The organism is Acinetobacter sp. PFS20 (genome assembly GCF_052261015.1).
GTDB lineage: Bacteria > Pseudomonadota > Gammaproteobacteria > Pseudomonadales > Moraxellaceae > Acinetobacter.
Genome location: NZ_JBPVZE010000001.1, coordinates 1,499,068 through 1,729,753 on the forward strand (window position 1 = coordinate 1,499,068; position 230,686 = coordinate 1,729,753).

The window sequence follows — 230,686 nt, forward strand, 5'->3', positions numbered from 1 at the left end:
CAGTTTTGCAATCTTATGTATCTAATTTTACAGAATTATCACGTTTTCCTTCGATCAGACGTGATATTGCGCTTTTAATCTCTGATAATATAAATGTTAGAGATATTCAGCAGTTAATCGAAAAAACTGGTGGAGAGCTTTTAGACTCTACATGGTTATTCGATGTGTATACGGGGCAGGGTGTCGAAGAAGGTAAACGCTCATTAGCGTTTGCGTTATTATGGCAACATCCTTCACGTACGCTTGAAGATGCTGAAATTAAATCTGGTATGGACAATATAATCCAAGTGTTAGAAAACACTTATCAAGCGACATTGAGGGCCTCATGACAGCATTAACTAAAGCAGACATGGCTGATCATTTAAGTGAGTTAACCAGCTTAAATCGCCGTGAAGCAAAACAAATGGTCGAGTTGTTCTTCGACGAAATTAGCCAAGCACTTATTTCTGGGGAGCAGGTTAAGCTTTCTGGTTTTGGTAATTTTGAGTTAAGAGATAAACGCGAACGTCCAGGACGTAATCCTAAAACAGGTGAAGAAATTCCAATTTCAGCACGTAGGGTAGTGACCTTCAGAGCGGGTCAGAAGTTTAGACAACGCGTTGGAAATGAGCAGATCGATTGATCTGCTTTTTTTTACTTATATTTAGATGGCTTTATTCAGCTACGATGTGTGATATCAATTTATCTAGATAGTTTAAGCGAAATGATTTTTAGAATATAAAATTTAGGCGTAAAAAAAGAGGACAGAATGTCCTCTTTTTATCTAATCTATATAGATTAGTGTGCAGCAGAAGCAGCAGGTGCAGAAGCAGCAGGTGCAGAAGCAGCAGCAGCATCAACAGCTGAAGAAGCAGCAGTAGCAGCTTCAGAAGCAGCAGAAGCAGCAGAAGAAGCAGCAGCTACAGCTTCAGAAGCAGCAGCAGCAGGAGCTTCTTCTTTCTTAGAACAACCAACGAAAGCTAAAGTAGCAGCTACAGCAGCAACGGCAGCAAATTTTTTGAATAACATGGCATCACTCTCACAAAAAAGATTTGAGATTAAAAAAACCTAAGTTGGACTGTTTTGCTTTTATTATTCCTAAAACGTAGCTAGGTAACAACGCATGGAGCAGTCTAACTGGTCTGCCGCTATGCTATCACTGCAAATGCTGAAATACTACTGTCGTCTGTCAAAAAAATGTATGAAAAACAGAAAAACAGTCTGTTTTTTAACAGAAAAAAACAATCAATCAGCTTGAGTGTATTGGAAAAGGTAGAGATAAACTACTAAAAAACTTATTTTTTTTAATTCAAAAATAATTATTATCAAAAGCTTATAAGTAAAGTTACATAAAAAACTGCAAAATGTATTTTTGTGTAAAGCTTGTCAACCAAATAAAAAGCCACTCAAAAGAGTGGCTTTTTATGAAGATTAATCGATTAAGTTGAAGCTTTACGCTTCATCTGATCGAAGAAATCATCATTTGTTTTGGTTTCTTTCATACGATCGAGTAAGAATTCCATTGCAGCCAGCTCATCCATAGGATGTAGAAGCTTACGGAGGATCCATACTTTACGTAAGTTATCATCATCCATTAAACGCTCTTCACGACGAGTGCCAGATTTCTTAATATTCATGGCAGGGAAGACGCGTTTTTCAGCAATACGGCGATCAAGTGTAATCTCTTGGTTACCTGTACCTTTGAATTCCTCATAAATTACGTCATCCATTTTACTGCCTGTTTCAATCAAAGCAGTTGAAATGATCGTAAGAGATCCGCCTTCTTCAATATTACGTGCAGCACCGAAGAAACGTTTAGGGCGCTCTAATGCATGAGCATCTACACCACCAGTTAATACTTTACCTGATGATGGGATAACGGTGTTGTAGGCACGTGCAAGACGGGTAATAGAGTCAAGAAGAATCACAACGTCTTTTTTATGTTCAACAAGACGTTTTGCTTTTTCAATTACCATTTCTGCAACTTGTACGTGGCGAGCAGGAGCTTCATCGAATGTTGAAGCAATGACTTCACCGCGAACAGTACGTTCCATTTCAGTTACTTCTTCTGGACGCTCGTCAATTAATAGAACAATCAGGAATACTTCAGGATTGTTTCTAACAATAGATTGAGCAATATTTTGAAGTAACATTGTTTTACCCGCTTTTGGCGGTGCAACAATAATAGAACGTTGTCCTTTACCAATTGGCGCAACTAAGTCAACAACACGAGCAGTTAAGTCTTCTGTCGTACCATTACCGAGTTCCATAACCAATTGTTCAGTTGGGAAAAGGGGTGTTAAGTTTTCAAATAAAATTTTATTTCGAGAATTTTCTGGCGTGTCATAGTTAATCTGGTTAACTTTGAGCAACGCAAAATAACGCTCACCTTCTTTTGGAGGGCGAATAGTACCTGTGATGGTATCACCTGTACGCAAGTTAAAGCGTCGGATTTGTGAAGGACTCACATAAATATCATCCGGACCTGCTAAATACGAACCTGCCGCAGAGCGCAAAAAACCAAAACCATCAGAGAGAATTTCAAGAACGCCATCACCAAAAATTTCTTCGCCATTCATTGCATGGCGTTTCAAAATGGCAAAGATAATATCTTGCTTTCGGTTACGAGCCATACCTTCCAGGCCCATAAATTCAGCAATTTTAATTAATTCACCAATTGGTTTTTTCTTGAGTTCAGTTAAATTCATAAGGGTCAGAATTAGGAAAGAGTAGAGTGTGGTTTAAAAAGAAGAAAAATCGCTCGCATACAAAAAAGATTATCGCAATTGTATTTACACAATAACAATTCAGAAGTCTGATTGATTGTTTCGAAGAAAAATGTGAAAAAACAATTTCTGTTGCCGAGTGGCGATCTTTATGTTTGTGTCTTGTAAGAAGCCGGACGAAGATGATTCCCTTCAGTGCCTCTTGAGCATGCAATATAAGCCAGCTTAGTTAATTTGTCAATTTATAGCCGAAAAAAATACGCTATAAAAAAGTATAGCGTATTTTCATTCTTAGCATTTTGACTTAAACATTTTCATCAATAAAGCTAACAAGTTTAGAGCGAGGTACAGCACCAATTTGTTGAGCTACAACTTCACCATTTTTGAAAAGTAATAAAGCAGGAATATTACGGATATTGTATTTCACCGCAATATCTTCGCAAGAAGTTACATCAACTTTAACAATTTTTACTTTACCAGCATATTCACTTGATAGGTCTTCAAGAACAGGTGCAATTGCTTTACAAGGTGCACACCAACCTGCCCAGAAGTCAACAAGTACAGGTGTTTCAGCGTCTAGAACATCTGCTTGGAAGTTATCATCAGTTGTATTTACAATAGTCGCAGACATGGTACGGCTCCAATTTTTAGAAAAAGTGCTATTACTACAGGAGAAATTATCTCTATCAGTATTACATAGCTACTTAGTTCAATGTAAGGGTTTGATGCTATTATTCAAGGCTTAACTAAATTTGTCTAATGGATGCTCACGATATTCATCATCGGCTTGTACAATCGTTTAACAATTAGAAAAATATCGATGGCTATTAATTGTTGATGAAAATGGCTTTTCAATTGCATTCTTGTGAATTACTCTAGGCGTGAATTGTTATGGGTTTAGTTCAATAATGTCTGACTTTCTGATTGATGAAGAATTACTTGCCGCCATAGATATGGGGTCGAACAGCTTTCACCTTGCAATTGCACGGGTAGATCATGGTGAAGTTAAAAAAGTTGCTTCGATGTCAGAAAAAGTACAGCTTGCAGCTGGTTTAGATGAAAATAAAAATTTAACAGAAGCCGCGCAGCAACGTGGTTTAGCATGTCTAGCCCGTTTTGTTGGAAGATTGAGCTCTGTTCAACCTAATCGTTTACGAATCGTGGCTACGAATGCCTTGCGTCAGGCAAAAAATGGTCATGAATTTATTCAAAAAGCTGCAGAAATTTTACCTAAACCTATTGAAATTATTGCAGGACGAGAAGAAGCCCGCCTGATCTATTTAGGTGTATCACATACCATGGCCAATGGTGGGCGTCGCTTAGTTGTTGATATTGGTGGTGGTTCTACCGAATTCATTATCGGTGAAGAGTTTGAACCTATTTACACCGAGTCATTACAAATGGGTTGTGTGGCTTATACAACGGCCTATTTTTCTGATGGCGAAATCACACAAAAAGCATTTGATAAGGCCGTAGTTGCTGCTCGTAAAGAACTGTCTGCTATTGCAACGACTTATAAAATGGAAGGATGGGATACGGTTGTTGGTTCGAGTGGAACAATTAAAGCCTGTCGCCAAATTATGGTCAATATGGGCTTAAGTGATGAACAAGAAAATGTCACTCGAGAAGGCCTCTATAAACTTAAAGATAAATTACTTAAGTTTAAAAATGTTTCTGAAATTGATTTTGAAGGACTAAGAGAAGATCGACGAGCAGTTTTGCCAGCCGGATTGGCAATTTTGTACGCAGTTTTTGAAGTTTTAGAAATTGATCGTTTGGCATATTCTGATGGTGCATTACGCGAAGGTGTGATGTATGACCTGTTAGGTCGATTTAAACATGAAGATATCCGTGATCGTAGTGTACAGGCCTTAATGGGGCGTTATAACGCCGATCCGAAGCAAGCAGAAAGAGTTGTAAACACAGCACAACAATTATTTGATGGTGTTGCGAAATCTCTTAATTTAACGAGTGAAGACAGTGACTTACTGCGTCGAGCTGCTTATTTGCATGAAATTGGTTTAGCAATTAGTCATGGTGGTTATCATCGCCACGGTGCTTATTTATTACAGCACTCAGATATTCCAGGTTTCTCGCAAATCGACCAAAATCATCTTTCACATTTAGTGGCTCACCATCGTCGTAAATTGCGAAATGATGTAAAAAACGAAATTTTGAAGGCTGGTGGTCATAAATTACTTTACTTAAGTTTATTACTTCGCCTAGCAGTTTTACTCAACCATAGTCGAAGTGATCAGATGCTTCCTGCCATTGAACTGACCATCATAAATGATCAACAATGGCAGCTTAGTGTTTCTGGTGATGCCAAACAATGGCCATTGTTAGTTGCCGACTTGCACGATGAGCAAGAGCAGTTTAAGCATTGGGACATTGAATTGAATATTCAGTCGGAAAAATTTATCGATTAAAGGGATAATATTCGACCTATGAAAAAATCTACTCAGTCCAAAGCTTGGACAACGGTTCAAATTGCACGTCATCCTGAACGTCCGCAGTTTCTAGATTATGTCGGTGAAATCTTTACAGAGTTTGACGCCTTGCATGGTGATCGTTTGTTTGGTGACGATGGTGCGATGGTAGGTGGTCTTGCTCGTTTTGACGGTCAACCTGTGATGGTCATTGGACAACACCGTGGTCGTAGTACCCGTGAAAAATTAAAGCATAACTTCGGTATGGCTAACCCTGAGGGTTACCGTAAATCTCAACGCCTATTAGATATGGCTGAGCGTTTTAATCTTCCGGTCTTCACTTTTATTGATACGATGGGTGCTTACCCAGGTGTTGGTGCTGAAGAGCGTGGACAAGCTGAAGCAATTGCTACTAGCCTTGCTCAACTTTCAAGCTTGAAAGTTCCTGTTGTTGCAACAGTACTAGGTGAAGGTGGTTCTGGTGGTGCTTTAGGGATTGGTGTTGCTGACAGAGTCATTATGTTGTCACACAGTATCTATTCTGTGATTTCACCAGAAGGTTGTGCATCTATTTTGTGGAAAACTGCTGAAAAAGCGGCTCAAGCAAGCGAAGCTTTAGGTTTGACAGCAGACAAATTACAATCTCTAGGTATTGTTGAATATGTAGTAGATGAAGGCGAAGGGGCGCATTTAGACCCTGAGCAAGTCATGCAAAACCTAAAAGTAGTTTTGAAGCAAGCTTTGGATGAGTTGCTACCAATGGATGCAAATGAACGATGCGAAGAACGTTATCAACGTTTAATGAAGTTTGGCAGCGCAAATTTAGGCATAATGTCTTAAAGCAGGCTCAACTATTTTCAGAAAATAGTTCTTTTCTTATGGGATGTAGTGGTGGCATGGATTCTATGCTGCTACTACATTTGATGTCTCAAATTTTCCCTCAAAAGATCCGAGTAATTTATATCGACCATCAACTGCAATCACAAAGTGCAGAGTGGGGGAAACTAGTCGCTGAACAAGCTGCTCGTTTAGATATTCCTTTTATTATTCAAAAAGTTCAGGTTACCGATGGTAATTTGGAAGCTCAAGCACGTCAGGCACGTTATCAAGCTTATCTACAGCATTTGCAAGCGAATGAAACTTTAGTACTTGCTCATCATCAGCAAGATCAGGCTGAAACGGTAATACTACGTTTATTATCGGGTGCAGGTGTTGATGGATTAGCCGCAATGCAATCTGTGGATTACCGTGTAGACATGACGATTTGGCGTCCTTTTTTAGACTTATCTCGTGAGCAAATTGCTGATTGGGCTACTCAACTTGAAATTGCGTATGTAAATGACCCGACAAATTACGATATTCATTATGATCGGGCGTGGTCGCGTGAGGAACTTTGGCCATTTTTACAAAACAGATTTCCTAAAATGCAGCAAGCACTGAGCCGAACCAGTTATCTCATGCAAGATGCTTCTGAAATTTTAGAAGAAGTTTTGAAAGCTGATTTAAAACATTGTGGTACTGCTGAGTGTCTAGACTTAACTAAACTTTTAGACTTATCAGTTGCCCGTCAACGTCAATTACTTTCAGTTTGGATGAAAGGTGATGGGCAATATCGACCTGCATTTGAAATGGTTGAGCGTTTAAAAAATGAAGTGATTGACTCAAAGTCTGATGCACAGGCAGCATTACACTGGAATCAGTTTTACTATGTCCGTTATCAACACCATCTTTATAGATTGAGTAAGCAAGTTTTTCTTGCTGAAAAATTAAACCCGGTTGAAGTAGAGTGGGAGCATCATTTCCAAATGGGGGAAATAGTGCATTACGCTTCAGGGCATTTTCAGATTACGCAAAAAAATATCGGTTTGGCTCCATCTTTATTAAATAAAAAATTGACAATAATTCGACGCCAAGGTGGAGAAAAAGTCCACTTATATGGTCGTGTTGGGCAATGGCCATTAAAAAAAGCAATTCAAGAAGCACATATTTTGCCTTGGCTTCGTCATACAATTCAAATATTAGTCATAGATAATGTTATGCTTGGGGTTTTTACACCGAAAGGATTTTGGTTGGCTCAGTCTCCGTATTGTGAGCAAGGAGGATGGCAACCAGATTTAATTTCTCATTCTTGTAATCTGGTAAATGGCGAATATGGTTATGGCAAGTGCAGTAAATTGTAATATCTGTTTTATTGGTGGCGGTAATATGGCCCAAGCGTTAATTGGCGGGCTCATTTCAAGAGGTTTACCACCGACACGTATTACCGTTTCAGATCCTGTTGAGCAGATCCGTCAATTATTACAAGAAAAAGAAGTCCATGTAACACAAGATAACGTGGCTGCAATTCAAAATACTGATGTTGTCGTTCTAGCGGTAAAGCCGCAAGTTTTGGCAACTGTTTTACGTCCGTTGAAAGGTCTGTTATCAGATAAATTAGTCATTTCAATTATTGCTGGTGCTGAAATTCAAACGATATCAAACTTAATTGATAGCAATCGAATTGTTCGCGTTATGCCGAATACCCCAGCTCTAGTTCAAACTGGCGCGCACGGTATCTATGCAAATGATGTAGTAGGTACTTCGGATCGTGAATTAACAAGTCAGATTTTAGCGGCCACAGGCTTAACAATTTGGGTAAACTCCGAAGCTCAAATTGATGCGGTAACAGCAGTTTCTGGTTCAGGTCCTGCATATTTCTTCTATCTGATGGAAAGTATGATCCGTGCAGGTAAGAATTTAGGACTGGATGAAAAAGTTGCAACTGCGTTAACTCTTCAAACGGCGTTAGGTGCAGCTCAAATGGCAATTACCAGTTCAAACACTCCATCTGAACTTCGTAAGAATGTGACATCGCCAAATGGTACCACACAAGCCGCACTTGAAGTTTTTGACCGTGCACAAATCTCCCAAAATATTCAATCTGCATTGGCTGCTGCACAGAAGCGTAGCCAAGAATTGGCTCAAGAATTGAGTGACAGTGCGAAATAGCTTAAATAGGATAAGACAACTATGGGTGCAAATTCTGCGCTAATTTTTGGAATTTTAATTAATGTCGCGATTTTATTGGTCTTTTTCCGTTTTTTAATGCAATTGGCGGCAGTAAGTCCTTATAATCCTGTGGTTTTATCGACCGTAAAGGCGACTAAAATTGTTGATATTTTTGGCCGAATTTTTCCGACGGTCGCAAAAGGTCGGTTTAATTTAGCTGCTTTAGCTCTTTTAATTATTTTATATTTACTGAAAATTTTCGGTGTGATGTATCTTTCTGGTTCTATGCCAAATAGTCCAATTCATTTAGTGATTCTGACATTTGTGACCATGATTCAGGACTTGATTCGTTTCTGCCGTTATTTAATTTTTGCAACAATCATTTTGAGTTGGGTGGTTATGTTCACTCAATCGCGTTCACCTTATATTGAGGTGATTCAAGATTTGGCTGAACCATTACTCGCGCCATTCCGTCGTTTATTGCCTAATATGGGAATGATTGACTTATCACCAATTTTGGCTTTTTTGGCGCTCTATATTGCCGAAATTTTAATGAATGAAGTTGCTAAAGTTCTCTTAACTGGTCTTTAAGCTAACTCAAAAAAAGGGCTGTATTTCACAGCCCTTTTTTATTTCTATTAATTAATGGGCGTCATCCCAGTTTTGTCCTTGTCCTACTTCAACCACTAAAGGCACGGAAATCTCTACAACAGATTCCATGACTTTTGCGATTTGTTTGGAAAGTTCTTCAGCAATGTTTTGATCGGCTTCAAAAACTAATTCATCGTGTACTTGAAGTAGTAATTTGGCTTGATCTTTTGGTAAGATTTTATCAACTTCAATCATCGCAATTTTAATAATATCAGCTGCACTACCTTGTAAAGGTGCATTGATTGCAGCACGTTCGGCAGCCTTACGCACCATCACATTTCGTGCATCAATATCTGGTGTATAAAGACGACGGCCTAAAATAGTTTCAACAAAGCCTTGCTCTGATGCAACTTGACGCGTGCGTTGCATATATTCATAGATGCCAGGGTAGCGTTGGAAATATTGCTTAATATAATTTTGCGATTCTTGACGTGTGAAACCTAACTGACGAATCAAACCAAACTCAGACATACCATACAGTAGACCAAAGTTTACTGCCTTAGCTTGGCGACGTTGATCATTGGTCACATCTTCGATATCAATACCCAATACTTCTGCCGCAGTACGGCGGTGAACGTCTTGTCCGTGCTGAAATGCATGTACTAAAGCGTCATCTTGAGAAAAATGTGCCATTAAACGTAGTTCAATTTGCGAGTAATCGGCTGCTAGTAAAACTCGGCCTTCGGGTGCAATGAATGCTTTACGAATCTGACGGCCAATTTGTCTACGAATTGGAATATTTTGTAAGTTAGGATCAGAAGAGGAAAGGCGACCTGTCGCTGTAAGTGCTTGATGATAGCTCGTATGCACACGATGAGTGTCGTTATGAGATTGCTCTACTAGACGGTCCGTATAGGTACTTTTTAGCTTTGCCAAACCACGATGCTCTAGAATAATTTCCGCTAAAGGATGTTCAATCTTTTCTAAAACACTTTCACTGGTGCTGTATTGTCCAGTTGCAGTTTTTTTACCACCTTTGATTCCTAATTTATCAAATAGGATCTCGCCTACTTGCTTAGGTGAAGCGATATTAAAAGTTTCATCTGCAATTTCCATAGCCTGATTTTCAAGGCCTTCCATGGTTTTTGCAAACTCAACACTTAATTTATCTAAGAAAGCATGATCTAAACGAATACCATCTTCTTCCATGCCTGACAAAATTCGGGCAACTGGCATTTCGATGTTATATAAAATATTTTCTAACTCAGGAAATGGCTTAAGTTTGTTTGAAAGTACTTCATACAAGCGATAGGTCACATGTGCATCTTCTGCTGCATAGTGGGCAGCAACTTCAATCTCAATTTGATTAAAAGTCTTTTGTTTAGCACCTTTACCAGCAATTTGTTCAAAAGTGGTGGTTAAGTGACTTAAGTAGACACGAGCAACATCGTCCATGCCGTGACGAGTTGCTGCTGCATTTAGTACATAAGATGCCAGCATGCTATCGAAATACCAGCCTTTAAGGTCTATACCGTGATTAGCAAAGATATGGGCATCATATTTAAGATGATGACCGATTTTTTTAACCGCTTCATTTTCTAATACAGGCTTAATTAGAGCCAGAATTTGTTCACGGTCCAGTTGCTGCGGTGCATTTTCATAATTATGCGCTAAAGGCACATAGTAAGCATCTTGCGCATCAAAAGCGATTGAAAAACCAACCATCTCGGCAATACGGTAATCAAGGCTTGTAGTTTCGGTATCAATGGCAAAATGATCAGCATTTTGCATGCGTTGCAAGAGTTGATCCCATGCTTCTTGAGTTAAAACAGTATGATAATTTGCAGTCCCAAGTTGGTCATCTTGACTGGTTAAACTTGCCTGATCTTCGGTTTCTATAGCGTCAGCTGGTTTAATTTCATCTTGAACGACTACTTGTGAAACTTGTTGTTTATAAGTAGAGCTGTTCGGATTATTCGGATGATCAAGCGACTGTAACTGATTTCTAAACTCAAGCTCAGTATAGAGGTTGCGTAAAGCATCAACATTTGGATCGGTAAGCTTTAATTCATGCCAGTCGAGTTCTAAAGGAAGATCACAGACAATGCTAGCTAACTGGTGATCAAGCTTAATATTGTCTAAATTATCTTTAATATTTTGGCTAATCTTACCTTTAAGTTGATCTGCATTGGCAATAATATTCTCTAAAGTGCCATATTCAGTCAGTAACTTAGCTGCTGTTTTTGCACCTACGCCGGGAACACCCATGATGCCATCAGACGCATCACCCATTAGCGTTAAATAGTCGATAATCTGATTTGGCCAAACGCCAAATTTTTCAAATACACCGTCGGTGTCCATTACACGATCTTTAAAGCTATCTTCAAGTTTGACATGATCATTGACGAGCTGAGCCATGTCTTTATCTCCAGTTGAGATAAGTACATGATGGCCTTCGAGCACGGCACGTTTAGCAAGTGTACCGATAATGTCATCTGCCTCTGCACCCGGAAGACTATATAAAGGAATGCCTTGGGCTTTAATTAATGCATGTAAATATGGAATCTGTTGAGATAACTCTTCAGGCATGGTTGGACGGTCACCTTTATAAATAGGTGAAAGCTTATGACGGAAAGTTGGCTCAGGCGTATCAAAAATTACGGCCATATGCGTCGGTTGCATACGACGCATAAGTTTTTGAATCGCAGAAATTGCTCCACGTATTGCATTGGTATGTAACCCTGTAGAGGTCGTCAATGGTGGTAATGCATGATATGCACGAAATAAAAAATAGGACCCATCAACCAAGACAAATGGTGGCATTGAACAATTCCTTAATTTGAATTACGGGTATTTTACGTGAAAACGGCTATGAATGCAGGATTATGATTTTTGCAGTATTTTGTATGTATAAATATACGCTTGTATTGGCTTGAAGTAAGATGACATGTAATGAAGGTGTCATATTGCTAAGCCCATGTATAAAAAAGACAAACAGGGAATGATCATCGTTTTGATCGCTTTGACTTTGTTTTTAGCCATTTCAATTGGTTTTAAATTTCAGAGTGCTGTTGCTGCTTTATCTATTGCACTCGTGGTAGTACTGGTTCAGTTATTATCAAATCTGCATCAGCGTCTGACTCATTTAGAACAACAGTTTTCTCAGCAGAAAAAACCACTTTATTCTATTCATACGCAAACAATAGTAATTTATGCGGCCGCCTTGGTTGCATTAGTTGCTTATATGAATCACTGGATGTGGATTGCTGGTGGGGCATTACTGGTTTTATTGTTATGTTTAGTCCAAACGATTAGTGCGTTTCATACTCGACTGTTATACCTCGAGTCGGCAAAACCAACTGCTCATGTAAACGAAACTCTACAAACAGAAATTATAACTCCAGCGGTAGTGCAAGTTGATTCCAATAGTACAGACACGTTAATCCCTGTTGAAACATCAGTTTTAAATCACACAGAACAACCAACTCAAGTACAGAGTACATGGTGGCAACCAGCAGTCGACTGGATGGTTCATGGCAATCCAATTTTAAGAGTTGCTGTCGCTGTGTTGATGGTTGGGGTGGTGTTGTTATTGCGTTTCGCAAGCGAGCACTGGCAACTTAGTTTAGGTGTGAAACTTAGTTTTATTGCAATTGCCGGAGGCGTATTAACGGCATTTGGATATAGCTTGCAAAAGAAAAATCAACTTTTTGCTGTGGCATTGCAGGGTGTGGGACTAGCTGTTGTATTCCTAACACTCGTGTTCTCGCATCATTTTGGTGTAATTGCCAATCTAACTACAGCCAGTATTCTGTTTACGATCTTATTGGCTATTACGGTATTCCTGAGTTTAAAACAACAAGCTATTTATTTGGCAATTTTAGCACTAGGCATGGCCTATGCAGCCCCTTTAGTTATTCCACAATATCGTCCAGATGTAGTCTTCCTATTTAGCTACTATTTGGTAATTAACTTAGCAGTTGCTGCGGTTAATTTTATTCAACCATGGAAAATCTTAAATCAGATTGCTTTCTTTGCCACAATGTTTATTGGTGGTAGTGCGATAGGTTTTTATGCGGAACCAGCAAAATTTGACACATTAGACTGGATTTTATGGCTACATATAGCTCTGTTTATTTGGCTTAGTGTTCGTTATAGCCAAAATATATCTCGAGTTTCAGCATGTGAACAACAAGAAGGCATTCGTTTACCTCCGCTCTTGGATGTTGGTCTTATTTTTAGTGTGCCTGTACTAGGCTTTACGCTACATGCCTATTTAGTTCATGAGTCTACTCAAGCATTGACGATTGGTGCTGCTGTTTTGGCTGGTACCTATGCGATATTAACTTTCTGGATCAAAAAGACCCATCCTCAACTTTCAGTTCTTGCCAAAAGCTTTTTCATCCTCGCCGTTGCATTTTTTGCTTTAATCTTTCCACTCTCGAAAGGGGCACATTGGACTGCAATTGGTTGGGTTGCTCAAGGTACGGCCCTTATTGTATGGGGGGTAACTGAGCGGTACCGTTTAAGCCGATATATTGGTGTAATTTTAGTTTTACTCAGTTCGGTTGCATTGTTTTATCAATTTTGGGCGAATGCAGAGTTTCCGACTCTAAGTACAAGTATTTATGCAATTGCCCAATTCATTTCGGCCTATTATTTATTGCAATACAACAGTAAAGAGCAACACTATTTTAGCGCCAGCATGTTTAGCGGCATTTTCTTGTGTTTAGGGATGTATGCGGGTGTTATCGCTGGTATAGAAATTTTGGCATGGCAACATCATGGCTTAAGCCCATATTTGATGATTGCGATACTGTTACTATCAATATTTAGCATAGTAGTTCATTACAAATTAAGGGTCCAATGGCAGAGTCTACAGTTAGGTTTAATTAGCCTGTTATTGTTGTTAATTTTGGGTGAGGCCTTTACTAGTCAAGTATTCAGCCTATTTAAATGGCCAAGTATATTGCAGCAGGGTACTTTCCTCATCGCAGCAACGCTTCTTAGTGCCTTATTTGTTATGGCTCAACCGCAATCAGGTCAGTTTGGATCTTTGAAGGTCTGGTCTGGTTTGAGCTGGTTAGCATTAGCAACGGTTGGATTGGCAATATTTCCACAAATGCCACTTGTTGCTCTGGCTTTTGTTCCTGTGGTTTATTCCCTTTGGGCGTATAAAGCTAATAAAACCACCTTGTTACATCAAATTCCAGTGTGGTGTTTAAGCTTACTTTGGTTGTTAGTAGTGAGCGTAGACCGGCATTCTGCTGAGTACCTTTACTTTGTTCCTTTGATTAACTTAACTGACTTCCTTTCAATTTCAGTATTTGCTGGTCTACTCTTTATTATTTATCAGCATGCTTTTGATCAAGATAAATCACTGGAGTGGACTTTTAAAATTACAACAATTCTAGTGGGGTTGTTGGTATTCAGTAGTGTGGTGGTCAGAGGTTTGCACCATTACTGGGCGACACCACTCTGGAGCGCTGAAATTTGGACAAATGGCTTGGTGCAGTTAAGTTTGACATTGCTCTGGGTTATTTTGGCATTCATTTTAACCACGTTCTCAAGCCGAAAAATGATTCGTCAATTATGGTTTGTAGGTGCTGCGCTTTTAGGGATTGTGGTATTAAAACTGATTTTGCTTGATCTATCGCAAAGTGCCACTTTAACTCGAGTCATTTCATTTATTGGCGCGGGTGGGGTAATGTTGATTATTGCTTATCTTGCGCCATTACCACCATCATCCGCTGTACAGAAAAATGAAGAGCCTAAGCTTTAGGCTCTCGATTTAATTCTTTTTGATTACTGTATTGATCGATATCATCTTCAGCAAAAACACTAGATGGTCGATCAATCAAACCCATTTTAGGAACAGGGATTTCGATTCGGTTATCTAAAAATCCATTTCGAATTCTTTCTTGCATCTCATCTCGAACTTTTAAAGAGTTCTCTTGTCGACACCACATTGTAAATAAAAGCTCAATTGATGATTCTCTGAATGCAGTAACTGTAACAGCGGGTTTAGGATCATCTAAAACAAGAGGATAATGAGCTGCTACATTCAGTAGAACCTCGCGGACTTTAATGATGTCTTCATGGAAGTTAATTGCCAGTGTAATTGGAATACGTCGTATAGGATATTTAGATAAGTTGTGCACGGGAGCACGAATGAGTTGTTCGTTTGGCAAACGAATATAGACATTGTCTAATGTAAGAAGCTTAACCGAAAGTAAATCAATCGAGATCACTTCACCTTCAATTGTATTTCCACGAATGAGCGTAATCTGGATCGTATCACCGACTTCAAATGAACCTTCACCAATCAAAAATAAACCACTAATCAAGTTGCTGGCAGATGTTTGCGATGCGAAACCGAGCGCTACGGTTAAAATCCCTGCCGCACCAAGAAACACACTCAGTTTAAAACCAGCTTCTTTTAAACTCGTCATAATGAAGAGTAAGAAAATGAAATAAAAAATACCACGGCGCCACACCAGACGTTGATGAGCATTAAAACGTGAGCCAATGGTTCTAATAAACGTATTCGAAATAATACGAGCAAGAACAAAGCCAATGAAACACAGTACAACAGCGACTAAAATTTCACTAATACGTTCGGTATTAATATTGGTAAATATGCTTTTGAGGCTATCAGCGATATCTTTTGGAATATTTGAATCAGCCATATAACCCTCTTAAAAGAATGAATCAAACATATTGAATAATGCTCCACCAGGTGAACGTGGTGGGTGAACATAGGTCACTTCACCAGCAAGAGGAGGCGTACGGTTTTCAATACGAATACGTGCGGGACGATCAGAACCTTCATAATAAACTTTAATTTGAGAAGTCCATAAACGACCAGTACTTTCACTATAAAAAAGAGGAAGGGCCGTAACTGGCACATTCATACGATCAAAGCGTAATTGATGATTACTGGTGTTGTGAAAATCAATCGGTGTAACCGCACGAAAAGCTCGAGGTGTTAACAGGTTTAAATCGGTACGCCCATCTACAGAAGTGGCATAACAAATTTCACCTTGCTGGGCATTTGGACCAAACCATGTATCTTTAGGTTGAATTACAGGAATCTCAAACAAAGGCTCATGCTGACTTTCAACTAAACCTGCAATCCATAGTGGTGTACTTATATATAGAGTCCCACGTTGTCCCGCTGGAATGTAGATAGGATCAACGGGTTTAATGACTACAGAACGGTCTGCCAGACGGGGCATAAGTAAAAATTCTGGATTAGTTTTCCGAAACATGTAGCGTTCTACTTGAACAGTATGCGGAAAGGCAAAGTTCGGATCGGCAATTGGATGCCAATCTTGCTCATTATCGTCTTGAAGAGAGGGGCGATAATATTCAATACGCCATTCTTTTATGCCACGTGTTAAACGAAAGAGCATTGAACCGAATTGCCACGCTTTGGACTGGTTAATTTCAAAGTGCTGTTCACCCCACCATTTTAAAGAACTCTGGGGGCGAGGCTGATATTCATTATTTTCAAACAAGACGTAAAATTCCTCTACCGAGTTGTTAAACAGACTTCACGCTGTAATCTGCTTAGAGTACACTCAAAATCATCTTACTCATCATTATAAATTGTGATGCAAATATTGAAACAAATACAAGTTCCATATAGTTTTGCCAAGCGTCATGGTGTTTTATTTCGTTATGACGGTGATCAAGTATTTATTATTAGACGTCAAAACACTGAAAAAATTGCATTGCAGGAAGCAAGACGAATTCTAGGTAAGCCAGCTCACTTCCAATTATGTACTGAACAAGAATTTAATACGCTCTTAAGTACAAGCTATGCCGGCGATACAGGGGAATCACAACAAGTTGCAGCAGGTTTAGAAGATCATCCTGATTTATTAAGTTTGGCCGATCAGGTTCCTGAGACAGAAGATTTGATGGATCAGGAAGATGACGCGCCTATTGTTCGTCTGATCAATGCACTACTTTCAGAGGCAATTCGAGTAGGGGCTTCTGATATTCACATTGAAGCTTTCGAAAAGAAATTATCTGTACGATTACGTGTAGATGGTCAATTACGTGAAGTTGTACAGCCGCGCCGTGAGTTGGCACCCTTGCTAGTTTCACGTATTAAAGTCATGGCAAAACTCGATATTGCAGAAAAGCGAGTGCCACAAGATGGGCGTATTTCTTTACGCCTCGCAGGCCGAGAGGTAGATGTCCGTGTTTCGACTTTACCATCTTCACATGGTGAAAGGGTCGTAATGCGTCTGCTCGACAAACAAGCTGGTCGACTTAATATGATCCATTTAGGACTGATGGCAAATGACTATGAGCGTTTAACTCAGTTAGTACATCGTCCTCATGGCATTATTTTGGTTACAGGGCCTACAGGTTCGGGGAAAACAACGACTTTGTATGCAGCTCTATCTGATCTAAATGATAATACGCGCAATATCTTAACTGCCGAAGATCCAATCGAATATCAACTTGAAGGCATTGGTCAAACACAAGTGAATACCAAAGTGGATATGACGTTTGCTCGTGCTTTAAAGGCAATGTTGCGTCAAGATCCAGATGTAGTGATGGTGGGTGAGATTCGTGATTTGGAAACGGCTGAAATTGCAGTACAAGCATCGTTAACTGGACATTTGGTTTTATCGACACTACATACCAATACCGCTATTGGTGCGGTTACTCGACTTAAAGATATGGGAATCGAGCCTTTCTTATTATCAAGCTCTTTAATTGGGGTGATTGCTCAACGTTTGGTACGTACTTTATGTCCACATTGTATGACATGGCGTGAAGCTGATACTTTTGAAAAACAGGTTTTTCAACATATTCATAATGAACCTTTGTTGCAGTTACCTGAAGCCAAAGGATGTGATCATTGCTCACATTTAGGCTTTAATGGACGTACAGCCATTTATGAAATCGTACCTGTTGATGAGCCAATGCGTCGCCTTATTCATGGCAATGCGGCTGAATATGAGTTAGAAAATCATGCTCGTCAGTATTCGGGTTCTATTCGTGATGATGGTTTACGCAAAGTACTTACAGGTAAAACAACACTTGAAGAAGTACTTCGAGTAACCAATGAAGCAAGTGAAGTATAATTTGTAATCTGCAATAAAAATGCCCGATATGATTCGGGCATTTTTTAAACTTAAAAAATTACTCAGTCACAATATTAAAAGTTACATCAATATTGTTGCGAGTTGCATTTGAATATGGGCAAACAATATGTGCTGCTGCAACTAACTTTTCAGCTTCTTCACGGTCCATACCCACTAAGTAAACATTTAAAGTTACTTCGATGCTAAAACCTGTAGGAATTGGACCAATACCCACTTCACCTTCTACATAAGCATCTTTGCTAATATTAAATTTATCGCGGTTTGCAACAAATTTTAAAGCTCCTAAAAAGCATGCTGAATAGCCAGCTGCAAATAATTGCTCAGGGTTTGTTACGGCACCACCAGCGCCACCCATTTCTTTAGGTACGCCAAGTTGTACATCTAATACACCGTCAGATGAAGTTGCACGGCCATCACGACCACCGGTTGCTTTAGCTTTTGCGCGATAAACAACTTTTTCTAATGACATCGTTTTTATTCCTAAAATAAATTGAATACAAATATATCGTACACGACTTAATTATTTTGACAAGTATATTTTTTGAAAAAATTGCTGTTTATTTGACTAGGTTTGTACGGAGTTTGGTAAGTTGATCTTTCAGGCCTAATAGTGTTGTCATATCACATGAACTTGCTTCTAGTACACCTGCTGGAATATCCAATGCTTGATCTTTTAATTTTTTTCCTTCATCGCTAAGTGTAATAATCACTTGTCTCTCGTCTTGAGTTGAGCGGGTACGATGAAGCAAATGCAGGGCTTGTAACTTTTTCAAGATAGGAGTGAGGGTGGATGATTCTAAAAAAAGTTTAGCTCCAATTTCTGAAACAGTCACTTCATCTTGCTCCCATAACACTAACATCACTAAATATTGGGGGTAGGTAAGCCCCAAAGGCGCGAGAAGTTTTCTGTAGAGTTGATTAAGCGCTAAATTTGTTGAATAAATGAGGAAACATAATTGATTCTCAAGCTTTAAGTTTTGACAGTCTTGGTCCATATATTCCTCAAAGAAACTCATATTGCTTTTGTAGTATATCGCGTTCTATTCAGTTTCTTAAATGTTCATCAGAATAGGTTATGAATAGAGTAAATTAAGAGACATAAAAAATGGAATAATTAATCCAATTATTCCATAACATAAAAATATTTTAGATAAAATTGTCTACCACAGATCTGCAATTTTTTTCATTAAACGCGCACGATATTTAGCGGTAGGATTATTTGCATTGCGTTGTTGCTCTTGTTCATAAAAATCTTGCCATGCAGTAATCATTTCAAGCGTTGTTCCTTGTTTTTTAATCATAGAAACATCTGCTGGCTGAATATTTTCTAAACGTTGTCTTGCGCCTTCTGCACCCGTTCCCCATCCAATTATTCTCTGGCCAAATGCAGGCAAAGGAATATCTTTAGGAGTAGAGGGGAGAATATCTGATTTGAGCTGTGCCGTTGGTGAAACGAAATGATTCGTTGTCCCAAACTCAGCATAACAATGAATATTTGCCCCCAAGCAAAAAAAGCTAAATAAGTATTTCCACATGAATAATTAAACTTTTAATAGTGAATTAATTTACGGTGTGTCATTAGAGGCATTGAAGAGCGGACGAGATCTTGCGCCGTTAGATCAAAGGGTACAGTAATTAAACCATTTCCTTCATATCCAACCATACTTAAAATTTGGCCACGACTATCAGTTGCCCCAGAGTGTCCCCAGGTCTGTCGTTTTTCACCATGCCAGCCCTGTTGTGCTGCACCTAAAACATAACATTGGCTATCCATTGCCCGAGCTTGTAACAAAAGCTGCCAGTGCATTTGTCCAGTTGTATAGGTAAATGCAGCAGGGGCAGTAAGAATATGAGCGCCTTGTTGTCTTAGCGTTAGAGCAAGCTCTGGAAAACGCAAGTCATAACATACCATTAAGCCAATATTGCCAAAAGGGGTAGATGTGACTACTACGTCTGTTCCTGGTTCAAAGAAACGAGACTCCTGATAACCACCAACAGCATCACCAACTTGTACATCAAATAAATGGATCTTGTCATAACGCGCTTCTGTACGCTCAGGACTAATACAGAGGCTAACAGTTCGGACGCGACCATCTTGAATAGTGGAACCATCTGGACGGAATGGGCAAGGTAAGGTGCCAGCCACAATCCAGATTTGATATTGATGTGCGAGTTTCTCAAGCCTTTGTTGAATAGATTCAAATTGCTCAGCAGTTTCACGTTGTTTTCCAGCAGCAAAACATACAAAGTTTTCGGGGAAAACAATCAAACTGGCATTTTGTGCCTTGCTCTGTTGAATCAAAGACTCAATGACTTGAAAATTATTTTCGATATCATTTTGAGAGTTCATTTGAGCAACAGAAACGAGGGTCATATTCTAATCCGGCTTAATGGTGAAAATCAGGCATTTTGCTTGTCAGATACCTGTTCAAGAGTATCTTGTTCTTTCTGTAACTGCTTAACAAGTGGCTCAAACATATTCTGATTGTTTGCATTGAGTTTCATCAATGTCTTATGTGCATCCAGAACAGTTCTTAGCATTGCATTATGAGTGATTTGTTCATCTGTTAACGTTAATGTGCAAACGTTAGGATCACCACAATAATTCAAAATGACAAAAACCTGCCCTAGCCCCATACTGTTGGCTAAGGTTGTGATATCTGGATTGGTAGATAGCATCACAGCTTGAATATGATGAGTCTGTTTAAGCTTTAAACCTAGCTTAGCTAGGATGCCTAATACAGTACTATCAATAAATGTTGTTTGGGTTAAATCAACGATTGCACCTACAACATTCTCTTGCTGTTCAATTCTGTTTAAAAGTTTGTCTAGACTTATACAAGAATGGGCTCGCACTTCACCAATAAGTTTGAAAATATGCGTTCCATTTAAACTTGCATATTCAACATGACCTGTTGACATATAAATGCCATTTTCAGAGAAGGATAGAAAAATTATCACATAGTGCCATCCCAGACTCAAGAGTCCTTAAGTCGTATATTATGTAATTAATTGATTCGTAAATTAATTCATTCGACAAAGACTGAAGATGGCAATATCGTCGGCCACATGATCGGGTGCTTGAAATGATTGATTTTGCAAATGATGGACCAATTGTTGGAACTGATCGTTTAAACCGCCATCAAAAGGTTCGAGGGCTCCGTCCGAGCAAACAATGAAGCGAGCATGGCGATTTAACGTACAAATATGCTCTTCAACTTCGAGTTCGTCAGTTAAACCTAGTGGGAAACTGCTCGTTGTTAGAATCTTCGGTGCCTGATTAGGCTCAAAAATGATAGGAGGAGGGTAGTGCCCAGCACTTGACCAGCGAAGAGTATGTGTTTCAAGGTTTAAAATACCCACCACAATCGTAATGTGCTTTTCGATATTTTCTTGAACTAGCATCCCATTTAATTTTTTTATTAATTGTCTTGGGGTTTTGGAGCGACCATGAAATGCTGCCATCCATGATGTTAATAAACTACTGGTTACACCATGACCTGAAACATCAGCAAGATAGAATAAAACTTCTTTATCATTTAATTTCCAATAGTCGTACCAATCACCGGAAAGATAAGCTGAAGGCTGAAAGAAAGTTTCGACTTCATAATTTAATAAATCAATTGGATTCGGCAATAAACGTTTTTGCAGTTCAGCAGCCGAAGGTAAATCACGACTATCTTGGTTACGCTTATATTGAGCATCAATTTTTGATAAGGCTTTATTTAAATCATTAGGTAACTGATTCCACACCCAGCCTGCAAGAGCACCTGCTTCCCATGCATGTGCCAAAGCGGTACCTTCATGTTCAAAAGCAATTACGACCGTTGGTAAATTCCATTTATAAGTTAGGAAATCTTGTACATCTGCAATTGCAATGATGGTTGGATCATATAAATCTAAATCATCTATGTTAATAACTTGTAAGCCTGGCAGTTTATCCAAAGCTTGCTCTAAATAAGGAATAGAGCGTGTCGGTTTAATAAAATACATAGAAGATATGGTAGTCCTTTTATATGATCACTTTATTCATCATAGAGTATGTATGATCAAAATCAAGGTATTGCCGAACTCTTAATCCAAGCAACACCTTTATTTCATGTTAAGGGTTTTGATTCTCATCTGGTGTATCTTCTGAGTCATCATCAATGAAAGATACGTCAGCTGAGTCACCTTTCTTCTCTGCAATTTGGAATGCTTTACGCTGGAGGTATAAGTCTCGAATCATAGCGTATTGATCACCTTGTAAGGTTTGATCTAAGTCAAGATATTGAGCACGTGTATCCACGGCTTGTAATAGATTACTCGACCAATAAAGACCTTCTTGATCATCCATAACGTATTTTTGTGGGCGAGCTTGGGCATCTACTGCTAAACCAAAACCATCACGTAAGGTGCTTGGACCAAAAAAAGGCAACATAAGGAATGGGCCAGAAGGAACGCCATAGTAGCCAAGAGTTACACCAAAATTCTCTTCTTCAGTTGGTAAGCCTAAGCGACTTGCTGGGTCAGCCAAACCAAGAGTAGTTAAAGTGTTAATCGTAAATCGGCCTAAAGTTTTTGCTGCACGACCAGGGCGGCCTTGAATAAGCTGATTGACAGCATTCCATGGTTCACCAAGATTTTTACGGAACTGGCGATAAGAACCACGTACATCTTCTGGGGTTTTTTCTCTATATTGAACAGCAACTGGGCGTAAAAAATTGCGATCCAACATATCATTAAAAGAATAAATTGGACGGTTCAATGATTGCAAAGGATCTTTGACAAGATCTGGTTGAGCTGCATTTGCATTAATTTTTAAATCTTTAACTTTAATGTTTTTTAAATCTTTAATAATTTGTGAACGGGGATGGTTTGGCCCTGTTTCTTCTAATGAACTCGCATTAGCAGATTCACTTACCGTGTTTTCTTGAGCATATATAGAGGTACAAACACCTACAGATAACACGCTTAGTAAAATTAAATTAGAATAATTCATATAATTCCTTAACCGCCAGCCAGGCTAATACTTAATGTGCAGTTGGGTGGAGATATGTTTTAATACAAAATTGATAACCTATTATCAATGTAAAATTGATCAAATAATATAGATAAAATGCTAAAAAGGCTAAAAAACGAACATGTGGCAATATTAAATTAAAAAAGGGGTTGCCAAAGGTTTTTAATGGTCTATAATGCACATCCATCGGCGGTGATGCAGATAAGAACTTGTTGAAAAACAGTTACTTGGAATTAAGTTGGTTGCTTTAAGTGATAAATTTGATGAGAAGTTGGTTTTGAGAATAAGTTTTAAAAATATCGAAATTACCTGTTGACTTTTAAGAGATTAAGAGTAATATAGCCGACCTAGCTTGCTGGTGACGAACCAGGAAGAAGATCATTAAGAGAATTGAAGAACAACTTGTGTGGATTTTTACTGATTGATTGATCGAAATATTATCATTGATTGATTGGTTTAAATTACTCGAAGTTTATTTGAGCGAAATTTAAGTCAGAAAATTGATGAGCCAGAATTGGCACCTTGTCTTTAATAAGGTGCAAAATGATTTTTAACTGAAGAGTTTGATCATGGCTCAGATTGAACGCTGGCGGCAGGCTTAACACATGCAAGTCGAGCGGGGTGATGGTGCTTGCACTATCACTTAGCGGCGGACGGGTGAGTAATGCTTAGGAATCTGCCTATTAGTGGGGGACAACATTTCGAAAGGAATGCTAATACCGCATACGTCCTACGGGAGAAAGCAGGGGATCTTCGGACCTTGCGCTAATAGATGAGCCTAAGTCGGATTAGCTAGTTGGTGGGGTAAAGGCCTACCAAGGCGACGATCTGTAGCGGGTCTGAGAGGATGATCCGCCACACTGGGACTGAGACACGGCCCAGACTCCTACGGGAGGCAGCAGTGGGGAATATTGGACAATGGGCGGAAGCCTGATCCAGCCATGCCGCGTGTGTGAAGAAGGCCTTATGGTTGTAAAGCACTTTAAGCGAGGAGGAGGCTACTTTAGTTAATACCTAGAGATAGTGGACGTTACTCGCAGAATAAGCACCGGCTAACTCTGTGCCAGCAGCCGCGGTAATACAGAGGGTGCAAGCGTTAATCGGATTTACTGGGCGTAAAGCGCGCGTAGGCGGCTAATTAAGTCAAATGTGAAATCCCCGAGCTTAACTTGGGAATTGCATTCGATACTGGTTAGCTAGAGTGTGGGAGAGGATGGTAGAATTCCAGGTGTAGCGGTGAAATGCGTAGAGATCTGGAGGAATACCGATGGCGAAGGCAGCCATCTGGCCTAACACTGACGCTGAGGTGCGAAAGCATGGGGAGCAAACAGGATTAGATACCCTGGTAGTCCATGCCGTAAACGATGTCTACTAGCCGTTGGGGCCTTTGAGGCTTTAGTGGCGCAGCTAACGCGATAAGTAGACCGCCTGGGGAGTACGGTCGCAAGACTAAAACTCAAATGAATTGACGGGGGCCCGCACAAGCGGTGGAGCATGTGGTTTAATTCGATGCAACGCGAAGAACCTTACCTGGCCTTGACATAGTAAGAACTTTCCAGAGATGGATTGGTGCCTTCGGGAACTTACATACAGGTGCTGCATGGCTGTCGTCAGCTCGTGTCGTGAGATGTTGGGTTAAGTCCCGCAACGAGCGCAACCCTTTTCCTTATTTGCCAGCGAGTAATGTCGGGAACTTTAAGGATACTGCCAGTGACAAACTGGAGGAAGGCGGGGACGACGTCAAGTCATCATGGCCCTTACGGCCAGGGCTACACACGTGCTACAATGGTCGGTACAAAGGGTTGCTACCTAGCGATAGGATGCTAATCTCAAAAAGCCGATCGTAGTCCGGATTGGAGTCTGCAACTCGACTCCATGAAGTCGGAATCGCTAGTAATCGCGGATCAGAATGCCGCGGTGAATACGTTCCCGGGCCTTGTACACACCGCCCGTCACACCATGGGAGTTTGTTGCACCAGAAGTAGCTAGCCTAACTGCAAAGAGGGCGGTTACCACGGTGTGGCCGATGACTGGGGTGAAGTCGTAACAAGGTAGCCGTAGGGGAACCTGCGGCTGGATCACCTCCTTAACGAAAGATTGACGATTGGTAAGAATCCACAACAAGTTGTTCTTCATAGATGTATCTGAGGGTCTGTAGCTCAGTTGGTTAGAGCACACGCTTGATAAGCGTGGGGTCACAAGTTCAAGTCTTGTCAGACCCACCATGACTTTGACTGGTTGAAGTTATAGATAAAAGATACATGACTGATGATGTAAGCTGGGGACTTAGCTTAGTTGGTAGAGCGCCTGCTTTGCACGCAGGAGGTCAGGAGTTCGACTCTCCTAGTCTCCACCAGAACTTAAGAGAAGTTCGGATTACAGAAATTAGTAAATAAAGATTTAGATCTTGGTTTATTAACTTCTGTGATTTAAGTATCACGGTATTAAGCATGACCTGACGAAGGCATGTTTATTCATTAACAGATTGGCAAAATTGAGTCTGAAATAAATTGTTCACTCAAGAGTTTAGATTAAGCAATTAATCTGAATGAATTGAGAACTAGCAAATTAACTGAATCAAGCGTTTTGGTATATGAATTTAGATTGAAGCTGTACAGTGTTTAAGTACACAGACAACAGATAGTAGCGATGAAGAGTCGCACGGACAACACTCACTTGTAAGTGTTGACGACTGTTTGGGGTTGTATAGTCAAGTAATTAAGTGCATGTGGTGGATGCCTTGGCAGTCAGAGGCGATGAAAGACGTAATAGCCTGCGATAAGCTCCGGGGAGGCGGCAAATATCCTTTGATCCGGAGATTTCTGAATGGGGGAACCCACCTACTTTAAGGTAGGTATTGCAACATGAATACATAGTGTTGCAAGGCGAACGAGGGGAAGTGAAACATCTCAGTACCCTTAGGAAAAGAAATCAATTGAGATTCCCTTAGTAGCGGCGAGCGAACGGGGATCAGCCCATTAAGTTATGTGTGTTTTAGTGGAACGCTCTGGGAAGTGCGAACGTAGAGGGTGATATTCCCGTACACGAAAGGGCACACATAATGATGACGAGTAGGGCGAGGCACGTGAAACCTTGTCTGAATATGGGGGGACCATCCTCCAAGGCTAAATACTCCTGACTGACCGATAGTGAACCAGTACCGTGAGGGAAAGGCGAAAAGAACCCCTGTGAGGGGAGTGAAATAGATCCTGAAACCGCATGCATACAAGCAGTGGGAGCCGACTTGTTCGGTGACTGCGTACCTTTTGTATAATGGGTCAGCGACTTATATTCAGTAGCGAGGTTAACCGTATAGGGGAGCCGTAGAGAAATCGAGTCTTAATAGGGCGTTTAGTTGCTGGGTATAGACCCGAAACCAGGCGATCTATCCATGAGCAGGTTGAAGGTTGGGTAACACTAACTGGAGGACCGAACCCACTGTCGTTGAAAAGCCAGGGGATGACTTGTGGATAGGGGTGAAAGGCTAATCAAGCCTGGTGATAGCTGGTTCTCCCCGAAAGCTATTTAGGTAGCGCCTCGGACGAATACCATAGGGGGTAGAGCACTGTTTCGGCTAGGGGGTCATCCCGACTTACCAAACCGATGCAAACTCCGAATACCTATGAGTACTATCCGGGAGACAGACTGCGGGTGCTAACGTCCGTAGTCAAGAGGAAAACAATCCAGACCGCCAGCTAAGGCCCCAAAATCATAGTTAAGTGGGAAACGATGTGGGAAGGCATAGACAGCTAGGAGGTTGGCTTAGAAGCAGCCACCCTTTAAAGAAAGCGTAATAGCTCACTAGTCGAGTCGGCCTGCGCGGAAGATGTAACGGGGCTAAAACTATGTGCCGAAGCTGCGGATTTGACTTTTAGTCAAGTGGTAGGGGAGCGTTCTGTAAGCCGATGAAGGTGTATTGAGAAGTATGCTGGAGGTATCAGAAGTGCGAATGCTGACGTGAGTAACGACAAAACGGGTGAAAAACCCGTTCGCCGAAAGACCAAGGGTTCCAGTCCAACGTTAATCGGGGCTGGGTGAGTCGACCCCTAAGGCGAGGCCGAAAGGCGTAGTCGATGGGAAATTGGTTAATATTCCAATACTTCTGTGTAATGCGATGAGAGGACGGAGAAGGTTAAGTCAGCCTGGCGTTGGTTGTCCAGGTGGAAGGAAGTAGGCATGCATCTTAGGCAAATCCGGGGTGCTCTATGCTGAGATCTGATAGCAAGCTGTACTTGTACAGCGAAGTGGCTGATACCATGCTTCCAGGAAAAGTCTCTAAGCTTCAGTTACACAGGAATCGTACCCGAAACCGACACAGGTGGTCAGGTCGAGTAGACCAAGGCGCTTGAGAGAACTCTGCTGAAGGAACTAGGCAAAATGGTACCGTAACTTCGGGAGAAGGTACGCTGCTGACGGTGATGACCCTCGCGGTCTGAGCTATTGGCAGCCACAGAAACCAGGCCGCTGCAACTGTTTATTAAAAACATAGCACTCTGCAAACACGAAAGTGGACGTATAGGGTGTGATGCCTGCCCGGTGCTGGAAGGTTAATTGATGGGGTTAGCGTAAGCGAAGCTCTTGATCGAAGCCCCAGTAAACGGCGGCCGTAACTATAACGGTCCTAAGGTAGCGAAATTCCTTGTCGGGTAAGTTCCGACCTGCACGAATGGCATAATGATGGCGGCGCTGTCTCCAGCAGAGGCTCAGTGAAATCGAAATCGCTGTGAAGATGCAGTGTACCCGCGGCTAGACGGAAAGACCCCGTGAACCTTTACTGCAGCTTGACATTGAACTTTGACCTTACTTGTGTAGGATAGGTGGGAGGCTTTGAAGTTGGAACGCTAGTTCCAATGGAGCCGTCCTTGAAATACCACCCTGGTAATGTTGAGGTTCTAACTCTGCCCCGTAATCCGGGGCGAGGACCATGTCTGGTGGGTAGTTTGACTGGGGCGGTCTCCTCCTAAAGAGTAACGGAGGAGTACGAAGGTGCGCTCAGCGTGGTCGGAAATCACGCGTAGAGTATAAAGGCAAAAGCGCGCTTAACTGCGAGACCCACAAGTCGAGCAGGTACGAAAGTAGGTCTTAGTGATCCGGTGGTTCTGTATGGAAGGGCCATCGCTCAACGGATAAAAGGTACTCTGGGGATAACAGGCTGATACCGCCCAAGAGTTCATATCGACGGCGGTGTTTGGCACCTCGATGTCGGCTCATCTCATCCTGGGGCTGAAGCAGGTCCCAAGGGTATGGCTGTTCGCCATTTAAAGAGGTACGCGAGCTGGGTTTAGAACGTCGTGAGACAGTTCGGTCCCTATCTACCGTGGGCGCTGGAAATTTGAGAGGATCTGCTCCTAGTACGAGAGGACCAGAGTGGACGAACCTCTGGTGTACCGGTTGTGACGCCAGTCGCATCGCCGGGTAGCTATGTTCGGAAGGGATAACCGCTGAAAGCATCTAAGCGGGAAGCCTACCTCAAGATAAGATTTCCCTAGGACTTTATGTCCTCTAAAGAGCCGTTCGAGACTAGGACGTTGATAGGTTGGATGTGGAAGCATAGTGATATGTGAAGCTGACCAATACTAATTGCTCGTGAGGCTTGACTATACAACACCCAAGCAGTTGTATATAAAGCATCAATCGATTCATTAATATGCAAAGCAACTTGATTTAGTTATATGCTTAGCTAAAATGAACAAATAAAGTAAGATTCAATCAGCCCATCTGTAAAGATTTGGAAAACGCATCGGCACATTAAGACCCATGCAAGTATCCATACCAGTTGTGCTGGCGACCATAGCAAGAGTGAACCACCTGATCCCTTCCCGAACTCAGAAGTGAAACCTCTTAGCGCTGATGGTAGTGTGGGGTTTCCCATGTGAGAGTAAGTCATCGCCAGCTCATTATTCAAACACCCCGACCCCGAAAGAGGCCGGGGTGTTTCCTTATGGGAAATTAAATTGATTGTTTGATTTAGATGTAGTAAGACAATAAAAAAAGGACTCTTAGAGTCCTTTTTTTATAGCGGAAGGAAATTTCGAGCCTATTCTAAGTTAAAAATGCGCTTCTAAACCGACCTCTTAATTAGCTAGGTATCAAAACTTTTCATTAAAAAAATCCACTTTTTCTTCTAGAAATTTCATACCAATATATATGATAAATAGAAACTATATGTTATAAATGTTAAGTAGGCATGATTTTTGCTTGTTTAATGGAATCTAAAATATGAAATTATCTGTTGGGTTGAAAGTTGCGAATTCTTTATCGTTAACACCTCAATTACAGCAGGCGATTCGTTTGTTACAGCTTTCTAGCTTAGAGCTTGAACAAGAAATTCAAATTCAACTAGATAGTAATCCTTTACTTGAAAAAATAGAAGAAGAATCATTAACAGATAGCCTATCTGCGTTAGAAAGTAAAGATTCAGATGATTTAACAACTGAATTAAATGCCAACCATTTGCCTGATGATTTACCAGTCGATACAGATTGGGATGATATTTATACTCATCAATCAACAGCATTGGCTACTCCAGAATTTGAAGAGCGAGAGGATAATCGTCAAGTTCAATTATCTCTAAAGGAACATATTTTAGAACAAGTTAATCTTTTGCACTTTTCTAAAATAGATCAATTAATTGCTTACTGTATTGTTGATGCATTAGATGATAAAGGTTTCTTAGATGCTGAAATAGAAGAAATAATTTTAGCTGCCCAACAATTATTAAATGAGATGGATATCGAAGAAGACATTGAAGAAGATGAGGTTCTAGTTGTCTTAAAGCATATTCAACGACTTGACCCACTAGGGATTGGTTCACGTAATTTAGCGGAATGTTTGAAAATACAGCTCGAATTCCTACCGAAAGATGTTGAATATTTAAACGAAGCAAAGAGCTTATTGCAATATTATGAGCTTTTGATAGCAAATGATCTAAATAAATTACTCAAACAAACGGGTTTAACAAAAGATCAATTAAAGTTTGCAATCAATCTTTTAAAAACATTGAAACCCTATCCAGGTATGGATTTTGATAAACAAGAGTCAGATTATCAAATCCCAGATGTCGTTGTTTCCAAAAAAGATTTACATTGGCAGGTCCAACTAAACCCAGATGTATTACCTAAATTAAGAATTAATTCTTTTTACTCCAGTATGATTCGTAGAGCAGATCAGAGTGAAGATAATCTATATTTGCGTAACCAAATGCTTGAGGCGAAAAACTTTATCAAAAGCATTGATGAAAGACATAAAACACTATTAAAGGTAGCATCTTGTATTGTGGAGCATCAGAAAGCTTTTTTGGAGATCGGTGCAGAAGCAATGAAACCATTGGTTCTTCGAGATGTTGCTGAAGAAGTAGAGTTGCATGAATCTACAGTTTCTCGTGTAACAACAAATAAGTATATGCTTACCCCACGTGGCCTTTTTGAGTTGAAATATTTTTTCTCTAGCCATGTAGGTACAACTGCTGGTGGAGAAGCTTCTTCCACTGCAATTCGTGCAATGATTAAAAAACTCGTAGCAAGTGAAAATCCGCGTAAACCTTTGTCAGATAATGTAATTGCTACATTATTGAAAGATGAGGGCATTGAAGTAGCAAGAAGGACGGTCGCAAAATATCGTGAATCGTTACATATTCCTTCATCGTCTGAAAGAAAAGTCTTGATCTGAATTTTGAAGTATGGCTATTCTAGAGATTCATTATGACGAAATAATGAAATTTTAATTTCACCAAGAGGAGCCGCTAAAATGGTTTAATTGTCCTAATTTTTTTTGATAGCATTAAATCGTTTTAGTTCTTCTTTAGATAACCTAAAAAAGGTGAGGGATAGAATTATGCAAATAACGATTCGTGGACATCATTTAGCAATTACACCCGCTATAGAAGAAAATATTAAATCAAAGTTTAATCAATTGACGAAACACCTAGATCAGGTGAATAGTATGCAGATTAAATTAACCAAAGATCATCAAATTGATAAGCGCTCACATAAGGGCAGTTCAAATCATGTTGCAGAGGCTATTGTAAGATTGCCGGGGATTGAGTTGTTTGCTCAGGCAACCGCTGATGATATGTATACTTCAATTAAAAAATTGACAGAAAAATTAAAAAGACAATTATTAAGATATCGAAAAATGCAATGTACTTATTCGCAAGTCACTGTTTCTGTTTAATAAGTTTTGTTAATTTAAGAGAGGCTTGAAAGATAGCCTCTTTTTTATTGATAAAATATAAACACGTACTGAATTCTTGGAAAAAGTTATAGTAAAATACTCCGTTTTACCCCTTAGGTTGTGTCAGAGGTCTTTGCAATGAATAGTGAACAGCTCACTCAAATTTTAAAAGAAGCTTTCCCTGTAGCGGAAGTAGCGGTGAGCGGACAGGCCGGAAAATTTGACCTCCGTATTGTGGATGATCAATTTGAAGGTAAGCGTACAGTGGCTCGTCAACAATTAGTTTATGCACCATTAAATACTTATATTGCAAGTGGGGAAGTTCACGCGGTAACAATTCGTGCAATGACCAAAGATGAATGGCGTAAAGCAAGCCTTTTCGGAGCTTAAATATTAATGGATAAATTTTTAATTACGGGTGGTGTTAAGCTCGAGGGCGAAGTGCGCATTTCTGGTGCAAAAAATGCTGCTTTGCCATTACTTGCTGCAACTATTCTTGCAGATTCTCCAATTACAATAACCAATGTTCCAAATCTTAAAGATGTTAATACGTTGGTCAAGCTAATTGGTGGGTTAGGGGTAACAATTGGCTATGAAAATGACACAGTAAAAGCAGATACCTCTACTTTAGATAATCAGTTTGCACCTTATGAGCTGGTAAAAACAATGCGTGCCTCAATTTTGGTTTTAGGACCATTATTAGCACGTTACGGTAATGCTAAAGTTTCTTTACCTGGTGGTTGTGCGATTGGTTCAAGACCTGTGGACCAACATTTAAAAGCTTTAGAAGCTTTGGGTGCGCATATTGAAGTCGAAAATGGTTATGTCCATGCTTCAGTTGATGGTCGCTTAAAAGGTGGTGAAGTTGTTTTTGATATGGTGACTGTTGGTGGTACCGAAAACATCTTGATGGCAGCAGCATTAGCAGATGGTGTTACGACTATTCGTAATGCAGCACGTGAACCAGAAATCACTGATCTTGCTCAAATGTTAATTAAAATGGGCGCTAAGATCGAAGGTCTTGATACAGATACTCTTGTTGTAACAGGTGTAGAAAGTTTGCATGGCTGTGAATATGCTGTTGTTGCTGATCGTATTGAAACAGGTTCATATTTAGCAGCTGCTGCAATTACGGGTGGTCGTGTCAAAACTACACATACTGACCCTGCATTACTTGAGTCTGTTTTGGATAAGTTTGAAGAAATGGGTGCAGAAGTCACTCGTGGTGATGACTGGATTGAACTTGATATGATGGGTAAACGCCCTAAAGCTGTAAGTTTTAGAACTTTGCCACATCCAGAATTTCCAACTGATATGCAAGCACAGCTCATGGCAGTAAATGTGATTGGTCGTGGTTTCGCGACAATCTCTGAAACGATCTTTGAAAATCGTTTTATGCATGTTCCTGAATTGTCACGAATGGGCGCTAATATTCAGGTAGAAGGTCACGATGCTGTCGTAACCGGAGTTGAAACCTTACAGGCAGCACCTGTTATGGCAACAGATTTACGTGCTTCATTCTCTTTGGTTCTAGCTGCTTTAGTTGCAGAGGGAGATACGTTAATTGATCGTATCTACCATATTGACCGTGGTTATGAACATGTCGAAGAGAAGCTTCAAGGTTTAGGTGCCAAAATTAAGCGAGTAAGTTAATGAATGATGTAAGAAACGATGATCCTAATTTTGATGTGATGGGTAATTTTGATCATGGTTTGACCTTGGCATTGAGTAAAGGGCGTATTTTAAAAGAGACGTTACCTTTATTGGCTACAGCGGGTATTAATTTACTCGAAGATCCGGAAAAGTCTCGTAAACTAATTTTCCCTACTACGCATAAGCAAGTACGTATTTTAATTTTACGTGCGTCTGATGTACCAACCTATGTAGAAAATGGTGCAGCAGATATCGGTGTAGCGGGTAAAGATGTGTTGATGGAGCATGGTGCTCAGCATGTATATGAGTTGCTTGACCTGCAGATTGCTAAATGTAAGTTAATGACTGCTGGTAAAGTAGGTATGGAACATCCAAAGGGTCGTTTAAAAATTGCCACGAAATATGTCAATCTTACACGTCAGTATTATGCAAGCTTAGGTGAGCAGGTTGATGTTATTAAACTCTATGGTTCTATGGAGTTAGCACCTTTGGTTGGTTTAGGTGATTACATTGTGGATGTGGTCGATACTGGTAATACTTTAAGAGCAAATGGTCTTGAGCCATTAGAAGAGATTTGCAAAGTGTCTTCTCGATTAATTGTAAATAAAGCCAGTTTTAAACGTAAACAAACTTTGTTAAATCCAATCATTTCACAGCTTGAGCAAGCTGTTCAATCGCGTTAAAAGCAATTTCCCATCATGCTTTTGCGATAGTTAAGCTAGATGATGCCCACAAGCGCATAGAAAAAGGGTAAACTTACTTTTTCTTTTTCGCCTTGTGGGTAAATTGATGCGACGTTTATCGACTCAAGATCAAAACTTCAAACAGGTTTTTGCTGAGCTATTGGCATTTGAAACTGTGAATGATCTTAATTTAGTGCAAACAGTAGATCAAATTATTGCTGATGTTCGTCAGCATGGTGATGATCATGTTTTAAAACTTACTCAACAGTTCGATCGACATCCTGCGCATCAATTTTCAGATTTAGAATTATCTCAAGAACAACTTAAAACTGCTTTTGATAATTTAAGCCCAGAAATTCGTGATGCTTTAGAGTTGGCAGCAAAGCGTATTCGTACATTTCATGAAGCTCAGAAACAAGATAGCTGGACTTATATAGATGATTTGGGTAATACATTAGGGCAAAAAGTAACGCCTTTAGACCGTGTTGGTATTTATGTGCCAGGTGGTTTAGCTTCTTATCCATCTTCAGTTCTAATGAATGCTGTACCTGCTCATGTTGCAGGTGTACCTGAAATTATTATGGTTGTTCCAGCACCGAATGGTGAATTAAATCCCTTGGTTCTTGCCGCAGCTTATCTTGCGGGAGTTAGCCGAGTATTTACCATTGGTGGGGCGCAGGCTGTAGCAGCTTTGGCTTATGGTACTCAGACAATTCCACCTGTAGATAAAATTACTGGTCCGGGGAATCGTTTTGTAGCAGCTGCTAAACGTGCTGTATTTGGTCAAGTCGGCATCGATATGATTGCTGGACCTTCTGAAATTTTAGTATATGCAGAAGGTGAGAATAATGCAGATTGGTTGGCTATGGATGTTTTATCACAAGCTGAACATGACACTGTGGCTCAAGCTATTTTTATAACTCCAGATGAAGCTTTACTTAATGCAGTCGAGTTGGCAATTGAAAAGCATTTAAATGAATTGCCAAAGGCAGATATCGCTCGAACTTCAATTGAAAACCGTGGTGCTTTGGTATTAGTTAAAGACCGCGCAGAAGCAATTGAGTTAATTAATCAGGTTGCACCAGAGCATTTGGAACTGTGCCTAGATGACGCCGAAGCAATGAGTGAAGAGATTCGACATGCTGGAGCAATTTTCATGGGACGTTATACACCTGAAGCAATCGGTGACTATTGTGCGGGTCCAAACCATGTATTGCCGACATCTGGAACTGCTCGTTTTTCTTCTCCGTTAGGCGTTTATGATTTCCAAAAACGTTCGAGCTTGATTATGTGTTCGAAAGATGGAGTTAAAACGTTAGCTAAAACAGCCGATATATTAGCTGTCCAAGAAAACTTAGATGCCCATGCACGCTCAGCTCGCTATCGTTATCAATAAGCTTATCAACCTTGTCGTTTTTTAATTATTACTCAGGGCTGATTTTCAGCCCTTTTTTGAGATAAGACCATGACTTTATCTACAGCACAAATGCGCTTTTGGAGTCCAGAAGTTCGTGAATTAGATCCTTATGTTCCGGGTGAGCAGCCTAAAATTCAGAATTTATTGAAACTCAATACGAATGAAAATCCATATCCACCATCTCCAAAAGTAGTTGACGCAGTTCAAGCAGTTTTAACTCAGCAAGCTGATGCATTGCGTTTATATCCAGATCCAGATGCAACAGCTTTAAAACAAGCAATTGCTAAACAACAGAATATTGAGGTATCTCAAGTTTTCGTTGGTAATGGCTCAGATGAAGTACTTGCTCATATTTTTAAAGCATTTTTCCTTCAAGATGAACCGATTCTTTATCCAGATATTACTTATAGTTTTTATCCAGTTTATAGTCAGTTCTTTGGAACAAAAACTAAAGAAATTCCACTCAATGAGAATTTCGAGATAGAAGCTAAGGACTATATACAACCAAATGGTGGGATTGTTATTACAAACCCTAATGCACCAACCAGTATTGCAATGGGGTTGCCAGATATCGAGCAAATCTTAAAAGCAAATCCAGATCGGGTGGTGGTGATCGATGAGGCTTATGTTGATTTTGGAGCAGAATCCGCAGTTGGTCTTGTAAATCGCTATGAGAATTTGGTTGTCTGTCAAACAACCTCAAAATCTCGTTCATTAGCTGGTTTACGCGTTGGTTTTGCAATCGCTCAGCCACATTTAATTGCAGCGCTTGAAGCTGTCAAAAATAGTTTTAACTCCTATCCTATTGACCGTTTTGCAATTGCAGCCGCGGTAGCTTCTTTTGAAGATCAGGCTTATTTTGAAGAACACTGTCAGAAAGTTATTTCTAGTCGTGAAAAGCTAGTAGATGACTTAACTGCTTTGGGCTTTAAAGTTTTACCTTCTAAAGCGAACTTTATTTTTGCTTCACACTCAGTCCATGATGCAGGCAAACTTGCACAACAATTACGTGAACAAGGTATTATTGTACGTTATTTCAATAAGCCTCGTATTAATCAATTTTTGCGTATCACAGTGGGTACTGATGAGCAGAATATGCGTTTAGTGCAATCGTTAAAACAAGATATTCTTTAAGTTTTAGTCTGCTGTGCTGTTCATTAAGTTCAGCATGGCAGAAATTTTATCAAGGCTTTCTTGATATTCTGCTTCTGCATTTGAGGCAATTGTAATACCACCGCCAGCCCACAAAGAGAGCTGATTTTGATATTGTTGAAAGCTACGGATAAGAATATTCCAGCGACCCGTTCCATCAAAATTGAAGTAACCTAATGTCCCGCAATAAGCACCTCTTGCTTCTTCTTCTAATTCTTCAATAATTTGCATTGCCCGAATTTTTGGGGCTCCTGTAATCGATCCCCCCGGTAAAGCAGAGAGCAACATTTGCATTGGATTAATATCATCTTTAAGCGTGGCAACAATCTCACTGACCATATGATGAACTTGATTAAAACTTTCAATCTCGAATAATTGCGTTGTTTTTACGGACCCTGTATTGGCATAAATGCTCAAATCATTACGTAATAAATCAACAATCATGACATTCTCGGCCTGATCTTTTTGCGAGTTTTTTAAAGTTTGTTTTGAAATAAAATCTTTTTCGATATCTTCATATCGAGGCATGGTTCCCTTAATAGGTCGTGTCTTAATTTGTTTATTTTGATTGAATTCTATGAAGAGTTCAGGAGAACAACTTAATAATTCAAATTGATCTAATTTTAAATAACCTGCATATGGGGCATTAGTAAGACTCCATAAATCTTCAGCTTTATTTAATAAAGATCCTTTGAAATTAGCTTTAAATTCTTGGGTTAAATTAATTTGATAACAATCCCCAGCTTTAATGTATTCTTGTATTTTGTTAAAAGCCTCGAAATATTGTTCTTTAGACCATCTTGGTTGAATAGAAGTTTTTAATTCAAATATATTTTTAGATTTATTTGAATTGGTAATCTCTAACTTCTTTTTAATATATTTAAATAGGTCTAATGCATTTTCTTCATCACTAAAAAAATACCACTCATTATCTATATATTTTAAAAAAGAACGATATTGACCTAAGAATAAAGACGGTTGTATATGGGCTTGAGCATTAATAAATTGATGGGCAGCAAAATCATAACTAATAAAACCGACATAGCCGCCATTAAAACTTATTATTGATTTAGTATTATTGATTTCTTTTAATTTATTTTCTTTTAGTTGAATAAAATCTAATAATTGGTTCGATTTTAATATATTTTTATATTCATTAAAGTTCTGACGTTGAAATACTATATTATTTTTATTCTGAATAAGAATGTATTGTTGAGGGAGAAAGCCAATAACAGGATTATTATTGTCATTTAAATAAATGAGTCCAGTTAATCCTTGTAAATTTTTTAAAATCTCGGCAGTACTTTTACCATGTAATGAGATTTTTTTCTTTAACTGAGACATTTTTAAATAACAGAATAGTTAATGAGGGAAATATTAGTTTACTACAACTTGCGGATCATCAGGGAGAAGACTTAGAAGAGAGGTACTTTTTGTTGATAAAATAGTCGAATTTTAGAGTGGGATTGGTAGGGGGCGTTAGAGTTAAAAGCGAAATAAATTGAGTGTACCGTTTGTCGGGTAGTTGGCAAAAAATGCACAACACTAGTTGAACAAAAAGTAACGTAGATGTAATTTAGTAATTGCTAAGCAAAACTACTCAAGGATTGGAAGTTTCGGTTGCTATATAAAGAAAAATGCAATTTGAGACAATGAGAGTGGTTAAAGTCAAAAAATAAATGCTCTTGGGAGAGTGCTCAATGAAAATGTTCACTAAACTTGCTTTAGTTTCTTCTTTAGCTATCAGTGCAAATGCAATGGCAATGCAGTCAATGGACGATGCTGCACTAAGCGCTGCTACAGGTCAAGATGGTATTAACATCGGTATCGCTTTAGGTTCTGGCGGTATTTCTATCGACAAATTATTTATTCATGACAATGATGGTCTAGATCCTGCTACAGGTATTACAGGCGCAGCAGCAACTGCGGGTGCAATTGTAGTAAGCGGAGTAACAGTTAATCAAGTAGATCCAACAACGAATCTATTAGACCTTAAAATTGATAGTGTGGGTGCTTCAGGTACAAATGGCGCGTTTTTAAATGTTGCTGCAAATGTAGGCGCTGTTGATGTACATGTAGGCTCTGTGGGTGTAGGTACTTCTGGCACATTAAATACGACTACTGCTGTACGTGGTATTACTGAAACTGCTCCAACTGAAATTTTATCTGGTTTAGATTTATCTTTAGGTGCAATTTCAGCGAATGTACAACTTGGTGCTACTCCACAAGGTGCAATGATCAAAGTAAATTCAAGCTTACAAGGCGGTTTAACTTTATCTAACTTTGGTATTAACGACGCTGCAGGTGGCGGTCAAATTGTTCTTGATAAAGTTATGGTTCGTGGTGCAGGTAATACAACTGGTGATTTAGACGTAAATGCGAATATTTCAGTTGTACCAACGGGCTTAAAAATTCAAAATAATAGTACTCAAGGTATGAATGTTTATGTACAAGGCGTACATTTGGGTTCTAATACTGCTGCTTCAATTGGTGATGTTGAAATCCAAGGTTTAAATGTAGGAACTTCTACAATTACAATCTCAGGTCATTAATCTGAGTATTAAATTAAAAAGCGCGTTTAATACGCGCTTTTTTAATTTATTAATTACCTAATTTTATTATATGTAAAAATATTTTTATTGATCAAAATAAGTTATTAAATTTAAGAATCAAATTAAATTAAGTATAAAAGTCTCTCTATTTTTATAAAACTAAACGTTCATCAAAAAAAAGTAAAAAAAGGCTGTTTTTTTCAAAAAAAAAAGGTATCTTCAACACACAGGGATGTAGAGCTATTGCTCTAAGAATAAAATGAATAAGGCCGGTTAGGCCACCATTTAGAACAAGTGCTTATGTTAGAGATTGCTTTAGGCTCAGCATTGATATATTACTTTGCGACAGAAGCCTTCGAAATAGAAAAAAAGCCACCGGGAACTGTTTATTATACAGAGACCGCCGATTCACGTAATTTATCTTTTCGCCGTAATCATATTGAACCAGTTCAAATTAAACCAGCTGTAGAAGATCAGTTCCGAGGTATTGTTCGACAAGCTTATGACTATAGCTGTGGTTCAGCCGCTCTTACTACGCTTTTAAATGGTTATGTGGGCACTAGTTTGACTGAACAGCAGACCATGAGCGGATTACTACAATATGGCGAATATCAACGTATTATTGAGCGTCGAAGTTTCTCATTACTTGATATGAAGCGCTTTGTAACTGCTATTGGTTTAGAAAGTGGGGGTTATCGAGGGGAGTTTTCTGATTTAGTCAATCTTGGACAACCTGCAATCGTTCCAATTTCTTATGCTGGTTTTAAACATTTTGTCGTATATAAAGCTTATAAAGATGGAAGAGTCTATGTTGCTGATCCTGCATTAGGGAATATCAGCTTTGATGAAAATCGTTTTAAAGAGGTTTGGGATAATAATACATTATTCGTTGTTTCTGTTCCTGAATCTCAACGTAAAGACCTACTGGCCTTAAAAGACTCAGATATGCGCCATGTGGAAGATGCAACTGTTAACCGTTATGCCTTTGTGGATGTGCAATATCCAACATTCAATTATGACCGTTTAGCAAATAAAGCATCAACTATGCGTAGGGTACTGGATAAAGACCCAAATTCTGCAACCTATAATCAGCCAATTGAAACATATATGCGTCTTTACTATAAGCGTAAATAATCAAATATGAATTGAGTAAAATAAATACATTAGGTGGGAAGAAACATGAATAATCGATGGATGAAGATGAGTGTGTTGGCATTAAGTATGGGTGCCATTACGGGCACACTTTATGCAAATGACCAAGTTGCACAACAAGCAGATGTACAAAATACTGCAGCTGTTTCTGAAGCGAGTACAACAGCAGTAGTAACATCAACAGATTCAGTTCAAGAGGAGAGTACAACTCCAGCTACAGACGTTGTAACTACTGTACCTGCTCCTGTTGAGGCAGCAAATACTGGAGCTAATCAAGCTGCTACTGCTTTACAGAAAAAAGAAGGTGATGCGACTCAAGAGACAAATTTGCAAGAAGTATTTACTTCAAATGAGCGTCAATATTCATTGATTAAAAGAGGCGTATTTTCAGCTTATTACGATCTCGATTATACCTATTATCGCGATACTCGAATTGATTTAGCTTTGGCTGATAATTCATCTCAACTCAACCGATTACGTATTGAAGAAGATGCGAACCATACTTTAACGAATAGTTTTACCGTTCAATATGGTGTATTAGATAACTTAACATTATCTGCAACTGTTCCTTTCGTTGCTAAGTCTGAAATTGTTCGAGATACAACTGCAGCGGGTTTAGGTGATATTTCTTTAGGGGCGCGCTGGGAACCTTTCCCCTTAAAGCAAGGCCGTTTGCCATTGGTGTTATTTGGGAACCTATCAACAAAAACTGGGGATAGCCCTTACGAAATTGGTTTAGATGAGCTTTCAACAGGTAAGGGATATTACTCTGTTGGAGTGGGAGCAAGTACCCGTAAATATATCGATCCAGTGGTTTTATTTGCCTCGGCATCTGCCAATTATGGTTTTAAAGAAACAGGTTTAAATCAGGCGCGTGGTAGCGGGGCTAAGGGACCAAGGAATTTAACGTCTTTTGATCCAGGCATTAGTGGTGGCTTCTCATTTGGTTTTGCTTACTCATTTAACTATGATGTGTCATTGACCATGTCATATCAACAAAGCTTTAACATGGATGCTGAGTTTGAATTTAATAATGGAGATGAATCATATAAGTCACCAGACCAAAGTAGCGCAATGTTGTCTTTTGCTTTAGGTGTACGTGTTTCACCTGAAACAATTGTCAATGGTACAGTTGGTATTGGTTTAACTGAAGATGCACCAGATGTTTCGCTTGGTCTGTCTTTCCCGCTAGATTTTATAGGCTTTGGCAAAAAAGCAAAATAAGGAGATAGGCAGGTGAAATATCCTAAATTATGTCCTTTAACGGCGGCAATTGTGATCTCCGGTTTTTCTAGCTTTGCCAATGCTCAATTAGGACAAAACCTAGCTGTTGATATTCGTTCACTATCGATGGGAAATGCTGTAACTGCAGATCCGCCTGGTATTAGTGCAATTCACTTTAACCCGGCGGCTTTAGCGAAAATTGATGGGTTACAGACAGATGTGCAAGGAATTTTAGCGAACTTTGATATTCAGCGAGAGTTCTCGGCACCTCCTGGTTATAACGTTTTTGGCTATTCAGATGACCCTCTTGTTTGTAATGATGGTCCAGAAGTTGCAGCTAATATTTGTACTGATTTTAAGGGGCCTGTACGTGGTGATGTTGAATATGCCAGCTTATATGTACCGATTCTAAAAAAAATGGTTGATCTGGGAGCTGGTTATCCATTAGCTGCTCCAACTGCAGGAATTGCTTATAAACCTCCTGGCTCAAAGTTGACCTATGCTACAGCAATTTATGCACCTTTAATTGCAGGTTTTGGCGCTGAAAATGGTAACGCTGGAAACTTCATGGGACAGCAGGTGGCTGTTGAGCGGATTACTTATTTGTCTCCATCTTTTGGCTATCAAGTAAATGATCATTTATCGATCGGTGCTTCAGTTGGTATGTCTTATAACGCTCTTGCTATGAAAACCGATTTGCGTTTTCCCAATGATATGATTGGGGTATTGCGTATGGTTGATGATGTAGTATGTGGGCCGTTCAAAGACAATAACGATATGATCACTAATCTATTGTTATTTGGTTTATGTAATACTCAAGAAGGGATGGACCCTTTTAAGAAAATGGGATCACTGCAAGTTTCTATGGAGCAGTCTTTAAGCCCAAGTTATAACTTAGGCTTAATGTGGGAACCGACGGACGATTTTGGCTTTGGTATGGTTTACCAAAGTGCAGCTAAAATGCGTATGAAAGGCAAATACCTAATTAATAATGCTAAGGCTCCTCAAGAATTAATTAAAGGCTTAAACTCATCAGCTACAGGTCAGGTTTTAGCTGCTATTCTCGGTTTACCGGGAAATGTACCAAACTCTGAGTCTGGTTTGGCCGCGATGGACTTGGAATATCCTGCACATTTTCAAGCAGGGATTAAATATAAAATATTCCCTGATTTACAAGTTAATTTTGACGTGGGTTGGACAGACTATTCGGCATGGGATAAGTTCAAATTTGAATTTGATCGACAGATTACCTTACTCAAAGTTGCCAAACTTTTATCAAATGATGTGACAGATGCTTCTTTAGGATTACCTTTAAAGTTTACTTCACCATGGAGTTGGGGTATTGGTTTAGAGTATTCGGCAACAGATCGTTTGAAGTTACGTGCAGGTTATGAACCTCGTGCTAGTGCTATTCCCAATGATAAACGCAACACTATGATTCCAATTAATAATGCACAATTATTTGGTTTGGGTATTGGATATCGTTTTGATGCAGATACAGATTTGGATCTTTCAGTTGGTTTCTTACGTAGCCGCGATAATATTCCAGCAGGGACTAGTACCTTATCTAATAAAACAGGAGTTGATAATATCCTGTTAAACCCTTATGCCGGTTTGGATGTTAAAACCAATACCAAAGTTACAGTACTCGGGTTAAATTACAGAACAAAATGGTAAAATTAAATTGCGAACGGATGTCTCGACCTAGATTTGCTATTGCGATTTTTTTTGTTGCAATAGCAAGTGTTTCTGTATCTTATGCAGACGGTTTTTATACGATTATTGGTCCTGATGGTCGACCAATGATTGTTCCGAGTAAAAGAGTGGAACAAACTGTTGCACCGTCTAAAGTATTAACACATCCAGAGATAAAGACGACTCGTCCAGAACAGCAAGTTTTGCCAGAAACATCCTTAAAATCAAAAGATTTGCCTAAATTAGTTAAAAAGTCTTCTAATACTGCACCAACTGCACCAACTGCACCAACTGCACCAACTGCACCAACTGCACCAACTGCACCAACTGCACCAACTGCACCAACTGCACCAACTGCACCAACTGCACCAACTGCACCAACTGCACCAACTGCACCAACTGCACCAACTGCACCAACTATCTCGATAAATAAACAATCTACAGTTTCAAAACAAGCAAAACTCATTAAAGAAAAATCAGAAGTTATTGGTCAAAAGTCCACTTTAGAAACTAGTAAAGAAAAAACAGTAATAAAGGATTCTGCTTCCCAACAAAAGATTGAAGAAAAAGCAGAATCGAATTCAGTTCAAACCTTGTCTAAGAATGTCGTTACTTCATCAACACCAGTAGCACCAAAAAAGGATGAGACGAAGTACACTACCATTGATGGAGTGGAATACGTCAATAACGAATATTTAGAGAATCAAGAGTTTAATCTAGAAGGAAAAAAACGTTTTTATATTATGCCTGACGGTTTAGGTCGTACTGAATCTATTGAGCGTAAAAAAGGTGTTGGTCAGTCTATTCTTGATAACGTATTGCATCGATCTCAAGAAGATCAAGTCTCCTCTGTGGTATTAGCTCCTACGTATGTAAGACTTTCGCACAAAGAGTTAGCAAGCACTTTTGAAAATGATTTGTGTTTTATTAATGGCTATAAAAAATCAATTAAAAAGCTAAGCCAGAATAAAGAAGTTGGGTTATGGCCGAGAAAACCTCTTAAAGAAAAATTTGAATATGAAGTCGTAAAAGTAGATTCTTCTATTAAGAATATACAGGTAGCTTCCTATGCTACAACCAATGATAAGCCTGTATATTATTGGCCCCTCGCTGTTTTCTTGGACGATAAGGGGTGTGTTATAGAAGGTGCTAGTGGTTTTAAAAGTAAGTCGTATCCTGCGACAATTTTACAACATGCATCGATTTTAGGTGTTTTACAGGTGCCGGAACGTACACACTATATTATGTTAACGCCTTTATCTTCGGCTGTGGATATGCCGGATCAAGAACTATCTAATCAGGGACAAATTAAAATTTCGGTATTACGTTAAAAATAAATAGGAATGATGATGAGTAAAAATTTTTTATTACCTTTTGCATTATCCACATTGGCAATTGTATTAAATGGTTGCGGTGGTGGTGGCTCAACAATTAATGAAGATCCTACCCAAGGTGGTGGTACGATTCCGACCACTAATTTGGATTGTAAAGCAACAGATGAAACCTGTCTGAATTTTGAATTAAATTATCCAATAGCAGGTTTGAATTTCGACTGTAGTTTATCTCCGAATCAGCGTTATATTACTAAATTGGTTGGTAACTCGGTTGGCGGTGCTTGTAGTATTAGTGGCAGTAAATCAGATGAAACAATTACGCTTTATCTACAAGGTAGCAATACTCACAAGATTGCGTTAGGTACGATAAAACTTGATACATTAGGAAAATACGGAACAACACATTTAACAGTTTTGGATATGGCAACGGCATTAACTGGTCAGCCTCCTGCTTCAATGAGTAACGCTGATCCAACTATTAAAGTAGCTATGGCTTTAGTTAAGTTATTCCAAAGTATTGGTGTTGAACGTGGCGATAATGTGGTAGGTGATTTACAACCAACCCAATTTACTCAAGATAAGAAAAATCTGTTGACTAGTTTGACACAAGATATAACTGCAACAGAATGGAAGAATGGGCAATATGTAACCCTTTTAAAACCTTGGTTAGATGTAAGTAAAGTGTCTGATGCTCAAGCTTATGCACTCGTAGTTCAAGTCACAAACTTAGCAAATGCTGCATTATTTCAAGCAAATGAAGCGACTTATGCGGGTATTGTAGATCCTACTAGTTCACCGTTACCGCTGGGTTTTTATGGCTGTAATCAGGCATTAGCAGATTGCTTTAATAAATCTACCACTAATTTACGTCATATGATGGCTAACATGTTCATGTTGACTGACCGTGAAGGTTATGCAATGGGTTACGGTCTGCAATGGCGTGGTGATGCTACTTTATATAAAGATAAGGACGGAAACGTGACTGGTGTTGCTCCACCAGTTTTATTGTGGACTAAAGCAAAACCAATGCAAATGCTTGTTGCTCCCCAACAAAATGGTTGGCTTAACCCAATTTCAAAAGATATTCAATCGACTCAACCCTTACGTTTAAGCGTTGATAGCAATGCAAATAATGATTTGCAAATCTATCAAGGTAAGTTTATGAACGATTATGCTGTTGCGGGAAGTGAAGGTTTTTATAAACAGCTAACACGCTCGACGACAGGAAATATTCAGCATTATGGTTTATGGCGTCAAACAGTAGGCACAGAAAACTATAAGGGTTCACTTGATATTATTAAAGCCAATCCTATTAGTTATCTTGGAAAAGAAATTTTTAAAACAGCAGCTAACGTGAGTTCTGGTCAACGCTATGTCTTCCCATTATATGCGACTTTGACATTCCGATTTGATACTACTGGGATAGCTCCTATCGATTTAGGCATTGTCGTTGATGAAAAAGGAAATATTCGTACGGATATTAAACCAAATGCAACTGCAACCGATATGTCTGGTCAATGTGCAACAGTAACAGACAACAGCTTAATTGATAGTAATGGTGTGCAACAATACCGACTTGGTACTACTGGCGGAACAGAGTCATCGGATAATGATAGCTCTATTACTGTTCGTATGATTTTATCGAATCCTCAGCTAGGTAACCTTAATGGGATTTTGATGGGGCTTAACTCTGTGGTGAGACAGGATACTAATCCGGATGATAATGTAAATGATTCAATTTCGGTAAATGGAGCCAAGATTAACCTCTATAACTTATTAGCAGGTCAAAACAGCAGTAATAGTATTAATTTAAGTGATTATGAAAACAAGACTGCACGTTGGATTAACCTTTATGCTTTCTATCAAGCTGTTTATAATAATATTAAGGATATTAGCCCAGCACCAACAGATGCAGAAAAAGCTTTGGCTCAACGCTTGTCTGGCACGGTGTCTATTAAACTAGCCAATCAGTCTATTCCAGCTTGTAATGCGATTAAGACTAAGTCTTAAAAATAAAAGACAAATAAAAAAGACCGCTTAGCGGTCTTTTTTATTTGTTTAATTGATTAACCCGTATGGTCTAAACGCGTACCCAAAGTTTCAAGATGTGTTGGGAAAACTTGTTTCTTACGATCTTCAAAATAGTGTCTCAATGTATGTTCGACACTAGGGAAGGCAAGTTCACCCCATGGAATTTCATGCTCTTCAAACAGACGACTCTCGATACTTTCTTCACCTGCACCAAAAATGCCATCTTTCAGCTGTGCTTTGAAAAGTACATAAATTTGACCAATGCGAGGAATATTGTACATACAGTACAGTTGTTCTATTTCTATCTCGGCTTCTGCTTCTTCACGAGTTTCGCGTGCTGCACCTTGTTCCATGGTTTCGAACAATTCCATATAGCCAGCAGGCAAAGTCCATAAACCATAACGGGGTTCAATCGCACGACGACAGAGTAATACTTTGTCTTCCCATAACGCTAAGGCACCGCAGATTACTTTGGGGTTTTCATAGTGAATATTTCCACAATGAGTACAAACACGGCGTACTTTATGATCACCTAAAGGAATTTTTTGTTCGGTTTTATGCCCACACGCTACACAGAAACTCATAATTATCATCGAGTATAGAGATGCCTCAGCATAACTGAATTTTTAGACTTACGCATCAACTCTATTCCCTAAGTTTGATTTTCAGATATGATGCAAAGAGATAGAGAATAATAGGTGAATGGTATGGAAGAGCACTTGCTAACACAAAAGTTACAGCAAAGATTGCGCTTTTCCACCCGCATACAAGAAGCACAAGCAGCAGTACTCATTGCAATTACGAATGAGAATGATCCTAAGGTACTGCTTACACGCCGTTCAATACATATGAACAACCATGCGGGGGAAGTCTCTTTTCCTGGGGGAAAGCGTGATCCTAGTGATACCAGTAATATTGTTGTAGCGTTAAGAGAAGCTCAGGAAGAGACAGCTTTAAATCCGTTTGATGTGCAGCTGTTAGGTGATTTGCCGATGCAGCGTGCAAGAAGCGGTTTGTCTGTAAAACCGATTGTTGGGCTTATTCCTCCAGAGGTGACTTTAATACCTCAGCCTACCGAAATTGATCGAATTTTCTTTGTCCCGTTACAACAACTTATAGAGACGCGTCCAACACCCTATGAAGTTCGATATGCCCATCAGTCTTTATATTTTCCAAGCCTACAGATTGATAATGAAATCATTTGGGGTTTAACTGCTCGTATGTTAGTTGCTTTGTTTAAATATGGATTGGGTTATCAAAAAGATTGGCCATTTTTACTCAACTCGCCAACCTTTGGAATGCCAAAGTTTTCTCATAAGAATAAGTGATCAGGATTGATAAATTATGATGTATAGCTATCAAGGACAGCACCCAAAAGCCTTACATGAACCATGGGATGGTTGGGTTGCTCCAACAGCAACGCTAATTGGACAAGTAGAGTTAGGGCGTCAAGTCAGCATTTGGTTTGGAGCTGTAGTACGTGCCGATAACTGTGTAGTTCGAATTGGTGATTTCTCCAATATTCAAGAAAATTCTGTACTACATACCGATGCTGGACTTGAGTTAAATATTGGTGAATATGTCACAGTCGGGCATAAAGTCATGCTGCATGGTTGTACGATTGGTGATAATAGTTTGATTGGTATGAACGCCGTCATTTTAAATCGGGCTGTGATTGGTAAAAATTGTATTATCGGTGCTAATGCTTTAATTCCTGAAGGGAAGGTGATTCCAGATAATTCAGTGGTGATGGGTTCACCTGGCAAAATTGTCAAAACTTTAGATGAAGATGGCGCTGCAAAAATACGTTTGAGTGCATTGCATTATGCTGAGCACTTTAAGAACTATGCAGATTTAAAAGAATTCCACTTTTAACTCTTTTTTAGCAAAATATTTTATGCCAAGCACAAGCTTGGCATTTTTATTTAGAAAGAGAACAACTCGCCTATCAGAGCCGAGTGGGGTATCATAACCCTCGTTTTTAATCTGATTTAATACTAAGGTTGTGCATGAAATTGCTGGCGTTGGAAACTGCAAATGAGCAGTGTTCTATTTCATTAGTCGATGAAACCCAAGAACTGTTTTTTCAACTCGATACGCGGGCGAAAGCACAAACCCAGACCATTTTGCCCATGATCGAGCTAGGGCTACAACAAACAGGTCTTGAGGTTGCTGGTCTAGATGCGATTGCCTTTAGCCGTGGGCCGGGTTCTTTTAGTGGTGTTCGAATTAATGCAGCTGTAACTCAGGCGTTGGCATGGTCACAAGATTTACCCGTTATTCCTGTTTCGAGTTTGCAAGCTTTAGCTCAAGCGGCATACCGACTTGAAGGTTTGAAACAAGTCACAGCGGTTCTCGATGCGCGTATGAACGAAGTTTACATTGCAAGCTATGTTCTAGATGAGCATGGAATTATGCAATGTATTGATGAAGAAAAATTAATGGGCTATGAGCCAGCGGCTGTTTACGCAAAGCATTGCTTAATTGGTTCTGGCGCAAAACTACTTCAAGCTGATGCAGAGCATCAAACAATCACTGCAACTGCACAAGACATTGCTTCGATTGCACGTGTTTATGCAGCGCAAAGGCAGTGGGTTGATGCTGAACATGCTTTGCCAGTTTATTTACGTGATGATGCATGGAAAAAAATAGCAGATCAGGGTAAAGCAAAATAAAGGCTAATCATGCACATATATTTTGAAGTAGATTTTCAACAACAAGCACAGCAGTACCAAGCTGGGCTTTGTTCTAGAGGTGTGACCGTAGATTTGCAGTTAGTTGAAAAACTGAATGCGCGTTTTTTGCGTTTAAATCCTGAGTTGGCACTGTGTGTGGATGAAAACGGGTTATGGTTATCTGCAAATGGCATGAAAATGCAGCCCGATTGGAAAGCCGAAATTTCCCGTTTAAAGCGAGCAAGCCTTAAATCAGAAATGATTGCCCGTGCTTGTCAGTTAAGTGAAAAACCCATACTTGTTGATGCTACAGCAGGCTTAGGCCATGACAGCTTACTCATGGCTTATTTAGGCGCACAAATACAATTGGTTGAGCGCCATCCAATTTTGTTTACCTTACTTGAAGATGCAAAAGCACAAGCTGAACAAGACGGCTTTTTAAGCCAGTTTATGGATCGGATTCAACTGATCTTTGCTGATTCTGCAAGTTATTTACAACAGTTACAGCAAACAGCTCAACTAGTTGATGTGGTTTATCTAGATCCGATGTTTCCACAGCGTGACCAGAATCACCAAGCCATCAAAAAACAAGCTCAAGTTAAAAAACAGATGCAGCTTTTACATCTCCTTTTACCCGAAGATGGTGAAATGGATTTGGGGGATAATTTGCTGGTTTTGGCGCAGAAAGTTGCTAAACGTGTGGTTGTTAAACGACCACGTCATGCTATTTTTTTGGCAAATCAAGAGCCAGCTCATCAATGGCAAGGAGATGCTTGTCGTTTTGATGCGTATTTTCAGTAGGCTTATGTAAGGTTAGGTTTTATTGCTTGAATAATGCACAAATATATGTGATATAGTTCAAAAGCATGATTGCTAAAATTCTTAGCAGGCATACACTTAAGATGCCTGTCAAAAACGAAATTTTTGAAAACCTTCTATGATTGATCTTAAACCCTCCATTAACTTTTGGCATGATTTTAAAAGCAACCAAATTGCCGGAATGTGGCTGTTTTTGGGGTCAAGACGTTCTCTACAAATTGTACATCCATCTATTCTTCAACTGATTGTGTGGGGAATTTTAGGGGGATGTACTAACTCTCTTTATAGTTGGCTTGTCGCTGGTCAAATCGGTGATTTCAATTCACAAGGTTTGATTGGTTATGCACTTTGGCCATTCATTGCCTTAATTGTTGGTATATTTTTATCACAGCGCACCAACCAACCTCGCTTAATGCTAGTACCTGCTTTACTTTGGTTGGTTCTTGATACAAATATTTTATTAATTCAATGTTTAATTCAGTATTTGGGTTCTAACGGTTATCTCAACTTTATTCCCGATGCTATTTATAACGGAATTTTACCGAGCTTATTTGTAGCTTTGTTTGTATGGCAAAGTTTAGCGGTAATTTGGGTTTTCTCACGTGAGCTCAAGTGGCCTTGGTGGGAACGTGCATTGGTTATGGTTGCGACTATTGCAACGATGGTGGTGTGGCAACTTTCTGTAAAAGACCAACCGATTTGGAAGGTAGAAGATTCTGCTCCAACATTTGCTGAAGATGCTTTTTATGCGCAAAGTAAGTTGCTGAACGATTCTTTAGAGCAAGTCCAATATGGCGAGCAAGCGAAAAGTCATTGGTATTTTTTAGGTGTTGCTGGCGATAGTTACCAAGATGTTTTTAAATCGGAAGTGGTCCGTATTAAAGAACAGTTTGATACACGTTTTGGAACGATTGGGCGTTCAATGATGCTGGTCAATAATCCAGACACCCGCACAGAAATTCCGATTGCATCTAAAACAAGTATCGAGTTAGCCCTACGCCGTATGGGCCAGCAAATGAACCGTGATAGTGATGTGCTATTTCTATATATGACTTCACACGGTGAACAGAATCACTTCGAAATTGAAAATGCACCATTAGATTTAGGGCAAGTCGACCCGAAATGGTTACGTGAAACACTTGATAAATCCGGTATTCGCTGGCGTGTAATTGTGATCTCAGCCTGCTATTCAGGAAGTTTTATTCCTGCTTTGCAGTCTCCAGATACTTTAATTATTACTGCTTCAGCTGCTGATAAAACTTCTTTTGGGTGTAATAACGAAGCTGACTATACCTATTTTGGTCGAGCTTTCTTTGATTTGGCGATGCGAGAGCAATCGTCGATGAAAGATTCGTTTAACACAGCTAAGCAAACTGTAACCAAATGGGAAGTGGCTCAAGGTGTTGAACCTTCAGAGCCTCAGTGGATGATCGGTAAAAATATGGAACTTATGCTACCTCAGTTGGAAAAGTATCTATTTCCTCAACAAAATACGGGTAGTGTAGATATTGCTCAAACAAGAACAGAGGCTAAAAACGATGCAACTCCTGCAAAAAAACCGCTGCTTTGAGGGTGAGCAGCGTATATACCAATTTGAATCTTCTTATTTAAAGGGACCAGCGAAGTTTGGTGTTTATTTACCCCCAGCAGTTTTAGAAGGTAAAGCTTGCTCAACTCTATTTTACTTAGCTGGGTTAACGTGTACTGAAGAAACCTTTGCCATAAAAGCACATGCGCAACATATGGCAGCACAACTCAGCTTAATATTGATTACCCCAGACACTTCTCCTCGTGGAGAACAAGTCGCAGCAGGGGATCATTGGGATATTGGGCAAGGTGCAGGCTTTTATATTAATGCTACACAAGCACCGTGGTCTGAGCATTATCAAATGGAAAGTTATTTAATTGATGAGTTATATCCACTCATTTTAAAAAGCTTTCCTGTAAACGCTCAACAAGTCGGTATTTTTGGGCACTCAATGGGTGGTCACGGTGCATTAACTTTAGCGTTTAAATATCCAGAAAAGTTTAAGTCGGTATCTGCATTTGCTCCGATCTGTGCACCAACTGAATGTGCATGGGGAGACAAAGCCTTTAGCCATTATTTAGGTGCAGACCGCGAAAGCTGGTTGGCTCATGATGCCACAGCGTTAGTCTCAAAAAATGGGGCAGTATTTGACGAAATTTTGGTTGATCAGGGCTTAGATGACCAATTTTATGAACAACTTCACCCTGAAAAATTTAAGCAAGCATGTTTAAAAGCGGGACAGCCTTTAACTTTAAGACAACATGCTGGCTATGATCATGGTTATTACTTTATTCAAACCTTTATGGATGAGCACTTACAGTTTCATGCAATCCAGTTAGAAAAGGTTGGTGGCTAATTAGTGCTGCCACTCCACCTGAAATTCTTGTTGAGCCATACGGTTTAGATGATCAAGGACAACTTTTTCTAAGTGGTCGTGGTCATCTAACTGGCTATCAATAGCAACATTTAACTGCTCTGTTTCTGGTGCAAGTGTAATCGTTGCTGTAGGCATTAAGATTTTAAAGTCTTGTTCCGTTTCTTGTACTTCGAACTTGTGTTTCCAATGATTAACCAGACGTTTTGCAATGCGTTTTCCATCGTTTGTTAATAGATAGGTTGTGCTTTTCATTATCAATCCTCACATTGGTTTAATGTACCTTAACAAATTCGTTTAGACGTTAGCATTCTATTGTTGCAACGTTACGTTGCAAGTTTGAAATGTTGTCATTTAAGCAAGGAAGCGCGGGCCAAGTAGTTTCTTTTTTGTTATAATTTTCAGCCTCTCCTTAAATTTTTAGCCAGGTCATCCACCTATGTCCAAGCCTTACTTGATTGCTCCTTCTATTTTATCTGCCGATTTTGCTCGTTTAGGCGAAGATGTAGACAAAGTGTTAGCCGCAGGTGCAGATGTAGTACATTTTGATGTGATGGATAATCACTATGTTCCAAATTTAACTTTTGGTGCTGGTGTATGTAAGGCTTTAAAAAATTACGGGATTACAGCGCCTGTTGACGTGCATCTAATGGTATCTCCAGTTGACCGAATTATTGGAGACTTTTTGGAAGCGGGTGCAGATATTATTACGTTCCATCCAGAAGCATCGCACCACATCGATCGTTCATTACAGTTGATTAAGTCAGGTGGTGCTAAAGCAGGTTTAGTCTTTAACCCAGCAACACCTTTACACTATCTTGATTATGTACTTGATAAAGTTGATCAAATTTTAATAATGAGTGTAAACCCAGGTTTTGGTGGACAAAAGTTCATTCCAATGACATTAGAAAAGTTGCGTGAAGCTCGTAAAATCATTGATGCGAGTGGTCGTGATATTCGTTTAGAAGTTGATGGTGGCGTTGGTCCTGCAAATATCCGTGAAATTGCAGAAGCAGGTGCAGATATGTTTGTTGCCGGTTCAGCAATTTTTGGCCAACCAGATTATAAAGTTGTGATTGATCAAATGCGTGTAGAACTTGCAAAAGTAGGTAGCGTAGACGCTTAAAAAAGATATTCATCTGAGAATAAGCTTGTGGATAACTTTGTTTATAACTGTATGGATAACTGTGTTGATAACCGTATGGATAAGATGTTGGTAAAATATACAAAATTAGATCAACCGTTTATTCTCTAAGCGAAATGTATGAAAAAAGAACGTTTTGGCGTTCTTTTTTTATGCGTGTTGGATATTTTATTATCTGATTTTTTATTAAGCTTCGCTAAAAAATAACCTGTGCAAAAAACGATATAGCTCTGAGTGAAAATCTTTTTGAAATAGATAAGTATAAAACTGTAAAAGTGTCATGAAAAATAAAGCTAAATTTGCTTTAATAAGATTTTAGTAAGAGATTTAGATAATTAATGACGATAAAAATTTTAGCGGTAGATATGGATGGGACTTTTCTTAATTCTAAGAAGCAGTACAACAAAGCACGTTTTTTAAAACAGTACGAACAACTCAAACAAAATAATATTCATTTTGTGGTTGCCAGTGGTAACCAACTCGCAAAGCTTGTTACCTACTTTCCAGAAATTAGTCATGAAATTGCTTTTATTGCAGAAAATGGCGCACATGTTGTAGATGCAGGGCAAGAAATAGCTTTTGCTCATTTAAGTCAGCAACAATATATTGAGATTTTAAAAGCGATCAACCCTTCATATACCTCAACTATGGTGATCTGCGGGAAACAGAGTGCTTATGTGCATAGCAGCATGAATGCGGAGGACTATGCCAAAGTCGCTCGATACTTTGAAAAGCTAACAGTTATTGATGATTTTTATGCACTAGATGACTTGGTGTGTAAAATTACTTTTACTGCTCAGGAAAACGAAAGCTTTGCGATTTTTGAACATTTACAGAAAAAAAGTTTTGTTGCAGACAAAGTCTTAGTGCCCGTTTCAAGTGGTTTTGGTTTTATTGATTTGATTCTTCCGGACCAGCATAAAGCACATGGTTTGAAGCTATTGCTACAAAAATGGCAGGTTGAATCTGATCAAGTGGTTGCGATTGGTGATAACAATAATGATATTCAGATGATTAAAGCTGTCGGCTATGGATTTGCGGTTGAAAATGCAGTTGAAGCTTTGAAAGCAGTAGCCCCTTATACAACTGTAAGTAATGAACAAGAAGGTGCACTAGAAGTGATTGATTTAGTCCTTCAGCATCAACCACCATTTGTTTAATTACTTTAAAACAACCAGTTAAGATTGAAAATTGTATCTGTCTGAAAACTTGGTTATGCTAATGGGGTTAAGATTACTCATCAGTTCTAGGCGATAAACCACAATGGCTCTACAACACTTACGCAAGTATGCTTGGTTTGTGTTCCTAATGACTTTGGTCATTGGGTGGAGTGGTGTGTCTGTTGCTCAGACGCCTATGCAGCATGATCTTCATACAATGCCGTGTCATAGTGAAAAGACTTCGCATAAGAATATGCATGTTCAAACCGATGATCAGACTGTATGTCATCAAAATATGACACAGGCTGTTCACTCGCATGGTGAGCATTGTCAGGACTGTAACCCAGTTCATTGTCAGATTGTGAATCTGGTATTACAGCAAGCGTTACCTGATCTTGAATCACAATTCATTCCTATTTCCTCTCAATTTAGCAGTATTTATCAGGCTCAGCATTTAGCCGGATACTGGCAAGAGATTTTACGTCCTCCAAAAGCTTAATCCTTTCTTACTTATTTTTTTAATTAAAAAGGATTACAGAAATGTCTCATAAAACAATTAGCAGCCTCGTCGCTGTATTTGGTCTATTGGTTTCACCATGGACTCTCGCGGCAATTAAGGAATATCACCTGAATATTAATGAACAACAGGTGAATATTACGGGTCAACCGCTAAAGCGAATTACAGTAAATGGTAAGTTTACAGCACCACTCCTTGAGTTTGAGGAAGGAGATGAGGCTGTGATTCATGTTCATAATCAATTAAAGAATCAAGATACCTCTTTACACTGGCATGGGTTGTTACTACCAGGGTTAATGGATGGCGTACCGGGTTTCAATGGTTTTAAAGGAATCGCGCCAAACGGAGATTTTGTTTACCGCTTTAAGGTGAAACAAAACGGCACTTATTGGTATCACGCCCATAGTAAAGGCCAAGAGCAGGATGGTTTATATGGCCCGCTCGTGATTTATCCAAAAGGGAAAATACCTGTAGCTGCACATGAAAAAACTGATCGTGATTATGTGGTGATGCTTTCAGATTTTCATAATTCTTCTAGCGATAGCATTATGAAGAATTTGAAAAAATCTGCTGAGTATTATCAAAACCGCCGTGAAACCGTATCTGATGTTTTGAAGCAAGTTAAAACACAAGGCTTAAAAGCAACTTGGCAAGATCGTTCGATGTGGAATCAGATGCGGATGTTAAAAACCGACATGTCTGATGTGACGGGTTATACTTTCTTAGTTAATGGCAAGACACCACAGCAAAACTGGACAGGTAATTTTAAAGCTGGAGATAAGGTTCGATTGCGATTTATTAACGCATCGGCAATGTCATTTTTTGATGTCAGAATTCCAAATTTGAAAATGACAGTTGTAAGTGCAGATGGGCAGCCAGTCAAACCTGTTGCAATTGACGAGTTTCGTATTGGCACAGCCGAAACCTACGATGTGATTGTAGAACCTAAACAGCCAAATTATCAGATTGAAGCAGAGTCTATTGACCGAAGTGGTTTCGCTATCGGTACTTTGCACAATGAAAATACTCAAGCGGTCGGTCCAATTAAAATGCCAAAGCCACGTCCGCGTTCTTTATTGACCATGGATGATATGGGGATGAGTCATGGCAATGGAGCAAGTGATGAACATGCTAGCCATCAAATGAACATACAACATGACATGTCAGCTATGCCTGAAATGAAAAAAGAAGAGAGCCAGACTAATCATGATCATACGATGATGAACATGGATCATGACATGAAAAATATGTCATCTGAAGAACATGATCATTCTATGATGCAAATGAAGCACGACATGTCAGCGATGCCTGAAATGAAACATGATATGCAGGCAATGTCGTCTAGCGAGCATGACCACGCTATGATGAATATGAAGCATGAGATGCCTGCGCAATCTGACAATAAAACTAAAAAGGATGAGCCCGTTTATGGCTGGGCAAATGCTTCGACACCAGAGGGTATGAAAGCGCTGCAATATAGTGATTTGCAATCTTTAACTCCTCAGCCAGACACACGTGCGCCAGAACGAGAGCTTGTTATTCGTTTAGGCGGCAACATGGAGCGTTATATCTGGACCATTAATGGCAAGAAATTTAGCGAAGCTGAGCCATTGCAAGTTAAGTATGGCGAACGTATTCGCTTGAAGTTCGTGAATGACAGCATGATGGCTCATCCAATGCATTTACATGGCATGTTCATGCAATTGGAAAATGGTCAGCAAGCTGAAAACTTGCCAAATAAACACACCGTTATTGTTCCACCAGGAAAGACAGTTACTGCGTTATTAACAGCCGATGCCTTAGGAGAATGGGCGATTCATTGCCATCTGCTTTATCACATGAGTGCAGGGATGATGAATAAGTTGATTGTGGCTCAAGTGAATGATGGAACAGTAGATGCATCTCAAGCACCTGTTCAATCTGAAAATGAAAAAGGAGCGAGTCATGCGCATCACTAAGTTATTTTCTCAAATGATATGTTGCGGTGTTTTCTCTGGTGTATCGGTTCTTGCTTTTGCCCAAGAACCCTTAACGCATGATCATTTACGCGAACATGGTGGACAGATCTATCAGGCAACAAAAATTGATACTGGCTGGACTCAAAATGAGGAGGGAGAAGGCAGTTTTTCTTCTGAATTAGAAAGTTGGGTGGGAACTGATGAAAATAAATTGTTCATTAAAGCCCATGTTGAAAAAGCTGAGTCAGAAGATGCCAATTATGGCGGTTCAGTACTTTATAGTCGAAATGTAGCTGACTATTGGGATGTACAGGCCGGTGTAAACTACGAACGTTTGCAACGAGAAGATGAAAAGCAAGATCGTTGGGCTGGTGTTGTGGGTTTACATGGCATGGCACCTTACTTTTTTGAAACCGATGCATATCTTTATGCAGGTGAAGACCAGTTATGGAAGCTAAGTTTAGAAACGGAAAGAGACTTACTCTTTACCCAAAAGCTAATTGGTAAACCTTATTTAAAAGCAGATGTTGTTTTGCAAGATGAATCTCACTATGCAAGTAAAACAGGTTTATCAAGTTTACAAGCTGGTTTTCAGACCCGTTATGAAATCAGCAAAAAGGTCATGCCATTTGTTGATGTGGGTTACGGCTATGAAAAAGGTTTAAAACAAACGGCTTGGCAAACTGGAACCGACTCTGAACATGGTTGGTATTATGGAGCAGGGTTAACACTTAAGTTCTAATTGCCGAACAAAAATTAAGCTTAATGACATGCCATTGGTTTATACTGATGGCATTGTTTTTTGTGTCAGTTATGGTGCACAGATGGCTTTAGAAAAACAAGAGAATCAAATACATTTAAATAAAACCAGCTCTAGTTGCGGGTGCTCAAGCATGTCGTCTCAGGAGTATTCTACACCTAGTGAAGCTGTGCCAAGTAAGAGCCAATGGGTGAGTTATTATCATATTCCTCACATGGATTGTGCAGCTGAAGAGCAAATGGTACGGATGGCTTTGACCTCTTACGCTGACGATATTCAAGAGCTTCATTTTGACTTACCAGCTCGGCATTTGGCGATTTATCACAGTGTTCAAGCTGAAAAGATCACCCAAAGCCTGCAACGTTTAGGACTAGGGGCGGAATTACAACAAACGCAGCCACATTATGAACCTGTTGAAAAACCTAAAAAGGTTCTAGCTAGCTCTTCAACCAATGCAGCACAAAAGCAAGTTTTACAATGGTTATTACTCATTAATGGCGTCATGTTTGTCATTGAGTTTATGGCAGGTATTATTGCTTCATCGACAGGATTAATCGCTGATTCACTCGATATGTTTGCCGATGCTGCAATTTATGGCATTGCTTTATTTGTGGTGGGTAAAAATCTAAATGCGCAATTAAAGGCTGCCCATCTTTCAGGATGGTTTCAGTTTGGCTTAGCCATGATTGTGTTAATTGATGTGTTGCGCCGTTTTATTTACGGCAGTGAACCCGTTTCAATTCTCATGATTTTAATTGGTGGATTAGCGCTTGCAGCCAATATTAGTTGCCTTTATTTAATGAGAGACCATAAAGAGAGCGGGGCACATATGAAGGCGAGTTATATCTTTTCTGCAAATGATGTCATCGTAAACTTGGGTGTCATTGTCGCGGGAATATTAGTTGCCATTACAGGTTCTCCTTATCCTGATTTAATGATTGGATTAATTATTGTCTTGTTTGTTTTAAATGGCGCACGAAAAATTTTACAGTTAAAAAATGAATAAGATTTTCTAAGACAGGTAAGCTTTAGATAGGGTTTGCCTTCATTTTTTATTTTAAAGTAAACTGAGTCCTCACATAAAGGAGGAACGACCTCCCCCATATTGGGTAATCATGTCGGGACGACCTGACACTATAAAAATTAGTGAATATTATGGCTTGGGCTATTTTAATTTTAGCAGGTGTATTTGAAATCATTTGGGCATATTCTATGAAAATGTCTGAAGGTTTTACACGTTTAACCCCTAGTGTTATTACCGTAGTTTTTATGATTTTGAGTGTAGTTCTGCTTTCAATATCAATGAAAACTTTACCCCTTGGTACTGCTTATACGGTTTGGACAGGCATTGGTGCAATTGGATCATTTTTAGTGGGTATATTTTTTCTTAATGAACCTATTGGTGCGATGAGAATGATTGCCGCTGTACTGATTGTATCGGGACTGGTTCTAATGAAAATTTCGTCTCCATCTTAAAAGGATAAAGTATGTTGCTGTCTTATAAGTATATCAATTCGCCTGTTGGACAATTAAAACTAGTTGCGAATGAAAATGCTTTGGTAGCAGTACTTTGGGACAATGAAAATCCAAAACGTGTTCGACTGGCAGAGCTGGTCGAACAAACTGAGCATCCAGTTTTATTAAAAACTGAACAACAATTAAAAGAATATTTTGAAGGCAAGCGCCGTGAATTTACATTGCCATTAGATTTTGAAGGTACAGCATTTCAAAAACAGGTGTGGGCGGCATTACTCAGCATTCCCTATGGTGAAACAAGAAGTTATAAAGAGATTGCTGTTCAAATTGGCAATGAAAAAGCCGTGCGTGCAGTAGGTGCTGCCAATGGTAAAAACCCGATTTCAATTATTGCACCTTGTCACCGAGTCATTGGGGCAGGCGGTGCCTTGGTCGGTTTTGCTGGTGGTCTTGATAAGAAAGATATTTTATTAAAACTAGAGCAACAATGAGCCGTTTTTGCGCTCGATTTTTTTAGACTTTTCTACTAAGCTGTCCACTATGATATTTCATGAAGAAAGTGCTTCATGGCATCGCTTTTTTTGAAATATTGATCTTATTCAACAAACTTTGGATGTTCTAAAAATGGCTGTCGGTGACGTAACAATGCCACAAATGCATGTGGTAAAAGGTGTAAAAATTGGCTCAACAGAAGCATATGTACGTTACCAAAACCGACGAGATTTAGTCATTTTTGAGTTTGCAGAAGGTTCAAATGTTGCTGGTGTATTTACTCAAAATGCATTTTGTGCAGCGCCTGTTCATGTTTCTAAAGCTCATCTTGCCGAAGGTAATCCTCGTTATTTAGTGATTAATACAGGTAATGCCAATGCAGGAACTGGACCTACGGGTTTGAAAAATGCTCAAGATACTTGTGCAAAATTGGCGGAGATTGCTGGGGTAAACAGCTTTGAAGTCCTTCCGTTTTCTACGGGGGTGATTGGTGAGCAGCTTCCGATGGAACGTTTACTTGCTGGTCTTCAGCCTGCATTAAATAGTGTACAAGAAGCGGCTTGGAATGATGCTGCATCTGGCATTATGACCACAGACACAGTACCTAAAGGTGCATCTGAACAATTTGAACTTGATGGTATGACTTATACCATGACAGGTATTAGTAAAGGCGCCGGAATGATCCGCCCGAACATGGCAACCATGTTGAGCTTTGTGGCAACAGACGCACCTATTCGCCGTGATTTAGTACAAAAGCTATTAAAGACCACGGTTGAGCATTCATTTAACCGTATTACGATTGATGGCGATACCTCAACAAATGACTCTTGTATTTTTGTAGCAACAGGTCAGGCGGGTGGCGCTGAAATTACATCAGAGAGCGATGTACGCTACACTAAAGTGTTAGAAGTTCTTGCTCGTGTAATGAATCGTTTAGCACAGTTAATTGTGCGTGATGGTGAAGGTGCGACGAAATTTATTACTGTTGCTGTAGAAGGCGGCGCAAATACTCAAGAATGTTGTGACATTGCTTATAGTATTGCGCATTCACCACTGGTCAAAACTGCACTTTTTGCATCGGACCCGAACTGGGGACGTATTTTAGCTGCGATTGGCTATGCAGGAGTTAAAGACTTAGATGTGTCTAAAATTCAAGTATGGTTAGATGACGTACAAATCTGTAAAGACGGCGGCGCAGCTGAGGACTATACCGAAGAAGCGGGCGCGCGCGTTATGGCTCAAACCGAAATTACCATTCGTGTTGATTTAGGACGTGGTCAAGCCAAAGACACGGTATATACCTGTGACTTATCTTACGACTATGTCAAAATTAATGCTGATTACCGTTCTTAAATATCAGTTATAATCAAGCCTCCACAAAGAGGCTTTTTTATTAGCCCCAACTTTTGATATTAAATGATTCAATCCGTAAATCATTTAAGCAGTAACGTTATATGCGAGCAGGTATGCCAGCATGAAGGATAGAGAAGACGTTTTATGAGTGATGCGACTTTAATTGCCAACGATGCAAAAAACATTGTACAAGCGCATTTAGACCGTTTAGGTGAGCCAAAAGACAATCGCTTAAGTGAAGAAGCAAAACAACAAAAGTTTGCACAGATCGAAGCAGAGCTCAAAAAACGTGATGCTGTCCTTGTTGCTCATTACTATTGCGACCCTGAAGTACAGGAGCTTGCCGAAAAAACAGGTGGATGCGTTTCTGACTCTTTAGAAATGGCCCGTTTCGGACGAGATCATGCTGCCTCAACACTAGTTGTTGCTGGGGTCAAATTTATGGGAGAAACAGCAAAAATTCTGTCTCCTGAAAAAACAATTTTAATGCCGACACTTGAGGCAACCTGTTCACTCGATTTGGGCTGTCCAGTTGACGAGTTCACAGCATTTTGTGATCAGCACCCTGACCACACCGTAGTTGTGTATGCCAATACATCGGCTGCTGTTAAAGCACGTGCAGATTGGGTGGTGACTTCAAGCTGTGCTGTAGAAATTGTTGAACACCTAGATAGCTTAGGCGAAAAAATTATTTGGGCACCAGATCAGCACTTAGGTCGCTATATTCAAAAGAAAACCGGTGCAGATATGTTGCTTTGGGATGGCGCATGTATTGTGCATGAAGAATTCCGTGCACGTGGCATTGCCAACATGAAAGCACTGTATCCAGACGCTGCGGTATTGGTACATCCGGAGTCGCCTGAGTCGGTTGTAGAAATTGCAGATGCGGTAGGTAGTACTTCTCAACTGATTAAAGCTGCGCAGACTCTGCCAAATGAAAGACTCATTGTGGCAACAGACCGTGGTATTTTCTACAAAATGCAGCAAGCGGTACCGAATAAGATTTTAGTTGAAGCGCCAACAGCAGGTGAGGGAGCAACTTGTCGTTCATGTGCTCACTGTCCATGGATGGCAATGAATGAACTCGATGGAATTTTAGAAGTTTTACAAAAAGGTGATCAGGAAATACACGTTGATCCAGCACTTGCTGAACGTGCCAAAATGCCTTTAGATCGAATGTTAGCCTTTAGTGCATCGTTAAAGCGTTAAAAAACCTCAAAATGCTTGTTAAATATACATTTGATAAGGATTTTTAACTTTTTTTGAGAATAGGTGTTGACGTCTGAGGGCGTCGCGCCTAGAATGCACACCGTACCGCACGATGTGCGATACAGTAAAAGCTGAGATAGATCGGAGCATAGCACAGCCTGGTAGTGCACCTGGTTTGGGACCAGGGGGTCGTAGGTTCGAATCCTACTGCTCCGACCACTTAAAATAATATTTTAAGATCGGCGAAGTATCGCATGATAAGCATCATCGGTTAAGCGCCTGTAGCTCAGTTGGATAGAGCATCCGCCTTCTAAGCGGATGGTCACAGGTTCGAATCCTGTCAGGCGCGCCACTCGGTAGCTTGGTACATAGAACTATTTGATGGTGGATGTAGCTCAGTTGGTAGAGCCCTGGATTGTGATTCCAGTTGTCGCGGGTTCGAATCCCGTCATTCACCCCAATTTCGGAGCATAGCACAGCCTGGTAGTGCACCTGGTTTGGGACCAGGGGGTCGTAGGTTCGAATCCTACTGCTCCGACCATATTTAAAAGCGTTAAAGCTTTAAAAAATATCCCAAAGATTAAAAAGAATTTCTTCTTGTCGTATCGATAGAAGGAATTTTTTTGTTTTCTAGTTCGAAATTTTAATTCAATCGTACTCCAATATTTGAACGTGTTTATATAAGCCGTCTCTGTTCTCTGTTCTCTGTTCTCTGTTCTCTGTTCTCTGTTCTCTGTTCTCTGTTATTGATATTTCTGTCTTAACTCATCTTTTTCTTGATCTGATAGAAATGCGATTTTCAGGCCGTTTTCTTGAGCTGTATAAATTTGCTCAGGGCTTAAACCTGCTAATGGAGCGGCACTTAAATATTCATGTTGTATCTCAATGCCTTCTACCGCAGGGTCATCTGTATTAATGGTGGCAAGTACACCATGTTCTAAAAAAGTCTTTAATGGGTGTTTTGCTAGTGAGGGTACTGTATTGGTTTGAATATTTGAAGTGAGACAAGATTCAATACCAATCTCATGTTTAGCCAAGTAATCTAAAAGTTTTAAATCTTGAACTGCTTTAACACCATGCCCAATTCGCTCAGCACCTAATTCTTCAATCGCTTGCCAAATACTTTCTGGGCCGGCAGCTTCACCTGCATGTACCGTAATGTGCCAACCTGCATCACGTGCTTTTTTAAAGTGTTCAATGAATAAATTGCCCGGAAAACCAAGCTCATCTCCAGCGAGATCCAACGCTTTAATATCATTTTTATGGGTGAGTAGAGCATTTAACTCTTTTTCGCAGGCTTCTTGACCAAAAGTACGGCTCATAATCCCAATTAAATTCGCTTTTACCCCGTAAGCTTGACTGCCCTCTTTCACACCAGCAATAACTGCTTCAACAACACCTTCAAGGGGGAGTTGATGTGTCATTCCCATATAACCCGGTGAAAAACGCAGCTCTACATAGTCTAGCCCTTGCTGTGCTGCATCTTGCATATTTTCAAAAGCAATACGTTTACAGGCATCTAAACTCGCTAATACTTTTACGCCCCAATCGAGCTTGGATAAGAAACTTAATAAGTCAGGTTGGTTATCCATCACTTGTACGTGTGGTCGTAACGTTTCAATGTCGTAGGCGGGTAAATCTAAATGGTATTGTTGCCCCAGTTCTAAAATGGTTTGAATGCGGATGTTGCCATCAAGATGACGGTGTATATCTGTAAGGGGGAGTGTTTTTGTAATCATAGACTTCTTCTTATCTATTGCTATTAATTCATCATGCCTGTTTAGGACTGCTGATAAAAGTTTGGATTTGCTATGTTTTTGTGAAAAGCGTTGAATTGAGTTTTTTGAACTTACTATATTTGTATAAGTTTTAATTTTGATGACATTGTTCTGGCCTAAGAAGATAACGCAGTCTGTGTAAGATACAAACACTAAGATTTTTACTGTTTTTAATTTCGCTGAGCCTGTTTTTGTTGACTCTTCAATAGTGGTTTGGCTAAAGAATGGTCATTGGTATTTTGCCTTTTAGTTGTAAAGATGAATAAAGGCTTGCTAAAGATCAAACCGATAAAGCGATTAATTTATCTGTAGAAATCTATTTCTGGCAAGTAAATGAAAAAGAAGAAATAGGAAGCGCTCAAATGAAGTCGGTACTTTGTCATCAAGCAAAATTGCAAGTCGTAGACCAACCGAAATTAACGCCTGCAAAAGGGCAGGTTTTGTTAGAAGTGGTACGATGTGGGATTTGTGGCTCTGATTTACATATGCAGCATCATTGCGATCACATGCATGATCTGGCTGCACGTGTCGGGTTTCATGGTTTAGCCAAGTCTACAGATCCGTTTGTACTAGGACATGAGTTCTGTGGCAAGGTTTTAGACTACGGTCCAAAAACACGTCATAAATTTAAAGCAGATACACTTGTTTGTGCAATGCCGCTTTTAAATGTAGATCAGCATGGTTATTTGTCTACTGGGCTTTCCCCAAATGCTTCGGGTGGTTATGCCGAGCAAGTACTAGCTCAATCAAGTTTGATGTTTGAAGTACCCAACGGTCTAGATGCAGATAGTGCTGCCATGACTGAACCTATGGCGGTTGCATTGCATGCGGTTCGCCGCAGCCGTGTGAAAACCAGTGAACCTGCTATTGTGATTGGCTGTGGTCCCGTCGGGCTAGGTGTCATATTAATGCTTAAAGCAGCTGGGGTTAAAACTGTAGTTGCCAGCGACTTTTCACCAAACCGCCGTAAGCTTGCCGAGCAATGTGGTGCGGATATTGTGGTAGACCCTAAAGAGACATCGCCATTTGCCAACTGGAAAGAGTTTGGTTTGCTTGGCAATGTATCAGATGCGATTAATATGGGTATGGGGCTGTTTGATAAGTTGCAAGCGACACGCTTACCTTGGTGGCATGGATGGCGCATGCTTGATAAATTAGGTGCTCTGCCAAAACGTCCTGTTATTTTTGAGTGTGTGGGTGTACCGGGTGTTTTACAGCAAATTATTGAAGGTGCACCTTTGTTTTCCCGAATTGTTGGGGTGGGGGTATGCATGCAAAGTGACAAAATAGAACCCGCACTTGCAATTAATAAAGAGTTAGAAATTCAATTTGTGTTGGGATATACACCGCTTGAGTTTAGAGATGCGCTGCACATGATTGCAGAAGGTAAAGTGAACTGTTCACCGCTCATTACCGGTGTTGTTGGCTTAGAAGGTGTTACGAGTGCATTTGAAGCATTACGTGACCCTGAACAGCATGCCAAAATCTTGATTGATCCGAAGCGTAGTGGTTCAAATATTCAATTGATGAGTCATTAACTCAAAGTCATTTATGCTCAACTAAAAGGTTGTGATCTCATCAATCACAATCTTTTTTTTATGAGTATAGTTCGTCATATTGGGCATAAATAAAAGCTACTAAGCTAATTTGTATTGCTCTTTAGTTGTTCTAGTTCTTGGTAAATCCACTCAACAAATTTTTGAATGGTCGGTGAGATGTCTTGGCTTGAGTGAATGAGATAGTACTTTCGGCTGCCTTTTAGTTTTTTATTGGAAACAATCACCAGTTCTTTTTTTTGTAATTCAGATTCAATCAGCATTTGCGGAATTAGAGCCATTCCCATGTCATGACTGGCGGCAACCGCAAGCATTGAAAATAACTCATGGCGTTGTCCATCAAAAGGTTTAGGGTGCTGCATTTGATGGGTGAGAAACCATTCTTGCCAAATGCTAGGCCGAGTGGTTTGTTGTAGGAGCGGGATTTTTAGTAAATCCTCGCAGCTTAGATCATAGATATTTTCATTGATCATTACTGCATCTGGAAAATACTTCTCGATCAGTCTTGGTGAGCAAACAGGTACAATTTCTTCATCCATTAAATAGTGTGCTTGTATGCCAGGCCAGTGGTCAATTTGCTGCTGAGTACCTGCAAAAATAGCTGCGTCAAAAATATTGTCGTTAAATAAAAAAGGCTTGGTACTGGTTTCTAAGTGAACAGTAATTTCAGGGTGTTTTTGATTTAAAAAATGGAGCTTGGGTAACAGCCAACGCGTTGCAAAGGTAGGAACTACACCTAACTTTAATGTTCCACCTAAACCTTTATGAGAAATCACATCGGCTGTACATTTTTCTAAACCTAATAAGTAAGGCTTAATACTTTTAAAATACTGCTGACCTGCAATGGTCAGCTCGACGCCATGCCGAGTACGTATAAAGAGTTCAACACCCAAGAAATCTTCTAACTGCTGAATTTGGCGAGAGACTGCGCTTTGGGTAATGCATAACTCTTGCGCAGCATAGGTATAACTTAGATGTTTTGCTGCACTTTCAAAGCAAATCAGGCCCTGAATAGACGGGATGCTTCTTCGCATAGATAAATCCTTTTATTTGTCGTCATATTTCGAAAAAGCATATGACTTAAATGCAGATATCAAAGTTTAGTATAAAAATAAGCCATTTTTAATGAAATACAACGAATTAAATATCTAAATTTAACGCGTCATATTTTAGATATGCGTAAGTCGCATATCTGCATGAACATTTATCGTTTGATTACTGCATTTTTCACGCATAACATCGAGTTAAATAAAGAAGATCAAATCAAGCAGAGGATGCGATGAATCACATGGTGACAACAAAAAAAGCAAAAGTTCAATTTAACTGGCAAGATCCTTTTTTAATTGAGCAACAGCTTACCGAAGATGAGCGCATGATTCGTGATGCGGCTCATGCCTATTGCCAAGAACGTTTGCAACCGCGTGTACTTGAACAATTCCGTCATGAAAAAACAGATCCATCTATTTTCCGTGAAATGGGAGAGCTTGGTTTACTTGGTCCAACCATTCCTGAGCAATATGGCGGCGCGGGTTTGAACTATGTGAGTTATGGCTTGGTTGCGCGTGAAATTGAATATGTGGATTCAGGCTACCGCTCTATGGCGAGCGTGCAAAGCTCATTGGTGATGGTCCCAATTAATGAATTTGGTACAGAAGAACAAAAGCAAAAGTACTTACCTAAACTTGCCACTGGTGAATACATTGGTTGTTTTGGTTTGACTGAACCAGACTATGGTTCAGACCCGGGTAGTATGATTACCCGTGCTAAAAAAGTTGACGGTGGTTACCGTTTAAGTGGCGCAAAAATGTGGATTACCAACAGTCCGATTGCCGATGTATTTGTCGTCTGGGCAAAAGAAGTTTCTGCTGAAGGCAATGTGGGTGATATTCGCGGCTTCATTTTAGAAAAAGGCTGGGAAGGTCTATCTGCACCTGCTATTCATGGCAAGGTCGGTCTACGTGCATCGATTACAGGTGAAATTGTCATGGATAACGTTTTTGTACCTGAAGAGAATGCGTTCCCTGAAATTCGCGGTTTAAAAGGCCCATTTACCTGTTTGAACAGTGCCCGTTATGGTATTGCATGGGGCGCGATGGGAGCTGCTGAATTCTGTTGGCATACTGCACATCAATACACCATGGACCGCAAACAATTTGGCCGTCCGTTGGCTGCAAATCAGTTGATTCAAAAGAAACTGGCAGATATGCAAACTGAAATTGCATTAGGTTTACAAGTAGCTTTACGTTTTGGTCGTATGAAAGATGAAGGCATTGCATCAGTTGAAGGCACGTCTCTCATTAAGCGTAACAACTGTGGGAAAGCGCTTGATATTGCTCGCATGGCACGTGACATGATGGGTGGAAACGGTATTAGTGACGAGTTTGGTGTGGCACGTCATTTGGTCAATCTTGAAGTCGTAAATACCTATGAAGGTACACATGATGTTCATGCCTTAATTTTAGGTCGTGCACAAACAGGTATCGCAGCATTTAGTAACTAACTCATTAATTTTTAAAAGATAGAGGTGTTCTTTCGGGAGCACCTTTAGGGATTTTTACGCAAAAATTTATGGAAAATGACAAGATTCATCGTAAGGATACTCATGTAAAGATGTGCCTCTGTGTACTTAAAACTAAATGTAAGATGATGAAAAGTATAGAAGATTAAGTCATACAGAAAACATAAGTAGGCTACCGATGACTCATTTGGGAAAATGAGGAACTAAAGATGAACAATGACGTTCAAGTAATATCGAAAGAGTTAAGAAATACATTTCCAAGCAATCTTGGAACATACGAAAGGATTGGACCTCATACATGGAAATGGGCGTTGTTATTTGCCTATTTTGCGATGGTGGTCGATGGCATTGATATTATGCTGCTGTCTTATAGCTTGACCAGTTTAAAGGCAGAGTTTGGTTTAAGTACCTTTCAAGCAGGAGCCTTAGGTAGTGCTTCTTTGGCTGGGATGGGTATTGGTGGTATTTTGGGTGGTTGGGCATGTGACAAGTTTGGCCGTGTAAGAACCATTGCTAACTCAGTTACCTTCTTTTCGGTAGCGACCTGCTTATTAGGCTTTACGCAAAGCTTCGAGCAATTTATGGCTTTACGTTTTATTGGTGCTTTGGGTATTGGAGCACTCTATATGGCCTGTAATACTCTTATGGCTGAATATGTGCCAACTACTTACCGTACAACAGTATTGGGTACGCTACAGACGGGGCAAACGGTAGGTTATATTGCTGCGACGCTATTAGCTGGCGCGATTATTCCAGATCATGGCTGGCGTGTTTTATTCTTCCTGACTGTAGTACCTGCTTTCGTTAATATTTTCCTACAACGATTTGTACCAGAGCCAAAATCTTGGCAGCTCACCAAAATTGAAAGCTTACAAGGTAACAGACAACCTAAAGAAATGGTCGTGGCTGAAAAGCCGAAAAGTGGCAGTATTTATAAGCAAATCTTTAATAACTTTAAACACCGTAAAATGTTTTTGTTGTGGATGACCACAGCATTCTTCTTGCAGTTCGGCTATTACGGCATTAACAACTGGATGCCAAGTTATTTAGAAACAGAAGTGCATATGAACTTTAAAAACTTAACCAGTTATATGGTGGGTTCATATACCGCAATGATTCTAGGCAAAATTTTAGCAGGTTATCTTGCTGATAAATTTAACCGTCGTGCTGTTTTTGTGTTTGGCACAATTGCCAGCGCCGTGTTCTTACCAATCATTATTTTCTTCAATACCCCTGACAATATTTTGTATTTATTAATCACTTTTGGCTTCTTATATGGCATTCCATACGGTGTGAACGCGACTTATATGGCTGAAAGTTTTTCAACCGATGTACGCGGAACAGCCATTGGCGGTGCCTATAACATTGGTCGTGTTGGGGCAGCGATTGCACCAGCCACCATTGGTTTCTTGGCATCGGGCGGTACGTTTACCATGGCCTTTATTGTGATGGGCGCTGCGTATTTTGTTGCGGGTGTATTGCCGGGCTTATTTATTAAAGATCGTCAGTACGATCCGCAAAAACAATCATAAACAATGACAGGGAGGTGCTTTGAGCACCTTCTAAAAAGATAAGGGTATCGTTATGGGTGCATTACAAGGAATTCGGGTTTTAGATTTAAGTCGTGTGCTTGCAGGGCCTTGGTGCGGACAGATCTTGGCAGACCTTGGCGCGGAAGTCATTAAAATTGAACGCCCTCGAGTCGGTGATGACACCCGCATGTGGGGGCCACCATGGATGCCCGATCAAGATGGAAACATGACTCGTGAATCTGGCTATTTTCAGTGTACCAACCGCAATAAATATTCGGTTGCAGTGGACATTACCACATCAGAAGGTCAGGCTTTAATTTATGAAATTGCCAAGACTGCCGACGTGGTAATTGAAAATTATAAGACAGGGTCTTTGGCTAAATATGGCTTGGACTATGCGTCATTAAGTGAGCTGAACCCGAACATTGTGTATTGCTCGATTACCGGCTTTGGACAAGATGGCCCACGTGCAGAAGAACCCGGCTATGATTTTATTATTCAGGGTATGTCTGGCTTAATGAGCATTACTGGCGAGCCTGATGATGTGGCAGGCGGTGGTGCGCAAAAGGTTGGTGTGGCTGTGGTAGATATTCAAACGGGTTTGTATTCAACCATAGCGATTCAAGCGGCCTTGATTGCACGCTCACACACGGGACGCGGTCAGTATATTGATATGTCACTCCTTGATGTACAGGTCGCGGCACTGGCAAATCAGGGAATGAACTATTTAGCTTCGGGTAAAGCCCCACAGCGCATGGGCAATCAACACCCAAGTATTGTGCCGTATCAAACTTTTAAGGCTAAAGATAAAGAATTTATTATTGCTTGCGGTAACGACAAACAGTTTAAAGATTTGTGTGTTGCGATTGGTTATCCAGAGTTACTCGAAAATGAAAAGTTTGTGCGTAATCAGGACCGCGTCAAATATCGAGATGAACTGATTCCTTTATTGTCCGAGCACTTTTTAGAGAAAACTGCCAAAGAATGGGTCGACATGATTCATGCGCTTAAAGTTCCCGTAGGTGTCATCAACTCTATTGAAGATGCTTTGGCTGAACCACAAATCGTGCATCGCAATTTGGTGGTCAATATTCCTCATCGTTTAAATGAAAATTTTCAAACGATTGGCTCACCCATCAAGTTGTCTGATACTCCAGTTGAATATCATCATGCACCGCCAGAGCTAGGTGAACATACCGCTCAAATCTTATCGAGATTTAAAACGGCAGAAGAGCTGGCTACGTTAAAAGAGAAGGGCATTATTGATGGAAAAATTGCTTAAGCTGTTACTTTTTTAATGTGATTCAATTTAAATAAAAACTGTGATTTGCAATAAATCACAGTTTTTTTATTAAAAAGTAAGAGCTTTAATATTTAAAAATAAGCGGCAGTTCTGGTCTGAAATCATGAATTATTCCTTGAGGCTCATGATCAAAACTAATTTCCATTAAATGCTCCGATCCATCAGTGACTTCAAAATCATCAAGCGTATTGAACAGTAACGAAGTAGGGTGCTGTTCAAGGTTTGGAATAGAAACTTTAATCGCGGTGATTTCTGATAAATCTTTGCTATGCACAAGTGGCTGTTGTTTTTCTTTTGCGGCAAGGTCTGGTCGTGAAGCGAATGAAAGGAAGAACCACATTGGTTCAGATACCACAGAATCTTTGGCAATATTTACTTGTAAGCTGGCTGGTAAATAGCTTGGCTTGTAAACCCAATTAGGAAATTTTGCACCGTTATCATCTTTATTTTTAGGGCGAAAACAAATACCAAAAGGGGACGCGATATTATTTTGAGTACTTAGTCGTTCAAAAAGCAGAGTCGGTTTTGTGAGATCACTTGAGGCTTCTTCGGGGTTATTTAAAAAGATTAATTCGATAAAGCTATTTTTAAAGAAAAAGCGTCTGTTTTCTGTACCTTGACCCGGATGCTTATTGGATGAACCTTCTGTTAGACCGAATTTTTTTAAAGTTTCAGCTTCGGGAGCGCCTGATTGTACACAAATAAAAATATGGTCCACTTCCATTTTAAGTTCTCATACTAATGTTGATGAATATTAAATAATTGATTAATAGAATTTTTCATGTTTATCGCAAGTGTTTCATCGAAACCATCGACTAAAAAGCGGCTAATTAATCCTTCAATCACCGTATAGATCAGCTCAGATAAAGCTTCACCATTCGGTATATTGCAGTTTTGCGCAATCAATACTTTAATCCATTGTTTATGGGCTTTAGAAATAGAAATAATGTCTTGATCATCTTGGTTAGATTCAGCGACCGCTCTTACAAATAAACAGCCCTTAAAAAAATCTTGTCTAAACCAATTAGTGTGCCAATCCAGAATTTTATTGATGGCTTCTAATCCTGTTGCATCTCCAACATAGCCTAAAAGGCTTTGCTTAAACCGTTCATCACGTGCAACGAGTACAGACTTAACCAGTTGATTTTTATTTTTATAGTACGTGTACATCGTAGTTTTAGAGCAGCCAGATTCATCGCGAATCAGGTCAACGCCAACCCCGACAAAACTATTTTCATTAAATAGTTTCTCGGCTGTATCTAATATTTTTAAGGCAGATTTTGACATGTGTCTTTTCCAAAAAATAAAATAGTACAGATCTGTACTATTTGAAATTTTATCTATATGCTTTTTAAAAAGCAAATTTTTGTTTGAGGAAAAAACCATGTTCTCGATCTTTTATGGCAAAGAAAAACTGGCTCCATCACCCACTAAAATTGATGTTTTAAGAAGCCTTGTTGGGGGTACTCTTAGTATTTTTATACTTCTATGGTTGAGTAAGCTCACACATAATATTTTTATCATGGCGCCATTTGGTGCGACCTGTGTGTTGCTCTATACCGTGTCGCAGTCACCTTTGGCACAGCCGAGAAATATTATATTTGGGCATCTTATTTCGGCTTTTGTGGGATTGTTTTTTCTAAAATTTGTCGGTGTTTCTATTTTTACAATTGCTTTATCAGTAGGTTGTGCAATTGCGCTCATGCAAGTGTTTAAATGCATTCATCCACCTGCTGGAGCCAATCCTTTGGTTATTTTACTTACCGCAAGCAGCATACATTATGAGTGGAGCTTTTTGATTTTCCCTGTTTTGGTGGGCGCCGTGTCTTTAGTTTTGGTAGCGATGCTGATTAATAACATTAAAGCGAGTACCAAGTGGCCGATGTATGGCTTGGGAATTTTAAATAGTAAAAAGTAGGCGATGTATGAAATATTTTGAGCTTAAAATAATGAAAGTATTCACTACCTCAAGATAGTGAATACTTTTGAATGAAATTATGACTTTTTAGAAATACGTTCTTCGATGGCAAATTTGAGTAAAGAAGCACTGCGGTAAAAACCATGTGCGAACTTTCCAAATGGCATAGTAATGAAGAATGTCATGACTGTAGCTAAATGGAAAATCAGTAAAAGTGCCATGTAAGGGGTATTGCGAAATGCCATGAGTGCTAACCCTGAAGCGCTAACGATAAGTAGAAGGAAGATAAAGCCTCGATCTACAGGTTTTTGCTCACGGTCACCATGCAACGGATGACGTTTAAGATTTAAATAGAGCAGGCCAGATGGTCCGACAACTAAGCCAATTCCACCCAAAGTTCCTAAAATAACAGGCAAGCTAAAGATAGGGTAAGGCGCATGTAGGTTAAGGAAATAGTGATATAAAGTCGCTACGCCTGTGGCTGCAAAGCAAAGCATAAAGCCATAAAAAGTCAGGTGATGGAACACGCGGCGGATTTGAGTGTAACGATCATCTTGTTCATTACAGCCTTTGCCATGTCCACCATCTAAATATTTAAGTGTTAATACATTTTGAGAGGCTTGAATAAGGTCTGGTTTTTCAACTTTGCCATGAATAACTTTAGAGGTCTGTCTCCAAAATTTACTAATCCCAATGCCGAGCAGAACAATAGCAACTGTAAAGGTTGCTCCAAACAGTAGCGCTAAAAAGTTATGCGGGAAAATCGCATAGAAATTACCTTGATAGCCTGCAAACAGGTCAGTGCCTTTGTACCAGACCACAGCTAACATGCATAAAAAGAAAATGAGTGATAACGCTGAAACAAAAGGAATGCCCACCGATTTATAAAGTCGGCCTAGCGGTTGAGGGGTTGCAAACTCTTGGTAAGTTTCCAAGCGTACTTGCGCCATCGCTTTTGGAATATTTACCCCAAACTCATGCGGCGGGGCATATTGGCAAGCGTGTAAACATGCACCACAGTTATGACAGAGATTTGCTAGGTAATGAATATCGGCTTGATTAAACTCAAGACGCTTGGTCATCGCCGCAAATACAGCACAAAAAGATTCACAGTAGCGACAAGCATTACAAATTTGTAAGGCTCTTTGAACTTCCTGCTCATGGTCAGAGAGCTGAACAACTGGAATTAGGGCTTTAGTACTAGCATTCATGTTCAACTCCTTGTGAAAGTGCATAGTGGGCTGCATTTTTTCCGGCAATTCGCCCAAATGTCGTGCCAATCGACATGCCAACGCCTGCGGTATAACCCTGACCGAGTACGTTACCTGCCATCATTTCACCTGCGACAAATAGGTTGCGGCTTGGCTTATTGCTAAAACGCACAGCAGCATCGTCTTCGACTTTTAAGCCTAAATAGGTAAAGGTAATGCCGGGTTTAAGCGCATAGGCATAGAACGGCGGGCGATCGAGAGGAACGGCCCAATGGGTTTTGTTGGGAACAATATTTTGGGTAGTGCAGTCATCTAAAACGGTATGGTTAAAGGTGCCTTGTACGCAGGCTTGATTAAATTCTTCTACGGTGTGACAGAAAGTTTTTACATCTAGCCCAATTTTTTCGGCCAGTTCTTGAATGCTATTTGCTTTTACACCCGCAAACACAGGTGGCATAAAGCGCCCAATGGCTTTTGAGTCGATAATAGAATAGGCAATTTGCTGAGGTTGTTTGGCAACAAGGCGGCCCCAAATCGCATAACGTTTTGGCCAGAAGTCTTCGCCTTCATCGTAAAAACGTTCGGCTTTGTTATTGACCACAATACCCAAAGAAACGCAGTCAATACGGGTGCAGATGCCGCCGTCGTATAACGGTGCTCGTGCATCTACAGCGACACAATGCGATTGTGATGGATCACCAATAATATCGGCACCTTGATCTATCATAAATTTGAGTAAGTTGCCTTGATTAAAGCGGGTTCCACGAATAATGAAATTATCGGCAGGCCATTCGCCGTTTTCATTTTGTCCCCATGCTTCTCTTAACCATTCCAAATTTGACTCAAAACCACCTGCGGCCAGTACACAGCTTTTCGCCTTAAACACACGGCCATCTTCCGCAATTGCAGCTTCAAAATGTCCTTGGTTTAACTTTAGATCTTTAATTTTTGTGTTGTATAAAATCTCAATGCCAAGCTCTTGGGCACTACGGTAATACGCATTAATGAGAGCTTTACCACCACCCATAAAAAAGGCATTGGTACGTGCAACATGCAAAGCACCCGATAGCGGTGGCTGAAAATTCACGCCATGTTTACGCATCCAGTCACGACAGGTCGCCGTGCTACGAATAACGAGACGAGCTAAGTGCTCATTGGTTTTGCCCGCAGTGACTTTAAGTAGGTCTTGCCAATATTCTTCTTCTGGGTAGGCATCGACTAATACATCTTGAGGTGCATCATGCATGCAACGGAGGTTACGAGTGTGTTGTGAGTTACCACCACGCCATTCTTTAGGTGCTGCTTCTATGACGAGCACAGACGCACCACTTTCTTTTGCCGTGAGCGCGGCACACAGTGCGGCATTTCCACCACCAATTACAATCACATCATGCATGGATTTCTCCCTTTCTCAGCTAAGGCTAATGTAGCTTTAAAAGGGAAGGTGAAGTGAGAGGCTAAGCTTGAATGGGTGTTTAGTAAAAATAAACACTAAGCGCTTAAGTGTTTATGATTTTCGCACCAGGCCAACGCTTTTCATTAATCAGGTTGGTCACACAAGCACGAATCACTACTTTGGTGGCTAAAGTAGCAGGTGAGAGTTCTTCTTCAGATAGACTAATTAAATAGTTAATGCGTTCAATCGCAGGTTCTACAACGCGCAGTAAACATAGGTCTTGCCGTGAGTTTAACGATGCACCCGCAGGTTGGATAGTTGCCATTTCGAGTTGGCTAATGCTTTCCATTAGCAAGTGCAGTCCATCAATTTCATAGGCCACTTTAAGCTGATGAATTTTCTGTTCGAGCAACAAACGCAGTCCATGTCGTTGGCTCGGTAAAATCAGGGGAAGTTCTTTAAGCTGCGAATGGGTAATGGTTTGAGTGTCGATACAGCTTTCAAGGTGGTACTGACTCAGCACCTCTTTAGGCGAGATTAAAAACATCTGTTCTTTGACTAAAGGCTGTATGGCCCACTGTGGGTCGACATCGTCACTAAAGATGATGGCAACATCGAGCTGCCTTGCATTAACTAAAGCTTTTAAGTCACCCGATAAACCTTCAATTAGACGCACTTTAATGTCGGGATAACGGTTTCTCATTAGTTTTAAAAAGTGAGTGCCAATAACCGATGCGACACTTGGCGAAAAACCGACGGTGACATGACCACTTAAACGTGAAGAATGCGCAGAGTCTACGGCATGGTCTAAGTGCCTAAGCGCCAGTTGAACCTGTTGAAAAAAAGCTAAACCCGCAGGGGTGGGAACCGTACCCAAAGCAGTACGTTGTAAAAGCCGAATAGAAAGCTCGCTTTCTAATTTTGAGATTTGCTGACTTAATGCAGAAGTTCCAATATCGAGATTTTTTGCAGCTTTACCCAAGCTTCCTGACTCGATCACCGCAATAAAATACTTTAATTGTTTGAGTTCCACGGCAAATACTACATTATCCTTTATTGGTTATTCTACACTGGTTTATTGCTATACATTTTGTTCTATTATGCTCCGTAAACCACCAACAGAGTAAAGGCAACATCACCTCAAGACGTTGCCTTTTAGAGCTTTTATTGTTTAACCTGCTCAAGACCCTGTTCTTCAATAATTTGTGTTGCTTGTGGTGACTTCACAAATTTGATGAGTTCTTTTGCGACTTTTTCATGTTCAGAGTTTTTACCAATGCCAGCTGCAAATACAGTGACTTTTTGATAAGGCGCAGGAATTGGACCGACTAAATCAACTTGACCATATTGGCCGGTAAAAGGTTTGATTTCACTAATTTGCTGGAAACCAATATCAAACTGACCTTCAGCAATACGCTTTGCAACACGGTCACCGACCACTTTTTCTGCTTTACCAGCAATCACTTTGTACTCGACAGGTGGGAAGCTTGGGAAAACATCTTTTTCAAGATGTGTACCGCTCGCACTTGCTGAATAGCCGATGTGCTTAGCATTTAATAGAACTTTTTCGAATTTTGCCGCAGAGCTAATATCTGGTTTTGGCGCGCCTTTAGGAACAGCCATGCCAATGTTTGAGTTGACTAAAGCACTTTGGGAATTTGGGTCTACATAACCTTTTTCTGCAAGCTTGTTCAGTTCAGGAGCAGCCAACACCACCACATCAAAATGTTCGCCACGATCGAGTCGATTTGGAATTGCAGTTGGCGATGCGCCCATTGATGAACCAGACGAAAGGTGAACCGTGTGACCTGTTTGCTTTTCAAATATTGGAATGAGTTTTTCCATAGATGAATAGAAACCGCCAGAGCTAATTACTTCGAGCGTATCTGCGTTAGCAAATGTCGACCCTAAGCCAGCACCAGCTAGGCAAATGGTCATGAAGATAGGGGACTTTTTCATAGTATCTCGCTTTAATGACAGGAGAACACAGTACGGCTGCAACATGTGCCGTACTGTTCATTAAAATTTCAGGTTAAGTAGTTAGTTGTTGTTTTAAGCGCTAACCTTTACAGGTTCAGCAATTGGGTCTGCATTCTTTTGCTTAGAACCGCGACATAGATACAGGCTTGAGATGAGGCTACATACCGCAGCTAACATCAGCCAAAAAGCGGGGGTACTTGCGTTACCTGTATTTTCGACAAGGTAAGTACAAGCCATTGGTGTCATACCACCAAAAATAGCGGCTGCAAGGCTAAACGCTAAAGAGAAGCCAACTGTACGAACACGTTTTGGCATTACTTCGGCAAGCGTTGCGACCATGGTACCGTTGTACATACCAAAGAAGAATGAGAAGTAAGCAAGCGTAATAATTAGATTGGTAAAACTAATGTCGCTTACCAACCAGCTTAAAACTGGATAAGTTGTAAAGATGGCAAGGGTTGTAATGCCGACTAAAACAGGACGACGACCAATTTTGTCTGAAAGTAAGCCACCCATTGGTAACCAGAAGAAATTTGATAAACCCACAAATACGGTTGCTAAAAGACTATCCGTTACCGACATTTCTAGAGTACGTTTTGCATACACCGTGGTGTAAACCGTAATGAAATAGAACGTGGTTGTGGTCATGGCACTCATCATCATGCCTGCAAGTACGATGCGCCAGTTGCTCGCAAGCGTGCTGAAAATTTCTTTGGTCGATGGATGAGTTTTTTGCGCTTTAAAGTCTTCAGTTTCTTCTAGGGTACGGCGGAACAAGAAGATTAAAGGAATAATCAAACATCCAATTAAGAACGGAATACGCCAGCCCCATTCACCCACTTGAGCAGTAGTTAAAATGGTGTTGAGCCAGTAGCCAAGTAATGCTGCAAATACAACTGCAATTTGTTGGCTGCCAGATTGCCAGCTTGTGATAAATCCACGATTTTTATCCGTTGCAATTTCAGCGAGATAAATCGATACACCACCAGATTCAACACCTGCCGAGAAGCCTTGTAATAGACGTCCAATCACCACCAAAATTGGCGCAATAATACCGATGGTTTCATAACCCGGTACAAAGGTAATTAAGATGGTTCCGATTGCCATAAGGCTTAAAGTCACAATAAGACCTTTACGTCGACCAACTCTGTCGACATAAGCGCCCAAGAAAATAGCGCCGAGAGGACGCATAAGAAAGCCCGCAGCAAACACGGTAAATGTCATCATTAAAGAGACATATTCATTTTCAGAGTGGAAAAATTTCGCTGCGATATAAGTGGCATAGAAACCAAAAAGAAAAAAATCATACTGTTCTAAAAAGTTGCCACTCGTTACATTTAATATTTTTTTAAAAGTAGCCCTACGGTTATTCACGACATCCATTGGAGACCTCCTTGGCCTGACAAAATGGAAACATTCACAATTTTCAATAGAGGGCTTTAAATCGACTCATTCAATAAACCTAAATAGCACATGGGTTAGAGATGAGATTTAAAGGGGTCCTTCGTAGAAAATGTGATGCCTTGTTTCCAGTTCAAACTACACATCTATAATTTGATAAACAGAAATTCACTTATCATTCAGAAGAAAATGTAATCTCAAACAGCAGGGGGGAGTGAGAGGGCAAAATTAATTAGGTATTTAATAAAATTAATGACCCTTTATAAAATAATTTCAGAACATGGCCAAATTTGGTTTTGAATCAACTCTTTCACACAGGCTTTAATTGCCGATTTGGCAGCGAGTGCAGCAGGTGATAATTCTTCTTCGGCAAGGCTCACTAAGTAATTGATTCGCTCAACTTCAGGGTCGATCAATTTTAGTAATTGAAGCTTATGTTTGTACTCTTGCAGACAGGCACTTCCGGGCCGAACACTTGCAAGGTCAAGGTGAATCAGGCTGTCCATGAGTAAGTGTAGACCATCAATTTCATAGACAACATTAAGCTGCCCAATCTTGTGTTCAAGCAATTTTCTTAAGCTATGACGCTGACGTGGCAACACTAAAGGAATATCACCAATTTGCTGCGACTGAATAATTCCACTTTTGATACAGTCGGCAAGACCGTATTTTTCAAGCACTTCTTTGCGTGCCATTAAATACATTTGTTCGCGTACCAAAGGTTGTATCGACCACTGTTTATCAATTTCATTGGTAAAAATAATGGCAATATCAAGCTGACGTGAATTAATCGACTGAATCAGGTTGCCCGACAAGGTTTCCACAATTTCTAGACGAATGTCTGGATAGCGTTCAGACATTAGTTTCATTAAAGGGATGCCAATTAAAGCGGTAATGGTCGGTGGAAAACCAAGGCTGACATGACCTGAAAGCCGTGCTGAATGCGCAGCATCTATGGCAAAGTTTACTTGACGCAAAATAAGTTGAGAGTGTTTTAAAAAGGCAAGACCCGCGGGTGTAGGCGTGACACCAAAAGCATTACGCTGTAATAAGCGAATGCTTAACTCTTGTTCTAGCTTACTAATTTGCTGACTAATGGCCGAAGCACCAACATCAAGTTTTTGGGCAGCTTTACCAATACTGCCTGCTTCAACCACCGTCAAAAAATATTTTATTTGTTTGATTTCCATAATAAATGTATTCGCTCATCATCCTTGATTTATAGAAATATGAAGGATTGGAAAATCTATCATGCATTTTAATATTAGCAGCAAAAAATATAAAAGTTTCTTAAAAAATCACTCTCTATCTTAAAAGTTCAATCAATTTTTATGGTTAATAAAAAAAAGATGTTCTGATTGCAGCTACACAAACCCTAATTTTTCAATATGGCATCTACGGTCAAATCATTGGCGTTTGGAGCTAAGCAGAAGCATTCAAATCTACATAAAGTGAGGAATCAAAATAAAAAATATCCAGGATGGATCCATGAGTTTTGTTGTGAATAAAAAAATATTGATCTTAGGAATAACTTCAATTTGCACAAGCACCTTACATGCGGCTGCGTTTGATAAAACAGGACAATCCATATCGGCATTTTTACAACCGGGTAACTATTTTGAGGCAAGTTTAGGAATCACAGATGCCGATTTAAGTGGTGTAGAGTCAGGCACAAACTCGTCACATCATTCAATTTCAGATATCGCCAACACAGATTATCGACCTACAGCAGCGTTAAAACTACAGTTGGCACCTCAGTATTCCTTTGGCCTGCTTTACGACCAGCCTTTTGGTGCCGACACTGAATATTCAGGCCTAAATGGCTTTGTCGCCACACCGAAAGATACAGCTATGCTTCCCAGTATTACGACTACCACCCTTGCAAATGCTACTTCTGGTCAAGCGCCTACAGGAAATGCAAAATCAGAATTTGATATACAAAATTTAAGCTTTATTTTGGGGTATCAACCCACAAAAAATTGGAATCTTTATGCTGGGCCTGTTTATCAGACTTTTAAAAGTCAGGTCGAACTAAGAGGTAATGTATTTAGTCTTTACAACGGCTATGACTTTCACACCAAAACTGTAGGTGACTTGGGATGGTTAGCAGGGCTTGCCTACCAGATTCCGGAAAAAGCTGTGAAAATCTCATTAACCTACCGTTCAGCCATTACTCATAAAGTAAACGCGACTGAAAATGCCCCACTCATTGATATGTTAAGCACTCAACAAGGTCGTGATTTAGTTAATCAGCATTTAGACTATATGATTTCTATTGGCCAGATGACTTCACAAAAGAAAGCTTACTTAAATCAGATTATTGCCAATTTGCCAGAACAAGAAGATACCGGTACAACCAAATTTAAATCTCCAGATTCAGTGAATTTGGAGTTCCAGACTGGACTTCGTCAGGGAACGTTACTGTTCGGGAGTGTGCGCTGGGTAAATTGGAGTGATCTCGCTCTACAACCTTATCGCTTTGGTGAAATCTCAAAAGTTGTTGGCGTACTATCAACGCCAAGCCGTCCGGAAGGTTTTAACTTGGTTCGTTATTACGATGATCAATGGTCTCTAAATTTAGGGGTTGGACAACGTTTTTCTCCAAAATGGTTAGGTTCTGTAACGGTAGGTTGGGACTCGGGAGCAGGTGATAAGGTCTCGACGGGTGGGCCAAGCAAAGGGTATTACAACTTAGGCGTGGGTGCTCAATATAGCCCGACATCGCAATATTTTATTTCAGGTGGCGTGAAGTATTACTGGTTAGGCGATGCAAAAGCTCAGCTTGGCGCACAGGCGGGTAGTGACTATTATGTGGGTGAGTTTAAGGATAATCACTCAGTCAGCTATGGCTTAAAAATTGGATATAAATTTTAAAATTAAATCATACATTTATAAGGTTTTTACTATATGAATAAAATCATCAAAAACAGTCTATTTTTAGGTTTGTCGACTTTCATTGCAGGTTATGGAACTCTCCTTCATGCGGAAGCAAGTCCAACAACTTTGCCAGCGGTTTCGCAAAAAGCGTTAACTATTATTGATGGCCAAACAGAATGGTTAAGCAAGGTCTATAAAGACATTCATGAACACCCTGAACTTGGGTTTATGGAAACGCGTACTTCTGCCATTGTGGCCAAAGAACTTAAGTCATTAGGTTTTGACGTTAAAACGGGAATAGCCAAAACAGGCGTGGTCAGCATTTTAAAAAACGGTGATGGACCAACGGTCATGTACCGTGCAGACATGGATGCCAATACAGTTCAAGAAGCCACGGGTTTACCATACGCAAGTAAAGTAAGGGTAAAACTCGACGATGGAACCGAAACACCTGTAGCACATATGTGTGGTCATGATGCCCATGTTACATGGATGCTGAGTATGGCAAAAACCCTAGTTGCTCTAAAAAAGGAATGGAGCGGAACTATTATTTTAGTCGCGCAACCTGCTGAAGAACCCGTAACAGGTGCAAAAGCTATGGTGAGCGATGGTTTATGGACCAAATATAACTTACCAAAACCTGATTATTTCTTTGCAGTGCATACTACTCCTGCACCTGTGGGGACGATAATTAACGCACCCGGTCCACGAATGGCAGGAACCGATCAACTTGATATTCTATTTAAAGGGGTGGGTGGACATGGGTCACTTCCATATTTAACCAAGAACCCGATTAGCATGGCGGCCAATGCCATTACCCAATATCAAACCATTATGGGTAGTGCAGTAAATACTCAGCAACCTGCTGCTTTATCTATTGGTTCAGTTCAAGCTGGAAATTCAAATAACGTGATTCCTTCAACCGCGTTAGTCAAAATGAATATGCGCTGGTTTGACCCGAAAGTGCGTGAAACCATGTTAAATAATATTAAGCTCATGAGTGAAGGCGCGGCCGAAATGCAAGGGATGGGTAAAGATCAATTACCTACTTTAACGCTCAAAGGTTCAACCAACCCAGTCATTAATAACAAAGAGTTTTCCGCGCGTTTAAATGGGCCTTTAAAAGCATTGTTAGGTGATAAGCAAGTTTTAACCGACTTTCCTCCATTTATGGGTTCGGAAGATGTTCATCACCTATTAGGCGACCAAAAAGATATTCCTTTTAACTTTATGTTTATTGGTGTGGCGGACCCAGTTGTATTTGCCAATGCAGTAAAACAAGGCAAACCCGTGCCTTATATTCCACATAGTCCTAACTACATTGTGGACTTAAAGGCCTTACCAGTGGGGGCTAAAGTCACAACTGTTTCCATGTTAGAGCTGCTCACTAGAAAGTAAATTGACCATAAAAAAAAGATGCATTTATATGCATCTTTTTTGTCTAAGTTTTTAAAAGTTAAGAGCAAGCCAGATATTTTTCTCGATAGTGGACGGGCGATAAATCAGTCCAGCGTCGAAACGCGCGGGTAAAACTACTGACATCTGTAAAGCCAAGAATATAAGCAATCTCAGTAATATTATGGCTTGAGTTTTTAATATATGACAATGCAAGTTCGTGGCGAGTCTGATCTAGTAACTCACTATAAGAAGTATTTTCGGCAGAAAGTTTGCGTTGCAGACTCCGTATACTTAAGCCCAGACTTTTCGCAACGTCTTGTTGTTGAAAATCACCTGTAGATAATTTTTCAATAAGTTTCACTTTCACCCGAGCCAATATATTTTCTTTATCAAACCGAGCCAGATAACGATTAATAATCTCATCATATTCTTGGGTGAGGGTAGGGTTTGCACCTTCTAGTGGCTGTTCTATCGTTGCCGTGTCAAACACAATCATATCTTTGGCTGCATTAAAGACGATCGGAGCTTTTAAAATACTCTGGAATGTTTCTAAATCTTCGGGCTCTGAACGTCTAAGTTCAATGCGTAATGGCGAAAAAACAGAGCCTTGTAAAGCACGACTTGAACGAATAAAAACAGAGATAAATGCATCTATTGACTCGGGCTGAACTTCGTCGGGAACATGAATAACAAAATAATGATTATTTCCTTGCCCATAAAACTCTAACTCTGGAATATCCGTAACCACACGAAAATAACGAATAATTCTTAGAAACATCTCTTTTAGAGTGGTGCTGGTAATCAGTGAATGCCCTAACACATGAAAAGTATTTTGATTGACTTGGCTGGCAACTTTAAGGCCAAAACATGAATCTTGAGTTTTCTGAACTGCTAATTTCCATAAATTTGCTGTTTGTTTTAATGAATATCGTGCATCAGGATTACTCAGAGCCTGAATATCTAAACCTGCTTGTTCTAATAAAGGTTGACTATCAACACCGGCTTTTTCGAGCGCTTTTTGAATCGCTTTCACCCAGCTAGCCAGTGCCGTTGCTGTCCGTGGCATGTTATGTCCTATAACTTCTGATTCATATTCCTCGGAACAGTATAAAAGATTCAAAACTAAAAAATCTTTTGTTTATTTTGAATCTTTTTATTTTGGCATCCATAGCCAATAGATTGGCGTTTCGAGCTAAGCACACTTAGGGTGATCTACATAAAGTGGGGGTATGAAAAACTGAGGAATAACGGATGACCTACATATATAAAAATCCTGCGGGAATGACCGATAGCGAAAAAACGGAACATATTAAAAAAGTAGTGACAGCTGAAGGCATGGCTTTACGCAAACGCCATCCTATTTTGAACCATCAAAATGCCATTGGGGCGATGATTCTATTTATATCTTTGGTGAGCATGTTAGCGACTGCCGTGCTCTATATAAATCATCAACTTTCAGCTTGGTTTGCAATTCCGATTATTGCTTTTTTTGCATCTCTCACCCATGAGTTAGAGCATGACCTGATTCACTGGATGTATTTTAGAAAGAAACCATGGGCACATCATTTAATGATGGGCTTAGTCTGGTTAGCTCGACCAAGTACTATTAACCCGTGGAAACGCCGTGAGCTGCATTTTAACCATCATAAAAACTCAGGCACCGAAGTTGATTTAGAAGAAAGAGCTTTAACCAATGGAGAGCAGTGGAGTATACGTCGTCTCATCGCGATTGGTGATAACGGCTTGGCGGTCTTGTTCCGTATTATTTCTGCAAGCAATTGGACGGTTAGAAAAGTAATTTTTAAACGTGCATTTATGGCTTATTTCCCGCTAGGGATTATTCATTGGTCGCTGTGGTATATCTTTTTAGGTTTTCATGCGGTTGATGCTGTTGCAGGTTGGGCGAATGCACCGATTGCTTGGTCAGCTACCACTTTAAATATCATGTATGTGGTTAATATTTTGACTGTTGTTTGGGTTGCTCCAAATGTACTGCGTACCTTCTGTTTGCACTTTGTGACCAGCAATATGCATTACTACGGTGACGTTGAATTGGGTAATGTCATTCAACAAACTCAAGTATTAACACCGTGGTGGATGATGCCGTTCCAACTGTTTTGCTTTAATTTTGGTTCAACACATGCAATCCATCATTTTGTGGTGAAAGAACCATTCTACATTCGCCAAATGACCGCGCCTGTTGCCCATAAAGTCATGCGTGATATGGGGGTGCGGTTTAACGATGTCGGAACTTTTAAAAGAGCAAACCGTTGGAACGTAAATGATTTATCAGAGTCAAAAAGTTAAAACATAGCTTTTTATCTCACTCAAATAGACTGAGTTCTGTACAAAGCGCTCAGTCTATTAATTATAAATTCACCCTAAAGATTATTAAAAATTAAACGGCTCTACTGAAACTTAGTAAAAAGTAGAATCACCCCTAATACACATAAAATTGAGCCAATCACTTTATTAATCTGCACTTGCTTGGCTAACATTTTCTGTCTTAACAGCATTGAAGAGAAAAGCACAGCTACCAGTGAGAACCACAAGAAATGTGCAAAAGACATAAAAAAGCCATAAGCCAAAAGAATGGTTTTAGGCGTAGTTAAACTCACAATTTGCGTATAGGTGCTAATCACAAATAGTGTGGTTTTAGGGTTCAGGGCGTTGGTAAAGAAACCGTATTTTATAGCTTGAAAACTACCGATAGCGGTTAAAGCAGCAGAGTCTAAAACAGGTTTTTGCGTAAAGGTTTTATAGCCAATATAGATTAAGTAAAGCGCGCCAATGTACTTAACAATATTCAAAATTTGCGGCGTATATGTCATCACAAAGGCGACGGCGACTAACGTATAGCTCACATGCACCAACACGCCAAGCGATATTCCGAGTGAAGTGAACACACCTATTTTTCTGCCGTACAGATAACTATTTTTGGTCACAATCGCGAAGTCAGCGCCGGGGCTTACCACTGCCAAAATCGTAATGAGAATAACCGCAATAAACTCTGCCATTATCTTGTACCCTCACTAAAAATGAGAGAATTTATCTGTACTTTTTGGAATGTATGTAAGAGGGCGAAAGCATTACTTAAAATTACTATTCTTTTTGCAAGAGATGTTGGGGCTTTAGGTTTTCGAAGATAGATATCGATATTCAATATGTTTTTCATCATCTAAAATGGGTTTTAATAAAGATGATTTTTATTTTGAACAGAAACCTAGAAATAAAAATCGATAAAAACGACTACATATCTATGAGTTTTTGGAATGATCGAAAGAATATCGCTGAATTCACTAAAATTTTTCTATTTTGTGGCGAAGTATGGCAGCGTCACTTTAGCTGCAAAGAAATTATTTGTGACGCAAAGTGCGGTCAGTAAGCAAATTTATAATTTAGAAGAGTCTTTAAATACGGCTTTGTTTGATCGGAAAAATAAAACACTTGTGATGACTGAGCAGGGCGAAATTTTATTGAGTTGTTGCCATCAAGTTTTTGGTCAACTCGATGAATGTTTAATAGAGTTAAGCCAGCCTAAAACCCACAACAAGCAACTGGTCTTGTCGTGTGAACCGACGCTTTCAATGAAATGGCTCATTCCGCGGTTATCAAAATTTAAAAAGCTTGGACATGATTTTGAGGTTGTACTACTCACAGCCGGCGGGGTGGTCGATTTTGAAAAAGATAATATTGATATCGCAATTCGCAGAAATGACTTTGATTGGGGAGAGCATATCTATAGCGAAAAGATTGCTGATGAATATATCGCTCTAGTTCAAGCAACCAAGCCATCGGAAACAAACGACGTACTTATCTCGACCTCTAGGCCCAATTTTTTTAAAAGTATTAGCCGCATTACTGAGTTAAAGCAAAGTTTGAAAGGCTACACCAAAGTTGAACTTGAACATTTTTATCTATGTTTAGAAGGCTGCTTGGCTGGACTCGGAGCTACAGCCATCTCAATTTATATGATAGAAAAAGAGCTTGAGTGGAACTTACTGCAAAAAAATTCACCAGTTGTTCAAGATAATTCAGCCTATTTTTTACTTTCTCATAGTGCTTTTGAAGAAGACTCGCGGAAGATTATATTTTTAGAATGGCTAAAAGCAGAGATGAATAAGAGTCAGCATAAATTACTTTAAGTCTAGGCATTTTCTTTAGGGTTTTTTTGTTTAACTTATTGAAAATAATAATAAATATTTAAAATTATTAAGTCGTTTTATGCGCACCATATATTGAATTTCTGCTGTCTAAAATTCCTTAAGATGAAAAATATTTAACTTCATACTTCTTTATTAAACCATAAACATGAATTTTACTCAGTTTTGAATGAGACTAAATCATTTTTATTCATGTTGTGATTGCGGTATAAATCTATTCACGCTCTGAAGCATTCCAGTAATTCACTTTTGATAAGACCTCAAGGCACAAATCTGACAAGGCTGGAAAGTTTAAAAAGAGCTCGAAATATTTTTAGGTTTATCTCAGAAATTAGGGTACTGATCAAAATGAGTAAAGAATTTACATTTACGATTAAGAGTATTTGTTTCGATGAAAACTATCGTCCAGCAGACAATACGCGTATTACAACCAACTTTGCTAACTTAGCGAGAGGGATGAGCCGTCAAGAGAATCTGCGCAACACCTTACAGATGATCGACAATCGTTTTAATGCCTTAGCTCATTGGGACAACCCTAAAGGCGACCGCTACGGCGTTGAACTTGAAATCATTTCAGTTGAAATGAATGTTGATGCGGCAAGCCAAAACAGTGCGCTTCCTTTAATCGAAATATTGAAAACCAATATTGTTGATAAAAAGACCAATGAACGTATTGAAGGTATTGTAGGCAACAACTTCTCGTCTTATGTACGTGACTATGATTTTAGTGTGCTGTTGCTAGACCACAATAAAAATCAGTCTACTTTTAGCACACCAGAGAAATTTGGTGAATTGCACGGTAACTTGTTTAAGAGCTTTATTAACTCTGAAACTTACAGAGCAAACTTTAAAAAAGCGCCAGTGATTTGCTTAAGTGTTTCAACCACTAAAGTGTACCACCGCACTGAAAACGAACACCCAGTTTTGGGTGTGGAATACAAGCAAGAAGACTATTCACTCACTGATGAATATTTCCAAAAAATGGGCTTAAAAGTTCGCTATTTCATGCCGAAAAACAGTGCTGCACCTTTGGCGTTCTATTTTACTGGTGATTTGCTGAGTGATTACACCAACCTTGAGTTGATCAGCACTATCAGCACCATGGAATCATTCCAAAAGATTTACCGTCCTGAAATTTATAACGCAAATTCAGTGGCTGGAAAATCTTATCAGCCAAGCTTAAAGAACGAAGATTACTCACTTACTCGAATTGTGTATGACCGTGAAGAACGTAGCCGCCTCGCTATTGAGCAAGGGAAGTTTGTTGAAGAGCAATTTATCAAACCATACCAAGCGATTCTTGAGCAGTGGTCTGCTAATTACGCTCTTAATTAATCAACATATAGGTCATTGATCATGAAAAAATTATTACCAACTTCAACTGCTGGCAGCTTACCTAAACCGTCTTGGCTTGCAGAACCTGAAAAGCTTTGGTCGCCTTGGAAACTCGAAAACGAAGGTCTGCTTGAAGGTAAAAAAGACGCGCTACGTTTGGCATTGCACGAACAGCGCCTTGCTGGCATCGACATTGTGAGCGATGGTGAACAAACCCGCCAACACTTTGTGACTACGTTTATTGAACATTTAAATGGCGTAGATTTTGAGAAGCGCGAAACTGTTCGTATTCGTGACCGTTACGATGCAAGCGTACCGTCTGTGGTTGGTGCGGTGTCTCGTCAAAAGCCTGTGTTTGTTGAAGATGCGAAGTTTTTACGTCAGCAAACTGATCAACCAATTAAGTGGGCATTACCTGGCCCAATGACCATGATTGATACGCTTTACGATGGTCACTACAAGAGCCGTGAAAAACTTGCTTGGGAATTTGCAAAAATTTTGAACCAAGAAGCGCGTGAGTTAGAAGCTGCTGGTGTAGACATCATTCAGTTTGACGAACCTGCATTTAATGTCTTCTTTGACGAAGTAAATGATTGGGGCGTTGCAACTTTAGAGCGTGCAATTGAAGGCCTTAAGTGTGAAACTGCGGTTCACATTTGCTATGGTTACGGCATTAAAGCTAACACTGACTGGAAAAAGACATTAGGTTCGGAATGGCGCCAGTACGAAGAAGCTTTCCCGAAACTGCAAAAATCTAACATCGATATTATCTCGTTAGAATGTCACAACTCACATGTGCCTATCGATTTACTCGAACTCATTCGTGGTAAAAAAGTGATGGTCGGCGCAATTGATGTAGCATCTAACCAAATTGAAACACCAGAAGAAGTGGCTAACACACTTCGTAAAGCACTTCAGTTTGTAGATGCTGACAAGCTTTACCCTTGCACAAACTGCGGTATGGCACCTCTTTCACGTGAAGTGGCACGTGGCAAGCTAAATGCTTTAACGGCAGGTGCAGAAATCGTTCGCAGAGAACTTACTGGTTTTGATCTTACTGCTTAATATTTACCAATAAGTGGTATAAAGGGTTACTTTTTTGATGGCAGTTGATAATCAAACAAGTAACCCTCATTTTACTTACTACATGTAGTTCTAATCAGAATTCATGTTGATAAAGTACCTTCCTGATGGAGTTGGGCGGTATAGCAAACACTCAGGACAAGGTACGATTCAATTTAGGAATAATGTCATGGTTCAAGCAACAGACTTTAGAAATGCAATGTCTTTACTCACAAGTGCGGTTAGTGTTGTGACTACGGCAGGCATGTCTGGCCGTTTTGGATTCACTGCCTCTGCTGTTTGTAGTGTGACTGACACACCGCCGACATTATTGGTGTGTATGAACCAATCTGCGAGTTCGCATGCACATTTCCTAGATAATAAAATCTTAACTGTGAATGTTTTAGGCGCACAGCACGAACATATTTCAAAGGCATTTTCATCTAAGCTCACACCAGAAGAGCGCTTTAAACATGGCGCATGGATTGAGTTAGAAACGGGTTCACCTGTGTTAGATGATGCATTGGTAAGTTTCGATTGTGAGATTGAGCAAATTCAACAAGTCGGCACACACACGATTTTTATATGTCCGATCGTAGCGATTAAACATAGCCAACATGACCAGAGTTTGGTTTATTTTAACCGTGCTTATCACCAAGTGGGGCAGACTGAGACTGTCTAATCCCACTCGTTTTGTTATTTCTGAAAGGATGAAATGAGGGCCTAGGAACAATCCTATTTACAGGTTGTTTCACCAGGTTCCGGTTCTCGAATTTCTAGCTTATTGTTATGTTCTACTACACAAATACGTGTATCAAAAGTTTTGAAGATATCCAAAGTAATGTCATAAACCACATTTTTTTCAAACTCTTTTAGAGGAATTTTTACACAATCTTTTTCTTCTATTGGCAAAGGAACATTGGAATATTCTTTCTCATAAGTGCTTTTGAAGCCGTTTGTATAGTCAACCTTCCCCATAAAAATCAAAAATTTATTATCAAAAGAATAATTCGTTTTTTTAGGGTTATTGGTAAAGGCACATACATAATCCTGATGTAGTGTAACTTCTAATGGAAGAGGGCCTTGGCTACAACCATTCAATAAACACCCAGTTGTTAATAATAAAATGGACTTTGAAGATAGTCTTATCATTTATGATCTCGTAAAGTTGTATAAAAATGATCAAAATCAAAAAGTAAAAAATTATAAGTATTAGCTTACTGCATTTGACTCTTTTTAAAAAATATATAAATACAATTAAATATAATATTTAAAATAATAATTAAGTTAATCTAATGAAAAACAATAATAAATTTAATCACTTGGCATAAAAGCTACATTGACACCTATCAACTCTCAGATTATGCTTTGCCTGCTGGCCACATTGCCAGCCGGCTTTGACAGGCTGTTTTTTCGAGTACATTGAAAAAATACGTTTTTTTGATGTAGACCCACTCGTCCCCCTTTTGTAGCGGTAGGACGGAAGGGGGACGCCTTCGTGCGTGCTGGGTTCTCGAAAACCAGTCTGTCAACCCTCTTTCGTTCTGCCACCATAATTCCAAATGAATGCTTTGGCAGAACTCCCAAAATCAGGAGTTGGCTATGCATATCCATCATTTCTTGGCACTCATTGCCAAAGCCTATAACGACACTACTTAATTCATCTTTAAACAGTTTGAAGGCTTAACCGCTTTTCAGACTTTAAGTCATTACGGCTAAAAACTTATATCAACAATAAAACTTGAGATGTGCCAAGCACCGTCTTACGGCTTTGCTGTGCCTTTTTTTCTCCCAGAAAGGGCACAGGCTTTTTATCTCAGCCAGACATAACAACTTATTTTTATAATGGTAAAAATATGCCAACTTTAGAAACGGCTTCAAAAAAATTAAAAGTTATTCATAGCGCAGTAGATCTATTTAACATCTATGGATTTCACAACACGGGCGTAGACCTGATTGCCAAAGAAACTAAAATTCCCAAAGCTACGCTTTATAACTACTTTCACTCAAAAGAACGGCTGGTTGAAACATGTATAAACTTTCAAAAAAGCCGACTGAAAGAAGAAGTACTGGCAATTGTCTATTCACACCGCTACCCAAAACCAAGCGATAAACTCAAAGAAATTGTCCGTTTACATGTCGATGTAAATAGCCTTTACCACCTTTTGTTTAAGGCTATTTTTGAAATAAAACAGCTTTATCCAACGGCTTACCGCATGGCGGTTGAATATCGAAAATGGCTACTTCGAGAGCTTTTTGATCTGGTCTTTAGTCTGGAAACCAATGCATTTCATCCCGATGCCAACATGGTTTTAAACCTAATTGATGGCTTGATGCTACAAGTTTTAAGCTCAAATAGTGTGGATGAAAGGGATGTAGTGTTGGAGAAGTTTTGGGGGAGATGATATTAAATGAGTTACTAGATGAACCCATTTTAAAAGAGAGGGGAATAATGAAAAATATATTTAGAGTGTTCAGAAGTGATTGCCAGATAAAGATATTAATAAATTTTTTTGATTATTTTAATATTTAAAATAGCTAATCAAAAAAGTGTTATTTACACTGTTTTTGTAATTATATTTGAGTGGCTTTTAATTTTTATTTAATAATAATTTTATTGTTTTTTATTTGTAATTAATGTTGAATAGGTATTTACTTGTAAGGTTGTTGTGTTAATCTCGTCAATGTTGTGATGAGAAAGTATTTTATACTAATCATAATAGTAAAGTTTAAAATAAATTTCCAATCATAATAAATATCTTACTAATTATTAAAAAGTATTATTATAGGAATAATATATGACAAACTTCATAGATGTTCTAAAGGAAATGCGCGATCACTACCAGAATAATATTAATACTGGTGTAGCAATACCATATTATCCTAATTTAGTTGAGGATTCTTTGGGTTTAATGGAAGCAACGAATAAGTATCTTGTCGCTGATGCTAGTGAATTGGCAGATAATCCTGTTCAAAGTAGATTGGATGATTTACAAAACCAAGCAAAAGATTTAGCTAGTAATACTGCTTCAACTATCGAAGAAAAATTAAAAAAATCTGCTAAGGACTTGAAAGATAATAACTCTACTGCTGGAAATTCAAAATTTAAAGATGAACTTAACAAAATTAGAGAGGATGCTAAGAAGAAAGCAAGTGATAATATTGATAAAATGTTTGATGAAGCAGAAAAGATCGGTAACGATTTCCCAGCAGCCAGAAATCTTATCTTAATTGCAGCACAGAAAATTAATGAGTTAATCAATGATTTATTTACCAAGATAGTTGATTATATTGTTAGTATCGTTAAAAATATTGTTGAATGGATAAAAGTGGCTTGGGATTCTATTGTTAGTACTTTTAATGGTATTAAGACATGGATTTTACACTGGTTTTGAAGTGAATATTTTTTAAATGTGCGCAGTGTGTTAATAATAAGGTCATCACTTTTTAGGTGATGGTCTTATTTATTGGGTAAATTTTCATTTTTATAATTTATAAAAATGAATTAATTTTTTGGTTTTTTGAAATTTATAAATTTAAAATCTCCCTTAACTAGTTAAAATTAATATCTACTAATTGTGTGTAATTAACTAGATTAATAGGGTTTATAAAGAACTTTCATACTCCACATACCCATCTTCAATTGCAGGAATAATCTCTACAAACTCAAAGTAGGGCACTGTGCAAAATTCAGAGTCTCGAATCGCATCAATCACAAAATAATAATCTTGCAGAGATGTCGTCTCAAACACAGCAATATCACTCGCTTTAGTGCTAAACGCTTCAACGTCATACCATCGCACTTTTACAGACGGGTACTTCTCAAAAATAGGTTCAAGCTTTTGTGCACTAAACTCAGCCCGCTTTTCACGAGCTAAAGCCAACCAAGCAGGCAAAGCTCTTAAATGAATAAAAAAAGTATAGGTTCTAGACATAACCACTCCATGACTGAGCCGAGTTGTAGTTCAACTGAAACGACTGCATTTGCTTGTCATATCAACATGACTCAGTCAGTATATGAGTAATTACTCACATTAAATACTCGCATTCCGGCCCATGTCAGAAACACTTCCAGACCCACGCAAACGCCCGCGTCAAGCACGCTCAGTGGCTACCTTTGAAGCTATTTTAGAGGCGGCTGCTCGCATTTTAGAGTCGTTAGGCTTTGCCGGATTTAACACAAATGCCGTTGCTGAACTTGCTGGCGTAAGCATTGGTAGCCTATATCAATACTTTCCATCTAAAGAGGCTTTAATTGTTGAGTTAATTCGACGCGAACGCACCAAGCTTTCAAATTGTATTATTGAAGCCATACAGCAACATGATGCCGCGGACTTAAAAGAAAAATTAAAACTCATCATACATGCTGCTGTACAACATCAATTGAGCCGTCCCTTGTTGGCACGAACACTAGAGTTTGCTTCTGAAATTATTGGAAAAGACATAGAGGAAAGAGAGCTTCAACACGAGCTTGAAACCATAATTTCTGATCTGTTTATACGCTCTGGCATTTCACATGCACAGACAGCTGCGCAAGATGTGCTTGCTTTAAGCAAAGGAATGATTAACGCAGCAGGCATAGCAGGGGAAAGTGATTTAAATCATTTACAACAGCGAGTTGAAAAAGCTGTATTTGGTTATTTGGATTTGACTTAAAGATCACATATTTTTATAAATATTTAGATATAAAGAAACCGCTGTTAGAGCACACCTATTGTGCTGTAAAAATAAATAGAAAAGATTTTATTAATTTTGTATGTTTTTAATCATATGTTTTAATTTTATTTTAAATTAATCATTATTGATGAATCTAAATAAATAATATATTTTTAAAGATGTGTATATATTAGAGTTTATAGCCTACCACTTCCCCAAGAGGTAGGTTTTTTTTATGGAATTTATTTCTTCTACTTTTTGAATTTTATTGTTTTTTGTGGAATTTTGATTGGTTTTAAATATATATGTTTAAAACTTAATTTTATAAATTAAATTATAGGAAAAATAAATATTTAGTTGTTGGTGTTGAAAATTAATCATTTTTAACTTTATTTTTTTTAAAAGAAAATTATTCTGGAAATTATTTATTTAAACTGTGGAATTTAATATTTTTGATAGTTTTTAACTGAGTTTTAGATTGTTTTACAATATTTCAAGAGATTAGATCTTCTAATGAGTAAATTACCTTTTTCCCACAATGATTTCCAATTTATAATCAGATCAGGTACGAAGTTTTTTTTATATTTTTGTATTGCTTCTAGTATATCAATCACAAAGGCAGAGACCACGTCTGTTAACTCGGGAAAAAGCTTAACAAAAAAAGTTTCTCAACTCTTTAAACCCACGCCCGATGAAAGCTACAGATCTGTCGATTTCCAGAAATTAAGTAATTTAGGATTTGATCAGAGCCAATTTCAACGGCTAGGAAATGATGGGAACTATTTACCGACTTCAACTGCGATGTGGAACAATCAAGTAAGTTTAATTGATGCGATTCAATATGCAGTTCAACGAAATCCTAATATTTCTCAAGCTATTTCCACTTTAGCTAGCCAAAACGCAGGTATCGATTTTGCCAAGGCGGGTTATTACCCCCAGCTTTCAGGTGGAATTACCACAGGTGACTTAAGTAGTGGTGAGCGTGGTCGGCAGTTACTCACGTTATCTGCAACTCAAATGCTTTTTGATTTTGGCAAAGTAAAATCAGGTGTATCGGTTCAGCAAGCTAAGGTTCAGGTTGAGCAGGCCAATGTGCTGGTCAGCATTGATGATATTGCACTTGATATTGCACAGTCGATTGTCAATATTCAGCGCTACCTTCAATTAAATAAAATCGCCGAGCAGCAAATTGCAGGTATCCAGCGTATTCAGCAAATTGCCAATTTGCGTGCAAATGCAGGTATTAGTAGCCAAGCTGACCCAGTTCAGGCACAAACGTATTTAGAATCTGCACAATCAACACTAATTGCTCAGCAATCTTTATTACGACAATACCAGCAACATCTAAGAACTCTGGTAGGAGTCGATGTTTTTAATAAGGTATGGGTCATTCCTGATGATTTGGTGAAGCAATCTGGTCTCTATAGTGAGCCTGAATTTAATACCATCCCAAAAATGATCGCAGCGCAAGCGGGTGTTGAAGTTGCCAAGGCACAAAAGGAACAGACCCGTTTAACACGTTATCCAACTTTGTCAGTCAAAGGTTCCTTAAGTCAGGCCATTAATGGTCGAAACCCAAACAATGATAAAGATGACGGTTTATATAGTTCCGTCATGCTTGAAGCTAGCAGTCAGTTTTATCAAGGTGGAGCCGTTTCTTCTCAGGTAAAAATGGCGAGTTATGCCGAAGAAGCCGCTAAATCTCAGGTCAATTCAGTTTATATGGATGTTCTGGACCAGATCAGAACGAGCCGTGAACAAATTGAAAATAAACAACGTCAAATGCAGGTGTTGACCAATCGTCAAGCCACAACGGTTCGTACACGTGAACTTTATCAAGAGCAGTACAAGCTCGGGACACGTTCACTGGTTGATTTATTGAATGCAGAACAGGCCATTCATAGTGCTAATTCAGAACTTGAGTCGGCACGTTATGACATCTACAACAGTATTGTTCAGTACATTTCGGCAACAGGACGTTCCCGCCAAGCCTATGGCTTAAATAATATTTCAATTCAGGGGTTCGAAGTACAACCATGATGACAAAAATAAACTACCAGCCCTGGTTACAGGCGGTCTTAACGATTGCTAAACATTATCGAATTGAGCCTTCAGAAGAAAGAATCCGTTTACAACTTGACTGGAACCAGAATCAAAACCTTGATGATGTTTTGCAGTTAATGACTCGTCAGGTTGGTCTCAATTTACGTAAAGTACCTTTTTCTTTAGACGTACTGAATCCGTGGCGCCTACCTGTTATGGTCGAGTTTAACGACGGTCAGGTCGGTGTTGTTGATAAAGCTGATACTCAAGGAAATGTCAGTATTCAATTTAGTGGGGATCAGGGACTTTCACAGAACGTGTCTTTAGGTGCTTTAAAAGATACGCTCAAAAATATTTATATCTTGCGTCCTGAAACCTCTATTCCCGATGCACGTATTGACGAATATATCAAACCCTATGAAGCAAGCTGGTTCTGGTCAATTGTACTTAGAGACTGGAAGCGCTACGTTGATATTATGTTTGCCTCACTCATTGCCAATGTACTGGCACTGGCGACTATTGTTTTCTCAATGCAAGTCTATGACCGTGTTGTTCCATCACAGTCTGTTCCAACCTTGTGGGTACTGGCTGGTGGTGTACTGATTGCAGCTATTTTTGAGTTTACCTTACGGGTAGCCAGAGTCTATTTGTCCGACATTATTGGTAAACGTGCTGACTTACGGGTTTCTGACCGTGTATTTGGCCATGCATTACGCATTAGAAATAAAGACCGTTCAAAGTCTACCGGTAGTTTTATTTCCCAGATTCGTGAGCTCGAAGGGGTTCGTGAACTGGTGACTTCAACTACCATTACTGCGATGGCAGATTTTCCATTCTTTTTCTTGTTCCTCACGATCTTTGCGATTATTGGCGGGAAATTGTTTTGGGTAATGTTACTGGTTGTGCCACTTATGCTTTTGCCGGGTATTCTGGCACAGAAGAAGCTAGCGCAGCTCGCACAAGAGGGTATGAGAGAATCTTCAATTCGTAATGCTATTCTAGTAGAAGCAGTGCAGGGTATTGAAGACATCAAGCTTTTACGTGCTGAATCACGTTTCCAAAACCAGTGGAACCACATGAATGAAGTTTCAGCCGATATCGGTATGAGACAGCGTAAAATTGTCGGTACTTTAATGGCATGGACACAAAAGATTCAAGGCTTGACCTACGCACTTGTTGTTTTGGTGGGAAGTTTTGCCGTGATGGCCGGTGAAATGACCACAGGTGCCTTAGTTGCCTGTTCAATTTTATCTTCACGTATGTTGGCACCAATTAGTCATATCACCGGTGTTTTAGGTCGTTTACAGCAGGCGAAAGTCGCTAAACAGAGTCTGGATGAGCTCATGCAACGCCCGATCGATCAGCCAGAGCGTTCACATCTGGTACATAAGGCTGCTTTAAATGGTGATTACGAATTAAAAAATGTCTTGTTCCAATATAGTGAGGATGAACCACGTCCGAGCCTTGCAGTTCGCCACTTAAAAATTCGTGCTGGTGAACGAGTTGCAATTCTGGGGCGCAATGGGGCGGGTAAATCAACACTGCTTCAGCTTCTCTCAGGAATGCAATTTCCTATTCAAGGTTCAGTACATTTAGATGGTCTGGATCTGTCTTTAATTGATCCATCTGATGTACGTCGTGATATGGGTTTACTTAACCAGAATGCGTATCTTTTCTACGGTACGATTCGTGAGAACCTTACTTTAGGTGCTCCGCTTGCAACCGATGAAGAGATTTTTCGAGTTTTAGTCATGACGGGTGCACTAAGTTTTGTTCAAGAGAAAAAAGAGGGACTAGATCACCTGATTTTAGAAGGTGGCGTGGGTTTCTCGGGTGGTCAGAAACAAGCATTGTTATTGGCTCGTTTATTGATTCGTCAACCTAACATTTTATTGTTAGACGAACCAACAGCAGCCATTGATGATGTGGCAGAGAAGCAATTGATTGATCATTTAAAAGGATGGCTGGCACATCGGACTTTGGTGGTTGCGACTCACCGCCGAGCTGTTTTAGAACTGGTGGACCGTATTATTGTGGTTAACGATGGCAAAATCGTGATGGATGGTCCAAGAGATCAGGTCCTTAATCAATCAATAGCCCAACAAAAACAAGTGCAAGGGGGTAATTCATGAGCGAACCACAAAAAGAACAAGAACTCACCCGTTCAATGAATGTCTCTTATAGTGAGCCACCATTACCACGTGCCAGTTTAGTAATCTGGATTGTGGGGATTGGCTTAGTTATTTTCTTTATCTGGGCATGGGTATTTAAACTTGAAGAAGTGTCTACTGGTACGGGTAAAGTGATTCCATCGTCTAAAGAGCAGGTCATCCAGTCTTTAGAGGGCGGTATTTTAACCAAGCTGAATGTACAAGAAGGCGACATTGTTCAAAAGGGCGAAATTCTTGCGCAATTAGATCCAACCCGTTTTGCGTCTAATGTGGGTGAATCTCGATCTTTACTGATCTCTGCTCAGGCAACAGCAGCGCGTTTGCGTGCGGAAGTTAATGGTACGCCATTGGTTTTTCCCGACATTGTGATGAAAGAACCAAAACTTGTACATGAAGAAACGGCTCTATATGTATCTCGTAGAGCCAATCTAGAACAATCACTCGCAGGTTTTAAGCAAGCTTTACAACTGGTGCAACAAGAACTGGCAATGACGGAACCGTTAGTGGCTAAAGGTGCGGCAAGTGAGGTGGAAGTTTTACGTTTACGTCGTGAAGCAAATGATTTGCAAAACAAAATGAATGATGTGCAGAACCAATATTATGTGCAGGCCCGTGAAGAGCTCTCTAAAGCGAATACGGATAGTGAAACACAACAACAAGTTGTACTTGGTCGTAGTGACAGTTTAGATCGTGCAGTGTTTAAAGCACCGGTACGTGGTGTTGTCAAAGAAATTGCGGTTACTACGCATGGTGGTGTTATTCCGCAAAACGGTAAATTGATGACCATTGTACCGATTGATGAGCAGCTGCTTATTGAAGCACGTATTTTACCGCGTGACATTGCCTTTATTCGTCCGGGACAAGAAGCACTGGTTAAGATTACTGCCTATGACTACTCAATTTATGGTGGTTTAAAAGGTAAGGTTACGGTTATTTCACCAGACACGATTCGTGATGAAGTGAAACAAGACCAATTCTATTATCGTGTTTATATCCGAACTGATTCTGACAAGCTTTATAATAAAGAAGGTAAGGCTTTTGGTATTACACCGGGTATGGTGGCAACAGTAGATATTCGTACGGGTGAAAAAACCGTACTGGATTACTTACTTAAACCGTTTAATAAAGCGAAAGAAGCATTAAGAGAAAGATAAATAAATATATAACTATATAGCTTTTAAATGCTTAAAAGCTATATAGTTATTAATAAGGATAATATCTTGTTTTAAATATGTGGTTTTTATTGTTTGTGCTTTAAAACATAAAAAAATTAAAAGCATATTTATATTTTAATATGATCATAATTCTTTGAAAAATAATAATTAATAATTTTGGTTTTATTTCGGTTAATAAATAAACTTATTTTTACTGTTTTTTTTGTGATGCAATTCATGTTTATAATTAGTTTTTGCGTTGAGGTTGACCTTTGTTTTATCTAATTTATCCCTTAATTTGGGCTCTTCTTATTTAATAAAATTTAAGAGCTCTAAATTGGATTGGTTTAATTAAATAATCCTACGAAGGGGAAGAAATATGTCTGAGATAAGGGTGGTTTCTAAGGAGAGTCATGAAACCTTAGAAACTACGACAAAGGATACAGTCTCTCTTTCTGAAGCATCAGTTATTTTAATAAAAGTAAATAAAGATGATGTTTCTGAAATTAGACAAGACGGTAGAAATGCAGTTATTACTTTAAAAAATGGTGAACAAATAGTAATAGTTGATTTCTTTAATGATAGTAATTATTCAACAGATAATAGTTTAGTTTTCGAAGATGATAATCATAAGTTATTGTGGGTACAGTTTACTGATAATAATGGCGTATTATTAGAACATATTACTTATAGTTATCTTGATAGTATTGAACCACTACTTTATCACGACGGTGCTGCATCTCCATGGGCATGGTTATCTGTACCGCTAACCGCAGCCGGAATTTTGTGGTGGGCTCATAATAGCGATGATAAAACAGATGACACAAAACAAAAAGATACGACTGCTCCAGATGCTCCAATTATAGATTTAATTAACGGCAAAGACCCGATTACAGGTACGGCAGAACCCGGTTCAACAGTAACAGTCACGTTCCCTGATGGCACCACAGCAACAGTAGTTGCAGGCACAGATGGTAGCTGGACAGTACCGAATCCTGGTCTTGAAGATGGCGATGAAGTTAAAGCAACAGCAACTGATCCGGCAGGTAACATTTCACCTCCGGCAACGCAAATTGTTGATGCCATCGCACCGGCAGCGCCAGAGATTGATCCAATCAATGGTACAGACCCGATTACAGGTACGGCAGAACCCGGTTCAACAGTAACAGTCACGTTCCCGGATGGTACAACAGCAACAGTTGTGGCGGGTACAGATGGTAGCTGGACAGTACCGAACCCTGGTCTTGAAGATGGCGATGAAGTTAAGGCAACAGCAACTGATCCGGCAGGTAACACATCACCACCGGCTACCGAGATTGTTGATGCCATCGCACCGGCAGCGCCAGAGATTGATCCAATCAATGGTACAGACCCGATTACAGGTACGGCAGAACCCGGTTCAACAGTAACAGTCACGTTCCCAGATGGCACCACAGCAACAGTAGTTGCAGGCACAGATGGTAGCTGGACAGTACCGAATCCTGGTCTTGAAGATGGCGATGAAGTTAAGGCAACGGCAACAGATCCGGCAGGTAACACATCACCACCGGCAACTGAGATTGTTGATGCCATCGCACCGGCAGCGCCAGAGATTGATCCAATCAATGGTACAGACCCGATTACAGGTACGGCAGAACCCGGTTCAACAGTAACAGTCACGTTCCCTGATGGCACCACAGCAACAGTTGTGGCGGGTACAGATGGTAGCTGGACAGTACCGAATCCTGGTCTTGAAGATGGCGATGAAGTTAAGGCAACGGCAACAGATCCGGCAGGTAACACATCACCACCGGCAACTGAGATTGTTGATGCCATCGCACCGGCAGCGCCAGAGATTGATCCAATCAATGGTACAGACCCGATTACAGGTACGGCAGAACCCGGTTCAACAGTAACAGTCACGTTCCCGGATGGCACCACAGCAACAGTTGTGGCGGGTACAGATGGTAGCTGGACAGTACCGAATCCTGGTCTTGAAGATGGCGATGAAGTTAAGGCAACAGCAACTGATCCGGCAGGTAACACATCACCACCGGCAACTGAGATTGTTGATGCCATCGCACCGGCAGCGCCAGAGATTGATCCAATCAATGGTACAGACCCGATTACAGGTACGGCAGAACCCGGTTCAACAGTAACAGTCACGTTCCCGGATGGCACCACAGCAACAGTTGTGGCGGGTACAGATGGTAGCTGGACAGTACCGAACCCTGGTCTTGAAGATGGCGATGAAGTTAAGGCAACAGCAACTGATCCGGCAGGTAACACATCACCACCGGCAACTGAGATTGTTGATGCCATCGCACCGGCAGCGCCAGAGATTGATCCAATCAATGGTACAGACCCGATTACAGGTACGGCAGAACCCGGTTCAACAGTAACAGTCACGTTCCCGGATGGCACCACAGCAACAGTAGTTGCAGGCACAGATGGCAGCTGGACAGTACCGAACCCGGGTCTTGAAGATGTCGATGAAGTTAAGGCAACGGCAACAGATCCGGCAGGTAACACATCACCACCGGCAACTGAGATTGTTGATGCCATCGCACCGGCAGCGCCAGAGATTGATCCAATCAATGGTACAGACCCGATTACAGGTACGGCAGAACCCGGTTCAACAGTAACAGTCACGTTCCCTGATGGCACAACAGCAACAGTTGTGGCGGGTACAGATGGCAGTTGGACAGTACCGAACCCTGGTCTTGAAGATGGCGATGAAGTTAAGGCAACGGCAACAGATCCGGCAGGTAACACCTCACCACCGGCAACTGAGATTGTTGATGCTATCGCACCGGCAGCGCCAGAGATTGATCCAATCAATGGTACAGACCCGATTACAGGTACGGCAGAACCCGGTTCAACAGTAACAGTCACGTTCCCGGATGGCACAACAGCAACAGTTGTGGCGGGTACAGATGGCAGCTGGACAGTACCGAACCCTGGTCTTGAAGATGGTGATGAAGTTAAAGCAACGGCAACAGATCCGGCAGGTAACACATCACCACCGGCAACTGAGATTGTTGATGCCATCGCACCGGCAGCGCCAGAGATTGATCCAATCAATGGTACAGACCCGATTACAGGTACGGCAGAACCCGGTTCAACAGTAACAGTCACGTTCCCTGATGGCACAACAGCAACAGTTGTGGCGGGTACAGATGGCAGTTGGACAGTACCGAACCCTGGTCTTGAAGATGGCGATGAAGTTAAGGCAACGGCAACAGATCCGGCAGGTAACACATCACCACCGGCAACTGAGATTGTTGATGCCATCGCACCGGCAGCGCCAGAGATTGATCCAATCAATGGTACAGACCCGATTACAGGTACGGCAGAACCCGGTTCAACAGTAACAGTCACGTTCCCTGATGGCACAACAGCAACAGTTGTGGCGGGTACAGATGGCAGTTGGACAGTACCGAACCCTGGTCTTGAAGATGGCGATGAAGTTAAGGCAACGGCAACAGATCCGGCAGGTAACACATCACCACCGGCAACTGAGATTGTTGATGCTATCGCACCGGCAGTGCCAGAGATTGATCCAATCAATGGTACAGACCCGATTACAGGTACGGCAGAACCCGGTTCAACAGTAACAGTCACGTTCCCTGATGGCACCACAGCAACAGTAGTTGCAGGCACAGATGGCAGCTGGACAGTACCGAACCCGGGTCTTGAAGATGGTGACGAAGTTAAGGCAACGGCAACTGATCCAGCAGGTAACACATCACCACCGGCTACCGAGATTGTTGATGCTGTAGCACCAACTGTAACGTTTGATGAATTATCTAGTCATGATAATACACCTACATTAACTGGTACCGTAGATGATCCTACGGCCAAAGTGATTGTAACTGTAGATGGTGTAGAGTACACAGCCGTAAATAACGGTGATGGAACATGGACACTAGCAGATAACACCCTACCAGCCTTAAACGACGGATCACATACAATCCTTGTGACTGCTACTGATGCTGCGGGTAATGAAGGCTCTGCAACAGGTACGTTAATTATTATCGGTGAATCTGACAGCGACTCTGACTCTGATTCCGACAGTGACTCGGACTCAGACTCTGATAGCGACTCGGACTCAGACAGCGACTCGGATTCTGACTCTGATAGCGACAGCGATTCGGACTCTGACAGCGACTCAGACTCTGACAGCGACTCAGACTCTGATAGCGACTCTGATTCTGACAGTGACTCGGACTCTGACAGCGATTCGGACTCTGACAGCGATTCGGACTCTGACAGCGACTCTGATTCTGACAGCGACTCTGATTCTGACAGCGACTCAGACTCTGATAGCGACTCTGACTCTGACAGCGACTCTGATTCTGACAGTGACTCGGACTCTGACAGCGATTCGGACTCTGACAGCGATTCGGACTCTGACAGCGACTCTGATTCTGACAGCGACTCTGATTCTGACAGCGACTCAGACTCTGACAGCGACTCTGATTCTGACAGCGACTCAGACTCTGACAGCGACTCTGATAGCGACAGCGACTCTGACAGCGACAGTGACTCAGACTCTGATAGCGACAGCGATTCTGACAGCGACTCAGACTCTGACAGCGACTCGGATTCGGACTCTGATAGCGACAGCGACTCTGACTCTGATAGCGACAGTGACTCTGATTCTGACAGCGACTCTGATTCCGACAGTGACTCAGACTCTGACAGCGATTCTGACTCTGATAGCGACAGCGACTCTGATTCCGACAGCGACTCTGACTCTGACAGCGACTCTGATTCTGACAGCGACTCGGACTCTGACAGCGACTCTGATTCTGACAGCGACTCGGACTCTGACAGCGATTCGGACTCTGACAGCGACTCAGACTCTGACAGCGACTCAGACTCTGACAGCGATTCGGACTCTGACAGTGACTCAGACTCTGACAGCGATTCTGACAGCGACTCTGATTCTGACAGCGACTCGGATTCGGACTCTGATAGCGACAGCGACTCGGACTCTGATAGCGACAGTGACTCTGATTCTGACAGTGACTCAGACTCTGATAGCGACAGCGACTCTGATAGCGACTCTGATTCTGACAGTGACTCGGACTCTGACAGCGATTCGGACTCTGACAGCGACTCTGATTCTGACAGTGACTCTGATTCTGACAGCGATTCGGACTCTGACAGCGACTCTGATTCTGACAGTGACTCTGATTCTGACAGCGATTCAGACTCTGACAGCGACTCAGACTCTGACAGCGACTCTGACTCTGACAGCGACTCTGACTCTGACAGCGACAGCGATTCTGATTCCGACAGCGATTCTGATTCCGACAGTGACTCAGACTCTGACAGTGACTCGGACTCTGACTCTGATAGTGACTCTGATTCTGACAGCGACTCAGACTCTGACAGCGACAGCGACTCTGATTCCGACAGCGACTCTGATTCCGACAGTGACTCTGATAGCGACAGTGACTCTGATTCCGACAGTGACTCTGATTCTGACAGCGACTCTGATTCCGACAGTGACTCAGACTCTGACAGCGATTCTGACTCTGATAGCGACAGCGACTCTGATTCCGACAGCGATTCTGATTCCGACAGCGATTCTGATTCCGACAGTGACTCAGACTCTGACAGTGACTCGGACTCTGACTCTGATAGTGACTCTGATTCTGACAGCGACTCAGACTCTGACAGCGACAGCGACTCTGATTCCGACAGCGATTCAGACTCTGACAGCGACTCTGATTCTGACAGCGACTCTGATTCCGACAGCGATTCAGACTCTGACAGCGACTCTGATTCCGACAGCGATTCAGACTCTGACAGCGACTCTGACTCTGACAGCGACAGCGATTCGGACTCTGATAGCGACAGTGACTCGGATTCGGACAGCGATTCGGACTCTGATAGCGACAGCGACAGCGACTCTGATTCTGACAGCGATTCGGACTCTGACAGCGACTCTGATTCTGACAGCGATTCGGACTCTGACAGCGACTCGGATTCTGACAGCGATTCGGACTCTGACAGCGACTCTGATTCTGACAGCGATTCGGACTCTGACAGCGACTCTGATTCCGACAGTGACTCAGATAGCGACAGTGACTCAGATTCTGACAGCGATTCAGACTCTGACAGCGACTCTGATAGCGACAGCGACTCTGATAGCGACAGCGACTCTGATTCTGACAGCGACTCTGATTCCGACAGCGACTCGGATTCTGACAGTGACTCGGATTCGGACAGCGATTCGGACTCTGACAGCGACTCTGATTCTGACAGCGACTCTGATTCTGACAGTGACTCGGACTCTGACAGCGATTCGGACTCTGACAGCGACTCGGATTCTGACAGCGATTCGGACTCTGACAGCGACTCGGACTCTGACAGTGACTCTGATTCTGACAGCGACTCGGACTCTGACAGCGATTCTGATTCCGACAGTGACTCGGATTCGGACAGCGATTCGGACTCTGACAGCGACTCTGATTCTGACAGTGACTCAGACTCTGACAGCGATTCGGACTCTGACAGTGACTCGGATTCTGACAGCGATTCGGACTCTGACAGCGACTCGGACTCTGACAGCGATTCGGACTCTGACAGCGACTCAGATTCGGACTCTGATAGCGACAGCGACTCTGACTCTGATAGCGACAGTGACTCTGATTCTGACAGCGACTCTGATTCTGACAGCGATTCAGACTCTGACAGCGACTCTGATAGCGACAGCGACTCGGACTCGGATTCTGACAGCGACTCTGATTCTGATAGCGACTCAGACTCTGACAGCGACTCGGACTCTGACAGCGATTCGGACTCTGATAGCGACAGTGACAGCGACTCTGATTCTGACAGCGATTCGGACTCTGACAGCGACTCTGATTCTGACAGTGACTCGGACTCTGATAGCGACAGCGACTCTGATTCCGACAGTGACTCAGACTCTGACAGCGACTCTGATTCCGACAGTGACTCAGACTCTGACAGCGACTCAGACTCTGACAGCGACTCTGATTCTGACAGCGACTCTGATTCTGACAGCGATTCAGACTCTGACAGCGACTCTGATTCCGACAGTGACTCAGACTCTGACAGCGACAGCGACTCTGATTCTGACAGCGATTCGGACTCTGACAGCGACTCTGATTCTGACAGTGACTCGGACTCTGACAGCGATTCGGACTCTGACAGCGACTCTGATTCTGACAGTGACTCGGACTCTGACAGCGATTCGGACTCTGACAGCGACTCTGATTCTGACAGCGACTCTGATTCTGACTCTGACAGTGACTCTGATTCTGACAGTGACTCGGACTCTGACAGCGACTCTGATTCCGACAGTGACTCAGACTCTGACAGCGACAGCGACTCTGATTCTGACAGTGACTCTGATTCTGACAGCGACTCTGATTCTGACAGTGACTCTGATAGCGACAGTGACTCGGACTCTGACAGTGACTCGGACTCTGACAGTGACTCGGACTCTGACAGTGACTCGGACTCTGACAGTGACTCGGACTCTGACAGTGACTCGGACTCTGACAGCGACTCGGACTCTGACAGCGACTCTGATTCTGACAGTGACTCGGACTCTGACAGCGATTCGGACTCTGACAGCGACTCTGATTCTGATAGCGACTCTGATTCTGACAGTGACTCTGATTCTGACAGTGACTCGGACTCTGACAGCGATTCGGACTCTGACAGCGACTCGGATTCGGACTCTGATAGCGACTCTGACTCTGACTCTGATTCTGACTCTGACAGTGACTCTGATTCTGACAGCGACAGTGACTCTGATTCTGACAGCGACTCGGACTCTGACAGCGATTCTGATTCCGACAGTGACTCAGACTCTGACAGTGACTCGGATTCGGACAGCGATTCTGACTCTGACAGTGACTCGGATTCGGACAGCGATTCTGACTCTGACAGTGACTCTGATTCTGACAGTGACTCTGATTCTGACAGCGATTCAGACTCTGACAGCGACTCGGATTCTGACAGCGATTCGGATTCGGACTCTGACAGCGACAGCGATTCTGATTCCGACAGTGACTCAGACTCTGACAGTGACTCGGATTCGGACAGCGATTCTGACTCTGACAGTGACTCGGATTCGGACAGCGATTCGGACTCTGACAGCGACTCTGATTCTGACAGTGACTCAGACTCTGACAGCGATTCGGACTCTGACAGCGACTCTGATTCTGACAGTGACTCGGACTCTGACAGCGATTCGGACTCTGACAGCGACTCGGATTCGGACTCTGATAGCGACTCTGATTCTGACTCTGACAGTGACTCGGATTCGGACAGCGACAGCGATTCTGATTCTGACAGCGACTCGGACTCTGACAGCGATTCTGACTCTGACAGCGATTCGGACTCTGACAGCGACAGTGACTCTGATTCTGACAGCGACTCGGACTCTGACAGCGATTCTGACTCTGACAGCGACTCGGATTCTGACAGTGACTCGGACTCTGATAGCGACAGTGACTCAGACTCTGACAGTGACTCGGATTCTGATAGTGACTCGGACTCTGACAGCGATTCGGACTCTGACAGCGATTCTGACTCTGACAGCGACTCGGATTCTGACAGTGACTCGGATTCTGACAGTGACTCGGACTCTGATAGCGACAGTGACTCAGACTCTGACAGTGACTCGGATTCTGATAGTGACTCGGACTCTGACAGCGATTCTGACTCTGACAGCGACTCGGATTCTGACAGTGACTCGGATTCTGACAGTGACTCGGACTCTGATAGCGACAGTGACTCAGACTCTGACAGTGACTCGGATTCTGATAGTGACTCGGACTCTGACAGCGATTCGGACTCTGACAGCGATTCGGACTCTGACAGCGACTCTGATTCTGACAGCGATTCGGACTCTGACAGCGACTCGGACTCTGACAGCGACTCAGACTCTGACAGCGATTCGGACTCTGACAGCGATTCGGACTCTGACAGCGACTCAGACTCTGACAGCGATTCGGACTCTGACAGCGACTCTGATTCTGACAGTGACTCTGATTCTGACAGCGATTCTGACAGTGATTCGGACTCTGATAGCGACAGCGATTCGGACTCTGATCTGGTTGCGAATGATGACTTGGCAACGCTTGATGCTAATATCGATCCAACTACAAGCCCAGTACCTACACAATCTAAGACATCTGTAGTTTTACCTTCTTATGATGGTTTGATTCTCGATTGGACATGGGCTGTGAACAATGCCTTGCAAGTAGAAGTTCCTCAAGGAACACTTCAAGATTTCAATATTGATATCAGTGGTTTGTATTTGGGTGCAGGTATTGTGAGTTTAGGCCTCGATGTTCTTCGTTTGAATGAAAACACTGGTCAGTATGAGCTTTATGAGCATATTCCAAATGCTGGAACTGCTTTTGCAGCACTTGTAGGATTCTATACAGGTGGCACCACGATTAATGATTTACCTGAAGGTCAATATGCCATCGTCATGACAAATGACCAAGGACTTAACTTTACAGGTTTAGGGTTCCCAACTTTAACAATCCCATCAGGTGGTGTAGCAACTGATTATGGTGAGGTTGTTGTAAGTGGTAACGTCATTGTTCCTGAGGGAGCAGGGGATGTAGCGGATGTCGATCCTGAAGGTCAGCCATTAGTCGTTACGCAAGTAATCTCTGAAACGGGTAACACGTTAACTGTTGATCAATCTGTTAATGGTTTCCAAAAAATAGAAGGTGCTTATGGTGACCTGTATATTGATAAGGATGGGAATTATGAATACATCCGAAATCCGGAAATTCCTAACTCAGTAGGCAAAGTCGATACGTTTACTTATACAATTCAAGATGTTGATGGAAATACGGCAACAGCTAATCTTAATATCCGAATTGATAGTTCTCAAGTAGACATTAATTGGCCAACTGATCCTACTTTGGATGGCACAGTTGACTTAGTTGCTACTAATGACAGCAATGGAGCTCAAGTAGATTATAAAAACTTTGTTGAAACAAAATCGGCAGATCTTGGTTCAATGACTGCTTCCGTTACTCGTACTGGTAGCTTATTTGGTGGTTACACTTATACGCGTAATTCTGGCACGGATACTTCAGATGTTATTACTGTAGATAAGAATGCGTCAGCTGTCTTATCTATTAAAGTTACTACAACTGATTCATCTGGCGCCAATAATGATACCTTTGGTTATAGCGTACAAAAATTGGTAGGTGGTAGCTGGCAAACTGTATATGTTTCACCAACTACAACTTATAGTCATCCATTCCTAGGTGGTTCAAATGCTACGATCATTGATAATAATTATTCGATACCAGCGGATAGTGTGGCGACACAATGGCGTGTAATTTATACAAGTACTGAAAGTAATGAGTCATTCCTTGTTAATGGCACTAATTCAACTTCAGTTCAAACTTCAGTTCAACCAACACTGACACATTATGATGCATTTACTGCTTCTGGAGAATTTACTCCAGCTACAGGTAATGTAATTACAGATGATAGCGGTAATGGTACTGATGTAACAGGCGGTATAGGTACTAAATTATTTGTAGAAAATGCAGCTGGAGTATTTGTTGAAGCTACTGGTCAAACTTTAGTTTACAGTAATGGAACATTAAATATTGCAGCAAACGGCACATATACATTTACTCCAAATGCCACAGCAGATGGAAGCCAAACTACAAGTTTTAATTATAAACTTATAGCTGCGAATGGTGATGAAAGTAATGTTGCTGCATTAACAATTAATTTGGGTAGACATTATGAAACTGGCGCTGGAAATGATTTAATTTCTGGCACATCAGGAAATGATGTTTATACAACTAGTACTGGTGCAGATACAGTTATATTTAAGCTTCTTAATGCAACGGATCCTACAGGTGGAAATGGTTTAGATACCTGGAGTGATTTTAATAAAGCACAAGGAGATAAAATCGATATAAGTAGTTTATTATCGGGTCAGTCTGTTAATAATACAAATATCGGTCAATATGTAACTGCTACACAAGTAGGTGGTGACACAGTAATTAGTATAGATAGAGATGGAAGTGGAACTTCTTATAATTCTACAGAAATCTTAACTCTTAAAAATACTAATACTACAATTGATGAATTGCTACAAAATAGTCAAATATTATTTTAATTTGATTGTTTGAATAAAAAGAGGATCTACGGGTCCTCTTTTATTTTGTTTAAATAATTTTGAAATTAAATGTGATATGTTATAATAAGTTAAAAGATTTTTTGAAGTGATAATATGGAAATTAATACATATAGTAAATTTGAGGAATTCAAAGAAAAATTAAAAAACTGGTTGTTAATTCAATTGAAAACTCATTCTGAATATGAGAATGGTATGTGTATTTTTTTATCTATGGGTGATAATAAAAAAAGATGTGAAGTATGGAACACTTTTGATAAAAATTTTAATACAGTGTTAAAAAGAATATATTCATTTTTGGATAAGTTATATTCTAAAAACAGAAGAATACCTGAGTTTTTTAAAATAGATATTGCATGTAATATTAGTGAAGAGAGCTGGAGTGAAGTTGACTTTGATGTTTTAAATCAAGAACATAATAATCACTACAGGAAAGGAATTAGCTTTGATGATAAATTTCACATATGTTTTCTAGAGCAAGAAATATATGGGAAAGCTATTATAAAAGGTATTTCTTTTGATAAACCTAATTTTTTTGATGAAAAAAACCTTAATGATGCAATAAAATCTAAATATAAAAATATTACTAAGGTATTTAAACTAGATGATATAAAAAAAGTATGGGTTTTTGATACTGTATCTGCTTTTTATGAAAATGAGAAGTTTATTGATTTACAGACTGGAGGAGTTGTAAACGGAATAAGATATAAGTCTGAAAATTATAAGGACGAAATAAAAGAACTTATTATTAATAATTCCGAGTTTTTATATAATCAAATTTTGGATGATGGTCGTTTTATTTATGGTTATTTTCCAGCTTATGATCGAGAAATTAAGAGTTATAATACTGTTCGACACTGTACGTCGATATATGCATTATTGGAAACATTAGAAGTAGTTTTTAATAAAAAATATTTAAATAAAATTGAAAAATCTATTGAATATGCCTTTGATAATTTTTATAAAATTATAGAAGAAAAAGGATTTATGATTGATGGTGAAAAAGATTTAGAAATAAAATTAGGATCAAATGCAACTGCAATTTTTATGCTTGCTAAATATCAAGAAATAACTGGTAATGATAAGTATTTGAAAAATGCTGAAATGCTAGCAAAAGGGATACAATATATGATAGATGAATATGGTCAAACTAGCCATATTTTAAATTATCCGTCATTATGCGTAAAAGAAAAGTTTAGAATTGTATATTATGATGGAGAAGCTGCTTTAGGGCTCCTACGTTTATATCAGATTAATAAAAATAAAGATTTACTTGATACTGTTAAGCTAATGTTTGATAATTTTATTTCTAAAAAATATGATAAATATCATGACCATTGGTTGAGTTATTGTACAAATGAATTAACAAAAATCTGTCCAGAAGAAAAGTATTTTAGATTCGGAATGAATAACTATCTTAATCATATGGAATTTATTAAAAATAGAAAAACTGCTTATGCAACATTTTTAGAAATGATGATGTCAGCATATAAAATGGTTTCATATATGAGAGATAATGATTATCTCGAGTTGTTTGAAGAAGCCAAGTTTAATGAATTAAAAGAATTAATTAAATATAGAGTTGAGTTCCAGCGTTCTACAGGATTTTTTTACCCTGAATTAGCAATGTATATGGCTAGGCCAGATAAAATTAAGAATGCATTCTATGTTAGACATGATCGTTTTAGAGCACGAATAGATGATCAAGAGCATAATTTATCTGGTTTAGTAGCTTTTTATAACTATTTTGAGTGATATATGAAAAGACAATATAAAGAGCTAAAAAAAGTTATGAGTGAATATCATATATATTTTACTCGTAATGGTAACTCAAGATTCCTCGACGAAGATTACATTAATTTTCTCGAAAAAGTAGAAATTGAACCCTTTTGCGCATTTTTAGTCGGTAACAATATTTGGAATATGGGAGCATTTTCCTATAGTTGGTCTCTATTGCCAATTACTACTAAAGTAGGTCGGTATTGCTCAATAGCAGAGGGAGTAAGGGTACTTGGTTTAAGGCATCCTCACGAATGGCTAACGACTTCAGCAACAACATATGATCGAAATTTTATAATTTATCAAAAATATTTAGAAATTAATAAGATGGATCAAAATGCTCGAAGGTTACCAAATAATATTGAACAAAAAGTATTGGATATTGGACATGATGTTTGGATTGGGGCAAGGGCATTGTTGAAACCAACAATAACTATTGGAAATGGGGCAGTAATTGCTGCAAATTCAGTCGTTACAAAAGATGTACCACCTTATGCAATTGTGGGTGGTAATCCAGCCAAAATTATAAAATTCAGATTTGATGAAGATACTATTGATAGATTATTAGAGTCAAAATGGTGGGAATATGGATTTTCAGACATCCAAAATCTAGAAATAGATAATATTCAATGTTTTCTAAATGAATTTGATTTTCAAAAAAATAATATAGAAAAAATGAAATTGGAAAAATTAATAATGGAGTAAACTATGAGCACTATTACAAGTACAGATACGAAAGTAATAGGATTAACTGAATTTAATTCAATTATGAAAAAAATTGAGAGAATTTCTGCTAAATCTTTATCAATCTTTATTATTGATAATGAGCATAGTATTGAAGTTTATTCTAAGAATAAAAATATCAAAATTGTACCTGGTTCAGTTATAAAATTATTAACATTATTTTTAGTATTTGATTTAAATATTTCTTTAAGAGAAATTGTAACAGTTAAAAAAAATAATTTAATAGTTGGGAGTGGTTATAATTTATTTGAAAATGATCTTATAACAATCAATGATTTACTTAAAAACATGATATTTAAATCAAGCAATACGAGTGCCGAAGTCTTAAAAGAAGTAATTGAAGAAAAAACGAATATTTCTTATGAAGAACATGTAGAAAGATTAATAAATAGAATTGGGATGAAACTTACAAATATTTTAAATTCGCATGGTTTATATAAAAGTAAACAATATACAACTGTCGATGACTTATTAAAATTAGTTATTAATATATTAGAAAATAAAAAAATAGAGTCTTTTCTATTTTATAGTCATCAGAGTATTGTTGTTCAAAGAAATAAAAGCTATGTCAATATTGATTTTGATACTAATGAAAGAATATTTATTAAAACAGGAACACTTTTTCCTAATGTATTTAATAGCGTACAGATAGTAAAAAAACGCAATAATTATCTTATTGCTTGTCTAGGATATTCAAAAAATGATCACACTAGATTGATTGATCAAGAAATGATTAATGATTTAATTGGAGTAATATAATGTCTGTATTTGGAATTTTAAAACCAGCAAAAAATTTAACTGATGTAGAAGAAATCTTCATCATTGTTGCTCAAAGCCGTGGGCATGAAGCTTATGTTTTTACAGCAAAAGATGTGTGTTTTGAAACTGAAAAGGTGATAGGCAAGACTATATTAAATGGAAAAGTTTTAGAAAAAGAATTTAACTTTCCTAATGTAATTCAAAATAGACTCGCTGTTAAGGCAGAAGATAAGGAAATATATTTAAAATTAGCAGAAAGAATTCCTTTTACATCAAATAGAATTGGGACAAAAAAGAATGTTGATCTAAAACTTCAGAAAATTGAAGATATTAACGAATTTTTGATAAGTGTTGAGGACTGTAAAGAATTTGAGGATCTTTTGGGTGCAATTCAAAAATATAAAAAAGTTATACTAAAGCCCTTATCAAGTAATCAGGGGAAAGGAATTTTTTCCGTCGAGTTTTTAGATAAAAAATATATAGTAAAACAGTTAGATAGAAAAAATGAGTTTAATAAAAATGAATTGAGAAGTTTTTTTGATAAAGAAATTAAGAATAAAGGCTATTCTCTAAGCAGATATTTCAACAGTTCTACAAATAATGCACTAAACACAGTCTTCCGGATGCAAATTAGTAGGGGGGCTGGTGGTAAGTGGAAATTAATAAAATTTTTCCCTTATGTAAATATTAATAAAAATATTGATATTACGAATGGTATGCAAGGAGCATTAATCACAACACGTGAAAAATTATTTTTAGAACAATATTATCCAAACTCATTTGAAAAAATTAATAAAAGTATAAAGAAAATTTTCGAAAAATTTCCACTCGCTTTTCAAAAGCAATATGCATGGCGCTTAGATTCATTAGGTCTAGATTTAGGTATCGATCAAGAAGGGAATATTGCTATATTTGAAGTTAATGCAGGGCCAGGAATTGGATTTATGGCTTATCCGGTAGCAAAAGCTCAGGTTGATTATTACGAATGGTTGCAAGAAAATGCAAAACCACCTTTCAAGAATAACTTTTTACCTATAAATCTAAGATAAGAGAATTATAATGTTAAAAGAAAAGGGTATATATATGCTTTATCCTGCAATTAAGCAGGAAAAAAATGGTCTATTAATTGCGCTAATTAAAAGAGCAGATTTATTTAGTAGAAATGGAATTAAAGTAAATATATGTACTCTTTCCTATAATCCTATGGTTAATCTTCTTTATAAGGATTTGTATACAAGCAAATTGTTAGATTTAGATGCAAGTAAAAATATTAATTTTTTCAATTTATATTCTTACTATCAAAAAAGCAAATTTTCAATTGATTTTAATCCAGAAGATAGTAGTAAAATTACCATCGAAGAAAAAAATATTGAAAGTGATAGTTTAGGGAATATTAAAATTTTTGATGAAAGAAATAAACTCTGCAAATATTATGTTAAAAATAAGCAAGGTCTTTTGAGTCATATAAATATTTTTGAATCTGGCAAAATAGTTAAAAGATTAAAATTTAATGAAAAAGGGATTTTAAGCTCATCACAAGTTTTAGATAGTAACAGATTAATTCTTGCTGAAGATTTCTATGATATTAATAATCATCTTGTCCTATCACGAAATTATAATAAGGAAGGGAAGGTCGTTAGTCTATATTTGTATGAAGACGGTGGCATAATTTCACGAAAATTTAGTTCGGAAATTGAACTATTTGAATATACTTTATCTAAAATTAATGCAAATGAGCATAAGATTTATATTATTGATAGAGCCATAGTTTTTGCAAAAAATATATTATTGAATAAAAGGGAGAACTCTACTGTTATTGGCATTATTCATGCCGCACATTATTCAAAAGCTAGAGAAAAAGATTCAAAAACTAATGCACACTACAAGAGTTATATTGAAAACTTAGAGAAAATAGATCATCTCATATTTTTAACAGAGAAACAAAAAAATGATTTTAGTGAAAGATTTGGTTCCTATCCAAACTACACTGTTATTCCCCATTTTTATAAAAAAGCAACATTCGAAAATAGCTTAAATTCCAGACAAAAATATAAGTGTGTTTGCTTAGCACGGTTTGATAAAGTAAAAAGATTAGATCTACTTATAGAATTGTTTGGTGAAATTCATAGAAAAGTTCCTAAAGCAACCCTAGATATTTATGGTTTTGGACCTGAAAAGGAAAACTTAATAAAAACTATAGAAAATAATAATTTGGTAGGTGTAGTACGGCTATGTGATTTCGTTTCTGATGTAAATTCTGTACTCAAAAATGCAGATCTAATGTTATTTACTAGTGGATCTGAAGGATTCTGTATGGCTATATTGGATTCTTTAAAAAATGGTTGCCCAGTAATTTCTTTTGATATTGATTATGGTCCAAGTGAAATGATTATTAATGACTATAATGGCTATTTGATTGAAGATAATGACAATGAGAAATTTATTAACTCTACTATAGAATTATTGAATAACAGAGAGAAAATAAGTTTCTTCCATAAGAACTGCGCTAAATCTGTATGGAGATTCAATGATGAAAATAATTTTAAGTTATGGAAAAATATTATCTTTAAATAATATTTTAAAGATTATTTTCTTTTTTGGAGTCTCATTAATGAGCTTGGCTTGTTTAGCGGCGGACAAAAAAAATATGACGGTCGATGAAGAAAAAAAATATTATAAATCTGCAAAAGTTAGGGTGATTTATAGCCTGAATGAGATAGAGCAGACAGATATCAATAAAAATAATATTCCAGATTATGTAGAAAATATTGCAATTCAAGCTAATGCAACTATAGATGCACTGGACTATTTAGGTTTTGTTAATCCTCTTAATAGCCCTCGATATAAATCTCAAGTGAATTATATTGATATTCATGTGGTTAGCATAAGTTATAACGGTATTGCTTACGATAAACCTTACCTAGCTAGTTTTGATGGAATAAAAAAAGATAAAGCATTATTGATTAAATTAAACAATAGATTAGAAAATTTTCCAGGAAATTACTGGACTGTTGTTGCTCATGAGATATTTCATCTTTATCAATACGGATATAGTCCATTAAAACCAAGTTGGTATCTTGAAGGTATGGCAAATTGGTCGGAAAGATTATTAAGAAAAGATGATATTGATAGAAAGGGTAGAATTCTTTTACCAACTAGTACTAGTAGTTTACAAAATAACATTTATCAAATACCTTACAATAAGTTGTGGTATAGATTAGCTTTTTTGTCTAATAAAATGAATGACATTAAATTAAATTTGCCAGACAGTATAATAAAACGAAAATACGTTGATGGGAGCCCAGTTTTTAAAGATAATTCGTTCTCTGGTTATATATTTATGAGAAATTTTTTATCAAATTTATCATTAGTAGCAAATGATAGGAAGCTTTTACTTCCTTTAAATAAATATAATAACTTTTATAATTCTTCAATAATTGTTAATTGTCTTAAAAAAACAATAATAGAATCTGGCATAAAACTAGATTCTGATGAGAAGGACTTCTTAAATTTATAACTTTAATCATACTACAAGTTTTAGAACTCTTTTCTTAAAATTTTAGTAATAATTATTTGTATTTAAAACATGTATTTAAAACATTTTTTAAGATGTGCGTAGCTTTAGTGTATGTAAAGTAAGAATATTTTTTTTAATAGGGAAAAATATTTTGAACTTAATTAATTCATAATTGATACTGATGCATTCTCATGTAAATATAATCTTGAGGGTATTAATTATATAACTATCCTCGTATTTCAGGTTTGAGTGATGTTCACTAAGTCCACCGCCTTTTAGGAGGTGGACTCTTCTTAATTAATAGAGAACTTGGAATTATATTGATTTCTTTTATCCTAATTTAAAAGGGTAAGATTAAATTTCACTTAAAATTATTTTATTGATATATCTATTGTTGATAATCCTAATTCTATAAAATTTATTTTAAGAGGGATTTTATGAAAATGGATATTTAAATATTTAACATGAGGATTAAAATTAATGAAGAATTTAATTCTAACTCAGCTCGTACTTACATTGACACTAATCTTGATAGGATGTGTTAATCAGCCATATGGGCATCAATCAGTTTATTCGCCAGCTTCTATTAATACCATTGCTAGTCATAAATTGTATTTGATAGCAGAAAAATCAGGCCATCCTAGCTTAGGTACTGGTGAAGTTACAACAGATAAAGCTACTCAATATGCAAGTAATCATAAGAAAACAGTGATTTGTGATAAACATCATTACTATGCAGCGAGTGATGTTAGTAGCGATGTGAAACAAACAAAGATTACTTTAGTAAGTGGTGAGAAGATTAATGTCTCTAAATCGTGTTGGGTAGAAGATGCGAACCCACAAAATTCAATTTACGTTTCTAAATCATCTGTCAGCCATGGTTTTTGATAACTAAGTATAAAAAAGTAGACTAAGCTTTAGGTAGCTTAGTTTTTTTATGAATTATTCAAATAATTTTAAGATCTTGTCTTTAAATCCATTAGCTATTTAAACTAAAGCAATTGATTGATGCGATAGCTTGAAAATAATCTTTATATAATTCTATATTGGAATCTATTAGTTTGTTTTTTTCAATTTTTATTAAATATAGCTTATTAATATTTACTTCATTATGACTTAAAATAAACTCTATTATAGTACCTATTTCATCTTTTTTATTTAATTTTACTATAAAAACAGAAAAACCTATTTCTTTCATTCTTTTTGCATAGAAGTTAGCATAAGTTTTTGTACTTTTCATTAAACCTGTATCAAAAATAATAATTGTTGGAAAAGGTCCAATTCCTGTGGGAATATAAATCTTACCTGTTGTTGAGCCTATTAAAAAATTCAAAAAAATATCATTCATATTAAATATTTATCATATTTTAAAATAAATAAATTTTCATAACAAATGCTTTAAAAGCATAAAATCGCTTTTTTAAAGCTAAAATTTATAAATTTCAAATGGTTGAATTGTTAAGTCAGTGTTTTAAATTGATTTTGATTGTCAAGATTTTCTTGATAATTGGATCATTTAAATTTATGCAAAATAACTCTACGATGTAAATATAACATAATCAATAGTAAATATATAAAATATTTTTTTTTAATATATTGAAAATAAGTATTATTTGTACTTATTGAGCACACCTCTATTTAGTAATTATTCTATAGGGAAATAATTATGATAGAAAGTTTAAAAATTACTTTTAACAAATCATAGGAAAAAGTAATTTATAATAAACTATTTCTAAATTTAGATCGTAAAATATTATTTAATTTCAAAGGGTTGAACATATTTTTCTGGGCTTGAAATTTAATATTATCTCGAATTAAGTATACTTGGTAGTCTAATACTTATTAAAACTAAATTAATCATTACTTTCCTTTTTATATTATTCCATGTGCATATAATAGAGTCTAAAGTTAAAAAAATTAATGATTACAATGCATTACCTTTCGTTGCATTATTTAAAATCCTTTGAATTACTGTTCTTGTAACTGAAAATTCTTTAGCGAGTGAATAGACACTATAACCTTTCTTAAATAGTTCAATTACTCTATTTTTTTGTTCATTATTTAATATTTCTGGCCGACCAACTTTTCTTGTTGGTTTTTGATCCTTCAACCTCTTATTGTCCGACTTGAACAACTTCTCAAATTCGGCTGATAATTTGAGAAAATGGAGGAAGAAAATTTTCAAATCACCATTAATTTCATTTTTAGAATAATCCAAGCAAATTAGTCGGATTTTTTTTTGATCAATTTTATCAACTATCCCTAAAATTTCTTCAAAACTATTACCCAAGCAATCCATGCTTTTTATCACTAAAATATCGCCTTCTTCTAATGAATAACTTATTAAGTTAAGAAATTTATCTCTATAAATAATAGATTTATCAACAGATACTTCTTCTACTACTAATCTATTCTTTTGAATCTTATAACCATACTCACTAAAAAAGGAGATATATCTAGAAAATTCAAATTGCAAATTAGGCTCTATTCTAACATAGGCATATGTACGCATATTAAAAACACCAAAATTAAACAAAAACAAAACAAATCTTAGCATCTTATTTTTTTAAAAAAAACATGAACTAAATCACAAAAGTGTACTATACAGTGTTTAAAACATATTAATTAAATGCATAGTTAAAGCATCACTGTTCATCAGATTTTTTATCATTATTATATTAGTTAAGAATTTTATGAGTTTGTTGTGGGTATTTTTTTTCATGTTTAATTACCTTGTTACTAAGTCTTTCTAAATTTAATATTAATCTAATATTAAAATCTAGCTTTATTTTTTTACTGGATTAATTTGAATATATATAACATAAAAAAGTAGTATATGGCTAATGATGTAATGTTATTTTTTTCAATATCTTTATGATAAATAAGTGTTTTTTATTTTTACTTTGTGTTTAAATTTATTAAAATAAAATGCAGGTTTTAAAACATCTTCGTATAATGATTTATGAAAAGTTATAATTTTAAATTTTCTTAATTTTTAAATTTATATCATTTATTTTTTCGTTTTGTCTCTATTTATAATATTCTTATATTACTTTATAAGATCTAAATTTAAATATTAAAGTACTTTTCTACTAATTTGTTATTTATATAATGTTTTAAAATATTATATTTTTAATTGTTGTGATGGTTGAGCTTTTAAAATAGTAGAAATATGAAAATTATTACACTACTATAAAACTATGAAATTAATAAACTAATTATATAACAATCAATAAGTGAAGAACTAAGAGTATATTTTTAATTTACTTTAGTAGACATACTTCACTTCGCTCTAAGGGATAGGGGGGAGCTATGCGTATTTATGCATATATACGAACAAATTCAAATATTGAAGATCTAGGAAAAGAAAAAGAATCTTTTATTTCCTTACTAGAAAGCTTTAATCATAAAGTTCATCCCAATAGAGTAATTTTTGAATTGGTAGCAGTAGATAAATCTATTGCTATAAGGAATATTTTTTTTAATCTAATTAACTATTCCTTGGAAGAAGGTGATTTTCTCATTGTTAAAGGGATTGATTGTCTTGGGAATAGTTTTCAAGAAATATTATCTACAGTTATCTTAATTGAGAAAATGAAAATTAAATTAATTATATTGGATTATGCGAATTTTGAATTGAAAGAAGATATTAAAAATAACTTTATCCATTTTATAGAAATTTGCATTGCTTTTGAAAAGCTTTTTATATCTAATCAAGTTACACAAAAAAATCATAGATTATCTAAAAAGGTAGGTAGACCTGAAAAATTAACGGATTCTCAAAAACAGGATGTTATTAATAAATTTAAAAAAGGATTTACTGTATATTCTTTAGCTAAGGATCTTGCTGTTTCAAGGACTGTAATACAAAGAGTAATTGAAAAATCCAATGATTAATTTTGTGAGTAATATTAAATCTAATAATAGATTGAAATGATTTATTTTTTGTTACGTATTAAATTGTGTTTTAATTTTTAATTTAATGCATATTAAATTAAAAATTAATTTTAAAATTAAATTCATATTGATATTTTTATTTTTTATTCATATTGTTGTATGTGTTGTATAAAATAATTTTAATTTATTAAAAGTTATCTATTTAGTTGATTTTTATGATCTGGTAAAATTAAATATGGATAAGAGTATTGATTTAGAGAAATGGAAGTGCTCTAGATGTAATGGTTTTATTGTAGTTGATCATTCAAAAATTCAAAAAGAAGATTCTGTACAGTTTGTATATAGACGAATAACTAATAATGATTCTATTTATTTTATTTATAGAGTTGGTCTAGTGGTTAGCCGAAAGGAAAAATTATTAACTATTAAATATAAGAGCAGGTTATATAAGGTGCTGGATAGTGGTACTTATCCTGTAAATGCTCCAGCTCTTATTGTCTATAATATGTTTTGGATTTGTGGTTGTTAGTGTCTGAATATTAAAAATGCTTATTTTATCCAGTTGAAATTAATATAAATTTAAATTTATATATTGTTGATTTTGTTATTTATTTTATCTGCTATTTTTCTAATTTAATGAAATATGTCTTAAATAAAAAACCGCTATAGATAGCGGTTTTTTATTCAGCAGATGCTTAAACTTACCAGCTTAACGCACCACCAGTTTGGTAGTCAGTTACGCGAGTTTCAAAGAAGTTCTTCTCTTTACGCAAGTCCATCATCTCAGACATCCAAGCAAATGGGTTAGTTACACCAGCAAATTGCTCTGGTAAACCAAGCTGCGCTAAACGACGGTTACAGATGAATTTCAAGTATTCTTCCATCATGCTTGCGTTCATGCCCAATACACCACGTGGCATAGTGTCACGCGCATATTCGATTTCAAGCATTGTGCCTTCAACAATCATTTGAACCACTTCTTGTTGGAACTCAGCGCTCCAAAGGTGAGGGTTCTCAATCTTGATTTGGTTAATCATGTCGATACCAAAGTTCAAGTGCATAGACTCATCACGCAAGATGTATTGGAATTGCTCAGCAACACCGTTCATCTTGTTACGACGACCCATACTCAAAATTTGAGTAAAGCCACAATAGAAGAAGATCCCTTCAAGAACACAGTAGAACGCGATCAAGTTACGAAGTAAACGTTGGTCGTTTTCAGGTGTGCCTGTGTGGAAATTAGGGTCAGTTAAAGATTGAGTATATTTCAATCCCCACGCTGCTTTACGAGCAACAGATGGAACTTCACGGTACATGTTGAAGACTTCGCCTTCATCCATACCTAAAGATTCGATACAGTATTGGTAAGCGTGAGTGTGAATCGCTTCTTCAAATGCTTGACGCAAAATGTACTGACGGCATTCAGGGTTAGTAATGTGGCGGTAAATTGCCAATACTAAGTTGTTTGCAACCAAAGAGTCCGCAGTCGAGAAGAAACCTAAAGAACGCATAACAATCGTACGCTCATCTTCAGTTAAGCCGTTTTCAGACTTCCAAAGCGCGATGTCTAGGTTCATGTTTACTTCTTGCGGCATCCAGTGGTTTGCACACCCGTCAAGATATTTCTGCCAAGCCCATTCATATTTAAATGGAACAAGCTGGTTCAAGTCCGCACGACAGTTAATCATTGCTTTGTCGTCAACTTGAACACGTTGCGCGCCCATTTCTAGCTCTTCAAGGCCAGGGGCAACATCTAAGTGTTCTAAGGCTGCAGAGGCTCTAGCCACCGTATCGGAGGCAACTGTTGGTCGCACGGAATGGGTTCCAGCGGATTGTGGAGCTGCCACGCTCTGCGATGATGACTGCGCAGCAGATACATTCTGCGAATCAGACGTTTTTTCCGGTTGGATGGGCGCAGACTTGTGTTCAGGTGCAGCCGGTTTTTGCGAATCATCTTCAAAATCGTCCCAACTAAGGATAGACATTTTTGTTCTCTCTTCGTTGTGTATATCTATATTTGACATCTCTTAAACGAAGATGTCCCTACTATACGCTTTTAATGTGTAAACAAAATTAAGTTTTATTGATGCATGACCAAATTTTGGGCCTCTGGTCTCTACTCACTACAACTTATTTTGCTTACGCTGTTGCTTACGTATTGTGAAAAATGCGTAAATCAGCGGTATATAAAAGAAAAGAAAGGCAAAGATTAAAACTCCAACACCAAGCATATAGTTATGGCTGAGATGAAAAAGCATAATCTTTACCTCTTAAAATTGCTCTTTAGTGAAAAAGAGCAATTTTATTGAATGTTATTGGCAAGCTTCACAATCTGGGTTGTCGATTGAACAAGCCATTGGAACTGGAGCTGCTTGAGTAAAACCATCTTCTTCAACAGCTTCTGGTTTTTTCGCTTCTACAACAGGGGCAGCAACTGCCGCTGCTTCAACAGTCGCAGGTTTAACTGCGTTTAAAGCACCTGTGTTGATTGTAGATTTTTCAGCAGAAGTTGCGCCTAAAGCTCGGAGGTAATAAGTCGTCTTAAGACCACGTAACCATGCCATCTTGTAAGTGATGTCAAGTTTCTTACCATTAGCACCAGAGATGTAAAGGTTAAGAGACTGAGCTTGATCAATCCACTTTTGACGACGTGATGCAGCATCAACGATCCAACGTGTATCTACTTCAAACGCAGTAGCAAAGATTGCTTTTAATTCTTCAGGAATACGAGCAATTTTTTGTACTGAACCTTCGAAGTGTTTCAAGTCATTAACCATCACTGTGTCCCAAAGACCACGATCTTTTAATGCACGAACGAGGTAAGGGTTAATAACAGTGAATTCACCAGACAAGTTAGATTTCACGTATAAGTTCTGGAATGTTGGCTCAATAGACTGAGAAACACCACAAATGTTAGAGATGGTTGCAGTAGGAGCAATCGCCATCACGTTTGAGTTACGCATACCGTCTTTTTGAACTTTGGCACGTAAAGTGTCCCAGTCTAAACGTTGAGTACGGTCAACTTCGAACATGCGTTCTGGACGAGATTTCGCAACAATTTCCAAAGAGTCGATTGGAAGGATACCTTGATCCCACAATGAACCTTTAAATGTTGAGTAAGAACCACGTTCAACAGCCAAGTTGCTTGAAGTTTCAATCGCGTAGTAGCTAATCACTTCCATTGATTCATCAGCAAAATCAATAGCAGCGTCTGAACCGTAAGCGATGTTCATTTCATATAGAGCATCTTGGAAGCCCATGATACCCATACCCACTGGGCGGTGTTTCAAGTTCGAGTTTTTCGCTTGTGGTACAGCGTAGTAGTTAATGTCGATAACGTTATCGAGCATGCGTACTGCTGTTTTAATTGTACGAGCTAACTTTTCACGGTCTAACACACCACCTTGAACGTGTTGTACAAGGTTGATTGAGCCCAAGTTACATACTGCGATTTCGTCTTGATTTGTATTCAAGGTAATTTCAGTACATAAGTTAGATGAGTGAACTACACCAACATGTTGTTGTGGTGAACGTAAGTTACATACATCTTTGAACGTAATCCATGGGTGACCAGTTTCGAACAACATAGAAAGCATTTTGCGCCATAAGTCTTTAGCACGTACTTTCTTGTGTAGCATGTTGGTTTCTTTCGCTACAGACTCATAGTAAGCATAACGCTCAGCAAATTCAGCACCAGTTAAGTCGTGCAAGTCTGGAGTTTCAGAAGGGGTAAATAGTGTCCATTCACCATCTTCAAATACACGTTGCATAAACAAGTCTGGAACCCAGTTCGCAGTGTTCATGTCGTGTGTACGGCGACGGTCATCACCAGTGTTTTTACGAAGTTCTAAAAACTCTTCGATGTCTAAGTGCCAAGTTTCTAAGTATGCACACACGGCACCTTTACGCTTACCACCTTGGTTTACGGCAACAGCTGTATCGTTCGCAACTTTTAGGAATGGAACTACACCCTGAGACTTACCATTTGTACCCTTAATGTAAGAGTTCAAGGCACGTACAGGTGTCCAGTCATTTCCTAAACCACCAGCCCATTTAGAAAGCATAGCGTTATCACGCATTGCGCCATAAATGTCGTAAAGGTCATCACCAATAGTTGTTAAGTAACAACTAGAAAGCTGGGGACGTAACGTACCTGAGTTAAACAGGGTAGGCGTAGACGCCATGTAGTCGAAGCTAGACAATAAGTTATAGAACTCGATTGCACGTTCTTCTTTATCTTGCTCATTTAACGCAAGACCCATCGACACACGCATAAAGAATAATTGTGGTAATTCGAAGCGAACGCCGTTTGAGTGAATGAAGTAACGGTCAAATAGAGTCTGTAAACCTAAGTAGGTAAACTGATTAGAGCGTTCTGGCTGAATTGCTGCTGCCAGTTTCTCTAAATCGAAATCAAGTAAGTCTGGTGAAAGCAAGTCAAGCTCTACACCTTTTTTCAAAAAGGCTTCGAGTGCATTGTTTTCAGGCGTATCTGTAGGTAAGCCTAAGAATGCTAAACCTGTGCTCACTAATTCACTAGAAAGCAAACGTGCAGTTACGTAAGTATAGTTTGGTTCTTGTTCAATACGAGTACGTGTTGCCATCATCATTGTAGTGGCAATATCAGACTCTTTTACGCCGTTATATAAGTTTTTAACGGTTTCATCGACAATAGCCTGAACGTCAATACCTTCCAAACCTTCAGCTGCTTTCGCTACAGTTGCTTGCAATGCACTTAAATCAAGTGGCTGAAGCTGACCGTTAGCATCGGTCACTTGTAACGTAGGATGGTGGTTTGAGTTTGTTTGCTGACGAGCAGTAGTACGTTGTTCGCGGTAAATCACGTAAGCGCGGGCAACTTTCTGTTCTCCGGTACGCATTAAAGCAAGTTCAACCTGATCTTGAATTTCTTCAATATGGATCGTACCGCCTGATGGTAAACGACGAGTGAAAGTATTTAATACCATTTCCGTCAGTTGGGTAATACGGTCGTGAATACGGCTTGAATCCGAACTCTGTTGACCTTCCACAGCAAGAAAAGCTTTACCAATCGCAACAGAAATTTTCTCTGCATCAAATGCAGCAACATCTCCAGTGCGTTTGATCACCTGAATTTGACCGGGAGTCGAAGTAATTACGCTCATGCCAGCATAGCTCCATTGTCACTTTTGTTATGTTTATAGACCGTTTGAACCGAGCAAAAAGTATGCCACGATGTTTGAGGGATAAACACAAGACTTAGTAGTTAAAGTTTATTTTGAACACAAGATACGGGATTTTTCATAGCAGATCAATCTTGACTTTTTAGTAATTTTTTATCTGTATGATTTGATGGGAGATAGCATAGCAAAGCTGTTAAAAAACACTTATAGATAAGTTTGTGGATAACTCAAAAAACAAACACTTAAATAAATTTAAACTAAACAGAGAAATAATTTGTTTAATATTCATACATTGGAAATATGAATAGAATATGAAATTTAATAACAATAAATAAATGTTAAAAACACGTGAAAATTCAAAGGCTAATAAAATGCAACAAAATACGATTGTCATGTATCAGTTTGGTGAACGCCTACTTGTTTACAATGTAAACGTGTGTATATTGCAAATGATAAACGAATGTATCTGCAAGATTTTTAAGATGCATTGAAACGAGATTTATAGGGGCAATGATATGAGCCAAGAAGAAAAGTTACCAAAGATTCTGATCGTTGAAGATGATGAGCGCTTAGCGCGATTAACTCAAGAATATTTAATTCGCAACGGTTTAGAGGTTGGTGTAGAAACTGATGGTAACCGTGCAATTCGTCGTATTATTAGTGAACAACCAGATCTAGTGGTCTTGGATGTCATGTTGCCGGGTGCCGATGGCTTAACTGTTTGCCGTGAAGTTCGTCCACATTATCATCAACCGATTTTGATGTTAACTGCACGTACAGAAGATATGGATCAGGTACTTGGTCTTGAAATGGGTGCTGATGACTATGTTGCTAAACCAGTTCAACCACGTGTGCTATTAGCGCGTATTCGTGCACTATTACGTCGCACAGATAAAACTGTAGAAGATGAAGTTGCACAGCGTATCGAATTTGATGACCTTGTAATTGATAATGGCGGCCGTTCTGTAACACTGCATGGTGAGCTTGTTGATTTCACTAGCGCAGAATATGACCTATTATGGTTGCTTGCATCAAATGCTGGCCGTATCTTATCGCGTGAAGATATCTTCGAACGTTTACGCGGTATTGAATACGATGGTCAGGACCGTTCAATCGATGTCCGTATTTCACGTATTCGTCCAAAAATTGGTGATGATCCTGAAAATCCAAAACGTATTAAAACAGTACGCAGTAAAGGTTACTTGTTCGTTAAAGAAACCAATGGGTTATAAGATCTGAATAAACTTCCTATAAGGTTGGTCGAGTGTTTAAACACAGTATATTCCTGCGAATCTATGCGGGACTGGTAATTCTTGTTGTTTTGGTTGCGGTTTTTGGTTATTTGCTTGTACAAATTATCAATTATCAACGTGCTCAAGAATACCGTGAATCCTTAACTGATGGTATTTCTTATGTCATTAGTGAGGGGGTCGCTCGACAACCGGGGAAGCAACAGAAAATAGACTGGGTTTCAGATGCATCAGATTTATTGGAACTTCCAATTTATTATACTGATGCAAGCAAGGTAGAGTTATCTCGTACCGAGAAAAAACGGATCGAAGCTCAAAAGTCTGTTGTCCGTTACGATGCTAGTAATAGTATTGCGTATATCATTATTGGTTTACGTGACGATCCTCAGCACTTTTTATCGATAAAAGTAGACAAAATTAGTGAGCGCCAAATGAAGGCTCTCCCTATTTTTGTACTTGATTATCTAATGTTTTATCCGGGACAAGAACAAGAATATCTTGCCAAGATTCAAAAACATTTTTCATATCCAATTAATATTTACAATATTCAAGATATTAATCTAGACTCTGAGCAAATTGGTCGTTTACGCCAAGATCAAAGTGTCATGTTGTACAAAGATAGTGCAACAATGCGCGGCACAACCATTTCAATCGTATCTCCAATACCAAATCATCCTGCACAAGTTCTGGTTCTTGGACCGGTTCCAATGTTTAACTGGATGCCTTTACAGCTTTCGGCTGGAATTACCTTATTCAGCCTATTCTTATTGAGTTTGGGTGTTTATGGTCTTATCTTGCCGTTAGAGCGTAAAATTCGCCAAGTACGTTATGCGTTAAACCGTATGAAGTCAGGAGACTTGTCATTGCGTGTTCCTATCGAGGGAAGTGATGAAATGGCAAACTTGGCGTCAAGTTATAACAATATGTCTGATCATATTCAGCGTTTAATTGAGGCTCAGCGTGAGTTGATGAGAGCTGTATCTCATGAGCTTAGAACACCAGTTGCCCGTATCCGTTTTGGTACAGAGATGTTGGCAGAGGAAGACGATTACAATCATCGTATGCATCAGGTCGATATGATTGATAAAGATATTGAAGCGCTCAATACCTTAATTGATGAAATCATGACTTATGCAAAGCTAGAGCAGGGTACACCTTCATTAGATTTTGCTGAAATTGCGCTATTTGATGTGTTGGATCAGGTTGCGGTAGAAACCGAAGCTTTAAAAACGCAAAAAGAAATTGAACTTGTTGCTCCTCCTGTTTATTTGAAAGTGGATGCAGAGCGCCGTTATTTACATCGGGTGGTTCAAAACTTGGTGGGCAATGCCGTTCGTTATTGTGATAACAAAGTTCGTATTACAGGTGGTGTTCACAGTGATGGCATGGCCTTTGTTTGTGTTGAAGATGATGGTGCCGGAATTCCTGAGCAAGATCGTCAAAGAGTATTTGAAGCCTTTGCTCGTTTAGATGACAGTCGTACGCGTGCGTCAGGTGGATATGGCCTAGGATTGTCTATTGTAAGTCGTATTGCTTACTGGTTTGGTGGTGAGATTAAAGTAGATGAAAGTCCTACCTTAGGTGGAGCTCGCTTTATCATGACATGGCCTGCGAAACGTTTTAAACAACCTCCTTTGAAAGCCAATAAAAAAGCACCTTCATAAAGGTGCTTTTTTATTGCATTACTTATAATTGAGTTGCATCTGGTTCCAAAATAGGTTTCCCGCTTCTTAAGCTGGTCAACGCATCGGAATTAAAGTCGATCAGTAATGAATTGTTTTTTGCATCAATCTGGTATTTTTGAATAAGAGGTTGATCTCCATTAAGCGTTTCTATTTTATATTCATCTGCAATATGCAAAATACCTTCTAGGTTTGTTGTCGTTGACGCAAAATCCTGTCTAAATATTTCATAGACATCTCGCAAGTCAAAAATTGCATTGTTCGCATCTGGATGTTTGTGAATATAGCTTTCTATATGTCGCACAAGTAACTGAGCAAACAAGTAGTAGTTTGGTTTGTGCGTATATTCTAGAGTCATGCATTTTTCTCCTTATTATCTGTTATTAGCATACATGGCAAAACACAGGTTATTGTATAAAATTCATTACACTAGATGATTAAATGAAAACCTATAAAGATATAAAGACCCGATTACGCCCTTGGCGTTTTGCTTGGTATAAAGCGTCATCTGCTTCTTTAAATAAATTTTCAATCGCTCTATGTGATGAAGGGGAATATAAACTTATACCAATACTGACTTGTATAAAAATTGGTAATTTCCCATAAATATAAATCGGTTGCTGACTAATTTTAATTCGTATTTGCTCTGCAAGGTCAAACGCACTCTCTTTTGTAGTATCTGCAATGAAAATTGCAAATTCTTCACCGCCAAATCGTCCTAATAAATCATGAGGATGCAAAATATTTTGAATAGTAGTGACACAGGTTTGTAGGGCGCGATCACCTATTTGATGACCGTAGTTGTCATTAACTTGTTTGAAATGGTCTACATCAAGCATGAAAAAGGCTGAGGTTTTATTTTCTTTATACACTTTTTCTTGAAGTAGTCTGACCGACTGCAAAAATTGGCGTCGAGTGAGACTTGAGGTTAGCTCATCATGCGCAATCGCGTGTTGAAGCTTTTGAATTAATTCTGAGTGTAAAACGCTAATACTAGAAACCGTAAGAGGGGCAATCGTCATCATGATTAACCCAATACGAATTGAAATCGTATTGCTGAAATAGTCATTTGGATAGAGTAAAAGATAATGTCCAGAAACATGATAAATAATGTAGGCACTAGTAAGACTTGTAATGAGTGCAACAATAATAGGTTTGTAGCGAATTGCACACCAAATCAGTGCAGCAATTGGGTAGAGTAGCGAACCGGGACCAGAGTCATAATAACTGGCTGCAATAGAAATGAGGACAGCCCCGAAAGGCAAAAGATCGGTTGCTTGTAAGCCACGATTTCTTGAAAAATAATGTTTTACCTGACTATATTGAGGTAAGTTCAATATGATCGGTAAAAGAAGCAAAGCATTTTGCAATTCTGAAGTGAACCAGTAGCCAAATTCATCCCACAAACCACCCAGCATAAATTTAGTATTAAACATGGGCACGAAAGTTGCTGCAAACAATCCACCTGCTACGCTTCCTACTCCGCATAAAGCAAATAAAAAAAGGTAAGAATAACCTCGATAGGCCGCTTTAATATGCTGATTAAAAAACATGTAGAGTGCGAACGTAGTAACAACATAAAGAAAATTTGACGTTGTTAAAACGAGTGTAAGAGCAAATGGAGTACCCTGAAATAGATCAGCGATGACATAGCCGCTATAAGCACCTACAAATGAGCTTAATCGCCGTGTGCTTGGAAAACGAATAAGTAAACCAAGCAAAACCGAGTTAGCGGGCCAGAAGAACGCGAGAAAGCTTAAAGGACGAGATGCAATGCCAATAAAACAACATACTGCAATAATGAAGCTAAACAGGAGAAAAATTTTTAAAGAGGAGAAAAATGAAAATTCACGAAGTGAGTATGGCATCAGCTGCCCTTAATGATAAATACTCTTATCCAAGAGTAATAAAATATTATGCATGACTAAACATTCATCATAATTCAGAGGAGAAGCTGAATACAATAAAAAACAAACTAATATTATAAAAAAGTAAGTTATTAAAACTTAATAGTCGATGAACTGTGTAAATATTCTAAAATTAAAAAATGAAAAAAATCATCATAAACAAAAAAACTATTAAATAAACCGATTATGTGCGGTGAAACCCCCCTTACAACCCATAGAAGAATAGTTTTGTTTAGAAAATCATCCGAAAGACTAAGACGCTTCAACTAGCATGCGAAATTAGAAATCAGGTACAATTGGCGGGATTAATTTTGTGTTTGGTGTATTTGAAGGCCAATACATACATTCTTTGTTAAATAATAGGCCTGCCAGGAGTTATCCCCGCATGAGTGCCATTACTCCATACGACTGGGCGATTATCGCCTTCGTGATCGGCGTTACATTTCTTTGCGTCTTTATGCTCACAGTTCCCTTACTCCTCGGGGGGAAATCGTGGGGGCGTGCTAAGCAAGAGCAGTTTGAATCGGGTGTCGTGAGTGCTGGTGGCGCTCGCATTCGCCTGTCTGCAAAGTTCTATTTAGTTGCAATTTTCTTTGTTGTCTTCGACTTAGAGGCACTTTACCTCTATGCATGGTCTACTTCTGTGCGTGAAGTAGGGTGGTTGGGATATACCACTGTCGTGATCTTTGTCGTTGATTTATTGATTGCGCTTGTTTATGCCTTCTCTGTAGGTGCTTTAAGTTGGTCACCAGCAGATCGCCGTAAATCAGCAGGTGAGGCGATTAAAATCGGTTCGCCAACAATGAACATTGCTGAAATTACACGCTTTAACTCTATTGAAGAGCTCGTAACTGACCCTACAGGCCAGATTCCAGCTCAATCATCAGGTCGTGTTAAGTCAAAAACTACACCTGCATTGTCATCTGAAAAGGAGTAAGTCGGGATGAAATATACTCTGACCCGCGCGAATCCGGATGCTGATCAATACCCATTGCAAGAACGTCAAATCGTGACAGATCCACTAGAAGAGGAAGTGAATAAAAACGTATTCATGACTCGTTTAGAGGATGTCTTGCATACAGCAGTAAACTGGGGGCGTAAAAACTCCTTGTGGCCATTTAACTTTGGTACTTCTTGTTGTTACGTTGAATATGCAACGACCTTAACAGGTGTGCATGACTTGTCACGTTTCGGCGCAGAGGTTATCCGTGCTTCACCTCGTCAAGCTGACTTGATGATTGTTGCAGGAACCTGTTTCGTAAAAATGGCACCAGTTATTCAGCGTCTGTATGAACAGATGTTAGAGCCTAAATGGGTCATCTCGATGGGTGCTTGTGCAAACTCTGGAGGTATGTACGACATCTATTCAGTAGTTCAAGGTGTAGACAAAATTATTCCTGTTGACGTGTACGTCCCAGGTTGTCCGCCTCGTCCTGAAGCATTAATTCAAGCTTTAATGCTTTTACAAGACCAGATTCAATTAGAGCGACGCCCGCTTTCTGCCGTGATCGGTGATGATCTTCAGCCAGTGTATAAGCCAAAGATGATGCCAGAACGTGACCGTAAGAATGCGCAGCGTATTGCCGTTAAAAACTTACGCTCTATGGATGAGATTAAATAATTTTTTGACGGTGCTTTGACATATCTAACCGATATGTTCATCGAGAAAATTGACAGAATTTGTATTAAATAGGAAGCCAAGCCAATGGCTGAAACTGACATTGCTATGCCAGAGTCAACACCAGTTGATTCACGCCCAGCATTTGCAATCGTAGAAGAACTCAAAACCAAATTTGGTGAGAACTTTTACGTGCAGGCGACTTTTGAAGAGTTTCCAACAGTCTGGGTTGAGCGCGCACGCGTGCAAGAAGTCCTTATGTTCCTACGTAAAGTGGAACGTCCATATGTAATGCTGTTTGACTTATCTGCGATGGATGAGCGTTTACGTGTTCATCGTGATGGTTTGCCAGCATCTGACTTCACTGTGTTCTATCATTTATTATCGCTTGAGCGTAATAGTGACATTCGTATCAAGGTTGCCTTGAACGAAAATGATCTTAACCTTCCGACAGCGACCAATATCTGGCCAAATGCCAACTGGTATGAACGTGAAGCTTACGATATGTTTGGTATCAATTTCGAAGGGCATCCAATGCTCCGTCGTATCTTGTTGCCAACGTACTGGGAAGGTCATCCGCTTCGTAAAGAATATTCAGCACGTGCGACAGAATATACGCCGTACATGCAAGACAAAGCGAAACAAGACTTTGAACAAGAGCACTTACGTTTTGTGCCAGAAGACTGGGGTCTTAAGCGTGGTAACGCTGACGAAGACTTCATGTTCTTGAACTTGGGTCCTAACCATCCATCTGCACATGGTGCGTTCCGTGTTGTATTGCAGTTAGATGGCGAAGAAGTGAAGGACTGTGTTCCTGATATTGGTTATCACCACCGTGGTGTGGAAAAGATGGCTGAACGTCAAACATGGCATTCTTTCATTCCTTATACTGACCGTGTCGACTACTTAGGTGGTTGTGCTCAAAACATGCCGTATGTAATGGCTGTAGAGCAAATGGCCGGTATTAAAGTTCCTGAACGTGCGCAAGTGATTCGTGTCATGTTGAACGAATTGTTCCGTATCAATAACCACTTATTGTTCTGTGGTACGGCAATTCAGGATGCCGGTGGTATGACGCCAGTATTCTATATGTTCGCAGACCGTCAAAAAGTTTACGACATTGTTGAAGCAATCACGGGTTACCGTATGCATCCAGCATGGTTCCGTATTGGTGGTACAGCACATGACCTTCCAAACAACTGGCAAAAGCTTGTTAAAGAATTGCTAGAGTGGATGCCTAAGCGCTTAAACGAATACTACACAGCAGCATTAAAAAACTCTGTGTTTATTGGTCGTACGCGTAACGTGGCACAATACGATGCCAAATCTGCACTCGCATGGGGTGTAACTGGTACTGGTTTGCGTGCGACAGGTATTGATTTTGACGTTCGTAAATATCGTCCATACAGTGGCTATGAAAACTTCGATTTTGATGTGCCAGTTGAGTATGAAGGCGATGCATATGCACGTGTACTCGTTCACTTCCGTGAAATTACTGAGTCGTTAAAAATTATTCAACAGTGTTTGGATAACATGCCTTCTGGTCCATATAAAGCGGATCATCCATTGGCTGTTCCACCACCGAAAGATAAGACATTACAAGATATTGAAACCTTGATTACGCACTTCTTGAGCGTTTCATGGGGTCCTGTCATGCCAGCGGGCGAGTCATCATTTATGACTGAAGTGGTTAAAGGCGCAAGTACTTATTACTTGACTTCAGATAAAGCGACGATGAGTTATCGTACTCGTATTCGTACACCGACGTTTACTCACTTACAGCAAATGCCTTCAGTGATTAACGGAAGTTTGGTATCTGACTTAATCATTTATCTGGCGACCATTGACGTGGTTATGGCTGACGTGGATCGCTAAGAGGTAACACATAATGATGATTTTGACTGATAAAAAACCACGTGTGAATGTTGAAGGAATTTTGACTGCGGACGAAATTCACGATATCGAACATCACATTGGTCACTATCCATACCCTCGTGCAGCCTCTTTGGATGCATTGAAGTGTGTACAGCGCCGTAATGGTTGGGTAGATGACGCTCAGATGAATGCTATTGCACAGTTGTTGTCGATGAGCGTTGCTGATTTGGAAGGCGTTGCAACATTTTACAATCGTATCTATCGCCATCCGGTAGGTCGTCACGTGATTTTGCTTTGTGACTCAATTGCTTGCTTCTTGATGGGTGCAGAAACACTTGCTGAAGCATTCCAGCGCGAATTAGGAATTCAGTATGGTCAAACGACGCCAGATGGTCGTTTTACGCTGCTTCCAATTTGCTGCCTAGGCAACTGCGACAAAGGCCCAACTTTAATGATTGATGAAGATACTCACGGTTTAGTTGAAGTGACATCAGTCAAACAGTTATTGGAGAAGTATGTATGAATACTGAACCAAAACCAATTTATGGCGACGGTAATCCAGAAACTCATCCATTAACTTGGCGTTTAAGTAAACGTGACGAAGTTCGTGGTGCTGATGATTACGAAGCACTTGAAGGCTATGCCGGCTTTAAAAAAGCATTAGGCATGAAACCTGCTGAAGTGTTAGACGTGATTAAAGCTGCAACCGTAAAAGGTCGTGGTGGTGCGGGTTTCCCAGCGGGTATTAAATGGTCATTAATGGCACCAAATGATGGTGGTCCACGTTACTTGATCTGTAATGCCGATGAAATGGAACCGGGTACCTTTAAAGACCGTTTGTTGATGGAAAAACTTCCACATCAATTGATCGAAGGGATGTTAATTGCGGGTTATACCTTAGAAGCAACTCAAGGTTATATCTTTATCCGTGGTGAATACATCGAGGCTGCTCAATATCTAAATGAAGCGTTAGAACAGATTCGTGCTAAAGGTTATTTAGGCGAAAACATCTTAGGTTCTGGCTGGAATTTTGATCTGCATGTGCATACGGGTGCAGGGCGTTATATCTGTGGTGAAGAAACTGCATTGATTAACTCGCTTGAAGGACGTCGTGCTAACCCTCGTACTAAGCCACCGTTCCCGCAAGTTGCAGGAGCATGGGGCCGTCCAACAATTGTGAACAACGTTGAAACTTATAACAACTTGCCAGCAATTATGCTTCGTGGTCCAGAGTGGTATATCGGTTTATCAGCAGGTAAATCAAAAGACCCAGGCACTAAAATTTATGGTGCGTCAGGTAAAGTGAAATTCCCAGGTCTTTGGGAATTACCATTTGGTACAACTGCGCGTGAAGTGATTGAAGATCATGCTGGTGGTATGCGAGAAGGCTTAAAGCTTAAAGCATGGTTACCAGGCGGTGCTTCAACTGACTTTTTACCAGCAGATACCATTGATTTACCAATGGATGCAGACACGATTATGAAAGCAGGTTCTCGTTTGGGAACATGTTTATTGATGGTTGTAGATGAAACCCAGTGCATGGTATCGCTTACTCGTAACTTAGAAGAGTTCTTTGCGCGTGAATCATGTGGTTTCTGTACACCATGTCGTGATGGTTTGCCATGGGCTGTTAAAGCGCTTAAAGCACTTGAAGCAGGCGAAGGTAAGAAAGAAGATATCGACCATTTACAAGAATTGACTCGTAAATTATGGATCGGTAAAACTTTCTGTGCCCACGCACCAGGTGCGATGGAGCCGCTTATGGGCGCACTCAAACATTTCCGTGGTGAGTTTGAAGCGAAAGTGACGACTCGTCCTGTCGTGCAAACCAGCAACGTAGAACAAGCTTAAGGAATTCGACTATGGCTACAATTCATGTCGATGGAAAATCGTATGAAGTCAACGGCTCGGAAAACTTGCTACAAGCATGTTTGAGTCTGGGCATCGACATCCCATATTTTTGTTGGCATCCATCCTTAGGTTCGGTTGGTTCTTGCCGTCAATGTGCTGTTACGCAATATGCGAATCCAGAAGATACGCGTGGTCGTTTGGTCATGTCTTGCATGACACCAGCATCTGACAATACCTATATCTCAATTGAAGACAAAGAAGCAACGGATTTCCGTGCATCTATTGTTGAATTTTTGATGACGAATCACCCACACGACTGTCCAGTCTGTGAAGAGGGTGGTCACTGTCACTTACAAGATATGACTGTAATGACGGGTCATGACCGTCGTCGTTACCGCTTCACAAAACGTACGCATTACAACCAAGAACTCGGCTCATTCATTGCACATGAAATGAATCGCTGTATTGCTTGTTACCGTTGTGTTCGTTACTACAAAGATTATGCGGGCGGTACAGACTTTGGTGTGTATGCCAATGCATCTCGTGTTTACTTTGGTCGCCCAGAATCAGGTACTTTAGAGTCTGAATTCTCTGGTAACTTGACTGAAGTATGTCCAACAGGTGTATTCACTGATAAGACTCATTCAGAGCGTTATAACCGTAAATGGGACATGCAGTATGCACCAAGCGTGTGTCAAGGCTGCTCTTCTGGTTGTAACATTTCTCCGGGTGAACGTTATGGTGAAATCCGTCGCGTAGAAAACCGTTTTAATGGTTCGGTTAACCAATACTTCCTTTGTGATAAAGGTCGTTTTGGCACAGGTTATGTAAACCGTGCAGACCGTCCACGTCAGCCTCAGTTCCGTAACGGTGAAACTGTTGCAACTGTTTCTGTTGATCAAGCTTTAGACCAAACGATTGCAAAGCTTCAAGGCAAAAAAGTCTTGGGTATTGGTTCTCCACGCGCAAGCTTGGAATCGAACTACGCACTACGTGAGCTTGTAGGTCAGGCAAATTACTCAACTGGTGTTGCACAAAAAGAGCAAAAACTTGTTGAACTTGCTGCATCTATCATGCAAACCGAGGGTATTTACAACCCGAACATGCGTGAAATTGAAAGCTACGATGCTGTTCTGATTTTAGGTGAAGACCTGACTCAAACTGCTCCACGTATGGCATTGTCTGTTCGCCAGGCTGCGAAAAACAAAGCTCGCGAAATGGCTGCGAAAACACGTACTCCAGATTGGTTGGCTGAACCTGTACAACGTATTGGTCAAGAAGCAAAATCTCCAATCTATATCTTGGCTGCAACTCAAACTCGTCTTGCCGACGTTGCAACTGGTGAAGTTGTTGCTTCTCCAAATGATATTGCACGTTTAGGCTTTGCCGTAGCAGCAGCTGTGAAAGGTGATGTATTAACTGGTTTAGATGACGATGCAAAAGCATTCGCTCAAACTATTGCTGACACTTTAAAAACAGCAAACAAACCATTAATCATTGCGGGCACAAGTTTGCAAGATGCTTCTATTATGGAAGCTGCGGCTGAGTTGACTCAGAACTTAGGTTCTAAAGCTGGTTTAAGTCTTGTGGTTCCTGAAGTGAACTCTATGGGCTTGGCATTGTTTGGTGGCTTAAGCCTTGAACAAGCATTTGCTCAAGACTACGACACACTTGTTATTGTTGAAAATGACTTGTTCCGTCGTTTACCTGCTGCTCAAGTAAAAGCTGCACTAGATAAAGCTGAAACAGTAATCGTGCTTGATCACAGTGAAACTGAAACAGTGAAACAGGCTGATATCGTTCTTTCAGCAGCAAGCTTTGCAGAAGGTGACGGTACTGTTGTAAGCCAAGAAGGTCGTGCACAGCGCTTCTATCAAGTTTACGATCCAAGTTACTACAAGCCTGAATATGCAATTAAAGAATCATGGCGCTGGTTACATGCCATTGAAACTGGCATTAAAGGTAAAGCTGTAGATTGGACATTGCTTGATGATGTGATTGAAAGCATCGTGAAAAATGTACCAGTACTTGAAGCAATTCAAGATGTGGCACCTGATGCTGGTTACCGTGTACATGGTTTGAAAATTGCGCGTGAACCACGTCGTTATTCAGGCCGTACAGCAATGCGTGCGCCGTTATCGGTTCATGAACCGAAACAGCCTACCGATCCAGATTCAGCATTAACATTCTCAATGGAAGGTTATGTTGGTCCGCAAAAAGCATCATCATTAGTACCATTTGCGTGGGCTCCGGGCTGGAACTCTCCACAATCTTGGAACAAATACCAAGATGAAGTGGGTGGACACTTAAAAGGTGGTGATTCAGGTGTTCGTTTATTCGATCGCTTGGCAAAACGTCCTGCACGTAGCTATGTTGCTCCAGTAGCGGTAGTTGCAAACCCTGAAAGTTTCCGCTTAGTACCAATGCATCATATTTTTGGTTCTGGTGAATTCACTATTAAAACACCTGCAATGGAAACTCGTATTCCAGAAGCTATGTTTGCAGTGGGCGAACAAGATGCAACTCGTTTGAACCTTCAAGAAGGTCAACGCATTACTGTAAAAGCAGGCGAAACCAGTGTGAGCTTGCCTGTACAAGTAATTGAATATTTACCTACAGGTTATATTGGTTACCCAGTTGGTTTAGCACCAATGGTGTCACTAGCTGAGCCTGTTTCAGTGGCTTTAGGAGTGTAATTCATGAATCAAGAAATTATACGTCAAACGCCACTTTGGGCTGAGAACTGGCCAATCGCCTACGCTGTAGTTCAAGCAGTTGTGATTTTGCTTGTGGTTGTTTTAGTTGCAGCGTTGATGTCTTTCATTGAACGTCGTTTACTTGCTTGGTGGCAAGACCGTTATGGTCCAAACCGTGTTGGTCCTGGTGGTATGTTCCAGATCGTTGCCGACATGCTTAAGATCATGTTCAAAGAAGACTGGACACCAAAATTTGCTGACAAACTTACATTCCGTTTAGCACCAGCTGTTGCGATGGCAACTGCGGTGCTTTCGTTCATGGTAATCCCGGTGAGTCCTTCACTGGGTGTTGCCGACATGAGTATCGGTTTGTTGTTCTTCATGGCAATGGCTGGTATTGCAGTCTATGCAGTATTGTTTGGTGGCTGGGCTTCAAATAACAAATACTCATTGCTTGGTGGTTTACGTTCGGCTGCTCAAACCATTTCTTATGAAGTGTTCTTGGGTATCTCATTGATGGGTGTGGTTGCAATTGCAGGCTCATTTAACCTTCGTGAAATTGTTGAAGCACAACGCGATGTTTGGTTCGTTATTCCACAATTCTTAGGTTTCTTGATTTTTGTGGTTGCTGGTGTTGCGGTAACTCACCGTCATCCATTTGACCAACCAGAAGCAGAACAAGAATTGGCTGAAGGTTACCATGTTGAATATGGTGGTATGAAATGGGGTATGTTCTTCGTTGCTGAATATGTCAACGTGGTACTTATTTCTGCATTGATCGTAACTTTATTCTTTGGTGGTTGGTTAGCACCATTCAATTTAGAAATTCCATTTGTTCCGCCAGTATTCTGGTTTGTGATTAAAACAGCATTCTTTGTAATGATGTTTGTTTTGGCTCGTGGTTCTTTAATGCGTCCACGTTATGACCAAGTCATGAACTTTGGTTGGAAAATTTGTTTGCCATTGGCGTTGGTCAACTTGTTAGTGACTGGTGCTGTGATTCTGATGAATCAGGCCTAGGACAGCAGGGAGTACAAAATGTATAAATTTCTAGCTGGATTCGGATCGATTGTACGTTCGTTGTTTATGGTATTTAGCCATGTAACGCGTAAACGTGACACGATTTTATATCCAGAAGTACCGGCTGAACAGATTGTGCCGCCACGCTTTCGTGGTCGTATTGTGTTAACGCGTGACCCAGATGGGGAAGAGCGTTGTGTGGCATGTAACCTATGTGCGGTTGCGTGTCCAGTTGGCTGTATCTCACTACAAAAAGCAGAAACAGAAGATGGACGTTGGTATCCGGAATTTTTCCGCATCAACTTTTCACGTTGTATTTTCTGCGGTATGTGTGAAGAAGCTTGTCCAACCACTGCAATTCAGCTCACACCAGACTTCGAGTTAGGCGAATACGTACGTCAAGACCTTGTTTATGAGAAAGAAAACTTACTCATTTCAGGTCCGGGAAAATACCCAGACTACAACTTCTACCGTGTAACGGGTATGGCGATTAACGGTAAAGAGAAAGGTCAAGCACAAAAAGAAAGTGCACCAATCGATGTACGGAGTCTATTACCATGATGTGGCCGTTTTATTTGATGGCACTCGTGGCCATCGTTTCTACGGTTCGTGTAGTGACTAACACGAACCCTGTACACGCTTTACTTAGTCTAATTGTTTCATTGCTTGCTGTTGCTGGTATTTTCATGATCGTGGGGGCGCCTTTTGCAGGTGCTCTTGAAATCATCGTCTATGCCGGAGCAATTATGGTTCTGTTCGTATTCGTTGTGATGATGCTTAACTTAGGTCAACACACTGTTGAACAAGAACGTAAATGGCTTTCTTCAGATGCTTGGGCATATCCAGCACTCATGAGTTTCTTACTCGGCTTGCTTTTAGTTTGGATGCTTGGTGGTGAATACACTACTATTTCAGCACCGCTTGGGGCACAAGTGATTGGACCAAAAGTAGTTGGTCAAGCACTCTTTACTCACTATTTATTATTGGTTGAAGTTGCCGCGATGTTATTGCTAGCAGCCCTTGTTGCAGCATACCACTTAGGTAAACGTGAACCAGGTGCAGAAGAGGAAAAAGAATAATGGGCCAGATTCCTTTAGAACATGGTTTGATTGTTGCAACCATCCTTTTTGCACTCGGTTTTTACGGTGTAATGGTGCGACGCAACCTATTATTTATGTTAATGAGCCTTGAGATCATGATGAATGCTGCAGCATTGGCATTTGTTCTTGCGGGTAGCGTATGGGCACAACCAGATGGACAAGTGATGTTCATCCTGATTTTGACCCTTGCAGCAGCAGAGGCATGTATCGGTCTTGCGATTGTCCTTCAGTTCTATCATCGCTTCCATCATTTGGATGTGGATGCTGCTAGTGAGATGCGCGGATGAGTTATTTATATCTAACAGTATTATTTCCGCTAATCGGTTTTATTTTATTGGCGGCGGGACGAGACAAACTCTCTGAAAATGTTGCAGCAATTATTGGTGTAGGTTCTGTAGGTTTATCTGCATTATTTGCACTAATTGCTGGAATGGCATTTACCACAAGTGGTCAGCAAGTTTTTGTTCAAAATCTGTGGACATGGTTCAATGTTGGTGGTTTTGCACCAGGCATTAGCTTACATTTAGATGGCTTATCTTTACTCATGATGGGCATGGTGACAGGTGTTGGTTTCTTAATCCATATCTTTGCATCATGGTACATGCGTGGTGAAGAAGGTTATGCGCGTTTCTTCTCTTATTTCAACCTGTTTGTTGCCAGCATGCTTGTGCTTGTATTGGGCGACAACTTAGCGTTGTTATTCTTAGGTTGGGAAGGTGTAGGTCTTTGCTCTTATTTGCTGATCGGTTTCTATTATGCAAACCCTGCAAATGGTTGGGCTGCGATCAAAGCATTTACAGTTACCCGCGTAGGTGACGTATTCTTACTTATCGCTTTATTCTTGCTTTACCAACAATTTGGCACGCTGAATACTCAGTACATCGTTGAACACGCAGCAGAAGTAATGACGAAGAGTTCGTCTCTTACGATCTGGACTGCATTAATGTTGTTCTTGGGGGCTGCTGGTAAATCTGCGCAAATTCCATTGCAAACATGGTTGGCAGATGCAATGGCAGGTCCAACACCTGTTTCAGCATTGATCCACGCTGCAACAATGGTAACGGCTGGTGTGTACTTATGCTGTCGTCTATTCAGCGTATTTGAACTTGCTCCTGAAGTGATGCAATTCATTTCAGTAACTGGCGCGGTAACTTTGTTAGTTGCAGGTTTTGCTGCACTCGTTCAAACAGACATCAAACGTATTTTGGCTTACTCAACAATGAGTCAGTTAGGTTATATGTTTATGGCTGTAGGTGCGGAAGCGTATCAAGCTGGCTTATTCCACATGTTGGCTCACGCATTCTTTAAGGCATTATTATTCTTGTCTTCTGGCGCGGTGATTTTGGCTTACCACCACGAGCAAAACATCTTCAAAATGGGTGGTTTGTTCAAACGTAACAAATTCCTATTTGCTTGTTTCGCGATTGGTGGCGGTGCATTAGCAGCGATTCCATTCTTGACCATTGGCTTCTTCTCTAAAGATGCGATTCTTGGTGAAGTTTGGGTACAAGGTCAATCAGTTGCTCTATATCACACTTTATATTGGGTGGGTGTAGCAGGTGCATTCCTGACTTCAATCTATACATTCCGTTTAATCTGGGTTGTATTCTTTGGTCAAGAAAACACGCCTTACCATGAAATTAAAGGTGCAACTTACTGGGCTCCATTGGGCATTTTAGCTGTACTGTCTACTTTTGTTGGTGCCGTATTAAAAGCACCTGTAGCTGGTATTCTTAATACTGCAAAAATTCCTGAATTCCATGTGGCTGAACAATTCGTTGAAGGCATGCATGGGGCAGAGCATTTAGCAGTAGGAATTGCGCTAGTTGGTTTAGTTGTTGGTATAGCATTATTTACATTTGCTTATGGTGCAGTGAAATCATTTGCTCAAACAAGTTTGGGTTCAGGTTTGGCACATATTTGCCGTACCGCTTTTGGTTTTGATGCATTGTATGACATCGTTTTTGTTAAACCTTATTTATTCTTCGCCAAAATCTTTGGCCGTGACCCGATTGACAGTTTGTGGTTAGTTCTTCCTGCACTTGTTAAAGGCGGAAACAGTTTTACAAGCTCACGTCAAACCGGTTCATTGCGTGAATACGCATCAAGTATGTCACTCGGTGTAGTGGTGTTATTGATGATCTTGATCGTTATTCAGGTAGTGGGGAAATAAAATGGAAAACAATTTAATTTTACCCGCGCTGATCCTTGTTCCGTTCATTGCTGGTTTTATTTGTTGGTTAGTCGATAAGCTCGACAAAACCTTGCCACGCTGGATTGCCTTAATTGGTATGCTCATTACTTTGGGCCTAGGTCTTGCACTTTGGCAAAATGGAACTTATAGCTATGAGATGGGTTCAAAAATCCCAACTTGGTCTGCTGAGTTCTATTTACCGTGGATTCAATCACTCGGTATCGGCATTCATTTAGCTGTGGATGGCTTATCGTTACTCATGGTGTTATTAACAGCGTTACTTGGTGTACTTGCTGTTGGTTGTTCATGGGGCGAAATTCAAAAGAACGTTGGTTTCTTCCACTTAAACCTTTTATGGAGTTTAGGTGGCGTTATCGGTGTATTCTTAGCGATTGACCTGTTCTTGTTCTTCTTCTTCTGGGAGATGATGCTTGTACCAATCTACTTCCTGATTGCGTTATGGGGTCATAAAGGTTCAAACGGTCGTTCACGTGTTTACGCAGCTACTAAGTTCTTCCTTTACACGCAAATCGCTGGTTTAGTGATGTTAATCGGTATCCTTGGTCTTGTAGTTTATGGCTACATGATGACAGGTATGATCGGTTTCGATTACAACTATTTATTAGCTGTAGCTAACCACTTACCGCCTGGCTTAGCGTACGGTTTCATGATCTGTTTCTTCATCGGTTTTGCGGTGAAGTTACCAGTGTTCCCATTACACGGTTGGTTACCAGATGCGCATGCTCAAGCACCTACAGCAGGTTCTGTAGACTTAGCGGGTATCTTGATTAAAACAGCTGCGTATGGCTTGCTTCGTTTTGTTATTCCATTCTTCCCGACAGCTTCTGCTCAGTTTGCAGACATTGCGATTATTTTCGGTTTGATTGGTATTTTCTACGGTGCATGGTGTGCTTACCAGCAAACTGACATGAAACGTTTACTTGCGTATACGTCGATTTCACACATGGGCTTTATTTTACTTGCGATCTACGCAGGTAACATTTTGACCTTCCAAGGTCTAATGATCATGATGTTGGCACATGGTTTGTCATCAGCTGCATTGTTCATTATGTCTGGTCAAATCTACGAACGTTTACATACACGTGACTTGCGTTTAATGGGTGGTCTTCGTGGCCAGCTTCAGTACTTGCCATTTTTCTTGATGTTCTTTGTTGCTGCTCTTGTTGGTGTGCCAGGTTTAGGTAACTTTATTGGTGAATTCCTGATTTTGATGGGTTCATTTAATAAATATCCTGTATTCACGATTCTTGCTTCTATCAGCCTTGTATTTGCAGGCTTATACGGCTTGATTTTGATTCACCGCGCTTTGTTTGGTGAACCAAATCCTGAACAAAAGCAACACTACACTAGTCCACTAAAAGACTTATCTGCTCGTGAAGTTGGTATTTTGATGATTTGTGCGATTGGTCTCGTTTGGCTTGGTATCTACCCACAAACATTCTTGGATGTATCTCATTCAAGCATGCAGTGGTTCGTCAATAGTTATGTGCCAGTTCAAGAAGTCGTTGACACTGTTCAGCAAACAGCTACTCAACTTGACCATGTGGAGATCCAATAATCATGAACTTCACAGTATCATTCGCTACGCTTATGCCTTTAGCTCCGGTGATGATTGTTGCTTTAACAACAATCGTCGTCATGCTGTTAATTTCAATTAAGCGTAATCATAATTTAATCGCAACAGCTTCTGTTGTTGGTTTAAACCTCGCTGCACTTTATATTTTATTTGCGGTATTTGGCGGTAAGTTTGTACCGGCAAATGTGATGGGCATGTTTATGGTTGATCCATTTACCATGTTCTATCAATTTATGATTTTGATTGCAGCTTTGGCTTGTTGTACTTTGTCTCACGCTTACATCGAAACCTATAAAGACAATCGCGAAGAACTCTATCTTTTGTTACTTGCTTCGGTAGCAGGTGCAATGTTGATGGTTGCAAGTTCTCACTATGCATCGTTCTTCATTAGCCTCGAGTTAATGTCGATCCCTGTATACGGCTTACTTGCTTATACTTATCAACGTAGTAGTTCACTTGAAGCTGGTATTAAATATCTTGTACTTTCAGCGACAGCTTCTGCAATGTTGTTGATGGGTATGGCATATATCTATGCATATACTGGTTCACTTTCATTCTATGATTCTGTACAGGCTTTATTTGGCGCAATTAAACAGCCAATGGTGTTATTAGGTTTAGCACTCATTATCTTTGCTGTTGCGTTTAAATTATCGCTTGCGCCGTTCCATAAATGGACACCAGATGTATATGCAGGTGCACCAGCACCAATGGCAACTTTCTTGGCGACTGCTGCTAAAGTTGCAACCATTGGTTTGTTCGTGCGCTATATGCTTGCTTCAGGCGCAATTATGGTGGATTCGTTAGTTACTATTTTGACAATCATTGCAGTATTGTCGATTTTAGTTGGTAACTTACTCGCTGTTCGTCAAGTTAACTTAAAACGTATCCTTGGTTATTCATCTATTGCTCATTTTGGTTATTTGTTAATTGCTTTAATTAGCATGACTTATGCGAGCTTGGGTAGTGTAACTGTATATGTGGTGTCTTACGTATTAACAACTATCGGTGCTTTTGGTGCTGTAGCGTTAATGTCTAGCCCATATAACAACGTAGATGAAGCACAAAGTCTTGCAGACTACCGTGGTTTGTTCTGGCGTCGTCCAGTACTTACAGCAACTTTAACAGTCATGATGTTATCTTTGGCTGGTATTCCATTAACAGCAGGCTTCATTGGTAAGTTCTTGGTTGTAATGGCTGCTGTAACAACTCAACACTGGTTCTTGGCTGCAATGATTATTGTGGGTAGTGGTATTGGTTTGTACTATTACTTACGTGTGATGGTTGTAATGTATATGACACCACCAGAAACTCCTCGTATTGATGCAGATGCTCATTGGGGTCAAAAAGTAGGTGGTTTAATGGTATTAGCTGCTGCTGCATTAGTTATTATTTTGGGTGTATATCCAGATCCAATGATTAATTTAGCATTAAAAGCAGAAATTTTATCTCCATTACATTTCATGCTTTCACAACAACACTAATTCTAGTGTACAAAAAAGCCTCCAAATCTGGAGGCTTTTTTTTATTGAGCATTAAAAAAAGATTATAATAAATACGTTTTTATATTTTTAGGTAACATCTGTGGCCATTCAAGAAATTCGTCACCCACTTATTCGTCATAAATTAGGTTTGTTGCGTCGTTCTGACATCAGTACTAAGAATTTCCGTGAGCTTGCTCAGGAAGTGACTATGTTGTTGACGTATGAAGCAACAAAAGATTTACCAGTGGTGGATTGTGAAATTGCTGGATGGGCTGGAACTGTTACTACACAACGTATTGCAGGTAAAAAAATAACGATTGTACCGATTTTACGTGCAGGAATTGGTATGCTGGATGGCGTACTTAATCTGATTCCAAGTGCAAAAGTAAGTGTTTTAGGTCTTGAGCGTAATGAAGAAACACTAGAAGTTCGTACTTATTATAAAAAACTCGTTCCAGATGTCGCTAATCGTCTTGCAATGATTATCGACCCAATGTTGGCAACAGGTAATTCATTAGTTGCTGCGATTGATGTATTAAAGGCGAGTGGCTGTAAAGATATACGTGTTATGGTATTAGTTGCTGCTCCAGAAGGTGTTGCTAAAGTTGAAGCAGCTCATCCAGATGTACAGATTTATACAGCATCTATTGATAATGGCTTAAATGAACAAGGCTATATTGTTCCTGGCTTAGGTGATGCGGGCGATAAAATTTTTGGTAGTGTCCAAAAAGACTAATTTTTGAAATAACGATAAAAGAGACTTAATCAAACCGTAAAGTTTTGAGGGCGGATTGAAAGTCTCTTTTTAATTTTCTGCTGTAATGACAGTATTGAAAAAGTAAGGTAAAGATCATGAAGCAAGAATTTTATACCGGAAAGGTTAAACAATATGATCCTGATAAGGGATTTGGCTTTATTTCGACTACGGAAGGAGATATTTTCTTTCATATTTCTGATTTCCCTGCATCCGAAGGTGAGCCAAAAAGAAATGAAAAAGTGAGATTTCTTGCGGCAGATAATCAGGGGAAATTTAAGGCTATCAAGATCGAGCGTATCGATCCTAATCCGGCTAAAACAAAAAAGAATAAAATCGCTGATCATAATAAAGCGATTACGTCAGAGTTGTTATCACATTTTCGACGTTAATAGAGACTCTCCATCTTCAAGGCTAGCTTGTTGTCGAGTTTAGCTGTGACGGACAGAGATGATTATTGACAACGTTTTGAATAAGTAATGCAAAATTAAGGGAGGTGGTAGCTTCCCTTAATTGTCTTAACTAATAAATAATAAAATGGTGAGCCATGTGAGAATGACTCAAGATGGCACTAGAAGATCAGGTCTTAAACTTGATCTTCACAGAATTGTAAGAATGCTTTTAGGCCAGGGCCTTGGTATTTTTGACGATGTACCAACATGTAAAGTGGGCGAGTGAGTTGCCAGAAAGGTGTTTCTAAAATCACTAATTGTCCTTTTTCAATTAAAGGCTCAATAGCGAGTTTAGAGATACAAGACATTCCTAAACCACCAGCAACAATTTTCAAGATTGCTTCATTGTGACCTAGAGTTAGGCGAATATTGGCATCTGGGAGATCTTGCAAAATAGCATTATCAAACACTTCACGAGTTCCCGAACCTTCCTCACGTAAAATCCATTCAACTTGATAAAAATCATTTGCTGTTAAAGGTCGATTTAAACGTGCTAGAGGGTGATTAGGGGAGCAGCATACTGCAAGCTCATCATCTCGCCAGTGAATACATTGAAGTTGAGGCAGGTGACATGAGCCTTCAATTAATGCCAAATCAAGCTGAAACTGATTGACTGCTTCAATCATTTGGCGTGTGTTGCCTACCTGTAATTGCAGGTGTGCTTTTGGATGATACTGTAAAAAGTTCGCCATTAAATCTGGCATGAGATAATCACTGATCGTTAGAGTTGCCCCAATACGTAAATCAATGCTTTGTAACTCACCTTTTGCAGCTTGCTCAAAAGCTTCACAGCGACCTAATATTTCTAGCGCTTGAGGCAATAAAAAACGACCAAGATCATTGAGTTGTAGTCGTTTACCTAAACGATCAAATAGAGGAGCACCAAGACCATCCTCTAAATCGGCTAAAGCCATACTTGCTGCACTTTGCGTCAGTCTGACCGCATCACTGGCTTTGGTGACAGTTCCTTCTTGAGCGACTGCTACAAAAACAGCCAACTGGCGTAATGTCATGCGCATGTTTAAAAAGCCTTAACGTTTAAAAGTATTCATTATTTCGGCTGTCATGCTAACATGAGCGCACTATTTCATGCCACGTTGAAATCATGTCAATTGAAAAATTTAGCGTAGAAAAAGTTTTATCTGTACACCGCTGGACGCCAACTCTTTTTAGTTTCGCCATGACTCGCCCTGCACATTTTAAATTTACGGCTGGGCAATTTGCGCGTATTGGACTGAAAGTTGGAGAGGAACTTGTTGTTCGTGCCTATTCGGTAGTGTCGTCTCCATTTGATGAAACGCTAGAATTTTTCTCGATTGTAGTGCCTGATGGTGCATTTACCTCTAATCTTCAACATTTGAAGGTAGGAGATGAGCTTTACTTAGAAAAAATACCTTATGGTTATCTTACTTTAGCTCGCTATCAACAGCCTTTACCACATGATTTATGGTTATTGGCAACGGGTACGGGTTTGGCGCCTTTTTTGTCGATGCTACAAGATTTCGATACATGGTCTAAATATCAAAAGATTAATTTAGTCTACAGTGTCCGTACTGCAGCTGAATTAGCTTATGTCGATCGTATTCAAGAAATTGCTGAAACATTTGGGGAAGGACACATCGGTTTTAAATTTATTTCAATTATCACTCGTGATCCATCAGCACAGTTACATGATCGTTTGCCAGTTTTGATCGAGAATGGTGAATTAGAAAAAGTTGCTGGTATTGAACTGAGCCCTGCAACAAGCCATGTCATGCTTTGTGGAAACCCAGAAATGGTAGATGACACGAAAGATGCTTTAAAGCGCCGTGGTTTGACGATGAATCGTCGAGGTGAGGGAAATATTGCAGTAGAAAATTACTGGTAACAAACGACAATTAAAAGAACTTTAAAATTATTTTTATGGATATGTTTATTAATGGACAAACATATCCATAAATTCACGAATTTCGGAAATTGCACTGTCTACATCGCTTGAAAGCCAAGTCGGTTCAAAAAGGCCAGCATAATGTTCCAAACGATCTTGAGGAACGACTAAGCGAACAGGACAGTCTTCTTCAAGTAAACGCCAAGGTAAAATAGGAACTTCATTGTCCAAAAAAATATTGATATTACGAATATCAACAATCATGGCGTTAATGCAGTCAGGAAATGGCATCACTGAAAACTCTTCAGTACGGCGACGAAAATACTCCAGATCACCCCATTTGAGTTCATAACTTGGTTTATTAAATTCAATAATACCAATGAGATGTTCATCTCTCGTCTGGTGTATATAACATTGATGTGTGACGTCAGTGTCGAGATCAAGAGTTACGTTTTGCTGACGATACATCATAAAATAGAGCAGCTTTAAAACTAGGGGGCTTATTATAGCCTATTTTATAAAAAGTAAGCGCTAAAACATATTGTATTACAAATGGGACATAGACGAAGTTTGTGAATAACGAGAAATTATTTTTAATTGTCTAAATTAATGTGTGCAAATTTTATACTGTTTTTATTATTTTAAAAGTAGAGTTTTGCAACTACAGACACCTTCCAATAATGCTTTTTCACACAATGCAACAAAGCAAATTGCTATGATGAATATAAAGTTAATGATAATAGAAGAGGGGAAAGAAGATGCATGACTTTTCAAAACCACCTCATGTGACGAGTCCTGAAGAAACTGCGAAAAAAAGAAGACTGCCAGTTTATATTTTAATTATTGTTGGGCTTTTTCTTCTTGCACTTATTGTCTATATGGTTGCTGACCACAACCAGACTCCTAAACAAGAAGGAGCATTTCAAGATGAGACCACACCACATGTAATTAAGGGTAGTTCTGATTTGAATTTAAAGACCTATGAGGGGTAATAAGCGAATCAGTTTAACTTGATATCAAGCCTTTAGGTGTAAACCTGAAGGCTTTTTTGCAACCTTTTGCATCAATTTGTTGTATTTGTGCAGAAGTGTGTTGATTAGAAAATATTCAAAACATAATGTGAGATAGACCGCATTCATCGTCATTTTTTACAACGAATGGTGTTTCCTAGAGATAACACTGAAAAGAACATAACAATTGAGGACATAACAATATGAATGAATTTTTTGATGGGCCTCGCGGCGCTCAATTTGATGCGATGTATTACTGGGATCAGTTTCATCCTATCCTAGCTGCAGTAGTGATCTTATTGGTTGGTTGGATAATTGCTTTATTAGTAGCAGCAGGTGTGAAAAAGCTTCTACAAAAAGTAAATACCAATGCCAAACTATCTTCAGCTACTGGGCGAGCGCCAAATATTGAAGGTCTGATCTCCAAGGTTGTATTCTGGTTTATTCTGATTTTAGCTGTTGTCGCGGCTCTAAATGTGCTCAACATTAGTGGAGTGAGTGGCCCATTCAGCAACATGGTAAATCAGGTACTGGTCTACATTCCAAATATTATTGCTGCTGTGGTGGTGGGTTTTATTGGTTGGATCGTTGCTCGACTGGTGCGGGCAGGCATTACCAATGTTTTATCCAGAACCCAACTCGACGATAAGTTAAGCAGTGAAGTGGGTGTAGGTGGAATTAGCCAGAACATTGGTGAAATTCTTTACTGGCTTGTATTGTTACTTTTCCTTCCGATTGTTTTGTCAATATTAGGACTTACAGGCTTACTCATTCCAGTTCAAAATATGGTAAATGATGCCGTAGCTTTCTTACCAAATATCTTTATTGCTGGCGTTATCGTTTTTGTTGGTTATATCTTGGCAAAAATTGTACGCGGTATTGTTGAAGGTCTAGTAAATAGCTTAGGTGTTCAGGCTCAAGCAGAAAAAATTGGTCTTTTTAAAAGCTCTAATGTAGGCAAATTCTTAGGTTCATTTGTTTTTGCCATCATCATTATTACTACATTAATTGTAGCGTTCGAAGCTTTAGGTATTGAGACAATTTCTCAGCCAGCGACAGCAATGCTAAATGAAATCTTGCAAGCAATTCCAAACATTATTGCGGCTGGTTTAATTTTACTGGTTGCTTATATTGTTTCTCGTTTTGTTGGCCGCTTAGTAGCTGAACTCATTGCAGGTACAGGTGTTGATGAAATTCCTGCAAAATTAGATGTACAACGCTTTTTAGGTCAAACTAAAGTTTCTAATGCAGTTGGCTGGCTAATTGTATTCTTTACTATGCTGTTTGCTGTATCTGAAGCAGCGGACCGTCTTGGTTTCGATCAAATCAGTGGTCTCATTGCAATGTTTATCCATTTCGGTGCAAACATTCTATTGGGTGCTGTAATTTTAGTAATTGGTTTCTGGTTAGCGAATATTGTAGCGAATGTAGTTCAACGTGGTGAATATAATAGTTCGCGTTGGTTAGCTAGTTTAGTTCGTGTTTTAATTATTGGTCTGGTACTTGCGCTTGGTTTAAGAGCGATGGGTATTGCAGATTCAATTGTTAACCTTGCATTTGGTTTGACTCTAGGCGCGGTTGCCGTAGCTTTCGCTCTTGCATTCGGTTTAGGTGGTCGCCAACCAGCAGAACGACTTTTAACTGATTTACTTGATAAAGCGAAAAAAGAAGCGAATCAACCAAATCCTCTTTATCAACCGCCTTCAAGTACGAGTAGTTCAACTCCAGCTACAACTACGTCAACAACTCCATCTACACCAACAATGCCACCATCAACAGCTCCATCTGATGCAAAACCAGCGGATTCTGTACAGGTGAATCCAGCACAACCGCCAGTGAATAAACCGTTTGGTTCTACAGGCGAAAATGATGAAATTTAAGGGAATTAAATTAAATTTCAGATAAACAGTACAAAAAATCTTTGATTTTTGTGATAAGTTCGACCACTCTATATTGGGTGGTCGTTCTTTTTTGGCCGTTATAAAAACAAATAAGTGAGGAAAATACGATGAAGAAACCAGGTCGTTTTTTAGCACCGATTGTCATTGCCGGAATTACGGTAGGGTTTTTAGCAAGTGCTTATAAATTTGTATTCAGTAAGTCGGAAAGCTCAAAACAGACTACTTCTCAGCCACAAGATTCATCGAAAGCATCAAGTGGTTCGAAAAACTCAAATTAGCTTATACATATTGGGCAGCAGCATAGGCAGAAGACCATGCCCACTGGAAGTTGTAGCCCCCTAAGTGGCCAGTGACATCAAGCACTTCTCCAACAAAAAACAGTCCTTTCTGCTTTTTACTTTCCATGGTCTTAGAAGATACTTCTGTTGTATCTATTCCACCTAAAGTAACTTCAGCGGTACGATATCCTTCTGTGCCAGATGGTTTAACTGCAAAACCATGTAGCTGCTCGGCAATATGATCTAGCTGTGCATCACTGATATTGCCAATCGCTATTTCGCTTTGTTCTGGCCATATGAGTTGTTGTAACTCTTGGATAATACTTTTGGCAGTAAACTCATTAAGTAGAGTGCGTAATAAAACTTTAGGCTGTGCTTTCTTTTTATCTTTTAAATAGGTCGCTAAATCTTGGCTTGGGAAAAAGTCAATTTTAAAACTTTCGCCTGAGTTCCAATAGTTTGAAAGCTGTAGAGAACTTGGTCCACTTAAGCCACGATGGGTAAATAATAATGCTTCAGTAAAGCTATTTTTTGAGTTGCTTAACGTCACATCTAAAGCATTACCACTTAAACGTGTGGTCACTTCTTTAATGTGATCTGAAAAAGTAAATGGAACTAAACCAGCACGGGTTGGAAAAACTTGATGTCCAAATTTTTGTGCTAGTTCATAGCCAAATCCAGAACCACCCAAAGTTGGAATGGATAAGCCACCAGTGGCAATAACTAAAGAATCACAAGTGTAATGTCCTTGATTGGTGTTTAGTGAAAACCCACCTTTTTCTAAGGGTGTAATTTGGCCAACTTCGCAATGGGTTTGAATATCCACATTTTTGGTTTTATTACACTCACTCACAAGCATTTCTAAAATTTCTTTAGCGCCGTTTAGCGTAAATAATTGTCCGTGTTTACGTTCTTCATAGGCAATTTTGTAGTCACATACTAAACCGATAAAGTCCCAGTTGCTATAGCGTGACAGGGCAGAAATAACGAAGTGCGGATTATGAGAAATATAGTTGTCAGGTTCGACATACAGATTGGTAAAGTTACACTTACCGCCACCTGACATTAAAATCTTTTTACCAATTTTATTGGCTTTTTCTAAAATTAAAACCGAGCGTCCACGTTTAGCAGCATGTGCAGCCAACACGAGTCCAGAAGCACCTGCACCTAAGACAATGACATCGACATGACTGTTAGACATAAGAGATTCTCGATTAATCTTGAAAATTAAAAAGGGGCATATACTATCATGCCGAGCCTTAGTCATGCTAAAGACATTTACAGCTCTGGTGAATAAGGCTCCCTAAATATTTGTGAGTCAGTAGCTTGGTTTATTTCTTATATCTGCCTGTAAACCACCAGAATGAATTGCCAGAATGCGAGTTCCTTCAGGGAAGTAATTGTTCTTGATAAGGTCAAACAGACCGAACATCATTTTTCCCGTATAGATCGGTTCAAGGGGTACAGCATATTGTTCTTCGAAATTTTCTATAAATGTCAGTAAATCAGATGAAGTTTTTGCATAACCACCGCAGCAATAAGCATCTGTTAACGACCAATTCTGTTTATTAGTCCACTGCTGAATGTCTTGTTGTAGAAAGTCGCCTTTTAATGCTGAAAATCCTAGAATCTTTTGATGCGGTGCACTTCGTTCAATGAGCCCTGAAATTGTGCCTCCAGTTCCAACCGCACAGCAAATTACATCATAGTTTTGTAAATCGCTTTGACTGAGAATTTCCTGACATCCTTGTACTGCTAGCTCATTAGAACCACCTTCAGGAATAATGAAAGTTTCAGGAAATTGATTATGTAATTGTTGAAGGTAGGTTGCGTCATCCCTCAAGCGATATTCAGTGCGTGAGACAAAATGTAAATGCATTCCTAAACTTTGAGCTTTTGCTAAGGTTGGGTTTAGAGGCCGGATTGCTAATTCCTCACCACGAATAATGCCTATACTTTTAAAGCCAAAAAGATGAGCTGCATACGCAGTTGCGGCAATATGATTTGAATAAGCCCCACCAAAAGTCAAAACGCCTGATAACGCTTGTTGTTTTGCGGCAAGCAAATTGTATTTTAATTTGAAAAACTTATTACCCGAAATTTGAGGGTGAATTAAATCTAACCGCTTAATGTCGAGATGCAGGGGATAGGGGAGTTGAATATGTTGATAGGGAATTGATTGAGCAATGTGATCAAACATTAGAAATTGAGAAAATAATGATTGATCACATTGTAACTTTTTAAATAGAACTTTAAAAAGCTGTTTAAGAATTTGTATCGACAGAAGTAACCACTGACATGCCTGGGCGTAAATGCTCCATTCCTTCTTGATTTGGATCAATAGTAATGCGTACGGCAATTCGTTGCACAACTTTAGTAAAGTTACCTGTCGCATTGTCAGGTTTTAACACACTGAACTCGGAGCCAGCGGCAGGCGAGATCTGCTCAACATGTCCTGTAAATTTTTTGTGTTTCATCGCATCGACTGTAAACCATGCCTTCTGACCAATTCGCATATTGGCAATTTGGGTTTCTTTGAAATTGGCAATCACCCAAGTTTGCTGTGGAATGAGGTAGAGTAACTGTGAGCCTGCTGCTACATATTGCCCAACACGAGGATTAACTTCACCAAGTTGACCATCCATCGGAGCAACAATAACGCTATAGTCTTTGGTGGTTTGTGCTTGGTCTAACTGTGCTTTAGCACTTGAAACTTGTGCTTCTAAACCAGTTTTTGCAACTTGTGCTGTTTTAAGTGCTTCATTTGCAACTAATACATTAGCTTCTGCTTGCTTAAGTGCTGCAAGATTATTTTCAGCATCTGCTGCGGCTTTATCTTGCTCAGATTTAGAAGCTGCGCCACTGTTTCCTAGCTGTTGATAGCGTCTAAGCTGGGCTAAAGAAAGTTCATATTGAGCTTTGGCTTGATCCACTTTGGCTTGTGCCGCCACAATGTCAGCTTGTTTCTGGGCAATGGATTGCGTTTGATTGGCTAAGGTATTTTTAGCTTGCTCAACACCTGATGCTGCTTGTGTTACTTTTTGGTCGTAAGTCGTTGCATCAATATGCATGAGTACTTGACCTTTTTTGACATGATCAAAGTCTTTAACGACTACATCTTTAACGTAACCATTAATTTGTGACGATAAAATCGTGGTTTTACCTTTGACATAACTATTGTCAGTTTGCTGAACACTCGTTGCAAATGGCCCGATTCTCCATGCCCATAAAATCACTAAAATACCGACAATAAGAACACCTAACATCCATAACAGTGTTGAGCGTTTTGTCGGAATCAGTTTACTTGTAGGTGCAGGTGGAGGTGTTGGCTCGTTGGCGGGTGCCTGAGCTGGTGTTGGTTCCGGTTTGTTTTGATCATCTGACATATATCAATCTCAATTTCTATTTCATCAAATACGAAAGCCATTAAGGACGGCTAATTCCTCTACGTTGTAGATATTTACTACGTGCAATATTAAATCCACCCCATAAGAGTAGGGCGATGGCAAAAATACCGTTTAAAGCAATAACATCATTGTAGGCACGAACTTGTGCTTCACGAGTGACCACTTGATTAAGTGAACGCATAGATTGAGCGGTTTGTAATGCTGGGTCAGTAGTCGTGATTGATGCACTGCGTTGATAGGTAGAGAGCCTTTGAGCGACTAGAGGGTCTGCTTGTTCTAAATCTTTAATAATCTCTGCCTGATAGTTTTGCGTACGATGTTGTTGATAGGTCGAGAAGAAAGAGGACCCAACAAGACCACCGAAAGTTTGGGTAGCTGAAAATAATACGATAAAGGTCACTACATAAGATGGGCCTTTAGCAAGTGTTTGCGCAAAGCCAATCAGAAGTAATGGACCAATAAATAGACCACCAGCAAAACCGACTAAAAACTGACTTGCAAAGAAATTCACAGGTCGAACATCACTGGTTAAGTGATAATCTAGTCCACAAGCAACTAGAATGAGGAACTCTGCAAAAAGTAAGTGGAAGATAATTCGTTCGCGTGAAAAAGTCAGTGCACTAAAAAGTGTTCCGCTTAAAATCCCGACTAATATGACAACATAGAGGGGCACAAATTGGTCAGGACCCATTCCCATTGTTTTTAAGAAGTTAACAGCAGCATAGCTTTGTTCAGACATTAAAAGTCGAATAGCAAAAGCACCAAAAATGAAACGCAAGGTCGAAGATGCACCTAACCAACGTGTCATAATTAATGGATTGGCGCGATAGTGTTCATAAAGTAAACCTAAAACAACTAAGCTAAAACCTGCAATTAAGACGTAAGCAAGCCATTCGCTATTAAACCACCATAAAATTGGGCCTTGCGTGAGTACAATACATAAGCAGGCAAAGCCAGGAGCCAATAAGGCAAAGGTAAAGAAATCCTGCTTTTCAAAAACATAGATTCGTAAGCTACGTGGTAACTTCAATGAAACGACCATGGCTAAACAACAAAGTGCTAGGCCTAGTTCGAAAGTGTAGAGAACAGACCAACTGTCTGTACTGACAAGAAATGGAGAAATAATCCAAGCTAACGGGACGCCAAGTTGTTGAAAGCCGAAAGCGATATATATTCCTTTTGCCATGTCTGCTTTTTTAAAGGCTTGCATGGTGTAATACATGCCTAATGAGCTCAGTGGCGCGCCAGCTAAACCTGCCACAACCCGTGCAAATAAAGCCATTTCATAGGTATGTACAAAAATATGTAAAACCAGCACGGCAATAAAAATAACCAGCCCTATTTCTGAAAATACTCTCAGGCCATATTGTTGTCTGGCTTTAAATAAAATCAGGTTTGAGCTGACATTTGCCATGACATATGCCGCAGGCAGCCAAGCAGCTTCGGAAGGTGTTAGTCCATATTCACCTTGGATTAAGGGTAAGTTTGCCGTAATAAAACCATTACTTAAGCTTGCGGAAAGCGCGACAAATAAACCGATAAAGAAGTAAATAAACCGCTTAGGTATAGAATGCGCAATAGCTGCCGGTGAGCCAGGTAGAGTCGGTTGCTCTTCTGGTGTCCAGTCGGGTGGTGTTTCTAAATAACGAGGCGTTTTACTCATTCTATCCCTCGAATTTTTTGTATTTGAATACCATGAAATAGTAATTCAATTGCCCGTTTTGCTAAGCGAGTCTGTTCTTCTGGCTCATGTCCTTGAAATGAAGAACCCAACATTGCAGTGACCATTGCATAGTCATCGGCAGTTAGATCAGATCTGCACAATTTTTGTTCTATCGCATTTTCAATCAGTGGGTTAAGTGCATTATTCCGCCGTTCATAAATTTTTAACATAATTGGGTCTTGTCGATCAATTACTCTCCAAAAATCTTGCAAAATTGCGAGCTTGGGAAGTTGCCCAATGTGTCCTTCAATTAAACGAAATAAACCGTCCTCGAATTGTTGAAAATGACCTGCTTTTTGCTCTAGCTGTGTAATCGCACGCTCTAAAAGTGCGCTAATTAAAGCCTTGCGATCACAAAAGTTGCGGTAAAAAGTTGCTCTGCCGACACCTGCATGGTCAATCACAACTTGTAAGGGAACATTAATGCCATGAATACGAAAACATTCTTCGGCTGCATTTAGTAATTCATCCCGATTATGGGCAGCAATTTTTTGACGTTTACTCATGTCATCAATTGGGGAGTTTCAAAGGCTATATATTTAACGGACATTTTTGTCCGTTGTGAAGATATAAATTGTAAAAACATGAAAATTCAATTTTCAGCATTTATATCTTCTGCATTTTTATATGCGTCATAAAAAGCTGTTAGAATACCGCGCAATTGCGTGATGCTAGGTCAATACAATGTTTGAGTCCCTTATTCCTCTTTTTTCAATTGCGATGGCATTGATGCTTGGAGCAATAAGTCCTGGGCCAAGCTTTATTTATGTGGCACAAAATTCAATTTCTAAATCACGTAAACATGGGTTGTTTACAGCATTAGGGACGGGGACAGGCGCAGCTCTGTTTGGCCTGTTAGCTGTTATGGGGTTACAAGCCGTTTTATTGGCAGTGCCTTCTGCTTATTTGATTTTAAAAATTGGTGGTGGGCTGTATTTGCTTTGGCTGGCTTTTAAAATTATTAAACATGCCAAAGAACCAATTGCCATGGAAAATGATGGCAAATCAAAAATGACCTATAAACAGGCATATCGTTATGGTCTTATTACGCAGTTAAGTAATCCGAAAATTGCAGTTGTGCTAGCGAGTGTATTTACTGCTTTGTTACCAAAAGAAATCCCAAATTATTACTACGTCGCATTACCAGTGATTTGTTTTATGATTGATGCAGGGTGGTACTCATGTGTAGCAATGCTGCTCTCTTCAGAGAAGCCTAGAACAATGTACTTAAAAGCAAAAACTGGTGTTGACCGAGTAGCTGGAAGTATTGTGAGTGTATTAGGCTTAAAGTTAATTTTCTTCAAATGATAAGTCTTTAATTAAAATATCTAAAAAATCCAAAGCCAGCTATTTATAGTCTGGTTTTATTTTTGCGTAAAATATATACAAATTGAAATATCTTTTTTAGCACTTAAACACTTCAAAAGTGGTAACTTAATAAATAAAACAAAAAGAAATGAGGATCACGTTATGAAAAAACTAATGGTGAGCATTTCTGTAGTTTTTCTCATCTTAACTACAGGATGTGAGATGAGAACAATGAGCAAGCAACAGCCAGCAAGTGAGCGGACCATGAGTATTGTGGGTACTCCGGTTCATGAAAAGGATTATAAAATTTCCGATATACAAGTGAATAATCATGAGCAAGCTAACTATTAAGTTACTTGCTGGATGTGCAGCTTACTGTATTTTGAATATGGTAAATGCATGTGAGCCTGCTTCTTTAGATTGGAAGCTTTTTCAGGAAAAATATGATTTAAATCATGATGGCATGTATAGCCTAAAAGAATTTCAACGTGTTGAAGATTTCTATCCTTACAACTGGCCCAGTGATAAACGTTTTCAAGGCGAAAATAAGCAAACAGAGCTATTTCATTATCTAGATGAAAATAAGAACGGTTATTTAACAAATGAGGAGTTAGGAAACATACATGTTTTATTTAATAACCCTTGTGAAGGGTGGCCGTGGTCATAATTTGAAAGTACTCGCTTTCTAAATTTATTTAATATTTTAATTCACTCAGTTTTGATATTTCTAAAATAAAAAAGCTTCCAATTTAGGAAGCTTTTTTATTAAGGCTGATTAAGAAACTTTATCGCCTGGTTTTGCACCGTTATCTGGAGAAATAATGAAAATACCTTCACCATTTCCAGCAGCAAGTACCATTCCATTTGAAATGCCAAAACGCATTTTACGTGGTGCAAGGTTAGCAACCATGACAACCAATTTACCTTTTAAATCTTCTGGCGCGTATTGGCTACGAATGCCACTGAATACATTGCGTGGTTCAGCTTCACCAACGTCTAACGTCAGTTGAAGTAATTTATCTGAACCTTCAACTGTACCTGCTTCCACGACCTGAGCAACACGCAAGTCAACTTTTAAGAAGTCCTCGATACCGATAATTTCAGCTTCACCCACTGCTGGAGCAGGGGCAGCTTTTTTCTCGGCAGCTTTGTCCTTTTTCGCCGCTGCTTTAGTTGCTTGTGGAGCAGGAGTACCTAAAGACTCTTTAGATGCATCCACCATTGCAGCAACAGCTTTTGGATCAACACGTTGCATAAGCGGTTGGAACTGTGCAATCTCATGGTTTACAAGAATTTGTTTACGTGACTCGAAATTGAAGCTCTCAAGTTTTAAGAAACTTTGAACTTGTTCAGCCAAAGTTGGAAGAACTGGAGCTAAGTACACCGCTAATTGACGGAATAAGTTGATACCAACTGAGCACACTTCAAGAACTTGTTGTTCTTGACCTTCTTGTTTAGCAAGTGCCCACGGTTTTTTCTCGTCAATATATTGGTTTGCACGATCAGCAAGCGCCATGATTTCACGAATAGCTAGTGAGAATTCACGTGCTTCATATGCACTAGCGATTGAATCGCCTGCATCAATAAAGCTTTGTACCAATTCATGTTCTGCACATTCAGCAGATAAAGTATTGTTAAAGCTACTGTTGATAAATTTAGCGCAACGGCTAGCAATGTTGACTACTTTACCGACTAAGTCAGAATTTACTTTTTGAATAAAATCATCAAGATTTAAATCAGAGTCTTCAACCTTATCTGAAAGTTTAGAAGCAAAGTAGTAACGTAAATATTCTGGATTCAAATGCTGTAAATAAGTCTCTGCTTTAATAAATGTACCGCGAGACTTAGACATTTTTTGTCCGTTCACCGTCAAGAAACCATTTACAAATAAGCCTGTCGGAGTGCGATAGTTTGCACCATCTAACATTGCAGGCCAGAACAATGCATGGAAATAAACAATGTCTTTACCAATGAAATGGTAAACATCGTTTTGACTGTCTTTTTTCCAAAAATCATCAAAGTTTAAATCTGGGCGTTTAGTTTTAATGTAATTTTCAAAACTAGACATATAACCAATTGGCGCATCTACCCAAACATAGAAATATTTATTTGGCGCATCTGGAATTTCAAAACCAAAATAAGGCGCATCACGAGAAATATCCCAATCGGTTAAACCTGCTTCAAACCATTCATCGAGTTTGTTTGCAATCGAGACAGGTAAGCGACCTTCATCACGGGTCCATTTCTGTAAATACTCAGCAAAGTTCGGTAGTTTGAAGAAGTAGTGATCTGATGATTTTTCAACTGGTGTTGCACCACTTAAAGTCGAACGAGGGTTAAGTAACTCGGTCGCATTATAAGTTGTACCGCAAACTTCACATGAGTCGCCGTATTGATCTTCTGATTTACATTTTGGGCATGTACCCTTAATGAAGCGGTCAGATAAGAACATGCCTTTTTCTGGATCAAATAATTGAGTTACAGGGCGAACTGCAATATTTCCAGCTTCACGGTTTTTAATATAGATATCTGTTGAACGTGCTTTATTGGCATCGCTATGCGTTGAATCATAGTGATCGAAATGTACACCGAAGCCATCAAAATCACGAATATGTTCTTTCTGAACGTTCGCAATTTGCTCCTCAGGGCTAATACCGTTTGCCTCAGCACGTAGCATGATGGCAGTACCATGAGCATCATCCGCACATACATAAGTCACATCATGACCCATTGCCCGCATGGCACGAACCCAGATATCTGCCTGGATGTAACCGAGTAAATGACCCATATGAATTGGACCATTAGCGTAAGGAAGGGCATTAGTGACTAAAATTTTACGCACGGATTTCATTCTCTCATTCGTATTTATAAGGTGGAAGATTTTAACTGATGAAGGAGGAAAAACAAAGCAACGCTTTGTCCGACTGCAAGACGAGAGCTAAGCTGGAGTGGTGGGATAAGCAAAGGTTAATATTTTTGCCCAAGCGCAAGGCGAGAGCTGTGCTTGAGTGGCGGAATAATATCTTTGTTGGGCAACAATCAGTATTCGTAAAAATCGGTTTTTTAATTGCGCAGTTATTTCTCTTTAGAACAGATAAACAAATCGAAAAATATTTGAATCTTCCTGTATTGTCTTTGTTTCAAATTGCAGTTACGGTCAGAAAACAAGCCATAACGATGTATAACTAATAACTTATTCAGGTAATTTTTTAATTAACTAGAGGATAACAACGATGACTACTGAAAATAAATTAGATGATTTAAAGGCAAAAGCGGCAGATGCAAAAGTTCAAGGTGAAAAAGCTTTGGATGATTTAAAGGAAAATGTAAAAGAGAAACAAGCTGCTGGTAAAGAAGCAGTTGAAAATACAGTAGACGGATTAAAGGCAAAAGCGGCAGATGCAAAAGCTCAAGGCGAAAAAGCTTTGGATGATTTAAAGGAAAATGTAAAAGAGAAGCAAGCTGCTGGTAAAGAGGCGGTTGAAGATAAAGCAAGTGATTTGAAAGGCAAACTTGAAGATGCTCAGCACACTCTGCAAGACAAGTTCGATCATTTACGTACTGAGGCAAGCCATAAACTTGATGATGCCAAAGCTAAGGCAGCAGAGCTAAAAGATGAGGCTGCAACAAAGTTTGATGAGTTAAAAACTCAAGCAACAGCAAAATTTGACGAGTTAAAGAAAACAGCAACTGATAAGTTAAATAAATTGAAAAACCATGATTCTGCTGAATAAGCTGATCTAAACTAAAATCTGCACTCCTCACATAAAAGATGAGATTGTAAGTGAGTAATTATTCATCCTAAGGTGAGCGAGTGCGGACCAATACTGTTACACTATCTCCATTAAGCTGTAATGATCTGTTTTTGGAGTAAACAATATGTCTTGGCTTTCTTCACTAAAGTCTGTTTTTTCACCCGCACAAGAAGTGAAAGAAGATGAAATCCAAACCGTACTCCAAAATTATTTACTACCCCATTCAAAAGATGCTTTAAAAGATCGCATTAGTCAGCTCCAAGTTCAGGGGCGTGTATTACAACTTACGATTAATACTTTTCCTGATGAAAAAGAGCTCTTGCAGCAAATTCATGATGATTTAGCAATGGCTTTAGAAAAGTGTGGTATTGAAGAACTAAACCTGCATGTGGTGCAACAGAAGCGTCCTACACAAGAAAGTTCAAACTTACCTCCAGTACTAAATGCTTCACCTAAATCAGAACCAGATCCGAATAATCCCCCTATTCAAAAAGCTGCTCCGCAACAAAGAGATGTACCACTTCATCCCCGTATTAAGCATGTTATTTTAGTTTCATCTGGTAAGGGCGGTGTTGGTAAATCGACAACTACAGTCAATTTAGCACTTGCCTTGCAAAAAATGGGACTTAAGGTTGGGGTTTTGGACGCTGATATCTATGGCCCAAGTATTCCGACAATGCTAGGTAATGCAGGCAAAACACCTCTTATAGAAAGTGAAAATTTCGTGCCTTTAGATGCCTATGGAATGGCAGTGTTATCGATTGGACATTTAACTGGTGATAACAACACACCTGTCGCATGGCGTGGGCCAAAGGCAACTGGTGCTTTAATGCAACTATTTAATCAAACGCTTTGGCCTGATTTAGATGTATTGATGATTGATATGCCACCAGGTACTGGTGATATCCAGCTTACACTTGCTCAGCGTATTCCAGTTACTGGTTCAATCATTGTAACTACACCACAAAATGTTGCTTTACTGGATGCTACAAAAGGGATTGAATTATTTAATAAGGTTGGCATTCCAGTATTAGGCGTTGTTGAGAACATGTCGACCCATATTTGCTCTAACTGTGGTCATGAAGAACAAATTTTTGGTATTGGTGGCGGTGATAAGCTCTCTGAACAGTACCATATTCCATTATTAGGTCGCTTACCTTTAAACGCTCAGATCCGTGAGCATGCCGATCAGGGTAAACCAAGTGTTGTAGCAATGGATGATGCAGCTGATAGTTATATTGATATTGCTAAAGTTATGTGGGAACAGATTGAAAAAATTCCTCAACGTACACGTGATGACAAGCGGATTTTTTAAATTATTAAAGCCCGACTTTAAGTCGGGTTTTTTATTGTCTGGTTAAAATAAAAAATTAAATTACTGAATTTTAATAACAAAGCTAAACTTGAAATTGGCATGTAGATTGCTACTTTACACTTTTTAAAAAGAAAGGGTAAAAAATGCAATTTAAATGTGCTTTTGGCGTAATCAGTTTATGTAGCGCTTTATTTTTAGTCGGATGCAATAATGACGACTCTTCTGTTTCACAAACACCAACAGTTCAGGAACAAAAACAGAAATTACAGCCGATTATTATTCAGGGTGCTTTGCCAGTAGAATCGGAAAGAATGGCTTCAAAATTAGAGAATAAGACTGTTGAAGAAATTGGTGGGTGGAAATTTTGGAAGGGCACCTATAACGGTTTTCCAATGATTATTTCTAAAACCCGTATGGGGATGAGCAATTCTGCTGCTGCAACTGCTTTAGCTATTGAGCGTTATAAACCGATTGCGATCATTAATCAGGGAACAGCAGGTGGGCACGACCCAGATCTACATGTTTACGATATTGTTTTAGGAAAATATGCGACCAATATTGGTGCATTTAGAACTCCTAAACAGCCATTGGGTGCTGGGTCAAATTCACTCACTTGGGTTGAAGCTTTTGATGTTTTGCCAACAGATGAGTCTGATCCGGAACCGATTGCAATACGCAAATTTGAAGGTGATCAAGAGCTATTAATGGCGGCACATAAAGTCCGTTATGACAAAGGTGAGGTGGTTGAGGGGACAATTGGTTCAGCAGATGTTTGGAATAACGAACTTGATCGTATTCAATTTTTCCATCAGCGTTATGGCACTTCAGTTGAGGAAATGGAAGCGGCATCAGTTGCACAAATTGCAAGTCAGTTGAATGTTCCTTTTCTAGGAATTCGAATTTTATCTAATAATATTACCAATAACGGAGCTTATGACCCAGGTACGGGAGAGGCTTGCCAAGAGTATGTACTCAATGTCGCCGAAGAGTATATGAAATCAAAACTACCAAAATAATGATTTAAATTTAAGCAAGAAGATTATTGGAGCTTTATAAAACTTCTTCTTCTTGCTTTTTATGACGATGTCTACTTTTCCAGTTCTTAATAACCATCCAACGCCAGAAAATTTCTGTAGATAGATATAAAATAACGGCAAATACGAAAGCTTCGACAACCAGACCCGTCATCAAAATTTTAGCAAGACTAAAATCAATGTGCCCGTGCCCGAAATGAGTAATCCAGCGGGAAATTTGGTGCAATACCCCAAGCAGCATTTCTTTGTTGATCATATGCACATGAAAAATATGTGCGCCAAACCAAAAACCAATATACAGAATAGGAACTAAAGTAAGTGGATTACTAAGCCAAGCTAGCATTAAGCTAATTGGTAAATTGACTTCGAATAGTAAGACTGCCATCACAATAAATACACTGTGAAAAGGGATAGGCAGTAAACCAAAAAAAGTCCCAACAAAAACAGCTCGAGTAATTGATTTTCGATTGACATACCAAAGCACAGGATTCAAGGTCTTTTTACCAAAAATCCTTAGAAATTTCATATTTGAAACTTTCTCGGGCGAGGGAAGCCAAGATTGAAAAAAGTGCTTTGCCATAATCATTAAAGTAGTAGAGCGCGGTGCTCTATATAAAAAAATCAGAAACAATATATGAATTGAAACTTATTAAAAGCTTAAAATTTAAACTTACCATCACTATATATTTTTTATTATAAAGGCTTTTGATGGAAAAATAGACTTAAAATAAAAATACTTATGTTACTTAAGTAAGAAACGATTTGGAAACCATAACAACTGACCGTAAAGTTTTCTTTATCGCTTTTTGTGATAATTTTATAAGTATATGTTTTTAATATTTTTATTTAGATTTTAAAAATGATTTTAAAAACTTTGTCTTACAATTACCTTTTGCCATGTAACAGGATATCTATTAATCTGAGATGACTATATTGTGAGGTCATTCAATGATTTCATGGCTTTTTATTGGCTTAGTAGCCACAATTTTACTTACCCCTGGTCCAACTAACACTTTGCTTGCTTCTTCAGGCGTGCAAGTAGGATTACGGAAGTCAGTAAAACTTATTCCAGCAGAAGTTTTGGGCTATGTGATCTCTATTTCTGCATGGGGAATGCTGATTGGTAAAGTGTCCACCACATTGCCATTGCTGCCGCCTATTCTTAAGCTATTGAGTGCTTGCTATATTATTTTCTTAGCCATTAAGTTGTGGCATACGGCAAATCAAGAGGTTGAATTAAATCAGCCTACGATCCGTACTCGTGAATTATTTTGCGCAACCTTATTGAATCCTAAAGCCTTGCTCTTTGCTTCAGCAATTTTTCCTGTGGCTGCATGGAGTGATTTTCATATTTATTTGATTCATATGATGGCTTACTTAGCGCTTATTACGCCAATTGCCTTATTCTGGATTTTCCTGGGATCACTTTTAGCTTCTAAGAAGGTTGCGTGGTTAAATCAGACCAATTTGCAAAAAACTGCTTCACTCGTTTTAGTCAGTTTTTCAATTCCTATCAGTTATTCTGCTTTACTTAGCCTATAAAAGTATTGCTGAGCTATTCTTATCGAGAAGAGTAGCTCAAGCGTTGTTTTCATAATTGCTTTTTTACGTTAAAGTACGTCGCAATCAATGAAATTACCTTTTGGATAGAAAATACATGGCTATTAAGTCTGATCGTTGGATTCGCGAGATGAGCGAAAAACACGGCATGATTGAACCTTATGCAGAGAATCAAGTCCGTTTTGATCAAAATGGTGAAAAGTTGATTTCCTACGGGGTCTCTAGCTATGGTTATGATGTACGCTGTGCCCGTGAATTCAAGGTTTTTACTAACGTACATTCTGCAATTGTCGACCCAAAGAATTTTGATGATAAAAGTTTTATCGACATTGAGTCTGATGTTTGCATTATTCCGCCAAACTCATTTGCTTTAGCACGTACAATTGAATATTTCCGTATTCCTCGTAATGTATTGACCGTATGTTTAGGTAAATCTACCTACGCTCGTTGCGGTATTATTGTGAACGTGACGCCGTTAGAACCTGAATGGGAAGGTCACGTAACTTTAGAATTTTCAAACACTACTAATTTACCTGCCCGTATTTATGCAGGGGAAGGTGTAGCACAAATGCTATTTTTTGAAAGTGATGAAGTCTGTGAAACATCTTATAAAGATCGTGGTGGTAAATACCAAGGTCAAACAGGTGTTACACTTCCTAAAACTTAATCTTTCCTAGATGAAAAGATTTTAAAAATAATGGGTCACTTAGGTGGCCCAATTTTATGAATAAAATTTTTGTGAGAAGCGTTTATCGGAATTATGATAAACGACAGTTTCCTTTTGTAAAAAATAATATAATATGATCAATAATTGATTTGTTTTTTTGTTCTGCATCACAGAATTTAAAAGCAAATGTAGTGGATATAGGCTCTCTTTGATAATTTTTAGTTAAATATTTATCAAACGTAGATAGCCAAATAAAAAGAAATTAAACAGGATTATGCCCCCACGGATATGGAGGTCGGCCATGCGACAGTTTACGTCTCTTCGAGTAGCACTTTTGACACTCGGAAGCTTATGTTTTTCTTCAGCTTACGCTGCTTCTACACTAGTCCCTATGTCAGATGCTGAACTATCAGCAACTCGTGGCCAAGCTTTAATGAGTATGTCTTATATTGCGCCTACCGATTCTGCGAACTTGGAAAAACTACGTGACAGTAATAGTAACGTAGGTTTTTATAAATTAGGTCTAGATGCTGATTTGGAACTGAACGCGAATATTAAAAAATTGCAGCTTGGATGTGGGGGAGCTAATGGAGTAGGTGCCTGTGATATTGATATCGATAACTTAAGCCTAAGTGGTATTTCTGATACTAATGATGGTCGTTCTAGTTCTTCAGCAAAATTAACTAATCCATTTATTGAATTTGCGATTAAAAACCCTAACAGCGCATCGACTCGTGAAGTAGCTGGGGTGAGATTAAGTGCAGAATCTATTCAGGGCTTACTTACTTTTGGTTCAGAAAATACAACTACAAAAAATGGTATTAACTCTTTTAGTGGTTATATGGTGACTCAAGCAACTGGGGGTACGGTTAGCACAGTTGCCCGTCCAACAGGTTCAGGATTAACGCAAGCCAATTTAGGTACACAAATTACTGGGCGCGCAAAAGGAACATTGTTTGGTCTTGATGTTATTAATACAAATTTCCGTTCAACTAGTTATGATTTAGGCTTGAGTAGTGCTTCTGGCAGTTTATTTTTACCTTCTCAAGTCATTAGTGGAAAGCGTATTACTACTGCGAATTTGACTGGTACTGCTAATGTGAGCGGTATTAATTTGTCAGGTACAATTGCAGCTGATACTGATTTAATTATCACGATTGCTGGTAACTTAAGTGGAACAATTAATAACTTAGGAGTAAATGTTGCTGTCAATGAAGATTTAGGTTACTTCCATAAAGTTAATTTGAATGGCACAGCGGCTTCTCTTTCTTTGCAAGGACAAAATTTGCAATGGACAGGAGCAAAGTCAGTTTCTCAAGCAGGTTGGTGGTTAGAATTATCAAATCCAATTGATATTGGTGACGTAACCCCCCAATCACAGGTGGTAATTACTGATGATGTGGTGAAAGCAACCTTAGGTAAAGTTAGTCAGTATTTGACAGCTAATCCAGTTGACTGTGGAACTTTAGCTTTCAATTGTTTGCTAGGTAATATTGATGTTAGTACTGTAGATTTAACTGGTCAGTATGTTCCTATGAATTTGAGTAATTTAGTTTTAAAAAATCAGAGTTTTGCTCCGAACTGTTATGGCAGCTTAAAGTTCTGCTAACTTGAAAAGAAAGTAGCTATTGCTATTTTACATTCATCGGAAAAGTAAATTTTTACATGCTTTTTTTTGCATTTGTGCAAATATTCCGCATAATAGAAATGTGGAAAGGTTGGCAATATCTTTTAGATTTGCCTCATTGTCTAAGGTGAAAAGGATAGATTCACTTAGCATCAAGGATTGTTCAAGAAAAATAAATATGGTGCACGGCATCGTATAAAACAGGAAGGTCAAGATGACTACACTTAATTATACGGTAAGGTTTCAAAAAACCGTTTTGGCAAGTTTAATCGGGCTTTGTATAAGCCAACCTAGTTTCGCACTCGAAGAACTTTCTGATGCGGGCTTGAGTGAAACTACAGGTGAAGGTATTGCTATCTTGCCACAGAATACTTATATGGTATTTCGTGGTGCAGGTGCAAATGAAACCTCAACTCAGATTTTAACTGATCGTACTAAAGATACAGGTTATATCAATTATGTACCTGTTGGTCCTTTAAGTATGACAGCAGCAGATACCAATAAAAATGGCTCGATTGATTCTGGTGACCGGGCGGTAGGTAAAGCTGATATTTTTCTTTATGGCTTAGCACTTTCTAAATCTGATAATGATACAAATACCCGTATTGCTTCTACTGATGCCGCCGCTGCAATTTCGAGTTGGGGTACTGCTGTTAACCCATGGATTTTTAAAGTTGCAACTGAAAACTCGGTACCAAATTTTAGTGCAAATAATTGTACAGGTGCGACTGATCCAACATGTCAGGTAACTTACTTAGCTTTAGAAGCCCCTTTATATGAGGTTGGAACGAAAGATACAGCAGGTATTGATGCTTATAAGCTGAAATTAGGCTTATGGACAGATATTTTTGTCCGCAATCCAAATAAAATAAATGGTGCATCAGACCAATTTAATTATGGTGACTCAAATGGTTTGATTGGCACAAGTACTGATGCAACTCGTGCGAACCGTCTTCGTTTACAAGGTATTTGGAATAACTTTAGCTTAAATGGCAGTCGTTTGCAGCTTTTCCAGACACTAGGGGGAGCGACATCTGCTGGCGGAATGAGCCCTTTCTATAATGATACTTTAGGTTTAGCAGGAGTTATTCGTTTAAATAGTGGCGATGCCTCCAATTTAAGAGCAACGATTACGTCCAATACCCCAACGTCTGCGGTAGGACCTTGGGTAAATCGGTATAGCACCCAATATACTGGCGCTCCAAGTAATAGTTCACCTAGCTCGGATTGGTTATATCGTATTCGTAGCCAGACCACCACTGTGACGTCAACGGGCTCATGGACTGCACCCACAGACAGCGCTATGAATAACGTATTACGTTTGAGTACACGTGAATCTGGAACTACTCAAGGTAATTTGGTAACACCTGCAATTAATGGTGGACCTGCTCCAACTTTTGATGCGAATGAAGGTTTATACCTTTATAACCCAAACATTAACCTTGTTTTGGGTTCTTTATATCAACCACTAGTTTTAAGCTCAGATGGTAAAAACTTTAGTTTAGAACTTGCTCGCATTCCAAATAAACCAGAAATTTATAAGAAAATTTATACAGATTATAGTGGTGCCGATACGAGTTATTTAGGTTCCACTTGTAATATTTACCAATGTGGTACCAGTGTAACTTTAGGTGGTAAAACTTACCAAGGCTCTAGTGCGACGCATAGCAGTATTTCAATTGGTTCAACAGTTTATAATGCAACTAATAATACTTTAGAGGCATTTAAAGGAAATAGCACACAAGATGCTGTAGGTATTTCATTTGGTAAATTACCTACAGGCACAGTGGCTGCGATCACGCAAACTAAAAACTTCTATCAATTGCAAAATCAGGAACGCCGCGCAGGCAGCTATAGCTGTGGATTTTTGAACTTAAGTACTTGTTATGATACTTGGCAATATCGTACAGCAACGGGTTGGACTGGCAATGCAGGGTCAGGTTTAAGATTTGATTCTCAGAACGCGAACTGGGCTAATATTGATAGTACTTCCTATTATAACCCGACAGTAAATAATACCGGTTATACCTTAGCTGATGCAGGGAATGGCGCTCAGTTTGCTGTACCAGCTGGCACACCTTTACCAGATGCACTTTATAACAATGGACGTTGGTCTACTACTACTCCAAATGCAGATTTGAATACCTATAAGTTATCTGGAGCACAGATTAGCTCAGCGATTACGAACAACATGGGTTCTGCTGTTATTGATGGTGTATTAATTCAGCATTTAAAACTGACAACTAAAGGCCTATAAGAGGAGGAGCGTAATATGAAAAAAATAAGTACTTTAATCCTCGCTCTTTGTGCAACCGCTACTCATGCAGAGCTACAAACTTTAGATAATGACGCTTTGCAGGCGATTAATGGTCAAGCTGGTGCTGATTTATCTTTAATGCTTAATTTAAACCAGACGGTTAACGGTGTCTTTGACAATGGTAGTGGTGGTGTTTGTGAGAACGTTGAGTTCTGTCATATAGGTTTAGCGATTAACAAACGTTTTGTACAAGCAGATGCAACTAAGCCAAGTGGTTGGGCTGAAAATAGTGATAGTGGTAATAAACTTTGGCTCGTATTTAAAGGTGTACAAGGAACTTTAAATATTCAAAAAATGGGCTTGGATGGCGCTGATTTAAAATATCTTGATAAAAGTAATACTGAAATTATTAAGCCTGCTATTCAGCTTAGTTTTAGCTCAGCTCAACCGATTTTATTCCGTAACTTTGGTTTCAATGCTTTATCAATTGAGCAAGATAATTTTACTAGCTCAACAACAACGCAAGGCTCAAGTTCAAATATGTATGATTATGCATATTTCAAAAAACCGACATATGCTGCGACTGCTAATAGTGCAGCACAGCAAGTTGCTACAGCAACTCCGTCGGCCTATGACTATGGACGTGAAACTGGTTTCATGGGTTTAATGATGAATGGGAATTTGGCTATTCAAGGAAAAGTCATGGTCTTTAGCTGTGATGGTAGCCATCCTCGTTGTTAAGGGTTAATGTAGATTTCAAAGGAACTGAAGTGATGAAAAAAAATAAAGAAAATCACAGCTCAAAGTTTATTTTAAATACATTAGCAACCAGCATGTTGTTAGTGAGTGGTCAAATTTATGCTTTAGAAGCTTTAACAGATGCTGATTTGAGTGCCGTCAATGGACAAGATGGGATCTCGATTCAAACTACGTTTAATGAAATTAATATTGATAATGCTTACTGGGATGACCATGCAGGCACACCAACAAGTGCTGATCAGGTATTAAGAGCTCAAGCAAGTGGTGTAAAAGTCCAAAAAAGTAATGCATCTAGCCAAACTTTAAGCACTAATTACCGTTTAGATGTAGGGAGTAACCCAACTACGGGTAAAACTGGACTCGACTTTTCTATGCAAAGCAGTCCATCACTCATTACTATAAATAGTTTTAAGGTATGTAATAGCTCTGCTATTTGCTCACCAACAATGGGGCAGTTGGCTATTCAAACGACCTCTCCTTTAAATTTGGCACTTACAACCCAAGATGGGTTATTTAATGCAAATAGCCAGTCAAGCATGACACTTGGTATTAATAATGCCAATATTTATCTAGGGCAATTGGATGCTCGCAGCCAGCTAAATCAGTTAATTTTAAGAAATTTTAACTTTAATTTTGTTGGTAAAGGGGCCATGTTGATTGACCCAACTCGTGGCTTAGTTTTACAGACAAATACTGGAACTAATGTTGCTGGTGTAGGACAAACTCCGAATACTACTTATGGCTATGTTGATTTTAACCGTGTAGCAGATTCAGCTTCTGGTTTAACTGCGGGTACATATGTTGACAGTAGTGGCAAAGTAACCAATTCAGGCCTGAATATTGAGGTGATGCTCAGCTCTAATGTCGATAAGTCTAACCCTTATGCTTTAGATGCAACTAATAGCCCACAAAATGCGAAAGGTTTGATTCGTTTAGGTGCTAGCGGACGTATGGTAAATAGTTATTTACAAGTCCGTGGTATGGACGGTACGTCAGATACAACAATTTTAGGCACTGCAAATACAGCTGGGGGTACAGGTTCAAGTAATAGTATTTTAGGTAATTCTGGTATTGCCTTTCGTATGAAAGGTGAATTCACCAAAGATAATGATTCAATGCTAGGTGCAGATGGCAAAGCGACAACTTTAGAAATTGGTGGAGCAGGTCTGAATGCTTATGGTTTCGAGTTTGGCAATTTAACTGGTCTTAACTCAGCTACGCGTGGTTATTTCGACAGCGGAAATATTTATCTAAATCTTGCTGATACGAAAACATTATTAATGCCAAACAACGCAACCTTAAATGCAATTCGTTTAGGTAGCGGTACTTTAACGACAGCTGCTGATTATCAGCATAATATTCACCGTGATACGGTGACTAATCCATTTAGTTTAATTCTTGCGATGCGTGGAGCAGAGTTTCAGGCATTTTCAAGACGCGGTCGTTTTACGACAAGTGCGAATGTCGCGGCTGCCAATCAGTTTGCAGATAATGGTGCAAATAACCAGTGGGGCTTAGCCTTACCTTTTTATAACTTAAATGCTAATGCTGCTGTATATGGTTTAGATGCACCTGCAAATAGTGCTTATTACTATACAAAAGATGCCAATGGTAAGCCTGTTCGAAATGTAGTGGCGACATCTGGAACGACTTCGCGTTTAGGTTTTGGTATTGCGGCTGGAACTACAGGACGTGATGCGACTGGAACTAAAACGACCTCAATTTTATTAATTGATGGTTCTCCAAATGCCAATAATGGCGGTAGTCCTACTGATTATTATATGGGGTTACGTAACATTGATATGTTCGTCAAAGGCAATGGAAGCATTGGCTTAGAAAATGGCAGTCTCAATATTAGTTTAAAAGAGATGCTACTTGCTTTATCAACTGAAATTGCAGCAGGTTATTTACCAGGGGCGAAATATAAAACTTGTCCAGCTACTGGTTCATGTACCTCACCAATTGATAACTTTGCCAGAAATAATGATGTTTTATTTGGTCTAAAACTGCGTTTAGGTGGAGATCTTAACTTATCAATCGTGCCAAACAGTTCAATTGCAGACGGTAGTGCTCTAACAGTACTTGGTGATTTCACGATGCCTGCCACAGCAACTGGAAATACGGTTCAAATTAGTGATCCGATCGATGGTTCTGCGATTGGCTTTGATAATATTACTGGAAAGCTTGCGTTTAATACTGCTTTAGTTGTTGGTAAAGATACAGCAAGTGGTTTAGGTAAAGTTGGCGTCAATACGGCGGTTTATTTTAATCCTGATAAGAGTATCGACGGCGCATTACGTGTTAAAGATATTAATTTTTACCCACCTTCAACTGGTGCCGGTGCACGTTTAGGTGAGCTTGCAATTACTGGTGGACGTTTAAATAGTAGCTTTAGTATTGTGCCTAGAAATGGCGCCTTTAACTAATTAAAGTAAGCAGCGTTAATCGCTGCTTTTTTATATAACTTTTATTTTAGTGTGATTGGATTTGCATTCGTCGGGTTATAGGGATAATTGCTTTGTAGTTGAATATTATTCTGATAGTCTGAACAAATAATAAACGTTTGTCTCTTAAGGATTAGAGCGACATGAAGAATAAAAATATAGGGTTCTGGCTGCTACTTGCCAGTAGTTCAAGTGTTTTTGCAATGCAGCCTTTAGATGATCAAAGTCTTGCGGCCGCGACGGGCCAAAATGGTTTAACCTTAGGTATTCAGGCTGATAAAGTTAAATTTAATCAAGTAGCTCTGATTGATACAAACGGTATTGCTTCAACGTCTTATAACAGTAAGGCAGGCTTTGTCATTGCAGGAAATTCTACGAATCCGGTTCCTGGCATAGAGTTTATTAAAGCTGCTGTATCGAGTAATCCTTCTTTTAATATTGCTATGGATACCGACGCGGGTGGTGGAAATCCTTTTTTAAATTTAGCTGTATCTATGGGGAGTGATGTAAACGGTATTCGACTTTTACCTTTTTCTGTTTATTTAGCCCCAAGTGCATCTTTATCTAGTCCATCCGATTATGCATTAACAAGTTATGCACCAAAATCAATTTTTAGTTCAGGAACGACAGTCAATACGGGTGTAAAAGAACTGATCCGTTCTACTGGCAATTTAGATATTAACTTTGTACAAACCAATAAACCTCGTTTAAATATTCAGCTTGGCCATGCTGCTCAATCAGTTATGGTTAAATTTGGAGGGGCAATTCAATCTATTTGTTCTGCTGCTGCAGGTTGTCCAATTACTTTAGTGTCCGATAATACGGGTGCTACATTCGGGTTTAAATTTGCTGGCACAAATACCTCAACAGGTTTTGTACTTGATGGCTTCTATGCAGGTGTTGATCCAACTGGATTAACTTTTGGAAATACAGGCGTATCAAGTAAATTTGATGCTTCACTTAATAATGTCACTTTAGGAAATATGGGTACCCAAAATACAACAACGTTTAATAATTTACCGAATGGCTCAATGGGGAGTTTTGGTGTCACTGGCGTTTCTGTAACTGACTTTAAAATGAAAGTAAGCGGCTTTTAAAAAAGAATAATAGCTTAACCTGAAATACGAAAGAGGGCGGTTGTAAAAACAATCGCCCTCTTTTTTTGAATATATTGCGTTAAATGGTTTCTGATCTGGTGTGTTCTAACTGTTGAACAATTTCATCCAAAGCTTTAATACGTTTAACTTGGTCCCATAATTCTTTCGCTTGTGGATAGGCTTTCGTCATCATTCCTAGCCATTGCTTATAACGACCAACCATACCAATTTCTGTCTTTGCCTGACCGTTTAAAAAACGAATTTGTAAATCAACCAGTTGTTCCCAACTAAATAATGCCTCATTCATATTTTCACGAATACATTGGGTTAAATCTGGAGTCGTTACAGCACCACGCCCAATCATTAAATCTTCACAGCCAGACTGTTGCTGACAGGCTCTAGCATCAGCATTGTTCCAGATTTCACCATTCGCAATGACATTAATTTTTAAAGCTTCTTTAATCGGTAGAATTTTTTCCCAATAGGCAGGTGGCGTATAACCATCTGCTTTAGTACGTGCATGAACCGTTAACCAACTTGCACCCGCATCTTCAACAGCATGGGCATTTTCCATGGTGTGGTTTTCATCGAGATAACCTAAACGCATTTTTGCTGAAACAGGGATGTGTGCAGGCACCGCATCTCTCACTGCTTTAATGAGCATATGTACAACATCAGGTTCATCAAGAAGAACAGAGCCGCCTCTGTGTCGATTTACAGTTTTTGCAGGGCAACCAAAATTAAGGTCGATTGCAGGAGCACCTAGTTCAACCACTTTTGCAGCATTTGCTGCCAGCATATCTGGGTTGTTACCTAAGAACTGAACATGCACGGGTGTTCCAGCAGCTGTTTTACCGTCATTTTTTAATTCTGGACAAAAACTATAGTAAATATGGTCTGGCAAAATGCTGTCTGTAACTCGAATAAACTCGGTCACACACCAGTCGAAATGACCAACAGATGTGAGTGTATCCCGCATGATCGGGTCAGTTAAACCTTCCATTGGAGCGAGTATGAGTTTCACAGTCTGTGTCACCTGAGCAAAAAGAAAACAGCGTTATACGGGATATGTATAACGCTGTCTAGTATCGAAGAAATTTTAATTTACTTAACGGCCCAAGATCATCTCAAGCACAAATTTACTACCAATAAAACCAATCGCCAAAAGCACAAAACCGATTAAGGTAAAACGAATCGCTTTTTGACCTCGCCATCCGAGTTTATAATGGCCAATTAAGAGTGAGCCATAGATAAACCAAGAAATAATACTAAATACAGTTTTATGAGCGAGATGTTGTGCAAAGAAGCTATCAATCGTCAAGAAACCAAAAGTGAGTGCAATCGTTAATAAAATAAAGCCTGTAATGATCAGATCAAATAACAAAGACTCCATCGCCTGAATTGGCGGAAGTAAATTGACCCAAAAACGTTTTTTTTGTTTCTTTTTGAGTTCACGATTTTGGAACCAGAGCAGAATAGCGTGAATGGTTGCCATCAGTAAAACTGCATAGGCAGAAAGTGAAAGAATAATATGAGTATCTAAGCCTAATGAATGCTGCTCAATAAATTGATTTGGTCGGCTGAATCCAAAACCTAAAATTAGACCAATAGCCGCTACAGGAATGCCTAATAAATTTAGCGGTACAATAGGACGGAAAATACTAAAAATTAAACTTAACAACAGCATAAGCCACGATGTAAAAGATACTAAGTTAAAAACATCGTAGTTAATTCCGGCTGGTGTCAGCATGGCGTGACATAAAACTGTACCGTGCAACAGGAGCGCCAAAGTCGCAACAAAAGCAAATAACCATGGGTTTGGTTCACGTTTTGACATTAAACGAATAAACAGATACCAGAAAGAAGTGGTATATGCGATGAGTGCCAAAATTGTGTAAACCAAGGGGAGGCTAATCATGTCAAACCTTTTTCAGGATTAATTCATCTATATAAGATATAAATTCGCTGCGAACTAAAGTATCCTATAGCATTCTATGCATAAATTTTCTATTTCGAGAAAGATTTTTTTGCAACTAGCCATTTTAAGCGGATTTTGCAATGTTTGATACCTTAACAGAACGACTCACACAGAGTTTAAGAAATGTTACTGGCTCAGGGCAGCTGACCGAAGACAATATTAAAGATACCTTACGTGAAGTACGTATGGCACTTCTTGAAGCCGATGTCGCGTTACCTGTAACTCGTGAATTTATCGCGAAAGTTAAGGAAGAGGCATTGGGCCAAGAAGTGATGACTCAGTTATCACCAGGCCAGGCATTTGTAAAAATCGTCTATGACGAACTTACCAAGATGATGGGTGAGGCGAATGAAACACTTGATTTAAGTGCTAAGCCTCCCGTTGTTGTATTACTTGCTGGTTTACAAGGTGCGGGTAAAACAACAACTGCCGCTAAGTTGGCACGTTTCTTAAAAGAACGTCAAAAGAAAAAAGTAATGACGGTTTCTGCCGACGTTTACCGTCCAGCAGCAATTAAACAGTTAGAAACTGTGTCAGCAGAAGTTGGTGCAGGTTTTATTGCATCAGATGCTTCTGAAAAGCCAATTGATATCGTTAATCGTGCAATTGAACAAGCAAAAATCCAGTTTGCTGATGTGTTAATTGTCGATACCGCAGGTCGTTTACATGTCGATGAAGACATGATGGACGAAATTAAAGAATTACATGCTGCCGTTAAGCCAACTGAAACCTTGTTTGTGGTTGATGCCATGACAGGTCAGGATGCTGCAAATACAGCTAAAGCGTTTAATGATGCATTAACACTTACAGGTGTGATTCTTACTAAAACTGATGGTGATGCACGTGGTGGTGCAGCGCTTTCTGTACGTGCAATTACGGGTAAGCCAATCAAGTTCTTGGGTATGGGTGAGAAGCTTGATGCTTTAGAACCATTCCATCCAGATCGTGTTGCTCAACGTATTTTAGGCATGGGTGACGTACTTTCTTTAGTCGAGGAAGTTGAACGTAAAATCGACAAAGAAAAAGCCGAAAAAATGGCTAAAAAATTGCAAAAAGGCGGCAGCTTCAACTTTGAAGATATGCTGATGCAATTTGAGCAAATGAAAAGTATGGGCGGCATGATGGGCTTCTTAGATAAGTTGCCTGGCATGAGCGGTGCAGGAATTCAGCAAGCGATTGAGCAAGCGAACCCTGAAAAACAGGTCAAGAAAATGGAAGCTATTATCCAGTCAATGACCGTTAAAGAACGCCGTAATCCAGACTTGATGAATCCAAGTCGTAAAAAACGTATTGCCGCGGGTTGTGGTATGGATGTTGCTGAAGTGAATAAACTTATTAAGCAACAAGCACAAATGGCTAAAATGATGAAGAAATTTGCGAATCCATCTGGTATGAGCAAAATGATGCGTTCATTAGGCAATATGCAAAAACAATTTGGTGGCGGCGGTGGTGGCGGAATGGGCCCACTGTTTGGCAACAATGACCAAAAGAAATAAACTTATAAAATAAAAGGCGCAGATAGCGCCTTTTATTTTGTTCTGTATTTTAGTCTTTAGGATAATGAGCAATATATTGTTGTAGTCCTTTGAGCAAAAGATCAGTTTCTACAACTGGATCATATTTTTTCAAGAACTTGGCGAAAAGAGGAGCATCTCCACCTGTAAGAAGTAATTTTTTAGGAGATTGCTGCATGATGCTTTCAATCGTGCTAATGAGACCTAGCAAAATACCGTGGTGTACTGCATCGACTGTGTTATTGCCCGGGTTTAAATTATCAAAAGCTGAGTCTGGAATTTTAATGCCTTTAGTATTTTGAATGAGTGCATCGCGCTGCAAATATAAATTAGGGAGGATGTAACCACCTAAATGTTGTTTGCCTTGCGTTAAATCAATCGTAAGCGCTGTTCCACATCCAATAATGCAATAATTTTCATCTGTTTGAGCTACAGCGAGTACTTGTAGCCAACGGTCAATCCCGAGCTGACTTGGAACTTCATAGCCGCATTTTAACTCAGCATATTCAGCATGTACTTTGGCAAAAACAACGGGAATTTCAAGCCATTTTAAAATCTGCTGAATACGTTGATTGTTCTCAGTATCGAGTACTGAAGAAATCCCAATGCGATGCAGACCTTGATGTTTAAAGTGTTGAATTAAACCTAATAATAAATCGGCAGGGGACTGTAAATGTAGCTCAGCTGCATGTTCAATAATTTGCTGATTTTCAGTAATCCAATACTTTAAACGGGTGTTCCCGATATCAAGCCATAAACTTTTCATGGAAGAACACCTGTTTATTGATTCACTTGTGGTCTTAAACGACCTTGATAAAACTGCTGAGGTTCAGGAGTCTCAAGAATTACTGCACCTTCATTGGATATTCCAACAAAACGACCATATACTAATCCCTGACTATGTTCGAACTGCACCAACTGATTAAGCCATGCGGCGTGGTGGTTAAAACGTCCAGCTAAGTTATAGCAACCATGATCAAACCAGCGAGCTGCATTTTGAATCGCCACATAAAGCTCTGAAATGAGTTCAAGACGACTCATTTGTTCTAGGCCTAAATCCTCTAGAGAAGTAATCGATTGGTCACTATCAGTCACTGGTGGTGTTTTTAAATTAATACCTACGCCCACAATAGCTTGATGCTGGGAAAGCGGTTCGACCAAAATTCCACCCCATTTTCCATGCGTACTATACAAATCATTTGGCCATTTCACTTGCAAATTCAGCGCTTGTAACTGCGGGATTTGCAAAATATTCAGAGCAACTTCAAGTGCTAAGCGACCATCTAAGGGTGTTCGAGTTTGCACCAATGTGCTTAAATAAATGTTTCCTTCAGGTGAAATCCATTGCCGTTGATGTTGACCTCGCCCTTGAGTTTGTTGAGCACTGCAAACCAAGCCCGTTGTAATGCCTTTTTGGGCAATTTCACGAATATCATCATTGGTCGAAGTTGTGGTTGCTTTTAATAAAACCACTTCTGGAAGCTGGTTTTTTGCGCTTAAAAGTTGTTGTAGTTGGCGAGTCTCTAAATCCATGTTGAATATGAGCAGAGTGGTAAAACATTTATGGAGTTAATCATATATTTACTCATTGGCGCAATTGCTGGTTTTACTGCCGGATTGTTTGGAGTTGGTGGTGGACTAATTATTGTACCAATCCTCTATGTGGTTTTTACCCAATTGCACTATGACCCAGCTGTAATCATGCATATTGCAGTCGGAACATCACTTGCAACCATTATCGTAACGTCGTTTAGTTCAGTTTCGGCCCACCATAAAAAGGGTGCAGTTCTTTGGCCTGTTTTTCGTAATTTAGCGCCTGGACTGGTGATTGGTTCATTTTTAGGAGCGGGTATTGCCGATTTGATGTCTGGTCAGCATTTACAGCTCCTTATTGGTGTTTTTGCAGTTGTGATGGCCTATCGTATGTTTAAAGGGGCAAATGTGGTTGTTGACCCAACACGTCAGCTTCCTTCAACACCTATGCAATTTATGGCGGGTGGTGGCATTGGTATTGCCTCTGCAATTTTTGGTATTGGAGGCGGTAGCTTAACTGTTCCGTATTTAAACCGTCATGGCGTCGTCATGCAAAAAGCAGTCGCGACTTCCGCCGCTTGTGGTTTACCTATTGCCATTGCGGGTGCAATTGGCTTTATGTGGTTTGGTGCGAAAGAACACATTTCTGTACCTAATACGATTGGTTATGTGCACATCTATGCGTTTATTGGTATTAGTGTCATGAGTTTTGTTACAGCCAAGTTTGGCGCAAAAGTTGCTCATGCATTGTCACCACAAATGTTGAAAAAATGCTTTGCCTGTTTATTAGTGGTGGTGGGTAGTTACTTTATTTATAAAGGGATTATGCACTAGAGAATAAAATATTAATCTTGCTAGAACTACGATTTAAGAGCTTGAGTTTTTGGAAATTCGAGCTTTTTTTTATTCAATAAAATAAGAACATTTAGGGCTTTTATTCATCCGATTTTGGTGTTGTTTTTAAATGGGTTGGCTTAAAATGCAATAAAATTGTCAGACAATGACATAGTTTTTAATCGGTGCGATCAGTTAAAAACAAGGATGCGAAAGAAAAGCATGGATTAATGCATATAAAAAGTAGCGGGTGATTTATGAATCTCGAAGAGACAGAAAGTCTTTCTGAGCAAATTGTCAAATATATTAGCGAACAGATCATTAGTGGTGAGCTGGTTGAAGGCGAGCGTATTCAAGAATTACGTATTGCCAAAGAGCTGGATGTAAGCCGAGGATCAGTTCGTGAAGCATTGTTATTATTAGAGCGTACTCATTTAATTGAGATATTTCCACGCCGCGGGGCAATTGTTTCAGAAATGTCTGCACAGCAGGTTAAAGCACTGTTTGACACAAACGTGATGTTATTGGGGCATATTGTTCAACGCATCAGTGAAACATGGCGCGCACATGAAGCCGATCAATTGCAGCTCTTATTAGAACAACTTCTTGAGCATGTAAAAGCAGGAGATATCGAAAAATTTTATGATGGTGTTTTTCAATATCTCGCTGAACAGCAAGATATGGTGGGTAACCCTTACCTAATGAAGTTTTATAAAGAGTTACTACCTTCACTACGTCGCAGTTATTTTTTGACCTTAAATACCTCTAAGCGGGAACTACAAGAAGCATTTGCATTATTTAAACTCGTGACTGATGCAATTTTGATCCGAAAATCACAACAAGCCGCTTTATTTATGGAAGATTTTTGTCGACACTTACGTAACCTTGTGTTGGAATCGCTGACACGAATGAAACAGATTGAATTGGCCTGGGCAAGACGCTCACGCCGCTAGTTAGGGCATTATGCGTTTAAGCAGTTTAAAACTTTCCGGCTTTAAATCTTTTGCAGATAGTACAACTTTAAATTTTAAGGCGAACCGCACAGCAGTGGTTGGTCCAAATGGTTGTGGCAAATCCAATGTTATTGATGCGATCCGCTGGGTGATGGGTGAGTCAAATGCTCGTCAGCTTCGTGGTGGTAGTATGCAAGATGTTATTTTTACTGGAACATCCAAGCGTAAGCCAGTGGGCGTAGCGAGTGTTGAGCTACGTTTTGATAATACCTATGGCAAATTGGGCGGATCTTATAATGCTTATAATGAATTGGCCGTTCGTCGTCAGGTCACGCGTGAAGGTAAGTCCGAATATTTCTTAAATGGCACACGTTGCCGCCGTCGTGATATTACCGATATTTTCTTAGGGACGGGGTTAGGGCCGCGTTCTTATGCAGTGATTGAACAAGGCATGATTAACCGTCTGGTTGATGCCAAACCTGAAGAAATGCGCATCTTTATTGAAGAGGCAGCAGGCGTTTCACGCTATCAAGCTCGTCGACGTGAGACTTTGCAACATCTTGAACATACTGAGCAAAATCTTTCACGTTTAGAAGATATTGCCCTTGAGTTAAAATCACAGCTGAAGACGCTTAAACGTCAATCAGAAGCAGCTGTTCAATATAAAACTCTGGAAAGCCAGATTCGGACCCTAAAAATTGAAATTTTGTCCTTTCAGGCAGATAAAAGCGTACGCTTACAAGAAGAATATACAGTTCAAATGAATGAACTGGGTGAAACTTTTAAATTGGTTCGCTCAGAGTTAAGTACGATTGAACATGATTTAGAAGCAACCAGTGCTTTATTTCAGAGACTTATTCAGCAATCTTCACCACTACAACAAGAGTGGCAACAAGCTGAGAAAAAACTATCTGAACTGAAAATGACTCTGGAACAAAAACAGAGTTTATACCAGCAAAATAGTATGACTCTCGTTCAGTTAGAACAGCAAAAATTCCAAACTAAAGAACGTTTACAACTTTCGGAATTGCAACTTGAAACACTGAATAATCAGTTAGATGAACAAACTGAATCATTAACTGGAATTGAGCATACTGCAACGGAAGCTGAACAAAACTTTGCTGATTTACAATCTCAGCAAAAACAAGCACAGCAACAATTTGAACAAATAAAAGCTCAGGTTGAAAAACAACAGCAGCAAAAAATGCAAATGTCTGCTCAAATTGAGCAGTTAGGTAAAAATGTTCAACGCATTGAACAGCAAAAAGAAACGTTGCAACATCAAGCAAGTCAGATTCAATCGCATGTTCATGAAGATGAGCAGGGTGAATTTGAGCAACTACAGCAGCAATTACGTCGTGAAATCTTGACGTTAGAGACTGAAATTGAGCAGTATGTGCAACAGATTGAACAGTCTCAACAAGCGCATCAGACAACCAAAAATCAGCAACAAACGCTAAAAACAGAAATACAGGTTTTATTATCTGAGCAGAAAAACTTAAGCCAGCTTGTTGCTAAACAAAGTCCAAAGCAACATCAAGATGCACTACGTTTAATGCAGGCTCTACAGTTAACTGAGCAAGGCAAACCGCATGCGCAGATTGTTGAGAAGTTTTTAGCAAAATGGTTGCAGGCGCATATTGTTGAAACTGAACAAGCCTTTCAGGAAGGAATTGCTCGTCAGTTAAAACCTTCAGAGCAAATAAGTCAATTTAAGGGGAATTTAGCCTGTTTAAATGACTGGATTGAGTCTCCACAACTATCAATCTTTTCGAATGTAGCAATTGCACAAGATTTGACAGTTGCTTTAAATGAGCAAAAGCAACTGCAACATGGTCAGTCTATTGTGACTTTAGATGGTTATCATGTTGGGCAGGATTGGGTGATTGCCCTTATGTATGATGATGAAAGTCAAAGTGCACAAGGTATGCTCAGTCATCGCATTCGTCTAGATGAAATTGAACAAGCCCTTGAAAAGCAACAACCTGAATTACAAGCATTAGATCAAATTTTAGTTCAGCAAAAAGATGAACTAGGGCAGTTGCAGTCTGACTTGCAGCAGAAACAGCAAGTTGTTAAACAAAAACAAAAAGACTTACAACAGCTTGATGTGCAAATTGCTAAACAGCAAACCGCAGCACAAGCATTTTTACTGCAAAAACAACAATTGAAAGATCAGTTAGCTCAGTTAGACATGCAGCTTGAAGAAGATGCAATGCAAAAAGATGATCTGGAAATTGATTTGCATGCTCTAGCAATCAAACTTGAAACCATTTTACCTGATTATAAAACTATGCAATTTCGGGTAGAAGAGTTAACGGAGCAGTTAGAAGAACAGCAACAAGCTCTACAGCATCAGCAACAAGAACGTGAGATTTTACGCCGTAGTAGTACGCAAACCACTCAACAAATCGAGTTGCTTGAAAAAGATATCTCGTTCTTGCAGAGTCAATATCAGCAAATTAATGCTCAAATGGAACAAGCGAAAAAATTTGTTGACCCTATTCAGTTAGAGTTACCAAATCTTGAGTCGGAGTTTCAGCAACAATTTGCTCAAACTGAAAAGTTGCAAAAGAACTGGAATGAATGGCAGCTTGAACTCAATAGTGTGCAGGAAAAACAACAAACCCTGACAGATCAGCGTCATCAATATCAACAAAAAGATGAACAACTCAGAGAACAGCTTGAAGAGAAGCGTTTGGCATGGCAAGCGGCTAAGTCAGATCGTGAACATTACCAAGATCAGCTTAAAGAGCTAAATGCCGAAGTCCAAAAGGGCTTACAAATCGATTTAACTGAGCACCAGCAAAAACTGGAAAAAGTACAGAAACAGTTTGAAAAAATCGGAGCGGTGAACCTTGCTGCTTCACAAGAATTTGAAGAGGTTTCTCAGCGTTTTGATGAGTTGAGTCACCAGATCCAAGATTTGGAAAATACGGTAACTCAACTGAAAGATGCGATGAAAAGCATTGATCAGGAAACCCGTAAGTTGTTTATGACAACGTTTGATCAGATTAATCAAGAGTTGCAAAATCTGTTTCCAAAGGTCTTTAATGGTGGTGAAGCGAGTTTAAGCCTTGAAGACGACTGGCAATCTGGTGTTAAACTGATGGCAAGACCACCGGGTAAGAAAAATAGTTCTCTCGCATTACTTTCCGGTGGAGAAAAGGCATTAACAGCGTTAGCATTAGTATTTGCGATTTTTAGATTAAATCCGGCACCGTTCTGTGTGTTAGATGAAGTGGACGCACCACTTGATGATGCGAATGTTCAGAGATATTGTAATTTGGTAAAAGAGCTTTCTGAACATGTACAATTCATTTACATTACACATAATAAGCTGGCGATGACCATGGCAACTGATTTGTTGGGTGTGACCATGCCTGAACCGGGTACATCAAAATTAGTCACTGTCGATTTAGAACAGGCAAAAGAATACGGGTTAGTTTCGGAGTCATAGAATGGAAATCAATACGATTATTGGCATCGTTGTCGCCATTATTATTATGCTAATTGGCTTAAAAATGATTTTAAAAAAGCCAAACCATGCTGAACCCTCATTAGATAGTGATTTGCATATTAATCATGATAGTAATCAACCAGTTATACCTCGTCACGTGCGAAATCAGCTTGAGCAACCTGAAGTAGAGGCTGTGGCAGCGCGAGTAGAGCCGACCTTAAATGAATCGGTAGAACCGCAAGTTAGTGAAACAGCTCAAGCAAAGACATTCGTTACGGAGTCTGCTCCAACGACTTCATCTGAGCAAACTCAAACTTCTGTTGAAAATACTTCTGTAATAGAAGAAGAAATTCAATCTGAAGAAACTGTAGCAAGCTCTACCATTAACACAGACAGTTCAGCTGAGTTAGTTGATACGGTTTCTGTTAAATCAGAAATTGAAGCTTTATCAGAAGAAAACTTGAAATCTGAAAGTGAAAAAACTGAGCCTGAGTTGAGTCTAAACCCAAATATTGAAACTGCCGAAATTGCTGAATTTGAAGGCGAGAGTAATATTCTGGATGTACATTTGCATGAACAGCAACGCTATGATGATGAAAGCGCATTAGCGATGGCTGAACAGATTATTGCACTCAATGTTTATCCGAACCCGCGTCGCGCGTTGTCTGGCGATAAAGCACTTAAAGTATTGTTAAAATACGGTTTACGTTATGGCGAAATGTCATGTTTCCATCGTTATGAAAATACGGATGAGCCGAGCGTACTGATGTTTTCGGTACTGCGTATGACAGATAATGGACCAGCTGGGTTTGATCTTGAAACCTTGTCTAGTGAACAAGTTCAAGGGCTGGCATTTTTCCTTGCGCTTCCAAACAGTAAAGCCGTAACTGGTTTTGACATGATGGCAAGTATTGCTGGTTTAATTGCTCGTGAAATTGATGGCAAGGTTTATGATGAAAATAATCTTGAATTTACACCACAGTTAAAAGAGCATTGGCGTCATCATGTGATTGATTATCGTCCGGCACATGCGACTGCCTAGTTTTAATTTTTTACGTTCGTTGCGATAATTGCAATATATCTAGTCGCAGCTCAGGGTGGAGAAATTTCCACCCTTTTTTATGGTGAATAACATAATGGCAACAACTTCCGTGATCGAACAGATGCGTCAGCTTATTCAACTGATTGCAAAGCATAACCACGCCTATTATGTGATGGATCAGCCGACAATCTCGGACAGTGAATATGATCATTTATTTCACCAGTTAAAAGCTTTAGAAGAGCAATATCCTGATCAGGTTCAATCAGATTCTCCAACGACAAAGGTAGGCGGCCAAGCACTCTCTAAATTTCAAAGCGTGACTCATGTCGTTCCGATGCTTTCTTTGGGGAACGTTTTTAATCAGGAAGACTTGTTTGCATTTGCTCGCCGTGTAGAAGAGCGTTTGCCTAACCAAAAAGTACAATACGAAGTAGAACTAAAACTTGATGGTCTTGCGATTTCGCTTTGGTATGAAAACGGTGTGTTAATACGTGGTGTTACACGTGGTGACGGCGAAACTGGAGAAGACATTACTCAAAACGTTAAAACGATTCGTAACTTGCCTAAAGTGTTGCATTCAGATCATTTTGAAATTCCACGTTTGCTTGAAGTCCGCGGTGAAGTGCTCATGCCAAAGTCTGGCTTTGAAAAACTTAATGCTGATCAGGAAGCAAAAGGTGATAAAACATTTGCGAACCCACGTAATGCCGCAGCAGGTAGTTTAAGACAGCTCGACCCGAATATTGCTGCTAGTAGACCTTTAGCGTTTTATGCGTATGGTATTGCCCAGTGCGAACCAAATCATAACTTAACGACCATGCACGACAGCCTACAATGGCTCACACAACTTGGCTTTGAAATTGCTGAGCGTCAATATCTTTGTAATTCGATTCAAGAAGTACAGCAGCGTTATGAGCAAATTCAGCAAGAGCGTCCAGATCTACAAGTTGAAATTGATGGAATGGTCGTAAAGGTTGATGACCTAAAACAACAACAACAACTTGGTTTCTTAAGTCGTGAGCCACGTTGGGCAACGGCTTATAAATTCCCTGCACAAGCTGCATTAACTACAGTTGATCAGATTGATTGGCAAGTAGGGCGTACAGGTACTTTGACTCCTGTAGCGCGTTTAAACCCTGTATTTGTAGGGGGAGTAACGGTTTCCAACGTAACTTTACACAACATTGGTGAAATCCATCGTCTAGATGTGCGTGTTGGCGATACGGTTAGCGTTTATCGTACGGGCGATGTTATTCCTAAAGTAGAAAAAGTTTGGCCAGAATTCCGTTCACCTGACGCTGAAATTGTACATTTACCTGAAAGTTGTCCTGTTTGTGCTTCTCCTGTAGTTATGCCTGAAGGAGAAGCTTTAGCACGTTGTTCTGGTGGACTTTATTGTGCTGCACAGCGAATTGAAGCGATTCGCCATTTTGTATCACGTAAAGCTCTCGATATTGAAGGTCTGGGCGACCGCTGGGTAGAGTCTTTATTGCATCTCGATTTACTTAAAGATGTTGCCGACATTTACCATTTGCATGAGCACCGAGAGACTTTACTCGGTATTGAAAAAATGGGGGAGAAATCGGTACAAAACCTGATTGATGCCATTGAAGCCAGTAAGAAGACAACGCTTGCTCGTTTTATCTATGCACTGGGAGTTCGTGGGGTGGGTGAAACAACAGCTAGAATGTTGGCCAATACTTTCCAAACTCTAGAAGCACTTAAAGCTGCTGATGTTGAGGCTTTAAAGAAAACCCCAGATGTCGGCGATATTACCGCAGAGTGGATTGCTGACTTTTTCTTGGCACCACATAACATTGAAGTGCTTGATCGCTTAATTGCAGCAGGAATTCATTGGGATGCACCGACTGCACCAACACGCCAGCCATTAAATGGCGAAAGCTGGGTGTTAACAGGCACATTAGAGCAAATGACCCGTGATCAGGCGACTCAAATGCTACAAGCATTAGGTGCGCGTGTAAGTGGTAGTGTATCAAGCAAAACTAAATGTGTGGTTGCGGGCGAGAAGGCTGGTTCGAAATTAGAAAAAGCAGCAAAACTTGGTATTGCAGTTATGAATGAGACTGATTTCTTATCACTTATGGCTAGCTACGGGCAGACTTTAAGCGAATAGGTCTACCGAAATAAGAACCATTGATTTTAGTTACAAATTTATAAATTGATGGTTTAAGTTATATTTTAACGCTTGTTTGAACTTATAAATCAGACAAGCGTTTCTTTTTGCACAGGAAATTTAAATAACTTAAACTGCAAATGCGTATGTTTCTCATTTTAATTCGATAAAAATCATAAACTTAACTATTTTTTATTTTGCAATCATTTTTAAGATTGCCCATAATAGTTCTCATACAATAGGAGATTTATTATGCGTGGCAATCCAGAAGTCATAGACTATTTAAATATGCTCATTGGCGGAGAATTGGCTGCCCGTGATCAATATCTAATCCATTCTCGTATGTATGAGGATTGGGGCCTAAATAAAATTTATGAACGTATTGATCATGAGATGCAAGAAGAAGCTTCTCATGCTGATGCGATCATTCGCCGTGTATTATTCTTAGGTGCTAAACCAAACATGCATCGTGAAGATATCAATGTTGGTACAGACGTTGTAACTTGTTTAAAAGCTGATTTGGCGCTTGAATATCATGTTCGTGAAAAGTTAGCGACAGGTATCAAACTTTGTGAAGAGAAGGGCGATTACATTAGCCGTGATATGTTACGTCAACAATTATCAGATACTGAAGAAGACCATACATACTGGTTAGAAAAGCAATTACGTTTAATTGAGTTGATTGGCTTACAAAATTATATTCAATCTCAAATTTAATAAAAGAACCCAGCTCAGGCTGGGTTTTTTATGGGCTTATTTTAATAAAACTAACTCATCGCTTAAATGTTAATTTTGTCAAATTGAATATATTCAAAGCCTTACTATATAAGGCTTTGGCAGTTACAAAAAAGTCAGAAAAATTGTATCACACCCCCTGTTTTTTTTATGGAATTGGATATAATTTCGCCAACAAAACCCTTGCCTAGAAATTTAATGAGGCAAGGGTTTTTCTATGGAAAATCGGTTGGTATGGATCGCCAATGATTTTATGGTGAGTTCGCGAAATATGTTATTTACCAAACCTGCTGTTTTAGACACAGCTACTCTCTTAAGCACACAGCGTCTTGCAACACGACTAAGCTTTTTTAGCTTAGGTTTTGCGACCGCAGCTTGGGCACCTCTCATTCCTTTTGCGCAGCAGCGTTTAAACTTAAATCATGCCGATTTTGGTTTACTTTTGCTGTGTATGGGTATTGGCTCAATGATTGCTATGCCTGCGACAGGTGCTTTAGTCAAGCGCTGGGGATGTCGTCCATTAATTGCTTTAGCATTGATGCTGTTAATGGTCTTATTGCCTAGTCTTACGATGTGGAGCAGCATTGTGACCATGGCTGTAGCATTGTTTGTCTTTGGATCGGCAGCAGGATGTCTTGGAGTGGCCATCAATTTACAAGCAGTGGTTGTAGAAAAGCATAGCTTGCGAGCTCTTATGTCTAGCTTCCATGGAATGTGTAGTTTGGGTGGCTTAACAGGCGCTATGCTTGTGACTGCATTATTGGCAGTGGGCCTTTCTCCATTAATGAGTACATTATCAGTTGTTATGATTTTACTTGTTATTGGTGGTGTTGCTATTCCTTCTTGTTTAACGTCTTTTGAACAGGATGAAAAGCCACATGAAGATACAACGCAAGCACCGAAAAAATTCTATCGTCCCGATGGCATTATTTTGCTTATTGGTATGATGTGTTTTATCGCCTTCTTATCTGAAGGTGCGGCAATGGACTGGGGTGGTATTTATTTAACAAGTAAATATCAGCTTAACCCTGCTTTTGCTGGCTTAGCTTATACTTTCTTTGCGCTTAGCATGACCACTGGACGTTTTGCAGGTCATGTGTTACTTAAGCAATGGGGCGAAAAGAATATTGTAACTTATAGTGCAATTGTGGCTGCGATTGGTATGGCTATTATTGTGACTGCGCCAGTTTGGCAAGTGGTTATATTAGGCTATGCACTGTTAGGACTAGGCTGTTCTAATATTGTGCCAGTAATGTTTTCTCGTGTTGGTCGACAAAACAATATGCCAAAAGCAGCTGCACTTTCTTTAGTATCAACGATTGCCTATACGGGTTCTTTAAGCGGCCCAGCTTTAATTGGTTTAATTGGTGAATGGACCGGTTTAAGTACTGTTTTAACAGGTGTAGCTGTATTGCTATTTGTCATTGCTTTACTTAACCGTTTTACATTAATAAAGACAAATTAATTTATAAATAATAGAGATCCTCAAAGAACATCGAGAAATTTAATTTCTCGATGTTCTTTTATTTAGACTTATAAAACCTGATAGATCGATTGATAACTATCTTGTAATAATCGCTGAGGCTTCATTAGTAAAGTTGGAGTCTTTTCTAAATCATCCAAGAAGTTATTTCGCCAATGGGTAAGGTCAGATGATGTTAATCCTTCTATCAATTTCTGGTAACGATTAATACGCTCAGTTTTAGACATCTCTAAAGCCATTTTTAAAGTATCCATCATTGCCGCTCTATCTTGCGGATCAACAATCAAGGCTTGAGACATCTGCTCAGCAGCTCCAGCATATTTAGATAAAATGAGTACTCCTGGGTTTTCCGGATCTTGAGCTGCAATATATTCTTTAGCAACTAGGTTCATACCATCACGTAGTGAACTGATCCAGCAAATATCCGAATGGCGATAAATGTGCATGAGATTATGGTGTTGAACCGTGTCATAGCAACAATCCACAGGTCTCCAGTCTTCATGTGCAAACTCTTCGTTAATTAACTCAAGCTTGGTTTTAAAACGTTGGTATAAACGTTGATAAGCTGGAATATCGATACGAGAAGGTATTGCAACTTGAAGATGACGAACTAGACCATGGTATTCAGGACTGGTTTCCAAAAAGGTTGCAAATGCATTAAATCTTTCCATTAAACCTTTCGAATAATCAATACGATCAACCCCAATAATCGTTTTTTGGCGTGGAATTTCTTCAAAATTAAACACGGAAGAGGTCGCCAAATCTTGTTGTGCTTGCTTTTGTATAATTTCGGGCTGAACACCAATTGGGTATGACTTAATTAATATTTGACGTTTTTTATAGCTAATACTATTGCTTTGAATTTTCTGAGCTTCGAGTAAATTTAGACAAGTTTGCATACATGCATTTTGATCGATCTGAGTTTGTAAGCCAATAACATCATATTGACTCAAGTCTTGAATTAAGTCTCGAGCTACTGGAATTTTGTGCCAGATATTTAGGCTAGCAAATGGTATATGTAAAAAGAAACCAATTTTATTTTGCATGCCTAATTCACGGCAGTAACGCGCTACACTAAAAAAGTGATAATCGTGTATCCAAATAAGATCTTCAGGTTGAGCAAGCTGTTTTAACTTTTCAGCAAACAAACGGTTGACCTTTTGGTAGGTGCTATATTCTTGCGCATCATATTCAATTAGATCTTCGCGACTATGCATTGCTGGCCAGAGAACCTTATTTGCAAAACCACAGTAATATTGCGCATATTGTTGATGAGTAAGAGGGCAGGTAATGTAATCAATCCCTTGAGAAGAGGTTTGTTCAAACTCTGGCGCTTCGCTATCGGTAATTTGCTGACCATTCCAGCCTAACCAAATGCCATTACTATCATTCAAAGCATCTTGTACAGCCACGGCGAGGCCACCAGCTGAAGCTTTACCTGAGGGCATACTTATCCGGTTCGATAATACGATTAATTTAGACATATTTTTTCTCCATTCTGATTTTGGCTATTTTTGACATATAAGCTTTTTATTCTGTTTTGAAATAAAAAAAGAAAATTCGCGACACTATCAATATCTTTTAATCTATATTCAGCTTGTGTTTCACCACAACCCACTTTAATCGTGAGACCAGATTGTTGATTAATAAATACAAAACCAGATTCATCTGTTAAATCATCGCCTATAAAAATAGGTAAAACAGAAGGTAAATTAAGATGATTTAATATGGTTTTAATGGCTTTACCTTTATCAGCTTGATGAGGTATTAATTCAATAACAAATTTCCCCTTATTTAATTTTAATTGAGGATAATCAGAGCTAATCTGTTGCATAATATTAATAGCGTGATTTTCTAAATCTGGTTTTTTACGATAATGTAAAGCAATAGAATAACCTTTGTCCTCAATTAATAAATCGGGATATTTTTCACAAGATTTTTGAATATCTTGTTTTAATTGTTTAAAATTAATCTGACTTAAATCTGGCCGAATATAATGATCTGAATCAAGACAAATATCTAAACCATGCAAGCCCGCAATTGGAACTTCAATAGGATATAAGAGTTTACTAGCTGTATTGACATCACGACCTGTTACAGCAATAACAGGTATATTTAATTGAATAATTTTTTTTATAATTTCAAGTGTGGTGTTTGGAATAAAACTATGCTCAGGATTAATTTGAAAGGGTGCTAATGTCCCATCAATATCCAAAAATAAACAATAATTTTTAACTATAGATAAACTGCTTATAATATGATTGGGTGTAACAAAATATGTATCTTTTTCTCTCCCATCAGATATTGTATTTTGACTGTTCATATTAGCCTTCCCAATATTTTTTGATCAATAATTATTCTTCTAACATTAAAATGAATTGATGAGTCATTTCTTTTAATAAAAAAACATAAGTATTAACATTAATTACATTGCATAATGGATTTATAGGCGAAGTGTGGAGTATGTTGTTTTTTGATTGGCTTCAATGTTTAGTTAATTAAAGTTTTGTATATTTAATATGAATAATGCAGGTCTTATTTGTCAATATATTTCAGAATATTAATGTAATATAAATACTTGATTTTGTGACTTGTAAATTGTTTTTAATATTGATTTTAAAGGATATTTTAAATCAATATTATTATATAATCTTTATAAAATCGGCTTTGGATAGGCATATGAAGTTACAAAATAAAATTTTATTAATTACGGGTTGGGGAGTAGGCGTGGAACCTTTGCAATCTCTAAAATTGCATTTGGAAAAAGAGGGTTTTGAAACTCAACTTATTAATATTTTTAATGTTTTAGAGTGTAACTTTCAAGCGCAGCTTGATTTAGTGGATGAAGTTGATGTGGTAATAGGCTGGTCTTTAGGTGGACAGTTAGCCACTCAACTGGTTGATATTTTTTACAAGCAAACAGGGCAAACAAAAACTTTAATTACGCTCGCTTCAAACCCTTGTTTCGTTGCCAATCACAATTGGCAACCTGCAATGCCTACAGATGTATTCACTCAATTTAAATCTTCTTTTTTACAGAACTCGCAAGCCACGTTAAAGCGTTTTTATTATTTGATTACACTTGGCTCAACCCAAGCTAAACAAGATTGGATGAGTATACAAAATATAGCAAATCCGCCGTCAAATGAACTTTTAATAGAAGGTTTGCAAATGCTTGAACAACTAAACTTGGTAAATAACTTAAAAAACTATTCTGGCCGACAACTTCACCTCTTTGCTGAGCAAGATAATATAATTCCTTGCAAAATTATCGAAAAATTTGAGGAGATCATGACAGAAACCATGAATTATAAAGTGCTAAAAGGCGCTACTCATGCTTTTCCATACCTTGAAGTAGACCGAACAATTGAAGAAATCTGCCAATTTTTAACAATTCATCAGCAAAGTTAATAAGCTTTGATTGATCTCGCAATTTTCTTTCATTCTTAACAGGTTTAACATGTGCTAAATGAGAGATTTAATTGCTGTAAAAGGGTAAATAGGATGACCGATAATTTTGATTTAGAACATATTTGGCATCCTTATACTTCAATGACCCAACCGTTACCAACCTTTAAAGTTAAACGTGCCTATGGGGCAACGATTGAACTCGACGATGGTAAGACTTTAATTGATGGTATGTCATCTTGGTGGTGTGCAATTCACGGCTATAACCACCCTGAACTCAATCAGGCAGTGACAGATCAATTACAAAATATGTCACATATTATGTTTGGTGGGTTAACCCATGACCCTGCCATTGAGTTGGGTAAAATTCTTTTAAAAATTACACCACCAAGCCTCGACAAAATTTTTTATGCAGATTCGGGGTCGGTTGCCGTTGAAGTTGCTTTGAAAATGGCTGTGCAATTCTGGGCAGCACAAGGCCAACCTCAAAAAACAAATTTTATTACTACACGTTCTGGTTATCACGGTGATACATGGAATGCGATGTCTGTCTGTGATCCAGTAACAGGCATGCATCAGATTTTTGGTACCAGCTTACCAAACCGTCTTTTTGTAGCAGCACCACAGACCAAATTTCATGAAGATTGGAATCCTCAAGATATTGCCGAACTAGAACAGGCTATTCAGCAAAATCATGAAAATCTTGCTGCACTGATTATTGAGCCAATTGTACAAGGTGCAGGGGGCATGCGTTTTTATCATCCTGAATATTTACGTCAGGCTAAAGTGCTTTGTGAAAAATATAACCTGCTTTTAATTTTCGATGAAATTGCCACGGGTTTTGGCCGTACTGGTAAGCTCTTTGCGTGGGAGCATGCCCAAGTTGAACCAGACATTATGTGTATAGGTAAAGGCTTAACAGGCGGCTATATGACCTTATCTGCTACCTTAACCACAAAGCATGTTGCAGAAACCATTAGTCGCGGTGAGGCTGGGGTATTTATGCATGGCCCAACTTTTATGGCCAATCCACTTGCCTGTGCCGTTGCTTTAAAAAGTACGCAATTGTTAATTGAACAAGATTGGCAAGCCAATATTGAGCGAATTGAGCAACAGCTTAGCCAATATTTAAGGCCTTTAAGTCAGCTTGATTATGTTGCTGATGTGCGAGTGCTGGGTGCAATTGGGGTAGTAGAACTCACCTTTAATGTTGATATGAAAACTTTACAGCAACAATTTGTAGACCGCGGAATCTGGATTCGTCCTTTTGGAAAATTGGTTTATGTGATGCCACCGTATGTCATCACTCAACAAGAGCTAAGTGATTTGCTAGAACAATTGGTTGAGGTTGTGCAAACGATGCAGGGAGCGCATTAAGATGTCCTTGCTCAATCATTTTGCTGCCGAGTTAGATGAGTTAAAACAACAAGGTAACTTCAGACACTTTACTCAAAATGTGCAGCATGACCGTTTTATTACGATTCAAAATAAAACGATGCTTAACTTGGCTTCAAATGATTATCTTGGGTTGGCGGCTGATATCAATCTTCGCCAAGAATTTCTAGATAACTATCCACTAGAAAGAAGCTATTTTAGTTCGTCATCTTCACGTTTATTAACGGGCAATTTTGAAGAATATGAACAATTAGAAAATAGCCTAAGCCAAGCATTTGGTGGTCGGTCGGCTCTGCTATTTAATAGTGGCTATCACATGAATATTGGTATTTTGCCTGCTGTTGCTGATAGCAAAACTTTAATTTTGGCAGATAAGTTAGTCCATGCGAGCATGATTGACGGGATCCGTTTATCTGGTGCGCAGTATGTGCGTTATAGACATAACGATTTACAGCATTTGGAACAACTTCTCCAAAAATATCATGATGATGAAAAGATTGAACGTATCATTGTGGTCACAGAAAGCATTTTTAGTATGGATGGTGATGAAACGGATTTAGCTGCATTAGTCCAGCTCAAAAAACATTTTGCTAAAACCATGCTGTATGTTGATGAAGCACATTCAATTGGTGTGCGAGGTCAGCAAGGTTTGGGGTGTGCTGAACAATATAATGTCATTCAAGAAATTGATTTTTTAGTTGGCACATTAGGTAAAGCATTAGCAGCAGTTGGTGGTTACATTATTTGTGATCCAATTATTAAAGATTATCTCATTAATAAAATGCGCCCACTTATTTTTAGTACTGCACAGCCCCCGATTGTGATGGCATGGGCAAACTTTATTTTTCAAAAAGTATTACTTGCTCAACCTCAGCGTGAACATTTAAAAAATATTAGCCAATATCTTCAACAAGCTGTTGTGCAAAAGGGTTATGTAAGCCCATCGACCAGCCATATTATTCCTGTCATTGTTGGAGAGAGTCAGGCTGCGATTGATAAAGCGAAACACGTTCAGGAAAGTGGTTTTTATGCGATGCCTGTACGTCCACCTACAGTCCCTAAAAACAGTTCCCGTTTGCGTATTTCTTTAACGTCAATGGTACAGCAACATGAGCTTGAAGAATTGGTGAGTTTTCTGTGAGTTTGAATAAAAACTTGGTTGCCCAGCGTTTTGCCAAAGCAGGGCAAAGCTATTCAGAGCATGCAATTGTTCAAAAACAAATTTGCCAAAATTTAACGAGTTTACTCCAGCAGTTTTGCCCGAGTAAGATGTTACGTGTCTTTGAAATCGGTTGTGGTTCTGGCAATTTAACGCATCTTATTACCGCATCTTTTCAGATTGAAGAGTTAATTTTAAATGACCTGTATGCAGATGTGCAGCAGCACTTCAATCATCAAGAAAATTTGAAATGGTTAATTGGGGACATTGAAACTTTAGAGTTTCCCCAGCAGCTCGATATGATTGTTTCAGGTTCAGCTTTACAGTGGATGCAAGATTTGCCGCTTTTGCTTAAGCATAGTAATGGGGCTTTGGTTGATCAAGGCTGGTTATGCTTTTCAACATTCGGCTATCAGAATTTAATGGAAATTAAAGAGCTAACAGGACAAGGTTTAAGTTATTGGTCAGTTGAAAATTGGAATAGAGCCTTAACTCAGGCTGGTTTTGAGATTTTGCATTTGTCAGAGTCAGAAACCCAACTCTATTTTGATTCGCCTAAAGCCGTGTTGCAGCATTTAAAAGCAACAGGTGTAACGGCAACTGCTCAACATCGTTGGACTAAGCAAACGTTACAACAATTTTATCAAGATTATGATCGGTTTAAGTACGCTGAGGGATATTCCCTAACATATCATCCGATTTATTGTATTGCCCGGAGAATGAAGTAAATGAGTGGTCAGGTCTATTTTGTGAGTGGGATTGATACCGACATTGGTAAAACCTACGCTACAGGCTTTTTAGCAAAATTGTGGACTGAGCAGGGTAAAAAAGTGATTACCCAAAAACTCATTCAGACGGGTAATGCTGATATTTCTGAAGATATCGAGAAGCATCGTGAAATTATGGGGCAGGGCTGGTTTCAAGAAGATCATGACAAGCTAACCATGCCTGAAATTTTTAGCTATCCTGCTTCGCCTCATCTTGCAACACGCCTAGATAACCGAGAAATTGATTTTCAAAAAATTGAAAATGCGACGCAAACATTGGCAGAGCGTTTTGAAATTGTATTGTTAGAAGGTGCGGGCGGCTTAATGGTGCCACTAACTACCAGTCTGCTTAGCATTGATTATATTGCTCAGCACCAGTTCCCAGTTATTTTGGTAACATCAGGTCGTTTAGGAAGTATTAACCATACTTTACTGAGTCTTGAAGCACTTAAGTCTCGTGGACTTAAATTAAAAGCTTTGGTTTATAACTTAAAAGATGAATCAAAAGATCCATTAATTTCTCAAGATACTTCAAATTATCTGAAAGATTATTTAGCAGTTCATTTCCCTGAAGCTGAATGGATTGAGCTGGAAAAAATGAATTAAGTTAAAAAGCTATAAAAAAAACCGCTCTGATTTGAGCGGTTTTTATATCATTAAATATTAGAATTTCTTTGAACCACGGTTAAAACCAGTCGATTTACGTTGGTTACCCGTGTTAGCCGGAGCTTCTTTTTCTTCATCACGACGTTGTTGGCGTAAGTAACCGCCACGACGAGCAGCCATTGGCTTTTCAGTCATACGGTCAGTACGACGTTTTGCCATACCAAATAAACCTGTACCTTGACGTGGTTTTAACTCAACAGATTTTGCTAGATTATCGATGTCAGTTTTATCGAGTTCCATCCAGCGGCCAGTACGTAGTTCGCGTGGTAAAATAACTGTACCGTAGCGCGTACGCAATAAGCGGCTTACTTTAAGTTCTTGTGATTCAAAAATACGACGAACCTCACGGTTACGGCCTTCTTTCACCACAACTTGGTACCAGCGGTTAATACCTTCACCGCCAATTTCCGAGAAAGATTCAAATTTAGCAGGACCATCTTCAAGTTCTACGCCATTGACCATGTTTTGGCGTATTTTAGGTGTTACTTCACCCATCACTCGAACAGCATATTCACGTTCAACTTCATTTGATGGGTGCATTAAGCGGTTAGCAAGCTCACCATCATTTGTAAACAATAATAAACCAGTACTGTTAATATCTAGACGACCTACCATTACCCAGCGGTCATTCGCAATTTGTGGCAAATGATCAAATACGGTCGGGCGTTTTTCAGGATCATTACGTGAACAGATTTCGCCTTCTGGCTTATAGTAAATCAATACACGGCGACGAATTTCGTCTTCAATTTGAAACTGAACTTTACGGCCATCAATGCGTAATTCATCGCCTGGTTCAATGCGCTCACCCACTTGGGCAACACGACCGTTTACACTCACGCGTCCTGCGGCAATAACCTCTTCCATATATCGGCGGGAACCTAATCCGATTCGCGCTAATACTTTTTGCAATTTTTCACTCATGACAGCACAACCTTAGACATAATGATCAACAGTCCACCTCTTTATGATTTCGGTGCATTTGCATCGAGAGCCATAAAGGCTTCCTTGGCGTTCTGTAGGGGAGGCAATTGGCCTAGCGATGCTAGACCAAAAGCATTCAGAAACTGAGGCGTTGTAATTAGCAACGCGGGTCTTCCGGGTAAATCTCTAAAACCGGCTTCTTTAATCCAGTTCCAGTCAAATAGTGTTCTAAGAATCTGACTATTATTAGACACACCACGAATTTGTTCAATATCAGCGCGGGTAACCGGTTGATGATAAGCAATGACAGCCAGGGTTTCTAGTAATGAAGGCGACAGTTTTGTTGGTCGCTCTGGCCAAATTTGAGCAATAATACTACGATATTTAGATCTTACCTGAAAGCGAAACCCTTGCGCTGTTTCAATCAACTCAATAGATCGGCCGTGTTGTAATAGCGCGAGCTGTTGTAAAAGTTGACGAAGCTGTTGTTTATTATATTGATTATTAAATGCTTCTTTTAAACGGGCAATTGAAACGGGCGCTTCACTGGCAAAAATAATAGCTTCAAGTTGTAATAAGACTTCGTGGTGAATGTCAGCTAATGACAAATCCGTATTAGTTTGTTCAAAGCTCATATTGAAGATCCTTGAATTGCTAACGGAGCTTCAATACCTGAGGCAATAATTTTAATTCGCTGTTGTCGGGTTAACTCTAAAACAGCCATAAATGTCACAACCATTCCCATGCGACCTTGCAGAGGATTGAGTAATTCTTTAAAACTTAACACGTCACCAGACTCTAATTTCTCTTCAATATATGCAATGCGTTCTTCTAGTAAGACAGGCTCTTGAGCTACAACATGTGTAATAGGTTCTGGTCGGTTAAACACACAGAACAATGCGTCATGTAATGCTGAAATATCATAGCCTTCATAAACAGGAGCAATATGGCCTAAGCTCACATTTGCACTGAATGTATCACGCTCAAGAATTGGCATTTGACCCAAACGTTCAGCCGCTTGCTTGATACGTAGATAGGTTTCAAGTCGGTCAATAAGTTCTTGTTTAGGGTCTTTTTCAATGCTGATGATTGTTGGCTTTGGTAAAAGCAGGCGAGACTTTAAATCTGCCAATAAAGCAGCCATCACCATATAATCAGCGGTTAGCTCAATATTTAAGGATTTCATACTATCCATATAAGTTAAATATTGAGTTGCTATAGGCGCAATATCGACGTGAATTAAATCAAAACCGTTTTTTTGAATCAGATAAATTAAAAAATCTAGTGGACCTTCAAACTGTTCGAGCAAAATCTCAAATGCAGCAGGAGGAATATAGAGATCTTCAGGGATCTTGTCATGCCACTCATCTAAAACACGGATGTGTGGAGCGTCTTCCATGGATTGATGAAGTGATTGATTCATTACGATTATAAGCCACGCGAATTTTCAAAAGCATGAGACTTGTTATTCAAGTCAAAGAGAGCTGTAAACAGAAGAACAGCAGATAGTGAAAATCATTCTAAATGAATTGTGCCTTTTAATAAATTACTTAACGACTAAAGTGTAAAAAAAATCCAAAATAAATAAAGAGTATTTTTTTGAGTGATAATACTTTTTTTAAAACTATTGGTAAAAATTGTAAGTGCTTATTCAAAAGCACTTACATCGCCAATACCACGACGGATAATTTCAGGATGTTCACCCGATAAGTCGACAATACTGGTGCTTGTTAAAGTACCGAAACCACCATCAATAAATACATCGATTCGTTTATCTAATTGATTTTCTATATCGTAAGGATCATCTAGAGGGTCTTCTTGGCCCGGTAAAATTAATGTACTAGTGAGTAGAGGTTCGCCAAGCTCTTTTAATAAAGCCTGACAAATTGGATTACTTGGAATACGTAAACCAATCGTTTTCTTTTTAGGATGCATTAACCTACGAGGAACTTCACTTGTTGCAGGTAAAATGAATGTCGTTATAGCAGGAGTATTCGCTTTCAATAAACGATATGTTGCATTATCAACTTTTGCATACGTTGCAATATCTGATAAGTCACAGCACATAATGGCATATTGATGTTTAGGTCCTAAACCACGAATCTGCGCAATACGTTCCATGGCATTTTTATTACCGATTTGGCACCCAATTGCGTAGGCTGCATCGGTAGGATAAACCACAACATCTCCGGCACGAATGCGTTCAACCGCTTGGCTAATAAGGCGTTGTTGTGGATTTTCAGGATGTACATGTAAATGCATCATATTTTAGAGACTCCATCACGCCAGTGTTAAAATAATTATTAGGCTTTTTAAACAGCCTATGCAAGTAATTAACGTGGTTTTTTTGTCAATTAATCAAGGAGTTCACGTTTAAATTCATTTAATTGTAATGCTAGGCCTGAACGTGTACATTGGCAAATAAAACCAATAAATGCTGCTGCATCACGTGGCAACTTGGCTTCACCTGAAAAGTAACGTTGTACTTGAGCATAGACATTATCTTTAAATATTTTGCCATCTCCACCATCACCTGTCAGGTTATCAAGCGAGACTCTAAATTTTCTACCAAAAGACTGTGCAAACAACCATTCAATTGCTTGAGGCTTAATTTCGACTTGTTCAAATAGACTTTGCTGTTCTTGCGTACGGCCATCGGGAGCGTACCAATATCCTAGATCTGGTAATAGACGTCTTTTTTCACCTGCAATAGACCAATGACTAATTTCATGCAAGGCACTATTAAAGAAACCATGGGCAAATTGAATCTTGGCAGGTTCTATATTTGTTGTAGGGAAATATTCTGGTTCAAAATCTCCACGAACTAATATCACATTATGGTGGGAAAACCAGTGATTAAAGTGTAAAATAAGCCAATCAACTTGCTCAGACTCCGATTTTGAGCTTGACCATGGTGAGAGTTGCACTATGTCAGGTACAAGAGTGTTCTGATGGGTTGAATGGGTGCAAACGAGTAATGAAGTGTTAACTTCAGGTTGCGGCTGCAACAGGTGCATTGCTTAATTTACCCCGAGTTCTGTCTAAAGAAGTGCAAAATTGTATCTTAATCTTTGACAGAGTACCGATGAATTTGTAGAATTGCCGCCTTAATTATGTCAGCAAATACCTTTCCGGCACAGATTGAGCCGTTTAAATGGGCTGAACAAGGCTTTACATGGTCAGGTCAACTGCCCTTGTCTCGCTTTGCTCGTATCGCTCGTGAAGCTGTTGGATCAATTGATAACCAATTGATCAACATAGACTGTAAGCTATCAATGGATGCATATCATCGCATTGTGTGGATGGATGGTCATATGGACACGATAGTTCCAATGGAGTGCCAACGTTGTTTGGAACCTGTTGAAATACCTCTTGTCTTAGACTTTCATATTGCATTAGTGGATGATGAGTCACTGATAGAGCGCTTGGATGAGGATGCTGATTTCATCGTTTTAGGTGAAAGTGAGTCTTCGACGAAAGGCGATTATGATACGCCAGCCTCGATTAACTTGCTCGCATTACTAGAAGATGAACTGTTATTGTTGATGCCTTTATCTCCCAAGCATGATGCTTGTGAAAATAAACATCAACCTACCATTCAAAATGTTGTTGAAGAAAAACGGGATAACCCGTTTGATGTTTTGGCAGGTTTGAAGGGTAAACTTAACTCATAATTTGTGATATAATTGTGAGATAAGACAACTGAATTTGTTCTGATCCATTTTTTCGATCTTTGTAAGGAGCCATCATGGCCGTTCAGCAAAACCGTAAAAGTCGCTCTCGCCGTGACATGCGCCGTTCACATGACGCTTTAACCGAGAATGCATTAACAGTAGACCAAGCAACTGGTGAAACTCATCGTCGTCACCACGTGACTAAAGACGGTTTCTACCGTGGTCGTCAATTATTCGCTAAAGCAGCTGATGCTGAATAATTGTATGATATGCATTAAGCGTGATGCTTAAGTATAGAAAAAATGGGAGCGAAAGCTCCCTTTTTTTGTTGTTTTTCGCAATTATAAAAATATAAATAACATGTTAAATTTCCGCTCCAGAAATGAGTGAAAACCCAAAAAAGGATTTCTTATGTCTGCTAAACGTCTTGAACAAGTAGCTTTAGCCACAAAAACTGCGTTTGTGTTTCCAGGTCAAGGTTCACAAAAAGTCGGTATGCTTGCTGAACTAGCAGAACAGTTTAGTGGGGTTGGGCAAACCTTTGCGGAAGCTTCAGATGCGCTTGGATTTGATCTGTGGCATATTGCGCAAAGTGGTGAAGGTCTCAACCAAACAGAAAATACCCAACCTGTGTTATTAACTGCCAGTATCGCTTTATGGCGTGTATGGCTTGATTTAGGTGGTCTGGCACCTAAGTACCTTGCAGGGCATTCTTTAGGTGAATACAGCGCTTTGGTTGCTGCAGGATCTATGAGCTTGGCAGATGCAGTGAAACTCGTGAATTTGCGTGGCAAACTCATGCAAAGCGCTGTTCCTCAGGGGGAAGGAGCTATGGCTGCTATCCTTGGTTTGGCTGATGAAAAAGTGGTTGAACTTTGCCAAACTGTGAGTGCGTCAGGTGAAGGCTCAGTAGAAGCTGCAAACTATAATTCACAAGGCCAAGTCGTAATTGCCGGAAGTACAGCATCTGTACAACAAGTAATGGCTTTGGCAAAAGAGCAATCTGCTAAGGCAATTGCTTTACCTGTGTCAGTTCCTTCGCATTGTTCATTGATGAAGCCTGCTGCTGAAAAATTTGCAGAAGCTTTGGAACAAACTGCCATTGAGCTGCCTACCATACCTGTAATACAAAATGTCAACGCGGGAATAGCTACCGATGTTGCTCAATTGCGTCAGGCGTTGACTGCTCAATTGTACCAATCTGTACAATGGACAGACACGATGCAGTTCTTACAAGACCAAGGTATTCACTACGTTGTTGAGTGTGGCCCTGGTACAGTATTGAGTAATCTCGCGAAGCGTTTACCAAATATAGAAAAAGCTTTTGCGATTGATAGCAAGAGTAAAATGGAAGATGCCCTAAATGCTGTTTTAGTGGCAGAAGGAAAAATTGCATGACACAAGAACGCAAAGTTGCATTAGTAACGGGCGCGAGTCGGGGCATTGGCGCTGCAATTGCCCAGCAACTTATTCAAGACGGTTATTTTGTTGTAGGTACTGCGACATCTGAATCTGGTGCACAAAAGTTAAGTGAAAGCTTTGGTGAGCAAGGTGCAGGTTTAGCTCTCGATGTGCGTAATCTCGATGAGATTGAAGCAGTTGTTTCTCATATTGAACAGAACTATGGCCCAGTGCTTGTTTTGGTTAATAATGCGGGTATCACGAAAGACAATCTATTGCTACGCATGTCAGAAGATGATTGGGATGACATTCTCAACATTCACCTTAAAGCTGTATATCGTTTATCTAAACGTGTGCTTAAAGGTATGACAAAAGCGCGCTTTGGCCGCATTATTAATATTAGTTCTGTTGTTGCGCACTTTGCAAACCCAGGCCAAGCGAACTACTCTGCTGCAAAAGCAGGTATTGAAGCATTTAGCCGTAGTCTTGCAAAAGAGATGGGTAGCCGCCAAATCACTGTGAACAGTGTGGCACCAGGTTTCATCGCAACAGAAATGACAGATGCACTTAGTGAAGACATTCGCAAAAAAATGAGTGATCAAGTGGCTTTAAATCGCTTAGGTGAGCCACAAGATATCGCAAATGCGGTGAGTTTCCTTGCAAGTGATAAAGCAGGTTACATTACCGGTACGGTATTACATGTAAATGGTGGTTTATACATGGCCTAAGGCTGATGTATAAACTTTTAAAAATTTTTATATTCAATTAAACTAGTGGCAAATCAAACGCCACAAGCAATGAGGAGAATTCCTGTGAGCGATATCGAACTACGCGTTAAACAAGCGGTTGCAGAACAACTTGGTCTTAAAGCTGAAGAGATTAAAAACGAAGCATCTTTTATGGATGACTTAGGTGCTGACTCTTTAGATTTAGTTGAGCTTGTAATGTCTTTCGAAAATGACTTCGACATCACTATCCCTGATGAAGATTCTAACGAAATCACTACAGTTCAATCTGCAATTGACTATGTAACTAAAAAACTTGGTTAATTCGCATATTGCTGAATAAAAAGAAGGCCACCGTAAGGTGGCTTTTTTATTGGAGAAAAAATTTAAGAGATACATATTTTTACAAGATCAACCTCAATTGATAGCAGAGGCATAACTTTTTTGAAGTATAACAATAAAGGTCAGTTTAATGACTTTACTATAAACAATAATATGAGGACTAAAAGATGGGTCTTTTTGATTTTGTAAAAGGTATTGGTAAGAAAAATACCGCTCCTGCAGAACCACAACCAGCTCCGGCAACACCAGCAGAACCTTCTGCACAAGAAGTTGCAAATAAATTATTAGGTTTAATTAAAAGTTTAGGCTTAGGGGTAGAAGGCTTATCTGTAACCTATAATGGTGCTACAGATACTGCAATTATTAAAGGGCAGGTAAAAAGCCAAGCAGATAAAGAGAAAATTATTCTTATTGTTGGAAACATTGATCATGTGGCGCAAGTAGATGACCAGATGACTGTTGCAACTCCTGAACCGGAAAGTAAGTTCTATACAGTGAAATCTGGTGACAACCTTTCAAAAATTGCGAAAGAGTTGTACGGTGATGCAAATCAGTATCCAAAAATCTTTGAAGCAAATAAGCCAATGCTAAAAGATCCAGATGAGATCTTCCCTGGACAGGTTTTACGTATTCCTCAATAATTGAGAGTAATAAAAAAGGCGCTTTTGGCGCCTTTTTTTCTTTTTAGAATCTTTTTGGTATTTTTTGCCCATTTGGCACTGGAGTGTCAGCATTCTTTAAAACACCGAATAACCATGTTTCAGCATGCTGAACTGCAATTTTTAAAGAATCACCTAAAGCTAAACGACCAGCAATAAAACTAGCTAAAGAACAACCTGATCCATGATATTCGCCTTCAAGACGGGGGCAGCTACTACTCGCTGCAAGCTCACCATTAATATATAAACTATTTTTAATATGATCTGGTGTATCTTCGTGCCCACCTTTAACTAATACAGCTTTAGCACCCATTTCAAAAAGTTTTTTGGTTGCTTGGTCTAAGTCATCAGTACCTGTTAATGCACGTAATTCGACCGTGTTGGGAGTAATAATAGTAGCTAGGGGAATAAGCTCAACAAATGCTTTAACGAGAGTTGCTTGATCACCTAAAGAGCCACCACTGTTTGCCACCAAAACAGGATCAAGTACATATTGATAGTCAGGATGTGCGCGAAGAAATTCAGCTAGAGCAGCAATATTATCTGTAGTGCCAAGCATGCCTGACTTAACGCATTTAATTGGTAAATCACCAACAACGGCATTGGCTTGAGCTAATAAGAGTTCTTTTGAGGTTGCTTCGAAGCCAAATACTTGTTGTGAGTTCTGGATGGTAAGCGCTGTACATGCAATTGCTGCATGAGCACCACTTTGTCCAATCGCTTCAATATCAGCTTGTAAACCTGCACCACCTGAAGGGTCTAAACCCGAGAAACAAAGTACGGTTGGACGCACGGTTATTTCCTTTTCAATTTAAATTTACGTTAGTATAAGAGAGTTTGATTAAACTCTCGACCAATTGAATTAAATACTTTACTGGGTTAGTGATTGAATGGCTATAAAACATATTTTGATTGATTTAGATGGAACCCTAACAGACCCAAAAGTTGGTATCCATACTTCAATTCGCTATGCAATGGAAAAACTAGGCTATCCATTGGCTGCCGATTTAAATATTGACTGGACCATTGGCCCACCCTTAAAACCTTCACTCGCAAAATTGTTGGCCACTCAAGATGATGCTTTAGCTGAGCAAGCTCTACTCGCTTATCGTGAGCGTTTTTCAGTTACGGGCTTATTTGAAAATGAAGTATACCCATCTGTTGCAGAAACACTTAATGCATTGAAAAAAGAAGGGTATCGTTTATTTGTTGCCACTGCTAAACCAACGATTTATGCGAAAAGAATTTTAGATCATTTTGAATTAAGCCAATATTTTGTACATATTTATGGCAGTGAATTGACAGGTGAGCGCACCAATAAAGCTGAACTCATTCATTATATTCTTGAGCATGAGCAATTAAACCCAGAAGAATGCTTAATGGTAGGTGACCGTCAATATGATGTTTTAGGTGCACGTCATAATGGTATTGAGGCAGTCGCTGTGACTTATGGTTATGGAACAGCAGAGGAGCTTGCTCAAGCACAGCCAAAAGCAATGATTAATCAATTCTCTGAACTCTTGGACTATGTTGAAGAAGTAGCAGCACAAAAGAAAGTTTCTTAAATATTATTAAATTCTAATTTGTAGGTTTGGCTTTGTTATAAAGCCAAACCTTTTTTTATTTAAACACCATGTTGTTGGCGGTATTGAACAAGTTCTTCAATGGTAATCACAGTTAAGTGATGAGTTTGCGCATAAGCCAAAACTTGAATGCCTGATGCCATAGTGCCATCTGGGTTAGTCAATTCACATAACACACCAGCAGGTTTTAAACCGGCTAGTCTTGCGAGATCAATTGTTCCTTCAGTATGGCCACGTCGAGTAAGCACTCCGCCATTACGTGCACGTAATGGAAAAACGTGACCTGGACGATTAAGATCGCTTGGTACAGCACCATCTTTAATTGCAGTTTGAATAGTAGTAACACGGTCTTTAGCAGAAACACCTGTAGTAACACCTTGAGCTGCTTCAATGGTTACTGTGAAAGCGGTATGAAACTGGCTTGAGTTTTGAGAAACCATTGGTGGTAGTTCTAGATGATCTGCTAGCTCTTCTGTAAGGCATAAACATACGATACCCGAGCCATCACGAATCATGCGGGCCATTGTTTCTACCGTTAACGTTTCGGCTGCAACAATGAGATCAGCTTCATTTTCACGGTCAAAGTCATCCATAACCAATACAGGTTTGCCTTGACGGATATCTTCTAATGCTTGTTGAATGCGCTGCTCAGCAGGAGAGGGGGCTGAGAAAAAAAGTTCTGGTTGAATTAAGCTAGACATAATGAAACGCTCTCGTAAAAATACGGTTGAACATTTCAGGACTGATGTAAAAACAGGCTGGCACTGAAATAAAAACGGATTTATCCCAGTTCGTCGTCTTCTTTCATCCGGACTATACCGTCGGCTTTGGAGTTTCACCAAATCTGCTCAAATTACACAATTTAAGCTCGTGGGCTTGTTAATCTATTTATAAAAATTAACTTTACCACCGGTGGGGAATTACACCCCGCCCTGAAGCGATGGGTTTTATTATAGCGCGCTTGATAAAATTGGCTAGATGCTTTTATAGAATGCTAAGTTTCTTTAGGAATAAGTATTTTCATAAATAGAATTAGGCTTTTTAACAAGAGCTTACTTGTTGATATGAAAATGGAATGCTATGTTTTTTATAGAAAATTATAAATAAAATAGGTGTTTCATGCAGATAAGAGACGATTACCCTCTTACCAGTAGCTCATTTATTCAGCATCTCCATGTTTTCAGTTATATATTTATGGCGGTAAGTATTCTGTATTTAATTGCTGCTAACTGGTTGATGTTTCCAGACAGTATTCAACTCGCTATCCCGCCCGCTATATTAGTTGTCACAGCTTGGTTCAGCGTAAAAGATACTTTAGGTGATGGGGTTAGGCAGACTTTACATAGCGTTTGTGGTTTGATGATAGGCTTAAGTCTGGCTGTAATTGGACAAGTTTATCAAACTGGTGCAGACAGTTATTTGCTTTTTTTAATTTGGACATTGCTTTTACTACCGTGGCTATATCGACCGAATATTGGAATTTTTGGTGTAATTTGTATAACCAGCCAGCTCACACTTTTTTTATTTTTTAAACAGACTTTTTGGTCAGAAAAATTTCCTTATTTATATCTATTCTTTCTAAATTTATTAAGCCTTATTGAGTTTGGGGTGTGTATAAAGAAGTATCGTGCTTTAAGATTTGTTTTTATCACTTGGTTTGCCGTTATTTCAATCATTGGAATGATTCAATATCTATCGAATGAAAATATTCCTTATCTGATCTCGGCTTTCTTTTCAGGACTCATCGCTTTTTATTATTTTCTCAAAAAAGACGATCAGTTATGTGCCAGTTTAATGGCTGCTGTTCTTGGTGTGACAGCAACAATAGGGCTCGTAGATGGGATTAATAACTTATTTAAAGATTCTAATGAATTTATCTTTTTACTAATTGCGGGCATTATTTTTATTTGGTTTGCACTGATTAGTTATCTTTTAATAAAAATTTTTCGTCAAAGCCGCTTTTATGTCATTCCATTGGCAATTGGTGCTTGGCTTGCAGGTCTAGCACTTGCAGCTTTTACACTAGTGTTTTGGGAGGCGATTTCTTTAGTCATTGGAATTATTTTTGTTGGATTAGCTTTTATTCTTTTAAAGAAATCACAAAGCTATTTCCTTCGACAATTTGCTTATTGTTTATTTATTAGTGGACAGACTGCTTTCTTATTTCATCTTGGTTCAGAAACAGATCAAATTCTATGGGTTTTAATTGCACAGATTTTTATTCTATGTATCAGTTATTTTCTTAAACCGCATTGGTTCTTCATTTTAATTCAAATGCTTGCTACATATGGCATCGCTTTTGTCTATTTGCTACAACTAGACCATTCGTTGTGGTCAATACATTCTACTCAAACCTATTTAAATTTAACTTTGCTCAATTATTTTGTTTTTAGTTTGGTGCTCTTACCTAAGAGAAAGTCACTAGCTCTATATGAGCGTAGTATTTTTTTATGTGTGCTAGTCGTCATTCTAGTCGCTTCTTTTTTCGATACTTTTATGGGACTCGTTCCAGAAAATTCGATAGATCAACATAGGTGGGTTCTATATTTTCTGCCTAGTGTTTGGTTACTTTGCTTTAGTGTTTTTCATTTATATAGACAACTTCAGGGAATCACTTTTTTCGCTTTTTTAATTTTTGGCATATTGCTTATTACACTTGGCTATTTTGAAATTTTTATCCTGTTCATTATTTTAACGTGGGCATTAAAAAAGAAAGATTATATTGTTTATGGAGTTAGCTTGGCTGTATTAGTTTTAGTGTTCTGGCAGCTCTACTACAACTTACAAATAACTTTTCTAGCCAAAAGTGCCTCAATTTTTATTTCTGGTGCTGTTCTCTTGGCTCTGTCATGGCTACTTCATCGTGAAAATAAAGATGGTCTTGTTGAAGGAGAGAAAGAATGAAAAAGTATTTTTCTCTTATTCTTGCATTAACCACCATATTAATCTTTGTAGGATTAGTGGCAAAAAACGAATGGCATTTGCATCATAGTAAAAGTATTTTTATTGAGCTTAGACCAGTCGACCCGCGTTCAATTTTACAAGGTGACTATATGGCACTGGCTTATGAGTTAAATTTACAGTCTCTTAAAGCTCTTGCAAGAAGTGAGAGTGAGGCTCTAGATCAGGTAATTTTTAATCATCCTTCTGTTCCAGCAAAAGTTATTTTGGATTCACAAAATCGAGTAGTTCGTACAATTTTGGATAATAACAATTCATTTGTTGGGCAAAGTTTAATTTTAAAAAATCCTGAAAATCGTTTACAGGCTTTATATCCTGCTTCACGAAGTTTCTTGTTTGCCGAAGGTCTAGCTCAATGCTATCAGAAAGCAAAGTATGCTGAATTTAAGGTAAATACAAAAGGAGAGGCGATTCTGTTTGATTTGCGAGGAGAGGGGCTTCAACCATTAAACTGCAAACAGCAAAAGAACTGGTGGAAAGGAACGATTTAGGATTTATAAAATTATAAAAGCCCGTCAATGCGGGCTTTTTTATTCTTAGAAGAAGTTAGGCAACTTGAACAGGGATACAATTCGCTGTGTGGTTGACTGTATTATTTGGGTTTGCATAGACCAAACGTGGTTTATGAATGTTTGCTTCAGCTTCAGTAAAATCACCAAATGTAGCAATAATGACTAGATCACCAACGTCTGCTTGATGTGCAGCACCGCCGTTTACTGAAATAATTCCAGAGTTATCTTCACCACGAATCGCATAAGTCGTGAAGCGTTTGCCATTGGTTACATTCCAAACATGAATTTCTTCATATTCACGAATACCAGCTAAGTCCATCAATACGCCATCAATTGCACAAGAACCTTCATAGTGAAGTTCAGCATGGGTTACAACTGCGCGGTGAATTTTGCATTTTAATAAACGAGATAGCATGGCTAGCGTCTCCTGAGTAGACCTAAGATGTAGATCCTATGGTGAAATCTTTAGCTTTTGCGGTTGGCAAAGTGGCTGATGCGCATTTTGCTCCTAAAAAAGCAAGATAGCAAGCATGATTGTTCAACAATTTAAGTAGGTTTATATGCATTAATTTGATTCATGGCCTGTGGAACTTGTCCTTGAACAAGTAGTTTCACTTTAGAAAGGGCATGATCAATTGCTGCATCCATCAGACTTTGTTCACTACTTGGTGCTTTTCCAAGTACGTGACCTGAAACTCTTTCTTTTGAGCCAGGATGTCCGATACCAATACGTAAACGATGAAAATTTGGACCAATATGAGGGACAATGTCACGTAAACCGTTATGACCACCATGTCCACCGCCTGTTTTAAGACGAATTACACCAGGGTTCATATCAAGTTCATCATGAGCAATCAAAATTGCTTCGGGAGCAATTTGATAAAATTTTGCAAATGGAACTACACTTTGTCCAGAACGGTTCATAAATGTAGTAGGTAGAAGTAGACGGACATCGTGTCCTTCTATATTACCACGTCCACTGATTCCGTGAAATTTCGGATCATTTTTTAATGTAATGCCATATTTATTAGCAAGCTGTTCAATGAACCAAAAGCCTGCATTATGGCGGGTTTGGGCATATTCTGAACCAGGATTGCCCAAACCAACAATTAGCGAAATATTTGACACTAATCTACGCCTTTCAACACTTATGCGCGTTTAAAGTCAGCGTGCATAGGAGTGTTTTTAGATGGGTGACGTTGTAACGCTTGGATTTTAACGTTTTCAACTTTGTCGCCCACTTTGATTTCTACAACTTCTTCAAAGAAAGCATTGTTTTCTAAAGCTTTTACAAGCTCACGAAGTTCTAAAGTAATAGCTACAGGCTCAGCATTGCCACCATAAATGATAGCTGGAATTAATGCTTCGTGACGAAGGCGGCGGCTCGCACCTTTCCCTTGTTTGTCTTCAGCACGCGCTTGAGCGTTTAATACGAAGTTTGCCATGAGTAAATCCTCATTAAAGTTTAAATATACTAAACTTGCGACCAGTTTAGTGATAGAAAACCCCAGCCAAGGCCAGGGTTCATAAAAGCTGCGGTATTATAAACTATCGAACATCGCACTGATAGATTCTTCGTTATTAATACGACGAATCGTTTCAGCAACCATGCTAGCAACAGAAACCTGACGGATTTTGCCCAAGGTTAATGCTTCTTCAGAAAGAGGAATAGTGTCAGTGACAACCAATTCATCAATAACTGAATTACGTAAGTTTTCAATAGCCTTGCCAGAAAGTACAGGATGAGTTGCGTATGCAACTACACGGCGTGCACCAAATTGCTTAAGCGCATCAGCTGCTTTGCACAATGTACCGGCAGTATCAACCATGTCATCTACGATAACGCAATCACGATCTTTTACGTCACCAATTAAGTGCATAACTTGCGACTCATTGGCTTTTTGACGACGTTTGTCAATAATTGCTAAATCGATATCACCCATCTGTTTGGCAACGGCACGAGCACGTACTACACCACCAACGTCGGGAGAAACCACCATAAGGTTGTCATGCTGTTGTTGACGTAAGTCAGCAAGCAAAGCAGGAGTACCGTAGATGTTGTCGACTGGAATATCGAAGAAACCCTGAATTTGGTCAGCATGTAAGTCAATCATTACGACACGATCAATACCAACAGTGGTAAGCATGTCTGCAACAACTTTAGCTGTAATCGGTACACGTGCAGAACGTGGACGACGGTCTTGGCGAGCATAACCAAAATAAGGGATAACAGCGGTAATACGACCAGCACTTGCACGACGCAAAGCGTCTGCCATAACCAGGATTTCCATAAGGTTATCATTGGTAGGGGCACAAGTAGGCTGAACGATAAATACGTCTTTACCACGAACATTTTCAGTAATTTCTACTGAAATTTCTCCATCAGAAAAGTGACCGACTGATGCAGCACCTAGAGGGATATGTAAGTGACTTACGACTTTTTGAGCGAACTGTGGATGAGCATTTCCACTAAAAACGACAAGATTGGGCATGAAGCACCCTTGGCGGTTGGTATGTAATTAAATAGATGGCAGGGGCGGCTGGATTCGAACCAACGGATGCCGAGATCAAAACCCGGTGCCTTACCACTTGGCGACGCCCCTAATGCGGCAGAACTTTAATATTTTTGCAATGCAATGTCAAGATTAATCAACAAAAAGCATAGCAATTAAGTCTGTCTTTAAAATAAGAGAATGGCAGGGGCGGCTGGATTCGAACCAACGGATGCCGAGATCAAAACCCGGTGCCTTACCACTTGGCGACGCCCCTAAATTCGATGATATATATGATGGCAGGGGCGGCTGGATTCGAACCAACGGATGCCGAGATCAAAACCCGGTGCCTTACCACTTGGCGACGCCCCTAATATAATCATCATTACAGGTGAGGTTGGCAGGGGCGGCTGGATTCGAACCAACGGATGCCGAGATCAAAACCCGGTGCCTTACCACTTGGCGACGCCCCTAACGTGTAACCTTAAAATGATTAAGAGGAGATTCTTTTAAACTATTTACCAAGTAAGATTTACAAGGTGAATGGTTAAGAATTTCATCAATATTCATTTCATTCGTTACTTCAATAAAAACACAAGCACCTGTACCTGTAAGCTTTGCTTGACCAAACTGGTCTAAATATCGCATTGCTTCTTCTACTTCAGGGTATAACTGCCGAGCTAATGGCTCAAAGTTATTTCCAAAATTAGAAGGTTCTAACTGATAGGCGCAAAATTTAGTGGTCTTAGAGTCTCTTGTCAATGTTTTTTGTGAAAAAAGCAATTGAGTGCTGATAAAACAATCAGGTTTTAAAATAATGAACTGTTTTTGATCTAAGTCTATGAATGATAAATGTTCACCAATACCTTCAGCCCATGCATTTTTACCATAAATAAAAATAGGAACATCGGCACCAAGCTTAACGCCATAGTCCGCAAGTTGTTCTTGATTTAGTCCACATTCCCATAATTGATTTAACACAATCAGGGTTGTGGCAGCATTGGATGAACCTCCGCCCAGACCTGCACCCATTGGAATATTTTTTTCAATTTTGATGTGGAGACCGCAGAATTTTTTTGCATGCGATCTTAGTAGTTGAGCAGCCCGATAAATCAGGTTTTCTTCAGGTTTGACTTCACTCAATCCATCAATTTCGATTTGTTCATCCAAAGTCGGCGTAAATATCATCCAGTCATATAAATCAATAAGTTGGAAAATGGTTTGTAACTCATGATAACCATTTTCGCGTCGGCCTGTAATATGCAAAAACAGGTTGAGCTTAGCTGGAGAAGGAACTCGAATCATAGATTTATATAATTAGACTTAGCGGTTTTGGATGACCATTGTAATACGGTTTTCTTTATCTTCAGCAAGAGCTTGCTTTAAAACCAGTTTGTTTGGCAAAGTTTGTTCGCCATCATAGCTAAAATTAACTGTCCAGCCATCTTCAATCAGTTGGTTTACACGATTTTCGCTATCTTTACTGATCTGAGCACTTAAAGTTGCAGGTTTGGCCAAAATCCAACTCGTTAAATGAGTAATTGGTGCTTGCCAACCAGTTGCGCGCTCTAAAAGCTCTTCTGGAGAGGCTGCAGTAATTAATCCAGTTTTCGCACTATTTAACTTCACTTCACCGGGTTTACCTTGAATTTGAGTTTTTCCTACACCTAAAATACCGCTTAATTCAATATCAAAATTATCTTGTTGTTGAACCCATGTGAAAAAAGCACTACCAGTTTGCTGTGGTGTGCGAACCCCGATTTTACCTTGTAAATTAAAGTGTTTTTCATCTTGAACTTGCTGGGTAACCGCAGGTTTTGGTTGAGTAAAATGCTGACAACCGGTTAGAAATAATACACTTGATCCACAGATCGCTGTGCACAGTTGGGCAAATTTGCTCATATATTTAACTCTTTTTTGCAGATGTAGGTAAAATTAACGCATCAAGCTGTTGTAATTGTGGATCATTGGCATGTTTTTGTTTCAGTTGTTGTAACACAGCGCTAAATTGAGTTAATGATCCTTGCATATACAATGCTTTAGCATAGCGAACGCCAATATTTATATTGTGACTAAGTTCATAAGCTTTGCCTAAAGCCTCTGCCGCGGCTTCATAATCATTCTGCAAAAATGCGATATACCCCAGCGTATCAAGAATTGAGGCCTGTTCCGGCGCATATTCTAAAGCTTGTTCTGCATATTGACGTGCTTCTTTTAGCCGACGGTTTTGTAGGGCTAGTGTATAAGCATATGCATTGAGGTAAGTTGGACTGTTAGGTTCAAGTTGTAATAATTGCTTTAATGTTTTGTCGAGTTTATCTCGGTCAGTATATGGATCAAGTAGTAAAACTTCTGCGTAAATGAGTTCAGGATCATCGGGTAAATTCTTTATCGCTTCATCTAATAAATTTAATGCAGCTTTTTTATTGCCCATTTTCTTTAAGATTTCAGCTTGAGCTTGATATAAGAAACTTGCATGTTGGGGATAATTTACGCGTTCTTGCGTGAGGAACCGTAAAGCATCATGTAAATTTTCTTGTTTATCATATATTGCAATCAGATTACGTCTGGAAACTACATATAAGCTGCCATCGACTAAACGATAGTAAGCTTTTGCGGTTTCATAATGTTGTTTACGTTCTGCATTAATTGCCAAGTAGTAATAGGCTTCATTTTGATATTTTGCAGAGTTTCGTAGATCAACAAGATATTGTTCTGCTTTGTCATATTGCTTTAAATCGATACTGGTTAAGCCTGCAATAAACAATGCTTCTTCAGCTTTAGGATTAGCTTCTATAACGTTTTCGAGCTTTTCTAACGCAAGTTGAGATTGATTAATTTGAATGAGATAGCGGATTTCAGCTAAACGAATATCTAAATTTTTCTTATATTTACGGCTGGACTTTGCATACCATTTAAGCGCACCTTCTTGATCGCTCAGAGCAATGAGCAGGTTCGCTTTCATTAAAATAAAGCTCGTCACTTTAGGGCGTCGGCGTAATGCCTTGTTGATGTTGGTTAGAGCAGATTCCAATTGGCCATTTTGGGCTTCTAAGTTGGCGATGAGTGCTAAAATAGAAGGGTTGTCTTTTTCAGCACTAGAGCGTAAAGCTGTTAATAGTACATCTCGATCTTGAGCATTTTCCGGAGCAATACTTGCTAAAATTTGTTCTAAATCAGCAGTCGGATCTATTTTTAAAATTTTATCTAATGTTTCAGCGGCAAGCTGGTATTCATGTGTTTTTAAAGCAATATGTGACAAATAGAATAAAGCTGGCACATCTTTAGGCTCTTGAGCTACCCAATGTGTAGCAATATTTAAAGCGGCTTGTAAGTCATTATATTCAAGAGCAACGTCTAAAGCTCGCTGTTTAATTGAAGTAGAGTTACTTTTAATTGCGAGGACTGTGTAATTATGCAAAGCGTTAGGAATATCATCATAAGCCAGAGCAAATTCAGCGACCATAGTTTGTTCTAAGGCCTGATCAAATGAATGCACGGCATAGGTCTCTTGCACAGGACGTGCATAGACATGCGAGGACATGCTACCTAACAATAAGAATGTGGTAGAATACTGTCTTATCGAAGCACCGTTAAAATTAATACGGCTATTCATTTGACGCAATTTTTATTGATCCAAAGTAATGCTTTTTATGACACCGATGTTGCACAATAGCATAAATTTAGCGAAATGATGATCTGATATGTCTTTCTTTGCATTGGGTGTCAACCATCAAACAGCTTCTGTCGAACTCCGCGAAAAAATTGCTTTCAATGCAGAGCGATTAAGTCGTTTGCTTGCCGAACAAAACCATCACCAGAACTTAAAGGATTTGGTGGTCGTCTCGACGTGTAACCGCACAGAAGTGTATGCCATGGCAGAAAATGCCGAAAGCCTTCTAAAATGGTTAGCCGATGCCAATAATATTGATGTACAGCACTTAATTCATCATGTTTATCGTTACGAGAACACGCAGGCAATTACACATTTAATGCGAGTAGCGAGTGGTCTAGATTCTCTCATGCTGGGGGAGCCGCAAATTTTAGGGCAGGTTAAAAGTGCTTTAGCATTGTCTAAAGAAGCTCAAACGGTCTCTCCTGAATTAAACAGTGTTTTTGAATATGCTTTTTATGCTGCTAAACGTGTACGTTCCGAAACGGCAGTAGGTAGTCATGCAGTTTCGATGGGGTATGCCGTTGCACAATTAGCTTTACAAGTCTTTAGTAAGCCCGAAAAACTTACTGTAATGGTCGTTGCAGCAGGTGAAATGAATAGTTTGGTTGCTAAGCATCTGGCTGAAATGGGTGTTGCCAAAATTATTATTTGTAACCGTAGCCGTGAGCGTGCTGACCAATTGGCTCAAGAGATTTCACATCAAGTTGAAGTTGAAATTATTGATTTTTCAGCATTGGCTGAAAACTTATATCGTGCTGATGTTGTGTCGAGTTGTACTGGTAGCTTATATCAAGTTATTGCCTATCCAGATGTTAAGGCTGCATTAAAGAAACGTCGCTATCAACAAATGTTAATGGTTGATTTAGCTGTACCTCGTGATATAGATCCTAAAGTTGAAGCGCTTGATGGGGTCTATTTGTATGGGGTTGATGATTTACAAAGTGTGATTGATGAAAACCTTGCTCAACGACGTCAGGCCGCTGTTGAAGCAGAAGTTATGGTTAATCAGTTAGCTACCCAGCTTATTACTCATCAAAAAGTTAAAGAGGCAGGTAGTACAATTCATGCTTACCGCCAACATAGTGAAGAAATTAGTCAACAAGAGCTTACGCACGCATTAGAGGCTTTGCATCATGGTGAAAATGCTGAACAAGTATTACAGCAATTCGCGCATCGTTTGACGCAAAAGCTTATGCATCCGACATCTATTTTGCTACGCGAAGCTGCCAAGGCAGAAAATCCTGATTATTTAGAATGGCTACAACAGCATTTACAGGATGTCTTTGATCATGAGCGTAAGCCAAAACATTAAGACAACAGCCTTAAACTAATTTGTTTTGTTAGTTCATTGAGTTGCTGTCTTAGATTTCTTGATTCAATCAGAGAAATCGGTGACTTAAGCTTTTGACGTAAATATCTTTCTTTTAAGCCTAACGCATATTCTTGAGCTAACTTGTCAGCCACTTCAGGTGCTTGAGTTAATGCCTGTATATTGGTTCTTTGCATAATATCTGCAATTTCATGGCAATAACTGCTGCATGCACCTAAAACATAATAAGTTGCTAGCTCTTGGTCATCAGGCAATTCATCAAATATACGGTTTAAAGTTGCTAATATTTTTGCCAATAACTCATCTTGGGGAATATAGGCACGTAATCCTTCAAAATGAATATAAAGGAATGGATGGTGCATCAAAATTGCGACAGCAAAGTCTTCATCTTTCGTTTGAATATTAAATGATAACGATGCATCGTGACTAACTTGTGGGGTAAAACGTTTACCTAGTCCGAGTTTTTCACGGAAAGATTGATTAAGTAAATAACGAAAAGAGCCCTGTTTGGGTAATAGTTCAGTTAGTTCCCTGAGTTCACCCATGACCAAGCTTTTGCCTTCAGGAGTGCTAATGTCGTGCTGACCTGTTAAATGGGCAAACACAAAATCAGACAAAAGAGGGGCCTGTTGTAATAGTTTCTGGAAATTTTCAAGCCCTTCACGACGGATAAGAGAGTCCGGATCGTGGTCATTTGGTAGAACAAAAAATTTGAGTTCACGGCCATCATTGAGAAGTGGTAAAGCAATTTCTAATGTTCTGCGTGCTGCTTTTTGACCCGCAGCATCACCGTCAAAAGCAATGGTAATTCGGCTATTTTGTTTAAATAAAATATTAAGATGTTCTGTATTACTTGCAGTCCCTAAAGTTGCAACAGCTCCTGTAATGCCATATTGCTGAAGCGCAATGACATCCATGTAGCCTTCAACCATTAACCAGTCGCTAGACTTAAGTTTTCTACCTTCATAAAGTCCGTAAAGTAGCTGATTCTTGTGAAAGACCTCTGAGTCAGGTGAGTTGATGTATTTAGGTTTGATTTCATCATTTAAGGCACGTCCACCAAAACCAACGACGCGGCCTTTAGGATCTCGAATCGGGAAAATGACACGGTCACGTAATAAGTCAAAATCACGCCCATTATCGCTTGAACGAATAAGTCCAAGTTGTTTTAAACCATCAATATCATACGGAAAAGCTTTTTCTAAGTGTTGCCAGTCTTCTGGTGCATAGCCCAAGCGCCAAAACTGAATAGTCTGATTAGTTAAGCCACGTTGTTTAAAGTAGTTTTTTGCCTTTTGACTATTAGGTAATTGGTGCTCATAGAACTGGGCAACATTTTCCAGTAAGTCATATAAATTACCTTCTTGAACTGGCTCATCAAAACTAAAAGGCTGCTCAAACTGAGCAAATGGGTCATCAAAAAATACAGGTTCAAGCGTGTTATAGCTTTCATCAATTGGTTGTTGTGGAGTTGGAGTTACAGGCTCCGCCGTATTTGTTTTAGCAACTGGTGGTTTCGTAACCTGACGGGTATAAGACAGCTTTTTATTTTCAGTATTATCTTTCGGTAGTTCGACTCCAGCGCTACTCGATAACTCCTTCATGACATCTATAAAATTTCGGTTATCGATGTCCATAAGAAAACGGATCGCGTTCCCGTTAGCCTGACAACCAAAGCAGTGATAATACTGCTTGTCGCGGTAGACATGGAACGATGGCGTTTTTTCTTGATGAAAAGGGCAACAGCCGGAATATGTACGTCCCGTCTTTTTCAGTTTCACACGTTGACCAATCAGATCGACAATATCTGTGCGATCTAAAATCTGATCAATCGTATGTTGTGGAATTGCCATAATTCAGATAACCGTATTAAAACTGATGAGAGAGTGAGTCAGAATATTCTGACATGATGAGGCAAGATCTACACAATAAATATTTTAATATTTTATAAAAACAAACAGGCAAGTGGTATCACTTGCCTGTTTATTGGTGCTTTTTAAAATTTGTAACTTATTGAGCAGCGTCGCTAGTACCTTGCGTTGCATCATCTGACTGAGTGTCAGTCGATACATCTGTAGAGCTAACAGCTGGAGCAACAGTTGTATTTTCTGCTGGTTGTGGCTCAGGTTTATCTAATAAACCGAAGCTTAAACGATTTGTCCAACTACGTTCTGACTTTGGAGCTTCAACAGTTGTTTTTTCTGGTTCTTCAGTTTCTTCTTTATCTGAATTACCAATTAAACCAAAGCTTACGCGATTGAGGAAACCACGTTTTGGAGCTTCAGCTTCAGCTGTGCTTTCTGGAGTTGCAGCCGTAGATTCACGACCGAAAATACCCAGAGTCGCACGGTTAATCCAGTTACCTTCTTTACGAGCAGCACGCATGTTAACTGTGCCGTCTTTTTTCACCAAGTTAGGGTAATTAAGCTTTAAAACTTCAATATATTGTTGTGAAGTCGCTTTATCACCTAATTGGTTATAGCTATATGCCAAAGTCGCTAATGCTTCTGGAACTTGAGGAGTTTGTGGATAGTGTTCAATTACCCATTGCGAACGCTCGGCAGCTGCGATCCAAGCTTTACGTTTAACGTTAAAACGTGCAGCAGTCATTTCATTTTCAGCAAGTTCTTGCCCAATGAACTTCATACGCTGAGCAGCATCAACAGAGTATTGGCTACTTGGGAAACGACGAATTAAATCAACAAAGTTCTGATAAGCAACTTTCAAATAACTCACATCACGATGAGATTGTTGCAGAGATGTATAGCGCATCAAACTGTCGTAGTTTTGCTCCATATTCGATACAGCACGAACATAGTAAGCATAATCTACATTTGGATGTTGAGGATTTAAACGAATAAAACGTTCTGCTAAGGCAATCGCGCCTTCATAATCTTTTTGTTTAAATTTTGAATATAGAAGTTCAAGTTGTGCTTGTTGTGCGTATTGTCCAGTCGGATAATAAGTATCGATTGCTTCTAAAGACTTGGTCGCATCAAGATATTGACCGCGGTCAAGCGACTTTTGGGCCTTTTCGAAGTAAGCTTGTTCACTAGATTGTGGGCCACTATCGACCACTTCTTTTTTACTTGGATTGCTGCTACAGCCCACAAATGCAGATGCTACACCTAAAGATAAGGCAAGCATCGTAATTTTATAACGTGGTAGCGACATAAAAACTCCTCTGTTATGTTGGGCAATGAGCTACAATTGCGCTATTAAACCACTTTTATCTCAATGATCAAATGACTTCAGCACAATCTTCAAACACAAACTTATCTGAAACCGACTTCAATTTACTTGAAGATTCTGAGGATGCAGATAACCATACTTCTGATACAACTGCAACACGTTTATCGTTGCAAGTTCAGTTAGATGAAACCTATCTGGGACAACGTATCGATCAGGTTGCGGCCTTGGTGTGGAATGAGTTTTCACGTGAAAAACTTAAACAATGGTTGAAGGATGGCCATCTGTTGGTGAATGGTAACATTGTCAAACCTAAGCACCGTTGTGAAGGGACAGAGCTTCTTACACTCGAAGTTGAGCTCGAAGCGCAGACCACAAGTCAACCTGAGAATATTCCACTTAATATTGTTTATGAAGATGACGACATTTTAGTCATTAATAAACCAGTAGGCATGGTAGTACATCCAGGGGCAGGCAATAGTTCTGGAACTTTAGTGAATGCCTTGCTTTATCATTTCCCAAAATTGTCGGAACTGTCGCGTGCGGGTTTAGTACATCGTATTGATAAAGATACAAGCGGTTTGTTAGTTGTTGCTAAGAGCCTTGAAGCACAATTTTCCTTAAGTAAACAGTTGGCAAATAAATCGGTTTACCGTGTATATGACCTAGTTGTTTATGGAAATATTATTGCTGGCGGTACGATTGATGAACCGATTAAACGTCATCCAGTTGATCGTGTGAAAATGGCAATTCTACCGGGCGGACGAGATGCGGTAACCCACTATAATGTGAAAGAACGCTTTAAAGATTTTACTCGTGTACAAGCTCGTCTTGAAACAGGCCGAACTCATCAGATTCGTGTGCATTTTAGTTATATCGGCTATGGACTGATCGGTGATCAGATTTATATGAACCGTGTACGTGTACCTGCTGGAGCATCTGAATTACTCATTGAAACTTTACGCGGCTTTAAGCGCCAAGCTTTACATGCCGCTAAATTAGGTTTAAAGCATCCTCGCACAGGTGAGGAAATGACATTTGAAGCGCCGTGGCCTGAAGATTTTACGCATTTAGTAAACGTATTGCGTACCGAAAACGCAGCCTACTAAGGAACTTAATATGGAATTTGTTCAAGGATTACCTCAAGGCGTATATGTGGGGCAGACACATGTTCAACATCCATTGACATTACCAACAAAGCATCCTGAATTATCAGGTTTCAATCTAGCTTTACATGTCAACGATGATGCAGCACGCGTACAGCAGCATCGAATGATATTGTTAGATGAGTTTGCTCAGTTTGGGGTCAAAAAGATGACATGGATGACTCAAACACATAGTACGATTTGCCATACAGTAAATGAACAAATTCCTTTTAAGGCTTTAATCGGTGATGGTTTGGTCACTCAAACCAAAGGTCATGCTCTAATGATGATGACCGCGGATTGTTTACCTGTTGTGTTAGGTAATGCCGAAGGTACCGAAGTCGCAAACTTACATGCGGGTTGGCGTGGTTTAGCAGGTGGCATTATTGAAAATACAGTTGCCGCTATGCAAAATCCTCCAACTTGGGCATGGATGGGGGCTGCCATTAGCCAACCTTGTTTTGAAATTGGAGCTGAAGTAAAGGCTGCTTTTTGTGATAAGTATCCTGAGTTGGAAACAGCCTTTGCTGATGGCGTGTCCCCAGACAAGTTTCATGCAGATTTATATGCCATTGCACGTTTTATTTTGCAGAGTCTAGGTGTGAAACAGGTTGTAGGTGGAGACCAATGTTCATATCAACAGAGCGATGAATATTTTTCTTATCGCCGTGATGCGAAGACTGGACGTATGGCTACTTTTGTTTTTATGTAGGTTTGATAACTATTAGTAAAAGGCGCTCTTATTTTGTACTTAATTAAGCAAAATAGGATCGTCTTTACTTTAATTTTTTAAACAGCTCTTTCATGAGATATAAGAAAAAACTTAAATTTCATATTTATAGATGACGGTTTAGCAAGTGCTAATAAAATGATAAAATAGAAAAAATCGCACAAAACTTTACTCTTATGTCTTTGCCTGAAAAACATCTCTCTATTGTTTACCATAGTCCATATGGTCACACTGCAAAAGTTGCTGCGGCTATTGCTGCTGGTGCAGAGGTGATGGGAGTCAAAGTACATTTAATGAATATTGAACATATTGATTGGGATGCGCTTGATGCTTCGCAGGGCATTATTTTCGGATCACCAACTTATATGGGAAGTATGACTGCCGACTTTAAAAAGTTTATGGACAGTACCTCTAAGCGTTGGAAAGAACGATTATGGCAAGGCAAGCTAGCAGCTGGCTTTGCAAATTCGGGCGGATTGAGTGGCGATAAACTAGCTGTATTACAGCAATTAAATATCTTTGCCATGCAACATGGCATGTTGTGGTCAGGTTTGCCTTTAATGACCACAGGCCATAGTGAAAAAGATTTAAACCGATTATCGAGTTGTTTAGGTCTAATGACACAATCAGATAATGCCCCTGTTGAAGTTACTCCCCCACAAGGTGACTTGGATACAGCTAAATGGTTTGGTGAATATATTGCTGGAGTACTTTATCGCATAAGTTAAAATAAGCAATTGATTTTATACAAATAAATATTTAATTTTTAATCTAATTACAAAAAAGTTGTATTTTTTTTTGTTCTTTTTTGATTATTTTTTACCAAATGGTTTATTTGGACAATGATGTCTAAATCCTAATAAATAAAAAAATGGAATAATCATGAAAATTTTTTTAACAGCTCTTTGTCTATGTTGGGCTACCTTAAGCTACGCTAATTTAGAATCTGCAAATCTTGTTCCACTCAGTGATTCAGAACTTTCTAAAGTTGAAGCTCAGGCATTATTTTCATTTACCTATACCGACCCAAAACAAGCTGATGCTTCAATGAATCAGCAAAATATTGGCTTTTATAAATTGGGTTTAGAAGCAAATCTCGAATTAAATGCCAATGTTAATAAGTTGCAGTTAGGATGTGGAGGCGTAAACGGTTTAGGTGGATGTGACATTGATATTGATAACTTAAGCTTAAGTGGTTTAAGTGATACGAGTGATGGACGTGCTTCATCTTCTGCAATTTTTAGTAATCCCTTTATTGAATTTGCAATTAAAAATCCAGATAGTGCAGCATTAAGAGAAATTAAAGGTTTTCGTTTAAGTGCTGAAAAGGTTATGGGACTGCTGACTATGGGACTTGAAAATTCAGAAACACCAAATGGAATTAATAGCTTAAGTGGTTACATGAAAATTAAAGATACCACTGGTTTAGCTTATACCGCTGCTCGTAATATGTCTTATCAAGATACAGGCAAGACCATTGATGGGACTGTTAATGCATGTATCGGAATTTGTATTCCTTTAGGGTTTAACTCGTCTGATTATAATTTGCAATTACAACAGACCACTGCACCTATTGTTATTAATGGACAAGTTATATCTGGTTCACGAATGAATAATGTCATGCTAAACGGGGTGGCAAATATTGATCAGCTTAATTTCTCAGGAGATTTGAAAGCTTCTATTAATGCCGCACTGGGTTTATTAAATTTACAAAAAAATGTAACGGGTAGTATTACCGGATTAAGAGCCGCACTCACAGTCGATCAAAACTTAGGGTTTATTCATAAAATTGAATTAAACAATCCTTTCTCACTTTCTTTGCAAGGCCAACAAATATTTTGGCCAGGTGCAGATGCAGCAGCAGAACGGGGGTGGTGGATGGCTTTTGATGATGAAATTGATATTGGCAATGTGACGCCAAGTAAACAAATTGAGATAATCAATGATGTTTTAAAACAAGTGGTTGATCCGATTAGTGCTTATTTAACTGCAAATCCTGTGAGATGTAATCTTTTAAATTGTTTGTTTGGTGAAGACTTAGCAGTAGGAGAAGTTAAATTACCAAATACAATTGTGAATTTCCCATTGAAAGATTTACAACTTAAAAATCAATCTTTTGCTCCAAACTGTTATGGGAATTTAAAATTTTGCTAAATTAAAACTGATATAAAAAAACCTTTAAAGTTAACTTTAAAGGTTTTTTTATTACTTATGAAATATGCGAGCTTTATCACGCTGCCAGTCACGGTCTTTTTCAGTTGCGCGTTTGTCATGAAGCTGTTTACCCTTCACAAGCGCAATTTCTAGTTTAACCAAGTGACCTTTCCAATAACACGCCAAAGGAACACATGAGTAACCTTTCTGGTTAACTGCACCCATTAGGTGTTCAAGCTGACGTCGGGAAAGCAATAATTTACGTGTACGTGTTGCTTCTGGTACAACATGGGTCGAAGCCGATAATAATGGCTGAATTTGTGAGCCAAGTAAAAATGCTTCACCATTTTTGAAAATGACATAACTTTCGGTCAGGGTCATACGCCCAGCACGTAAGGATTTTACTTCCCAACCTTGAAGTGACATGCCTGCTTCAAATTTTTCTTCGATAAAATAATCATGACGGGCACGTTTATTTTGTGCGATTGTTCCGCCATTATGTTTTTTCACTACTGTTGCTTTCGCCATAATTCAAACTTCCACAATTATGCCTATTGTGCCGTAAACTGATGCTAAGGTGAAGTTTTTCCTGCACGTGAATATTTCGCCTCATGTATAACTTTTGCTAAAATAGGTTCACAATACAATTAGAGTACTAGCGGATGTCTAAAACGCGTGTAATTTATCCTGGAACATTTGACCCCATCACGAATGGCCACGTTGATTTAGTTACTAGAGCATCAAGAATGTTTGATGAGGTTGTAGTAGCGATTGCAATTGGACATCATAAAAATCCTTTGTTCAGTTTAGAAGAGAGAGTTGAACTTGCACAATCATCTTTAGGTCACTTATCAAATGTTGAGTTTGTAGGCTTTGATGGTTTACTGGTTAATTTTTTTAAAGAGCAAAAGGCAACAGCAGTACTTCGTGGTTTAAGAGCAGTTTCTGACTTTGAATATGAATTTCAACTTGCCAATATGAATCGTCAGCTTGATCCACATTTTGAAGCGGTGTTCTTAACACCATCTGAACAGTATTCTTTTATTTCTTCGACATTGATTCGGGAAATTGCTCGTTTAAAAGGGGATGTGACCAAGTTTGTTCCGCAAGCTGTGGTTGAGGCCTTTGAACGTAAACATCAACAAGGTTGGTAACGTGTCGTTATATATCACCGATGAATGCATAAACTGTGATGTTTGTGAACCAGTTTGCCCCAATGAAGCAATTTTTATGGGTGAAGTGATTTATGAAATTCATCCAGATTTGTGTACTGAGTGCGTTGGTCATCATGACCAACCGCAATGTCAGTTGTTTTGTCCTGTAGATTGTATTCCTAAAGATCCACAGCATGAGGAAACAGAAGAACAGCTCTTCGACAAATATAAAAAATTAATTGCTCAAAAAAGCACGAGCAATTAGTAAATAAATTTGTTAATATGCGCCCCTGAGGTGAGCTGGATGGTCGCTGCTGTGGAGGTCTTCGTGACTGAAGCAGGGGAGGAAAGTCCGGGCTTCATAGGGCAGGGTGCCAGGTAACGCCTGGGCGGTGAAAGCCGACGGAAAGTGCAGCAGAGAGTAGACCGCCTCATTCGTGAGGTAAGGGTGAAAGGGTGCGGTAAGAGCGCACCGCGTGTCTGGTAACAGTTCACGGCATGGTAAACCCCACCAGAAGCAAGACCAAATAGGAATCCTGAGGTACGGCCCGTACTGGATTCGGGTAGGTCGCTTGAGCGTATGAGTGATTGTACGCCTAGAGGAATGACCATCCTCGACAGAACCCGGCTTATAGGCTCACTTCACCTAATTTATTTAAAATTTTTCTTGACGTGCATTAAAGAAACTAAGATAATGCGCGCACAGTTTTCGGCTATGTAGCTCAGTTGGTTAGAGCACCGCACTCATAATGCGGGGGTCACAAGTTCAAGTCTCGTCATAGCCACCATTTTATAGACCACGCTCCTGCGTGGTCTTTTTTTATGCTCGTTTTTTGATTAAACACAGTTTGTAAAGACCGACTTTATAGTTGTGGCATTGTTTGTCTACGTCAATTTCTTCATGTTCTTATAACACTTAACAAGGATGTTGAAGACATGAAAAGGTCATTATTATTTTTAGGGATTTTAAGTTTAACGGCGGGAGTTCAAGTTTCTGCGGCTGATTTGAGTTGGGGAGATCCAACTTTAGACTCGGGTCAATTTAAAGTTTCTGGCGCGATACGTTCCCGATATTTGCATAAAGATTATGTGGTTGATGCAAATGAAGGTTCTCAAAATGATGACTGGCGGCTAACCGATATTAAATTAGTGTTAGGTTATGAAAATCCAGATTGGATTGCAGGGGCGGATGCTCGTTGTTATCAATATGATCGCTTATGCGATGCAATTTTTCTAAAAAAAGCATGGGTAGGTTATAAGTTATCTGACCAGCAGAGAATCACGGCAGGTTTGCAACCCGTTGATTTTGGTTTTGGCGAATTTTGGGGAAGTAGTTATTACGAAACACTTTTAAATACAGTTGGTTTAGAAGATATCGATAATTTGGGTATCAAATATAAGTTTGCAGATGATAAATATAATTTGACCTTAGGTTTTTATCCAACTGATGGTGGAAATTATAAGGGAACTTCAAAAGACTCAAGCCGTTACAGTGGTAACTTTGTTGAAGCTGATGATTTAAGTACAGGTACCAATATTGAAGAAAAAAATATGTGGATTGCCCGAGCATCTAGAAAATTTGAACTAGATAAGTCTCAAAATTTTTCGACTGAGCTAGGTGGGTCAGTTTGGTACTCCGATTTAGAAAATAAAAGAACAAATGTAGATGGGCACCGAAAATCTTGGAACGTTTTTGCTCAAACGCAATATCAAGCATGGCAATGGATGTTCTTGGGGGGTAAACAAGATGTGACCAATGGCGATGATTTATTTCCAAATAGTTCAACCATTGGTGCATTCGACTACCCATATCAAGTCGCCAATAAAGGTAAGTATTTGGTCAATGAAATTAACTATACCTTTGCTCAGCCATTCCATCAGATTGAAAATATTAAACCTTATATCTCCCATAGTCGCTTTTTTAAAGATGAGGATGGCTATAAAGACTCTGAACGTTTAATTGCAGGGGTTTATTTTAATTACAAAGCTATTGGTATTCAGGGTGAATACATTATGAGTAAAAATGATCCAATGGTGGGAGGTGGGGCTGATGGCCTTGTACAAGGTAGTAGCAATGACTGGGATAAATTGTTTTATCTTTCAATTGGATATTATTTCTAAAATTTAAGAGCAATTTATTGCCCTAAGTGAATAGGCTTCACTTAGGGCTTTTTTTATAGAAAGACTTTTTCAGGAGGAGGTTCACGTTTGACTGCGGGTGAAATGAGTTGTCCTCGACTTAAGTTTTGCACATGTTGCAATCGATTAAGCAATTCATTTTGAATGAACAAAATGCAAGTTTGTAATTTAGACGAGCTTTTGAGTCGTGATGGATAAACGGCCCAAATATCCGCATCTTGCCAATATTCAGGCAAAATATGTTGAAGTTGGCCTGTAATTAGTTCATCTGCAACGTCCCAAATCGAACGAAAGATGATGCCATGTCCTTCTATAGCAAGCTGATGAATAATTTCGCCGTTATTAGAAACAAAGCGTGGTTTGACATGAACCGAGACATCTTCAGAAGTATGTCTAAATTTCCAAAGTACCGAAGATTGATCACGTTCACTAATTGTTAAACAATCATGTGTTTGCAAGTCTTCAATGCTGTCTGGTACACCGTGTTTAAGTAAATAGCTTGGCGCTGCACACAAAATTCGAAAATTAGAAGCTAACTTCTTCGCAATCATGTTTGGCGCAATTTCATTACCAATTCTAATATCCAAATCAATACTGTGTTGAATCAGGTCTTTAGTATTGTCGATGGTGTCAAAATGAATTTGAAGCTTTGGATAAAGCATCATTAATTTAGACAGAATTGGGGCGATATGCTTTCTGCCAAAACCAAAGCTGCTAATAATATCCATACGACCTGTGGGTGTACTGAGCGGGTTATTGACCAGTTCACAAACTTCATCAAATTCTTCAAGAATATTTGAAACTCTCTCAAGAATAAGTTTGCCATCTTCCGTTAGGCTAACGTGACGCGTGCTGCGATGAAAAAGTTTGCAGCTTAACGTGTTTTCTAAAATATTAATTCGCTTGCTAATAAAAGCTGGCGATGTCCCAAGTTCCTCAGCAGATTCGACAAAACTTTTTAGTTTGGCGACTGTGCAAAAAACCTTTAAATCCGATAGGTTAGGTAGATTATTCACG

201 protein-coding genes, 11 tRNA genes, 3 rRNA genes, 1 other RNA gene, 1 pseudogene and 1 riboswitch (1 of these 218 cut by a window edge) are annotated in these 230,686 nt (G+C 39.2%); of the genes and pseudogenes, 143 read left to right on the forward strand and 74 right to left on the reverse strand.

Annotated features, from left to right (window positions below; translation table 11 throughout):
• Positions 1 to 329, forward strand: partial view of a phenylalanine--tRNA ligase subunit beta gene (gene pheT, locus ACS125_RS07130; protein WP_443271261.1) — the 3' portion only. Its footprint begins 2,053 nt before the window's first position; 329 of the gene's 2,382 nt are visible here — the last part of the coding sequence; its start codon lies off the left edge, out of view; its stop codon occupies positions 327 to 329.
• Positions 326 to 622 carry an integration host factor subunit alpha gene (locus ACS125_RS07135; protein WP_443271263.1) on the forward strand — a complete coding sequence of 99 codons (297 nt, stop codon included), beginning with the start codon at positions 326 to 328 and terminating at the stop codon, positions 620 to 622. The genes pheT and ACS125_RS07135 overlap by 4 nt, the downstream gene beginning before the upstream one ends.
• Positions 623 to 777: 155 nt before the next feature.
• Here the strand turns inward: ACS125_RS07135 and ACS125_RS07140 are convergent, their stop codons facing one another.
• Complete coding sequence (locus tag ACS125_RS07140) at positions 778 to 1,008, reverse strand: hypothetical protein (protein WP_443271266.1); 231 nt, start codon at positions 1,006 to 1,008, stop codon at positions 778 to 780.
• Positions 1,009 to 1,102: 94 nt separating this feature from the next.
• On the opposite strand from ACS125_RS07140, the gene ACS125_RS07145 reads away from it, so the two are divergent.
• Positions 1,103 to 1,237, forward strand: a complete 135-nt coding sequence (locus ACS125_RS07145) for a hypothetical protein (RefSeq protein WP_081399565.1) — start codon at positions 1,103 to 1,105, stop codon at positions 1,235 to 1,237.
• 181 nt (positions 1,238 to 1,418) lie between these two features.
• Here ACS125_RS07145 and rho read toward each other — a convergent pair whose 3' ends face one another.
• Together rho and trxA are read right to left on the reverse strand one after the other, a co-directional pair.
• Positions 1,419 to 2,687 (reverse strand): transcription termination factor Rho, encoded by a 1,269-nt coding sequence (gene rho / locus ACS125_RS07150; protein ID WP_004794523.1) that lies wholly within the window; start codon positions 2,685 to 2,687, stop codon positions 1,419 to 1,421.
• 322 nt (positions 2,688 to 3,009) lie between these two features.
• Positions 3,010 to 3,336 carry a thioredoxin gene (gene trxA / locus ACS125_RS07155; protein WP_003655060.1) on the reverse strand — a complete coding sequence of 109 codons (327 nt, stop codon included), beginning with the start codon at positions 3,334 to 3,336 and terminating at the stop codon, positions 3,010 to 3,012.
• Between the two features lie 277 nt (positions 3,337 to 3,613).
• Between trxA and ppx the strand changes: the two genes are divergently transcribed.
• Genes ppx through ACS125_RS07180 form a run of 5 tightly spaced genes read left to right on the forward strand, consistent with a single transcriptional unit; the run spans position 3,614 to position 8,713 of the window.
• Positions 3,614 to 5,134, forward strand: coding sequence for an exopolyphosphatase (gene ppx / locus ACS125_RS07160; protein WP_004794521.1), 1,521 nt, complete (start codon positions 3,614 to 3,616; stop codon positions 5,132 to 5,134).
• A gap of 18 nt (positions 5,135 to 5,152) precedes the next feature.
• Positions 5,153 to 5,974 (forward strand): acetyl-CoA carboxylase carboxyltransferase subunit alpha, encoded by an 822-nt coding sequence (locus ACS125_RS07165; protein ID WP_004794519.1) that lies wholly within the window; start codon positions 5,153 to 5,155, stop codon positions 5,972 to 5,974.
• Positions 5,911 to 7,314, forward strand: a complete 1,404-nt coding sequence (gene tilS, locus ACS125_RS07170; RefSeq protein ID WP_443271270.1) for a tRNA lysidine(34) synthetase TilS — start codon at positions 5,911 to 5,913, stop codon at positions 7,312 to 7,314. The genes ACS125_RS07165 and tilS overlap by 64 nt, the downstream gene beginning before the upstream one ends.
• Positions 7,286 to 8,122 (forward strand): pyrroline-5-carboxylate reductase, encoded by an 837-nt coding sequence (proC, locus tag ACS125_RS07175; RefSeq protein ID WP_443273933.1) that lies wholly within the window; start codon positions 7,286 to 7,288, stop codon positions 8,120 to 8,122. Before tilS ends, proC begins: the two co-directional genes overlap by 29 nt.
• Positions 8,123 to 8,143: 21 nt before the next feature.
• A complete protein-coding gene (locus ACS125_RS07180) occupies positions 8,144 to 8,713 on the forward strand; it encodes a YggT family protein (protein WP_004794512.1) in 570 nt (189 codons plus the stop codon).
• Positions 8,714 to 8,764: 51 nt separating this feature from the next.
• Here ACS125_RS07180 and polA read toward each other — a convergent pair whose 3' ends face one another.
• Positions 8,765 to 11,536 carry a DNA polymerase I gene (polA, locus tag ACS125_RS07185; protein ID WP_443271272.1) on the reverse strand — a complete coding sequence of 924 codons (2,772 nt, stop codon included), beginning with the start codon at positions 11,534 to 11,536 and terminating at the stop codon, positions 8,765 to 8,767.
• 154 nt (positions 11,537 to 11,690) lie between these two features.
• On the opposite strand from polA, the gene ACS125_RS07190 reads away from it, so the two are divergent.
• Entirely contained in the window at positions 11,691 to 14,495 is a 2,805-nt protein-coding gene (locus ACS125_RS07190) for a DUF2339 domain-containing protein (protein WP_443271274.1), read from the forward strand.
• Here the strand turns inward: ACS125_RS07190 and ACS125_RS07195 are convergent.
• Positions 14,485 to 15,402 carry a mechanosensitive ion channel family protein gene (locus ACS125_RS07195; RefSeq protein WP_004794505.1) on the reverse strand — a complete coding sequence of 306 codons (918 nt, stop codon included), beginning with the start codon at positions 15,400 to 15,402 and terminating at the stop codon, positions 14,485 to 14,487. The genes ACS125_RS07190 and ACS125_RS07195 overlap by 11 nt on opposite strands.
• A gap of 9 nt (positions 15,403 to 15,411) precedes the next feature.
• Positions 15,412 to 16,233 (reverse strand): hypothetical protein, encoded by an 822-nt coding sequence (locus tag ACS125_RS07200; protein WP_443271277.1) that lies wholly within the window; start codon positions 16,231 to 16,233, stop codon positions 15,412 to 15,414.
• Positions 16,234 to 16,329: 96 nt separating this feature from the next.
• Here ACS125_RS07200 and gspE point away from each other — a divergent pair, with 96 nt between their 5' ends.
• Entirely contained in the window at positions 16,330 to 17,820 is a 1,491-nt protein-coding gene (gene gspE, locus ACS125_RS07205; protein ID WP_004794500.1) for a type II secretion system ATPase GspE, read from the forward strand.
• 58 nt (positions 17,821 to 17,878) lie between these two features.
• On the opposite strand, the gene ACS125_RS07210 is transcribed toward gspE, so the two are convergent.
• The 7 genes from ACS125_RS07210 to ACS125_RS07240 form a co-directional block, all read right to left on the reverse strand.
• Positions 17,879 to 18,310, reverse strand: coding sequence for an organic hydroperoxide resistance protein (locus tag ACS125_RS07210; protein ID WP_002117290.1), 432 nt, complete (start codon positions 18,308 to 18,310; stop codon positions 17,879 to 17,881).
• 88 nt (positions 18,311 to 18,398) lie between these two features.
• Positions 18,399 to 18,836, reverse strand: coding sequence for a MarR family winged helix-turn-helix transcriptional regulator (locus ACS125_RS07215; RefSeq protein WP_004794498.1), 438 nt, complete (start codon positions 18,834 to 18,836; stop codon positions 18,399 to 18,401).
• Positions 18,837 to 19,001: 165 nt separating this feature from the next.
• Positions 19,002 to 19,376, reverse strand: coding sequence for a DUF4951 domain-containing protein (locus ACS125_RS07220; RefSeq protein ID WP_004794496.1), 375 nt, complete (start codon positions 19,374 to 19,376; stop codon positions 19,002 to 19,004).
• A gap of 14 nt (positions 19,377 to 19,390) precedes the next feature.
• The gene (locus ACS125_RS07225; protein WP_004794494.1) at positions 19,391 to 20,215 is read right to left on the reverse strand and encodes a carbon-nitrogen hydrolase family protein; all 825 of its coding nucleotides are present in this window, start codon (positions 20,213 to 20,215) and stop codon (positions 19,391 to 19,393) included.
• 26 nt (positions 20,216 to 20,241) lie between these two features.
• Positions 20,242 to 20,763, reverse strand: coding sequence for an anti-anti-sigma factor GigB (gene gigB, locus ACS125_RS07230; protein ID WP_002117273.1), 522 nt, complete (start codon positions 20,761 to 20,763; stop codon positions 20,242 to 20,244).
• Between the two features lie 102 nt (positions 20,764 to 20,865).
• Positions 20,866 to 21,834 (reverse strand): RsbU family protein phosphatase GigA, encoded by a 969-nt coding sequence (gene gigA, locus ACS125_RS07235; protein WP_004794492.1) that lies wholly within the window; start codon positions 21,832 to 21,834, stop codon positions 20,866 to 20,868.
• 109 nt (positions 21,835 to 21,943) lie between these two features.
• Positions 21,944 to 22,822 carry an MlaA family lipoprotein gene (locus ACS125_RS07240; RefSeq protein ID WP_004794490.1) on the reverse strand — a complete coding sequence of 293 codons (879 nt, stop codon included), beginning with the start codon at positions 22,820 to 22,822 and terminating at the stop codon, positions 21,944 to 21,946.
• 572 nt (positions 22,823 to 23,394) lie between these two features.
• On the opposite strand from ACS125_RS07240, the gene ACS125_RS07245 reads away from it, so the two are divergent.
• The 12 genes from ACS125_RS07245 to hisC all read left to right on the forward strand — a co-directional run bounded on the left by ACS125_RS07245 (position 23,395) and on the right by hisC (position 35,902).
• A 16S ribosomal RNA gene (locus ACS125_RS07245) occupies positions 23,395 to 24,932 on the forward strand.
• Between the two features lie 59 nt (positions 24,933 to 24,991).
• Positions 24,992 to 25,068: transfer RNA gene (locus tag ACS125_RS07250), tRNA-Ile, on the forward strand.
• Positions 25,069 to 25,123: 55 nt separating this feature from the next.
• A tRNA-Ala gene (locus ACS125_RS07255) sits at positions 25,124 to 25,199 on the forward strand.
• 352 nt (positions 25,200 to 25,551) lie between these two features.
• Positions 25,552 to 28,444, forward strand: a 23S ribosomal RNA gene (locus ACS125_RS07260).
• 179 nt (positions 28,445 to 28,623) lie between these two features.
• Positions 28,624 to 28,738, forward strand: a 5S ribosomal RNA gene (gene rrf, locus ACS125_RS07265).
• Together the 16S, 23S and 5S rRNA genes with 2 tRNA genes alongside form the textbook arrangement of a ribosomal RNA operon.
• Positions 28,739 to 29,062: 324 nt before the next feature.
• Positions 29,063 to 30,511 (forward strand): RNA polymerase factor sigma-54, encoded by a 1,449-nt coding sequence (locus ACS125_RS07270; protein WP_004794488.1) that lies wholly within the window; start codon positions 29,063 to 29,065, stop codon positions 30,509 to 30,511.
• A 165-nt stretch (positions 30,512 to 30,676) separates the two neighbouring features.
• A complete protein-coding gene (gene hpf, locus ACS125_RS07275; protein ID WP_004641296.1) occupies positions 30,677 to 31,015 on the forward strand; it encodes a ribosome hibernation-promoting factor, HPF/YfiA family in 339 nt (112 codons plus the stop codon).
• A gap of 138 nt (positions 31,016 to 31,153) precedes the next feature.
• Positions 31,154 to 31,405 (forward strand): BolA family iron metabolism protein IbaG, encoded by a 252-nt coding sequence (gene ibaG, locus ACS125_RS07280; protein WP_004794487.1) that lies wholly within the window; start codon positions 31,154 to 31,156, stop codon positions 31,403 to 31,405.
• Between the two features lie 6 nt (positions 31,406 to 31,411).
• Entirely contained in the window at positions 31,412 to 32,668 is a 1,257-nt protein-coding gene (gene murA, locus ACS125_RS07285) for a UDP-N-acetylglucosamine 1-carboxyvinyltransferase (protein WP_013198909.1), read from the forward strand.
• Positions 32,668 to 33,351 carry an ATP phosphoribosyltransferase gene (hisG, locus tag ACS125_RS07290; protein WP_003655841.1) on the forward strand — a complete coding sequence of 228 codons (684 nt, stop codon included), beginning with the start codon at positions 32,668 to 32,670 and terminating at the stop codon, positions 33,349 to 33,351. Before murA ends, hisG begins: the two co-directional genes overlap by 1 nt.
• Positions 33,352 to 33,457: 106 nt before the next feature.
• On the forward strand, positions 33,458 to 34,747 hold the full coding sequence (gene hisD, locus ACS125_RS07295; RefSeq protein ID WP_005302839.1) for a histidinol dehydrogenase: 1,290 nt from the start codon (positions 33,458 to 33,460) through the stop codon (positions 34,745 to 34,747).
• A 69-nt stretch (positions 34,748 to 34,816) separates the two neighbouring features.
• Complete coding sequence (gene hisC / locus ACS125_RS07300; RefSeq protein WP_443271285.1) at positions 34,817 to 35,902, forward strand: histidinol-phosphate transaminase; 1,086 nt, start codon at positions 34,817 to 34,819, stop codon at positions 35,900 to 35,902.
• Positions 35,903 to 35,905: 3 nt separating this feature from the next.
• Here the strand turns inward: hisC and ACS125_RS07305 are convergent, their stop codons facing one another.
• A complete protein-coding gene (locus tag ACS125_RS07305; protein ID WP_443271287.1) occupies positions 35,906 to 37,264 on the reverse strand; it encodes a chorismate-binding protein in 1,359 nt (452 codons plus the stop codon).
• Between the two features lie 356 nt (positions 37,265 to 37,620).
• Here ACS125_RS07305 and filA point away from each other — a divergent pair, with 356 nt between their 5' ends.
• The 6 genes from filA to filF all read left to right on the forward strand — a co-directional run bounded on the left by filA (position 37,621) and on the right by filF (position 45,887).
• A complete protein-coding gene (gene filA, locus ACS125_RS07310) occupies positions 37,621 to 38,472 on the forward strand; it encodes a putative pilus system protein FilA (RefSeq protein ID WP_443271289.1) in 852 nt (283 codons plus the stop codon).
• Between the two features lie 300 nt (positions 38,473 to 38,772).
• On the forward strand, positions 38,773 to 39,606 hold the full coding sequence (gene filB, locus ACS125_RS07315; protein WP_032004351.1) for a putative pilus system C39 family peptidase FilB: 834 nt from the start codon (positions 38,773 to 38,775) through the stop codon (positions 39,604 to 39,606).
• Positions 39,607 to 39,651: 45 nt separating this feature from the next.
• The gene (gene filC / locus ACS125_RS07320) at positions 39,652 to 40,848 is read left to right on the forward strand and encodes a putative pilus system protein FilC (protein ID WP_443271291.1); all 1,197 of its coding nucleotides are present in this window, start codon (positions 39,652 to 39,654) and stop codon (positions 40,846 to 40,848) included.
• 12 nt (positions 40,849 to 40,860) lie between these two features.
• Positions 40,861 to 42,525, forward strand: a complete 1,665-nt coding sequence (gene filD / locus ACS125_RS07325) for a putative pilus system OmpP1/FadL family transporter FilD (RefSeq protein WP_174732401.1) — start codon at positions 40,861 to 40,863, stop codon at positions 42,523 to 42,525.
• Between the two features lie 17 nt (positions 42,526 to 42,542).
• A complete protein-coding gene (gene filE, locus ACS125_RS07330; protein ID WP_443271293.1) occupies positions 42,543 to 43,874 on the forward strand; it encodes a putative pilus assembly protein FilE in 1,332 nt (443 codons plus the stop codon).
• A gap of 12 nt (positions 43,875 to 43,886) precedes the next feature.
• Entirely contained in the window at positions 43,887 to 45,887 is a 2,001-nt protein-coding gene (filF, locus tag ACS125_RS07335) for a putative pilus system protein FilF (RefSeq protein WP_174731169.1), read from the forward strand.
• A 56-nt stretch (positions 45,888 to 45,943) separates the two neighbouring features.
• On the opposite strand, the gene ACS125_RS07340 is transcribed toward filF, so the two are convergent.
• Positions 45,944 to 46,492, reverse strand: a complete 549-nt coding sequence (locus tag ACS125_RS07340; protein WP_002115876.1) for an NUDIX hydrolase — start codon at positions 46,490 to 46,492, stop codon at positions 45,944 to 45,946.
• Between the two features lie 114 nt (positions 46,493 to 46,606).
• Here ACS125_RS07340 and ACS125_RS07345 point away from each other — a divergent pair, with 114 nt between their 5' ends.
• The 6 genes from ACS125_RS07345 (at position 46,607) to fghA (ending at position 51,786) form a co-directional block, all read left to right on the forward strand.
• Positions 46,607 to 47,236 (forward strand): CoA pyrophosphatase, encoded by a 630-nt coding sequence (locus ACS125_RS07345; RefSeq protein WP_085942204.1) that lies wholly within the window; start codon positions 46,607 to 46,609, stop codon positions 47,234 to 47,236.
• 19 nt (positions 47,237 to 47,255) lie between these two features.
• Entirely contained in the window at positions 47,256 to 47,783 is a 528-nt protein-coding gene (locus tag ACS125_RS07350) for a gamma carbonic anhydrase family protein (RefSeq protein ID WP_080632626.1), read from the forward strand.
• 134 nt (positions 47,784 to 47,917) lie between these two features.
• A complete protein-coding gene (tsaB, locus tag ACS125_RS07355; protein WP_443271296.1) occupies positions 47,918 to 48,583 on the forward strand; it encodes a tRNA (adenosine(37)-N6)-threonylcarbamoyltransferase complex dimerization subunit type 1 TsaB in 666 nt (221 codons plus the stop codon).
• 9 nt (positions 48,584 to 48,592) lie between these two features.
• The gene (locus ACS125_RS07360) at positions 48,593 to 49,384 is read left to right on the forward strand and encodes a class I SAM-dependent methyltransferase (protein WP_443271298.1); all 792 of its coding nucleotides are present in this window, start codon (positions 48,593 to 48,595) and stop codon (positions 49,382 to 49,384) included.
• 136 nt (positions 49,385 to 49,520) lie between these two features.
• Complete coding sequence (locus ACS125_RS07365; RefSeq protein WP_174758402.1) at positions 49,521 to 50,972, forward strand: C13 family peptidase; 1,452 nt, start codon at positions 49,521 to 49,523, stop codon at positions 50,970 to 50,972.
• Complete coding sequence (gene fghA, locus ACS125_RS07370) at positions 50,941 to 51,786, forward strand: S-formylglutathione hydrolase (RefSeq protein WP_004794451.1); 846 nt, start codon at positions 50,941 to 50,943, stop codon at positions 51,784 to 51,786. Before ACS125_RS07365 ends, fghA begins: the two co-directional genes overlap by 32 nt.
• Here fghA and ACS125_RS07375 read toward each other — a convergent pair whose 3' ends face one another.
• The gene (locus ACS125_RS07375; RefSeq protein WP_004794449.1) at positions 51,787 to 52,059 is read right to left on the reverse strand and encodes a DUF2218 domain-containing protein; all 273 of its coding nucleotides are present in this window, start codon (positions 52,057 to 52,059) and stop codon (positions 51,787 to 51,789) included.
• Positions 52,060 to 52,243: 184 nt separating this feature from the next.
• Here ACS125_RS07375 and rpe point away from each other — a divergent pair, with 184 nt between their 5' ends.
• From rpe to ACS125_RS07445, 14 genes are all read left to right on the forward strand, one after another.
• A complete protein-coding gene (gene rpe, locus ACS125_RS07380) occupies positions 52,244 to 52,930 on the forward strand; it encodes a ribulose-phosphate 3-epimerase (RefSeq protein ID WP_443271301.1) in 687 nt (228 codons plus the stop codon).
• Positions 52,931 to 53,286: 356 nt separating this feature from the next.
• Positions 53,287 to 54,108 (forward strand): Cof-type HAD-IIB family hydrolase, encoded by an 822-nt coding sequence (locus ACS125_RS07385; RefSeq protein WP_443271303.1) that lies wholly within the window; start codon positions 53,287 to 53,289, stop codon positions 54,106 to 54,108.
• A gap of 103 nt (positions 54,109 to 54,211) precedes the next feature.
• A complete protein-coding gene (locus tag ACS125_RS07390) occupies positions 54,212 to 54,607 on the forward strand; it encodes a hypothetical protein (protein WP_443271305.1) in 396 nt (131 codons plus the stop codon).
• A gap of 41 nt (positions 54,608 to 54,648) precedes the next feature.
• Positions 54,649 to 56,583, forward strand: a complete 1,935-nt coding sequence (locus tag ACS125_RS07395; RefSeq protein WP_443271307.1) for a copper resistance system multicopper oxidase — start codon at positions 54,649 to 54,651, stop codon at positions 56,581 to 56,583.
• A complete protein-coding gene (locus tag ACS125_RS07400) occupies positions 56,570 to 57,325 on the forward strand; it encodes a copper resistance protein B (RefSeq protein ID WP_217484067.1) in 756 nt (251 codons plus the stop codon). Before ACS125_RS07395 ends, ACS125_RS07400 begins: the two co-directional genes overlap by 14 nt.
• A 28-nt stretch (positions 57,326 to 57,353) precedes the next feature.
• A complete protein-coding gene (locus ACS125_RS07405; RefSeq protein ID WP_174740559.1) occupies positions 57,354 to 58,349 on the forward strand; it encodes a cation transporter in 996 nt (331 codons plus the stop codon).
• Between the two features lie 149 nt (positions 58,350 to 58,498).
• Positions 58,499 to 58,819 (forward strand): DMT family transporter, encoded by a 321-nt coding sequence (locus ACS125_RS07410; RefSeq protein ID WP_002050323.1) that lies wholly within the window; start codon positions 58,499 to 58,501, stop codon positions 58,817 to 58,819.
• 11 nt (positions 58,820 to 58,830) lie between these two features.
• Positions 58,831 to 59,310, forward strand: coding sequence for a methylated-DNA--[protein]-cysteine S-methyltransferase (locus ACS125_RS07415; RefSeq protein WP_174758919.1), 480 nt, complete (start codon positions 58,831 to 58,833; stop codon positions 59,308 to 59,310).
• A 133-nt stretch (positions 59,311 to 59,443) separates the two neighbouring features.
• Positions 59,444 to 60,664 carry a bifunctional glutamate N-acetyltransferase/amino-acid acetyltransferase ArgJ gene (gene argJ, locus ACS125_RS07420; RefSeq protein WP_443271311.1) on the forward strand — a complete coding sequence of 407 codons (1,221 nt, stop codon included), beginning with the start codon at positions 59,444 to 59,446 and terminating at the stop codon, positions 60,662 to 60,664.
• A gap of 144 nt (positions 60,665 to 60,808) precedes the next feature.
• Positions 60,809 to 61,873: a quinolinate synthase NadA gene (nadA, locus tag ACS125_RS07425; RefSeq protein ID WP_002115913.1), complete on the forward strand. Its 1,065-nt coding sequence runs from the start codon at positions 60,809 to 60,811 to the stop codon at positions 61,871 to 61,873.
• 142 nt (positions 61,874 to 62,015) lie between these two features.
• Positions 62,016 to 62,092, forward strand: a tRNA-Pro gene (locus ACS125_RS07430).
• Between the two features lie 56 nt (positions 62,093 to 62,148).
• Positions 62,149 to 62,225, forward strand: a tRNA-Arg gene (locus tag ACS125_RS07435).
• Positions 62,226 to 62,257: 32 nt separating this feature from the next.
• Positions 62,258 to 62,333, forward strand: a tRNA-His gene (locus ACS125_RS07440).
• A gap of 4 nt (positions 62,334 to 62,337) precedes the next feature.
• Positions 62,338 to 62,414 (forward strand) — tRNA-Pro (locus ACS125_RS07445).
• 202 nt (positions 62,415 to 62,616) lie between these two features.
• Here the strand turns inward: ACS125_RS07445 and add are convergent.
• Entirely contained in the window at positions 62,617 to 63,612 is a 996-nt protein-coding gene (add, locus tag ACS125_RS07450; protein WP_174731533.1) for an adenosine deaminase, read from the reverse strand.
• A 401-nt stretch (positions 63,613 to 64,013) separates the two neighbouring features.
• Here add and ACS125_RS07455 point away from each other — a divergent pair, with 401 nt between their 5' ends.
• A complete protein-coding gene (locus tag ACS125_RS07455; protein WP_443271314.1) occupies positions 64,014 to 65,189 on the forward strand; it encodes a zinc-binding dehydrogenase in 1,176 nt (391 codons plus the stop codon).
• 104 nt (positions 65,190 to 65,293) lie between these two features.
• On the opposite strand, the gene ACS125_RS07460 is transcribed toward ACS125_RS07455, so the two are convergent.
• The gene (locus tag ACS125_RS07460; protein ID WP_238612649.1) at positions 65,294 to 66,241 is read right to left on the reverse strand and encodes a LysR substrate-binding domain-containing protein; all 948 of its coding nucleotides are present in this window, start codon (positions 66,239 to 66,241) and stop codon (positions 65,294 to 65,296) included.
• Positions 66,242 to 66,486: 245 nt separating this feature from the next.
• Here ACS125_RS07460 and ACS125_RS07465 point away from each other — a divergent pair, with 245 nt between their 5' ends.
• From ACS125_RS07465 to ACS125_RS07475, 3 genes are all read left to right on the forward strand, one after another.
• Positions 66,487 to 67,707 carry an acyl-CoA dehydrogenase gene (locus ACS125_RS07465; protein WP_443271316.1) on the forward strand — a complete coding sequence of 407 codons (1,221 nt, stop codon included), beginning with the start codon at positions 66,487 to 66,489 and terminating at the stop codon, positions 67,705 to 67,707.
• A gap of 227 nt (positions 67,708 to 67,934) precedes the next feature.
• Positions 67,935 to 69,257 carry an MFS transporter gene (locus ACS125_RS07470; RefSeq protein ID WP_348889089.1) on the forward strand — a complete coding sequence of 441 codons (1,323 nt, stop codon included), beginning with the start codon at positions 67,935 to 67,937 and terminating at the stop codon, positions 69,255 to 69,257.
• A gap of 52 nt (positions 69,258 to 69,309) precedes the next feature.
• On the forward strand, positions 69,310 to 70,539 hold the full coding sequence (locus ACS125_RS07475; protein WP_443271319.1) for a CaiB/BaiF CoA transferase family protein: 1,230 nt from the start codon (positions 69,310 to 69,312) through the stop codon (positions 70,537 to 70,539).
• Positions 70,540 to 70,624: 85 nt separating this feature from the next.
• On the opposite strand, the gene ACS125_RS07480 is transcribed toward ACS125_RS07475, so the two are convergent.
• Together ACS125_RS07480 and ACS125_RS07485 are read right to left on the reverse strand one after the other, a co-directional pair.
• Complete coding sequence (locus tag ACS125_RS07480; RefSeq protein ID WP_443271321.1) at positions 70,625 to 71,284, reverse strand: VOC family protein; 660 nt, start codon at positions 71,282 to 71,284, stop codon at positions 70,625 to 70,627.
• 14 nt (positions 71,285 to 71,298) lie between these two features.
• Complete coding sequence (locus ACS125_RS07485; protein WP_032048087.1) at positions 71,299 to 71,847, reverse strand: TetR/AcrR family transcriptional regulator; 549 nt, start codon at positions 71,845 to 71,847, stop codon at positions 71,299 to 71,301.
• Positions 71,848 to 71,944: 97 nt separating this feature from the next.
• On the opposite strand from ACS125_RS07485, the gene ACS125_RS07490 reads away from it, so the two are divergent.
• Complete coding sequence (locus ACS125_RS07490; RefSeq protein WP_443271323.1) at positions 71,945 to 72,478, forward strand: HPP family protein; 534 nt, start codon at positions 71,945 to 71,947, stop codon at positions 72,476 to 72,478.
• Positions 72,479 to 72,555: 77 nt separating this feature from the next.
• Here the strand turns inward: ACS125_RS07490 and tcuB are convergent, their stop codons facing one another.
• From tcuB to ACS125_RS07520, 6 genes are all read right to left on the reverse strand, one after another.
• Positions 72,556 to 73,689 carry a tricarballylate utilization 4Fe-4S protein TcuB gene (tcuB, locus tag ACS125_RS07495; RefSeq protein WP_443271325.1) on the reverse strand — a complete coding sequence of 378 codons (1,134 nt, stop codon included), beginning with the start codon at positions 73,687 to 73,689 and terminating at the stop codon, positions 72,556 to 72,558.
• Entirely contained in the window at positions 73,679 to 75,085 is a 1,407-nt protein-coding gene (gene tcuA, locus ACS125_RS07500; RefSeq protein WP_443271327.1) for an FAD-dependent tricarballylate dehydrogenase TcuA, read from the reverse strand. Before tcuA ends, tcuB begins: the two co-directional genes overlap by 11 nt.
• A gap of 103 nt (positions 75,086 to 75,188) precedes the next feature.
• On the reverse strand, positions 75,189 to 76,118 hold the full coding sequence (locus tag ACS125_RS07505; RefSeq protein ID WP_443271329.1) for a LysR family transcriptional regulator: 930 nt from the start codon (positions 76,116 to 76,118) through the stop codon (positions 75,189 to 75,191).
• 131 nt (positions 76,119 to 76,249) lie between these two features.
• Positions 76,250 to 77,044 carry a substrate-binding domain-containing protein gene (locus ACS125_RS07510; protein ID WP_443271331.1) on the reverse strand — a complete coding sequence of 265 codons (795 nt, stop codon included), beginning with the start codon at positions 77,042 to 77,044 and terminating at the stop codon, positions 76,250 to 76,252.
• A 93-nt stretch (positions 77,045 to 77,137) separates the two neighbouring features.
• Positions 77,138 to 78,448: an MFS transporter gene (locus tag ACS125_RS07515; protein ID WP_004794402.1), complete on the reverse strand. Its 1,311-nt coding sequence runs from the start codon at positions 78,446 to 78,448 to the stop codon at positions 77,138 to 77,140.
• A 278-nt stretch (positions 78,449 to 78,726) separates the two neighbouring features.
• Positions 78,727 to 79,656, reverse strand: coding sequence for a LysR family transcriptional regulator (locus ACS125_RS07520; protein ID WP_005302915.1), 930 nt, complete (start codon positions 79,654 to 79,656; stop codon positions 78,727 to 78,729).
• A 298-nt stretch (positions 79,657 to 79,954) separates the two neighbouring features.
• On the opposite strand from ACS125_RS07520, the gene ACS125_RS07525 reads away from it, so the two are divergent.
• A complete protein-coding gene (locus tag ACS125_RS07525; protein ID WP_238612657.1) occupies positions 79,955 to 81,340 on the forward strand; it encodes an outer membrane protein transport protein in 1,386 nt (461 codons plus the stop codon).
• 33 nt (positions 81,341 to 81,373) lie between these two features.
• Positions 81,374 to 82,741, forward strand: coding sequence for an amidohydrolase (locus tag ACS125_RS07530; protein ID WP_443271334.1), 1,368 nt, complete (start codon positions 81,374 to 81,376; stop codon positions 82,739 to 82,741).
• Positions 82,742 to 82,799: 58 nt separating this feature from the next.
• Here the strand turns inward: ACS125_RS07530 and ACS125_RS07535 are convergent, their stop codons facing one another.
• Positions 82,800 to 83,807 (reverse strand): AraC family transcriptional regulator, encoded by a 1,008-nt coding sequence (locus ACS125_RS07535; RefSeq protein WP_443271336.1) that lies wholly within the window; start codon positions 83,805 to 83,807, stop codon positions 82,800 to 82,802.
• Between the two features lie 215 nt (positions 83,808 to 84,022).
• Here ACS125_RS07535 and ACS125_RS07540 point away from each other — a divergent pair, with 215 nt between their 5' ends.
• Positions 84,023 to 85,048, forward strand: a complete 1,026-nt coding sequence (locus tag ACS125_RS07540) for a fatty acid desaturase (protein WP_443273936.1) — start codon at positions 84,023 to 84,025, stop codon at positions 85,046 to 85,048.
• Positions 85,049 to 85,149: 101 nt separating this feature from the next.
• Here the strand turns inward: ACS125_RS07540 and ACS125_RS07545 are convergent, their stop codons facing one another.
• Positions 85,150 to 85,758, reverse strand: coding sequence for a LysE family translocator (locus ACS125_RS07545; protein ID WP_443271338.1), 609 nt, complete (start codon positions 85,756 to 85,758; stop codon positions 85,150 to 85,152).
• A gap of 255 nt (positions 85,759 to 86,013) precedes the next feature.
• Between ACS125_RS07545 and ACS125_RS07550 the strand changes: the two genes are divergently transcribed.
• From ACS125_RS07550 to ACS125_RS07565, 4 genes are all read left to right on the forward strand, one after another.
• Positions 86,014 to 86,886: a LysR family transcriptional regulator gene (locus ACS125_RS07550; protein WP_443271340.1), complete on the forward strand. Its 873-nt coding sequence runs from the start codon at positions 86,014 to 86,016 to the stop codon at positions 86,884 to 86,886.
• Between the two features lie 366 nt (positions 86,887 to 87,252).
• Positions 87,253 to 88,239, forward strand: a complete 987-nt coding sequence (locus ACS125_RS07555) for a DUF1852 domain-containing protein (protein WP_443271342.1) — start codon at positions 87,253 to 87,255, stop codon at positions 88,237 to 88,239.
• A 21-nt stretch (positions 88,240 to 88,260) separates the two neighbouring features.
• Positions 88,261 to 89,304 carry a methionine synthase gene (locus ACS125_RS07560; RefSeq protein WP_004703605.1) on the forward strand — a complete coding sequence of 348 codons (1,044 nt, stop codon included), beginning with the start codon at positions 88,261 to 88,263 and terminating at the stop codon, positions 89,302 to 89,304.
• 187 nt (positions 89,305 to 89,491) lie between these two features.
• Positions 89,492 to 89,983: a flavin reductase gene (locus ACS125_RS07565; RefSeq protein WP_443273938.1), complete on the forward strand. Its 492-nt coding sequence runs from the start codon at positions 89,492 to 89,494 to the stop codon at positions 89,981 to 89,983.
• A 53-nt stretch (positions 89,984 to 90,036) separates the two neighbouring features.
• Here the strand turns inward: ACS125_RS07565 and ACS125_RS07570 are convergent, their stop codons facing one another.
• On the reverse strand, positions 90,037 to 90,453 hold the full coding sequence (locus ACS125_RS07570; protein WP_410374416.1) for an NF045616 family extracytoplasmic (lipo)protein: 417 nt from the start codon (positions 90,451 to 90,453) through the stop codon (positions 90,037 to 90,039).
• Between the two features lie 704 nt (positions 90,454 to 91,157).
• Between ACS125_RS07570 and ACS125_RS07575 the strand changes: the two genes are divergently transcribed.
• Positions 91,158 to 91,706: a TetR/AcrR family transcriptional regulator gene (locus tag ACS125_RS07575; protein ID WP_443271345.1), complete on the forward strand. Its 549-nt coding sequence runs from the start codon at positions 91,158 to 91,160 to the stop codon at positions 91,704 to 91,706.
• 393 nt (positions 91,707 to 92,099) lie between these two features.
• Positions 92,100 to 92,696, forward strand: a complete 597-nt coding sequence (locus ACS125_RS07580; protein WP_443271347.1) for a hypothetical protein — start codon at positions 92,100 to 92,102, stop codon at positions 92,694 to 92,696.
• 210 nt (positions 92,697 to 92,906) lie between these two features.
• Here ACS125_RS07580 and ACS125_RS07585 read toward each other — a convergent pair whose 3' ends face one another.
• Entirely contained in the window at positions 92,907 to 93,236 is a 330-nt protein-coding gene (locus ACS125_RS07585) for a darcynin family protein (RefSeq protein WP_272241879.1), read from the reverse strand.
• 121 nt (positions 93,237 to 93,357) lie between these two features.
• On the opposite strand from ACS125_RS07585, the gene ACS125_RS07590 reads away from it, so the two are divergent.
• The 12 genes from ACS125_RS07590 to ACS125_RS07645 all read left to right on the forward strand — a co-directional run bounded on the left by ACS125_RS07590 (position 93,358) and on the right by ACS125_RS07645 (position 118,164).
• On the forward strand, positions 93,358 to 93,957 hold the full coding sequence (locus ACS125_RS07590) for a TetR/AcrR family transcriptional regulator (protein ID WP_443271349.1): 600 nt from the start codon (positions 93,358 to 93,360) through the stop codon (positions 93,955 to 93,957).
• 513 nt (positions 93,958 to 94,470) lie between these two features.
• Positions 94,471 to 95,997 carry a TolC family outer membrane protein gene (locus ACS125_RS07595; RefSeq protein ID WP_443271351.1) on the forward strand — a complete coding sequence of 509 codons (1,527 nt, stop codon included), beginning with the start codon at positions 94,471 to 94,473 and terminating at the stop codon, positions 95,995 to 95,997.
• Positions 95,994 to 98,132 (forward strand): type I secretion system permease/ATPase, encoded by a 2,139-nt coding sequence (locus tag ACS125_RS07600; protein WP_151964667.1) that lies wholly within the window; start codon positions 95,994 to 95,996, stop codon positions 98,130 to 98,132. The genes ACS125_RS07595 and ACS125_RS07600 overlap by 4 nt, the downstream gene beginning before the upstream one ends.
• Positions 98,129 to 99,325 carry an HlyD family type I secretion periplasmic adaptor subunit gene (locus ACS125_RS07605; protein ID WP_004794377.1) on the forward strand — a complete coding sequence of 399 codons (1,197 nt, stop codon included), beginning with the start codon at positions 98,129 to 98,131 and terminating at the stop codon, positions 99,323 to 99,325. Before ACS125_RS07600 ends, ACS125_RS07605 begins: the two co-directional genes overlap by 4 nt.
• A gap of 379 nt (positions 99,326 to 99,704) precedes the next feature.
• Positions 99,705 to 110,459: an Ig-like domain-containing protein gene (locus ACS125_RS07610; RefSeq protein ID WP_443271354.1), complete on the forward strand. Its 10,755-nt coding sequence runs from the start codon at positions 99,705 to 99,707 to the stop codon at positions 110,457 to 110,459.
• 114 nt (positions 110,460 to 110,573) lie between these two features.
• Entirely contained in the window at positions 110,574 to 112,232 is a 1,659-nt protein-coding gene (locus ACS125_RS07615; protein WP_443271356.1) for a poly alpha-glucosyltransferase, read from the forward strand.
• Positions 112,233 to 112,235: 3 nt separating this feature from the next.
• Positions 112,236 to 112,961 carry a CatB-related O-acetyltransferase gene (locus ACS125_RS07620; protein WP_004794365.1) on the forward strand — a complete coding sequence of 242 codons (726 nt, stop codon included), beginning with the start codon at positions 112,236 to 112,238 and terminating at the stop codon, positions 112,959 to 112,961.
• A 3-nt stretch (positions 112,962 to 112,964) separates the two neighbouring features.
• Complete coding sequence (locus ACS125_RS07625) at positions 112,965 to 113,759, forward strand: serine hydrolase (protein ID WP_004794364.1); 795 nt, start codon at positions 112,965 to 112,967, stop codon at positions 113,757 to 113,759.
• Positions 113,759 to 114,808 carry a YheC/YheD family protein gene (locus tag ACS125_RS07630; RefSeq protein ID WP_116772764.1) on the forward strand — a complete coding sequence of 350 codons (1,050 nt, stop codon included), beginning with the start codon at positions 113,759 to 113,761 and terminating at the stop codon, positions 114,806 to 114,808. Before ACS125_RS07625 ends, ACS125_RS07630 begins: the two co-directional genes overlap by 1 nt.
• A gap of 10 nt (positions 114,809 to 114,818) precedes the next feature.
• The gene (locus tag ACS125_RS07635) at positions 114,819 to 116,333 is read left to right on the forward strand and encodes a glycosyltransferase (protein ID WP_004794359.1); all 1,515 of its coding nucleotides are present in this window, start codon (positions 114,819 to 114,821) and stop codon (positions 116,331 to 116,333) included.
• On the forward strand, positions 116,287 to 117,276 hold the full coding sequence (locus ACS125_RS07640) for a hypothetical protein (RefSeq protein WP_004794357.1): 990 nt from the start codon (positions 116,287 to 116,289) through the stop codon (positions 117,274 to 117,276). The genes ACS125_RS07635 and ACS125_RS07640 overlap by 47 nt, the downstream gene beginning before the upstream one ends.
• Positions 117,277 to 117,756: 480 nt before the next feature.
• Positions 117,757 to 118,164, forward strand: coding sequence for a hypothetical protein (locus ACS125_RS07645; RefSeq protein ID WP_004794355.1), 408 nt, complete (start codon positions 117,757 to 117,759; stop codon positions 118,162 to 118,164).
• A gap of 91 nt (positions 118,165 to 118,255) precedes the next feature.
• On the opposite strand, the gene ACS125_RS07650 is transcribed toward ACS125_RS07645, so the two are convergent.
• Together ACS125_RS07650 and ACS125_RS07655 are read right to left on the reverse strand one after the other, a co-directional pair.
• Entirely contained in the window at positions 118,256 to 118,624 is a 369-nt protein-coding gene (locus ACS125_RS07650) for a hypothetical protein (RefSeq protein ID WP_004794354.1), read from the reverse strand.
• A 576-nt stretch (positions 118,625 to 119,200) separates the two neighbouring features.
• The gene (locus ACS125_RS07655) at positions 119,201 to 119,788 is read right to left on the reverse strand and encodes a recombinase family protein (RefSeq protein ID WP_034596371.1); all 588 of its coding nucleotides are present in this window, start codon (positions 119,786 to 119,788) and stop codon (positions 119,201 to 119,203) included.
• Between the two features lie 800 nt (positions 119,789 to 120,588).
• Between ACS125_RS07655 and ACS125_RS07660 the strand changes: the two genes are divergently transcribed.
• Positions 120,589 to 121,173, forward strand: a complete 585-nt coding sequence (locus ACS125_RS07660; RefSeq protein ID WP_004794350.1) for a recombinase family protein — start codon at positions 120,589 to 120,591, stop codon at positions 121,171 to 121,173.
• Between the two features lie 701 nt (positions 121,174 to 121,874).
• Here the strand turns inward: ACS125_RS07660 and ACS125_RS07665 are convergent.
• The 3 genes from ACS125_RS07665 to ACS125_RS07675 form a co-directional block, all read right to left on the reverse strand.
• Entirely contained in the window at positions 121,875 to 123,158 is a 1,284-nt protein-coding gene (locus ACS125_RS07665; RefSeq protein ID WP_174731256.1) for a ribonucleotide-diphosphate reductase subunit beta, read from the reverse strand.
• A 138-nt stretch (positions 123,159 to 123,296) separates the two neighbouring features.
• On the reverse strand, positions 123,297 to 123,431 hold the full coding sequence (locus ACS125_RS07670) for a preprotein translocase subunit YajC (protein WP_081399196.1): 135 nt from the start codon (positions 123,429 to 123,431) through the stop codon (positions 123,297 to 123,299).
• 54 nt (positions 123,432 to 123,485) lie between these two features.
• Positions 123,486 to 126,317, reverse strand: coding sequence for a ribonucleoside-diphosphate reductase subunit alpha (locus ACS125_RS07675; RefSeq protein ID WP_004794340.1), 2,832 nt, complete (start codon positions 126,315 to 126,317; stop codon positions 123,486 to 123,488).
• A 353-nt stretch (positions 126,318 to 126,670) separates the two neighbouring features.
• On the opposite strand from ACS125_RS07675, the pseudogene ACS125_RS07680 reads away from it, so the two are divergent.
• The 3 genes and pseudogenes from ACS125_RS07680 to bfmS all read left to right on the forward strand — a co-directional run bounded on the left by ACS125_RS07680 (position 126,671) and on the right by bfmS (position 129,249).
• Positions 126,671 to 126,854: pseudogene (locus ACS125_RS07680) on the forward strand (hypothetical protein).
• Entirely contained in the window at positions 126,851 to 127,567 is a 717-nt protein-coding gene (gene bfmR, locus ACS125_RS07685) for a response regulator transcription factor BfmR (RefSeq protein ID WP_003653488.1), read from the forward strand. Before ACS125_RS07680 ends, bfmR begins: the two are co-directional and overlap by 4 nt.
• A 32-nt stretch (positions 127,568 to 127,599) precedes the next feature.
• Entirely contained in the window at positions 127,600 to 129,249 is a 1,650-nt protein-coding gene (gene bfmS / locus ACS125_RS07690) for a sensor histidine kinase BfmS (protein WP_312821713.1), read from the forward strand.
• Positions 129,250 to 129,271: 22 nt separating this feature from the next.
• On the opposite strand, the gene ACS125_RS07695 is transcribed toward bfmS, so the two are convergent.
• Both ACS125_RS07695 and ACS125_RS07700 read right to left on the reverse strand, forming a co-directional pair.
• The gene (locus ACS125_RS07695; RefSeq protein WP_002120022.1) at positions 129,272 to 129,625 is read right to left on the reverse strand and encodes a hypothetical protein; all 354 of its coding nucleotides are present in this window, start codon (positions 129,623 to 129,625) and stop codon (positions 129,272 to 129,274) included.
• Between the two features lie 91 nt (positions 129,626 to 129,716).
• Entirely contained in the window at positions 129,717 to 131,135 is a 1,419-nt protein-coding gene (locus ACS125_RS07700) for a GGDEF domain-containing protein (RefSeq protein ID WP_174731262.1), read from the reverse strand.
• A gap of 424 nt (positions 131,136 to 131,559) precedes the next feature.
• Between ACS125_RS07700 and ndhC the strand changes: the two genes are divergently transcribed.
• From ndhC to ACS125_RS07775, 15 genes are all read left to right on the forward strand, one after another.
• Positions 131,560 to 132,111, forward strand: a complete 552-nt coding sequence (gene ndhC, locus ACS125_RS07705) for an NADH-quinone oxidoreductase subunit A (RefSeq protein WP_003653481.1) — start codon at positions 131,560 to 131,562, stop codon at positions 132,109 to 132,111.
• Between the two features lie 6 nt (positions 132,112 to 132,117).
• Positions 132,118 to 132,795 (forward strand): NuoB/complex I 20 kDa subunit family protein, encoded by a 678-nt coding sequence (locus tag ACS125_RS07710; RefSeq protein ID WP_002050353.1) that lies wholly within the window; start codon positions 132,118 to 132,120, stop codon positions 132,793 to 132,795.
• An 84-nt stretch (positions 132,796 to 132,879) separates the two neighbouring features.
• The gene (nuoC, locus tag ACS125_RS07715; protein ID WP_004794331.1) at positions 132,880 to 134,667 is read left to right on the forward strand and encodes an NADH-quinone oxidoreductase subunit C/D; all 1,788 of its coding nucleotides are present in this window, start codon (positions 132,880 to 132,882) and stop codon (positions 134,665 to 134,667) included.
• 13 nt (positions 134,668 to 134,680) lie between these two features.
• Positions 134,681 to 135,190 carry an NADH-quinone oxidoreductase subunit NuoE gene (gene nuoE / locus ACS125_RS07720; RefSeq protein ID WP_004794328.1) on the forward strand — a complete coding sequence of 170 codons (510 nt, stop codon included), beginning with the start codon at positions 134,681 to 134,683 and terminating at the stop codon, positions 135,188 to 135,190.
• Positions 135,187 to 136,518, forward strand: coding sequence for an NADH-quinone oxidoreductase subunit NuoF (gene nuoF / locus ACS125_RS07725; RefSeq protein WP_151964521.1), 1,332 nt, complete (start codon positions 135,187 to 135,189; stop codon positions 136,516 to 136,518). The genes nuoE and nuoF overlap by 4 nt, the downstream gene beginning before the upstream one ends.
• Before the next feature lie 11 nt (positions 136,519 to 136,529).
• On the forward strand, positions 136,530 to 139,214 hold the full coding sequence (nuoG, locus tag ACS125_RS07730) for an NADH-quinone oxidoreductase subunit NuoG (protein WP_151964522.1): 2,685 nt from the start codon (positions 136,530 to 136,532) through the stop codon (positions 139,212 to 139,214).
• Positions 139,215 to 139,217: 3 nt separating this feature from the next.
• Complete coding sequence (gene nuoH, locus ACS125_RS07735) at positions 139,218 to 140,234, forward strand: NADH-quinone oxidoreductase subunit NuoH (RefSeq protein ID WP_004703499.1); 1,017 nt, start codon at positions 139,218 to 139,220, stop codon at positions 140,232 to 140,234.
• Positions 140,235 to 140,252: 18 nt separating this feature from the next.
• Positions 140,253 to 140,795: an NADH-quinone oxidoreductase subunit NuoI gene (nuoI, locus tag ACS125_RS07740; protein ID WP_004794319.1), complete on the forward strand. Its 543-nt coding sequence runs from the start codon at positions 140,253 to 140,255 to the stop codon at positions 140,793 to 140,795.
• Positions 140,795 to 141,313, forward strand: a complete 519-nt coding sequence (gene nuoJ / locus ACS125_RS07745; protein ID WP_014205902.1) for an NADH-quinone oxidoreductase subunit J — start codon at positions 140,795 to 140,797, stop codon at positions 141,311 to 141,313. Before nuoI ends, nuoJ begins: the two co-directional genes overlap by 1 nt.
• A complete protein-coding gene (gene nuoK, locus ACS125_RS07750; RefSeq protein ID WP_000529822.1) occupies positions 141,313 to 141,621 on the forward strand; it encodes an NADH-quinone oxidoreductase subunit NuoK in 309 nt (102 codons plus the stop codon). The genes nuoJ and nuoK overlap by 1 nt, the downstream gene beginning before the upstream one ends.
• Positions 141,618 to 143,507 (forward strand): NADH-quinone oxidoreductase subunit L, encoded by a 1,890-nt coding sequence (gene nuoL, locus ACS125_RS07755; protein ID WP_004794316.1) that lies wholly within the window; start codon positions 141,618 to 141,620, stop codon positions 143,505 to 143,507. The genes nuoK and nuoL overlap by 4 nt, the downstream gene beginning before the upstream one ends.
• 1 nt (position 143,508) lies before the next feature.
• Entirely contained in the window at positions 143,509 to 145,107 is a 1,599-nt protein-coding gene (gene nuoM / locus ACS125_RS07760; protein ID WP_004794314.1) for an NADH-quinone oxidoreductase subunit M, read from the forward strand.
• Positions 145,108 to 145,109: 2 nt separating this feature from the next.
• A complete protein-coding gene (nuoN, locus tag ACS125_RS07765) occupies positions 145,110 to 146,606 on the forward strand; it encodes an NADH-quinone oxidoreductase subunit NuoN (protein ID WP_004794312.1) in 1,497 nt (498 codons plus the stop codon).
• 100 nt (positions 146,607 to 146,706) lie between these two features.
• Positions 146,707 to 147,342 (forward strand): uracil phosphoribosyltransferase, encoded by a 636-nt coding sequence (upp, locus tag ACS125_RS07770; protein WP_004794310.1) that lies wholly within the window; start codon positions 146,707 to 146,709, stop codon positions 147,340 to 147,342.
• 116 nt (positions 147,343 to 147,458) lie between these two features.
• Positions 147,459 to 147,752, forward strand: coding sequence for a cold shock domain-containing protein (locus ACS125_RS07775; RefSeq protein WP_004794308.1), 294 nt, complete (start codon positions 147,459 to 147,461; stop codon positions 147,750 to 147,752).
• A gap of 194 nt (positions 147,753 to 147,946) precedes the next feature.
• Here the strand turns inward: ACS125_RS07775 and gigC are convergent, their stop codons facing one another.
• Complete coding sequence (gigC, locus tag ACS125_RS07780; protein WP_004794306.1) at positions 147,947 to 148,831, reverse strand: LysR family transcriptional regulator GigC; 885 nt, start codon at positions 148,829 to 148,831, stop codon at positions 147,947 to 147,949.
• Between the two features lie 86 nt (positions 148,832 to 148,917).
• On the opposite strand from gigC, the gene ACS125_RS07785 reads away from it, so the two are divergent.
• Positions 148,918 to 149,679, forward strand: coding sequence for a ferredoxin--NADP reductase (locus ACS125_RS07785; RefSeq protein ID WP_443271370.1), 762 nt, complete (start codon positions 148,918 to 148,920; stop codon positions 149,677 to 149,679).
• Positions 149,680 to 149,727: 48 nt separating this feature from the next.
• Here ACS125_RS07785 and ACS125_RS07790 read toward each other — a convergent pair whose 3' ends face one another.
• The gene (locus tag ACS125_RS07790) at positions 149,728 to 150,147 is read right to left on the reverse strand and encodes a hypothetical protein (protein ID WP_171056780.1); all 420 of its coding nucleotides are present in this window, start codon (positions 150,145 to 150,147) and stop codon (positions 149,728 to 149,730) included.
• A 290-nt stretch (positions 150,148 to 150,437) separates the two neighbouring features.
• On the opposite strand from ACS125_RS07790, the gene ACS125_RS07795 reads away from it, so the two are divergent.
• From ACS125_RS07795 to ACS125_RS07805, 3 genes are all read left to right on the forward strand, one after another.
• Positions 150,438 to 150,671 carry a hypothetical protein gene (locus tag ACS125_RS07795; protein WP_443271372.1) on the forward strand — a complete coding sequence of 78 codons (234 nt, stop codon included), beginning with the start codon at positions 150,438 to 150,440 and terminating at the stop codon, positions 150,669 to 150,671.
• 221 nt (positions 150,672 to 150,892) lie between these two features.
• Complete coding sequence (locus tag ACS125_RS07800; protein ID WP_443271374.1) at positions 150,893 to 152,569, forward strand: mechanosensitive ion channel; 1,677 nt, start codon at positions 150,893 to 150,895, stop codon at positions 152,567 to 152,569.
• Between the two features lie 128 nt (positions 152,570 to 152,697).
• Positions 152,698 to 152,868, forward strand: a complete 171-nt coding sequence (locus tag ACS125_RS07805) for a hypothetical protein (protein WP_443271376.1) — start codon at positions 152,698 to 152,700, stop codon at positions 152,866 to 152,868.
• A 1-nt stretch (position 152,869) separates the two neighbouring features.
• Here the strand turns inward: ACS125_RS07805 and ACS125_RS07810 are convergent, their stop codons facing one another.
• The 5 genes from ACS125_RS07810 to ACS125_RS07830 all read right to left on the reverse strand — a co-directional run bounded on the left by ACS125_RS07810 (position 152,870) and on the right by ACS125_RS07830 (position 158,504).
• Positions 152,870 to 154,069, reverse strand: a complete 1,200-nt coding sequence (locus ACS125_RS07810) for an NAD(P)/FAD-dependent oxidoreductase (protein ID WP_443271378.1) — start codon at positions 154,067 to 154,069, stop codon at positions 152,870 to 152,872.
• A 117-nt stretch (positions 154,070 to 154,186) separates the two neighbouring features.
• On the reverse strand, positions 154,187 to 155,068 hold the full coding sequence (locus ACS125_RS07815; protein WP_443271380.1) for a 1-aminocyclopropane-1-carboxylate deaminase/D-cysteine desulfhydrase: 882 nt from the start codon (positions 155,066 to 155,068) through the stop codon (positions 154,187 to 154,189).
• A 64-nt stretch (positions 155,069 to 155,132) separates the two neighbouring features.
• Positions 155,133 to 156,254 carry an HlyD family secretion protein gene (locus ACS125_RS07820; protein ID WP_443271382.1) on the reverse strand — a complete coding sequence of 374 codons (1,122 nt, stop codon included), beginning with the start codon at positions 156,252 to 156,254 and terminating at the stop codon, positions 155,133 to 155,135.
• A 40-nt stretch (positions 156,255 to 156,294) separates the two neighbouring features.
• Complete coding sequence (locus ACS125_RS07825) at positions 156,295 to 157,938, reverse strand: MFS transporter (RefSeq protein ID WP_443271384.1); 1,644 nt, start codon at positions 157,936 to 157,938, stop codon at positions 156,295 to 156,297.
• Positions 157,935 to 158,504, reverse strand: a complete 570-nt coding sequence (locus ACS125_RS07830; protein ID WP_443271386.1) for a TetR/AcrR family transcriptional regulator — start codon at positions 158,502 to 158,504, stop codon at positions 157,935 to 157,937. The genes ACS125_RS07825 and ACS125_RS07830 overlap by 4 nt, the downstream gene beginning before the upstream one ends.
• Before the next feature lie 178 nt (positions 158,505 to 158,682).
• Between ACS125_RS07830 and ACS125_RS07835 the strand changes: the two genes are divergently transcribed.
• The 3 genes from ACS125_RS07835 (at position 158,683) to ACS125_RS07845 (ending at position 159,973) form a co-directional block, all read left to right on the forward strand.
• Positions 158,683 to 159,306, forward strand: coding sequence for a LysE family translocator (locus ACS125_RS07835; protein WP_013198835.1), 624 nt, complete (start codon positions 158,683 to 158,685; stop codon positions 159,304 to 159,306).
• Positions 159,307 to 159,468: 162 nt separating this feature from the next.
• A complete protein-coding gene (locus ACS125_RS07840; RefSeq protein ID WP_004794284.1) occupies positions 159,469 to 159,657 on the forward strand; it encodes an NF038215 family lipoprotein in 189 nt (62 codons plus the stop codon).
• Positions 159,638 to 159,973 carry a calcium-binding protein gene (locus ACS125_RS07845; protein WP_443271389.1) on the forward strand — a complete coding sequence of 112 codons (336 nt, stop codon included), beginning with the start codon at positions 159,638 to 159,640 and terminating at the stop codon, positions 159,971 to 159,973. The genes ACS125_RS07840 and ACS125_RS07845 overlap by 20 nt, the downstream gene beginning before the upstream one ends.
• Before the next feature lie 108 nt (positions 159,974 to 160,081).
• On the opposite strand, the gene metG is transcribed toward ACS125_RS07845, so the two are convergent.
• On the reverse strand, positions 160,082 to 162,148 hold the full coding sequence (metG, locus tag ACS125_RS07850) for a methionine--tRNA ligase (protein ID WP_174741599.1): 2,067 nt from the start codon (positions 162,146 to 162,148) through the stop codon (positions 160,082 to 160,084).
• 47 nt (positions 162,149 to 162,195) lie between these two features.
• Between metG and ACS125_RS07855 the strand changes: the two genes are divergently transcribed.
• The 4 genes from ACS125_RS07855 to ACS125_RS07870 all read left to right on the forward strand — a co-directional run bounded on the left by ACS125_RS07855 (position 162,196) and on the right by ACS125_RS07870 (position 165,392).
• Entirely contained in the window at positions 162,196 to 162,495 is a 300-nt protein-coding gene (locus tag ACS125_RS07855) for a hypothetical protein (protein ID WP_443271391.1), read from the forward strand.
• 44 nt (positions 162,496 to 162,539) lie between these two features.
• Positions 162,540 to 163,040: a hypothetical protein gene (locus tag ACS125_RS07860; protein ID WP_443271393.1), complete on the forward strand. Its 501-nt coding sequence runs from the start codon at positions 162,540 to 162,542 to the stop codon at positions 163,038 to 163,040.
• 145 nt (positions 163,041 to 163,185) lie between these two features.
• Entirely contained in the window at positions 163,186 to 164,376 is a 1,191-nt protein-coding gene (gene apbC / locus ACS125_RS07865; protein ID WP_443271395.1) for an iron-sulfur cluster carrier protein ApbC, read from the forward strand.
• 143 nt (positions 164,377 to 164,519) lie between these two features.
• Complete coding sequence (locus ACS125_RS07870; protein WP_174729937.1) at positions 164,520 to 165,392, forward strand: 5'-methylthioadenosine/S-adenosylhomocysteine nucleosidase; 873 nt, start codon at positions 164,520 to 164,522, stop codon at positions 165,390 to 165,392.
• Positions 165,393 to 165,426: 34 nt separating this feature from the next.
• Here ACS125_RS07870 and ACS125_RS07875 read toward each other — a convergent pair whose 3' ends face one another.
• On the reverse strand, positions 165,427 to 165,996 hold the full coding sequence (locus tag ACS125_RS07875; RefSeq protein WP_003653419.1) for a DUF2062 domain-containing protein: 570 nt from the start codon (positions 165,994 to 165,996) through the stop codon (positions 165,427 to 165,429).
• A 362-nt stretch (positions 165,997 to 166,358) separates the two neighbouring features.
• On the opposite strand from ACS125_RS07875, the gene ACS125_RS07880 reads away from it, so the two are divergent.
• The 7 genes from ACS125_RS07880 to ACS125_RS07910 all read left to right on the forward strand — a co-directional run bounded on the left by ACS125_RS07880 (position 166,359) and on the right by ACS125_RS07910 (position 175,821).
• Positions 166,359 to 166,952, forward strand: a complete 594-nt coding sequence (locus ACS125_RS07880) for a LysE family translocator (RefSeq protein ID WP_005048718.1) — start codon at positions 166,359 to 166,361, stop codon at positions 166,950 to 166,952.
• A gap of 115 nt (positions 166,953 to 167,067) precedes the next feature.
• Positions 167,068 to 167,637, forward strand: a complete 570-nt coding sequence (gene dcd, locus ACS125_RS07885; RefSeq protein ID WP_004794269.1) for a dCTP deaminase — start codon at positions 167,068 to 167,070, stop codon at positions 167,635 to 167,637.
• 301 nt (positions 167,638 to 167,938) lie between these two features.
• Positions 167,939 to 169,246 (forward strand): hypothetical protein, encoded by a 1,308-nt coding sequence (locus ACS125_RS07890; RefSeq protein ID WP_443271398.1) that lies wholly within the window; start codon positions 167,939 to 167,941, stop codon positions 169,244 to 169,246.
• A 232-nt stretch (positions 169,247 to 169,478) separates the two neighbouring features.
• Positions 169,479 to 171,521, forward strand: coding sequence for a hypothetical protein (locus ACS125_RS07895; RefSeq protein ID WP_443271400.1), 2,043 nt, complete (start codon positions 169,479 to 169,481; stop codon positions 171,519 to 171,521).
• 15 nt (positions 171,522 to 171,536) lie between these two features.
• Entirely contained in the window at positions 171,537 to 172,262 is a 726-nt protein-coding gene (locus ACS125_RS07900; protein WP_174727999.1) for a DUF6160 family protein, read from the forward strand.
• 32 nt (positions 172,263 to 172,294) lie between these two features.
• Positions 172,295 to 174,706: a DUF6160 family protein gene (locus tag ACS125_RS07905; protein ID WP_443271402.1), complete on the forward strand. Its 2,412-nt coding sequence runs from the start codon at positions 172,295 to 172,297 to the stop codon at positions 174,704 to 174,706.
• A gap of 161 nt (positions 174,707 to 174,867) precedes the next feature.
• Positions 174,868 to 175,821: a DUF6160 family protein gene (locus ACS125_RS07910; protein WP_174739174.1), complete on the forward strand. Its 954-nt coding sequence runs from the start codon at positions 174,868 to 174,870 to the stop codon at positions 175,819 to 175,821.
• A gap of 79 nt (positions 175,822 to 175,900) precedes the next feature.
• Here ACS125_RS07910 and ACS125_RS07915 read toward each other — a convergent pair whose 3' ends face one another.
• Together ACS125_RS07915 and ACS125_RS07920 are read right to left on the reverse strand one after the other, a co-directional pair.
• Positions 175,901 to 176,845, reverse strand: coding sequence for a tRNA dihydrouridine synthase (locus ACS125_RS07915; protein WP_215903562.1), 945 nt, complete (start codon positions 176,843 to 176,845; stop codon positions 175,901 to 175,903).
• Positions 176,846 to 176,929: 84 nt separating this feature from the next.
• Entirely contained in the window at positions 176,930 to 177,739 is an 810-nt protein-coding gene (locus ACS125_RS07920) for a cytochrome C assembly family protein (RefSeq protein ID WP_174765390.1), read from the reverse strand.
• A gap of 140 nt (positions 177,740 to 177,879) precedes the next feature.
• On the opposite strand from ACS125_RS07920, the gene ffh reads away from it, so the two are divergent.
• Positions 177,880 to 179,295, forward strand: coding sequence for a signal recognition particle protein (gene ffh / locus ACS125_RS07925; RefSeq protein ID WP_443271405.1), 1,416 nt, complete (start codon positions 177,880 to 177,882; stop codon positions 179,293 to 179,295).
• A gap of 49 nt (positions 179,296 to 179,344) precedes the next feature.
• Here ffh and ACS125_RS07930 read toward each other — a convergent pair whose 3' ends face one another.
• The gene (locus ACS125_RS07930) at positions 179,345 to 180,079 is read right to left on the reverse strand and encodes a pantothenate kinase (protein WP_049838178.1); all 735 of its coding nucleotides are present in this window, start codon (positions 180,077 to 180,079) and stop codon (positions 179,345 to 179,347) included.
• Between the two features lie 14 nt (positions 180,080 to 180,093).
• The gene (locus ACS125_RS07935) at positions 180,094 to 180,846 is read right to left on the reverse strand and encodes a biotin--[acetyl-CoA-carboxylase] ligase (RefSeq protein ID WP_443271408.1); all 753 of its coding nucleotides are present in this window, start codon (positions 180,844 to 180,846) and stop codon (positions 180,094 to 180,096) included.
• A gap of 30 nt (positions 180,847 to 180,876) precedes the next feature.
• On the opposite strand from ACS125_RS07935, the gene ACS125_RS07940 reads away from it, so the two are divergent.
• From ACS125_RS07940 to ACS125_RS07970, 7 genes are all read left to right on the forward strand, one after another.
• Positions 180,877 to 181,680 (forward strand): sulfite exporter TauE/SafE family protein, encoded by an 804-nt coding sequence (locus ACS125_RS07940; protein ID WP_004794252.1) that lies wholly within the window; start codon positions 180,877 to 180,879, stop codon positions 181,678 to 181,680.
• 257 nt (positions 181,681 to 181,937) lie between these two features.
• The gene (locus tag ACS125_RS07945) at positions 181,938 to 182,633 is read left to right on the forward strand and encodes a GntR family transcriptional regulator (protein WP_004794249.1); all 696 of its coding nucleotides are present in this window, start codon (positions 181,938 to 181,940) and stop codon (positions 182,631 to 182,633) included.
• A 10-nt stretch (positions 182,634 to 182,643) separates the two neighbouring features.
• Positions 182,644 to 186,093, forward strand: coding sequence for a chromosome segregation protein SMC (gene smc / locus ACS125_RS07950; RefSeq protein ID WP_443271411.1), 3,450 nt, complete (start codon positions 182,644 to 182,646; stop codon positions 186,091 to 186,093).
• A 1-nt stretch (position 186,094) separates the two neighbouring features.
• Positions 186,095 to 187,135 carry a cell division protein ZipA C-terminal FtsZ-binding domain-containing protein gene (locus ACS125_RS07955; protein ID WP_443271413.1) on the forward strand — a complete coding sequence of 347 codons (1,041 nt, stop codon included), beginning with the start codon at positions 186,095 to 186,097 and terminating at the stop codon, positions 187,133 to 187,135.
• A gap of 94 nt (positions 187,136 to 187,229) precedes the next feature.
• Positions 187,230 to 189,269 (forward strand): NAD-dependent DNA ligase LigA, encoded by a 2,040-nt coding sequence (ligA, locus tag ACS125_RS07960; protein ID WP_443271415.1) that lies wholly within the window; start codon positions 187,230 to 187,232, stop codon positions 189,267 to 189,269.
• A 252-nt stretch (positions 189,270 to 189,521) separates the two neighbouring features.
• Positions 189,522 to 189,986: a heteropolymeric bacterioferritin subunit Ftn gene (gene ftn, locus ACS125_RS07965; protein ID WP_004794241.1), complete on the forward strand. Its 465-nt coding sequence runs from the start codon at positions 189,522 to 189,524 to the stop codon at positions 189,984 to 189,986.
• 289 nt (positions 189,987 to 190,275) lie between these two features.
• Entirely contained in the window at positions 190,276 to 191,469 is a 1,194-nt protein-coding gene (locus ACS125_RS07970; protein ID WP_174759420.1) for an MFS transporter, read from the forward strand.
• Positions 191,470 to 191,537: 68 nt separating this feature from the next.
• On the opposite strand, the gene ACS125_RS07975 is transcribed toward ACS125_RS07970, so the two are convergent.
• On the reverse strand, positions 191,538 to 192,971 hold the full coding sequence (locus tag ACS125_RS07975) for an alpha,alpha-trehalose-phosphate synthase (UDP-forming) (RefSeq protein WP_443271417.1): 1,434 nt from the start codon (positions 192,969 to 192,971) through the stop codon (positions 191,538 to 191,540).
• Positions 192,959 to 193,810, reverse strand: coding sequence for a trehalose-phosphatase (gene otsB / locus ACS125_RS07980; protein ID WP_443271419.1), 852 nt, complete (start codon positions 193,808 to 193,810; stop codon positions 192,959 to 192,961). Before otsB ends, ACS125_RS07975 begins: the two co-directional genes overlap by 13 nt.
• Before the next feature lie 356 nt (positions 193,811 to 194,166).
• Between otsB and ACS125_RS07985 the strand changes: the two genes are divergently transcribed.
• The 5 genes from ACS125_RS07985 to bioD all read left to right on the forward strand — a co-directional run bounded on the left by ACS125_RS07985 (position 194,167) and on the right by bioD (position 198,822).
• Positions 194,167 to 194,898 (forward strand): hydrolase, encoded by a 732-nt coding sequence (locus ACS125_RS07985; RefSeq protein WP_174759671.1) that lies wholly within the window; start codon positions 194,167 to 194,169, stop codon positions 194,896 to 194,898.
• Positions 194,899 to 194,991: 93 nt separating this feature from the next.
• Entirely contained in the window at positions 194,992 to 196,272 is a 1,281-nt protein-coding gene (bioA, locus tag ACS125_RS07990; protein ID WP_174759669.1) for an adenosylmethionine--8-amino-7-oxononanoate transaminase, read from the forward strand.
• A 1-nt stretch (position 196,273) separates the two neighbouring features.
• On the forward strand, positions 196,274 to 197,431 hold the full coding sequence (locus tag ACS125_RS07995; RefSeq protein ID WP_174765999.1) for an 8-amino-7-oxononanoate synthase: 1,158 nt from the start codon (positions 196,274 to 196,276) through the stop codon (positions 197,429 to 197,431).
• Positions 197,428 to 198,177, forward strand: a complete 750-nt coding sequence (gene bioC, locus ACS125_RS08000) for a malonyl-ACP O-methyltransferase BioC (protein WP_174759999.1) — start codon at positions 197,428 to 197,430, stop codon at positions 198,175 to 198,177. Before ACS125_RS07995 ends, bioC begins: the two co-directional genes overlap by 4 nt.
• Complete coding sequence (gene bioD, locus ACS125_RS08005) at positions 198,178 to 198,822, forward strand: dethiobiotin synthase (protein ID WP_174741536.1); 645 nt, start codon at positions 198,178 to 198,180, stop codon at positions 198,820 to 198,822. It abuts the gene before it with no gap.
• 57 nt (positions 198,823 to 198,879) lie between these two features.
• On the opposite strand, the gene rluB is transcribed toward bioD, so the two are convergent.
• From rluB to ACS125_RS08030, 5 genes are all read right to left on the reverse strand, one after another.
• Positions 198,880 to 199,803 (reverse strand): 23S rRNA pseudouridine(2605) synthase RluB, encoded by a 924-nt coding sequence (gene rluB / locus ACS125_RS08010; RefSeq protein WP_004794225.1) that lies wholly within the window; start codon positions 199,801 to 199,803, stop codon positions 198,880 to 198,882.
• 41 nt (positions 199,804 to 199,844) lie between these two features.
• Positions 199,845 to 200,438: an SMC-Scp complex subunit ScpB gene (scpB, locus tag ACS125_RS08015; RefSeq protein WP_151827226.1), complete on the reverse strand. Its 594-nt coding sequence runs from the start codon at positions 200,436 to 200,438 to the stop codon at positions 199,845 to 199,847.
• On the reverse strand, positions 200,435 to 201,226 hold the full coding sequence (locus ACS125_RS08020; protein WP_034590956.1) for a segregation and condensation protein A: 792 nt from the start codon (positions 201,224 to 201,226) through the stop codon (positions 200,435 to 200,437). Before ACS125_RS08020 ends, scpB begins: the two co-directional genes overlap by 4 nt.
• A gap of 224 nt (positions 201,227 to 201,450) precedes the next feature.
• The gene (locus tag ACS125_RS08025) at positions 201,451 to 202,068 is read right to left on the reverse strand and encodes an L-threonylcarbamoyladenylate synthase (protein WP_003653356.1); all 618 of its coding nucleotides are present in this window, start codon (positions 202,066 to 202,068) and stop codon (positions 201,451 to 201,453) included.
• Between the two features lie 89 nt (positions 202,069 to 202,157).
• Positions 202,158 to 202,820 carry an elongation factor P hydroxylase gene (locus ACS125_RS08030; protein ID WP_174759345.1) on the reverse strand — a complete coding sequence of 221 codons (663 nt, stop codon included), beginning with the start codon at positions 202,818 to 202,820 and terminating at the stop codon, positions 202,158 to 202,160.
• A 96-nt stretch (positions 202,821 to 202,916) separates the two neighbouring features.
• Between ACS125_RS08030 and ACS125_RS08035 the strand changes: the two genes are divergently transcribed.
• The 6 genes from ACS125_RS08035 to lysM all read left to right on the forward strand — a co-directional run bounded on the left by ACS125_RS08035 (position 202,917) and on the right by lysM (position 206,586).
• On the forward strand, positions 202,917 to 203,477 hold the full coding sequence (locus ACS125_RS08035) for a YceD family protein (protein WP_443271425.1): 561 nt from the start codon (positions 202,917 to 202,919) through the stop codon (positions 203,475 to 203,477).
• A gap of 74 nt (positions 203,478 to 203,551) precedes the next feature.
• The gene (gene rpmF / locus ACS125_RS08040; RefSeq protein WP_000290730.1) at positions 203,552 to 203,737 is read left to right on the forward strand and encodes a 50S ribosomal protein L32; all 186 of its coding nucleotides are present in this window, start codon (positions 203,552 to 203,554) and stop codon (positions 203,735 to 203,737) included.
• 151 nt (positions 203,738 to 203,888) lie between these two features.
• Positions 203,889 to 204,875 carry an ACP S-malonyltransferase gene (gene fabD, locus ACS125_RS08045; RefSeq protein WP_004794214.1) on the forward strand — a complete coding sequence of 329 codons (987 nt, stop codon included), beginning with the start codon at positions 203,889 to 203,891 and terminating at the stop codon, positions 204,873 to 204,875.
• Positions 204,872 to 205,606 carry a 3-oxoacyl-ACP reductase FabG gene (fabG, locus tag ACS125_RS08050; protein WP_004794212.1) on the forward strand — a complete coding sequence of 245 codons (735 nt, stop codon included), beginning with the start codon at positions 204,872 to 204,874 and terminating at the stop codon, positions 205,604 to 205,606. The genes fabD and fabG overlap by 4 nt, the downstream gene beginning before the upstream one ends.
• An 84-nt stretch (positions 205,607 to 205,690) precedes the next feature.
• Positions 205,691 to 205,927 carry an acyl carrier protein gene (gene acpP / locus ACS125_RS08055; RefSeq protein WP_004641570.1) on the forward strand — a complete coding sequence of 79 codons (237 nt, stop codon included), beginning with the start codon at positions 205,691 to 205,693 and terminating at the stop codon, positions 205,925 to 205,927.
• Positions 205,928 to 206,112: 185 nt separating this feature from the next.
• Complete coding sequence (lysM, locus tag ACS125_RS08060) at positions 206,113 to 206,586, forward strand: peptidoglycan-binding protein LysM (RefSeq protein WP_004794210.1); 474 nt, start codon at positions 206,113 to 206,115, stop codon at positions 206,584 to 206,586.
• Positions 206,587 to 206,629: 43 nt separating this feature from the next.
• On the opposite strand, the gene ACS125_RS08065 is transcribed toward lysM, so the two are convergent.
• The gene (locus tag ACS125_RS08065; protein ID WP_049838163.1) at positions 206,630 to 207,397 is read right to left on the reverse strand and encodes a hydroxymethylpyrimidine/phosphomethylpyrimidine kinase; all 768 of its coding nucleotides are present in this window, start codon (positions 207,395 to 207,397) and stop codon (positions 206,630 to 206,632) included.
• A gap of 97 nt (positions 207,398 to 207,494) precedes the next feature.
• Here ACS125_RS08065 and ACS125_RS08070 point away from each other — a divergent pair, with 97 nt between their 5' ends.
• Positions 207,495 to 208,169, forward strand: a complete 675-nt coding sequence (locus tag ACS125_RS08070) for an HAD-IA family hydrolase (RefSeq protein ID WP_443271430.1) — start codon at positions 207,495 to 207,497, stop codon at positions 208,167 to 208,169.
• Between the two features lie 59 nt (positions 208,170 to 208,228).
• Here the strand turns inward: ACS125_RS08070 and ribB are convergent, their stop codons facing one another.
• Positions 208,229 to 208,888, reverse strand: coding sequence for a 3,4-dihydroxy-2-butanone-4-phosphate synthase (ribB, locus tag ACS125_RS08075; RefSeq protein WP_443271432.1), 660 nt, complete (start codon positions 208,886 to 208,888; stop codon positions 208,229 to 208,231).
• Positions 208,889 to 208,979: 91 nt separating this feature from the next.
• Positions 208,980 to 209,130, reverse strand: a riboswitch (FMN riboswitch).
• Between the two features lie 176 nt (positions 209,131 to 209,306).
• Here ribB and ACS125_RS08080 point away from each other — a divergent pair.
• On the forward strand, positions 209,307 to 211,091 hold the full coding sequence (locus tag ACS125_RS08080; RefSeq protein ID WP_443271434.1) for a DUF2157 domain-containing protein: 1,785 nt from the start codon (positions 209,307 to 209,309) through the stop codon (positions 211,089 to 211,091).
• Positions 211,088 to 211,639, forward strand: a complete 552-nt coding sequence (locus ACS125_RS08085; protein WP_443271436.1) for a GDYXXLXY domain-containing protein — start codon at positions 211,088 to 211,090, stop codon at positions 211,637 to 211,639. The genes ACS125_RS08080 and ACS125_RS08085 overlap by 4 nt, the downstream gene beginning before the upstream one ends.
• A gap of 55 nt (positions 211,640 to 211,694) precedes the next feature.
• Here the strand turns inward: ACS125_RS08085 and panD are convergent, their stop codons facing one another.
• The 11 genes from panD to ACS125_RS08140 form a co-directional block, all read right to left on the reverse strand.
• Entirely contained in the window at positions 211,695 to 212,075 is a 381-nt protein-coding gene (gene panD, locus ACS125_RS08090) for an aspartate 1-decarboxylase (protein WP_002120296.1), read from the reverse strand.
• Positions 212,076 to 212,206: 131 nt separating this feature from the next.
• The gene (pth, locus tag ACS125_RS08095; protein ID WP_003653332.1) at positions 212,207 to 212,788 is read right to left on the reverse strand and encodes an aminoacyl-tRNA hydrolase; all 582 of its coding nucleotides are present in this window, start codon (positions 212,786 to 212,788) and stop codon (positions 212,207 to 212,209) included.
• Positions 212,789 to 212,808: 20 nt separating this feature from the next.
• A complete protein-coding gene (gene rplY, locus ACS125_RS08100; RefSeq protein WP_004794199.1) occupies positions 212,809 to 213,105 on the reverse strand; it encodes a 50S ribosomal protein L25 in 297 nt (98 codons plus the stop codon).
• Between the two features lie 96 nt (positions 213,106 to 213,201).
• Positions 213,202 to 214,152 carry a ribose-phosphate pyrophosphokinase gene (locus tag ACS125_RS08105; RefSeq protein ID WP_002120445.1) on the reverse strand — a complete coding sequence of 317 codons (951 nt, stop codon included), beginning with the start codon at positions 214,150 to 214,152 and terminating at the stop codon, positions 213,202 to 213,204.
• Positions 214,153 to 214,188: 36 nt separating this feature from the next.
• Positions 214,189 to 214,263, reverse strand: a tRNA-Gln gene (locus ACS125_RS08110).
• Positions 214,264 to 214,354: 91 nt separating this feature from the next.
• Positions 214,355 to 214,429: transfer RNA gene (locus tag ACS125_RS08115), tRNA-Gln, on the reverse strand.
• 20 nt (positions 214,430 to 214,449) lie between these two features.
• Positions 214,450 to 214,524: transfer RNA gene (locus ACS125_RS08120), tRNA-Gln, on the reverse strand.
• Positions 214,525 to 214,550: 26 nt separating this feature from the next.
• Positions 214,551 to 214,625: transfer RNA gene (locus ACS125_RS08125), tRNA-Gln, on the reverse strand.
• Entirely contained in the window at positions 214,624 to 215,457 is an 834-nt protein-coding gene (gene ispE / locus ACS125_RS08130; protein ID WP_443271440.1) for a 4-(cytidine 5'-diphospho)-2-C-methyl-D-erythritol kinase, read from the reverse strand. The genes ACS125_RS08125 and ispE overlap by 2 nt, the downstream gene beginning before the upstream one ends.
• An 18-nt stretch (positions 215,458 to 215,475) precedes the next feature.
• Positions 215,476 to 216,054, reverse strand: a complete 579-nt coding sequence (gene lolB / locus ACS125_RS08135) for a lipoprotein insertase outer membrane protein LolB (protein WP_004794197.1) — start codon at positions 216,052 to 216,054, stop codon at positions 215,476 to 215,478.
• Between the two features lie 4 nt (positions 216,055 to 216,058).
• Positions 216,059 to 217,768 (reverse strand): tetratricopeptide repeat protein, encoded by a 1,710-nt coding sequence (locus ACS125_RS08140; protein WP_004794196.1) that lies wholly within the window; start codon positions 217,766 to 217,768, stop codon positions 216,059 to 216,061.
• A gap of 88 nt (positions 217,769 to 217,856) precedes the next feature.
• On the opposite strand from ACS125_RS08140, the gene hemA reads away from it, so the two are divergent.
• Entirely contained in the window at positions 217,857 to 219,140 is a 1,284-nt protein-coding gene (gene hemA, locus ACS125_RS08145) for a glutamyl-tRNA reductase (protein ID WP_004794195.1), read from the forward strand.
• Here hemA and ACS125_RS08150 read toward each other — a convergent pair.
• Both ACS125_RS08150 and ACS125_RS08155 read right to left on the reverse strand, forming a co-directional pair.
• The gene (locus ACS125_RS08150) at positions 219,137 to 221,011 is read right to left on the reverse strand and encodes a DNA primase (RefSeq protein WP_443271443.1); all 1,875 of its coding nucleotides are present in this window, start codon (positions 221,009 to 221,011) and stop codon (positions 219,137 to 219,139) included. The two genes, hemA and ACS125_RS08150, sit on opposite strands and share 4 nt — an antisense overlap.
• A 157-nt stretch (positions 221,012 to 221,168) precedes the next feature.
• Complete coding sequence (locus ACS125_RS08155) at positions 221,169 to 222,332, reverse strand: outer membrane protein assembly factor BamD (protein WP_174727545.1); 1,164 nt, start codon at positions 222,330 to 222,332, stop codon at positions 221,169 to 221,171.
• A gap of 71 nt (positions 222,333 to 222,403) precedes the next feature.
• Between ACS125_RS08155 and rluD the strand changes: the two genes are divergently transcribed.
• The 4 genes from rluD to ACS125_RS08175 all read left to right on the forward strand — a co-directional run bounded on the left by rluD (position 222,404) and on the right by ACS125_RS08175 (position 226,376).
• Positions 222,404 to 223,456, forward strand: coding sequence for a 23S rRNA pseudouridine(1911/1915/1917) synthase RluD (gene rluD / locus ACS125_RS08160; protein ID WP_443271446.1), 1,053 nt, complete (start codon positions 222,404 to 222,406; stop codon positions 223,454 to 223,456).
• A 10-nt stretch (positions 223,457 to 223,466) separates the two neighbouring features.
• Positions 223,467 to 224,204, forward strand: coding sequence for a peptidoglycan editing factor PgeF (gene pgeF / locus ACS125_RS08165; protein WP_443271448.1), 738 nt, complete (start codon positions 223,467 to 223,469; stop codon positions 224,202 to 224,204).
• 194 nt (positions 224,205 to 224,398) lie between these two features.
• Positions 224,399 to 224,950, forward strand: a complete 552-nt coding sequence (locus tag ACS125_RS08170) for a flavodoxin family protein (RefSeq protein ID WP_443271450.1) — start codon at positions 224,399 to 224,401, stop codon at positions 224,948 to 224,950.
• 154 nt (positions 224,951 to 225,104) lie between these two features.
• Complete coding sequence (locus ACS125_RS08175; protein WP_443271452.1) at positions 225,105 to 226,376, forward strand: hypothetical protein; 1,272 nt, start codon at positions 225,105 to 225,107, stop codon at positions 226,374 to 226,376.
• Between the two features lie 51 nt (positions 226,377 to 226,427).
• Here ACS125_RS08175 and smpB read toward each other — a convergent pair whose 3' ends face one another.
• The gene (smpB, locus tag ACS125_RS08180; RefSeq protein WP_004641603.1) at positions 226,428 to 226,904 is read right to left on the reverse strand and encodes an SsrA-binding protein SmpB; all 477 of its coding nucleotides are present in this window, start codon (positions 226,902 to 226,904) and stop codon (positions 226,428 to 226,430) included.
• Between the two features lie 134 nt (positions 226,905 to 227,038).
• Between smpB and coaD the strand changes: the two genes are divergently transcribed.
• The 5 genes from coaD to ACS125_RS08205 all read left to right on the forward strand — a co-directional run bounded on the left by coaD (position 227,039) and on the right by ACS125_RS08205 (position 229,651).
• Complete coding sequence (gene coaD, locus ACS125_RS08185) at positions 227,039 to 227,530, forward strand: pantetheine-phosphate adenylyltransferase (protein ID WP_004794188.1); 492 nt, start codon at positions 227,039 to 227,041, stop codon at positions 227,528 to 227,530.
• Position 227,531: 1 nt separating this feature from the next.
• Complete coding sequence (locus ACS125_RS08190) at positions 227,532 to 227,795, forward strand: YfhL family 4Fe-4S dicluster ferredoxin (protein ID WP_004794186.1); 264 nt, start codon at positions 227,532 to 227,534, stop codon at positions 227,793 to 227,795.
• Between the two features lie 27 nt (positions 227,796 to 227,822).
• An RNA gene (rnpB, locus tag ACS125_RS08195) (RNase P RNA component class A) lies at positions 227,823 to 228,178 on the forward strand.
• A gap of 63 nt (positions 228,179 to 228,241) precedes the next feature.
• Positions 228,242 to 228,318 (forward strand) — tRNA-Met (locus tag ACS125_RS08200).
• Between the two features lie 148 nt (positions 228,319 to 228,466).
• On the forward strand, positions 228,467 to 229,651 hold the full coding sequence (locus ACS125_RS08205) for a porin (RefSeq protein WP_443271455.1): 1,185 nt from the start codon (positions 228,467 to 228,469) through the stop codon (positions 229,649 to 229,651).
• Positions 229,652 to 229,704: 53 nt separating this feature from the next.
• On the opposite strand, the gene ACS125_RS08210 is transcribed toward ACS125_RS08205, so the two are convergent.
• Positions 229,705 to 230,685 carry a LysR family transcriptional regulator gene (locus ACS125_RS08210; RefSeq protein WP_443271457.1) on the reverse strand — a complete coding sequence of 327 codons (981 nt, stop codon included), beginning with the start codon at positions 230,683 to 230,685 and terminating at the stop codon, positions 229,705 to 229,707.
• Between the last annotated feature and the right edge of the window lies 1 nt (position 230,686).

Bases quoted from the DNA above. Each gene is read 5' to 3' on its own strand.
- ACS125_RS07135 (WP_443271263.1), top strand. From the start codon at position 326: ATGACAGCATTAACTAAAGCAGACATGGCTGATCATTTAAGTGAGTTA.
- ACS125_RS07140 (WP_443271266.1), bottom strand. From the start codon at position 1,008: ATGTTATTCAAAAAATTTGCTGCCGTTGCTGCTGTAGCTGCTACTTTA.
- ACS125_RS07145 (WP_081399565.1), top strand. From the start codon at position 1,103: ATGGAGCAGTCTAACTGGTCTGCCGCTATGCTATCACTGCAAATGCTG.
- rho (WP_004794523.1), bottom strand. From the start codon at position 2,687: ATGAATTTAACTGAACTCAAGAAAAAACCAATTGGTGAATTAATTAAA.
- trxA (WP_003655060.1), bottom strand. From the start codon at position 3,336: ATGTCTGCGACTATTGTAAATACAACTGATGATAACTTCCAAGCAGAT.
- ppx (WP_004794521.1), top strand. From the start codon at position 3,614: ATGTCTGACTTTCTGATTGATGAAGAATTACTTGCCGCCATAGATATG.
- ACS125_RS07165 (WP_004794519.1), top strand. From the start codon at position 5,153: ATGAAAAAATCTACTCAGTCCAAAGCTTGGACAACGGTTCAAATTGCA.
- tilS (WP_443271270.1), top strand. From the start codon at position 5,911: ATGCGAAGAACGTTATCAACGTTTAATGAAGTTTGGCAGCGCAAATTT.
- proC (WP_443273933.1), top strand. From the start codon at position 7,286: ATGGTTATGGCAAGTGCAGTAAATTGTAATATCTGTTTTATTGGTGGC.
- ACS125_RS07180 (WP_004794512.1), top strand. From the start codon at position 8,144: ATGGGTGCAAATTCTGCGCTAATTTTTGGAATTTTAATTAATGTCGCG.
- polA (WP_443271272.1), bottom strand. From the start codon at position 11,536: ATGCCACCATTTGTCTTGGTTGATGGGTCCTATTTTTTATTTCGTGCA.
- ACS125_RS07190 (WP_443271274.1), top strand. From the start codon at position 11,691: ATGTATAAAAAAGACAAACAGGGAATGATCATCGTTTTGATCGCTTTG.
- ACS125_RS07195 (WP_004794505.1), bottom strand. From the start codon at position 15,402: ATGGCTGATTCAAATATTCCAAAAGATATCGCTGATAGCCTCAAAAGC.
- gspE (WP_004794500.1), top strand. From the start codon at position 16,330: ATGCAAATATTGAAACAAATACAAGTTCCATATAGTTTTGCCAAGCGT.
- ACS125_RS07210 (WP_002117290.1), bottom strand. From the start codon at position 18,310: ATGTCATTAGAAAAAGTTGTTTATCGCGCAAAAGCTAAAGCAACCGGT.
- ACS125_RS07215 (WP_004794498.1), bottom strand. From the start codon at position 18,836: ATGGACCAAGACTGTCAAAACTTAAAGCTTGAGAATCAATTATGTTTC.
- ACS125_RS07220 (WP_004794496.1), bottom strand. From the start codon at position 19,376: ATGTGGAAATACTTATTTAGCTTTTTTTGCTTGGGGGCAAATATTCAT.
- ACS125_RS07225 (WP_004794494.1), bottom strand. From the start codon at position 20,215: ATGACCCTCGTTTCTGTTGCTCAAATGAACTCTCAAAATGATATCGAA.
- gigB (WP_002117273.1), bottom strand. From the start codon at position 20,763: ATGTCAACAGGTCATGTTGAATATGCAAGTTTAAATGGAACGCATATT.
- gigA (WP_004794492.1), bottom strand. From the start codon at position 21,834: ATGTATTTTATTAAACCGACACGCTCTATTCCTTATTTAGAGCAAGCT.
- ACS125_RS07240 (WP_004794490.1), bottom strand. From the start codon at position 22,822: ATGAATTATTCTAATTTAATTTTACTAAGCGTGTTATCTGTAGGTGTT.
- ACS125_RS07270 (WP_004794488.1), top strand. From the start codon at position 29,063: ATGAAATTATCTGTTGGGTTGAAAGTTGCGAATTCTTTATCGTTAACA.
- hpf (WP_004641296.1), top strand. From the start codon at position 30,677: ATGCAAATAACGATTCGTGGACATCATTTAGCAATTACACCCGCTATA.
- ibaG (WP_004794487.1), top strand. From the start codon at position 31,154: ATGAATAGTGAACAGCTCACTCAAATTTTAAAAGAAGCTTTCCCTGTA.
- murA (WP_013198909.1), top strand. From the start codon at position 31,412: ATGGATAAATTTTTAATTACGGGTGGTGTTAAGCTCGAGGGCGAAGTG.
- hisG (WP_003655841.1), top strand. From the start codon at position 32,668: ATGAATGATGTAAGAAACGATGATCCTAATTTTGATGTGATGGGTAAT.
- hisD (WP_005302839.1), top strand. From the start codon at position 33,458: ATGCGACGTTTATCGACTCAAGATCAAAACTTCAAACAGGTTTTTGCT.
- hisC (WP_443271285.1), top strand. From the start codon at position 34,817: ATGACTTTATCTACAGCACAAATGCGCTTTTGGAGTCCAGAAGTTCGT.
- ACS125_RS07305 (WP_443271287.1), bottom strand. From the start codon at position 37,264: ATGTCTCAGTTAAAGAAAAAAATCTCATTACATGGTAAAAGTACTGCC.
- filA (WP_443271289.1), top strand. From the start codon at position 37,621: ATGAAAATGTTCACTAAACTTGCTTTAGTTTCTTCTTTAGCTATCAGT.
- filB (WP_032004351.1), top strand. From the start codon at position 38,773: ATGTTAGAGATTGCTTTAGGCTCAGCATTGATATATTACTTTGCGACA.
- filC (WP_443271291.1), top strand. From the start codon at position 39,652: ATGAATAATCGATGGATGAAGATGAGTGTGTTGGCATTAAGTATGGGT.
- filE (WP_443271293.1), top strand. From the start codon at position 42,543: ATGTCTCGACCTAGATTTGCTATTGCGATTTTTTTTGTTGCAATAGCA.
- filF (WP_174731169.1), top strand. From the start codon at position 43,887: ATGATGATGAGTAAAAATTTTTTATTACCTTTTGCATTATCCACATTG.
- ACS125_RS07340 (WP_002115876.1), bottom strand. From the start codon at position 46,492: ATGAGTTTCTGTGTAGCGTGTGGGCATAAAACCGAACAAAAAATTCCT.
- ACS125_RS07350 (WP_080632626.1), top strand. From the start codon at position 47,256: ATGTATAGCTATCAAGGACAGCACCCAAAAGCCTTACATGAACCATGG.
- tsaB (WP_443271296.1), top strand. From the start codon at position 47,918: ATGAAATTGCTGGCGTTGGAAACTGCAAATGAGCAGTGTTCTATTTCA.
- ACS125_RS07360 (WP_443271298.1), top strand. From the start codon at position 48,593: ATGCACATATATTTTGAAGTAGATTTTCAACAACAAGCACAGCAGTAC.
- ACS125_RS07365 (WP_174758402.1), top strand. From the start codon at position 49,521: ATGATTGATCTTAAACCCTCCATTAACTTTTGGCATGATTTTAAAAGC.
- fghA (WP_004794451.1), top strand. From the start codon at position 50,941: ATGCAACTCCTGCAAAAAAACCGCTGCTTTGAGGGTGAGCAGCGTATA.
- ACS125_RS07375 (WP_004794449.1), bottom strand. From the start codon at position 52,059: ATGAAAAGCACAACCTATCTATTAACAAACGATGGAAAACGCATTGCA.
- rpe (WP_443271301.1), top strand. From the start codon at position 52,244: ATGTCCAAGCCTTACTTGATTGCTCCTTCTATTTTATCTGCCGATTTT.
- ACS125_RS07385 (WP_443271303.1), top strand. From the start codon at position 53,287: ATGACGATAAAAATTTTAGCGGTAGATATGGATGGGACTTTTCTTAAT.
- ACS125_RS07390 (WP_443271305.1), top strand. From the start codon at position 54,212: ATGGCTCTACAACACTTACGCAAGTATGCTTGGTTTGTGTTCCTAATG.
- ACS125_RS07395 (WP_443271307.1), top strand. From the start codon at position 54,649: ATGTCTCATAAAACAATTAGCAGCCTCGTCGCTGTATTTGGTCTATTG.
- ACS125_RS07400 (WP_217484067.1), top strand. From the start codon at position 56,570: ATGCGCATCACTAAGTTATTTTCTCAAATGATATGTTGCGGTGTTTTC.
- ACS125_RS07405 (WP_174740559.1), top strand. From the start codon at position 57,354: ATGCCATTGGTTTATACTGATGGCATTGTTTTTTGTGTCAGTTATGGT.
- ACS125_RS07410 (WP_002050323.1), top strand. From the start codon at position 58,499: ATGGCTTGGGCTATTTTAATTTTAGCAGGTGTATTTGAAATCATTTGG.
- ACS125_RS07415 (WP_174758919.1), top strand. From the start codon at position 58,831: ATGTTGCTGTCTTATAAGTATATCAATTCGCCTGTTGGACAATTAAAA.
- argJ (WP_443271311.1), top strand. From the start codon at position 59,444: ATGGCTGTCGGTGACGTAACAATGCCACAAATGCATGTGGTAAAAGGT.
- nadA (WP_002115913.1), top strand. From the start codon at position 60,809: ATGAGTGATGCGACTTTAATTGCCAACGATGCAAAAAACATTGTACAA.
- add (WP_174731533.1), bottom strand. From the start codon at position 63,612: ATGATTACAAAAACACTCCCCCTTACAGATATACACCGTCATCTTGAT.
- ACS125_RS07455 (WP_443271314.1), top strand. From the start codon at position 64,014: ATGAAGTCGGTACTTTGTCATCAAGCAAAATTGCAAGTCGTAGACCAA.
- ACS125_RS07460 (WP_238612649.1), bottom strand. From the start codon at position 66,241: ATGCGAAGAAGCATCCCGTCTATTCAGGGCCTGATTTGCTTTGAAAGT.
- ACS125_RS07465 (WP_443271316.1), top strand. From the start codon at position 66,487: ATGAATCACATGGTGACAACAAAAAAAGCAAAAGTTCAATTTAACTGG.
- ACS125_RS07470 (WP_348889089.1), top strand. From the start codon at position 67,935: ATGAACAATGACGTTCAAGTAATATCGAAAGAGTTAAGAAATACATTT.
- ACS125_RS07475 (WP_443271319.1), top strand. From the start codon at position 69,310: ATGGGTGCATTACAAGGAATTCGGGTTTTAGATTTAAGTCGTGTGCTT.
- ACS125_RS07480 (WP_443271321.1), bottom strand. From the start codon at position 71,284: ATGGAAGTGGACCATATTTTTATTTGTGTACAATCAGGCGCTCCCGAA.
- ACS125_RS07485 (WP_032048087.1), bottom strand. From the start codon at position 71,847: ATGTCAAAATCTGCCTTAAAAATATTAGATACAGCCGAGAAACTATTT.
- ACS125_RS07490 (WP_443271323.1), top strand. From the start codon at position 71,945: ATGTTCTCGATCTTTTATGGCAAAGAAAAACTGGCTCCATCACCCACT.
- tcuB (WP_443271325.1), bottom strand. From the start codon at position 73,689: ATGAATGCTAGTACTAAAGCCCTAATTCCAGTTGTTCAGCTCTCTGAC.
- tcuA (WP_443271327.1), bottom strand. From the start codon at position 75,085: ATGCATGATGTGATTGTAATTGGTGGTGGAAATGCCGCACTGTGTGCC.
- ACS125_RS07510 (WP_443271331.1), bottom strand. From the start codon at position 77,044: ATGAAAAAGTCCCCTATCTTCATGACCATTTGCCTAGCTGGTGCTGGC.
- ACS125_RS07515 (WP_004794402.1), bottom strand. From the start codon at position 78,448: ATGGATGTCGTGAATAACCGTAGGGCTACTTTTAAAAAAATATTAAAT.
- ACS125_RS07520 (WP_005302915.1), bottom strand. From the start codon at position 79,656: ATGGAAATCAAACAAATAAAATATTTTTTGACGGTGGTTGAAGCAGGC.
- ACS125_RS07525 (WP_238612657.1), top strand. From the start codon at position 79,955: ATGAGTTTTGTTGTGAATAAAAAAATATTGATCTTAGGAATAACTTCA.
- ACS125_RS07530 (WP_443271334.1), top strand. From the start codon at position 81,374: ATGAATAAAATCATCAAAAACAGTCTATTTTTAGGTTTGTCGACTTTC.
- ACS125_RS07535 (WP_443271336.1), bottom strand. From the start codon at position 83,807: ATGCCACGGACAGCAACGGCACTGGCTAGCTGGGTGAAAGCGATTCAA.
- ACS125_RS07540 (WP_443273936.1), top strand. From the start codon at position 84,023: ATGACCGATAGCGAAAAAACGGAACATATTAAAAAAGTAGTGACAGCT.
- ACS125_RS07545 (WP_443271338.1), bottom strand. From the start codon at position 85,758: ATGGCAGAGTTTATTGCGGTTATTCTCATTACGATTTTGGCAGTGGTA.
- ACS125_RS07550 (WP_443271340.1), top strand. From the start codon at position 86,014: ATGATCGAAAGAATATCGCTGAATTCACTAAAATTTTTCTATTTTGTG.
- ACS125_RS07555 (WP_443271342.1), top strand. From the start codon at position 87,253: ATGAGTAAAGAATTTACATTTACGATTAAGAGTATTTGTTTCGATGAA.
- ACS125_RS07560 (WP_004703605.1), top strand. From the start codon at position 88,261: ATGAAAAAATTATTACCAACTTCAACTGCTGGCAGCTTACCTAAACCG.
- ACS125_RS07565 (WP_443273938.1), top strand. From the start codon at position 89,492: ATGGTTCAAGCAACAGACTTTAGAAATGCAATGTCTTTACTCACAAGT.
- ACS125_RS07570 (WP_410374416.1), bottom strand. From the start codon at position 90,453: ATGATAAGACTATCTTCAAAGTCCATTTTATTATTAACAACTGGGTGT.
- ACS125_RS07575 (WP_443271345.1), top strand. From the start codon at position 91,158: ATGCCAACTTTAGAAACGGCTTCAAAAAAATTAAAAGTTATTCATAGC.
- ACS125_RS07580 (WP_443271347.1), top strand. From the start codon at position 92,100: ATGACAAACTTCATAGATGTTCTAAAGGAAATGCGCGATCACTACCAG.
- ACS125_RS07585 (WP_272241879.1), bottom strand. From the start codon at position 93,236: ATGTCTAGAACCTATACTTTTTTTATTCATTTAAGAGCTTTGCCTGCT.
- ACS125_RS07590 (WP_443271349.1), top strand. From the start codon at position 93,358: ATGTCAGAAACACTTCCAGACCCACGCAAACGCCCGCGTCAAGCACGC.
- ACS125_RS07595 (WP_443271351.1), top strand. From the start codon at position 94,471: ATGAGTAAATTACCTTTTTCCCACAATGATTTCCAATTTATAATCAGA.
- ACS125_RS07600 (WP_151964667.1), top strand. From the start codon at position 95,994: ATGATGACAAAAATAAACTACCAGCCCTGGTTACAGGCGGTCTTAACG.
- ACS125_RS07605 (WP_004794377.1), top strand. From the start codon at position 98,129: ATGAGCGAACCACAAAAAGAACAAGAACTCACCCGTTCAATGAATGTC.
- ACS125_RS07610 (WP_443271354.1), top strand. From the start codon at position 99,705: ATGTCTGAGATAAGGGTGGTTTCTAAGGAGAGTCATGAAACCTTAGAA.
- ACS125_RS07615 (WP_443271356.1), top strand. From the start codon at position 110,574: ATGGAAATTAATACATATAGTAAATTTGAGGAATTCAAAGAAAAATTA.
- ACS125_RS07620 (WP_004794365.1), top strand. From the start codon at position 112,236: ATGAAAAGACAATATAAAGAGCTAAAAAAAGTTATGAGTGAATATCAT.
- ACS125_RS07625 (WP_004794364.1), top strand. From the start codon at position 112,965: ATGAGCACTATTACAAGTACAGATACGAAAGTAATAGGATTAACTGAA.
- ACS125_RS07630 (WP_116772764.1), top strand. From the start codon at position 113,759: ATGTCTGTATTTGGAATTTTAAAACCAGCAAAAAATTTAACTGATGTA.
- ACS125_RS07635 (WP_004794359.1), top strand. From the start codon at position 114,819: ATGTTAAAAGAAAAGGGTATATATATGCTTTATCCTGCAATTAAGCAG.
- ACS125_RS07640 (WP_004794357.1), top strand. From the start codon at position 116,287: ATGATGAAAATAATTTTAAGTTATGGAAAAATATTATCTTTAAATAAT.
- ACS125_RS07645 (WP_004794355.1), top strand. From the start codon at position 117,757: ATGAAGAATTTAATTCTAACTCAGCTCGTACTTACATTGACACTAATC.
- ACS125_RS07650 (WP_004794354.1), bottom strand. From the start codon at position 118,624: ATGAATGATATTTTTTTGAATTTTTTAATAGGCTCAACAACAGGTAAG.
- ACS125_RS07655 (WP_034596371.1), bottom strand. From the start codon at position 119,788: ATGCGTACATATGCCTATGTTAGAATAGAGCCTAATTTGCAATTTGAA.
- ACS125_RS07660 (WP_004794350.1), top strand. From the start codon at position 120,589: ATGCGTATTTATGCATATATACGAACAAATTCAAATATTGAAGATCTA.
- ACS125_RS07665 (WP_174731256.1), bottom strand. From the start codon at position 123,158: ATGTCTATCCTTAGTTGGGACGATTTTGAAGATGATTCGCAAAAACCG.
- ACS125_RS07670 (WP_081399196.1), bottom strand. From the start codon at position 123,431: ATGCTTTTTCATCTCAGCCATAACTATATGCTTGGTGTTGGAGTTTTA.
- ACS125_RS07675 (WP_004794340.1), bottom strand. From the start codon at position 126,317: ATGAGCGTAATTACTTCGACTCCCGGTCAAATTCAGGTGATCAAACGC.
- bfmR (WP_003653488.1), top strand. From the start codon at position 126,851: ATGAGCCAAGAAGAAAAGTTACCAAAGATTCTGATCGTTGAAGATGAT.
- ACS125_RS07695 (WP_002120022.1), bottom strand. From the start codon at position 129,625: ATGACTCTAGAATATACGCACAAACCAAACTACTACTTGTTTGCTCAG.
- ACS125_RS07700 (WP_174731262.1), bottom strand. From the start codon at position 131,135: ATGCCATACTCACTTCGTGAATTTTCATTTTTCTCCTCTTTAAAAATT.
- ndhC (WP_003653481.1), top strand. From the start codon at position 131,560: ATGAGTGCCATTACTCCATACGACTGGGCGATTATCGCCTTCGTGATC.
- ACS125_RS07710 (WP_002050353.1), top strand. From the start codon at position 132,118: ATGAAATATACTCTGACCCGCGCGAATCCGGATGCTGATCAATACCCA.
- nuoC (WP_004794331.1), top strand. From the start codon at position 132,880: ATGGCTGAAACTGACATTGCTATGCCAGAGTCAACACCAGTTGATTCA.
- nuoE (WP_004794328.1), top strand. From the start codon at position 134,681: ATGATGATTTTGACTGATAAAAAACCACGTGTGAATGTTGAAGGAATT.
- nuoF (WP_151964521.1), top strand. From the start codon at position 135,187: ATGAATACTGAACCAAAACCAATTTATGGCGACGGTAATCCAGAAACT.
- nuoG (WP_151964522.1), top strand. From the start codon at position 136,530: ATGGCTACAATTCATGTCGATGGAAAATCGTATGAAGTCAACGGCTCG.
- nuoH (WP_004703499.1), top strand. From the start codon at position 139,218: ATGAATCAAGAAATTATACGTCAAACGCCACTTTGGGCTGAGAACTGG.
- nuoI (WP_004794319.1), top strand. From the start codon at position 140,253: ATGTATAAATTTCTAGCTGGATTCGGATCGATTGTACGTTCGTTGTTT.
- nuoJ (WP_014205902.1), top strand. From the start codon at position 140,795: ATGTGGCCGTTTTATTTGATGGCACTCGTGGCCATCGTTTCTACGGTT.
- nuoK (WP_000529822.1), top strand. From the start codon at position 141,313: ATGGGCCAGATTCCTTTAGAACATGGTTTGATTGTTGCAACCATCCTT.
- nuoL (WP_004794316.1), top strand. From the start codon at position 141,618: ATGAGTTATTTATATCTAACAGTATTATTTCCGCTAATCGGTTTTATT.
- nuoM (WP_004794314.1), top strand. From the start codon at position 143,509: ATGGAAAACAATTTAATTTTACCCGCGCTGATCCTTGTTCCGTTCATT.
- nuoN (WP_004794312.1), top strand. From the start codon at position 145,110: ATGAACTTCACAGTATCATTCGCTACGCTTATGCCTTTAGCTCCGGTG.
- ACS125_RS07775 (WP_004794308.1), top strand. From the start codon at position 147,459: ATGAAGCAAGAATTTTATACCGGAAAGGTTAAACAATATGATCCTGAT.
- gigC (WP_004794306.1), bottom strand. From the start codon at position 148,831: ATGCGCATGACATTACGCCAGTTGGCTGTTTTTGTAGCAGTCGCTCAA.
- ACS125_RS07785 (WP_443271370.1), top strand. From the start codon at position 148,918: ATGTCAATTGAAAAATTTAGCGTAGAAAAAGTTTTATCTGTACACCGC.
- ACS125_RS07790 (WP_171056780.1), bottom strand. From the start codon at position 150,147: ATGTATCGTCAGCAAAACGTAACTCTTGATCTCGACACTGACGTCACA.
- ACS125_RS07795 (WP_443271372.1), top strand. From the start codon at position 150,438: ATGCATGACTTTTCAAAACCACCTCATGTGACGAGTCCTGAAGAAACT.
- ACS125_RS07800 (WP_443271374.1), top strand. From the start codon at position 150,893: ATGAATGAATTTTTTGATGGGCCTCGCGGCGCTCAATTTGATGCGATG.
- ACS125_RS07805 (WP_443271376.1), top strand. From the start codon at position 152,698: ATGAAGAAACCAGGTCGTTTTTTAGCACCGATTGTCATTGCCGGAATT.
- ACS125_RS07810 (WP_443271378.1), bottom strand. From the start codon at position 154,069: ATGTCTAACAGTCATGTCGATGTCATTGTCTTAGGTGCAGGTGCTTCT.
- ACS125_RS07815 (WP_443271380.1), bottom strand. From the start codon at position 155,068: ATGTTTGATCACATTGCTCAATCAATTCCCTATCAACATATTCAACTC.
- ACS125_RS07820 (WP_443271382.1), bottom strand. From the start codon at position 156,254: ATGTCAGATGATCAAAACAAACCGGAACCAACACCAGCTCAGGCACCC.
- ACS125_RS07825 (WP_443271384.1), bottom strand. From the start codon at position 157,938: ATGAGTAAAACGCCTCGTTATTTAGAAACACCACCCGACTGGACACCA.
- ACS125_RS07830 (WP_443271386.1), bottom strand. From the start codon at position 158,504: ATGAGTAAACGTCAAAAAATTGCTGCCCATAATCGGGATGAATTACTA.
- ACS125_RS07835 (WP_013198835.1), top strand. From the start codon at position 158,683: ATGTTTGAGTCCCTTATTCCTCTTTTTTCAATTGCGATGGCATTGATG.
- ACS125_RS07840 (WP_004794284.1), top strand. From the start codon at position 159,469: ATGAAAAAACTAATGGTGAGCATTTCTGTAGTTTTTCTCATCTTAACT.
- ACS125_RS07845 (WP_443271389.1), top strand. From the start codon at position 159,638: ATGAGCAAGCTAACTATTAAGTTACTTGCTGGATGTGCAGCTTACTGT.
- ACS125_RS07855 (WP_443271391.1), top strand. From the start codon at position 162,196: ATGAAGGAGGAAAAACAAAGCAACGCTTTGTCCGACTGCAAGACGAGA.
- ACS125_RS07860 (WP_443271393.1), top strand. From the start codon at position 162,540: ATGACTACTGAAAATAAATTAGATGATTTAAAGGCAAAAGCGGCAGAT.
- apbC (WP_443271395.1), top strand. From the start codon at position 163,186: ATGTCTTGGCTTTCTTCACTAAAGTCTGTTTTTTCACCCGCACAAGAA.
- ACS125_RS07870 (WP_174729937.1), top strand. From the start codon at position 164,520: ATGCAATTTAAATGTGCTTTTGGCGTAATCAGTTTATGTAGCGCTTTA.
- ACS125_RS07875 (WP_003653419.1), bottom strand. From the start codon at position 165,996: ATGATTATGGCAAAGCACTTTTTTCAATCTTGGCTTCCCTCGCCCGAG.
- ACS125_RS07880 (WP_005048718.1), top strand. From the start codon at position 166,359: ATGATTTCATGGCTTTTTATTGGCTTAGTAGCCACAATTTTACTTACC.
- dcd (WP_004794269.1), top strand. From the start codon at position 167,068: ATGGCTATTAAGTCTGATCGTTGGATTCGCGAGATGAGCGAAAAACAC.
- ACS125_RS07890 (WP_443271398.1), top strand. From the start codon at position 167,939: ATGCGACAGTTTACGTCTCTTCGAGTAGCACTTTTGACACTCGGAAGC.
- ACS125_RS07895 (WP_443271400.1), top strand. From the start codon at position 169,479: ATGACTACACTTAATTATACGGTAAGGTTTCAAAAAACCGTTTTGGCA.
- ACS125_RS07900 (WP_174727999.1), top strand. From the start codon at position 171,537: ATGAAAAAAATAAGTACTTTAATCCTCGCTCTTTGTGCAACCGCTACT.
- ACS125_RS07905 (WP_443271402.1), top strand. From the start codon at position 172,295: ATGAAAAAAAATAAAGAAAATCACAGCTCAAAGTTTATTTTAAATACA.
- ACS125_RS07910 (WP_174739174.1), top strand. From the start codon at position 174,868: ATGAAGAATAAAAATATAGGGTTCTGGCTGCTACTTGCCAGTAGTTCA.
- ACS125_RS07920 (WP_174765390.1), bottom strand. From the start codon at position 177,739: ATGATTAGCCTCCCCTTGGTTTACACAATTTTGGCACTCATCGCATAT.
- ffh (WP_443271405.1), top strand. From the start codon at position 177,880: ATGTTTGATACCTTAACAGAACGACTCACACAGAGTTTAAGAAATGTT.
- ACS125_RS07930 (WP_049838178.1), bottom strand. From the start codon at position 180,079: ATGAAAAGTTTATGGCTTGATATCGGGAACACCCGTTTAAAGTATTGG.
- ACS125_RS07935 (WP_443271408.1), bottom strand. From the start codon at position 180,846: ATGGATTTAGAGACTCGCCAACTACAACAACTTTTAAGCGCAAAAAAC.
- ACS125_RS07940 (WP_004794252.1), top strand. From the start codon at position 180,877: ATGGAGTTAATCATATATTTACTCATTGGCGCAATTGCTGGTTTTACT.
- ACS125_RS07945 (WP_004794249.1), top strand. From the start codon at position 181,938: ATGAATCTCGAAGAGACAGAAAGTCTTTCTGAGCAAATTGTCAAATAT.
- smc (WP_443271411.1), top strand. From the start codon at position 182,644: ATGCGTTTAAGCAGTTTAAAACTTTCCGGCTTTAAATCTTTTGCAGAT.
- ACS125_RS07955 (WP_443271413.1), top strand. From the start codon at position 186,095: ATGGAAATCAATACGATTATTGGCATCGTTGTCGCCATTATTATTATG.
- ligA (WP_443271415.1), top strand. From the start codon at position 187,230: ATGGCAACAACTTCCGTGATCGAACAGATGCGTCAGCTTATTCAACTG.
- ftn (WP_004794241.1), top strand. From the start codon at position 189,522: ATGCGTGGCAATCCAGAAGTCATAGACTATTTAAATATGCTCATTGGC.
- ACS125_RS07970 (WP_174759420.1), top strand. From the start codon at position 190,276: ATGTTATTTACCAAACCTGCTGTTTTAGACACAGCTACTCTCTTAAGC.
- ACS125_RS07975 (WP_443271417.1), bottom strand. From the start codon at position 192,971: ATGTCTAAATTAATCGTATTATCGAACCGGATAAGTATGCCCTCAGGT.
- otsB (WP_443271419.1), bottom strand. From the start codon at position 193,810: ATGAACAGTCAAAATACAATATCTGATGGGAGAGAAAAAGATACATAT.
- ACS125_RS07985 (WP_174759671.1), top strand. From the start codon at position 194,167: ATGAAGTTACAAAATAAAATTTTATTAATTACGGGTTGGGGAGTAGGC.
- bioA (WP_174759669.1), top strand. From the start codon at position 194,992: ATGACCGATAATTTTGATTTAGAACATATTTGGCATCCTTATACTTCA.
- ACS125_RS07995 (WP_174765999.1), top strand. From the start codon at position 196,274: ATGTCCTTGCTCAATCATTTTGCTGCCGAGTTAGATGAGTTAAAACAA.
- bioD (WP_174741536.1), top strand. From the start codon at position 198,178: ATGAGTGGTCAGGTCTATTTTGTGAGTGGGATTGATACCGACATTGGT.
- rluB (WP_004794225.1), bottom strand. From the start codon at position 199,803: ATGAGTGAAAAATTGCAAAAAGTATTAGCGCGAATCGGATTAGGTTCC.
- scpB (WP_151827226.1), bottom strand. From the start codon at position 200,438: ATGAGCTTTGAACAAACTAATACGGATTTGTCATTAGCTGACATTCAC.
- ACS125_RS08020 (WP_034590956.1), bottom strand. From the start codon at position 201,226: ATGAATCAATCACTTCATCAATCCATGGAAGACGCTCCACACATCCGT.
- ACS125_RS08025 (WP_003653356.1), bottom strand. From the start codon at position 202,068: ATGATGCATTTACATGTACATCCTGAAAATCCACAACAACGCCTTATT.
- ACS125_RS08030 (WP_174759345.1), bottom strand. From the start codon at position 202,820: ATGCACCTGTTGCAGCCGCAACCTGAAGTTAACACTTCATTACTCGTT.
- ACS125_RS08035 (WP_443271425.1), top strand. From the start codon at position 202,917: ATGTCAGCAAATACCTTTCCGGCACAGATTGAGCCGTTTAAATGGGCT.
- rpmF (WP_000290730.1), top strand. From the start codon at position 203,552: ATGGCCGTTCAGCAAAACCGTAAAAGTCGCTCTCGCCGTGACATGCGC.
- fabD (WP_004794214.1), top strand. From the start codon at position 203,889: ATGTCTGCTAAACGTCTTGAACAAGTAGCTTTAGCCACAAAAACTGCG.
- fabG (WP_004794212.1), top strand. From the start codon at position 204,872: ATGACACAAGAACGCAAAGTTGCATTAGTAACGGGCGCGAGTCGGGGC.
- lysM (WP_004794210.1), top strand. From the start codon at position 206,113: ATGGGTCTTTTTGATTTTGTAAAAGGTATTGGTAAGAAAAATACCGCT.
- ACS125_RS08070 (WP_443271430.1), top strand. From the start codon at position 207,495: ATGGCTATAAAACATATTTTGATTGATTTAGATGGAACCCTAACAGAC.
- ribB (WP_443271432.1), bottom strand. From the start codon at position 208,888: ATGTCTAGCTTAATTCAACCAGAACTTTTTTTCTCAGCCCCCTCTCCT.
- ACS125_RS08080 (WP_443271434.1), top strand. From the start codon at position 209,307: ATGCAGATAAGAGACGATTACCCTCTTACCAGTAGCTCATTTATTCAG.
- ACS125_RS08085 (WP_443271436.1), top strand. From the start codon at position 211,088: ATGAAAAAGTATTTTTCTCTTATTCTTGCATTAACCACCATATTAATC.
- panD (WP_002120296.1), bottom strand. From the start codon at position 212,075: ATGCTATCTCGTTTATTAAAATGCAAAATTCACCGCGCAGTTGTAACC.
- rplY (WP_004794199.1), bottom strand. From the start codon at position 213,105: ATGGCAAACTTCGTATTAAACGCTCAAGCGCGTGCTGAAGACAAACAA.
- ACS125_RS08105 (WP_002120445.1), bottom strand. From the start codon at position 214,152: ATGCCCAATCTTGTCGTTTTTAGTGGAAATGCTCATCCACAGTTCGCT.
- ispE (WP_443271440.1), bottom strand. From the start codon at position 215,457: ATGATTCGAGTTCCTTCTCCAGCTAAGCTCAACCTGTTTTTGCATATT.
- lolB (WP_004794197.1), bottom strand. From the start codon at position 216,054: ATGAGCAAATTTGCCCAACTGTGCACAGCGATCTGTGGATCAAGTGTA.
- ACS125_RS08140 (WP_004794196.1), bottom strand. From the start codon at position 217,768: ATGAATAGCCGTATTAATTTTAACGGTGCTTCGATAAGACAGTATTCT.
- hemA (WP_004794195.1), top strand. From the start codon at position 217,857: ATGTCTTTCTTTGCATTGGGTGTCAACCATCAAACAGCTTCTGTCGAA.
- ACS125_RS08150 (WP_443271443.1), bottom strand. From the start codon at position 221,011: ATGGCAATTCCACAACATACGATTGATCAGATTTTAGATCGCACAGAT.
- ACS125_RS08155 (WP_174727545.1), bottom strand. From the start codon at position 222,332: ATGTCGCTACCACGTTATAAAATTACGATGCTTGCCTTATCTTTAGGT.
- rluD (WP_443271446.1), top strand. From the start codon at position 222,404: ATGACTTCAGCACAATCTTCAAACACAAACTTATCTGAAACCGACTTC.
- pgeF (WP_443271448.1), top strand. From the start codon at position 223,467: ATGGAATTTGTTCAAGGATTACCTCAAGGCGTATATGTGGGGCAGACA.
- ACS125_RS08170 (WP_443271450.1), top strand. From the start codon at position 224,399: ATGTCTTTGCCTGAAAAACATCTCTCTATTGTTTACCATAGTCCATAT.
- ACS125_RS08175 (WP_443271452.1), top strand. From the start codon at position 225,105: ATGAAAATTTTTTTAACAGCTCTTTGTCTATGTTGGGCTACCTTAAGC.
- smpB (WP_004641603.1), bottom strand. From the start codon at position 226,904: ATGGCGAAAGCAACAGTAGTGAAAAAACATAATGGCGGAACAATCGCA.
- coaD (WP_004794188.1), top strand. From the start codon at position 227,039: ATGTCTAAAACGCGTGTAATTTATCCTGGAACATTTGACCCCATCACG.
- ACS125_RS08205 (WP_443271455.1), top strand. From the start codon at position 228,467: ATGAAAAGGTCATTATTATTTTTAGGGATTTTAAGTTTAACGGCGGGA.